The sequence below is a fragment of the Bacteroides celer genome (assembly GCF_002632415.2).
In the GTDB taxonomy this organism is placed as follows: Bacteria; Bacteroidota; Bacteroidia; order Bacteroidales; family Bacteroidaceae; genus Bacteroides.
In genome coordinates this window covers 1,095,758-1,326,443 of sequence record NZ_CP178209.1, presented here as the reverse complement: position 1 = coordinate 1,326,443, position 230,686 = coordinate 1,095,758, and the positions used below count along the sequence as shown (strand labels likewise).

Here is a 230,686-nt window from a genome sequence, read left to right as displayed (position 1 = left end):
GAAACTTACATGATTGCCCGTGAAAATAATATAGAAATTATCGATGCGACCTGTCCCGTAGTATTACGTTTACAAAAACGTATCAGACAAGGGTATCTGGCAGACAGTGACAAAGAAAAACAAATTGTCATATACGGCAAAAGCGGCCATGCTGAAGTGCTGGGATTGGTGGGTCAAACAGATGGAAAAGCAATTGTCATCGAAAAGGCAGAAGAAGCCAAAAAGTTAGATTTAAACAAAAGCATCCGTCTTTTCTCACAGACTACCAAGTCACTGGACGAGTTTCAGGAAATCGTGGAATACTTCAAGCAACATATTTCACCGGAAGCGACTTTCGAATATTATGATACTATCTGTCGTCAGGTTGCCAACCGGATGCCTAAGCTTCGGGAATTTGCGGCTACACACGATTTGATATTTTTCGTCAGCGGCAAAAAGAGTTCAAACGGAAAAATGCTGTTCGAAGAATGTTTGAAGGTGAATACCAATTCACATTTGATAGATAACGAAAAAGAAATAGATCCTTCTCTCCTTCAAAACGTAAATTCAATTGGCGTATGTGGTGCGACTTCTACTCCTAAATGGTTGATGGAGAAGATTTACAATCACATTCGGACGCTCATCAAAGAATAGCAGCTTTATTCTGACAAAGAATAATAGCAAAGCAACATAAGGAAACGGCAAAGTAACATGAACGAATAAAAGGAAAGCGGAAAAAGGTCATTTGAACATTTTTAATGTTTTCTTCTTACGAAAAAAAACTTCATAACCACTGCTTTCAACTTTTTGTTGTACATTTGCCGCGTCAAACTAATTAATGAGAGATTGTTATATGGGAACAGTTAAGTGTATCGGAATTTTGACCTCCGGAGGTGATGCTCCGGGAATGAACGCTGCTATACGTGCAGTGACACGTGCAGCCATCTACAATGGATTGCAAGTTAAAGGTATATACAGAGGATATAAAGGTCTGGTTACAGGTGAAATCAAAGAATTCAAGAGTCAGAATGTGAGTAATATCATCCAGTTGGGTGGTACTATCCTGAAAACAGCCCGTTGTAAAGAGTTCACGACTCCGGAAGGTCGTCAGTTGGCTTATGACAACATGAAAAAAGAAGGCATCGATGCTTTGGTTATCATTGGTGGAGATGGCTCACTGACAGGTGCGCGTATCTTTGCACAAGAATTTGATGTTCCATGTATCGGACTGCCGGGAACTATTGACAACGACCTTTATGGTACAGATACGACCATCGGATATGATACTGCATTGAATACCATATTGGATGCCGTAGATAAGATTCGCGACACAGCCACTTCACATGAACGTTTGTTCTTCGTTGAAGTTATGGGACGTGATGCCGGTTTCCTTGCGTTGAACGGAGCTATCGCTTCGGGTGCGGAAGCTGCCATTATTCCGGAATTCAGTACGGAAGTCGACCAACTGGAAGAGTTTATCAAAAACGGATTCCGCAAATCAAAAAACAGTAGCATTGTATTGGTAGCCGAAAGCGAACTGACAGGAGGAGCCATGCATTATGCCGAACGTGTGAAAAACGAATATCCGCAATATGATGTACGTGTGACGATTTTAGGTCATCTGCAACGTGGTGGTAGCCCTACCGCTCACGACCGTATCCTGGCAAGCCGCCTTGGTGCTGCTGCTATCGATGCTATTATGGAAGACCAACGTAATGTTATGATCGGAATCGAACATGATGAAATCGTTTACGTGCCGTTCAGCAAGGCTATTAAGAATGACAAACCAATCAAGAGAGACCTTGTTACTGTATTGAAAGAGCTTTCGATCTAATTTTTTATTCTAAAAAGTTTATTTTTACTGATATACGACGATAAAGAGCTGTGAATGATGGAGTAACCCATTTATTCATGGCTCTTTTATTTATATAATATAATAGAGATGAACGACAACTACAACACCAAGTGCGTTCATATATATGAATCCCATCCTCCAGTGCTACTTACCTTTCGTGACAAATATCCATTAAACTACCGTTATACAACGCAATACTTCCATCATACAGTAACTATTGTTCGATTAGGATGCCGATATAGCTAATTCACCACGGCCGTGGTAGCTTCTTCCCACAGCCGTGAAGAGTTCCTACCACAGCCGTGGGAAGATCTTGTCACGGCCGTGGGAAATTAATGATACCGATACTTTAATAGAACAATACCGGTATCCCAACGTAACTATACCAGTTTCTTTTCCTATCCCTCCCACTTTATCAGCCTGCAAACAAGCTACCTGATAAGGAGTCAGCACTGACAATAAAAGTATATATGTTTTATTGTCAGCCTATTATCAACATCTATTGTCAGGATATATAGAATTGATATTCAACCACTTGAGTGTTATTCTGACAGATTGACGATAAAAAGAGTACAAATCACAATGTATTCTAAACAAAATCGTATGATTTTGCTCAAATCGGAATAGAAATAAAGTAAAGATGCCATTATTGACAATGGCCTACCATTATACAGCCTTTATTTCTTCGTACCTATTAATTGCCTGATGAATTTGCTTATCCATAAATAATAGCCGGTCAGTGGTAATGCAGCCCCAATCAAAGCAGCAATAAAAGCAAGTATGCGGGTAAACATCCCTCCCCAATTGCCGACATGTACCGAATAAATCCAGCCGCGAATTTTTCCTGACTTGTCTTGATGTTGATAAAGACTTGTTTCCGTAAATTCACCAGTATCCGTATTGAAAGAATAACGGTCAGACGCACGCTGATTTCCGAAGCGGTCGAAAGACACACTTGCCGTACCGGAAGAAACACTAATTTGCTTATATTCCGGATTTTGATGCTTTAGCTTATCATACACTTCCTGCCAACAAGCAAATGGTGAAGCCGCAGAATACCGATCACTATGATTGCTTTCCGAACCCTCTCTTTTATCAGCACTTCGCCTACCATTTCCTCCCCTTTTCTTTTCCAGATCAGCCAGTCCGGTATTTCCTTTATGCTCATTATGCTTCTGTTCATTTCCATGGGAAGCCCGTTGTTGTACCTCTACCCCGAAAACTTTATAAAAAGCCGTCCGGTACCATGGAAAAGACCATGTCAATCCCGTCAGTGCCATAGCTAACAAAAAGATCAAAGCATACATTCCACCTGCCACATGCAAGTCATACCAGAATCTTTTCCAACCTTTTGTTGCCGATATTTTCAGACTGTTTTTCAGTGCCCTACGTGTATGGGGCCACCAAATGACAATACCAGAGACCAGTACCACCACAAATAGCAGTGTACTGACACCCACAATCATCTTTCCCCAAAATATTCCTTCATTTCCCGGATTCATACTATCCAACAGCCAACGATGCATCCGGAACATAAACATAAAAAAGCTACTACGTTCTTTTTTACCTTTTATTTCACCCGTATACTGATCTACATATAAAGAGGCACGGCGTGGTTTGGAAAGACTGACCTGATAAGCCCGTTCGGGATCAGAAGAAATACTGACACCGGTCACAGATATACTATCCGGCAATGCAGATGCCACTTTTTCAAGCAACTTTTCGATAGGAACAGGTTCTTCCTTCACCGTTTCCACGCAGTAAAGATCGTGACAAGACAGTTCATTCACTTCATCCTCAAATACTAGCATCGCACCGGAAAAACAGATCAGAGTGATTATCAGCCCGAAAGGGACGGAAAGCCACAAATGTATCTTTCTGAATATTTTCTTCATGTTTTCATTATCATTCTTGAAAAGCCTGCAAAGCTTTCCGCTCGGCAGGCTTTCATCTTTAAAAACTATTCTCTACTAAACCGGTATTTATTTAGAAAGGTATTCCATCTTACCTACCGTAGTAATGGCATCAGCATTTACCGTCAGACCTTTGACTGCTTTACCCGTCTTTGCATCAATCTTATAGAAAGCCGGTTTCTCGCCGGTAGTCACAGTAACCGCCATATAAGCATAACCATTTTCTCCATAAGGCTCACCGCCAAACTTACTGTCAGCCGGCAAACCTGTAACGGGTATAATTGTTTCATCTTCTGCCTTGAACACCGCCAATTCACTGACATCGGCATCTTTACCATTCTGAATCATATCTTCCGCACCGTTTTTATACAACTGGAGCAGGAAATAATCTTCAGAAATATGCCAGCAACGGAAAATCGGATGACGAGTTCCTATTTCCTCAAAGTTCACATAATAATCCGGATCGAAAGCTGTTGCGCCTGCTTTGATACGCATCACACCGGAAGGTTTCTGCCCCGTTACCTTTTTCAAATCGGCAGACGAAACAGCCGTACGTCCATATCCGGGAGAGAATACATACACATCGCCATTATCAGCAGCCCAGATAGTCTGATAATATTGTGAACGCATACGGCCACATGCATAACCTATTTTATCTGTCGTAGCAATCACCGGTGTCTCGTTGAAATTAATACCACTATAAATTGCTACATAAGCATAATCCGGATATTGTGTGGAAGGGATGACACCAGCCGTATAGGCACCACTGCCACTACCACCATCAGTTTTAGCCACAAGTTCCTGATCCGTCACTTTGTCCGGCCACTGTTTAATACCGTATTTACTCATCCCCATCGGAATCACCGACGTATAAATCTTGTTGTTGGCTTCAACCAAACCTGCCCATGAAACTTTTTCGCCGTTACCCAAGAAGTTTTCGGCAAGCAATGTACCTTCTTCCTGGGAACCATCCGTCGCATCCAGATAGTTAAACAATAAAGCTTGAGCCACATTCTGGTCCTCATCCGTTATATTCGAATCTCCGGTAGAAACGGTCACTACTTTATTTCCCCAGGTTCCATAAGATGTGATACGGTTATAAGTATAGGTATATTTTTCTTTCATTTTACCATCGGTACCCAGATAATAAGAAGCTCCCGTACCCGCTCCGCCTTTATTATAAACTAAGGCAAAGACATAATCCAATCCTTTATACACCCAATATGTACCGCCAATCACTTCGGTTCCATTCCCCTGGGTCGACACCGTTCCCTCATCCAAAGAATTGGCCACCACCAGACAACTGGCTTCACCGGATGTGGCAGCAACCACATAAGCCGTATTTCCGTCAATCGCAGGATTATCTACCGGATTATTATCATCATCGCAAGATGCAACAAACACACCGCTACTCAAACAAAAAGCTGTAGCAAAAGCCTGTAATAAAAACTTCTTCATATATTCTTTATTATTGATTTATACTAAAAACTTACTCTACTTATTTACCCCAAAATACCCTGAACTTTCCATAGAATGCCCGCCCCGCTTTTTGCAGACTAAAATTGTCGAACAACCGGGCATCTGTGAAATTCCGACATTCAAATGATACATTATAACGTCCGTGTTTCATTGTATAGGACAAAGACAGATTATGAGAGAACTGTTCCGGCACTATATTTTTTGATTCTTTATCTCCCAGATTCTCCCAATAAAGAGGGAAATCATGTTGCCAGTAGCTATCATACCCTATGCTCAATACATTTCCCTTGACAAACAAGTCGTTCCAATAGAAATTAGCGTTGATATTGGCATAACGATAGGGAAGATTGGGCATGCGCACCTTATAGTGCATACTTTCCTGCAAAGAAGAGCCTGCCAGATATTTCTCATAATCGCGGGTATCAATACTATTGAATGTTCCTCCTATATCAAACCAACGTGAAAAGCTATACAGTAATGACAGATTATATCCTTTCGTTCTCACATGACCGTGGTTCTCATAATACCCGTAACTGGTTCCTCCCAGTACATCCAATCCTCTTTTTATGTAATCTTTCGTATCCCGATAGATCAGACCGGCCTCGGCATACAGTCCGTGCCTGCCAAACTGGTGATTATAACTGAAACTCAAATTGATATTGTCGCTCTTCTCCGGTTTCAGGTTTATTTTGCCGGCTTCAAGGTCTTCATCTCCAAACAGCTCGTCTGTCGTAGGAAGCCGGAAAGCCTTCTCATACGATAGCTTCACCTGCAGGTCCTTCCATAGAAAATACGTACCCGCTGCACCATATCCGAGGGAACTTGCGGTATTGGACAGGTTGATATAGTTGCCTATACCATCTGTGTTTTGTGACACCGGTCCCTTGTTGTATTGCCGGTAGTACTTGGCAAATGCAGAAACATTCCACTTTTCCGATGGCATCAGACGATAAGAAAGTCCGCTGACATTCTTACGTGTAATCTTAGGTATAGTGAAATCCGTAAATTTGGAAGAAGAGCCTACCGTAGAACGACTTGTACGTTCAAAATCACTAATCACATGGCTGAAAGTAAATGTATGCGCCTGTCCGATATGATAATTCATCTTCAGTGTTCCATTCCAGTTTTTATTTTTAGATTCACTGTTCTGATAAGATTGTTCTCCCCGGCTACCCTTTTCATAGAAATCTCCTCGCCAGTTGTAAGCCCGGGAAGCCGTATCTACATTGTTGGTGATATTATGATTATAGTTGGCAGTAAATAGCAAATCCAGATTCTTGACGAACAAGTTCTTTTTATAGTACTCCAATGAAGGAACCAATGAATGTCCCTTGCGGAATTTCTCACCGAACACGACATCTTGATAAACGCCTGTCTGTATCTCTTTATAAAAATGAGAATAATTGAAACTCAATGCCAGTCTGTCCGCCCATTTCTTTCCCACCAGACCGATTTTTCCGATCACAGCTTCATTATGGTACTGATCGTTAAAACGCTTCAGATGATAAATTTTGCTTTTATCGAGCGGCGGAAAACGTACGCTGCCGTCTTCCCGAATCTCAAACTCGCGTACATAAGTGTCCACATAGTAATCATTGTCCGAGAAATTCTGGAAAGCACTGACTTCATACATGAAACCGTTCTTGAATGTTTGTCCGAAACGTGCGTATGACTTATGAGTATTAAATGACCCGTAAGAATAGGAAGCGTCCATAAACCATTTTCCGGGCTGCTTGTTGGTAACGATATTCACAACGCCTCCGATGGCATCTGTTCCGAATCCTACCGGAACCACTCCTTTATACACCTCAATACGGTCTGCGAAATTAATAGGGACATTATTCAAATCGAATGCAGCACCGGCTCCCTCCTGTGGTATGCCGTCAATGAATATTTTCACATGTTTCCCGCTGAAACCATCAATATACAATTGCATATCCGACCCTACTCCACCTGATTCACGGAGCTTTACCCCCGGCACTTTAGTCAGTGCGCCCGCCAAGGTCTGCGTACTGTTATGCAGTTTCTTCGCATCAATGGCTACCGCATTAAAAGCAGATTTATTCACACGACCGACACCGGATGTCGTAACTACCACCTCTCCCAACTCTTTTACTGCCGGAGCAATGGTGATATTTACCTTTATTCTCTCTCCCTTGCCTAGTTTGACTTTCTTTTCTACGGTCTGGTAGCCGATAGCTGAAACAACCAGGGTATATTCACCCGCCGTAGTTTTCAAATGATAGATGCCCTTTTCATCTGTATAGCAACCGTGATTGGTTCCTTTCAGATAGACCGTTGCAAAATCCACAACTTCCTTTTCTGTAGACATCACTCTACCCGAAATCAAACTGTTACGATGATGCCCACGTTGTGAATATGCTGATACGGAAAACAAGAACACTAGAAAAACCAGAAAATACTTATTACTCATCTCCTTTTTACCTTTTTACTTTATACCTTTTCATTGCTCTAAAAGCGATGCAAAGGTAAGTAGAAAAAAAAGTGCAAAACAATCCCTATCTTTCGGTAAAAATAAGACAATATAAAAGAGATATATAGATATGCGCAATACCTATATATAAGTAAATACTACTTCAGCCAGCTCGCCAACGACCGTTCCGTCACCTCCCACAACTGCTCTTTCTGCACATGATTCGTGTATTTATCAGACAAGTTTTTCCGGTGGTTATTGACATACAGTTGTCCTGTCACGCCTGCTTCCTTTTCATCCAACAATAAACCGACTGCCGTAGAAGCCCCTTTTTTCGGTTTGCGGATAAAAGGACGGAAAAAAATATCCGTCAACGGATCGAACCACTTATGCATCGTAATGATATTAGTAGAAACAATTCCCGGATCAGCGGCATTGACGGTGATTCCTTTCTCACTAAGTTGCCTGGAGAGTTCGAAAGTAAATAGTAACAAAGCCAGTTTGGTGTTACTGTAAACAGGAATTCTCCAAAAACGCCCCGTTTTTCCTCTGTGAAAGAAATCGGGAAAATCGAGTTTACCGATTGCGTATGTACAAGAAACCATATTGACGATACGCGCTCCACGCACCATCAGCGGAACCAATTTCCGGGTAAGCAGATAAGGTCCCATATAGTTCACACTTACCGTTCGCTCAAACCCATCAGAAGTAGTATGAAAACCAGTCTCCATCGTTCCGGCGTTATTCATTAACAGAGTAATGGGAAGGTTTCTTTCCAAGATACGGTTGGCAAAAGAAACTACCGATTGCATGGAAGACAAATCAATAGCCATTACTTCCAAATACGGGTTTTCGGTTTCCTTGCTCAAACATTCGCGAACAATCTCCGCTTTCTTTGGATTATAACATGCCATTATGATTCGATAACCGGCTTTGGCTACGGCACGTGTTATTTCTGTCCCCATTCCTCCGTCTGCACCGGTGATAATCGCCCATTTCATTTCACTCATTTTTTCTCCAATTTATCAATCTCCTTTTGCAAAGACAAAGGAATTTGTTCTTTCAAATGTTGATGACAAGCCATTTCTATCGTATACATACGACCGATGCAATAATTACTGTGTCCACAGTTGCAGCGTGCCTGTTCCTCCTTTTTCATCCGGTTTACAAATCCCGGTTCGTTGAGCAAAGCTCTCGCCATCTGCACGGCATCAAAACCGGAATCGAGCACTTCATCTATTTTCTGGCGGGAAACAAGACCGCCGACATAAATCAGTGGCGCATTTGGAAGAGCTGCCCGGAATTTTAGTGCATCTTCAAGGAAATATGCTTCTTTAAAAGGCACAGAGGGTATCATCCATTTACCAAACATACGAACTCCGTATTTCAACCACCAGCAATTCATATAGTAAGACATCGAACGGATCGGCATGGCACCCCGCATCACATACATCGGTGCACGGCTCACAAAGCCTCCACTCAACACCAATCCATGAACGCCATGTTCCAATAGACGTTTGGCCACTTGTATCGATTCGTCAATCTCCATGCCTCCTTTGAAACCGTCACGCATATTCATTTTCACGAAAACAGCCATATCATTGCCTGCCGCTCTCATCACTTCTTCCATCACCAAGTCCATAAAATGCATCCGGTTTTCGAGCGAACCACCGTATTCATCCTTCCGATGATTGGTATATGGAGAAAGGAACTGACTAATCAGATATCCATGTCCTGCATGTACCTCAACAGCGTCAAATCCTGCTTCTCTCGCCAGATTGACTGCATTTCCATACGCTTGTGCCATTTCCGGCAACTCCTCCTTTTCCATTCCACGCACAAACGTAGGAGAGTAAAGATTAAAACCCGAAGATGCGGATATAGGAGTGACACCACAAATATTTCGATGGGACATATTTCCACAATGTCCGATTTGTATACCCACTGCTGCACCTTCATCGTGCACAGCTTTTGTCAATTCATGTAAACGGGGAATAATAGACGGGCGCAACCACAACTGACGGTCGAAAGAAAGTCCGCTTTGCGTCACAGCGGCATAGGCCACTGTTGTCATACCCACTCCTCCCGCAGCTACCGAACGATGGTAATCCAGCAACATCTGCGTAGGAGTATTCTCCGGACACATGCTCTCAAAAGCTGCCGAACGGATTGTTCGATTCCGCAACGTCAAAGGCCCAAAAGTGACCGGGCTAAAAAGTTTAGATTCCATAGTAGTTATATTTATTAAGTCATATTTAAGTCGTGATGAAAAGTGCCTCTAATACCTAATAAAGGAAAGGGAACACTCGTTTCCGTTCTCCCACCGCATCTCCGAATTCTTCGCGATAACGGCACCAGATGGCATTGGCACGGGGAACAAGGTTGGCAATCGTCCACCAAAGGAAAACAAGTCCGGAAAGTGAACAGGTGAGTATCGCCCATCCTGCCCATTCTACTATTTCACCAAAATAGTTGGCGGAAGTGACATAACGGTACATTCCTTTTTGAGGCAGATAATGCCGGGTATCTCCCGGTTTACGCAAGTGCCGGATGATATAATCCGAATGCCAGTTCGTCAGCATACCTGTGAAAAAAAGCAGTGTGCCTATAATAAACCACGGTGAAGTGAACCAACCGGATTGATACATCGTTTCGGGAGCAAGATAAAAGATCCATTTACCTTGCATATAGCCATTCAACAAATTAAAAAGAACACCCATCGACATGATTGCCAGCGGCATCTCACTTTTCCCCGTCAATAACAGAGGAAAAATGAAAGCACGCTGAAAGTAGTGAATCTGGAAGAACAGGAAAAAAGTGAAGATCACCGGTTCAAACCGACGCTCGGAATATATCCACATTACGGACATCACCAGGAAAACCGGAGCTTCCATCAATATCCATGCTAGTTTATTGGATATAGCTACGCCCCACGATGCCGTGCGGAAAATGCCATATCCGGCTTTCACAAAGTAAAGGGCGATAAAAACAACCAAGGCAATCAGGCTCATCACGCCCAGAAATAGATTAAAAGCATCTATATTCATGTCGATCTTTTTTTTGTAACACGCAAAAATAACAAAAATGAGATGAATGACGGTACAAAAAAGAGAAAGAATCTGAAATACATTCCTTTACGAACATAAAAACAGCATTCCCGAACGCATACCTGGAATTACCAGGCATACATCCGGGATCACTTATATATTCAATAAAAGGATTTGTTTTTATCAGCGTTTCTTGATTGGAATATAAGCCAAATCATCGAGTACATTCTTATAAGCCGGGCGGATAATTCGTTTGCCTTCGAAGGTCAATTCTTCATTACGATGTGCACACCAGCCTACGATACGCGCCATAGCAAACAGAGGAGTGAAGATTTCCTGCGGTAAGCCGATCATTTCATACACAAAGCCTGAATAGAAGTCGATATTGCTGGATACTGTCTTTCCGTTGTTTTTAACACGTCCGAAAGTAGCGATAGCACGTTCTTCCAACAGTTCGAGGAAAGCAAATTCGCTTTCTCTTCCTTTTTCACGGGCAAGGTCACGAGCCAATTCTTTCAACAGAAGAGCACGGGGATCGGAGATCGTATAAACAGCATGTCCTATTCCGTAGATCAGTCCGCTCTTATTATATACTTCCTTATTCAACATTCGGGTGAAATAAGTGTCTATCTCATCCACACTTGTCCAGTCTTTGATATTTTCTTTCAGATGCTGGAACATGTCGGCAACCTGAATATTTGCACCTCCGTGAAGCGGGCCTTTCAAAGAACCGATACCTGCGGCGATGGCCGAATATGTATCCGTTCCGGTAGAAGAAGTAACGCGAACGGTGAAAGTGGAGTTGTTACCACCCCCATGTTCTGCCTGAAGAATCAGTAACAAATCGAGGGTACGAGCATCGAGTTCAGTATAATTTCTTTTCAGCATGTACAGGAAGTTCTCGGCAATAGAGAGTTTTTCCTGCGGATGGCGGATATGCAGAGAACGTCCGAAAGTAGCATGACGAAGCATATTGTACGCATAAGCAATGATAGTGGGGAATTTCGAAATCAGTTCAATACTCTGGCGCATCAGGTTATCCCGGGAAGTATCATCCGCATTCGCATCAAAACGGTACATTTCGAGCACACTGCGTGAAAGAATATTCATGATGTTGTTTCCTTCCAACTCTATGATATTCATTTTTGTCTTCTGCTCCAACGGCATATTGTCGTTAATCAAATCACGGAAAGAAAGCAGTTCTTCTTTATCCGGCAGACGTCCGGAAAGCAACAGGTAAGCCACTTCTTCAAAACCAAAACGTTTCTCTTTGATAATGGCATGCGAAATATCTTCCACATCATAACCACGATAGAATAATTTTCCCGGTATCGGTTTCAGTCCACCACCCGGAATACGTTCATAGCCTACTACATTACCGATTTTGGTTAAACCTACCAATACACCTGTGCCGTCTTCATTACGCAATCCACGTTTCACATCAAACTTTGGGAACAATTCATTATCAATCCGGGTAGCTTCCTTCATCTCCTCGGAAAGTTTGTAAATCAGGTACTCTTTTTTCATCTTTCTTCGTTTTTTATTCGTTACTTTTATTTTTCAATTCTTTCCACGATCTCACGAGTGAAAGCGGAAGTAGAGAGGGAGGTTCCATTCGGCATAAAACGAGCTAAATCGTGTGTAGCACGAGCGTCCAGGAAGCTTTGTTCCAAGGCTTTCTCTATCAGAGCAGCCGCTTCTTTCCAATCAAAATATTCGAGCATCATCACTGCCGAAAGTATAATAGAACAAGGGTTCACCACATCTTTTCCCGCAATATTGGGAGCTGTTCCATGAGTCGCTTCAAAGATGGCATGTCCTGTTTGATAGTTGATGTTTGCTCCCGGAGCAATACCGATACCGCCTACCATAGCTGCGAGTTGATCGGAAACATAGTCTCCATTCAGGTTCAAGGTAGCTATTACGGAATATTCTTCGGGAATCAGGAGTGTATTTTGTAAGAAAGCATCGGCAATGCAATCTTTTATCACCAGTCTGCCGTCTGCCAAAGCATCGGCAAATTCACGTTGTGCCAGTTCGTAGCCCCATTTCTTAAAACCACCTTCTGTGAACTTCATGATATTTCCTTTATGCACCAGGGTTACAGAAGGTAAATGATGATCGAGTGCATACTGGCAGGCAGCACGTACCAGACGTTCGGTACCCTCACGTGATACAGGTTTCACACCGAAAGAAGAGGTTTCCGGGAAACGGACTTTTGTTACTCCCATTTCGTCTTTCAGGAATTTATAGAACTTTTCAGCTTCCGGAGTACCGGCTTCCCACTCGATACCTGCGTAAATATCTTCCGTATTTTCACGGAACACGCACATGTTCACTTTTTCAGGTGATTTGACAGGCGACTGTACTCCCTGATACCAACGGACCGGACGAAGGCAGACATATAAATCAAGTGTCTGACGCAGCGCTACATTCAACGACCGGATTCCACCTCCGACAGGAGTTGTCAACGGGCCTTTGATTCCTATCAGGTATTCCTGAAAGGTTTTCATTGTTTCATCCGGCAACCAGGAACCTATTGCATGGAAGGCACGTTCTCCCGCCAACACTTCTTTCCATTCGATCCGACGTTTGCCGCCATAGGCTTTCCGGATAGCTGCATCCACTACGGCTTGCATGGCAGGAGTCACTTCCGCTCCTACTCCATCACCGGTAATATAAGGTACGGTAGGCACATCAGGCACCAGCAACGTACCATCTGTTTGCATGGTTATCTTGCTCATTTTTTATCTTGCATTTAAAGCAGAACCGGCACGGAACCAGGCTATCTGCTGTTCATTATATGTATGTTGTACTTCAAAACTTTCTTTCGTTCCGTCTTCGTGATGAAGAACAATCGTCAAATTACGACCCGGTGCGAAATGGACTAAACCTACGACTGACAGAAGATCGTGTTCCTGGATCTTGTCATAATCCGCCTTGTCTACAAAAGTAAGAGCAAGCATTCCCTGTTTTTTCAGATTCGTTTCGTGGATACGGGCAAAACTCTTAGCCAGAATGACACGCACATTGAGAAAGCGCGGTTCCATGGCTGCGTGTTCACGGCTGGAACCTTCTCCATAATTCTCTTCGGCAACAACTATAGACGGAATACCTTCAGACTTATACATTTTTGCCGTACCGGAAACTGTTCCATAAGTATTTGTTGAACGATTCCAAACGCTGTTCGTTTCACCGTTGAAAGCATTGACAGCTCCCATCAGCATATTGTCGGAAATATTCTCCAAATGTCCCCGGAAGCGGAGCCACGGACCTGCCATAGAGATATGGTCGGTAGTACATTTGCCTTGTGCTTTAATCAGTAAAGGCATATTCAGTAAATCCTGTCCGTCCCATGCCGGGAAAGGCGTCAGGAGTTGGAGACGTTGAGAATCAGACTTCACCTTGATTTCCGTTTTTGCTCCGTGTGGGGCAATATATCCCTCATTTCCGGATGTAAAACCTTTCAAAGGAAGTTCATCTCCTACAGGTTCGGATAGTTTCACCTTTTCTCCGTCATGATTTACCAGTCTGTCTTTCAACGGATTGAAGCAGAGGTCACCAGCAATCGTTAATGCCATCGTCAGTTCCGGAGAAGCTACAAATGCATAGGTATTCGGATTACCGTCAGCACGTTTGGCAAAGTTACGGTTGAAAGAAGTAACGATTGAATTTTTCCGTGTCGGATCGTCCGTCTCGCGTTTCCATTGACCGATACAAGGACCGCAGGCATTTGCCATAATCGTGGCGCCCAACTGTTCAAAAGCTTCAATCATACCATCTCTTTCGGCAGTAGCCCGGATTTGTTCCGAACCCGGATTAACAATCAACGGAGCAGCGACACTCAAGTTCTTTTCAGTGACCTGTTTTGCCAGAGAAGCCGCACGGCTCAAATCCTGATAAGAAGAATTGGTACATGAACCAATCAAGCCCACCTCCATTTTGCGAGGGTAGCCGTTCAATAACACTTTTTCTGCAAATTCGGAAATTGGAGTAGCGGCATCCGGTGTAAACGGTCCGTTTATATAAGGTTCGAGTTCCGACAAGTCTATTTCAATTACACGGTCATAATAGTTGGATGGTTCGTCGGTCACTACATCATCCGCACGAAGATCGGCATCGACAGCTTCAGCCCAATCGACTACACAATCTCTGCCGGTAGCTCTCAAATAGGCAGCCATGCGCCCGTCAAACGGGAACAGAGAGGTAGTAGCCCCTACTTCGGCACCCATATTACAAATGGTAGCTTTCCCGGTAGCAGAAAGGGACTCGGTTCCGGGACCAAAATATTCGATAATAGCATTCGTTCCTCCTTTTACGGTAAGAATGCCGGCCAGTTTCAGGATTACATCTTTCGGAGATGTCCAGCCACTTAGTTTTCCGGTCAGGCGAACACCGATAATCTTCGGCATTTTCAGTTCCCATTCCATTCCTGTCATCACATCCACTGCATCCGCGCCACCGACACCGATAGCCACCATGCCCAGTCCGCCTGCATTAGGAGTGTGAGAATCCGTTCCTACCATCATACCTCCGGGGAAAGCATAGTTTTCGAGCACTACCTGGTGGATAATACCTGCTCCCGGTTTCCAGAAACCGATGCCGTAACGGGAAGATACATCTCGAAGGAAATCGTATACTTCTTCATTGGTCAATCTTGCCGTAGCAATATCCTCCTTTGCACCTTTGTACGCCTGTATCAAGTGATCGCAATGTACTGTCGAGGGCACAGCCACCTGATCCTTACCTGCATTCATAAATTGAAGCAATGCCATCTGCGCAGTCGCATCCTGCATAGCTACACGGTCGGGACGGAAGTTCACATAATCTTCTCCCCGTTTGTAATCTTTTAAATCGGCTACATCATACAGATGAGCATACAAAATTTTCTCGGCCAACGTTAAGGGGCGTTTCAATATAGCCCGTACGTGTTCTATCTTTCCTTTATAAGCAGCGTAGAAAGCTTCTAACATAGTCACATCATATACCATATTGTTTTATCTTTTATGAGTCTATTTATAAAAATAACGAACGACGTTCGAGTAATGTTTAACAAAATGAAATATTTTTTCTACCCGGAACGAAGATTTGTTACCTTTGCGCCTATTATGAGTAATAATCCGAAAAGTCCAATCATCGACCTTCAGCAACAGCAACTCCTCCTGCGGATGGAGTATGAATACGAGAAGGAAGAATTTAAACGGCAGACCGAAACAATGGGCGTTGCCCGTAAAGTGAAACGCGGTCTCTGCTGGTATCCCGTCTCTCTTGGCCGAAGTTACTACAATTCTCTGAACCAGCTTGTAATAGATATTACACGGACCGAAAATAAAGAAATAGAGCATTCCTTCGAGTTCGGCCGTCCCGTCTGCTTTTTCCACCAATCATTCGAAGGAAAAGTGAAGTACATGAATTTCATCGCTACTGTCAGCTTTGCGGATGAGGAGCGAATGGTAGTTGTACTTCCCGGAGCGGGAGCTTTAGCGGAACTGCAAACTGACGGCATACTGGGGGTGCAACTTTATTTTGACGAAACATCCTACCGGGCCATGTTCGAGGCACTGGAAGACACCATACGAGCTAAAGATAATCGTCTGGCAGAACTGCGTGATATTTTGCTTGGCACACAAAAACCGGGATTCCGGGAGTTGTATCCTGTCCGCTTCCCCTGGTTGAACAGCACACAGGAAACAGCTGTCAACAAGGTACTCTGCACGCGTGATGTATCCATCGTTCACGGTCCTCCGGGAACCGGAAAAACAACGACTCTTGTCGAAGCGATTTATGAAACATTGCACCGGGAACCGCAAGTACTTGTCTGTGCACAAAGTAACACTGCTGTCGACTGGATTTGTGAGAAACTGGTAGACCGGGGAGTACCCGTACTCCGCATCGGAAATCCTACCCGGGTCAACGACAAAATGCTATCATCCACCTATGAACGTAGGTTTGAAAGCCATCCTGCCTATCCGGAACTTTGGGGAATTCGCAAATCTATCCGTGAAATGGGTAGCCGGATGCGCCGGGGTAGTTATTCTGAACGGGAAGGTATGCGTAATCGCATGAGTCATCTCCGCGATCGTGCTACGGAGTTGGAAATACAAATCAATGCCGATCTTTTTGATAGTGCCCGTGTGATTGCTTCTACGCTAGTCAGCAGTAACCATCGTCTGCTCAACGGGCGTCGTTTTCCTACTTTGTTCATTGACGAAGCTGCTCAAGCGCTCGAAGCTGCCTGCTGGATTGCCATCCGCAAAGCAGACCGTGTCATCCTTGCAGGAGATCATTGCCAGCTCCCGCCGACTATCAAATGTATAGAAGCCGCTCGTGGAGGACTGGATCACACGTTAATGGAAAAAGTGGTTCAGCAAAAGCCTTCTGCTGTCTCTTTACTAAAGGTACAGTACAGAATGCACGAGGCCATCATGCAGTTTCCCTCCGACTGGTTCTACCACGGAGAACTGGAAGCTGCCCCGGAAGTGCGCTATCGAGGTATTCTTGACTTTGACACTCCTATGAACTGGATTGATACTTCAGAAATGGACTTTCACGAAGATTTTGTAGGCGAGAGCTTCGGACGCATCAACAAGCAGGAAGCCAATCTATTACTACAGGAACTGGAAGCATATATCGAACGTATCGGCAAAGAACGGATACTGGATGAAAGAATTGATTTCGGTCTGATTTCACCCTACAAGGCGCAAGTGCAATATTTGAGGGGAAAGATCAAAGGGAGCAGCTTTTTACGTCCCTTCCGCAGCCTCATCACCGTAAACACGGTAGACGGTTTTCAGGGACAGGAGCGAGATGTTATTTTCATCAGTCTTGTACGTGCCAACGAAGATGGGCAGATTGGATTCCTGAATGATTTGCGACGAATGAATGTAGCGATTACAAGGGCACGAATGAAGCTTGTTATATTAGGAGATGCCTCCACCCTTACCAAACATCCTTTCTATAAAAGACTGATGTTATTCATTAAAAAGGAGGATTAAATACTTAATCCTCCTTTTAACAAAGTGCACTTTCTCACGAAACCGCACTTCGTTTTAACACAAACAAAACAAACAATATTTTATTTCACATCAGTACTATTCTTTATTTAAGAAGTCAATAAATGACTTTTATTTTCAATATACAAATACAGATCTTAAAAAGAAATATCAATTTCCACAAAGGTAAAACACACTAAATCACCACTTCTGAGAAATCAAAAGCAGCGTCATTCGCTTATTTATTTAGTGATGTTAATCATTCTTCAGGGCTGGTTAAGTTAATTCATACTTCTCGTTTATTTTATCTGATGACGCAAAGATAAACATAAACTTGCATTTTTTGTCCATATTATCAATATATTTTTGAAAAAAAATTCGGCAAGCCTCATTTGTTCATTTCTAAATCTCTTTTTAACAAAAAAAGGGGAGAAAGCAAACAGCCCTCTCCCTTTTATAAACTTGTATAATTTATCCAGCTTAATTGTTTTCCGGACGAAGTTTACGAACAGTTACTGCAGTCTGCCACATTTCGCTTTCACGCAGTTGACGGAGCTCTTCATTCAATTTTTCACGATAATCAGGTTGTGAATTACTATCGATAGAAATCTGTGCTTCGTTACCAGTTTTGACGCTATGATACAACTTTTCAACTACCGGCTTGATAGCATCGTGGAATGGGCCCATCCAATCAAGAGCACCACGTTGAGCAGTAGTAGAACAGTTAGCATACATCCAGTCCATACCGTTCTTTGCAAACAACGGCATCAATGACTGTGTCAGTTCTTCTACTGTTTCATTGAATGCTTCAGAAGGAGTATGACCGTTTTCACGCAATACTTCGTACTGTGCCAGCAACAAACCTTGGATAGCGCCCATCAATGAACCGCGTTCACCTGTCAAGTCAGAAGTAGCTTCACGTTGGAAAGTTGTTTCGAACAGATAACCGGAACCAATACCGATACCCAGTGCGATGGTTCTGTCCATTGCTTTGCCTGTAGCATCCTGATAGATAGCATAAGAAGAGTTCAAGCCACGTCCTTCGAGGAACATTGTACGCAAAGAAGTACCCGAACCTTTAGGAGCAACCATGATAACGTCGATATCAGTAGGAGGAACTACACCTGTACGGTCGTTCCAAGTGATAGCAAAACCATGTGAGAAATAAAGAGCTTTTCCGGCAGTCAGGTAAGGTTTGATAGTAGGCCATACAGACATTACTGCTGCGTCAGACAACAAGCACATTACGATAGAACCTTTCTCGCAAGCTTCTTCAATGCCGAACAAAGTTTCGCCCGGAACCCATCCGTCTGCTACTGCTTTATCGTATGTTTTTCCTTCACGTTGACCAACGATTACATTGAAACCGTTATCACGCAAGTTCAGTGCCTGTCCAGGTCCCTGTACGCCATAACCGATTACAGCAATTGTTTCATTTTTCAATACTTCACGAGCTTTTTCCAATGGAAATTCGTCACGGATTACTACAGTTTCAGTAGTACCTCCAAAATTCAACTGTGCCATTTTCTTTTTGTTTTTAGTTTTTGATGACTTACGTCATCCGTTATTAATTAATTTTGTATTCTCACATTTATTCAAATATCACTTTCGAACGGCAAACAACTTCGCTGCCATTCTTCTTTACTTCTACGTGAAACTCGTTTGCATTCACTTCATCGCAGAAGAAAGAGAGCTCATCACCAAAGTAACTTTCGGCTACGTACGCCATCTCGAAACGGCGGATACGTTTGGTCTTGTACAGCTCTATCGGGAACAAATCAAGGATATGCTCGATGTAACGGATGCTGTTCACGTGACCGTTAATATCAATATCACTGTATTTTGCCGTCAGGGTAGCCATTGGCTGATCGCTTGTCACTTTAATACGTGAAGGCTTTTCAATAGGACAAGGTTCGTCACAGACATAATCTACGATACTTCCTCCGTGCAAGGTCAATAGATCGGCCGGTTTGCGGGTATTGAGATTAATCATCGCCCATACGGAACGCGCATAACCAATCTTTTTCCCATCCTTATCAATAATAGCAAAGTTACGGTCAGTAAACAAACGGTAGACATTTTCCACCCATGTTTGAACTGAAAAGTTCTCATATTGATAAGGCATTTCATCCAACTCAATGGCCAGACGTGAAAGTACCCAGGTGTAATTATCCTCGTTCAGTGTTGCAATACCAAAGCCACGGTCACTTGCGTGAAAGCCGGCACAATTCAACAAATGATTTCCCAGTACGCCCATAGTCAGACGTCCGTTAAAGTCAACATGGAACGGTTCTGCCACAAACTGATAAGTTCCTATTTTATTTTCTTCACTCATTATTCTTGTTGGTTTTTACTCTGGTTATACATGGCTTCCCGTCCATCGAGAAACTCGTTCACCCGTTCAAAGCAACTGGTGGTAATCGCTACGCGTCCCGACCGTACAAACTGCAAAACACAATTTAAAGCCTTCAGTTCACCGTAGAGTGAGGTTATATCTTCGCTCATACCATTTTTCTCGACAATAGAAAATACCGGATTAACTTCCACTACACGGGCATTGTATCTGCGGATCAACTTGGATGCTTCCGGGGTTTCCTGAAAAGCAGGAGTAGATACCTTATATAGTGCAATCTCATGGAAGTATATTTCATCCTCGGTGAAATAATGTGCCTGAATCACATCGATCTTCTTTTCGATCTGTTTCACTACCTTCTCAATGGTGTCCTTATCCGTCAAGGCTGTAATCGTATACTTGTGTACACCTTTAATAGAAGAAGCAGATACATTCAGACTCTCGATGTTGATTTGCCGACGAGTAAATACAGCAGTTACCTGATTCAGCAATCCGGCTATATTTTCGGAATGAACTATTATCGTATATAATGTCTTGTCACTCATAATCCTAAATTTTAATTGCGAACTTTCAATCTTCCATTCTCAATATTCAACTTCCCCTAGCATTCCAACAGCATCTGATTGACCGAACCACCCGGAGGAGTCATCGGCAAAACATTGCCTTCTTCCACTACGCACGCTTCGAGCAGGAACGGACCATCTGTCGCCAGCATTTCTGCAATAGCTTCTTTCAGTTCTTCACGGGTGAAAGCACGTTTGGAAGGAATATCATAAGCCGAAGCAATCTTCATGTAATCCGGATTCAACATCGGAGTAAACGAATAGCGGTGATTGAAGAACATAGCTTGCCACTGGCGTACGTTTCCGAGGTAATTATTATTCAGGCAGATAATTTTCACTGGAGCTTTCTGCTCCATAATCGTACCCAACTCCTGAATATTCATTTGCAGTCCGCCATCTCCCATAAATACGCATACGGTACGTTCCGGTGCTCCAAAAGTTGCCCCGATAGCTGCGGGAAGGCCGAAGCCCATTGTTCCAAGTCCTCCGGAAGTGATGATACTGCGTTCTTTCGTATATTTGAAGTAACGTGCAGACATCATCTGGTTTTGACCTACATCCGTTACCAAAACTGCTTCATGATGAGTAGCATTGCTTACCGCACGTACCACTTCTCCCATACTCAAAGAGTTTGTTGCAGGGTGAAGTTCGGGACGGATTACTTTTTCTTCCTCTACTTTCTCATATTCTTTGAAGCTATCAATCCATTTGGTATGAGTTTTCTTTTTCAGGAGTTTAGTCACAGAAGCCAATGTCTCCTTGCAATCTCCCAAAACAGCTACATCTACCTTTACATTCTTATTGACTTCTGCAGGATCGATATCAAAATGAATCACTTTCGCCTGTTTCGCGTAAGTAGCCAGATTGCCAGTCACACGGTCATCAAAGCGCATACCGACAGCAATCAGTACATCGCATTTATTGGTATTGATATTCGGTCCCAAATTACCGTGCATACCCAACATACCTTTATTCAACGGATGTTCTGTCGGCAAAGCTGACAGTCCGAGCAGCGTACAGCCTGCAGGCATATCCGCCTTTTCGATAAATTCACGCAATTCGTTTTGTGCATTTCCCAATTCAACACCCTGTCCAACCAATACAAGCGGACGTTCGGCGTTATTAATCAGTTCGGCAGCTGCCTGTACAGACTCCTCGTCCGTATCGGGAACAGGAACATAACTGCGGATAAAATCGACTTTCGTCGGTTCATATTTCGTTTTTTCTACTTGCGCATTCTTGGCAAAGTCCAGTACCACCGGACCGGGACGACCACTACGGGCAATATAAAACGCACGTGCTACCGCCCAAGCTACATCTTCCGCACGACGGATCTGATAGCTCCATTTAGCGATCGGCTGCGTAATACCTACCAAGTCAACTTCCTGAAAAGCATCCGTTCCAAGAAACCCTGTTCCTACCTGCCCGGCAATCACTACGATAGGGGTACTATCGATCATCGCATCTGCAATACCTGTTACCGTATTAGTTGCTCCGGGACCGCTCGTCACCAGGCAAACACCTACTTCTCCTGATACACGGGCATAACCTTGTGCCGCATGGGCAGCTCCCTGCTCGTGACGAACCAAAATATGGTTCAATATATTTTGATGATCGTACAAGGCATCGAACACCGGCATTATGGAACCACCGGGGTAACCGAAGATGGTAGTCACTCCCTGATGTTCCAAGGAGCGCATCATAGCCTCTGCACCTGTTATTAAATCTTTCATATTAGTTGATAGTTGATAAATGAACTATATCAGATTAATCTCACTGCTCCCTTATCGGCAGAGCTTACCATGCTAGCATACGCCTTCAGGCTCTTCGGTACATAACGGTCACGAGTGACAGGAGTCATCGGACGAGCCGCCAGTTCTTCATCCGTCAGTTGCACGTTAATCTTCCGGGCCGGAATATCGATTTCGATAATATCTCCATCTACAATTTTTCCGATATTGCCTCCAGCTGCCGCCTCGGGAGAAACATGTCCGATACTCAATCCGGAAGTTCCACCACTGAAACGTCCATCGGTAATCAAAGCACATTCTTTTCCGAGATGACGAGATTTGATATAAGAGGTAGGATAAAGCATTTCCTGCATACCGGGACCACCCTTCGGACCTTCGTGCGTAATGACGACGACATCGCCACTGACGACTCGGCCTCCGAGGATGCCTTCACAGGCTGCTTCTTGCGAATCAAATACTTTGGCAGGTCCGGTAAATTTCCAGATACTTTCGTCTACACCTGCTGTTTTTACCACACAACCGTCTTGGGCAATGTTACCTTTCAATACGGCCAATCCACCGTCTTTGCTATAAGCATGTTCCAAATCGCGGATACATCCGTTTGCACGGTCTTTATCCAGTTCCTTATAGTACATGCCCTGTGAACCAAGTACGAGATTGAATCTATTTCCGGCTGCGCTCGAATATTTTTTAATTGCCTTTTCGCTTACATTCGGGCTGGTGATTGAATATTCATTAATAGCTTCCGCCAATGACATTCCGTCTACCCGTCGAACAGATGTATCTATCAGACCGCCTTTTGCCAGTTCATCCATGATAGCTATAATACCACCGGCACGGTTTACATCCTGAATATGATATTTCTGTGTATTGGGAGCCACCTTACAAAGACAAGGAGCCTTGCGAGAAAGCATATCGATATCATCCATCTTGAAATCTACCTCTGCTTCATGAGCAATAGCCAACAGGTGAAGAACTGTATTAGTAGAACCACCCATTGCTATATCCAGCGTCATGGCATTCAAGAAAGCCTGACGGGTAGCAATGCTACGAGGAAGCACACTTTCGTCTCCTTCTTCATAATATAACTTTGCATTTTTCACGATCAGTTCTGCTGCATCTTTGAAAAGCTGCGTACGATTCTCGTGTGTAGCTACGATGGTTCCGTTTCCGGGAAGAGCCAGTCCGATTGCTTCATTCAGGCAGTTCATTGAGTTAGCGGTAAACATACCGGAACAACATCCGCAAGTAGGACAAGCATTTTGCTCGATATTCGCTACTTCCTGATCGCTGACACTTTCATCGGCCGATTTAATCATCGCATCGATCAAATCCAGGTGCTGACCATTCCATTCTCCGGCTTCCATCGGACCGCCCGATACAAATACGGCAGGAATATTCAGACGCATAGCTGCCATCAACATTCCGGGAGTGATCTTATCGCAATTGCTGATACATACCATTGCATCTGCCTTGTGCGCATTAACCATATACTCTACACTGTCTGCAATGATGTCACGTGAAGGAAGCGAGTAAAGCATACCGTCATGTCCCATTGCTATACCGTCGTCGATAGCTATTGTATTGAATTCCGCAGCGAAGCATCCCAGCTTCTCAATCTCTGCCTTCACCAGCTGACCGATTTCATGCAGATGCACATGTCCCGGAACAAACTGTGTGAACGAATTGACGATAGCGATAATGGGTTTACCCATCTGATTCTTCTTCATGCCGTTGGCTGCCCATAATGCACGGGCTCCCGCCATCCGACGGCCTTGTGTACTAAACGAACTGCGTAATTGCTTTTTCATTTCAATCTATCTTTTAATTAAAGAGCCTTCCTCACACAAGTGAGAAAGGCTCTAAATTCTATCTTTTATGGTACGAACACATACAACACAAAAACCTTTCTCACGCTCTTGATGGGACCACCACGACGCGAATAATATGCAGGACTGCTAGGTTAATAGATGTATGTAACATATTCATATCTTCTTTTCTTTATTTTCGTGCTGCAAAGGTAAGGGCTTTTTTATTAACTCCAAACAAATCGAAGAAAAAAATCACTTAAAAGCTAATAATTGTAAGAGAAGAGTGGTATTATTTCTCTATTTTATCACTTAAAGGTTGAATTTACAACTATTATCAAAGGATGTGTTCTACTTTTCTTTTCTGACAAAAGCACTTAATAATCTGAAATTTACCCTCCCTATACCGGAGTAAAAGCAAATAATTCGTATCTTTGTCGACCCGGATTACCGGGAATTATTAATCAGAAACAAAAAATATCAGATGGAAACAGTAGAAAACAAGTACATTACCGTTGCATACAAACTATATACAATGGAAGATGGTGAAAAAGAGTTGTTCGAAGAAGCAAAAGCAGAACATCCCTTTCAATTCATTTCAGGATTAGGAACAACACTCGAAGATTTCGAAAATCAGATAACTGCTCTTTCTAAAGGTGATAAATTTGACTTTACCATTCCGGCAGATAAGGCTTACGGACAATATGACGAACAACACGTTATTGACCTCCCCAAAAATATCTTTGAAATAGATGGCAAATTTGACAGCGAACGTATTAAAGAGGGTAACATCGTGCCTTTGATGACTGGTGACGGTCAACGCGTAAATGCCAGCGTAGTAGAAATCAAACCGGATATTGTAGTAGTCGACCTCAACCACCCGTTGGCTGGTGCCGACCTGATCTTTGAAGGTGAAATACTGGAAAGCCGTCCTGCTACGAACGAAGAAATTCAGGAACTTGTGAAAATGATGAGTGGTGGTGATGGCTGCGGTTGCGGATGCGACAGCTGCGGTGATGGCTGCGGAGACGACTGCGGTTGCGAAGGCGGACACTGTCACTAAATAAAGTATTAAATATAAAGTATTAAGTATTAATTCCGTGCGGACACAGCCGGGCTTTAATACTTAATACTTTTTTTATGCCGTTATTTGAGCTAATACTTAATACTTGAAATCAGCATCCTTTATGCGTCATGATGTCAAGCACCATTTTATCCGTTTCGTTCATGGCTTGCGAACCGATCCTTGTCAGGTTGCGGATACTTTGATCTACATCTTCATCGATAATTCCCTCTACGGAAGTCACACAACGGTCTTCCATTGCCATCATTGCAGATAATACGGCTGTCGAAACTCCGGTAGTTACTTTCAATGCACAACTCGGTTTTGCACCGTCACAAATCATTCCTGTCAGATTAGCAATCATGTTTTGAACGGCGAAGGCAACCTGATTGTAGTTTCCCCCCATCAACCAGGTGATTCCACAACTGGATCCGGTAGCAGCTACCACGCAGCCACACAAAGCTGACAGACGTCCTAAACTTTGTTTGATATATATAACAGTGAGATGGCTTAACATTAAAGCACGGATAAGTTCTTCTTCGCTCTTTCCGTTCTCTTCGGCAAAGACAACGACAGGGAGTGTAGCGGATATCCCCTGATTACCACTGCCAGAATTACTCATGACAGGAATCATTGCACCCGCCATCCGGGCGTCGCAAGCAGCTGATGTATAAGAGAGAATATGAGAAAATACGCTGTCACCCATCACTTTATGTTCGTAAGTTCCCCGAAGCATTTTGCCTAAAGAATGTCCGTAGTTACCTTTAAAGGCTTGCTCGGCAGCAGCTTTATTCAAACGGGCTGTATCAAGAATGAAACGAATCTCATCCAACGGAGCAGTCAGTGCAAAGTCATAGACTTTACGCAAGTTTAATTCGAGCGAAGCATCTTCCTCTTCCTCGCTGACTGTATGTTGCTTGTCGAACAATGTCTGTTCATCTTTGGCTATATATATAAAGGTAGTATGCCCACCGGCAATGATAGCTTTAGCTGTTTTATCTCCCGCTTTACAAATCACTTCGATATAAAGCTTTTCCGTAATATCTTCTTTCAGAGAAATACAAATCCGTTTTTCTGCAATGAACCGTTTCCCCTGTTCCACTGCTTCCGGCGTACAGTCCCTCAACACCTCCAACTGATAGTCTGATTTGCCAATCAACGCACCTAAAGCCACAGCTATGGGAAGGCCTACCATACCCGTTCCCGGGATTCCGACTCCCATGGCATTCTTTAGTATATTAGCACTTAACAAGACGTCTATCTTTTCCGGTTTCACTCCCAACGTTTCAGCAGCTTTAGCTACACAAAGCGCTACTGCGATAGGTTCCGTACATCCAATAGCCGGAATGACTTCTTTCTTAATCAACTCTATAATTTGCCTTCTTTCTGATTCAGTCATGGACTTATAAGTTTTGGTTCCACAAAAATAGGAAAATCTTTCTTTTCCAACATTCTATAATGAACAAATAAAATCTCATATTGTTATAAAATCTCCCATACACCAAACTTTAACAGAAAGAATTGATAGAAAAATGAAAGCAAAACACGTGATTCTCTATTTGCTACTGGCTATTGTTTCCTTTTCCTGTATCGGCGAAGAAGCTCTCAATGCAGAAGCAGACATATTAAGTTGCGCACTACCAGGAGTAGCCATGACAACCAGTCCTATTATTAACAATAATTCCATCACTATCTTCGTCGGTCCGGGAACTGATATTTCAGAACTTACACCTGAATTTACATTGACTCCGGGAGCTACAATTAATCCTCTTAGCGGTACGGAACGAAATTTCAATACTCCACAAGAATATACTGTTACAGCTGCCGATGGTGTTTGGAAGAAAACGTATATCATATCCGTTATCGACACGGAACTTGCCACGAACTATAATTTCTAAGATACGCTTGGCGGAAAGAAGTACTACATATTTGTAGAACGCGAAGGAGGTAAAGTCGTTATGGAATGGGCCAGCGGAAATGCGGGCTATGCCATGACCGGCGTAGCCAAAACTGCTGATGACTATCCCACTTTCCAAATAACGGACGGAAAAACCGGCAAATGCCTTTCTTTAGTGACACGCAGTACCGGATTCTTTGGACAAATAGCAGGAATGCCTATCGCGGCAGGAAATCTGTTTATCGGTTCCTTTGATGTAAGCAATGCAATGAGTAATCCGCTTAAAGCAACTAAATTCGGTCTTCCTTTCCGGCATGTACCCACTTATCTGGCTGGCTATTATAAGTACAAAGCGGGAGATCAGTTTACAGAAGGAGGCAAACCTGTAAATGGGAAACGGGATATCTGTGACATATATGCCATCATGTATGAAACCAGCGAATCTGTTCCAACCCTTGACGGAACGAACGCATTTACCAGCCCAAACCTGATTTCAACAGCACGGATTGATAATGCCAAAGAAACAAATGAATGGACTTACTTTAAGCTTCCTTTCACCACTCTCCCCGGCAAATTCATAGATAAGGAAAAGCTAATGGATGGAAAATATAATATAGCCATAGTGTTCACCTCAAGTCTGGAAGGAGATCATTTTAACGGAGCAATCGGAAGTACGTTGCTCATTGACGAGGCCGAGTTAATCTATCACTCGGAAGATTAGTGGAACTAAATAACTTTATAACAACAAAAACGATGAAAATCTATCCGTATATATTCAGTTTACTAACCTGTATAGGAATAGCCCTCCCCGGCTATGCACAGGTTGATCGAAATGAAACACTGATCCGTTCCGCCCTTCACGGACTGGAATATGAGATAAAAGCAGGTTTCAGCATTGGCGGCACAGCCCCGCTTCCTCTTCCGGTGGAAATCCGTTCCATTGACGGATATAACCCGACATTAGCTATCAGTATAGGAGGTGAAGTGACCAAATGGATTGCCGTTCAGAACAAGCTCGGAATTATAGTCGGATTGCGACTTGAAAACAAAGCAATGACTACCGAAGCCACCGTGAAGAATTACAATATGGAGATTCTCGGGCAGGGAGGTGAAAGAATCAGCGGAGTATGGACAGGCGGAGTAAAAACCAAAGTACATACTGCCGGACTGACAATACCTCTGATGGCTACCTACAAACTAACCAACCGGTGGAACATCAAAGCCGGGCCTTATTTCTCCTATCTACTTTCAAGAGAATTTTCAGGTCACGTATACGAAGGATATTTGCGGGAAGATAATCCCACCGGTCCGAAAGTAGAGTTTACCGACGGCAAAATTGCAACATACGATTTCTCGGACGATTTGAGACATTTCCAATGGGGACTACAAGTAGGAGCCGGATGGCGAGCCTTCAAACACCTCAATGTGTACGCCGATCTTACCTGGGGATTGAATGATATATTTAAAAACGATTTTAATACGATCACTTTTGCCATGTACCCCATCTACTTGAATATAGGTTTCGGGTATGCTTTTTAAGTCCCACCAGGCTCTGCCACCTGCTTCACTCCGGAGTAGGTTACTTTCACCGTCTGTTGCAATGCAGGCACTTTCACATTAATAGTCATGTCTGCATTTCCATCTTCTACAGTTCCCGTAACTGTCACAGGGCAAGTACCCAGAGAGGCGGCATCTCCTTCAAACGTAAGGTCTTGCTGTCCGGTGAATGTAGACACACCTTCCCCCTTCTTCACTTCACATTTATCAATGACAATATCTCCAAATTTTAGTATCTGCTGATTGATGAACAATTCAAAATCCTTCAGTTCAATCTTCACTTCCGTATTGCTGACCTGCGAGAGCGTGATAAACTTCTCTATTCCGTCGCCGATGACAATTTCCTGGTCAGAACCATCCGGTATCATGGATATATCCAGATTTCCCCAATACGTTCCGATTACATCCGGAGCCGTTATCACAGCTTCCTCTTCGGGAGGATTCTCGTTATTCTTGTTATCACTGTTGTCATCGTCACTGCTACAAGCAGCAAAGAAAGTTAGAGCACATACCAATGCCAATAAATACAATAGATTCTTTTTCATACGTCTTTGGTTTAGTTATTACAATAAATTCGTCCTTTATAAACTAAAAAGAAGAAAAAAGGTTCAATATGCTTCCTTTTTCGAAGTTATTTCGAGTTCGCAACTTTCTTACCGAAAACTTTGTTATATTTGCATATAGTAATTTTAAAAAAGCCACAACTATGTTTAATTCATTTGGCAATATCTTTCGACTCACAAGTTTCGGTGAGTCTCATGGAAAAGGAATTGGAGGAGTGATTGACGGATTCCCATCAGGAATTACCATCGACGAAGAATTTGTACAACAAGAACTAAATCGCCGTCGTCCGGGACAATCAATCCTTACCACCCCACGCAAAGAAGCTGATAAAGTAGAGTTTCTTTCAGGTATTTTTGAGGGGAAATCAACCGGGTGTCCTATCGGTTTTATCGTTTGGAATGAAAACCAACACCCCAATGACTACAACAATCTGAAAAATGTATATCGTCCTTCACACGCTGATTACACATACACGGTGAAGTATGGAATCCGTGACCATCGCGGCGGCGGACGTTCCTCTGCACGCGAAACGATTTCGCGCGTTGTAGCCGGTGCATTGGCTAAGCTGGCACTCCGCCAACTGGGAGTCAATATCACTGCCTATACCTCACAGGTAGGTCCTATCAAGCTTGAGGGTACTTACTCGGACTATAATTTCGACCTGATAGAAACCAACGATGTACGTTGTCCGGACCCTGAAAAAGCAAAAGAAATGGCAGACCTTATATATAAGGTAAAAGGTGAAGGCGATACCATCGGAGGTACACTGACCTGTGTCATTAAGGGATGCCCCATCGGATTGGGACAACCTGTTTTCGGTAAACTTCATGCTGCCCTGGGTAACGCCATGTTAAGCATCAACGCTGCCAAAGCATTCGAATACGGTGAAGGATTCAAGGGTTTGAAAATGAAAGGTTCCGAACAGAACGATGTTTTCTATAACAATAACGGACGGATCGAGACGCATACCAATCACTCCGGAGGTATTCAGGGGGGATTGAGTAATGGTCAGGATATTTATTTCCGTGTAGTGTTCAAACCGATTGCCACGCTGCTGATGGAACAGGAAACTGTCAACATTGATGGCGTCGACACCACTCTGAAAGCACGCGGACGTCATGACGCTTGCGTATTACCTCGTGCCGTACCTATCGTAGAAGCAATGGCCGCCATGACTATACTCGATTATTACTTACTGGATAAAACGACGCAACTCTAATGAACGAGATTCAGAAATACATAGCGGCACACGAACCTAAGATGATGGATGACTTGTTCAGCCTCATCCGCATCCCCAGCATCAGTGCCTTGCCGGAGCACCACGACGATATGCTGGCTTGTGCGGAACGCTGGGCACAGCTGTTATTGGAAGCAGGTGTGGACGAAGCATTGGTAATGCCCTCACAGGGCAATCCGGTTGTTTTCGCTCAAAAGATCGTAGACCCGGATGCAAAGACTGTATTAATCTACGCTCATTACGATGTGATGCCGGCCGAACCATTGGAACTCTGGAAAAGCGAACCGTTTGAACCGGAAATACGTGACGGACATATCTGGGCACGTGGAGCGGATGATGACAAAGGACAATCGTTCATTCAGGTGAAAGCATTTGAATATCTCGTCAAAAACGGATTACTGAAGAATAATGTGAAGTTCATCTTCGAGGGTGAAGAAGAAATAGGTTCGCCCAGCTTGGAAGCTTTCTGCGAAGAACATAAAGAATTGCTGAAAGCAGATGTTATTCTAGTGTCGGATACGAGTATGCTAGGAGCCGAACTTCCCTCATTGACTACTGGTCTGCGCGGGCTGGCTTATTGGGAAATAGAAGTGACGGGACCGAATCGTGACTTGCATTCCGGACATTTCGGAGGTGCGGTAGCCAATCCGATCAACGTGCTTTGCCAGATTATCAGCAAAGTAACGGATGCCGACGGACGTATCACTGTTCCCGGATTCTACGATGATGTGGAAGAAGTGCCGCAAGCCGAACGGGAAATGATAGCCCATATTCCTTTTGACGAAAAGAAATACAAAGAAGCAATCGGTGTAAAAGAGCTTTTCGGAGAAAAAGGATATAGCACATTGGAACGTAACAGTTGCCGTCCGTCTTTTGACGTATGTGGCATTTGGGGCGGATATACAGGAGAAGGTTCTAAAACCGTACTGCCTTCAAAGGCTTATGCTAAAGTCTCTTGCCGGTTAGTGCCGCATCAGGATCACCATAAGATTTCGCAAATGTTCGCAGATTATATTCTTAGTATCGCTCCTGATACAGTACAGGTGAAAGTGACTCCCATGCACGGAGGACAAGGATATGTGTGCCCGATTTCACTTCCTGCCTATCAGGCAGCAGAGAAAGGTTTCGAAATCGCTTTCGGGAAAAAGCCGTTGGCGGTACGCCGTGGCGGAAGTATCCCCATCATCTCTACTTTCGAACAGGTATTGGGAATCAAAACCGTATTGATGGGATTTGGACTCGAATCGAATGCGATTCATTCTCCAAATGAGAATTGCTCATTGGAGATCTTCCGGAAAGGGATAGAGGCAGTCATAGAGTTTCATCAGGAATATGCCAGACGATAAAGCGGATAAATAACAATCAAGTTATAAACGATACATATAAAAGAGTGGTGGACAAGCTTGATTACAAGCATTTGTCCACCACTCTTTTATATATCTATCACACTGACAAATTACATGACCGGAGTCTCGAAAAGGAAGGTAAATGATTGGCTGTCTTTCAAATCCTTCACTGCATCACCTGCATAAATTTCGCCCTTTGTCAGAGACAGTTTCTTAATACCGGCTTTCGGACTAAAATCAATTTTCTTCAAGTCCAGCCAAAACAAATTCGGAGTCAGGGTAGATTCGAAATAATATACCTTATTCTTCTGATCAGATACGGAACGCCAACGGGTAGAAGATATATAAGGCTTCTCCGGTGTATTAATACCAAATGGCACGGAAACATTACGCATCACACTCAATACGCTGGGAACTGCAATCTTTGCATCCGCAATCTGCGGAATGGCATGAATGTAAAATGAAGCCCGTACAAAACGGTCGCTTGCCCGGTTAGTTCCCGGCAACATCTGCAAGCCACCGATTTCTTTCCAGTAATCATTAATGGCCAACTGATATTCATATCGAGGAGAATTTGTCATTACCCGGTATTCTTTTCCTTCGTGAATGCTCAATTTCCCATCCAGATATTCCAATACGGCCGTATTGCCTGTTTCATCAGTGATAGCCAGATGCAAGGTAGACTCCGGTCCTCCATTCGGCATACGGGGAGCATCAATGCGGAAAGTCTCCTTTTTCAATTCATCCACCGCTTCGCGTACCGTGGCAAAGTTATCAAGCACATACTGTGTCCAAATGCTGATGCCCATTGCCGGACGGGTATCGCCGGGAAGAGAGTAAATGGATTCCGGCAAGAAAAGCAGGCTAGCCACTAATCCTTTCTCGTTCATTCCGTCACAAGTACCTATATCATATCCTGTAGCAATCACACTTCCATATTTGGAAGTCCAGTTCACAGTTTTCTCTTTGTTATGTCCCATACGTTGGATGCCACGCGGAAATACATAGATATTCGTCATGATATCTTCCTTCCAGTCCATTGTACGTCCTGTTACCACCATCTGGTCAGGGCCTATATACACTGCACGCGTACATGCTTCTACAGGCTGTATACTCATCAAAGAGACGACAGCCAACACCAATGCAACTCCTGCTAATTTTTTCTTCATGTTCATTCTATTTAAATAATTAATCTTCTTATTTATAAATAACAAACGCACCACGATTATTGCCTAAAAGAAAGAGGATTTTAATGAAAAAAAGGCATTTATTCAATGCAGGAAGAAATTTTGGGTTTTCAACGTATGAGGGTTACCATCACAGAGATCACTTCTTAGCGAAAAATATTAAATAAATTTAAGTGTTACTATTGCAGTCATTACTACTTTAGTTCGTCCAATAAATAAACATACAATTATCATGATAAAAGAGTACACCAAACAAACTATAATCATTTGCTTTCTATTACAAGGAATCGCATTATCAAGCAGAGCGCAAGAACAACAAGTGTGGCAACGATACTACGATAAATGTCGAAGAGAAGCAAGTATTATTGACACTCTCCCCTCCAAATTGGAAAAAGCCTTGCACTGGTCGCCAACAATAAATAAAGAACAAAAAGAGGTTATACGCTATATACTATGGAATATGGTTTATGTGGAAGGTGGTACAGCCAATCTCGGAGACAACAACAACTATCCCGTGGATGTAGCCTCTTTTTTCATCAACCGATATGAAGTTAGTCAGGATGAATGGTATGTCATTATGGGAGAAAATCCTTCTAACCAACACAGACGTAACTATCCGGTAGACCAAGTCAATTGGTTCAACGCTCAACGATTTACCCAAAAACTTTCTCAATTAAGCGGTCTACCCTTCCGTCTCCCCTTCGAAGCAGAATGGGAATATGCAGCACGTGGGGGACTAAAAACCAAGAATTTCATCTATGCCGGCAGCAATAATGCAGAACAGGTTGCCTGGTTTAGAGAAAAATATTATAATACTTACGTGTCCAAAGAAACAGGGACGAAGAAGCCCAACGAACTGGGACTTTATGACATGAGTGGAAACGTATATGAATGGTGTATGGACTGGTATGACAGAAAGGTTCCTTTTACCGGAAACATCGCTCCGGTTATAAGCGAAAAAGATACGCATAAAGTGTTGCGTGGAGGTAGTTATTATACCTTCGAGAAATATTGTAAAGTCACCAGCCGCTACGGAGTTAACCCGCAACGATGGGATATTGATTACGGATTACGGTTGGTAGTGTCACTACCAAATTAAAAGAGGAGCATATTATTCACTGTATTATTTTAGCTCCTCATTGTTCTAAATACTGTTATTATATACAAATGTCAAGTCGACTTATTGATCGGCCAGTTTATAAAGTTCATATCCTCCCAATGCCAGTACATAGGGCAGATTAAGAATAACGTCGGCATCCTTCTCCACCTCTTCGGGGTACTTTTGCAGCAATTCGTTGAAAGGCATAATGAGAGGGTGTTGCAAGAAAACTTTATCTTTCACCTCGGCACGTCTCCAGCCAGCCACTGTACGCTCGGCATTCCATCGGTATTTCTCCATGCGCACCAACAGACACAAAACTTGAGACGGTAGATTCTCATTGAACATAGATTCGGATATGCGTGCCGGCGAACGTTCGCTCCGCTTAATACCGTAGCCTAGCGTACGACAAAATACACTATAGGCATCCAGTTGATAGCGATTAGCCCAACGTAACGGCTCGCTCAATTTATTCCACAGATACTGTGCCTGGTGATTCATCAAAATGAAGTCGGCAGAGTGGTTGCCATAAGATTCATACATCTTCTTCAACACCTCTTTCTGCTTGAGGCTTTCATCCGTATAACAACAATCGTAGAGATAATTCACATACAAAGCCAGTTTATCCTGCAAAATGTTTTTCTTCATTCCCCTGTCTACCATGCCGAACACCTTGACATAACGATAACGCCCTTGCTCATCGTCCACTATCGACGACAAATCGTTATTGAAATCCTGACGGATAAGTACACGACACTGATGCTGATAAACCTCATGCGGCAAGTTGAGCCCTAATGAGAGACTCAAATCGGGATCATGCACACAAATAGCCACTGTAAGCATACAGTGTTTATTTTGTGCCCATTGTTGTAAACGGGTGCGCATAGCAGTACTACAAATGTCGTCATGGCAATATTCGACCTCTATGTCGTCTATCTGACTCTCTATATAAGGAAATTGAGCTTTGAAGTAGTCTTTCTGTGACTCCATCTCTCGATCTACTAAAGTGATGCGGGTACGTATGCGTTCATCTGTCGGCAGACGGTCATCGTAATTGGCATAATGGCAGATACGTAGTGCTTCAAGCAGCAACGAGCGTCCCATCCGATTGAATCCCACAATAACCAGATGCACATAGTCTTGGCTAGTAGCATTCCAGCTTCCATCAGGTTGTTGCGTTATGCTTATGGGGCGATAGTCTAGCGGATCATAATACCTTTCACTATCGGCAGCATAGAGACTCCATAGTTGCCGCGCCAAATTCTCGTGGAGGTTAAAGGGACGGAAAAAGATATTAGGTTTCCCCTCAATGCAAAACACCTCCGGCGGCAGATTCATTTTCTGTATGTTAGAGTACGAAGGGATGCTGTCGAACTGTACATACACAGGCATCACCTTGCCATCGGGGCATTTGCCACGCAAAGCACTCACCAAATGCACAATCGCTATATTCTTAGCATCGCGTCCGCAACGTTCTTCATCACCCAATACATACAGTTCACTCGCGCTCACTATGTTCAACCGCTGAAGTTCTTCGATCGACTCAATGTTGCCAAAGTAAACAAGCACCTGCCGCTCTATTTCGATGGGCAAGGCAGACTGTATGCGATGGCGCACCGTTGCTGCCTCTATACCGCTCATCAGCAAGATACGTGCCGAAGGACATTCGTTATATAGTTCGCGTATCATATTGATAGATAGTTCATTGAAGCCTATCAATACATAGTGTTGAGTTATGTTGCGGTAAGTCATTCGCCCCGTGTTTACCACATCCACACGCCGCTCTATAATGTTAGAAATGGTAGAGATGAGCACACCGCCCAATAAAATGGATCCCGAAAAGCTAACAATTCCCAGCAATAGCCTGCTGGACCAAGCTGTCTCGTTCATTTGGTTACCAGGATCCACAAAGTTGTTGTACACCACCCAGAACCTTTCGCCCCATTCCTCATGTCCATAAAATTGGATAGAGAAGAACATCACGATGATAAAGAAGATAGCCAGCACCGTAGCAATAGTAACGAGTAACAGGGTGAGCTGCGACTTGATACCCCCCGAAATGGTGCGATCCATATACTCTTGTGAGAATATCTTCTTGTAGTAGTTTATAAAACGGTTCATGCTTATAACTTATTGATAGCAAAACATACAAGTCCTGCCCATATTGTGTACATTTCGAGCTATTTGTTCTGATAATCGTACCATATCATGCACCAATACCATATAATCCGTATCAATGGGATTTGGTTGACAGTCGTGTTTCACAAATAGAATATTTAGAGTTGTGTACAAATATAGTATTTTTCAACAAATCAAATAGTTTTTCACTTAACTATTTTCAGCAGTGTACTTTACCTTGTTATCGTATGGCAGTATATAAAATGAAATTCACCAGTACAAGAAGACATTAATCGCAAGATAACAGCTATGGAACGAAGTAAAATTCGTATAAAAATGGAGTAAGATATTCTACTTCCATAAAGTAATATCTCCATAATCTTTATTGTATTTAAGATTATTCAGTGCATAGATTTAAGATTTTCTATGCAGAAAACTAGAATCTTTTATGCACTCAAGTAGTTGTCACCTTACAACGGGATAATAGTCACCTTATAGAATGACAAACGTCACTTTATAAGGTGACAGGGCAGACGCATTATATTTTTTACTATCCTACTCCTGTTTTCATTCTATTTATATAATTGATTATTAACTTATTAATTCTTTCTTATTTCGACTATTTTCCTTATCTTTATAAGATATTATAAAACATAAACTAACATGAAAATAGGGATAATTGACCTTTGTAAACAAATAGAAGATCCTAGAATGAACCGTAAAAAAGTCCATAAAATGGAAACCATCGTCTATATATCCATTGCTGCTGTAATTTGTGGTGCCCAATCCTGGAATGAGATTGAGGAATTTGGCAATGCCAAAATTGCTTTTTTCAAAAGTCGCATACCTAATCTGGAGTTCATCCCCAGCCATGATACTTTTAATAGATTCTTTAGCATCATAAAGCCCGAATATTTTGAATTGATCTTCCGTAATTGGGTCAAACAAGTCTGTCAGGAGGTGAAAGGGGTTATAGCTATAGATGGCAAACTTATGCGTGGTCCAAGTAAATGTGACGGAGAACATACGACGGGAAAGGAAGGATTCAAATTATGGATGGTTTCCGCATGGTCCGCTGCCAATGGAATTTCTTTAGGACAAGTGAAGGTGGATGATAAAAGTAATGAAATTACCGCTATTCCATTGTTACTAAACTCTTTGGATCTCAATGATTGCATTGTCACAATTGACGCGATGGGCTGCCAGACAGATATAACACGGACCATCATTGAGCGTGACGCAAATTATATTATAGCTATAAAGGATAACAAGAAGAAAAACTATCAACTGGCCAAACAGATCATTGAAGATTATCAGGATAAAGACGAAATAATCAATAGAGTCACCAGGCATGTGTCCCAAAATACCGGACATGGAAGGATAGAGACAAGAACTTGTACTGTAGTTAGTTATGGACCTATAATGGAAAAAATGTTTAAAAAGAAACTTGTGGGACTGAAGTCTGTTGTTGGGATAAAATCGGAAAGAACAATAGTGGCAACAGGAGAATATACACAAGAGGTAAGATACTATGTAACTTCAATGGATAATACCAAACCGGACGAAATTTCCTCTGCCATCAGACAGCATTGGTCTATTGAAAATAATCTGCATTGGCAACTGGATGTTACCTTTCGAGAAGACTATAGTAAAAAGGTCAAAAATGCAGCCAGAAACTTTTCCGCAGCAACAAAAATGGCACTTACTATCCTGAAGAAGGATAAAACAACTAAAGGAAGTATGAATCTAAAAAGGCTAAAAGCTGGGTGGGATGAAAAATATTTATCAAAACTTTTACAGGATAATGATTTTTAATGCGTCTGCCCTGTATAAGGTGACAGGGCAGACGCATTATATTTTTTACTATCCTACTCCTGTTTTCATTCTATTTATATAATTGATTATTAACTTATTAATTCTTTCTTATTTCGACTATTTTCCTTATCTTTATAAGATATTATAAAACATAAACTAACATGAAAATAGGGATAATTGACCTTTGTAAACAAATAGAAGATCCTAGAATGAACCGTAAAAAAGTCCATAAAATGGAAACCATCGTCTATATATCCATTGCTGCTGTAATTTGTGGTGCCCAATCCTGGAATGAGATTGAGGAATTTGGCAATGCCAAAATTGCTTTTTTCAAAAGTCGCATACCTAATCTGGAGTTCATCCCCAGCCATGATACTTTTAATAGATTCTTTAGCATCATAAAGCCCGAATATTTTGAATTGATCTTCCGTAATTGGGTCAAACAAGTCTGTCAGGAGGTGAAAGGGGTTATAGCTATAGATGGCAAACTTATGCGTGGTCCAAGTAAATGTGACGGAGAACATACGACGGGAAAGGAAGGATTCAAATTATGGATGGTTTCCGCATGGTCCGCTGCCAATGGAATTTCTTTAGGACAAGTGAAGGTGGATGATAAAAGTAATGAAATTACCGCTATTCCATTGTTACTAAACTCTTTGGATCTCAATGATTGCATTGTCACAATTGACGCGATGGGCTGCCAGACAGATATAACACGGACCATCATTGAGCGTGACGCAAATTATATTATAGCTATAAAGGATAACAAGAAGAAAAACTATCAACTGGCCAAACAGATCATTGAAGATTATCAGGATAAAGACGAAATAATCAATAGAGTCACCAGGCATGTGTCCCAAAATACCGGACATGGAAGGATAGAGACAAGAACTTGTACTGTAGTTAGTTATGGACCTATAATGGAAAAAATGTTTAAAAAGAAACTTGTGGGACTGAAGTCTGTTGTTGGGATAAAATCGGAAAGAACAATAGTGGCAACAGGAGAATATACACAAGAGGTAAGATACTATGTAACTTCAATGGATAATACCAAACCGGACGAAATTTCCTCTGCCATCAGACAGCATTGGTCTATTGAAAATAATCTGCATTGGCAACTGGATGTTACCTTTCGAGAAGACTATAGTAAAAAGGTCAAAAATGCAGCCAGAAACTTTTCCGCAGCAACAAAAATGGCACTTACTATCCTGAAGAAGGATAAAACAACTAAAGGAAGTATGAATCTAAAAAGGCTAAAAGCTGGGTGGGATGAAAAATATTTATCAAAACTTTTACAGGATAATGATTTTTAATGCGTCTGCCCTGTATAAGGTGACCATCTATCTCTGAAAGGATGAAAACCACTAAAGATACAAAATAAATCAGTAAAAAGCAATAGTAAGATAGGAAATTTGCCTGGAATGCAAACATACTTAATTTATTTCAATACAGCATAATAAAGAGGCCGCATTCATATCATGCAGATTAAATCTAACCTGCTAATTGCAGCACCTCCATCTCTCACTCTCTTCGTGATATGACGGACTTTTTACTTTTATCCCTTTTCTATTAGAAATTTTTCCGGAAAGTACATCCATTTCTCCATTCCGAACATCCGTAAGCGGTTTTTCCTTTAATAATAATTCCCTTACCACAAAGCGGACATGGCTGACCTACAAACGTATCTACATCACCTGTAGCAGAAGGAATTGAAGCAGGAGTAGTAACCGGAGCCGGAGAAGGTGCCGAATTAGAACTCACTTCACTTACCGCTTTTTCTGTTTTCGGTTTCTTTTCTTTCGGTGCACTCGGTTTACGTTCTCGCTTTTTAGTTTCTTTCTTTTCTTTCTCTTCAGCCTTTGCAGCTACTGCATCCTGAATAGTAATGCGTCGGTTTGTATTATCAGAAAGTACACTCATCACTATTTCCGAAACCATCTGTTTCAGTTCTTCGAGAAACTGGCGGGCATCGTATGTCTTCTTTTCAATTTCGCGAAGCTTCTTTTCCCAAATACCTGTCAGTTCCGCCGATTTCAATAATTCTTCGTGAATGAGCTGCACCAACTCCACTCCTGTCGGGGTGGCAATCAGGTTCTTTCTCTCCTTACGGATATAATTTCGTTTGAACAGTGTTTCAATGATGGCAGCACGGGTAGACGGCCGGCCGATACCATTCTCCTTCAAGGCATCACGAAGTTCATCATTATCCACCAGTTTTCCAGCTGTTTCCATTGCACGAAGCAAGGTCGCTTCGGTATAAGGTCTAGGCGGCTGCGTCCATTTTTCATTCAAGTCCGGAATATGAGGACCACTTTCGCCCTTCACAAAAGCAGGAAGTACATTTTCATCCTCTTCTTCTTTTTCTTCGGTAGAGTCTTTTACTTCCTTGGCAAACACGACACGCCATCCCGGTTCCAGGATTTGTTTTCCGGTCACCCGGAATTCTATCTTATCCACTTCTCCCATGACGGTAGTAGTAGAAATCTTACAGTCCGGATAGAATACGGCTATAAAACGACGGGCTATCAAGTCATAGACACGACGTTCCATATCCGTCAGGTTTTGAGCATAGACTCCGGTGGGGATAATGGCGTGGTGATCCGTCACTTTCGAGTTGTCAAATACCTTTTTCGATTTAGGAAGTGTAGTGCCGGCTAACGGAGCTGTCAAGACTTCGTAATCACGGAGTCCTTTCAGGATAGCAGGACATTTCGGGTAAATATCGTCACTCAAGAAAGTAGTATCAACACGCGGATAGGTAGCTACCTTCTTCTCATAAAGAGACTGAATCAGTTTCAGCGTTTCATCAGCCGAATAAGCGAATTTCTTATTACATTCTACCTGAAGAGAAGTCAAGTCGAACAAACGTGGGGCGAACTCTCTCCCATCTTTCTTGCCAACACTAGTGACTACAAACGGAAGATCCTTTATGCGTTCTACCAATGCCTCGCCTTCTTCCCGGTTAGCGATAGGGTCGATACCCGGATTATCTATTTTCTTTTTTCCACCGTTCTTTTCTTCTTCCGCAGCAATTTCTTCATCACTTTTGCGGATAAGTGCGGAAAAAGTGGTATCCCGATAGTTGGTTTTCAGTTCCCAGTATTGCTTGGGTTCGAAATTGGCTATTTCCAACTGACGGTTGACAATCAGTGCCAGAGTCGGTGTCTGTACACGACCGATAGAGAGTACCTGTTTATTTTGACCGTATTTAATGGTGTAAAGACGGGTGGCGTTCATCCCTAATAGCCAGTCACCCATCGCACGAGAAAGTCCGGCTTCATAGAGTGACTGAAAATCTGTCTGATCTTTCAGCTTCGCAAACCCTTCCCGGATAGCTTCTTCTGTCAATGAAGAAATCCACAGACGTTTCACCGGACAGCGTGCACCTGCTTTCTGCATCACCCAACGCTGAATCAATTCTCCCTCTTGCCCGGCATCACCGCAGTTGATGATTTCATCTGCGTTCTGCATCAGTCCCTCGATAATGTGGAATTGTTTTTCGTAGGTAGGATTCTCTATCAACTTGATGCCGAAACGTGGAGGAATCATTGGCAGGCTACCTAAATTCCATGATTTCCAGTTAGGCGTGTATTCATGCGGCTCTTTCAGGGTACAAAGATGCCCGAATGTCCAGGTCACCTGGTATCCGTTTCCTTCTATATATCCTTCTTTTCTGGTATGAGCGCCGAGTACTTCGGCTATATCGCGTGCTACTGATGGCTTTTCGGCTATGCAAACTATCATTTTTTCTCTTCTTGTTTTTACACTAACAGCTTACAAAGTTACACGATTATTTCTCATTGACCGCATGAAGAGAGAAAAAAGTCCATAAAGGCATAGATCGGAGAAAGAATGATAACTTCAACTGAATAGTTTTCAAGATGTACCGCTTTCTCCTTTTTTATACCACTCCATTTGATGTTTGATAAGCTATATAATGAAGCTGCACAGTTCTACACACGATATGTGCATAGCTCTGTGCAGCCTCTCTATAACGTTTCTATTTTAAACCGGAGAAATCACAAAAAAGAGGATAATGTGTAGAAGCAACGGTCACATCTACTCCCGACAGACTTTCTATCACATCAGCCTGTGTCACATTTACGTTGTGACTCTTCAAAGACACGATAAAGTCAAGGCGACGTTTCTTACCACTGACTTCGGTAGACTTATCGGCACTAAGAAGATTCCAGTTACTCTTCACCATTTGGAAAAATTCGCTTTCCAAGTCGCCCTCATTGAAGTATCCTAACAAGAATGCAGGTTTATTATAGGCAGACAGTTTCGTTTCTAACGTTTGAAGGGCCTCTATACGCTTTGCCATATCCGTATCGAAGTTGGTACTGGCTACTACAAACTTTTCATATTCCACTACCATGGCTGCACGCATCTCGCTCTTTCCCGCCATTTGGTATCTGTCTACACTTACAGGTTCTTCTTTTGTCAGTATACCAACACCGAATTCACCGCCTTTATAATCAATGGCTTTAGCAAAATAATCATGCATATTTGCTTTCTGTGCCAGTACGTTCAACTGGTCGATACCTTCCGAACGTTCCGTCTCCTTATCCAGTCCCTGCAAGCAGACAATATCCGCATTCATTTTGGCGATAATACGTCCTGTCCGGTCGTAATCAATCACGCCATCTGTACCTTTACAATAGGTCAGGAAATAGTTACCTATGCGCAGGTCACCTTCTGCCTTCGGATATTCTTCAAGTCCGGTCGGCTTCTTAAAATCACAATAAAGTGGATAATGGTCGGAAGTTATTGCTACGTTGACACCATCCAGGTTGTATATTACATTCGATTTTACCACAGTGGTAGGTGGAGTTTTCAAAGTAACGACAAAATCAATCCGTTTGGTAGCCTGTCCGGTAGGAAAAGTGTTTTCTGTAGAACTGACAACCTCCCATTCTTTCTTCAGTTCCGTAAAGAATGTGCCATTCATCAAGTCCTCGTTAAAGTCACCAGCCATATAAACCACTTTATTATATGTTTTGGCAAGGTCTGTGAGCTGTTTTGCAGATTCAACTCTATTATTCTCTTCCAAAGCCAAGTGGGTGGAGATAACTACATAGTTCTCAAATTCGGCTATGGCAGCAGAACGGAGTTCGGCACCGGGAAGGGGATAAGTCTTCGTGCTGATCGGCGTCCCTTTGAACAAAAGACCGTTACCGTATTCACCACCTTGGTAAGCGATTGACTTACTAAAATAGTGATTCATGCCTGTTTTATCCGCCAAGGTTTTCAATTGGTCGACTTTATTACTGCGGGTAGTCATGTAGTCCACTTCCTGCAGGCAAACGACATCGGGTTCCATTCCGTTGATAACAGCGGCTGTCCTGTCATAATTAATCACGTCATCGTTACCGGCACAATGCCTTATATTAAAGGTCAACACTCTAAGGTTCCCCTCCCCTTTCGGATAAGTATAGGAAACTTCCTGTTTACCGTAAGGTATCATATTATCGAATTTAGAGTTGTCCATGTCGTCGGCACAGGACAAGTTGGCAAACACGGTTGCCAAAAGACATATATAAGAAATCATATTTTTCATAAGAATTTATATTTCTGAATCTAATTAATTAAAGTTCAATCCGTCATTCCAACCGGGATTCTGTGTTATCACACCATTGGACAAAGTACGTTCGCTGATAGGAACAGGGTACAAATAATCTCTGTCTTCATTCCATTTCTTGGTAATCAGACTATGACAGATGATATAACCACTTTCGCCATTCGACAAGCGAATCTGCTCGCCGATCTCTAAATATAAAGGTACATTTCCGGCAGGTTTTGTTCCTACGTAGAAACAGACATCATCCGTACCGTCTTTATCTAAATCGTAAGTTCCGGGCCCGGGAACATAGATTCCCAGCAGATCGTTCTCAAATAGTTTACCTTCTTTCCAACGCATGATGTCGTAATAACGGAAACCCTCCATTACCAGTTCGATGGTTCGTTCGCGACGGATTTCAAGGATTACTCCCTGATTGGCTCCTTTCACATTCGGATAACCTGTGGCGGCACTCATCAAATACGGGTCGGGTTTTGAATTTGCCAGTTCCATATCCAGGTTAGTCATTCCTACCCTGTCTCTAAGTAATTTAATAGATTTATTGATGTCGGCTTGCTTCAAAGTGCCTAGTTCGGCTTTTGCTTCTGCAAAATTCAGATACACCTCTGCCGTGCGGAACAGGAGAATATCGTTGCACGATTTATTATATTCATCGTAGTTAGCCGTCATCGAATATTTTATCAGGTGATATCCGGTCATGGTATAAGCCAGGTTCGGGGCTTCTTTCTTTGTACTTCCGATTCTCGTATATCCAGGGGTACGGATGGTTTGTGCCAGTCGCGGATCCCGATTCTGACATTCTTGATCGAATGTCATCGTTTCATAACCGGCTTTATCCGTGAAACGGCTTCCGTCCGCCATCAGATAAGAATTCACTATCTTCTTGTTCATTCCCGGACGTCCCATTGTGGTGGAGTTCTCATAATTCTGCACATTATGAAGCACAGAAAGAGAAGCTTCATAGTCACGGCCGAAAATCACTTCATCCGCTTGTAGATTTATGGAAGCGAATAAATCCCTGTAAGGTGTGCTGCCCGATTTATAGAGTGTATATCCGCTTTCGTTCATAAAGGTTTCAGAAGCCGAGACACAGGCATTCAGGTATTTTTCATAATCCTCCAGTCCATGATATTTGCGGAAAGTACCCTCAAACAGGCAGACACGGGATTTCAGGGCCAATGCCGTCCACCGGGTCAGTACATACGCATTCTTCGTTTTCGGAAGATTGGCTATCGCAAAATCCAGGTCCTCCAGCATTTTCTGCATGACAAATTCACGTGAGTCACGGGCTTTATACAATTCGGGATCATCCGAGTCGAGTGCTTTGTCATACCAGGGAATATCGCCGTATCTCTTCACCTTCTCAAAGTAGAAATAAGCTCTGAAAAAACGGGCAACACCATCGTAACGGTTACGGGCATTCACTTCCGTGCAGTTATGGGAATACTGCAGATAGAAATTAATATCGCGAAGTGCCGTAAAATTCCAACCGTTTCCTTCATCGGGTATGATGCGCTGTCCGGACATTTCGAGCATCAAGTCGGACTTGACAATCAAATCGGACGACTCGGAATAAATATCGACAGCGGACGGAACCAGATTGTTATAAAACTGATTCGTAAATAATCGCAACTCATCTTCAGTCTTGAAATATACATCCGGATACAGGCGGTCTTTTGGTGTCTTATCCAACCAATCGTCGCAAGACACGAAAGATATCGCCAATGCGAACAACCAAGATACTATATAAACAGGTTTCATAATTCAAATATTAGTTAGTTTAAAAAGTTACGTTCACTCCAAAAGAATAGGTCTTTGACCAAGGGTACAACTTTGCGTTACCATTTGCCGATTGGATGGAATTTTCTGCCGATGCTTGTTCCGGATCAATGTAGTCGCTCTTTAGCGGAGAGAAGGTAAACAGATTCTCACCACTGAAATAGATATGCAGGCGCTCTATCTTTACCTTCTTCGTCCATACGGCGGGAATCGTATAGCCTACTGTGATATTCTTCACTCTGCAATAAGCCAGATTCTGCAAATAACGATCATTCACCACTCCCAAAGAACGGTTGTTGCCGAGGGCAAGATACCCTATCGGGCGCGGGAAATAGGCATCGGGATTTTCCGGACTCCATACCTGACTCAAGAAATCGCGTGGAATGAACGATGAATACGGACGAGCGTATGGTCCCCAAAAGAATACAGAATTAGTGCCCGGATACCAGTCTTGATGTCCTACTCCCTGAAGATAGATGGAGAAGTCGAATCCATACCAGTCGAAACCACCTTGAATACTGTATGTATAGCGCGGTAATGAGTTTCCGATTATTTTGCGGTCGCCCGGATCATCTGCCGTGTTCGAGCCGGAAGATATTGTATGGTCGCCATCCAAATCAACAAATTTCATATCACCGGCATGAAGTCCCGGATTCACCTGTGCTGTATTGATAACGAAGTTGACTGCTGTTTGGTCAACGTTATAGTTTGCCGCTTCTTCGTCTGTTCTGAAAAGTCCGTCCACTACATATCCCCAGATATCTCCCAATTTCTGACCTACATAATAATCACTCAATATCTTGGAAGGATTATCGAATTTGGTTATTTTCGATGTATTATCTGCCAAACCTACGGACAGGTTATAACGGAAAGGTTTGTTTGCCAGTTTGAAAGCATCATTCCAAGTCAGCATCAATTCCCAGCCTTTGGTACGCAAATTGGCTGCATTTTGCTTGGGCTCGTTGGCTCCATAAGCACCGGGAAGTTTTTTACCGGAAGTTTGCATACCTTTAGTATCACGAACATAGGCATCGGCAGTCAGGTTCAGGCGGTTGTTCAGGAATCCGAGATCCAGTCCTATGTTCCAAGTCGAAACGGTTTCCCAGGTCAGGTCAGCGGAGTTCGGGTCGGAGACACTTGCATAAGAGCCTTTCTTCTGATCGCCAAAGATATAATTCATTGTACCGTTGGTATTAATGGTTTGGATATAATCGTAATATCCTACCTGCTGATTTCCTAACGAACCGTATGAGAGACGCAATTTCACATTATCAATATTCTTCTTTAAATTCCCGAAAAACGGTTCTTCACTGATTCTCCATCCTACGGAAGCCGAGGGGAAGAAACCGAAACGGTGTCTGCTTCTGAAACGTGAACTTCCGTCATAACGTCCGCTTGTCTCAAATAGGTAACGACCTCCTTTATAGGAGTAATTAAGACGATAAAATGCTCCCAAAAGCGCATATTCATTCTGTCCGCCGGACATAGTCATCGCATCTCCGACTGCCAGATTTAAGTCATTCAAGTCATCGGAGAGCAAACCCTGGCGGGAGACTTTGATATCTTTCAGACGCTTGGTTTCATAATTGTAACCTGCCATGATTTTTATCTGATGGTCGGCAATATCCAGCATATAATCACCATAAACATTGAAAGCTTGATACCAATGATTGGTCTGTGTTTCCTTCAACTGATTCACACCGCTTCCGGTAGTCAGATAGGATATCTCACCCGGATATTTGGAATATGGTACATTTACTGTTCTATTCATGGTCTGATAGTTATAGTGCAGGTAGCTGTAGTTTGCACGGACATTCAGGTTCTTCATTACATTGAAACTTGCTTCGAAAGTCGTGGAAAACTCATACCGCTGGTCTTCATTCTTATGTTTTCCATAAGCAAGGATAGCTCCCATGCCATCCAAAATGGCAGAATTGCTCAACGAAGTCAGATACACTGCACTGCCATCCGGATTAATGGGTACAAAGCTCGCCAGTGCATGATTCACCGCAGTATTGAAGTTGTTATTAATACCCGATAATCCCGGATAAGAGTAACTATTATAATGGTACTTCGTGTTATTGCTGATTGTCAGTCGTGGAGTGATCTTTGCCGAGATTTTACTTCTGAAATTATACACCTTGTATTTATCAGGATTCTGTCTGAAGATACCCGTTTGATCAACTGTATTTCCTGATAAATAATAGTTCAACTTTTCATTTCCCCCACTGACACTGATATTGTGCTCCCACATCGGTCTGTTTTTACGATAAAGATAATTATACCAGTCGAAGTTACCGTAATAGACGTATGTATCTCTTCCGTCACGTTGGTCGGTAACTACCCAGGGACGTTCGGGATTCTCCGTTTTATCATTCCGGCGCAACCAAAGCTGGCGGTAGTCTTCTTCCGTATAGTTGGTATAAGGCTTTCCGTTATAATTGGTATAAAACAAGTCGTTGATGCCTGCCGAATAATATCCCCTGGTTTCAAAATCAGTAGAAGTCGTCTGATTGCTCCATGAATATCTTCCATCATACGAAACGGTAGTCTTGCGGGCGGAGCCTTCCTTGGTAGTCACGAGGATAACACCATAAGAAGCACGAGCCCCGTAAATAGCGGCCGAAGATGCATCTTTTAATACGGAAATGGAAGCGATGTCATTCGGATTCAAGCGGTCGATATCCCCTTCTATTCCGTCAATCAGCACTAATGGCGATGCATTGCCACTGATAGAATTCACACCACGGATATTGATAGTTGCCGAAGCTCCCGGATACCCAGACCCAAAAGTTACATTCATATTGGGCACAGTCCCTTGCAACATCTGTGAGGCTCTCGGCACGGGTCTGTCTTCCATCGCTTTACTGTCTACTACTGCAACAGCTCCCGTCAGGTTTATTTTCTTTTGAGTACCGTAGCCTACCACCACCACTTCTTCCAGCGTAGCCGTATCCTCCCGGAGTATTACTCTCGAAGATTTCTGCAAGTCGGAGACTTTAATTTCTTTCTTCTCAAACCCAATATAGGACACAACGACTAGGGCATTGGCCGGAACCGAGGATAATGTAAATTCACCATCCAAATTCGTGATCGTTCCCATAGACTGTCCTATCACCTGTACACTGGCACCGATTACCGGGTCACCGTTCACATCGACCACTTTCCCCGTAACCCGATGTAAAGGCTGCGATGGGACGGCAGTAGTATTACGTTCTGTTTTCTTTGTGATGATAATCATCCGGTTTTGTAGTTTATACTCTACATCCTTATCCAAAACAGTAGCAAGCACATTATTAACAGTTGCCTGCTGAAAGGAAGCCGTTATCTTCTTGTTTTCATTAACCTCGTCCGTTTTATAGATAATGGAGTACTTCGTCTGCCGCTCAACTTCTTTCAATACCGCCTTCAGCGGCTCATTTTTAAAGACCTTTGTAACTGTCTGCGCCCGTAGTGACTGGACGCCCAAACACAACAGAATCAGGAGAAACAGTCTAAAAAATGAGTTTCTTCGGTCATTCATAATTTTATCAATTAAGTTGTTACAATTTAAAGTGATTTATATTTAAGGATATATATATTCGATTGTAGTATTTCTCTGAATCGCTTCTATAAGATAAAACAACTCATCATTCATCTGCCCAACCCCTATAAAAGCAAAAAAGCAGATTATTTCTGCTTTTTTGTATCGACTGGCTTTATTTATTCAGACCACTGGAATATCGGATAACCGTTCGTTCCTTTTTTCCAAAGATTCGGATTCCAGGCTACGATGATATTCCCCAGTTCTTCCGCTGACTTCGTCACTCCGTGAAAAGTTGTTCCCGTGGCTGATGATTCGTCTGATGCGGTAATCGTTTTTTCATTCACTTTGAGTACAATACTTTCGCAGGCGTAACAATTCTCATAACTGCCTAATGAAGCAGAGACCCCAACAATGCGTCCTACGGTTGATGAAGCATCCACTCCGGTCAAGTTACTCCATGCTGCGCTGTTCTTGATAGCAATGTCACAACTTTTGTCAATTTGTCCCAAAATACCGCCTACGCCTCCTTTAGTTGCACTGACTGCTCCGTATGCATAGCAGTTCTCAATAAATCCGCCGACACCTACTTTCCGTCCGGCAATACCGCCTGCTTTTCCGCCACTTGCCGCCTGATCGCTGACCGTTGCATTTGAATAACAGTTCTTTATATAACTTTCCTGCCCATCATAGCTATTTGCCAATACACCGGCTATTCCACCTGCCGCACCAGAACCGATTACTTCGCCAGTCGTATAGCAGTTCACAATTCTTCCTGTCTTATTTCCGTTACCTTTATCTTTAAGTCCGAGATAACCGGTAATAATTCCAATCCCCTGCCGAGCAGATGATACAGAAGCATTCACAAAGCCCACATTACGACAATCACCGCACAATACTCCGAAGAAACTTGGATAATCACCGGCAGAACATTTGAAGTTTTTAATGACATGGCTGTCTCCGTCAAAATCTATTTCATAAGGAAAATCACCGGAACCATTCAACGACTGCCAGTCATCAATGCCTGCCATATCAATATCAGCACCTAACTGGAAATAAACTTTCATTCCCGATTTCAACACACTACGCATATTTCTGATCTGCGTAGCATTCATTATCATATAAGGTTTGCTGTCCGTTCCGTTTCCTTTCTCGAACAAACCGCCGGCACCGTCTTCGTCACCATCACTATTTCCGTCATCCGTTTCCGTTTTTTCGAACGGAACACGAGTGTATGAGTCCAAAGGATTAGGGTCAGAACACGAGATTGCAACAGATGCCATCATCAACAGCATCCCAAATCTGCCTATTTGAGTAATATTCATACTTGATTTCTTTACAATTAAACATTGAGTTCTTATCTTATATATATATCCTTTTCCTTATATTCTACTTTGATAGGTATGATTTCTTTCAGTGCATCCATTACATCTACGATTGTCTCTTTATTACGCAACGAAACACGGAACTTCATATCGCCCAATTTCTCCGACTCTAACTGAATATGCACATCGTACTGACGTGAAAGCTTCTTCACCATCTCTCCTAACGTAATGTCATCATATTCAATCCTGTCTTCCGCCCACGCCATTGCCTGACGTGCATTTACTTTCTTTCCTTTCAACTGTCTTGTTACCAAATCCAAAGAAATAGATTCTCCCGGAGACATCCGTATCTGATCTTCTTTATAATTCAACTCTACTGCTCCTTCCAGCAAGGTGGTTGTTATATACGAATCGTCTGAATAGGCAGATACATTAAATTTCGTACCTTTTACCACCACATCATATTCATGCGTCTTTACTGTAAATTGCTTTCCATTCTGTTTAGTCACCTCAAAATACCCCTCTCCTTCCAGCTCCACCACCCGGTCGGCTGTATTAAAATGATTCGAATATCTTAATACGGAACCTGCATTCAGCCATACAACTGTACCATCCGAAAGCTGTATCTTACTCTTATCCCCCAACGGAGCTTCGCAAACAAAAAAAGTCTTTGGCGTAAACAAGTAAATAGCCTGTTGAATACCCAACGTAGTACCGACAATCAATGCTATAACGGCAGCGATACGGGCTATCTTCCATATACCAGATTTCGACTTTTTCAATAACGGGACAATCGCTTCCTGCGTATACATCTTATGCTTCAAAGCTTCCCATTCAGCATCTGTCTCCGAATCGGTATTCCGGTGATTCATCCATTCTCTCTCCCATTGACGGAACCTGCCATAGCCACCTTCCACCTGTTCGATATATTCGAACAGATTCTTTTCGTCAGCTCTTGATATGCGTCCTTCAAAATACTGAATAGCCAATTCACGGATATTTTCTTCTTGCTTCATTATATTCACTTTCTATAAGATGTAACAACCCATATTTCTTTTACCCAACCTCTGAAACAAAAAAAGCAGAAAAAAACTTTCCTGCTTCTTATTCTTTATATAACCGAAGAGTGCATTGATTATTTCTGCTCCATCATCAGCCATGCCAATATCACTATATACAGATCCACCGGATAGCGTTCGCTGAAATGCCGGGAGAAATATTGCAAAGCCCTTGCTATATGCTTTTCGACTGCTGTGGTAGATATTTGTAGTTTTTCTGCGATTTCTCTGTTCTTCAATCCCCTGAAACGGCTTAACAAAAAAATCTCACGCGACCTGTCCGGCAACTGATTAAGCACAAGGGCAATCTGCTCCTGCAATTCCTTGTATAATAATTTATGTTCTGCATCCTGCATAAAGTCTGCATAGTAGAGTTTTTCTTCCCCATCCACCTTTGCCAGGTACTCCACCCGGTACTTTTCAACAATCGAGCGATGCTTCAGATAATTTAGACATCCATTGCGGACCATAGAAAAAAGAAGAGAAGTAAGTGAGAAGGCAGATAACATTTCGCGACGTTCCCAAAATCGTAAGAAACACTCTTGAATAATATCACGAACCGTTTCTTCATCTTCTATAAAACGAATAGCATACCCTCGCAAACGAGGATAATAACTCTTGAACAGAAACTCAAAAGCTGCATTATTGCCTCTTTTCAGCTCTCCCAATAATTGTTTATCATCCATGAAATCTACCATAGTTTAGAAATTTATGCGCAAAGGTACGGGTCAACAGTTAACAAAGTGATGACAATATTATGAATATTTTTTCAATAAATCAAATTTGAGGTACTTTTTTATAAAACGCCAAAAAGGAAGTTTTCAATAATAGGATACAAAAAAAGGGTCAGTAATTGACCCTTTTTCTATTAATTCATGGTTTCCCACTTATTGCATATACAATCTGTCAATAAGAAAGTTTTCCTTATTCTTCATCCATTAAGATTTCCAGAATCTGACAAGCAGCTTTCGCTACCGGAGTACCCGGACCGAAGATAGCAGCTACACCTGCCTTATACAAGAAATCGTAATCTTGTGCAGGAATAACACCACCGGCAATCACTACAATGTCTTCGCGACCCAGTTTCTTCAGTTCTTCAATAATTTGCGGAACCAATGTCTTATGTCCGGCAGCCAGTGAAGAAACACCTACTACATGAACGTCGTTTTCAACAGCCTCGCGAGCAGCTTCCGCCGGAGTCTGGAACAACGGTCCCATATCCACATCGAAGCCACAGTCAGCATAACCGGTTGCTACGACTTTAGCACCACGGTCGTGACCGTCCTGTCCCATCTTTGCAACCATGATACGAGGTTGACGTCCCTCTTTCTTCGCGAACTTCTCGGCCAGTTCACAAGCACGTTTGAAGTCGCTATCGTTTTTACTTTCTGATGAATACACGCCTGATATCGTTCTAATTATTGCTTTATAACGTCCTACTATCTGTTCGCAAGCATAAGAAATCTCACCCAATGTTGCGCGAACACGAGCTGCTTCCACAGCCAATTCCAACAAGTTACCCTTGCCAGTCTTCACACATTCGGTAATTGCTGCCAATGCTTTGTCCACTTCAGCCTGATTACGTCCATCTTTCAAACGTTTCAGGTTTTCAATCTGTTCAAGACGAACGGCTGTATTATCAATTTCAAGAATATCAATCGGAGCTTCTTTTTCCAGACGATACTTGTTCACACCGACAATTGTCTGCTGACCACTGTCGATACGAGCCTGTGTACGTGCAGCAGCTTCTTCGATACGCATCTTTGGAATACCTGTTTCGATAGCTTTCGCCATACCACCCAGTTTTTCAATTTCCTGAATATGCTCCCAAGCCTTGTGTGCCAGTTCGTTCGTCAGAGATTCTACATAGTAAGAACCACCCCATGGGTCAACGTTCTTGCAGATGTAAGTTTCTTCCTGAATGTAAATCTGTGTATTACGTGCAATACGTGCAGAAAAATCTGTTGGAAGAGCAATAGCCTCATCCAATGCATTGGTATGCAAAGATTGAGTATGCCCCAAAGCTGCAGCCATAGCCTCAATACAGGTACGTCCTACGTTATTGAACGGATCCTGTTCGGTCAGTGACCAGCCGGAAGTCTGCGAGTGAGTACGCAACGCCAGTGATTTCGGGTTCTTCGGATTGAATTGTTTCACAATCTTTGCCCACAACATACGTGCAGCACGCATCTTGGCTATTTCCATAAAGTGATTGGTTCCAATCGCCCAGAAGAAAGACAGACGCGGTGCAAATGCATCAATATCAATGCCTGCTGCCGTTCCTGCACGAAGATATTCCAAACCATCGGCCAATGTATAAGCTAACTCGATATCCGCGGTTGCGCCTGCTTCCTGCATGTGATAACCGGAGATAGAGATAGAGTTGAACTTAGGCATCTTCTGCGAAGTGTATTCGAAAATATCAGAAATAATCTTCATAGAGAATGCAGGCGGATAAATATAAGTATTACGCACCATGAATTCTTTCAGAATATCATTCTGGATAGTACCGGCCATTTCTTCGAGTTTAGCACCTTGCTCCAGACCGGCATTGATATAGAATGCCATAATCGGAAGTACAGCTCCATTCATTGTCATAGACACAGACATCTTGTTCAATGGGATACCATCGAACAGCACTTTCATATTTTCCAATGAACAGATAGATACACCGGCTTTACCTACGTCACCTACTACACGTTCGTGATCGGGGTCATAACCGCGGTGAGTAGCTAAGTCGAATGCCACTGACAAACCTTTCTGACCGGCAGCCAAATTACGGCGATAAAATGCATTTGATTCTTCGGCGGTAGAGAATCCGGCATACTGGCGGATAGTCCAGGGACGAAGAGTGTACATTACTGAATACGGACCGCGCAGATAAGGAGGAAGTCCGGCAGCATAGCCAAGGTGTTCCATTCCTTCGAGGTCTTCTTTTGTATAAACAGGCTTCACTTCAATGTGTTCCGGTGTTTTCCAGTCAGCGGAGATACCGTTAGCCTTTTGCCATTCAGCACCATTAGTCGGCTGAAATGCGGCATATATATCGATGTTTTTAAAATCTTTTCTCATCTTACTTCAATAGTTTAGCGTTAAACTCTTTCAAGGTATCCAATACATTGACACGAACATGGATGAAGTTTTCGATACCTGCGGCTTTCAGGTCGTCCATACAAGCCGGAGCACCGGCAACGATAAACATAGCACGACCATTCAGTGCTTTGAAAGCAGGAATTGCATATTCAGCATATTCATCATCGCTGGAACAGATAACAACAATATCAGCTTTTGCAGCCATAGCTGCCTCTACTCCTGCTTCTACTGTCTCAAATCCCAGATTATCAATTACTTCATAACCGGCACAAGCCAGGAAGTTACAAGAATATTGAGCACGTGCCTGACGCATTGCCAAATTTCCGATGGTTAACATAAACGCTTTCGGACGTTTGCCTGATGCTTCTGTTTCGAGACGCAATGCTTCAAACTGACTGGCAGCACGATCGAACACCAGAGTATCCACCTCTTTTTCGCAAGTGTGAGAGTCACCTCCGCAACAACACTTACCTTCGACAGGTTGCTTATCGCCAGCCTTTTCATTGAAGTTCGGGAATTGGTTGGTACCCAACAACACTTCACGACGCTGTGCAACTGCTTTATGACGAGCTTTGTTGCTCTCATTCACAGCAGCCTGAACAGTTCCTGCTTTCAATGCCGCATAGAAGCCACCTGCTTCTTCTACAGCAAGGAAGAGTTCCCAAGCCTGTTTTGCAATAGCCACAGTCAGATTCTCGATATAATAAGAACCGGCAGCAGGGTCGATCACTTTATCAAAATGAGATTCTTCTTTCAGCAGCAGTTGTTGGTTACGAGCCAGGCGTTCTGAGAACTCGTCCGGAGTCTCATAAGTCTTATCAAACGGAGTTACCGTCATAGAGTCTACGCCTCCTAATGCAGCACTCATAGCTTCAGTCTGTGTACGAAGCAGATTCACATGTGCATCAAACAAAGTAAGATTGAAAGTAGAAGTTTCGGCATGAACCGCCATTTTTGCTGCGCAACGACATTCTCCGTTAGGACCTTTATTCTCGCAATCACGCACACATTCGGGATTGTAAGAAGCTACAATATTTGCCCAAAGCAAACGTGCCGCACGGAATTTCGCTATTTCAAGGAAATAATTGGAACTGATACCAAAATTAAATTTGATTTTCTTGGCTACTATGGCAGCAGGAATACCGGCATCAGTCAATTGACCCATATATTCATTTCCCCAAGCCAGAGCATAGCCCAGTTCCTGAGAAATATAAGCACCTGCATTATTCAATGATAAAGCGTTTACATTCAGCACACGATAGAAAGGAAGCGGCTGAATTGCTTCAATCAAAGATTTGGCTGTCTGTACCATATCACCTTTCTCCTTGCCACGAGTCAGCATCTTGTTGAAGAAATCATAGTTGATAGAACCTTTCAGTTTCTTCACATCATAATCTTTCTTCTGGAAATAAGCTACCAGCAGATTAGCCAACTCAACCACATGCCCCTGACAGGTTGAGAAATTCAGTTCAACACACTCTGCCTGAATATCACTTAACAGTGTTTCAATATATTCCGCATTAAGTTCTTTTGCTTTCACATGGAAAGAAAGTGAGTCAACACCCTTATTTAGGATATCCAGTGCTTTCGCATTGGCTTCTTTCGGACATTCTACTCTAATTTCCTGACGAACCAACCATGCATTGTTGTCTTTTTTAGTTCCTCTTAAATAAGGGAACTCTCCAGGAAGTGCATCAGTAGTTTTTAAATCCTCCAGATCTTCCATCCGGTAAAAAGGTTTCACTTTAAACCCTTCGTTTGTTTTCCAAACGAGCTTCTTCTCAAAATCAGCACCTTTTAAATCGGCTGTAACCTTCTCCATCCATTGTTCGGTGGAGGCAGGAGAAAAGTCTGAGAAGAGTTTTTCTTTTTTGTCTGCCATAGTTTATTTAAAATTAAAACAAGATTAATATTGTCTTTATTTTTATCTATCTCTTTCTAAATGTCAGTCGTTCGACCTGCAAATATAACCAATAAGTTAAAACGAATCTCTTTTTTAGGGAAAATTCGCACAGGACGCCCCGATTCGTCAAGTGCATACAATCTGCATAGAAATTCTTCATTTTTAGTTCTTCTTTTATTTGATTAGCTCCAATGTTATGAGTAATTTTGCACTCGTTTTTAGAAAAACATTATAAAAACTGCTATATTATGGATTGGTTACAAAGTTTATTATGGGACCCCAGCTCCGTAGCTCACATTGTGCTCCTCTACGCATTTGTAGTGGCTGCCGGCGTGTATCTTGGTAAGATAAAGATATTCGGAGTTTCTTTGGGCGTCACATTTGTTTTGTTTGCCGGCATCCTAATGGGACATTTCGGCTTCACAGCCGATACACACATCCTACATTTCATCCGTGAATTCGGATTGATCTTGTTCGTATTCTGTATCGGTCTTCAGGTGGGGCCATCTTTCTTCTCCTCTTTCAAAAAAGGAGGAATGACATTAAACCTGTTGGCTGTAGGCATCGTAGTGTTAAATATTGCTGTCGCACTGGGGCTTTATTACCTCTGGAACGGCCGGGTAGAACTGCCGATGATGGTAGGTATCCTTTACGGAGCAGTGACAAATACTCCGGGACTTGGTGCTGCCAATGAGGCTCTGAATCAGTTGCATTATACCGGTCCGCAGATTGCTCTCGGTTATGCATGTGCTTATCCCCTCGGTGTGGTAGGTATCATTGGTTCTATCATTGCCATCCGTTACATCTTCCGTGTCAATATGGCGAAAGAAGAAGAAAGCCTGAAAATCCAAAGTGGAGATTCACACCACAAACCTCACATGATGAGCCTGGAAGTTCGCAATGAATCAATTAGTGGAAAAACGCTGATTGAAATCAAGAATTTCCTGGGCCGTAAGTTCGTTTGCTCCCGAATTCGCCATGATGGTCATGTAAGTATTCCCGACCATGAAACAGTGTTTAATATAGGCGACCAGTTATTTATCGTCTGCTCGGAAGAAGACGCTCCTGCAATTGTAGTATTTATCGGAAAAGAAGTGGAGCTCGACTGGGAAAAACAAGACCTCCCAATGGTTTCCCGCCGTATTCTGGTTACCAAACCGGAAATCAATGGTAAAACATTAGGTTCTATGCACTTCCGTAGTATGTATGGGGTCAATGTCACCCGTATCAACCGTTCCGGTATGGACCTGTTTGCCGATCCGAATCTGATACTTCAGGTAGGTGACCGCGTTATGGTGGTAGGACAGCAAGATGCAGTGGAACGTGTTGCCGGTGTACTGGGTAATCAGTTGAAACGCTTGGATACACCGAACATTGTTACGATCTTCGTTGGTATCTTCTTAGGTATCCTTCTGGGTAGTCTTCCGATTGCATTCCCGGGTATGCCGACTCCTTTAAAATTAGGTTTGGCAGGCGGACCGCTGGTAGTGGCTATTCTTATTGGACGTTTCGGTCATAAGCTGCATTTAGTGACTTATACAACCATGAGTGCCAACCTGATGCTTCGTGAAATCGGTATCGTTCTCTTCCTTGCCAGTGTCGGTATAGATGCCGGTGCCAATTTCGTGCAAACGGTAGTCGAGGGAGACGGATTACTATACGTAGGTTCCGGTTTCCTTATCACCGTTATCCCGCTACTTATCATCGGCACCATCGCAAGATTATATTATAAGGTAAACTACTTCACCCTGATGGGATTGATAGCCGGTAGTAATACCGACCCACCGGCATTGGCTTATGCCAATCAAACAACCTCCGGAGATGCTCCGGCAGTGGGATACTCTACAGTTTATCCGTTATCGATGTTCCTCCGTATTCTGACGGGACAGATGATATTATTAGCAATGATGTAAATCAAGTTTAGCATATAAACAATAAAGCCGGCTATATCCAAATGGAATACGCCGGCTTTATTTATTTTTTCAATCTGCTTTTCTATCCTGTCATACAAGCTGCAGTTTCTTTACTACAAATTCTTCAATGAACCGCACTGTCTCTTCAATTCCCAAAGAAGAAGAATCGATGCACAAATGATAAGTAGCTGCTGCTCCCCACGTTTTATAGCTATAATAATTATAGTATTCCGAACGTCTCTTATCCGCTTTTTCGATCATTTCTTCTGCAGCTTCCGCATCAATATGATGCATGCCACACAACCGCGCTATGCGATCTTCTTTAGAGGCTGAAATAAAAACATTAGCACAACGAGGATGCTCTCGCAGAATATAATCTGCGCAACGTCCTACAAAGACACAAGATCTTTCTGCTGCCAGATGACGGATCACATCACTCTGTACTTTGAACAAAGCATCATTGCTCAAGCAGTTGTTACATGGCATAGCTCCCTCACTGATAAAAGGGAAACGCATACCGAACAGTCCGCCAATAATACCCTGCGAGGCTTTTTCATCAGCCTTTTCAAAAAACTCCTTACACAATCCACTTTCCTCCGAAGCCAGATTAATCAGTTCCTTGTCGTAGAAGTTGATTCCCAAACGGGCTGCCAACTTCTCTCCTATTTCTTTTCCGCCGCTACCTAACTGACGGCCGATATTGATAACATAATTACCGCTCATAGTACATTTTGTTTTATGGTTCTGTAGCAAACATACGACTTTTTTCTAAAAATCACATCATCAAACGAAAGTTATATTTGAAAGTGACTATGAAATATCCTTTTATTTCCTGGTTACGGAACTCATAAAAACCATCAGAAGAAGTCGTACGGCCGAAACTTTTCCTCTTTCCGAGAATATCTGCCCAATAAGCAGACAGTTCCGCTTCTTTCTTTTTCAAGAACCGCCAGCTGGCACTTGCATTCCACAACATCTGGTCATCTTCGCCTTTACGGATATTCGTACCATTACGGAAAGAATAAGCCCCGTCAGTCCGTAATTGCAAGCCAAAAGGAAGATCAACGTACCCCTCAAGACGAAAACTATAATTACGCGTATAGGTATCGTTATCATTGATAGAATTAAGCGAATACTGATAATTCCAGGAAGTAGAGAAATCAATACCTCCCCAGGTGGGCTGATAAGATACATTCGCGTCACACCCCAATCCGGTATCACGTGTCGTACTTTTCTTCGGTTCGAGGCTCTTGTCTTCATTAATCATACTGACACGATTGCTATGATTACCGTTCATATCCAACCGCAAGGAAAAATGTCCCAGACGCTTCCACCAGTTGGCACTTCCATATACATTCCAGTTTCCGTTAATATTAATAGGAGATGTCTCACGTCCGCCGGTTTTTGCATCATATAGCACTACCTGCGTCACACTGTTCTGTTCCATCTGCCCGCCGATATTCGCAGATATACCTTTTTTTGAATGTTGAAAGCTCACACGGACACTATGAGAAAACATCTGTTTCAAATCCGGATTTCCCCGGGTGATATACAACGGATTACTGTTATCCGTCAGCGGCATTAAATCTGATAAGGAGGGTTGCCGGGTTCTACCGCTATAATTGAAAGTGATCCGGGCCTCTTTCTTTTTCCAATTCACCCATATCATAGGCTGAAAGTCGATAGTATGCATGGTAGTGTCCGCATAAAGCTTCCCCATTTTCCGTTCAATGGCACGTTTTTGCGGAGTCATCCCTAATGAGGCATTAAACATCCAGGTATCATCAGAGTAATTAAGCCCCACATCCAGATTATGGCCATTCGTACGACTATGACTCCGATTACTCAAACTATCCACATACCCTGCTTCATAGTCTGGAGGCAGTTCACCAAAAACTTCCGACTTCGTCAGAGAAGATAATTCATACGTATCACGATTATCACGTTCATAGTTAGTATCCCAGTTATATGCTACCCGGAAATGCATCTTCTTACCAATAGGCTGGGCAAAGGTAATCCCGACTCTCCATGAATTATTTTTTTGAGGCGACTTCAAATACTGGTTACGAAAAAGCACCGAATCATTTCCCAATTTATCTTCAAGACGGAAATAAGTAGTTTTGGAAAGCGAAAAACTTTCATTATCTCCCCACGAATCCGAGTTCAGGATGTTCAATGCCAGCGTTGTACCTTTTTCATTCAGACGTCTCATAATACCCATCATCCAGCTATAACGGTTCGACTGATTCTCCGAACGCGACCGGTTCTCACTACGATTCACTTTTATATCCCGGGGAATAGATTCAAAGTCATCAAACAAGCTCTCATGACTTATGCCGGGAGGAGCATCAAAAGATGCATTCTGGCTACTGTTTTCATTCCTATTAGGAGAGATTCCTAAATTACCGGTAAAATGTATACGTGTACGTTTATCTACTTCCCAGCTTCCCATGAAGTTAGAACTAATCGACCGCCCCTTAGAGTTACTTTCGTTAGTAGACGCAGAGTATTGATTACCTGCCGGCAAATACTGTTCCTGATAAATGGAAGAAAGATTTCCGTTCCGGTTCAAATTATAGTTCACACTTCCGGTCAGGGAGAATTTCTTACCGAATTTATGAGTCATATTCATTCCTACCGAATTGTTGATATTATCCTTGTACGTACTATTCTGGTATCTGTTGGTAGACTGTGCGATAAAAGAAAGATTATCTCCGTCTTTACTAAAATAATTCACTTGCCCCTCGAAATCCTTCTTCTGGTTATTCCCGTATCCTACCGTTGCATTTGTCAGCCAGGTTTTATTCAATTCATCCTTAGTCTGCAAGTCGAGTACATATTTCTTTTCTCCTGAACTAATTCCGGTGAACTCCTCTTCTTTCGATTTCTTATCATATACTTTCAACTTACTAATCAAGTCTGCCGGAAGATTTTCGAGTGCCGTCTTTTTATCTCCGGAGAAAAAAGCTTCGCCATTTACATTGATTTCACTGATGGGCTGTCCGTTGTATGTCAACGAATTATCTTTCTTATTATATACCAATCCGGGAACACGCTTCACTAAATCTTCCAGATAAGCTCCTTCACGAGTTTTAAAAGCGGCAGCATTGATAACCGTAGTATCTCCCTCCATCACTACTTCCTGCAATTTTCCCGTTATCGTCACTTCACTAATCTGAATATCATCATCTTTCAATACCACTGTACCGATATTCACCGATACAGAGTCTTCCAGTGCCCGGTATACAGATTGCATTCCCATAAAAGAGACCTTCAACAGGTATTTCTTTTTCTTCTGCGGTTGATAATTAAGAATGAAACGCCCATTCTTATCACTTGTTATTCCCTTGATAAAGGCAGAATCGCTTTTCGCCAAAATAACAATGCTGGCAGATGGTAATGCCCGCTTCTCATTACTGCCGGCTTCCACTGTCTGCACTCTTCCTCGCACAGTTCTCACTTGTTGAGCATACAGAGCAGTATGTCCCCAAAGTAGCAGCAAAAGCAATCCCACTAACTTACAAGCGTTCATATCTAATAGTAGTTAAGTCTGATATTTATGTTGATCTAAAACAAATCGGGACAAAGTTAATAACTTTTACGTAAAACGGTTAATCCCAGAGTTATTTTTTATACCTTTGTCCATCCATTATTCAATCAGCAACTTAATGAAAAGGATTATACTAATCACAGGAGGACAACGATCCGGTAAAAGTTCGTTTGCGGAAAAAAAAGCGCATGAACTTACTACGTCACCGGTTTACCTGGCCACTGCCAGGATATGGGACGAAGAATTCAGAAAAAGAGTGGAACGTCATCAAAAGAACCGCGGTTCTGAATGGACAAATATAGAAGAAGAAAAAGAATTGAGCCGTCACAATGTAGCGGGCAGAGTTGTAGTGATAGATTGTGTAACTCTTTGGTGCACTAACTTCTTTATGGAGTTTGATTCTAATGTTGCCCCCTCGTTGGAAGCCGTCAAAAAAGAATTCGACAAATTTACCCAACAGGATGCCACTTTCATATTTGTAACTAATGAGATTGGTTGGGGGGGAGTTTCCGAGAACAAACTGCAACGTAAGTTCACAGACCTGCAAGGTTGGATCAATCAATACATCGCATCGCATGCCGACGATGTATATCTCATGGCAAGTGGTATTCCCGTAAAAATAAAATAAACATGAAAACATTTCATATTCAAAAGCCGGATGAAGCTATCAAAGAAGCTCTGATTGACAAAATCAATAATCTGACCAAGCCTAAAGGATCGCTTGGAAGACTGGAAGAAATTGCTTTGCAAATCGGACTGATCCAACAATCCCTTTCTCCACGATTAACTCATCCTCAAAATATAATCTTTGCCGCAGATCATGGCATCGTAGAAGAAAAAGTCAGCCCATCTCCTAAAGAAGTAACCTGGCAACAAATCAGTAACTTTCTTCATGGGGGAGCAGGGATTAACTTCCTGTGTCGACAGCACGGTTTCACCCTTAAAATTGTAGACGCAGGAGTCGATTATGATTTACCTTATGAAAAAGGCATCATTAACATGAAAGTCGGAAGAGGAACACGCAATTTCCTTCATGAAGCAGCCATGACACCTGAAGAGATGGAACTCTGCCTGGAGCATGGTGCCCAATGTGTAGACACTTCTCACCAGGAAGGCTGCAATATCATTAGCTTCGGTGAAATGGGAATCGGAAATACTTCATCCTCTTCCCTATGGATGACTTGCTTCACCGGAATCCCATTAGATCAATGTGTAGGTGCAGGAAGCGGACTCAATCACCAGGGAATAAACCACAAATACGAAGTTCTGAAAAGATCTCTCGAACAATATCCGGGAGAGCATTCCGCAGAAGAAATCCTCTGCCGTTTCGGAGGTTACGAAATGGTAATGGCCGTAGGAGCAATGCTCAAAGCTGCAGAACTGGGAATGGTTATTTTAATTGATGGATTTATAATGACCAATTGTATTCTTGCCGCTTCACGCCTTTATCCGGAAGTGATGAGCTACGCCATATTCGGTCATCAGGGAGACGAGAGCGGACATAAGCTATTATTGGATTATCTCGGAGCACGTCCCCTACTCAATCTCGGACTAAGACTTGGAGAAGGAAGCGGTTCCGTTTGTGCCTATCCCATTGTGGATTCCGCTGTGAAAATGCTGAATGAAATGGATTCATTTGCTCATGCTTCCATCACTAAATATTTCTAAAATGAACCAGATACTTGCCGCCCTCATATTCTTTACACGATTGCCTTTCTGGAAAATAAAAGAAGTTCCGCAGGAGTGTTTCAAACACGTTGTCAATTATTGGAGTTTCAGTGGCTGGCTGACCGGGGGAATGATGGCATTGATTTTCTGGGGAGCCAGTACTATTCTACCTCACGGAGTAGCCGTAATCCTGGCACTGACTTCACGTTTACTTATCACAGGAGCATTGCATGAGGATGGATTGGCCGATTTCTTCGATGGATTCGGAGGTGGGACGAACAGAGAAAGCACATTACGCATCATGAAAGATTCCCATATCGGAAGCTATGGAGTTTTGGGGAGATCGTAATGTCTGCGATGGGTGGAATACTACCTCTCCTATTACTTCCTCCAAGCTACTGGCCCGTATGTATATTTCCCATTCTGGTATTCTTCTTTATCTGCCGGATGATGAAACGACGTCTGAACGGATATACCGGAGATTGTTGCGGTGCATTATTTCTCCTAAGCGAAATGAGTTTCTGGCTGGGAGCAGTGATGTCTATCTATATAAAATAAGTAAACCTATGAATATTTATCTAATCAGACATACCTCTGTCGACGTTCCTAAAGGTCTTTGTTACGGTCAGTCAGACGTTCCTTTACGTCCTACATTTGAGGCAGAAGCAGCTGTAACCAAAGCTAAAATCGAATCCATTCACTTTGATATGGCTTACACCAGTCCTCTATCCAGATGCACCCATCTGGCACAGTATTGCGGATTCGGAGATGCCATCCGTGACCCAAGAATACTGGAACTTAATTTCGGAGATTGGGAAATGCAGTATTTTAATAAAATCAAAGACCCGAATCTCCAATGCTGGTACGACGATTACTTGAATGTAAAAGCAACCAATGGAGAATCGTTTGCCGACCAATATAGACGAGTAGCCGCATTTTTAGACGAAATCAAACAAAAGGAGGCTGAAAATATAGTAGTATTTGCTCATGGCGGCGTATTGATTTGCGCACAGATTTATGCAAAGTTGATTCACCAGGAAGAAGCATTTCAGGCAGTACCTGCCTACGGAGGAGTTTTTCTATATCAAGAGTGCCCGTAAACAAACAGGTGTAGATATCTCTAATAAGTTTGCGATGTCTTTACCCTCACACCCTGTTTAATAATTACTTACTGGAGAATTTTCGGTTGACGGCAGTTCCACTTTATTTCATTACTTGGGACAAAGTGTTTCGCACCGAGAAACGAAATGTTTCAAGTAATGAAACGAAGTGTTTCACACCGAGAAACAAAATGTTTCGCTACTTGAAACTAAGTGTTTACCTATATGAACAAGCCATTATCTGCATAGATGATGAATAAGCGGTTTGAGTCAATGGGTGAGAGTGCGAGGGTAAAAAGCATCTCCAATTTTTTTCTGAATCTTTAAGGTGCAGAAATTCTCTGAAGTAATCAGCAGACCGATAAACTTAATCCATTCTGCCTGCCTAAGGGGAGGATACATAAATAGGAATGATTTCGGAGAAAATGCAATGAAAAAAGAAAGAATATCTCCAAAGATACTTATCTTTGCCCCACAATGTCAATCTTCAGACACCGAAAATTATTTATTCATTTAAAAGATACACGAATAAAGATGAAATCTCCTATTTCAATCCTCACATGGCTATGTCTTCTCTTCCTGGCTAGTTGTATATCCAACAAGAAGACTTCTCTCGAGGCTTTCAAACAGGATGTCTATACACCTGAATATGCTACCGGATTCAAGATTCTGGGTGCGGACAAGGCCGCCAGCACACTTATTCAGGTTTCCAATCCATGGCAGGGAGCCAAGGACGTAAAAATGTCTTATTTCATTTCCCGCAACGGTGAACAGGCACCTGCCGGATTCAACGGACCTACCATCCCTGCCGGAGCGAAACGTATCGTATGTATGGCTTCTTCCTACATCGCCATGTTCGACGCTCTAGGTCAAGTGGACAAAATTGTCGGAGTATCGGGCATCGACTATGTATCCAATCCATATATTCTCGCACATAAAAATTCTATCAAGGACATGGGCCCCGAAATGAATTATGAGTTATTATTGGGACTGAAACCGGATGTTGTCCTGTTATACGGTATCGGAGATGCGCAAACTGCCGTAACAGACAAACTGAAAGAACTGTATATACCTTATATGTATGTAGGAGAATATTTGGAGGAATCACCGCTTGGTAAAGCCGAATGGCTGGTAGCTCTTGCCGAATTAACAGACAGCAGGGAAAAAGGCATCGAAATATTCCGTGAAATCCCTAAACGTTATCAAGTTTTGAAAGCACTCACCGAATCGGTAGAGCAACGTCCTACCGTTATGCTCAATACCCCGTGGAACGACAGTTGGGTGATGCCTTCCACACAAAGTTACATGGCACAATTGGTAACTGATGCAGGTGCGGATTACATCTACAAAGAAAACACTTCTAACAGTTCCACTCCCATCGGACTGGAAACGGCTTACAAACTGATACAAAAAGCCGACTACTGGATTAATGTAGGCATGGCTTCTACGTTGGATGAACTAAAGACGGTCAATCCTAAATTTGTAGACGCCAAAGCTGTACGCGAAAAAACTGTTTACAACAACAATTTACGAACAACACCGACAGGAGGTAATGACTACTGGGAATCTGCAGTGGTACGTCCCGACGTCGTATTGCGTGACCTGATTCATATCTTTCACCCCGAACTCGTATCCGATTCACTTTACTATTACAGACACCTGGAATGAAACAGCCTGATAAACGTACTCCCTTTTTATTCATTACACTGGGTATAGTTACCATACTGTTATTACTGATAGACATGGCAACGGGAGATACATATATTCCTATCACCAAGGTATGGGCTGTACTCACCGGAGGCGAATGTGACGAAATGACACGGAATATTCTCCTTTCTATCCGTTTCATACGGGTAGTGGTAGCGGCTTTGATAGGAATAGCACTCTCCGTTAGCGGTTTACAGATGCAAACAGTATTCCAGAATCCGTTGGCAGATCCTTACCTGCTGGGAGTAAGTTCCGGTGCAGGACTGGGCGTAGCTCTGTTCATACTAGGTGCTCCATTACTTGGATGGGCGGAGTTTCCAATTCTTCAGTCGCTGGGTATCGTAGGTTCGGGCTGGATAGGAACTGCCATAATCTTATTGGGAGTAGCCATTATCAGCCGGAAAGTAAAAAACATTCTCGGTGTGCTGATTATGGGAGTTATGATAGGCTACGTAGCAGGCGCTATCATTCAGATACTCCAATACCTAAGTTCTGCCGAACAACTGAAAATGTTCACACTCTGGTCAATGGGATCTCTTAGCCACATCACAGTCACCCAACTGGGAATTATGATACCGATGTTATGTATCGGTTTACTAATTTCCGTAGCCTGTATCAAATCGCTGAACCTGTTACTGCTCGGTGAGAATTATGCACGAACGATGGGAATGAACATTAAACGTTCACGCACGTTCATCTTCGTTTCTACCGCACTGCTGACAGGAACGGTCACCGCTTTCTGTGGTCCGGTAGGATTTATCGGCCTGGCAGTACCGCATGTCACACGACTGCTATTCAACAATGCCGACCACCGGATACTGGTCCCCGGCACCATGCTGACAGGGCTTATCAGCATGCTTCTCTGCGACATCATCGCCAAGAAGTTCCTACTTCCGGTTAACTGCATCACCGCCTTGCTAGGTGTTCCGGTTATTTTATGGGTAATTGCTAAAAACTTGCGTAGATTCAAATGATAGAACTTAAAGAACTGACATTAGGATATGGACAGCGCACGCTGTTGGAAACGGTAAATGCCCGAATCACAGGCGGACAACTCGTTGCCCTGTTAGGACGTAACGGAACGGGAAAGAGCACCCTGCTCCGTGCTATGATGGGGCTGGGAAAGCCTCAATCAGGAGAGATTACTCTGCAAGGAAAAAACATAGCATCATTGAAACCGGAAAAATTAGCCCGGAATATAAGCTTTGTCACCACCGATAAAGTACGTATCGCTAATCTCCGCTGTAAAGATGTAGTAGCTTTAGGGCGTGCTCCCTATACCAACTGGATCGGCCAACTGCAACCGGAAGACCAAAAGCGGGTGGATGACGCTATGCAGCTAGTCGGTATGTCCGGTTATGCAGAAAAGACAATGGATAAAATGTCCGATGGCGAATGTCAGCGAATTATGATTGCCCGTGCTCTTGCACAGGATACTCCCGTCATCCTGCTTGATGAACCGACCGCCTTCCTGGACTTACCTAACCGCTACGAGCTCTGTTTGCTTTTAAAGAAACTGGCACAGGAAGAAAAAAAATGTGTCTTATTCTCCACTCATGACCTCGACATCGCCTTATCGCTTTGCGACTCCATCATGCTCATAGATAATCCGCAGATGTACACGCTGCCTACTCCGGAAATGGTGGCCAGCGGACATATAGAAAGACTTTTCCGAAATGAATCCGTCACGTTTGATGTGCAGGAGATGAGAGTACGCATCAAATAAACAAACAGATATCCGACAAGAATCAGACTGTGTATAAAATAAATAGGTAGCATTCATTTGGGTTCCTATATAAATTCGCTATCTTTGCCCCGAATTGGTTTCAGATAGCCATATCAACTATCTGAATTAAAAGGGAATCGGGTGTAAATCCCGGACAGTCCCGCTGCTGTGAAACTCCATTCAACTTCTTGATATTTACTTTTACCACTGACCAGGTATCGATAGTCAAGGTCGGGAAGGCATCAGGAAGGGAGTCAGTCAGAAGACCTGCCATTCATACCTTTATAGTTGTTTTTACTCGTGGGATAGGAAAACGGCAGACTGTAAAAAAAGAATCGAGTAGTCATGACATCGGAAATGATTGAAGGAGGATAAATTCTCTCTAGCTAAAATATCAAAAGGACGGCATTAGACCGTCATGCTCAATGTGTGCGTATCCCCGCAGAAGTGATTTCTCCGGGGGTACTTTTAGCTAAACTAAATATCATCATATAATAATCACAATGGAAGTTCTAAGAAATTTATTTGAAGGTTACCCCAATCTTTGGGGCGGCGGAGTGGCACACTCCGTACTGATTCTGTCACTAACCATAGCGTTTGGAATCATCCTTGCAAAAATCAAAGTGCGGGGAGTATCTCTGGGAGTTACCTGGATACTCTTTGTCGGAATCGTATTCGGTCATTTCAACATGAATCTGGACGAACACCTGCTCCACTTTCTAAAAGAATTCGGATTGATTCTGTTTGTTTACTCAATTGGTTTGCAGGTAGGACCCGGCTTTTTTTCAGCATTCAAAAAGGGGGGCTTTACCCTGAATATGCTAGCTATGCTCGTAGTAGTATTAGGAGTAACCATTACTATTATCCTGCACTTCACCACCAGAACTCCGATTACCACAATGGTAGGTATTTTGTCCGGAGCCGTCACCAATACTCCGGGACTGGGAGCCGCACAACAGGCCAACAGTGATTTGAATGGCATAGATGCTCCCGAAATTGCTTTAGGATATGCTGTCAGCTATCCGCTGGGTGTAGTAGGTATCATCCTTTCCCTGCTTGCTTTGAAATATCTCCTTCGCATCAATACTGCTCAAGAAGAAAAAGAAGCAGAAGTCGGTCTGGGACATCTCCAGGAACTTACCGTACGCCCTATCTCCATTGAAGTGAGAAACGAATCGGTAGATGGCATCAGGATTAAAGAACTCCGCCCGTTACTGAACCGTAAGTTTGTCATTTCCCGCATCAAACACCGCGAGGGTGGAGAAACCGAATTGGTCAATTCCGAAACAATTCTACATGTAGGGGATATCATATTAGTGATCTCTACCCCGATTGACGTGGAAGCAATCACTATATTCTTCGGAAAGGAAATCAAAATGGAATGGGAACAACTGAACAAAGAGCTCATTTCACGCCGTATCCTGATTACTAAACCGGAATTGAACGGGAAAACGCTTTCACAACTCAAAATCAGAAATAACTTCGGAGCAAACATCACCCGCGTCAATCGTTCGGGAGTAGACTTGGTAGCCTCTCCACAATTACAGTTACAAATGGGAGACCGTGTCACCATTGTAGGTTCCGAACTGGCTGTTGCCCATGCAGAGAAAGTACTTGGCAACTCCATGAAACGCTTAAATCATCCGAACCTGATTCCTATCTTTATAGGTATCGCTTTAGGATGTATTCTGGGAAGTCTTCCTTTCGCATTTCCCGGAATTCCGCAACCTGTGAAACTAGGATTGGCAGGCGGTCCGCTCATCGTTTCTATCCTGATTAGCCGTTTCGGTCCGAAATACAAGCTGATTACTTATACCACCATGAGTGCCAACCTGATGCTTCGTGAAATCGGTATTTCCATCTTTCTCGCTTGCGTAGGTTTAGGAGCAGGCGAAGGCTTTGTAGACACAGTCATTCATGGCGGAGGATATATATGGGTTGGCTACGGAGTAATCATAACCATCCTGCCACTTCTGATTACGGGATTGATAGGACGGTATTATTGCAAGCTGAATTATTTCACGCTTATCGGAGTTCTGGCTGGTTCTACCACCAATCCGCCGGCATTGGCTTACTCCAATGACCTGACTTCCTGTGATGCGCCTGCCGTCGGCTACGCTACGGTGTATCCGCTCACCATGTTTCTGCGAGTATTGACGGCACAAATATTGATTCTGTCGTTGGGATAACATATTAATATATCCTTTTCCATCCAATTGATCACTAACAAATGGAGAGAATAGGATCAGATGCCGGAATATTTGTTATTGGTCAATGGGATATTTTTTTAGAATAAAACAAACTAATTAATAAAAACTTTCTAACTTTGTGCCGTTAAGGTTTCCTTGAACAACTTTTGCGTTGTTAAGGAATGAAAAGGGAATGCCGTGTAAACCGGCAACAGTACCTGCTGCTGTAAATCTCCGCTCCTTGTAATCAAAGAGCAAAATTGCAACACAAAAGTCACTGGATAGTTTATCTGGGAAGGCGTTGCAAAATGGGATGAGTCAGAAGACCTGCCTTGATGTTCTGATTTACACCTGCGGGATTTCGGGTAGTAGTCAAATAGAAAATAAGCAATTATCTTTTATTTGGTATAATAGCTATATGTCCGTTTGTGTAGATTGAATTCAGATCTGAACAAACGGATTTTTTATACCTATAAAATAAAAGACATGCTTTCTATTCAAGTCCATTCATACAATAAGCATTATATCCATTTACGGTGGATATTATGTTTGATTCTATCTCTATTTACCACATTACCGGCCATTTCCCAGTCCAGGGTTCGGCATCAGACTTCTCTGTCTGATACACTTCTCAAACTCAAAGAAGTTACTATCTACAGCAACCGGATGCAAAAAAAGATGTCTCCTGTACAGATTCTGTCCGGCAAAGAACTTGAGAAGCTCAATGTTTACTCCGTTGCTGATGCTTTGCGCTACTTTTCCGGAGTACAGATAAAAGATTACGGAGGTATTGGAGGACTAAAAACCGTCAATATACGAAGTATGGGCAGTCATCATGTCGGAGTATTTTACGATGGTATTGAATTAGGAAATGCGCAAAATGGAGTCGTCGATCTAGGCCGTTTTTCATTAGATAATATGGAAGTCATTTCACTATATAATGGTCAAAAAAGTGCCATCTTCCAACCTGCCAAAGATTATAGTTCCGCAAGTGCCATATATATGCAGACACGAAAACCCCTATTCAAAGGGGAAAAGAAAAACAATCTGAACATCGGGGTGAAAGGCGGTTCATTCTCTACCATCAATCCGTCACTACTTTGGGAACATCGTTTCAACGAACGAATAAGCAGTTCCATCAGTACGGAGTATATGTATACATCAGGACGATATAAATTCACATACGCCAAGAAAGATGGTTACGACACAACAGCTGTTCGTCAAAATGGAGACGTAAGAATGTTACGTTTGGAGAATGCATTCTTCGGAAAAGTCCCCAAAGGAGAATGGAAAGCCAAAGCATACCTATACAATTCAGAACGAGGATATCCCGGAGCTGCGGTAAGAGAAGAGCCGGGTAAGTTTCGCCATCAGGACCGGCAGTGGGATACCAATCTGTTTGTGCAAGGCTCTTTTCAAAACTATTTTAAGCCTTGGTACAGTCTGCTAGCCAACGGAAAATATGCTTATGACTATCTCCACTATTTATCCGATCCCAGACTGGATGTCACCACCATGTACGTAGACAATCACTACCGACAACAAGAAATCTATGCTTCGGCCGCCCATTTATTCACCATCTATCCCTGGTGGAGTATGTCATTATCCAATGATTTTCAATGGAATACATTACGGGCCGATCTCATAGATTTTGTCTATCCAACCCGTAATACAATCCTGACTTCTGCCGCCACGTCCTTTGATTTCAACCACCTCATGTTGCAGGCGAGCCTGTTATATACTCATGTCGACGACAATACACGTACCAAAGGAGCTAATGCAGGCACCAAAAACAAATACACTCCTTCTGTCATAGCCACCTGGCAACCATTGACCAAGTTCCCTCTGAATGTACGGGCCTTTTATAAAAAAGTCTTTCGCATGCCGACTCTCAATGATTTGTATTATACTTTTATAGGCAATAAGGACTTAAAACCAGAATATACCACCCAATACGATGTGGGTATCACTTTCTCTCACACCTGGAATAACCATTGGCTGAAAAGCCTGGACTTACAAATAGATGGTTACTATAATGAAGTAGATGATAAAATCATTGCCATGCCTACCTCCAACCAGTTCCGTTGGACTATGATTAATCTCGGACATGTGGAAATTCGGGGATTAGACGCAGCCATACGAGGAGAATGGGGCTTCGGAAAGGTGGAACTTAGCACTCTCTTCAATTACACCTATCAAAAGGCACAGGATTTTACCGATCCTACCAGTGAATGGTATGGAGGCCAGATTCCTTATATACCTTGGCATGGAGGTTCCATCATCCTCAATGGAAGTTACCAAACATGGTCCTGTAACTATAGTTTCATTTATACAGGTGAACGTTATGAAGCAGTCGCCAATATCCCGGAGAACTACGCACAGCCCTGGTATACCCACGATTTTTCCCTATCCAAAACTTTTCAATGGGGGAAAACGGGAATACGTGTAACGGCAGAAATTAATAATATCTTCAATCAGCAATATGAAGTAGTGCAATGCTATCCTATGCCCGGTACAAGTTTTAAAATCAAATTAAACGTCATGTTATGAGAATATCTGTTCTATCCATCATTATCTGTTTTGTTCTTCTATCGACTTCTTGTCGCGAAGATGAACGCATTATTCCGTCAACTCCCAACCAAGTTACTCCCGGAGTAAGCGGTACCTCTGTCAAAGGTTTCTTTCTACTCAATGAAGGAAATATGGGAAGCAACAAGGCTACCCTTGATTACTTTGATTACGAAACCGGTATCTATCATAAGAATATCTATGCGGAACGGAACCCGGGAGTCGTACAAGAATTGGGGGATGTGGGAAATGATATCCAAATCTATGGAAATAAGTTATATGCCATCATCAACTGTTCTCATTTCGTAGAAGTGATGAATGTAGAAACAGCAAAACACATCACGCAAATTTCCATACCTAATTGCCGTTATATCGTCTTTAAAGATAAATATGCATACGTCAGTTCGTATGCAGGCCCTGTCAAAATAGATCCCAACGCCAGACTGGGGTATGTAGCACGTGTTGACACTACCACACTGACTGTCAAGGACACCTGTGTGGTCGGCTACCAGCCGGAAGAAATGGTGATTGTGGGCAACAAACTCTATGTAGCCAACTCCGGCGGGTATCGCGTACCTAATTATGACCGTACGGTATCCGTCATCGACTTGAACACATTCAAAGTTATCAAAACCATTGATGTGGGAATCAATTTGCATAGAATGGAATTAGACCAATACGGAAATATTTATGTCTCATCCCGGGGAGATTATTATGACACTTACTCCGAAACATTTGTAATAGATTCCAATACCGATAAAGTAATCGATGAATTACCGCTTCTTCCCAATACAGAAATGGCCATTTGCAGAGATTCACTGTATGTATACAGTACAGAATGGAGTTATTACACCAACAGTTGGACAGTCTCTTACGCTATTTATAATACAAAAACAAAGAAAACTGATACCCGCAATTTTATTACAGATGGTACGGAAAAATCTATCAAGATACCTTATGGAATAGCAATCAATCCGGAAACAGGTGAATTCTTCGTCACCGATGCCAAAGACTATGTGACTCCCGGCACATTATACTGTTTCTCCCGGGATGGAAAAAAGAAATGGTCAGTCATCACGGGGGACATTCCGGCACATATTGCCTTTACAGATAAGAAACTAAAAGAGATTCAATAATTCACAATTCTATTAATAATGCGAATCAGTAGTTGATTCCTTAGTTAAAAATTAGATAAATCAATGCGATGGCAATTTTTCCCATCGTATGTACCAGCAGTCCAGATGTAGATCTGACTTTCATCGCTCTTTGAATATTTGTTTTTTCATTCAACCAGTTGAAAAATGATTCAATGGGTTGTCTGACTTTTGAGACTGCCGTTGAAAACAAGTCTCTTGCCGCTTTCTCCCTTTTTGTTATTTCAGGTGATTCTCCTTTGATAGCTTTTACAGGAGTAAATAGCTCGAGTTTTTTGTATTCTTTCGTCTCTTTATAGAATGGTATATCCGAATATATTTTATCGGCATATATTTCTCTATTGTTCAGATTTCCCACACATTCTCTTTTGAATACAGTGGAGTCATTTTCATCCGCAGCGGAAAGTATGAGCATTTCAGGAAAAGGTATAGTTCCTTTTCTACGGAAAGCCACTGCATGGAGTTTTAGTCCGAAGTAATACATGTTCTTTGTCGAACAATATCCTTTGGAAGTAATCTCAGTGGCTACCTTTCCTACTTTGTTCTTTCCCGCGCAAGTAATGATAGGCATCGAGTCAACTAATGATTTCATACTGTCACAATCTTGAGGTTTGAATGAATGGATTAACTGCCTGACGAGTTCGCTGATTGCTTCCGGCATCAAATTCAATCTATAATTGAATGTTTGGTAAGAAGGCAAGTCAGGGAACCATGAAAGCAGGTATTCCTTGGTAAAGGTATGTATGTCTTTGATTTTAAAGTATTGCTGATAAGCTCCACAGAACAGATATACAGTAAGCAGTTCCTGATCGGTAAAGATTGGATGATTGTTATTACTGAACCTCTGGCAGTAGAACTTGAGTGAAGACTCGTAAACATCGCAGATATACATATATGTTTTTATAAGTTTTAATTCTTTCTCCTTGGGAATCATAATTAGAACAATGAGTGGTTTTATTCTTCTAATATACTGATTTTCAAGGAGATTAGAAAATTAATTTATGAGATAATTAACTGAATAATAACATTTTAACAAGCGAAAAGGCTGATGTTTATCAACTGCTGATTCGCATTAATAATTAAAAACAAAAGCAATGAAGAAAATTCTATTTTTACTGCTCACTGTCGTTACAGTATGCAGTTGCTACAATGACGATGATCTCTGGGATAAAGTCAATGATCTCGACGGACGAGTAGAAACACTAGAAACAACAGTCAAGAAAATGAACTCTGAAATTACAACTTTACAGAGTTTGGTAGACGCATTAAATCAAGGGAAAGTAATCACCAACACGGAACAGACATCTGATGGCTACACATTAACTTTCAGTGATGGAAGCACCGTATCTATCAAAAATGGAAAGAATGGTACAGATGCTCCTGTGATTGGAGTGAAAGCTGACGAAGACGGAATATATTACTGGACCATTACTACCAACGGTACTACAGAATGGCTGCCGGATGCAACTAACAAGTTAAAAGTGACAGGTACAACTCCAGTTATGGGAGTTGACAGTGACGGATACTGGACCGTTGATACAGGCGAAGGAGCCAAACGTATTAACGGAACAGACGGAAAACCTGTGAAAGCGGAAGGACAAGACGGAGACTCTTTCTTCAAATCTGTTACAGTTAATGACAATCATGTACTAGTTACTCTTGCAGATGGAACGTCGTTCACATTGCCCAAAGGGGAAACATATACATTTGACATTGCCAATAGGGATTATACCTTGTTCTCGTCTAATGAAACAAGGACGTATCTTCTTACAACTGCCAATATAGACGACGCAACATTAATTGCTATTCCGCAAGGATGGACAGCGGTTCTTAATGATAAAGACTTAAGAATCACAGCTCCGGCAGTTTCAGGTGATGATGTCAAAGATGGTGAACTTAAAATACTTGTCACTCCGTCCAAAGCTTTCGGTAAAGTAATAAAAATGCAATTAAGAGCAGTGCGTGAAGCACACTTCTTGACATTCGAGGATGTTGATTATAAAGGTGATGCTAACATGGTAGGAGAAAGAAACTGGTCATCATTAATTGACAGCCAACAATATGGTGGCCCACTACTTTATCCTAAGAATAACCAACTCTATAACTGGAGTGATGCAAACAACACTTTTCTTGCTTCCGAACTTCCTAACGGATGGGGTGATTACCAATACTGGGGTGGCGGACACGCAATTTCCAATTATCTGGATATGGATCTTACTCATGGAGACTTCCAGCACCAACTAGCCGTTTATTATCAGGATGCAAAAACTGGTTTTGGAGGACATAATGGTTCCAAAAACTTCTGCGTACATTACGGCTATGCAGACAATTCCGGATATGCCAACGGTCCATTACCCTATATTTACTTTGGAGACGGAGTTGCTCGTGTAGTTGACCACATGTATGTGACTATGACGACCTACCTAGCCAACTGTGTGGCCAACGGTAACGGTTTGACCGCACCCGCAGGCAAAGATGATTGGGTGAAACTGGTTGCTATCGGTTATGATGAAGATGGAAAAGAAGTAGCTACACGTCCGGAATTTTATTTGGTTGGAGCCGAGGGTAATATACTTGAATGGACAAAATGGGATTTATCCGCATTAGGCAAAGTGGTCAAAATAGACTTTAATGTAACTGGAAGTAATGATAACGGATATGGTTTCAGCCAACCTGCCTATTTTGCTTATGATGATGTAGCAGTGAGATTCTAATGAAACATATTATACTTTTTTTATTTGTTCTGTTAGCATTAATATCATGCGTGAAAGAAGAGGAGGACTCTCCTCTTCTTTCCGCTCCTGTCATTACCTTGAAAGAAGAATCCCCCATCTATAAAACAAAAATTGGTCGGGAGATAACCATCGCTCCCATTTATGAAAATACCGATTCGGAAACGACCTTTAACTGGACAATAGATGGAAAGAGTATCTGTACCACTTCCACCCTGACATTTTCAGCCGATGAAGCAGGCAGGTATTTCATTCTGATTTCTGCCACCAATGCCGGAGGGACAACAGAAAAGGAGATACGTATCGATGTCTTTCAACTTGATGTACCTACTATCTCTATTGCGGATGCCGACAAAGGTTTCAAAGTGCTTCAAGGCTCTGAACTAACCATTACACCTATAGTAGATTCTTTTCTGGAAACCAGTTACTCCTGGCAAATAAACGGTGAAGATATTTCGAACGAATTAACCTGTACTCTCCCCACAATCGAGCTTGGCGAATATCAAGTTCGTTTTGCTACTCACAATGAAGATGGCGATGACGAAGTAACTTTCAAAGTAGAAGTTTGTTCACCGGATCAAGTAGATTTCAACTGGACATTCCTGCAAACGGAATATAACATGTCAGCCGGCAGAACTATCCGTATCAAACCGGTTGACGTGAATAATGCACTGGATGCAGTCTATACATGGACCGTGGACAATGAACAAGTGCAATCCGGAGAAAATGATACTTATCTGTTTACATCCGAGCAGCAGGGAGAACACACGGTAAAGGTCGAAATGAAGAACTCATATATACTCGCTACGCAAACATTAAAAGTCAATGTTTGCCCTCCCGCAGGAACATACCAGCGGAAGATTAGCGCCACAAGTTCTGCGTCAATGAACAAAGTATATGAATATTTACCGGCTCCCGGTCAATTCATCAATGAGAGTCATACCACAACAACTATGGCAGAAGCCTGCACCTATGCAGAAGAACGAATCAATCAGACGGCTTATGTTTCCCTAGGCGGATTCGGTGGATACATCATCGTTGGATTCGATCATAGTATCGTGAATGATGGAGATTACAACATTGCTATTACAGGAAACGCTTTTGATGGTTCGTCAGAACCGGGAATTGTATGGGTAATGCAGGATGAAAATGGTGATGGGTTACCTAATGACACTTGGTATGAATTACGCGGATCCGAATATGGGAAAGCCGAAACCTGGCAGGACTATGCCGTCACCTATCATAAACCAAGTGGTATTCAGCTTCCCACCCCATGGACAGACAATCATGGTCAAAGTGGGTCTATTGATTATCTGGGTGCTTTTCACCGGCAAGACTATTATTATCCCGCCTGGGTAAAGGAAAAACAATATACTTTGCGAGGTACTCGCCTGAAAGAGCGTAATTACGATCAATCCGGTAATGGTACTTATTGGGTAAATGATAGTTATGAATGGGGATATGCTGATAATTTCAGTGCCATTGATCGTCTGACAGATGATGACAACTATAATGCCGGACCGTCTGACAATCATTTCAAGATATCCCATGCTGTAACTTTCGACGGTAAGGATGCAAACCTGAAGTACGTTGATTTTATCAAAGTACAAGTGGGTGTTAATAGTAAAAGCGGTTGGTTGGGTGAAATATCCACTGAAGTTTTTGGAATAAAGGATTTCAACATGCTCAAATAATTGATAGAATATACATAAGAGATTCTTTTCCCTATTAAATATAGAGATAAAAATTACCAAATGGTAATTTTTATCTCCTCCCATAACCCTACCTTTGTCGCCATTTTCAACGACAAAGGTAGAAAGTTATGAAAGATAGTATTGATTTCGGCAGTATGAACATCTCCACGTTGTTCCGTAAATTACTAATTCCTACGGTACTTGGGATGGTATTCTCGGCTCTGTTCGTTATTACGGACGGGATATTTGTAGGAAAAGGAATTGGCAGTGACGCGCTGGTGGCAGTAAATATCACTGCACCGCTTTTTATGATCGCAGCGGGTATCGGACTGATGTTCGGAGTGGGAGCTTCGGTGGTGGCTTCCATTCATTTATCTCAGGGAAAACGCAAAGTAGCAAGTATTAATATCACTCAGGCAATTGCTTTTTCCGCATTGCTCATACTTATCCTGTCTGCTCTGTGCCTTTATTTTATAGAGCCATTAGCCAGATTATTAGGTAGTTCGGACCGATTGTTGCCGTTAGCTGTAGAATATATGGCATGGTACATTCCTTTTCTCGTATTCTACGAAGTCTTAAATATAGGTATGTTCTGCATCCGTCTGGACGGTTCACCCACCTATGCCATGATGTGTAATGCGGTTGCAGCCATACTCAATATCATACTGGATTATATATTCATCTTCGAACTTGGTTGGGGAATAATGGGAGCAGCTTTTGCCACCAGTCTGGGAACTGTCGTGGGAGGGTTGATGACACTGATTTACTTACTCCGTTTCTCTCGTACCCTCCATCTATGCCGGATAAAGTTAAGTATCAAAAGTCTGTTACTGACTCTTCGCAACATCGGTTATATGATTAAACTGGGAAGTTCTGCTTTTATCAGTGAAGCTTCCATTGCCTGTATGATGTTTCTGGGGAACTACGTTTTCATCCGCCATCTCGGTGAAGACGGAGTGGCAGCATTCAGTATTGCCTGTTACTTCTTCCCTATCATCTTCATGGTCTATAATGCCATTGCACAATCCGCACAGCCGATTATCAGCTATAACTTCGGAGCCGGACAACCCGAGCGTGTACGAAAGACACTGCATCTCGCCATTCGGACCGCTTTAATCTGCGGTATCAGCTTTTTCATTCTTACCGTACTATGCTGCCAAGACATCGTTTCGTTATTCATTGACCGCAGCTACGCTGCATTTGATATAGCAGTAAACGGGCTTCCTTATTTCGGAGTAGGATTCATTTTCTTTGCCGTCAACATGATTGGCATTGGTTATTATCAGAGTGTCGAAAGAGGTCAGCGAGCAACAATTATCACTCTTCTCCGGGGAGTCGTATTTATGTTGATGGGATTCTTTGCGCTCCCTCCGGTATTGGGTATACCGGGTATCTGGCTAGCCGTACCATTGGCAGAGTTATTAACCACTTTCTATATTTTCGGAATTTATTTGAAAGATCGTTTCATTGTCTGCCGACGATAAGTATCTTTGCAATATGAGAACATTCATTGAAAAACTTTGCGATAGATACAAGGTATCTGAAACCGATGTACAGTCTCTACTGAACTATATGGAAGAGGTACATTTCAAAAAAAGAGATTTAATAGTACGCGAAGGGACAAAGAACTGTAATCTTTATTTTATCAAGACAGGAATATGGCGAGCCTATTATCATAAAGACGGAGTGGATACTACCATCTGGTTTGCGTCAAACGGAGAAGCTGCTTTCTCCGTCTGGGGCTATGTAGATAATGCCTACTCATTAATAAATATTGAGGTCATGTGTGACAGTGTGGCCTATTGTATTTCCCGAACAGCTCTGAATCAGCTATTCGCCTCATCCATCGGACTCGCTAATTTGGGGCTCCGCCTCATGGATCATCAGTTTCTTCAACAGGAGAACTGGCTTATCAGCTCGGGAAGCCCACGGGCTAAAGAACGCTATCTCAACCTTATCAAAGAGACTCCTGAATTATTGCAATATGTACCTTTAAAACATATTGCGTCTTACTTGTGGATAACTCCGCAGTCGCTAAGTAGGATTCGGGCGAAGATAGCATCTTCTTCTCTTTAATAGACGCCTCTAAAAGAAGTGGTTCTGTCAACATGATTAGTTATAACAGAACCACTACTCGGCATTATTCCAATCACTTAATAGAGAAATAACAACTGTTTTATTTCAATTATAAATCTGAGTCCGGAGCCAAATATTTAAGTTTTCCCCACGATTTATTGGGTTCATTGCCTAACCATAGCTCAAGCTTTCCTCCTTTCGTAAAGTCTGCATGATTAAATTGTGCATAATTCCATTCCATACCGTTCAATTGCGCACGTTGGATATAACAATTTTCAGCAGAATTATTGTGGGTAGTTATAGTAAATGTACTTCCTTCATAATAATCCCCATTCAGTTTGATTGTGATCTTATCAAAAATAGGTGAAGTAATATCGTAGTATGGAGTATCAGATTCCGTACCTGTTACACTAAATAGTCCAAGTGCCATCAATGCACTGACCCCTCCCATTTGACCTTCATCTTCATCATGACCACCGTACCCTTTATCTGGAGTAATTCCTCCATACGCACGTTCTTTTACCTGACGTACCCAATATTGTGTCAACCAAGGTTTTCCACCATAAGCAAAGATGTGTGCGTTAGAACATCCGGGCTGATTAGCATAACTTACGTATCCTCCACTGTAAGCATAAACAAAATCTAAATCTCTTGCCTGCTCAAATGCGAAATTTAATTTCTCGCAAAACTTATCTGCTCCTCCCATCATCTTTACCAGCTTAGGCAGTTCATGAGACAAAGACCATGTGGCCTGCCAGGAATTCGCTTCCACCCAACCGTTTCCACTCAATGCATCCTGATGCAGCCATTCACCATTTCTCTTTTTCGGAAATACCAAGCCCAGTTCCGCATTGAATAAAGGAGTCCATGCTCGTGAGCGTTTTTCAAACATACGTGCATCCGAGTGTTTTCCCAACCTTGCAGCCATCCGGCTTGCTCCCCAATCTTGAAATGCCCATTCCAGAGTTTTACTTGCATTGTCCGGACAATAACCATGACTGATATAAAACTTTAAATCATCAGCACTCTCATAGCTCATCATTCCGCCAGGCATATGATTACGTTTTATGACATCAAATGTATGCAAAGGATCGGCTTTTTTCATAATTCCTTTCATATATGTACTTACCAGCAAGCTGGTAGCCGGACAACCGCTCATAATAAATGAATATCCACCCGAACATGCCCCACGAGGCAACAGCTTACCATTATCAGCATACTGAACTAAACAAGCAGATAAATCATCCATGACTTCGGGCCATGCCAGACCCCATAATACGTTTAAATTCCAGTGTGTCAACCAAAGCCCGTCAAAGCCATACATATTAAACTTAGGTTTTCCATCCGCCGTAAGTGGAAGACGACGTACCTTCATAGGTTCAGACGTACGTTTATTGACGTATTTATTTCCGGCATAATCCGGATAATAGCCATTCACATCATTTATTTTATGTCGCCCTAGCAATACATGCCAAAGGTCAGTGTAGAATTTGATGCGTTGAGCATCCGTACCACCTTCAACAGCTATACGTCCTAAAGCCTCATTCCAGACAGAACGGGTTTCTTTACATACCTTGTCAAAATCCCAATGGTTCAGTTCCGCATCCATATTGGCTATTGCATTGTCTACGCTTGTATATGAGAATGCCATTTTAAAAAGCAACTCTTCAGCATTCAATTGTCCAAAGTTCAAAACCATACCGGTAGCATTCCCCGCAATAGCCTCAACATCGGGCAAGACACCTTTCTCATTCCATCCGTCAATGCTTTTTATGGGACGGTTACAATCTAGTACAAAGCTTATTTTTATGCTGTCAGGACCACCCCAAAAGCGTTCTGTCGTGAAAAATTCTCCTACAACACGTGTATTGCTGACACGCAGTAAGGTAGCTTTATCCATAGAGCAATTCCCTAAAACACTACCTACATCCACCAATAATTTGGCATTTACATTTTCGGTATAATTCAAACGGTAGAATGTAGCCCGCTCTGTTGCCGTATACTCCACCCAAGTCTTATACCGGTCCAAATACAGACGATGATAGCCTGGCTGAATTATTTCACTTTCATGTTTAAAAGGTGATTTCCATCCTGCCATACCTTCAGTAGGATTTATTTCCCCTACAACCGGCATAATGTTCGGACCGGAAATCATCCATTCATTTATTTGAGAGAATCCTAAGATATCCGGAAAATTATAATTATATCCGCCACCTCCCTGATTTTTATTGCGGGTGAAAGCATGAGCAGCCACCATACCAAAGGGACGTCCGCCCGGAGTACAGAAAAACCACCGTCCCCGGGTAGTTTCAATATAAGGGTCAACCCACTCTACATAGTCAGTTTGATTACCATGTGCGGCAAAAACTTCGATTTCAGACAACCCCAAATTCTTTCCATTCCCATCTGTTGCCTCAAAACGAATCCATTTCACCTTTTTCTTAGGGAAAGAGATACTTTTCGGGCTTCCATCATTGGGAATAGCTGTTACACTAAGCTGAGATCCATCACTGAAATGAAGAGTTCCACCGGCAAGGTGTTCAGCAAGAGATACCCGGTCATACAGCACCACTCGATCCACACACACTTCTTCATCCCATTCCAACTGTGCCCACGGGGTATACATGACTCCCCACGATGTAACACTTCCCTTGCAAGCCCACTCGCCCTTATCATCATACATTATTTTACCGTCAACCAGGTTGTCGGCAGCATAATTCTCATTCAACACATTAGATACCGTGACATGCGCCCGTGGGGCTATATTATCTTGTGCTGCCTGAAGTACAAGAATATTGCTGCACCATATAGCAGCTACTAGCAATCCTTTTATTATGTTTTGATTCATCATTATATTTTTATTTATTATATGTCTGCTCTCCACATTTCCGTTCTCCTACCGCAAAAGCACAATAGGTGAGATACAACACACAAAGTAAAATGACAATAACTCCAGCCGTAATTCCGGCGTTATCTATTGCAAACCCAATAACAGGAGTTACCACTCCCCCTCCGGCTACAGCCGTCAGCATTAACCCGGAAATCTGATTCATTTTTGTGGGACACTCTTGAAATGCCATCGAGTAAATAATAGAAAATACAGACGAAGCAAAAAAGCCAATTCCGCCAATACATAATAGACTAACAGCGGGATTCTGAACACTAATCAATAATACAAGCATCATGATACATGCCAGAATATTGACTTTGAAATAGCGGGCACCTGCAATGCGGGTCAGCAAGAAAGCACCGAGAAGAGCACCAACCGTTCTACTAAAGAAATATACTTGTGGAGCAAACTTCACTTGTTCCGCAGTCCAATCATACCGGATGCTCATTAATTTTGAACTGACATAATTTGTAGCGACATCCACACCTACAATAAAGAATATTCCCAAAAAAAGAATGAGTATGGTTCTATTTTTCAGCAGGTTGAAAGAATCAGAAACAGATACTTTACTCTCTTCCACCTGCTCTCTCCGAATGGGAGTAAACGTCAACCATAAAGCAAAGAATAATGTAATAGCGCCTAAAATGGGGAAACAATAATACCATTTATCATCACCAAAATGCAGGGTAGCAAATAATACAATTTCAGGACCTACCAACGAAGAGACAGCCTTGATAACCTGTCCGGCCGTCAGACTGCTAGTCAATAGCCGAGGGCTGGAAATAACATTATTCAATAACGGATTTAAAGAGATCTGTAATATGGCGTTCCCTATACCTAGCAAAACATACGCAATAACACATGTTACACTACTGTAGACCAACAATGGCAAAAACATCCCAACAACTGTTACCGCCATACTGGCGAGTACTGTATTTTTCCGTCCGTATTTACTCATTCTGTTACCAACAGGAATCCCTAAAAATAGAAACCAGATAAATACCATTGAAGGAACAAAACCTGTCATAGTTGGAGACCAATTAAAGCTCTTCTGCATATAGTCGGATGAAATACCGACTATATCACAGAATCCCATAACAAAAAAAGCGGCAAGCACGGGAATGGCTTTCAAATAAGAGTTATTCTTTACCATAACTATCACTTTAATATATGATCTACGGGTACCCAGAAGAAACGAGGCTGGTACAATGATGCCTTCTCAAATACCTTCTTCAAATCATAGGTATTAACGTTATAACACATCAATATTTTATCATTTTTCATGTATTGAGGATGTACCATTGTATTATAAGTCATCATACTGTCTTTTTCAAAATTAGGTTCATCGACCGTATAGAGCAATTTCTCATGACTAAATGCACCTTCAGGGCTGTCGGCAATATAGGAATAAATTTCTTTGGCATTTCCCGAACGATTTTGGGAAACCAACACAATTTTTTCATTTAGACTAAATACATTGAATTGCTCAGAGATATTTTTCTGAAGTCCTTCAAGTTTCGCTGTTTTAGTAGCATCCGCCTGCCAGCTAGCCCCATCCCAATACACAAAGTTCGCCAGCTTATTATCAACCAATTCAGCCTTCGCCACATGAACAACTGCCTTTGCTCCTGTCGAGTCCGACTTTGTTCCGTAAATGTAGATTGCATTTTGATAAGGCATCACTGCATGTCCATAGTGTACACCATTCTGATTGGCAGCAGGGATATTCATCTTATCAATGATCTTCATGGTTTTCACATCCAGACGAAAATAGTCACAACACATATATTCAAAACCAAAAGATCCCTCACCCACTTTCCTGAACTTGGACATGAACAAATGAAGAATACCATCTTTCACAAATCCATCTCCAGGCCAATACCAACGGGGTGAATCCCCATCCTGCTCTGCCAGTATATATGCAGAAGGATTCTTCAAATCACCACTATACAAGGTCTCCAGTTCTCCTTTCTCATTGATAATCGTAAAAGTGTTACCCATCACAAATTTAGAGTCTTTACTCCTTTTATCATCGACAACATCTCCAAAAAACGAGTCACCCCACATAAAAAGATTCCGTCCATCCTTCAAGTCTATTGATATAGCACCGTCACCTCCTGTCACTCCACTGCCAAGTCCAGGCATCAACCGTGTACACCACATTGAATCCAGTTCGACTTCCATCTGTGTTACAGATGACTTATTGTTGTTTTGGCAAGATACAAATAATGTACAGGCCAACAAATAGATAAACTTATTCATAATTCTATCTTTTTGGTTATTGTCCATAGCCTTCATTCTGCGTAATCATGTTTTGTGACAGGTCTATTTCTCTTTGAGGAATAGGAAATTTCACATGGTATTCTTTAGGAGTAGATTCCGGTTTGGCAGCCTTTATGATAGACACAAATTCTTGCGGTGTACACATCCTGGTCAAATCAAACCAACGATGTCCTTCCATCACAAATTCATGACGATACTCATTCAATACGGCCTTCTTAAATCCCTTATAGTCAGTAGGTACAGCCGTGGTCAGTCCGGCACGGTTCCTTACAGCATTAATTGCGATTACCGCCTCCTCATTAGCTCCTTGATTTATTTCATTCAAAGCTTCGGCTATAATCAAATACATCTCTGCTGTACGAATTGCCGGAAATATAGCCTCTGTATTATTCCCTTTAGGTTCGGCTTGACTATCCCAATACTTAAAAACATAGGGCTTATCGAAATCCTTAATGCTACCATCACTATAAGTAAAACTTCTCTTCAAAGTAACATCCAGGCGCTGGTCATTCTGCTGGTCAAAGCTATTCCATAAATCTTCGGTAGCATTTTCCCATCCTTGGGCATTGCTTACTCCGTCAAGGGCAGGCAATAAACGTACCAAAAACTGTGCACCTTTCCAACCTTCACTCAACGTTGCGCTAAAGTTTACTCCCCAGATTATTTCCGTATTAAAACGATTGGCCACTTTAAATAAATCACCGTAGTTTTCAAGCATAGGGAAATTCGGGATGACAGATTTAGCCTTGTCTACAGCAAGCTGGTAATGCTCCTGACTATGATGTTCTGCTGCATAAGTTAGATAAACCCTGGCTAACAAAGCTGATGCAGATGCAGGATAAGGTCTTCCTCCGCCAAAGCGTTCAGTGTACTTCAAATCGGTTTCAGCAGTCTTAAGATCCGAAAAGATCAATTCATAAATTGTCTCTTTGGAGGTCCGGCTAGTTGCATCTTCCTCTGCACTTTCAACATTATGTTCGCGTAAAGGAACATCACCAAACATCCGGATCAAATCAAAATACATCATTGCTCTAAAGAATTTTGCTTCGGCCACCAACTGATTTCTTAAAGTCACATCCATATCAATAGATGGAACTTTATCAATCACGACATTACAACATTTTATCGTTTGATAAAAATCTCTCCACAGCAATTCTACAGGCTGATTATATTGGTCTATTTGCATATTTTCCACCGATTGGTAGTCAATGCTGGTCTGATTAGTTTCCGAATTATCAGCAAACATATCCTGAAGAACCCAATAATCATTGTAGAAAGTACCACCATAGTTTTTATCCCATAACCCATTCGGAGCATATCCGATAATCAAATAATCATAAATAGCATTGGTGGCGGATATAGCATGCTGAGCTGTTTTATAATATCCTTCACTTGTAATATTCCCTTTAGGCACTTCGTCGAGGAAATCCGAACAAGCAGTGAACATGAATGCTCCACTCAATAAAATGCTTAATATGTATTTTTTCATAATCTATTCTTTTTTAAAAATTCATTCTTAAACCAAACTCATACGATTTAGACATCGGATAAGAACCATAATCAGCTCCCATTGAAAGATTGTCGTTAGAAAAACGACTTACCTCAGGATCATATCCGGAATAATTGGTGAACGTATAAATATTCTTTAATCCGGCAAAGATTGTAAGTCCCTCACAATAAAATTTCTGAAGGATGCTTTTGGGGAAAGTATAACTTAACGTGATATCTTTTATTCTGAGATATGAACCGTCTTCCACATAATGATCGGACAAAATAGTACCAGATGATTTAGTCGTGGCACGAGGATATTTATTAGTAGGATTCTCAGGAGTCCATCTTTCCAATGCTGCCACAGAATTATTTTTATGTCCGTCAAAACTTTCCAATGAAAACTTATTGAAGTTCACAATCTCATTACCTACCGCACCTTGCAAATAGACTGTCAGCCCAATGGATGAATGATCGCGCAGGTTATAAGTAAAGGTATTATTGAATCCGAAAGTAAAATCCGGATTAGCATTTCCCAACTCATATAAATCGTCCTCATTAATCACATTATCACCATTCTTATTGACATATTTACGATCACCATGTTTCAAGGTTTTTCCAGAGAAATATGGAATTTTAGACAAGTCTTCGCTCAATTGTGCTATTCCATCAGTTTTATATCCATAAATTGTACCGATAGGCTTACCCTCATTTATTTTAGTCCAATAGGTTACTCCCAAAATAGATGCCCCCGAAAGATTTTCCTGGCTTCCAGCTAAATCTGTAATTTCATTCTTATTGTAACCGAGAGTAAAATTCATATCCCAGCCGAATTTACCGGCAAAAGGTACTGCACCCAAAGCAAATTCAAAACCCTCATTACGCAGACTGCCAACATTCTTTACGGCTGTATCATAACCGGTATTAAACGACACAGGCATAGCAAGCAGCAAGTCGCGCGTATTTTTTCGGTAATAGTCCGCAGTTAAGGTAAGACGATTATTAAATAAACCCAAGTCAAAACCAAGATTCACCTGCGAAGTTGTTTCCCACTTCAAGTCTTGATTACTCAATGTATAAGGCACCACGCCGGTTGCCACTTCACTATTGCCAAAATACGCTTCTGTGTTATACATCAGCCCTTGCGAACTATATGGAGGAATTCCTTCATTGCCCACAATACCATAACTTACTCTCAACTTCATATTTGAAATGGCTTGCGCCCGCTTCATGAAATTCTCTTCTGAAATTCTCCATGCACCCGAGATTGAAGGGAAAAAGCCATATTTATTGCCCTTACCAAATTTTGAAGATCCGTCAATACGACCGGTCAGACTCATTAAATAACGACCACCGTAATTATAATTCACACGAGCCAAATAAGATAACATCTGCCATTCGGAGATACCCGAACTTGCAGCTTGACGCAACGCTCCTGATTGTATTGAGTTGAATCCTAAAAATCCGTCTGTAAAATCAGCTGTTGAAACTGCCGAATTTTCCGAGACAAAAGCTTGCGCTGTCATACCGGCCAAAGCGCTAATCGTATGCTTCTCAAAAGTGTTTGTATAGTTGACGGTATTCTCCCATACCCAGTTGTAACCGTCACGATTTCCTATGCTGGCATAGCCACCATTCGATTCTGCACGTTTAATCTCCCCGGGAGCAAAAGCCTGATCCTTTATATAGAAATAGTCAACACCGATACTAGTCTTAAAGGTTAGATTTTTAATTGGAACCCATTCTAAATAAGCATTAGCCAATGTCCGGAATGAAGTATTTCTATTTTTCGCTTCATAGGCATCTTGCACAGGATTACCCACATTATTAGTTGTAGTCAAATTGTTTTCATAAATGTAATCTCCGGATTCATTTCTCACGGGAAGAGCCGGATTCATTTCCAACGCCCAAGAAGTGATAGAAGAAGCAAATCCTCCTTCCGAGTTCGTTACTACACCATTTGAACGGCTATAACTCAGATTTACAGAAACGCCAGTCTTCAGCCATTTATTTATTTGCTGCCCCAGGTTAATACGAAAGCTTCCTTTTCCAAAATCTGAACCAATAATTATACCATCTTGCAACAGTAAATTACCGGAAACAAAATAAGTAGTTTTATCATTTCCACCTGATACTGAAATATCATAGTTCTGCATAGGTGCTGTACGGAATATCTCATCTTGCCAGTCCGTATTTAGTTTGGACAGATTATTCAACCCAGCAAAAACGGGATTTCTTTCTTCACCAGCATTGTCCGTTGCCTCATTTCCCAACTCGGCCAATTGGACCGCATTCAGCATATCCATTTTTTTAGTTACCTGCTGCAATGTGTATTTAGCTCCGATAGAGACTTTAGGCTTTCCATTCTTACCTTGTTTGGTAGTGACCAGCACCACACCATTCGCCCCACGGGCACCGTATATGGAAGTTGCAGAAGCATCTTTCAAAATTTCAATAGATTCAATATCATTGGGATTGATATTAGTCAAAGGATTAAGAGCCGGATTCTTTAAAGTCCCGGTGCTGAATGTATTTGCATCACTAATCACAGGAACACCATCAATCACATACAAAGGTTCATTGTTTCCATTAATAGAACTGGTACCTCTGATTCGAATAGAAGTTCCGGCACCTGGCTGACCCGAAGTGTTTAAAACAGCCACACCGGCTGCTCTTCCCTGAATACCCTGATCTAAAGAGGTTATCGAAGTGGAAGATAATTGTTCTGACTTAATAGTAGAAATTGACGAAGTCAGATCACTTTTCTTTTGCACACCATATCCTACCACTACCACATCAGCCAATACTTGCATATCATCTTCCAGCACTATGTGAAATTCTCTCTTTTGTGCGGTAACTTTAACGATCTTTGTTTGGTATCCTACAAAAGAAATCTCAAGTACTGATTTGTCGGGAACAGATAATGAAAACTCTCCATCCTTATTAGAAATGGTTCCATAAGTTGAACCTTGCTGTAAAATAGTAGCTCCGATAATGGGGTCACCCATTGCATCACGAACTGTACCCTTGACGTTCAAACTTTGATTCTGTGCACTAACACTTCCCAGAATAAACATCAACAACAATAAAGTTATGCTCCTAAATAAATTATTCATGTGTTTTTATGATTAGATTGTTTATTAATAAGATCCCGGATTACAAGACGCTACAATATAGTTATCCGGATTTTGTCCCCGATAAGGAGTAAAATCTTCAGTTTTGGATACTGGCGTATAAACTTCCAACACTCTTTCATTTGAAGAATAGCCATCCCCCAGCCCTGAAAGGTCTTGATAACTTTCCAATATCATTTTACGATCCGACAACTGTAATACATTATAATGAGTCATCAAAGCTTGGGACGGTGAAAACACATTATAGTGAATGGTAGATAGAGTCTTGACAGTAGCGCCGTCCATGGTAACCTGCCATGCACAATAGGAGTTTAATGTTTCCAAAGCAGCACTTGAGAATATGAATCCCCAATCAACCTGCCAAGTCAGGTCTGAATTAAACCGATGTATATCATCTTTCAAATCGGGAGTAGCTGTATCTTCTCCTTTAATAGTTTGTGATGCCAATACCCAGTCATATTTTAGCAATAACGGAATCTGCGCCAGCTCCACTGTTAAAACCAGATCTGCGGCATCCACCACACTATTATTCTCATCCATTCCATAAAAGGAGTACACTAATATTCCATTTTCATCACCGGCGATAATCTCCTCAGTGAATGTATATGGAAAGCTCAATTCCTTCACATTCAGTTCCTTTAAATAAGAACTGACTTCTTTTCCTTCGATACTTTTCTTAACCACAATTTTTGAAATCAAATCAGGATGAGACAATGACAGTTCTACAGAAACATAATCCCCAATCTTAATTTTCCCCTCCAAAATACTTAAGGTCAGTAACCCTGTCTGTTGCTTATCATCACTCTTACACGAAATAATTAATGATGATATCATTCCTAATACAATAGAAATGAAAATGATTTTTTTTAGTGTTTTCATATGATATTTAGTTTACGAATATTACGTTAAATCTATTTTTTGTAGCGCATAGGCATAAGCACCTCGCATAATAGAGCGGCTAGCACCTTCTTTACTGCACAGCACCAAGGTCTGTTTTAATTGATGATAGGTAGTAGTCAAATGAGTACCAGGAATGACAACCTGACTATCAGATAAACTCAAGAAACGAGCTCTCTCCGATTCATCTTCTCCATTATATACTTGCATAGAAACGCATGGAAACTTATTTCCCGAAAAAGTTGTCAGTTGTGCCCTAAGTTCTGTTATCAGAGCTGGTAATATATATTTTGAGGCTCCTGCGACTCCTCCACCTATAACCACCAGACCATCCACAACATTCAGTACCGAAGCAATAGCAGCACCTGCCATTATACCAAGTTCATTAAAACTTGCGATTGCTGCATGACTGTCACCTTCCTTTATACCTTCAGCAATGTCATAAATATCTTTTGGACTTAATGAAGCAGAGCTTTGTCCGGACAAATCGCTGTATACTCTTCTCACAGCGCGTATGCTAACACTTTCTTCAGCAAGCATATCCGGATATTTCTTATTTCTCATAAGCCAGATGTCCCCTCCACAACCATTATCTCCGGTCAACAAGACTTTATTTATAACAACTCCTGCACCGAATCCGGTTCCCAATGTTATACCAATCAAATTTTTATATTCCCTGCTGCAACCAGCTAAAGATAATTCCCTGTTTATCATAGGCAATGCACCCGATAAGGCTTCACCGTAAGCAAACAGATTTCCATCATTTTCTATAAAAACCGGAATTCCGTATTTATGCTTCAAAAAAGGACCTAATGCAACACCTCCTCTAAATGAAGAAAAATTGGGCAAATCTCCTATGATTCCATTCTCATAATCAGCAGGGCCCGGAAAAGCAAAACTGATCGCAACTGGGGGAACTGGTATAGCAGCTATCACTCTATCAAATCCTTTCACCAATACTTCCAGGCACTCGTCTAAGTTATCAGAAACTGCCGGAAGCCCTATTGGACTTATCATTTCATTATTCCCTTGAATGGCAGAAAATACAAAATTTGTTCCTCCTGCATCCAGAGTCAAAACTACCCGTTTATCATATTCATACATATACTATTTTAGGTTTAAAAGTTCAAGTACTAAAATCTGACATATGCCTTGATAGTGACACATTCCTTATCGCGACACTTTCCATAAGGTTTGATTGTATATTCGCCAACAGAAGCAGGAATGATAAATGTTTCCGCATAATGCACCACGAAAGGTTCAAAGGCGTGAGTAGGACTCTCAACGACGGCCTCTTCTCCCTCCAGCAGATTCAGCACATTTACACTGTCGTTTGTGTGATGCAGCACCGGTGACGAGAAACGGTGACGGCGGGTTTCGATAAATTCATTCGGATGCAATCCGGTACGTTCCTCAATCCACCCATCTCCGGAAGCCACTTCTTTAAACTGGTTGCGAAGATGTTCATTTACATATTCCGTATCCCGGTTCCAGTTGATTACGCATTTACCACGTTCCACATTGATTGGGCGTGGTTTTCCATCCAGTCCCAGACGTTGCCAGTCCCATAGTTTGAAAGTAAAGAGGTTCGGAGTCGAACTGATTTCAAGTACCATACTGTTGGCACCGGAACAATGAACAGTTCCTCCCGGAATCAGGAAGTGATCGTGTTTCTTTGTCGGAATCTTGTTGACATACTTTTCTGCGTCGAACACCAATTCGCCTTTTTGTGCCTTACGCAAATCGTCGATCATCGCTTCTTTATCAACGCCCGTTTTCACTCCCAGATAAACTACGGCATCTTCTTCCGCATCTACCATGTAGTAACTTTCATCCTGTGTATAGTACATACCGAAACTATCACGGATAAATTGAGTGGTAGGATGCACCTGCAAACTCAAATTACCTCCACCTATCGTATCCAAAAAGTCGAAACGGATGGGGAAGTCTTTTCCAAAGCGTGCTTCCACCGGTTCACCAAGCAACTCTTTACTTTTCAGCAAAACCAAATCGACCGAAGGAAGTTCGAAGCGCACTCCGTTCACCTCAAAATAGAGGCTGTTTTCTTCGGGCACACAGTCAAAGCACCAGCCAAAATTTTCGCGTTCACGATCCAAGTCGCAAACTTCTTTCATCCATTGACCACCCCAGGGAGCCGGATCGAAGAAAGGAACTACCCGGAACGGTGTTTTCACCGTTGCCTCTACCCCTTTAAAGAAAGTATCCTTATCAATCATCTTCGGTGTTCCGGCCACATGGGTGTCAATCCAGAATTCTACCCTGTCAAACAATCTTTCCTTATACCTATCACATACTCTCCAATCATTGAAATACCCTCTCTTGTATTGCAAAGAAACGGCATCTTTCCGATTGTCTATCCCTAAAGCTTTTACCTCATGCCGACGGAAACGTTGTTGAATTTCCCAACGTGCCATATCCGCATAAACTACCATCGCATCCTGCGGAGCAACAACAGCAGCTCCCGTACCTATGATTACAATGGTTTCTTTCGCTTCACTGATTTGCTTCCGTGCAGCAGCCACCTTATCCGCATCCAAATAATCTTCCAGCTTCAAATTGGTAACATAGCCGAATAACACATCTTCAGTCATGAAGCGTTCTGTCAACGTTTGAATTTCTTTTTCCGGTTTCATCAAATCACGTACATTCATCACTCTTCCGGAGAATTCTTTTGAAAAAGCATCCAGCACTTCTTCTTCATATACTCCTGTATATAAATCCACAGCCAGCACTTTTCTTGCATCCATTTTCTTTTTTAACATAGAAATGATACTATCCCAACCCTGAACAAGCATCCCCGTCAGCTTCGTAGAAGGAAATTTATCATAATTAGCTTTTCTCATGTTTATAGCGTTTTTAAATTTTATATGTTCATACATACTTTCAATTGTGCAAATATATAGATTTTATTTTTATTCCAAACAAAACTTGGATTATTTTTTGATAAATCTTATATTTGCTGAAAATAAACCAATCAGAATAGATATGAAATTAGATCATAATAGTGATAAACCGCTTCATATTCAGGCAGAAGAGATACTAAGAAGACTCATAGAATCTGAAGAGTACAAAAACGGAAAGCTATTTCCCAATGAGGTCGAATTGTCTGAACAATTACATATTTCAAGGAACACATTGAGACAAGCTATCAACAAACTCGTGTTTGAGGGGCTTTTGGTACGCAAGAAAGGCTACGGAACGAAGGTAGTAAAGAAAGGTATCGTAGGCGGAGTAAAGAACTGGCTTAGTTTCTCACAGGAAATGAAGATGTTAGGTATCGAGATTCGCAATTTCGAGCTACATATCAGTTTAAAGCGTGCAACCGAAGAAATCGGTACGTTCTTTGATTTAGGTTCCAGTCCCGACACTCGCTGCGTAGTGATGGAGCGTGTCAGAGGAAAAAAAGAATATCCGTTTGTTTACTTCATCTCTTATTTCAACCCCAATATTCCACTGACAGGAGAGGAAGATTATACACGTCCATTATACGAAATGCTGGAAACCCAATATAATATAGTGGTAAAGACCAGCAAGGAGGAGATTTCAGCCAGACTTGCAGGGGAATTTATTGCAGAGAAACTGGAGATAAAATCCAATGACCCTATATTAATAAGGAGAAGATTTGTTTATGATGTGAACGGAGTACCTATTGAATACAACGTCGGATATTATCGGGCAGACAGCTTTACTTATACAATAGAGGCAGAGAGATAGACCGTATGTTCATACATATATAATATAAGGAGGCTATTTTAGAAGTTGAAATCTCTATCTTTCCTTTAAAATAACCTCTTTATATCATCTCTCTTTCCATAATCATGTCCTACCCGTCATTTATTATCGAACTACCATTAGAGCATCCGGCAAGAATCCGATCCAGACTTTCATCCACAACACCTATCATCTGAAGTTTGGATAATAAATGATAGTAAGAAGTTTTTCCTACTCCTTCTATTCTCAACAGACTTTTCCACCCTCTTCCCGATACGATTTCCAATAAATCTTTTACTGTTCGAACATCTTGATTATACAAGACATTAGCCAACCGAGTATCAGCTACTTTACAAACAGGCAATTGAAGTATCCACTCCTCCTGCCCAACATTTATATTCTTATTATTGTCTGCCAAAGATAAAAAACGAGCATCGATAGCACGCTTTCGATAAGTAGCCAATATATCTTTTTTCAGTTTCAACCCTTTAAGTATAGAGTTATACATTTGCAATGTCTTCCCATAGGTAATTCGATGCCGATCAGCCACTTTCGCTACTGATTCTCCTGTAGAAATTGAATAGAAGATATCGCGGGTAACAGGGTGAAGAATCAATGCTGACAGTTCACGAATGATTATTTCATATAGCGGTTTACAAGTCGTCTGTGTTCTCAATACATATAGTAGATCATCGTATTTGGAAATGATAAAGTCCCGTTCCAGTTTCTTTTCTTCTACGATTTTAGAAAGGTAACCTGCTTCTAAACCAAGTCTTTTGTGAGCTTCCAGATAAGCATCCAAACTCTCATCATCCAAAAACAACTGATCGTCGATTCGGGAACTCGTAATGTATCCAAGATTTGCCCAATTCTTTAGAATAGCTTCTTGAATGTCGCGTCTTTCAGACATCTGTTTTGTTGTGAGCCAATTTGACATAAAAAAACGGAACTAGATTAATAATATCAACTAGTTCCGTACCTTTTATTATAAAAGAGTACGGAGCTGCCACAATCCCGCAAACAGGAGGTAGTAGCGGCTACCTTTCAGACACGGGCAGACAGCCCGTACCCTATGAGAAGTCATAGAAGTACAGGCGTCTCCCGGTGTCTGAAAAAAAAATCCGCTACGATTTCCTGTTCACCGAGGAAACGCACAATCGCATACCACAAAGGCATACTACGTTCCAATGACAAAGGTACAAATACTTTTCGGAAAATAACAAGAGAGAGGTATAAATGTTTAGTGAAAATCAAAGACAGAATATTGTATTAAAAAAAGCCGGTTATTCGAATCGTTTTAAAGTTTACACAATCCTGTTTTAATGAGGAAACATATCCGGCATCATTTTTTTTCGTGTATTATCGCAGAAGAGATCATCCGGTCTATTTCAATTTTCCGGTAGGACACGTGACTCATAACCTGCCGCTCATTAATGGAGCGAGAGTAGAATTTACCATCAGGGAAAAGGAGGTTGAATTTTATTGTCCTGATAACACTACAGCCCATTCAAACAGCAGAGAAAACAAAGGAACTGTATCTATCAAAACGGTGGGCAAATAAATCTATCTCACGCTTCGAAATTTGGAGCCTCATAGCCAATTGACGCCAACCTTTCATAGTGTCAACTACTTCGGAAATTATTTTTACAGCCATGTCTTTGCTAAGCATATAATCCTCACAAGCATCCAACAAAATCGTCAAATCCGACTCACAAGAAGAACTGGAGATTAGCAAACTTTGCTGTTCATTCAAAGTCGGGTTCATATCATACGCCGGAGAAAGAGTCCACCCTTTGGGAGTTAATAGAAAGCCATGATTACGAAAATGATCATCCGTATTACCCACACAGATATTGAATGCTACTCTACGATAAAGCTCTTGAAGATTAACTTCTACATTCGTACAACCCTGTATCATAAAGTCAACAATATCCAGATAACCATTCCCTGTACCAGCATTAGCTCCATCCATCAATCCAAGCAGAGTCATAGCGGAAGCAAAATGAATGCGCTTTCCATCATCTCTCCGATCAAACCGCTTGGATAAAAAGGTATGATATTTACTTTCTGTAGCAAGTACTCCGGTTGAAGCTACCCTGATTCCAGCTTTCGCTGCCAGAAGATGACAAAAATGTTCCCATAGACCGACATCATAATCATCTTTCCGGGATGGAAATTTAGCGATATACAATATTTCCTGTTCATCAGTCACACTCGCTTTTGGCCGTGCACCTCCAAGAGAGGTACCGGGTTGAATTAGCTGAATCAGCCATTTTTTATCTGGCAAAAGATTCTGTTCTTCACTTTTCTCAATCTCCTGACTGGCATACATCAGTTCCCGGACAGCCGTAAGTGGAGGTATTCGCAATTTATTACTGGTATTGATAAAATCACCGTTAGGATTCTCTTTAAAACGAAAACCACCCATCCGAGAAAAGTCATCAATGCCCACTAGATAATCAAATGAAGTCAGTCGACGTACAGCACGTTTTTCTTCTGCTGCCAACAACTGCTCACGTCTGTTCAGTAAAGCTCGTCCCCAGCGATCGGGTAAAGCATCAGAAAAACATCCAAAGATACCTTTGCCTTGTTGGGTATATTGTATTCCAGGATAGTTATTCAAATCTTCACTTAAAAACAAGTCCCCATATTTTTTCAGCCAATCATTACTAAACTGAAATCCATACGTTTCTGAACCACGAAGCACTTCATAGCTCAATTCACCAATCAATTCTATATCTTTCAGCCAATCAAAATCGGCATATACTTCTATCTTTTTCATTGACTAGTTTTCTTTTTAGACGCTCTCTCCCGTTGCTTCAAGCTCAAGTCCTGCAATGCTTTGCCCATTTTATCCTCTTTTGCCAATAAAAGAATATCACCATCCAGCTGCAAAGCATAGAGTACTCTCAAATAAATACCAATAGAAACAGTAGGCAATCCCTTTTCCACCCGTGAGACCGTAAGTTCCGAACAAGTAGCGCGTTCTGCTACCTGCGCAATACTCAAATTCCGTCTCAAACGAGCCAATTTTATTTGTTCGCCTACAATCTGCATTTTCGAAATCAACTTGCGGGGAAGTTTAGTTCCCATCGTACTCTTTGTCATAATCGTAATCTATCATATAATATACAAAGATAAGATTTATTATTTATTATATGATTGGTTGATAAGAAAAAGATTGGATTATTCCATATTAAATATTACTGGATTCTCTCTATTATTTCATCTATCATTTATTATTAGACTTATCAATAGAGTGTCCGGCAAGAATCCGGTCCAGACTTTCATCACAACACCTATCATCCGAAGTTTGGATAATAAATGAGCATTGATAGCACGCTTTCGATAAGTAGCCAATATATCTTTCTTCAGCTTCACCCCTTTAAGTATAGAGTTATAAATTTGCAATGTCTTTCCATAGGTAATTCGATGCCGACCAGCTACTTTCTCTATTGATTCTCCTGTAAAAATAGGCTACTTTTGAAACAAATAGAATTGACTATTTATCGCCTCATCCCATTCACAAGATAAAACAATAGCATTTTTATCTTGTCTACAGGATAAAAAACACCTATATTTGTATCATTGATAAGATATAAAAATCATGAACCCAAAAATTGACTTTAACGACGTCCCAAAGAATTATTTATACTGCACCCACAGCAAATGTCCGCGCCGTAATAAATGCCTACGCTATCAAGCTACGCTCTGTATACCGCAAAACGTTCCTGATTTCCGGACAGTCAATCCCAACCATATAATAGGAAACGAAGACAACTGCAACTTTTTCAAACCATACTGCACTTCACGCTTTGCATGCGGAATAGACCACATATTGGACAACCTCCCCTATTCTACGGCTGTCACCATCCGCAAAGAATTATATTCTTTGATGGGGCGCAGTATGTTTTACCGCATCCGCAACAAAGAACGAATGCTACATCCTGACGAACAAAAGCAGATTGTCGCTGTCTTTCTAAAACATGGTATCGAAAATAAACCAGAATTCGACCAATATATCGATTTATTCGATTGGTAAAACCTTTATCAGAAAGGCTATAAAGTGGCGTTTCCGAATATTCTGACAAGGGATAATACTCACCCCTATGAGAAAAAATACTCATACTAATGGGAATATATTCTCATAGGTATGAGTATTTTTTCTCATAGGGGTGAGTATCGTTGAGAATTTAACCAGCCTTATCTATAAGCTCCAATATCATCCGTGCAAACTCTTGAACAATCTTATTATTTTCTGACCGACTCACAACGTCCTCCTCATGTGTATCCAGTTCAAGATCCTCTTGCAATCGGAACATTTCCTCTTTTCCACATGTTATCAGTTGATCCTTTTTACACATATTCCAAGGAACGAAAGTCTTGCAGATAAAAAGCTCCATGCCGGACACCATCATAACCGACCCGAGCGAGATGCCATCCGGACTGGTATACCACACAGGATTCAGCAACTCTTTCATTTCTTCTTCACTCAAGAATAAATGGTCGGTATTATAGCGCATGGCGGTGTTCGTTTTAAAATACCTTTTTATCAGATCCTCTCCGGTGAGTTCCAACCCCATCCGCAGGGCATATCTGCTGAAAAAATGAGGAGGATAAAAAGTCACACCGGGGACAGAACCTTCTTTAGTCGGTAAATCGTATCGATAAACATACTTGCCGTGATCTGTTTCTCTGACACAAACAAGAAAGCTATCAACATATTGCTTCAAACGTCGCTTACTCTTGGCGAAAAATATCAAAATCCATTTGTTCTTCCTGGGTGAAGTGACTGTAGAGAAAAGAAACATCGGAAATCTGCTTTGCCTGCGGAAATACTTTAGAGCATCCGGCATTTTTTTTCGCATTATCATGCTCACGTCCATATAGTCCTTTGCTACTTCATTCGCCAATTCCTCGTAAGACATTTGTGAAGTTATCATATTTCCTTTTTTTAATGTTTCAAATTACTTGATAATGAAAACTGCCGGAACTGCCACCACAACATACCTCCGGATATAAGACTAGCCGCCAAATCTGCCACAGGCATACTGGCCCAAACGCCTATTTGTCCATAATAATGAGGCAAAATCAACAAACAGGGAACCAGAAATAACATCTGCCGCGTCAGCGACAAGAAAATGGCTTTACTTGCCATTCCGATACTCTGGAAGAAGTTGGAAGCTACCATCTGAAAACCAACAATCGGGTAGAAAAATACCACAATACGAAAACCTTTAGAAGCAATATTGATTAATTCTTCGTCCGAAGTAAAGATGGAAGATACGATTTCCGGAATGAACATACCTATCAGGAAACCAATCGTCGTCACTACAGTCGCACAGCAAATGGTTGCTTTCAGCACTTTCGTCACACGGGGATAGAGCTTCGCACCAAAATTATATCCCGCAATAGGCTGCATCCCCTGATTCAATCCCAACACAATCATAATAAAGACAAAGACGATGCGATTGACAATACCGAATGCTCCGATTGCCAAATCACCTCCATATTCTTTCAATCCCTGATTAATCAGAATCACAATAAAACAAGAAGCCATATTCATCAGGAAGGGAGACATACCGATAGCCAATGAATCCAGCACGATTTTCCGTTTCAAACGGAAAATACCTTTTTTCAACCGTATCAGCTCGTCTTTACGGCAGAACAAATGAAGCTGCCAGACCAATGCGATCAACTGTGCACAAACCGTAGCCGTAGCCGCCCCACGGATTCCCCAGTCAAATACAAAAATAAACAATGGCGCAAGCAATATATTGATTATCACTGTCGTTATTGTTGCCATCATCGCTTTCTGCGGATGGCCCGAAGCACGGAGCACTGCATTCAGTCCCAGATATAAATGGGTAACCACATTTCCGAGCAAGATAACCTGCATAAATTCACGGGCATATTTCACCGTTTCATCGCTTCCCCCGAAAAAGTAAAGTATCGGATCGAGGAAAGGAAGAACAATTACCGTAAAAGAAATACCTATAATAAGGTTTAATACAAACACATTTCCCAAAACCCGCTGTGCGGTATCATAATCTTTCTGTCCCAGCTTCACCGAAATCAATGTAGCCGCACCGACACCGACCAGTGAGCCGAAAGCCGCGGCAAGATTCATTAGCGGGAAAGTTAACGCCAATCCGGAAATAGCCATCGCACCCACCCCGTGACCGATGAAAATACTATCTACCATATTGTAAAGAGAAGACGCCGTCATGGCGATAATTGCCGGAATGGCATACTGCATTAAAAGCTTCCCAATCTTTTCCGTACCCAACGCAGTGGGTGTCTTTTGTCCTGTCATACCTATTAGTTTGAGGCGGCAAAGATACAAAAAAGAGATGGATTACAGGATATATGAGAAAAGTTTCGTATTTTTGCCTCCAAAATTGAGTTAATACGTAACGAAATGAATATATTAGAACTAAGTGAACAGGAAATCATTCGACGCAACAGCCTGAATGAGCTTCGTGCGATGGGTATTGATCCGTACCCAGCAGCAGAGTATGTAACCAATGCTTTCTCTACAGATATTAAAGCTGAATTTAAAGACGATGAGGAGCCACGCCAAGTTTCCGTAGCCGGTCGTATCATGAGCCGCCGCGTGATGGGTAAAGCATCTTTCGTTGAATTGCAAGACTCTAAAGGTCGCATTCAGGTGTACATCACCCGTGATGATATCTGCCCGGGAGAAGACAAGGAACTGTACAACGCTGTATTCAAACGCCTGCTCGACTTAGGTGACTTTATCGGTATCGAAGGTTTCGTGTTCCGCACACAGATGGGTGAAATCAGTATCCATGCTAAGAAACTGACTGTACTTGCAAAGTCTATCAAACCGTTGCCTATCGTTAAGTACAAAGACGGGGTAGCTTATGACTCTTTTGAAGATCCCGAACTCCGTTATCGCCAACGCTATGTGGACCTGGTAGTGAACGACGGTATCAAAGAAACATTCCTGAAACGTGCCACTGTGGTGAAAACATTGCGCAATGCTTTGGACGAAGCCGGTTACACGGAAGTGGAAACTCCCATCCTGCAATCTATTGCCGGTGGAGCAAGCGCACGCCCGTTCATCACTCACCATAACTCACTGGATATGGATCTTTACCTGCGTATCGCAACAGAACTTTATCTGAAGAGACTGATCGTTGGTGGTTTTGAAGGTGTATATGAAATAGGTAAAAACTTCCGTAACGAGGGTATGGACAAAACCCATAACCCGGAGTTCACTTGTATGGAACTCTACGTACAATATAAGGATTACAACTGGATGATGAATTTCACCGAAAAGTTGTTGGAACGTATTTGTATCGCAGTGAACGGTAGCACAGAAACAGTGGTTGACGGAAAAACCATCAACTTCAAAGCTCCTTACCGCCGTCTGCCTATTCTGGACGCTATCAAAGAGAAGACAGGATATGACCTGAACGGCAAGAGCGAAGAGGAAATCCGCCAAGTCTGCAAGGAACTGAAAATGGAAGAAATCGACGAGACGATGGGTAAAGGCAAGCTGATTGATGAAATCTTCGGAGAATTCTGCGAAGGCACATATATCCAGCCGACTTTCATCACCGATTATCCGGTTGAAATGTCTCCGCTGACCAAGATGCACCGCTCTAAACCGGGACTGACCGAACGTTTTGAACTGATGGTGAACGGTAAAGAGCTGGCTAATGCCTACTCGGAATTGAACGATCCGCTGGATCAGGAAGAACGTTTCAAAGAACAAATGCGTTTGGCCGACAAGGGAGACGACGAAGCGATGATTATCGATCAGGACTTCCTGCGCGCTTTACAATATGGTATGCCTCCTACATCGGGTATCGGTATCGGTATCGACCGTCTGGTGATGTTAATGACCGGACAGACTACCATTCAGGAAGTATTGTTCTTCCCGCAAATGCGCCCGGAAAAAGTAGTGAAAAAAGACGCTGCTGCCAAATACATGGAATTGGGAATTGCAGAAGACTGGGTTCCGGTGATTCAAAAAGCCGGTTACAACACAGTTGCCGACATGAAAGATGTCAATCCGCAGAAGCTGCACCAAGACATCTGCGGCATTAACAAGAAATATAAATTAGAACTGACCAATCCGTCGGTAAACGACGTAACTGAGTGGATACAGAAAATTTAATAAATTCTTCATCCAAATCCATACAAATGAAATTACCCGGCAAGATAGCGATAATGGGCGGAGGAAGTTGGGCTACAGCCATCGCAAAGATGTGTCTGGCCCAAGAGGACTCTATCAATTGGTACATGCGGCGAGACGACCGCATTGCCGATTTTAAACGATTAGGGCACAATCCGGCTTATCTGACAGGAGTGAAATTTGATACGAGACGCATCACTTTCAGTTCCAACATCAACGATGTTGTGAAAGAATCGGATACACTGATCTTCGTCACTCCCTCTCCTTATCTGAAGGCGCATCTGAAAAAGTTGAAAACCAAGATAAAAGATAAGTTTATCATCACCGCTATCAAAGGAATCGTACCCGATGACAACGTTATTGTATCGGAATACTTCACAAAAGAATATGGTGTGCCACCAGAAAACATAGCAGTCCTTGCAGGTCCCTGCCACGCAGAAGAAGTAGCTTTGGAGCGACTCTCCTACCTGACTATCGCCTGCCCTGATAAAGACAAGGCACGTATCTTCGCACGCCGTCTGGGAAGCAGTTTTATCAAAACATCTGTCAGTGATGACGTGGCGGGTATCGAATACAGTTCGGTGCTCAAAAACGTGTATGCCATTGCTGCCGGTATCTGTAGCGGACTGAAATATGGCGACAACTTCCAGGCTGTATTGATTTCTAACGCCATTCAGGAAATGAATCGTTTCCTGAACACGGTGCATCCGTTGAACAGAAACGTGGATGAATCTGTTTATCTGGGGGATTTATTGGTGACCGGCTACTCCAACTTTAGTCGTAACCGTACTTTCGGAACGATGATAGGTAAAGGGTATTCCGTGAAGAGTGCGCAAATTGAAATGGAAATGATTGCAGAGGGTTACTATGGTACGAAATGTATCAAAGAAATCAATAAGCATCATCATGTCAATATGCCGATACTGGACGCTGTGTATAACATCCTATACGAACGTATCTCACCAATGATCGAGATTAAATTGCTGACTGACTCTTTTAGATAATCTTTAAACAAGAACGATATGATTAGTTTAAACATTGAAAAGACATTTGGATTTATCTCCAAAGAAAAGGTTTTTGCTTACGAAGCTGAAGTAAAAGCCGCACAGGAAATGCTTGAAAAAGGTACAGGCAAAGGTAATGACTTTTTAGGATGGTTGCATTTGCCTTCTTCTATCACTAAAGAACACTTAGCCGACCTGAACGCTACAGCAAAAGTATTAAGAGATAACTGTGAAGTAGTAATCGTTGCCGGTATCGGTGGCAGCTATCTGGGTGCCCGTGCCGTAATCGAAGCTTTGTCTAACAGCTTCACTTGGCTGCAGGAAAAGAAAACGGCTCCTGTCATGATCTATGCAGGACACAATATCAGCGAAGATTATCTGTACGAACTGACTGAATATCTGAAAGATAAGAAATTCGGTGTCATCAATATTTCTAAATCAGGAACTACTACCGAAACTGCTCTTGCTTTCCGTTTGCTGAAAAAGCAATGTGAAGATCAGCGCGGTAAAGAAACTGCAAAGAAAGTAATCGTTGCTGTGACGGACGCTAAAAAAGGTGCTGCCCGTGTTACAGCTGACAAAGAAGGATACAAAACATTTATCATCCCTGACAACGTAGGCGGACGTTTCTCTGTACTGACTCCGGTTGGTTTGCTGCCTATCGCAGTAGCCGGATTTGATATCGACAAACTGGTTGCCGGTGCTGCCGATATGGAAAAAGTATGCGGATCGGACGTTGCATTTACTGAAAACCCGGCTGCTATTTATGCTGCTACCCGCAATGAGTTGTACAGGAATGGCAAGAAGATCGAAATCCTCGTTAACTTCTGCCCGAAACTGCACTATGTAAGCGAATGGTGGAAACAGCTTTACGGAGAATCGGAAGGAAAAGACAATAAGGGTATCTTCCCTGCATCGGTAGATTTCTCTACAGACCTTCATTCTATGGGTCAATGGATTCAGGAAGGCGAACGTTCTATCTTCGAAACTGTGATTTCAGTAGAGAAAGTTAACCACAAACTGGAAGTTCCTTCTGACGAAGCAAATCTGGACGGCTTGAACTTCTTAGCCGGCAAGCGTGTGGACGAAGTGAACAAGATGGCCGAACTGGGAACGCAGCTGGCTCACGTAGACGGTGGCGTACCTAATATGCGCATCGTACTTCCGGAATTGAGCGAATACAACATTGGTGGTCTGCTCTATTTCTTCGAAAAGGCTTGTGGTATCAGCGGTTATTTGCTGGGCGTGAACCCATTCAACCAACCGGGTGTGGAAGCATACAAAAAGAATATGTTTGCCTTGCTGGACAAACCGGGTTATGAAGAAGAATCCAAAGCAATCCGTGCAAAACTATAAATCAAGAACGTTTTATAAACGGTAAACTATAAACAATGAACGGTGAACAACTATGCTATATGCATGGATTTGTTCACCGTTCATTATTATATTCAATTGATTGCAGTTTCCGATTGTACCGCTTATTGCCCGTTGTACCGTTTACTGCTCACCACTTCTACTTCTCATCTTCCACTTTCGTCTTCAAACCGATTTCTTCCTGTGCTCCTTCACATTCGGCTTTGGAAGAAAGATAGAACTCTAATTTCACATCACCGTTCTTATCTACCTGTTTAATGGTCGCAATCACCATAATTTTGGCTTTTGACACCCCATCCTTAAAACGAAGCTGTCCTTTTTCCACATCTGTCAGATTTCCCTCTGTAGATACTTCTGTTTGCTCATAAAAGAGTTTGGTATCCACTTCATCGTCATTCTGAAGTTTAAAGGTTTTCAGTTCTGCCCCATTTCCATCCAAAAGCAGAAAGGCTTTCACTTCATCTCCCACTTTCAAGGCGGGCAGTTCCTCCCTCTGATTCGCATAGTCTTTTTCATCGGAACTGGTATTTTCACCGTCCGATTCGATCTTCGCATAAAGCTTTTCTATCTTGATAACAGGACTTTCCCCACTATCAGAGCAGGCGCCTAAAAACAATGGTAGCAACAATAATACTCTCTTTTTCATGCTATCGTCGAGTTTATAACGTTACAAAAATACACATATTCTTCTAAACAGCAAATAATTATGTAGTTAATCGCTTGGGAGCGTCATTTGCAACTATCTTCCCTTTCTAACTTATCTCTCATTTTTTATCGTTATCTTTGCCTCGTATACAGTTGTAGATGAAGCGAATCAAACTTAAAAAACAAATAGAATGGCAGGAAATTTATTAAAGAAGTCCAGTGGACTCATGCTACTATGTAGCGTATCATTGCTAATGATAGTCATGACCGGTTGTCAGGAAGCCAAACTCAAAACTGTAATCGGGATAGCCAACAAACAGTGTCCGCTGGACATGGGAGAAGTCGGCAATATTACCAGTATCATCTACGACGGGGATAACGTAGTGTACACTCTCAACATGAACGAGGAAATTACCAATATTAAGATTTTGAAAGATAATCCGGAAAGCATGAAATCATCTATCAAAATGATGTTTCAGAATCCGGCTGCTGATGTAAAGGAAATGCTGAAATTGATGGCTAAGTGTAATTCCGGATTACACATGATATTTGTAGGGAATAAGTCGGGCGAACAAGCGGTTTGCGAACTTACTGCCGAAGAATTGAAAGAGGTTATCAATACAAATGCCGACCCGGCACAAAGCGGACAGACAAAGCTTGAAGCGCAACTGAAAATGGCGAATCTGCAATTTCCAATGCAGGCCAGTGAAGAAGTCGTTGTCGAAAAAATCGAAATCATAGGTGAATCGGTTGTTTATATATGCAGTGTGGACGAAGAGTTGTGTCCTATCAGCCAGATTGAAGAAAACGCAGCTGAAGTGAAAGAGGGTATTGTGTCAACGCTAGCAAGTCAGACCGATCCTGCCACCCAGATATTCATAAAAACCTGCGTGGAGAACAATAAAAATATTACCTACAGATATATCGGCAAGGATTCCGGGAAACAATACGATGTAGTTATTCCCGTGTCTGATCTGAAGAAAATGCTCATAAAAAATAAAATATCATCTTAAAAAGATTCCGCAACGTACAAAGTATGAAAAAGAAACTGAAAGCCGTCCTGTTTGACATGGACGGCGTACTCTTTGACTCTATGCCTTATCATTCGGAAGCCTGGCATAAAGTAATGAAATCTCATGGGCTCACTCTTAGTCGCGAAGAAGCATATATGCATGAAGGACGGACAGGAGCCTCTACAATCAATATTGTTTTTCAACGTGAATTGGGTAGAGAAGCCACACAGGAGGAGATAGAAAGTATCTATCAGGAGAAAAGTGTTTTGTTCAATTCATATCCCGAAGCAAAGCCTATGCCCGGTGCATGGGAGTTACTGCAAAAAGTGAAGAAGGACGGGCTGATTCCGATGGTGGTCACCGGCTCCGGTCAGTTATCCCTGCTCGAACGGCTGGAACACCACTATCCGGGAATGTTTCACAAAGAACTGATGGTTACAGCGTTCGATGTAAAATATGGCAAACCCAATCCCGAGCCGTATTTGATGGCTTTGAAAAAAGGAGGGATCAAAGCGGATGAAGCGGTTGTAGTAGAAAACGCTCCGTTAGGAGTGGAAGCCGGACACAACGCGGGTATTTTCACCATAGCAGTCAATACGGGTCCTTTGAACGGGCAAGTGTTGCTGGATGCCGGGGCTGATTTATTATTTCCATCCATGCAGGCACTTAATGACACCTGGGACATGATGACTGAAAATGACATCTAAAAGCTGAAAAGAAAATTTATTCTTCAAAACAGAAGAAAAATATTGAAAAGCAGGAATATAAATAGTATTTTTACGGGAGTTTAATTCGCTTAGATTCTATCTAAGCCAACGCAGATTCTACTATGCAAAAGTTATTATCTTTACCACCCAATTTGATCCATTGCTTCCACGAACTGGAAGAAGTTAACCATACCGATTGGTTTTGTACATCAGACCCCATAGGGAGCAAACTAGGCTCCGGCGGCGGAACCACATGGTTATTGCAAGCTTGCCATCAGGCATTCGCTCCACAAGAGTCTTTCAGCAACTGGATAGGACACGAAAAAAAAATATTGCTCCATGCAGGCGGACAAAGCCGTCGGCTACCCAGCTACGGCCCTTCCGGCAAAATATTAACTCCTATCCCGATCTTCAGTTGGGAAAGAGGACAAAAGCTGGGACAGAATCTGTTATCATTGCAGCTCCCGCTCTATGAAAGGATTATGAATCAGGCTCCGGCCGGTCTGAATACGCTGATTGCTAGCGGAGATGTATATATCCGTTCGGAAAAACCGCTTCAGGATATTCCGAACGCAGACGTAGTATGCTACGGGCTGTGGGTGAATCCGTCATTGGCAACTCATCATGGCGTGTTTGTTTCCGACCGGAAAAAACCGGAGGTGCTCGACTTCATGTTGCAGAAACCTTCTCTGGAAGAGTTGGAAGGATTGTCGAAAACTCATCTTTTCCTGATGGATATCGGTATCTGGATTTTGAGTGACCGCGCCATAGAAGTATTGATGAAACGGTCGTTGAAAGAAGGTACGAAGGATATTACTTATTATGACTTATACTCGGACTATGGTTTGGCTTTGGGAGAGCATCCTAAAACGGAAGATGAAGAAATCAATCAGTTGTCCGTAGCTATATTGCCGTTGCCGGGTGGAGAATTCTATCATTACGGCACAAGTCACGAACTGATTTCTTCTACTTTAGCCATACAGGATAAGGTACGGGACCAAAGAAGAATCATGCACCGGAAAGTAAAGCCGAATCCGGCTATCTTTATACAGAATTCCATCACACAAATTTCTCTTTCTGCCGACAACGCCAATTTATGGATTGAGAATAGCCATGTGGGAAAGGAATGGAAATTAGGTTCCCGCCAGATTATTACAGGAGTTCCTGAAAATCAGTGGAGCATCAATTTGCCGGATGGGGTTTGCATCGACATTATTCCTATCGGTGAGAATGAGTTTGTTGCGCGTCCGTATGGATTGGATGATGTATTCAAAGGAGCGTTGGACAAAATAACGACTACTTATCTTAATATTCCTTTTACCCGTTGGATGGAAGATAGAGGAATTACCTGGGAGGATATAAAAGGGCGTACAGATGATTTACAATCGGCATCCATCTTCCCTAAAGTAGCTTCTGTGGAAGATTTAGGCATATTAGTACGCTGGATGACCTCGGAACCACGACTGGAAGAAGGGAAAAAACTTTGGTTGAAAGCAGAGAAAGTTTCTGCAGACGAAATATCCGCAAGCGCCAACCTCAAGCGTCTTTACGAACAACGCAATGCTTTCCGCAAGGAGAACTGGAAAGGACTGGCAGCCAATTATGAGAAGAGTGTGTTCTATCAACTTGATTTGCTGGATGCCGCAAATGAATTTGTACGTTTCAATTTAGATATGCCTGACGTATTGAAAGAAGATGCCGCCCCCATGTTACGGATACACAACCGGATGCTTCGTGCACGTATCATGAAACTACGTGAAAACAAGGATTGTGCCAAAGAGGAACAGGCAGCTTTTCAACTGCTTCGCGACGGTTTATTGGGGATAATGAGCGAACGTAAAAGTCATCCCATACTCAATGTTTATTCCGACCAAATCGTATGGGGACGCAGTCCTGTGCGTATTGATGTGGCCGGAGGATGGACAGACACACCTCCCTACTCTCTTTATTCAGGAGGAAGTGTTGTAAATCTTGCTATCGAGCTGAACGGCCAACCGCCGCTACAAGTATATGTGAAACCTTGCAAGGAATATCACATCACTCTTCGCTCTATCGACATGGGTGCAATGGAAGTGATAAGGAATTACGAGGAACTGCAAGATTATAAAAAGGTAGGTTCTCCATTCTCTATCCCGAAAGCCGCCCTTACATTGGCGGGCTTTGCACCGGCATTCTCTACGGAATCTTATCCTTCTTTAGCTAAACAGCTGGAAGATTTCGGTTCAGGAATCGAAATTACTCTACTGGCTGCTATTCCCGCAGGCTCTGGCTTGGGAACCAGTTCCATACTGGCATCTACCGTGCTCGGAGCAATCAATGATTTCTGCGGACTGGCTTGGGATAAAAATGATATATGCAGTTACACATTAGTATTAGAACAGCTCCTGACCACAGGGGGAGGTTGGCAAGACCAATATGGCGGTGTCTTTTCCGGTATTAAGTTGCTTCAATCTGAAGCAGGTTTCGAACAGAATCCGTTAGTACGCTGGTTACCCGATCAGCTCTTTGTTCATCCTGATTACCGCGACTGTCATCTGTTATATTATACGGGAATTACTCGTACTGCTAAAAGTATTTTGGCAGAGATTGTCAGTTCCATGTTCCTCAATTCCGGTCCACATCTAAGTTTGCTGGCCGAAATGAAAGCTCATGCAATGGATATGAGTGAAGCTATTTTACGTAGTAATTTCGAAAGTTTCGGTCGTTTGGTCGGCAAAACCTGGATACAGAATCAGGCATTAGATTGCGGAACCAATCCACCGGCAGTAGCAGCCATTATTGAGAAAATTAAGGATTATACCCTGGGATACAAACTCCCCGGTGCAGGTGGCGGGGGGTATCTATATATGGTAGCAAAAGACCCGCAGGCAGCCGGACAAATCCGACGGATACTAACGGAACAAGCCCCTAATTCCCATGCTCGTTTTGTAGAAATGACTCTTTCTGATAAGGGACTTCAGGTTTCAAGAAGCTAAAGAGAAAGCGTTACCATAAGGCAGGTCAATCATCCGGAATCATAAAAAAACAAGCTTGGACAGATTCAAACGAAATGTCCAAGCTTTAATTTTTCAATGCCATAATGATCTGTTTTACATGTTGAGACTTGAAATAACTGTAAAGTAAATCACAATAATGATAAAACCAATAGCTCCGATAACCAGTGCAATACTAGCCCATTTCTTTTTTCTAGCTTCTTCCATTCTTATTTATATTTATTGGGATTAATATAATTTATCGTCAAATGTCTACATCTGGAAAGCTATGAACATACTACTACAGAATATCATTCCTTACTTTTTCATATCTACAAAGTTAGCATTTCTCACGAGAATCCTTTTATTTAAATCAACTTTTTCATTCTATTTAGGCTAAATTATGTAACTACATACAATAATAACTAACTAGGTTTGAGAAAATGCAAAGCAAAATACATGACTGACTATCTAAGGATTATGAATCTAAATATCAAGAATATGAAACACATTTATTTTACTCATTACCGCTTTTATATCACACAAAAACTGTACATTTGCACTATAAATGCGAATCAGTATTTGATTCCTTAGTTAAAAATTAGAGTAATTAATGCGATGGCAATTTTTCCCATCGTATGTACCAGAAGTCCAGATGTAGATCTGACCTTCATCGCTCTTTGAATATTTGTTTTTTCATTCAACCAGTTGAATAATGCTTCAATGGGTTGTCTGACTTTTGAGACTGCCGTTGAAAACAAGTCTCTTGCCGCTTTCTCCCTTTTTGTTATTTCAGGTGATTCTCCTTTGATAGCTTTTACAGGAGTAAATAGCTCGAGTTTTTTGCATTCTTTCGTCTCTTTATAGAATGGTATATCCGAATATATTTTATCGGCATATATTTCTCTATTGTTCAGATTTCCCACACATTCTCTTTTGAATACAGTGGAGTCATTTTCATCAGCAGCGGAAAGTATGAGCATTTCAGGAAAAGGTATAGTTCCTTTTCTACGGAAAGCCACTGCATGGAGTTTTATTCCGAAATAATACATGTTCTTTGTCGAACAATATCCTTTGGAAGTAATCTCAGTGGCGACCTTTCCTACTTTGTTCTTTCCTGCGCAAGTAATGATAGGCATCGAGTCAACTAATGATTTCATACTGTCACAATCTTGAGGTTTGAATGAATGGATTAACTGCCTGACCAGTTCGCTGATTGCTTCCGGCATCAAATTCAATCTATAATTGAATGTTTGGTAAGAAGGCAAGTCAGGGAACCATGAAAGCAGGTATTCCTTGGTAAAGGTATGTATGTCTTTGATTTTAAAGTATTGTTGATAAGCTCCACAGAACAGATATACAGTAAGCAGTTCCTGATCGGTAAAGATTGGATGATTGTTATTACTGAACCTCTGGCAGTAGAACTTGAGTGAAGACTCGTAAACATCGCAGATATACATATATATTTTTATAAGTTTTAATTCTTTCTCCTTGGGAATCATAATTAGAACAATGAGTGGTTTTATTCTTCTAATATACTGATTTTCAAGGAGATTAGAAAATTAATTTATGAGATAATTAACTGAATAATAACATTTTAACAAGCGAAAAGGCTGATGTTTATCAACTGCTGATTCGCATTATAAATAATATACTAGACTAAAAAAAGGATCAAAAACAAATAAAATATAAAGATGAAATTACTTAAACTATTATTCTTATCCGCCATCTTGCTATCCGCATGCAACAATGACTCGACAGACACTCCGGAAACAGGAGAGCCCAAACAGATTATCGTAAAAATGGCCTCCAATGATTTTACAGATGTCTCCGGCACATATACTCTTGAGAACAATAAAGAATACTGTACTCGGGAAGACGGAAAATATAAGATATTATTGGTCAAGAGTACATATATAAATAAGGAGGGAAAGGAAAAGGATATTCTTACCTATGGCATTCTGGATGTAGCAAATAAAAAATACATCTGCTATACAGCCAACATAGATGTAGCCCAAAGACTTGAAAGAGACTGGGAATTTTATAATCAAATAACTAATCCGGATTTTCCAGATGACCCAAATAGACGATTAGTTTGTAATTCTTATACAAAGAAAGACTAATAATAGAACCTCTTACGAGATAAAAGAAAGATTTCACTTTGATAGTCAACATATAACATTGGTTTCTTGGGAACAACAATAGACCAACAAAAATCAATTACAAGGGCTAAATCCTGCATTTAGTTTTAGTTATCCAAGGTATAAGAAAACAGAAATCCCTCAATAATCAACTGATTATCAAGGGATTTTTCTGTGACCCCGGTGCGATTCAAACGCACGACCTTCAGAACCGGAATCTGACGCTCTATTCACTAAGCTACGGGGCCATTCTTTCTAAATGCGAGGACAAAAGTATAAAAAATCTTCTCATCTTCCTAATGATTCTCCTTTTTTTATAGTTCTTAAGGTACTTCCCTATATTAGAAGACTGTTATTTTGAAATGCTTTAGAGCATTTACTTTATCAAATTGACAATCTTTTAGAGAATATCCATTACATATATCAATTTTATTCCTATCTTTGCCGACAATTAACATTTAACAAACCTATGAGTTACTTGATAAAACCTAAGAACTATAAGCCGCTACTCGACCTCAAACAGACCGAGCTGGGAATCAAGCAAATAAAAGAGTTCTTCCAATTAAACTTGTCATCCGAACTACGCCTTAGACGTGTGACTGCCCCTCTTTTCGTATTGAAAGGAATGGGTATCAATGATGATTTGAATGGAATAGAACGACCTGTTTCTTTCCCAATCAAAGATCTGGGCGATGCGCAAGCCGAAGTGGTTCATTCATTGGCTAAATGGAAAAGGTTGACCTTAGCTGACTATCACATCGAACCGGGATATGGTATTTATACGGATATGAATGCTATTCGGTCAGACGAAGAACTGGGCAATCTGCATTCTCTCTACGTAGACCAGTGGGACTGGGAACGTGTTATCACCAATGAAGACCGGACTGTGAACTTCCTAAAGGAAATCGTCAACCGTATTTATGCGGCTATGATCCGTACAGAATATATGGTATATGAAATGTATCCGCAAATCAAACCTTGCCTGCCACAAAAGCTACATTTCATTCATTCAGAGGAATTGCGCCAGCTTTATCCGAACCTGGAACCTAAATGTCGCGAACATGCCATCTGTCAGAAATATGGAGCTGTGTTTATCATAGGAATAGGCTGTCAACTTGGTGATGGCAAGAAGCACGACGGACGTGCACCGGACTATGACGACTACACTACCAAAGGACTGAACGACCTGCCCGGACTAAACGGCGACCTCCTATTGTGGGACAATGTACTGCAACGCTCCATCGAATTATCATCGATGGGAATCCGTGTAGACAAAGAAGCCTTGCAACGTCAGTTAAAAGAAGAAAAAGAAGAAAAAAGACTGGAACTTTATTTCCACAAGCGATTGATGAATGACACCCTTCCCCTGTCTATCGGAGGAGGTATCGGACAATCCCGCTTGTGTATGTTCTACCTTCGCAAAGCTCACATCGGAGAAATACAAGCCAGCATCTGGCCCGAAGATATGCGCAAGGAATGTGAAGAACTTGAAATACACCTTATATAACAAACTATGAATGTACAAATTGAAGAAAGCTGGAAAGCACATTTAGAACCCGAATTCGAAAAAGACTACTTTCGCACACTGACCGATTTCGTCAAAAGCGAATATAGCCAGTATCAGATCTTCCCTCCGGGAAAACTGATCTTCAATGCTTTCAACCTTTGTCCTTTCGACAAAGTGAAAGTTGTAATTATAGGACAAGATCCTTACCATGGACCGGGACAAGCGCATGGTCTCTGTTTCTCTGTAAACGACGGAGTGCCTTTTCCCCCTTCATTAGTGAATATATTCAAAGAAATCAAAGCCGACATCGGCACAGATGCCCCTGCTACGGGAAATCTGACTCGCTGGGCAGAACAGGGAGTATTGTTGCTCAACGCTACGCTGACCGTACGTGCTCACCAAGCTGGTTCACACCAGAACCGTGGCTGGGAAACATTTACTGATGCTGCAATCCGTGCCCTGGCAGAAGAAAAAGAAAACCTGGTATTTATCCTGTGGGGATCATACGCTCAAAAGAAAGGAGCGTTTATCGACCGCAACAAACACTTGGTACTCACTTCCGCCCATCCCTCTCCTCTTTCTGCTTACAACGGCTTCTTCGGAAACAAACATTTCAGCCGTACAAACGATTATCTAAAAGCACATGGAGAAACAGAAATCGCATGGTAGATAGATAACAGTGAAATAAAAACAATGAGCGGTGAACAACTAATGCAATATAAATGCATATCTTGTTCACCGCTCATTGTTTTTATTTTATGCTCTATCGCTTACTCTTTACGTTATCGCTAAACATTCATTATCGTTTCCCCTTTAATACCACTGAATGTTACTTTGCGTCTGACTTCTCTGCTCATACTTCAAGTCTTGCAGAATACTTGCATTCGCACGGATTGTAACATTGTAATACTTCCAACGTCCGAAAGGAGAAAGACTGGCGGACAAGTTGAAACAGTGCAAGTCACGGGATATTGTACAAGAAGTCTGGGTAATCTCTTTTGCTTGAAAATCATAACCCGAGTTGAATGAGAGCGACCAGTTATTAGAAATCTTTATATTTCCGTTTGCATTGATATTATGCGTATAAGTATAAGGATATCGCATGGAATAACGGTTGATAGGCTTCGTTCTATCTTCACGGATATTAAACGAATAGCTAAGGCTCAATGACCAAGGCATCTTAAATACCTGATAACCATCCGGGTCAGCCTGTGCTTTCTCTACTTTCTTAGGCGTAGTACCGTCTCCTTCCGTTCCATCGGATTCCTCATCATCGCTATCCTCCGACTTATTCTTATCTTTCCCTTTTTCATCCTCTTCTTTCGGACCGAACCATTTCTTCCATGTGTCATTATTGAAGGTATAGTTGAAAGAAGAGCCATATCCCTGGAAACGTCCAAAACGACCATACGACCATTCTGTACGGTTACTGGTTACTACATTACCACTTTTATCGAACGTATAAGCATACGTAGCGAACGATGCGTTCATGTTGAATGTATAATTCTTAGTCAGTTTCAGACGTAGGTTCATGCTTAAATCACTCCAAGGCCTCTCTTTGGCAGCCATATTATAAGACATACTTGCTCCCAATTCATCAATCAGACTAACCTTTTTAAGCGTATCTTTCTTTGCATCATAATACTTCATCTCTAAGTTATTAGAAATAGAGAAACTGACTGTTCCCGATCCTTCCCGCGAAGGTACGCCATAAGGTTGACCGGTGAAAGGAGAATAATATTGCGTATTGCCATTATAATCGGTATATTCTTCCCAATACTTGCTGAATCCCGGAGCACCGCTAAGACTTACCTGAGGCGTAACTACGTGACGAATCTGTATCTCTTTCTTTTTAGCAAAAAGAGGTTTGTACATACCATATACTTTCGTACTTAAGCTCAAACTTGCCGAGTAATTGGATACCCGGTAGAAACCGTTCAGTGTATCACCCGGCAATGCCTCCAACTTATGATCGACCTCATTATATTGCTGATTGATCTTACGAGTATACCAACGCTCTGTATAATTGACCGAAGGAGAAACCTGCAAATATTTGAATAACGTAAAAGTAGCACTGATAGGAATGTTATGATTCATCGCATTTTCCCATTCGCTTAGTCCGGCTTTAAACAGACGGTCGTCTTTTGTACGGATACTGTTTGTCAAACGTCCCGTATAGCTAATGGAAATCTTTTCGTACCAGCGTTCAGCTCCCGCCGCCTTCTTACGTTTGAAGGGGAACAGACGGCTTAATGTAATATTCAAGTCAGGCAAAGTGACCGCAATAGAAGAGTCACGCATCGTCTGTGCGATATTGGTGGTTCCGGATAAGGTCAGACCAATATCAGGGAAACTACGAGAATAACTGATACTTGATGTTTTGGTGTTTTGAGTCAACAACTGCGAATTATAAAGGTTGTTGATATTGGAACGTTCGTAACTACTGGTTGAGAAGTTTACACTAGCGGAGAATGTGCTGTTCGGACTGGCTTTAGCATCCTGGCGATGGTTCCATACTACCTTAAAGTCCTTAGCAACTGTATAGTCCGGCATCCCTTTATCTCCAGTCTTGGTGACCTGATAGTCCGCTTGCAGCGTACCGGAATATTTATAGCGTTTATTATAGTTTGTCAATCCAGACAATCTCCATGAACCTTTCGTGAAGATATCTCCCGTTATTTTCAAGTCCATGATATCACTCATGGCAAAGTAATATCCTCCTTCTGCCAAACCGAAACCACGACTGGAGTCATCCATATAAGTCGGCATAATGAAACCGGAAGAGTAACTGCTGGAGAATGGGAAGAAGAAGAACGGCACAGCCAACGGCAGAGGCACATCTTCCACAACCAGATAGGCAGGTCCTGTCACCACATTCTTTTTAGGGCGCACCTTAGCTCTCGTCAGCTGCATATAGAAGTGGGGATGATCGTGATGATCGCAGGTTGTATAACGCCCATGCTCCATGAAAATTTCATCATTGGCTCCTTTCTTCGCCTTGCTTCCGGTCACATATCCTTCTCCCTGCTGGGTGACGATATCAGTAATTCCCGCTTTCTTGGTTTTGAAGTTGTATCGGATTGTTTCCGTATCATACGAGGTATCACCTTCTTTAAATACCGGTTTACCTTTTTCCACTCCGGTAGTATCCTTGATACCATAAGCATGCACAGTACTACTATCCAGATTCATCGAAATAACTTCCGCAGCCAGTTCGATGTTCTGATAATTCACTTTTCCGCTACCATAAAGTGTAGCGGCTCCTCCCAAAGTAAAGACAGTGGAGTCGTTAGATTCATAAACAACCGGTGCATCGAGTGGTTGTTTCTTCTTTACCGGTGCGATAGAATCAATGCGTACCGTTACCGTATCTGCTTTCAACGAATCATTTCCCTGAAGGGAATCCGTTTTCGCGGTATTGGAGGCAATCATTCCTCTTCTTCGACGTTGAGACGTAGCCTCATCGGGAAGCATCAGTAAGACAATCAGCAGTATGAATGATATAAGTATTTTTGCTTTCAATGGCGCCATTAACTAATAGTTTACGCTTGAAGTGGCAAAAGTACACAATCTTCACCAAATATGAGTTAGAATCTTCGTTATTTAATTATTTTTTAGTGCTATAAAAAGAGAGAACACCATCTATCAAAGCGGCTTAGACCTTCTTCACCATATTTTGCAATACTTTGCCGTGCTTTCTCCACTGTTTTCTCTTCATCCAGATGGGTTTTAGAAAAGAATTTATCCGCAAAGCAAATCAATTGTTCTTCCAGGGTGATGGGCAGCATCTCGCGATGAGGAACGGGAAGTTGCTGGGCAATGATATCTTCCAACGAAAGCCCTGCCCCCGTATGGCGTTCGCACACCAATGCGTGTTGGGGAAAACCTTCCGCCCGCAAGATTTCGGCTCCCAAATATCCGTGAGCGATATAAGGATGAGTGCCAAAGCACTGAATAGTTGGAGCGTCGGTCTGAAAAATACCAATATCATGCAACAGAGCGGCTTCTTTCACAAAGCTCCGGTTTAAACGCAATTCGGGATGAGCATCCAGCATTTTCATTGCTTTTCCGGACACGGCCAAACTATGTATTACTAATATTTGTCTCTGCTGGGTATTCTCCGGATAATACTTATCAATGATTTCGTATGGATTCATGTGCTTTATTTTTTGCTCTCTTGATGAGAAATTAATATTTTTGTGCAATATTACAAAAAAATTACCGATATGCAAACTAGAGTTTCCTTCATTCTTATATTTTTGTTCATTATGTTGTTGCCAATGCGTGTAAACAGTCAAATTGTCACGGGAGCAGAACAGATGGATCAATATCTGCCGTTGCTGAAAGGAAAACGCATCGGAATGGTGGTCAATCACACTTCTGTTGTGGGAAGAAAGCAGGTTCATCTTCTCGATACCTTATTAAAGAGAGAGGTCCGGGTAGTCAAAGTATTTGCTCCCGAGCATGGTTTCCGTGGTAACGCAGATGCGGGTGAAACGGTGAAAGACGGAAAAGATTCCCGCACCGGCATTCCTATCGTATCGCTTTATGGTGACAACAAAAAGCCGTCTGCCACCCAACTAAAAGATGTCGATGTGATTGTATTCGACATTCAGGATGTAGGGGCACGCTTTTATACCTATATAAGCACGATGTATTATGTGATGGAAGCTTGCGCAGAGAACAAGAAAGAAATGGTTGTACTGGATCGCCCCAATCCGTGCGATTATGTGGATGGTCCGATACTCAAACCTGCCTACCGGAGTTTTGTCGGTATGTTACCTCTTCCGGTTCTCCACGGATGTACCATCGGCGAACTGGCACAGATGATAAACGGGGAAGGATGGATTGCCAACAAGAAAAATCCTTGTTCATTAAAGGTAATTCCAATGACCGGATGGAAACACGGAGCACCTTATTCACTTCCCATCAAACCGTCGCCCAACCTCCCGAACGACCAGTCTATCCGATTGTATGCCTCACTTTGTCCTTTTGAAGCCACTCGCGTCAGCGTGGGACGGGGGACAACTTTCCCTTTCCAAGTATTAGGCGCACCTAATAAGAAATACGGAAGTTTCACTTTTACTCCCCACTCCTTACCCGGTTTTGACAAAAATCCGATGCACAAAGGTATCACCTGTTATGGGGAAGATCTCCGGAATGTAACCGATGTGAACGGATTTACACTCCGCTACTTCTTGGACTTTTATCGCTTATCCGGCGAAAAAGCAGCTTTCTTCTCCCGTGCCCGATGGTTTGATTTGCTGATGGGAACTGACAGCGTACGCAAGGCTATCCTCAAAGGAGAATCGGAAGAGGCTATCCGGAATAGTTGGCAAAAGGAGTTACAGGATTACAAAGAGATTAGAAAAAAACATCTTCTCTATGAGTAAAAAACTAGTATCATACTCTCATTCATTTTTATAAACCACTTATAATTAAAAGAATAAGTATGATAGATACCCATATTTCATGAAGAAAGTATGATAGATACAAAATTTCAGAAACATCTATCATTCTTATTCATCAGATAATAACTATATTAGCAAAAAGGATGAGAGTTATGATAGTTATTTTCTACTCTAAGAACAATCAGTTAATAACACAATAATGAAAGATAAAACACAAAAAAGTTTCAGGGGAATAGTCCGGATATTACTTCTTGTTTTCTGTTATACCTTTGGTAGTCATGCTTTTGCATTGGCTTTAGAGCACGAACAAACAGTAGATATTTATAAAGTAACAGATGTCCCCAATCCGCGTAATGAAAGCTCTTCCAATTGGGTCAGCAATCCGAATCAGATATTGGATGAAAGTTATGTGTGGGAAATAAATAATATGTTGTCACAGTTAGAAGATTCATTGAGTATTGAAGTGACAGTTGTTGCACTCCCTTCTATCGGTGAAGATATTCCGGCAGAGTTTGCCCACAAGCTTTTTGAACACTGGGGCATCGGAAAGAAAGCGGACGACAACGGATTACTGATTCTTTTAGTGCTCGATCAACGTAAAGTCACTTTCGCAACCGGATACGGTTTGGAAGGAGTACTTCCCGACGCTTTATGCTTTCGCATTCAACAGAATGAAATGGTTCCGTGGTTTAGAAAAAACGACTTTGACAGAGGAATAACAGAGGGAGTCCGGGCTGTAACATTGGTGCTTTATGGAAGCGACTATGAGCCCGTTTCTCAAGGCACTTCTGATAATTACTGGAAAAGTGCCAGCAATACGTTGTGGAATTTTCTGGCAAATCAACCGCTCATGCTTTGGATATTCTTGATACTGGTAAATGTTCTCACTTATCGCATGAAAGTAAACAAAGCTCGCCCCAAAGACAGTTCAGCATTAGCAGCAATCAAAGTCCTGACACATTACAGCCCACTTGGATGTCTTGTATTGTTTTTTCCGGTCTGCCCTGCACTTATTGCGGCATCCTTATGGTACAAGTTCTACCAAAAACAACGTGTTATTTTGCAGAGTAAGACCTGCGACTCTTGCAAAGCTGTAGCTTTACAACTTTTACCCAATGAGCTTGCAACCCCTTTATTATCTGCTTCCGAACAAATGGAACACAAACTAGGTTCTGCTATCCACCGTATTTATCAATGTACTTCCTGCGGCTGGCTTTTACGGTATAAATCTATCACCATAAGCGAATATAGGATGTGTAATCAATGCCACACCATTGCTTCCAAGCGTATCAGCCCGTGGAAAACAATTAAAGAGCCCACATATTCCGATGCCGGATTGGAGGTTGCCGACTATCTTTGCCTGATGTGCGGAGATAAAAAGCAGACAACACAGAAGATCCCCCGCAAGACACCCCCCAATAGTGACAGTTCTAGTAATAGTCACAGTAGTAGTGGCAGAAGCAGTAGTAGAAGTAGTAGCGGCAGTTTTGGTGGTGGACATAGCGGTGGCGGTGGAGCGTCAAGTAGTTTTTAAGATCAACTATCCATCCGAAGAAGTCGACTAACCAAATAAAGGACATGAAAACACATCTCACCTGAATATTTTCATAGAAAGATGGTTATCCACTCCCTTATTCTAACTATTTTTGCATAGATAACCGAACATAAAAAAGTGAAATGAATATAGAAGAATTTAGAGAATATTGTCTGTCTTTTAAAGGAGTTCACGAGAAGATGCCTTTTCCCAATGTACCCGACCAATATAGCCGTGACGTTCTATGCTTTTATGTTGCGGACAAATGGTTTTGTTTCGTTAACATTGAGATTTTCGATTTTTGTTGCATCAAATGTAACCCTGACGAATCTGGAGAACTGCAAACTGAATATGCCGGTATAAAACCAGGCTGGCACATGAATAGGAAATATTGGATCAGCGTTTATTTCAATCAAGACGTATCTGATGATAAGATCAAAGAACTCGTAAGCAAATCCTATGATATTGTAGTCAAAAGTCTGACAAAGAAAGAACGGGTTTCTGTTTGAGATTGCAAAAAGTCTTCCAGTGCTTTCAGGTCTTTTATTTCAAATATTCTTTCCATCGTTTTCATTTTCAGCTCCGATGTCTTGTGTTGGGGAATGTTTTACATTTTTCACAGCGTGCACTATTCAATTGCGCTCCCAGACAAGGATTTTTTTGCCGTGTATAGGTAGGACACCCACCACAAAACACGCCACATGCCGGGACACGACCATTATAAATTTTCATCATACAAGGCTTTTGGCCATCCAATAGTTAGTAAGAGACAGCTGATTAGCCCTGCGTTTTTGCTCTACTTCTACTATATACCCTCGCTTTTCAAAAAATGGACGGGCTGTTATACTCACTTCAGAGGTAATCCGCGTAATCCCGGCTGCGACGGCATAACGTTCTATCTCATTCAACAATAGTGTAGCAACACCTTTGCCCTGAAAATCCTTATGAATAAACATTGAATGCAAATAGCCCTGAGGTGTAATGGATGAAAAACCGACGATTTCAGATTGCCGATTAACAGCAACAATAAAATAGTGAGTTTTTATCATACCCTCTATTTTAGAAGGATCATCTCCGCACGATGCCCAATCTTCAACCTCGGCCTGTGAATAGTCACGCCTGTTTATCACTAACACTGTGTTTCGATATAGAGACTGAATTTTCTCTATATCCGTATTTAAAGCTATCCTTATAGTAATCATATAATCCCTAATTATTCACTATTTTATCTCTTTCTCTTTTTCCACAACTGCCACGAATTGATTATATTCTGCCACAACACATACGAACCGGGAGCCACAGAAGACAATGGATTCAAATAAGTATGTGCCATCCAAATAGCCAGAATCGTATTCTTTTGTCCCAACGCCTGCCCGCCACTGATACGGTCATTATAAATTGAGCCGATTGTCTTCCCCAAAAAGAACTGCAAACAGCAAGCAATCAGTGCTCCGACAGCAATCATGATTTCCGTAAAACCATCCGCTGGGTCATTGAGCAAGGAATACAACGTCTGCGCTGTTACGATAGCTAAAGATACAGCCCACAAATAAAAAGCAAGTTCATGATAGCCCAATAACTTCTGATGCACCTTTGGCAAACACTTACTCAACAACCAGGCAGCCAAAAAAGGACAAATCAACAACGGAAATACCTTACCTAAAATAACAAGAAACGCCTCCCAAAAAGTGACATCAGGATGCACCTCCACCAAAGGAAAAAGAATAGGCACAGCAATAGCCGCACCGATATTTGCTATCAATGTATAAGTGGTCAGACTGGCTGCACTCCCACCCAACTTGGAAGTAATCACCGCAGCAGCCGTAGCCGTAGGACAAATAATACAAACCATCACTCCCTCTGCTACTATTTTATCAAAGCGATAAAGCAACAAATAAGCAGCCAACGCTCCGCCAATCTGAATCAATAACAACCACAAATGGAGAGGTTTAGGCTTCAAATCACGAGGAGATACCTTACAGAAGGTCAATAGCAACATCGTAAAAATAAGATAGGGAGTCAGAAAAGAAAGGCTGATAAACAGCGGATAACCTATAGCACCTACCAGCATAGCAATAGGTAACGTCCAATTCTTCAAAAACTTAAGCATCGTCGTACATTTTAACTTCGAAGCACAAAGTAACGGAGATTTCAGGAAAAAAGCTACCATTAAACCGAAAAAAACACAAAACTTAATGGCAAATAATGAGTTTTCTACAAATTTCTACTACATTTGCACCGTATTATAGATATGAAACTGAATAGACCGTACATATTATACATATTCATTTGCCTCTGGCTACTTTTTCTACCCTCATGTACTAACCACTTATGGGGGAAGGATTTTGTAGTAGTTATTGACGCAGGACATGGCGGACATGATCCGGGCGCCATCGGCAAAATCTCGAAAGAGAAAAATATCAATCTGAACGTTGCCCTGAAAGTGGGAAATCTGATTAAAAGGAATTGCGACGACGTCAAAGTGATTTACACCCGTAGCAAAGATGTATTCATCCCTTTAGACCGACGCGCAGAAATTGCCAACAACGCGAAGGCTGATCTCTTTATTTCCATTCACACCAATGCACTGGCTAACAATCGTACCGCAAAAGGTGCTTCAACCTGGACACTGGGTTTGGCCAAATCAGACGCAAATCTGGAAGTTGCCAAGCGAGAGAACTCCGTAATCCTCTACGAAAGTGACTACAAAACAAGATATGCCGGTTTCAACCCGAACTCTGCCGAGTCATATATTATATTTGAATTCATGCAAGATAAATACATGGAGCAGAGTGTACACCTGGCTTCGCTGATGCAGAAACAATTTCGCCAAACTTGTAGAAGGGCAGACCGTGGAGTGCATCAAGCCGGATTCCTTGTCTTAAAAGCGAGTGCCATGCCGAGCATTCTGATAGAACTAGGATTTATTTCTACGCCCGAAGAGGAACGCTATCTGAATACCGAAGAAGGGGCCGGCACCATGGCAAAAGGCATCTACCGTGCTTTCTTAAATTATAAGAGAGAACATGAACTGCGCCTAACGGGAGTCAGCAAAACGATCGTCCCAACCGAACAGGAAGAAGACAATGCCCCGGCAATTGCCCAAAAGGATACCGAAAGTGTGAACACAGCTCCCCAACAGGAAAAGCTATTGGCCGAAGCAAAAACAAAACCTGCCGCGACAGCAAAAACAGCACCGAAACGCCCAATTGTAGTAGAGAGTGCAACCAATGACAGTGAAATTACGTTTAAGATACAGATACTTACTTCTTCCAAACCTCTCGCCAAAAACGACAAACGGCTGAAAGGACTGAAAGATGTAGACTATTATAAGGAAGGGGGAATATACAAATATACGTATGGAGCCTCCGCCGATTATAACAAGGTGTTGCGTACGAAGCGCACCATTACGGCACAATTCAAAGACGCCTTTATCATCGCTTTCCGGAACGGCGAGAAAATGAACGTCAATGAAGCGATTGCCGAATTCAAGAAAAGAAGAAATAAATAAAAAGATAAAATGAAGTACATTACAAAAGAAGTCAGAATAGGTATTGCAGGTATCGTTGCACTATGTGTGCTTATATACGGAATTAACTGGCTGAAAGGTATACACATGTTTCAACCTTCCAGCTATTTCTATGCCAAATTTGAAAATGTAAACGGACTCACCAAATCAAGCCCGGTATTTGCCGACGGTGTTCGTGTAGGTATCGTGCGTGACATCTATTATGATTATGCCAAACCCGGAAATGTAATTGTCGAAGTGGAACTGGACACGGAACTGCGGATTCCCAAAGGAAGTAGTGCCGAGCTTGTATCCGAACTTATGGGAGGCGTACGCATGAATATTCTTCTGGCAAACAACCCGCGCGAAAAATATGCCGTAGGAGATACGATCCCCGGCACACTGAACAACGGAATGATGGAAAGCGCGGCGAAACTGATCCCAAAGGTAGAAGAAATGCTTCCGAAACTGGATTCTATCCTCATCTCTCTGAACAATATATTAGGAGACAAGAGCATCCCTGCCACCCTGCACTCGATAGAGAAGACAACCGCCAACCTGGCAGTAGTCAGTTCGCAGGTAAAAGGGCTGATGAGTAATGACATACCTCAACTCACCAGTAAACTGAACACCATCGGAGACAACTTCGTTGTCATCAGCGGAAATTTGAAAGAAGTAGACTATGCAGCCACTTTCAAAAAAATAGACGAAACGCTGGCTAACGTAAAAATACTTACAGAAAAATTAAACAGCAAAGATAACACTATCGGACTGCTCTTCAACGACCCGACTTTATACAATAATCTGAATGCAACAACTGAAAATGCAGCCAGCTTATTAGAAGACCTGAAAGAGCATCCGAAACGGTACGTTCACTTCTCATTATTCGGCAAGAAAGACAAGTAGCAAATTATCGTTATATAGATTTTATCTAAATAACGAAGGGCTTTCAAAAGAAAGTAGATTGCTCTTCAAATGTCTATCTACAAACCGAAATAATATTCCCGTACAAACGTACAAAAGTGAGAAAAAAGGCTAAAATTATATATATAAGACATTAACATACAGATACTTACAAAACTGCAAGAGAGGGTAAACAGAGTGTGTCCGACAACAAACGCATAAGTCATTGAAAGTAAACACATTATTGTTAGCATGAAAAAAACAAGAAAAAATAGATTTGTTTTTTCCGAATAAGATTCCCAATTTTGCAAACGTAGAAGTTTTGCTTAATTAATAAATGTATTAAAAGTTACTATGATTGAATCAAATCATGTCGTACTTTGGAACCGCTGTCTCGACGTTATTAAAGACAATGTTCCCGAGACGACATATAATACTTGGTTTGCCCCTATTGTTCCGTTGAAATATGAGGACAAAACGTTGATCTTACAGATCCCGAGCCAGTTTTTCTATGAAATACTGGAAGAGAGATTCGTAGATCTTATACGTAAGACATTATATAAGGTCATTGGCGAAGGAACCAAGTTGATGTACAATGTCATGGTGGACAAGACTTCGATTCCGAATCAAACCGTGAATCTCGAAGCAAGCAATCGTTCTACGGCTGTTACTCCCAAAAGCATAATCGGAGGAAACAAAGCTCCCAGCTTCCTACAGGCCCCTGCCGTTCAGGATTTGGACCCGCATTTGAATCCCAATTATAATTTTGAGAACTTCATTGAAGGATACAGCAATAAACTTTCAAGAAGTGTGGCGGAAGCCGTAGCGCAAAAACCGGGAGGGACTGCTTTCAATCCGTTATTCCTTTATGGGGCATCCGGAGTAGGAAAGACGCACCTGGCAAACGCAATAGGCACGAAAATCAAAGAAATTTATCCAGAGAAAAGAGTATTGTACGTTTCGGCACATTTGTTCCAGGTACAATATACGGATTCTGTACGCAATAACACGACCAACGACTTTATTAACTTTTACCAGACGATCGATGTATTAATCATTGATGATATTCAGGAGTTTGCCGGTGTCACCAAGACGCAGAACAACTTCTTCCATATCTTCAATCATTTACACCAGAACGGCAAACAGCTTATATTAACTTCAGACCGTGCTCCTGTATTGTTGCAAGGTATTGAAGAACGCCTCCTGACCCGTTTCAAATGGGGTATGGTAGCCGAGCTTGAAAAGCCGACGGTAGAACTTCGCAAAAACATTCTACGTAACAAGATACACCGCGACGGATTACAATTCCCGCCGGAAGTGATCGATTATATTGCCGAAAATGTGAATGAAAGTGTACGCGATCTGGAAGGTATCGTCATTGCTATCATGGCTCGTTCCACTATTTTCAACAAAGAAATAGATTTGGATTTGGCACAACACATTGTACATGGCGTGGTTCATAACGAAACGAAAGCGGTTACCATCGATGATATCCTCAAAGTGGTATGCAAACATTTTGATCTGGAACCGTCTGCCATACATACAAAATCCAGAAAGAGGGAAGTCGTTCAAGCACGACAGATCGCCATGTATCTAGCTAAAAACCACACAGACTTTTCAACTTCTAAGATAGGTAAGTTTATCGGTAACAAAGACCATGCAACGGTACTTCACGCCTGCAAAACCGTAAAAGGACAATTGGAGGTGGACAAAAGCTTTAGTGCAGAAGTACAGGAAATAGAATCGTTACTGAAAAAGAGAAACTGAAATCAAGTATTAAGTATAAAGTGTTAAGTATTATCCATACGGACAGGCTTTATTATGCGGTTTCGCACCAGGGTAATACTTAATAAGTAACTAATCAAAATTAAGCAGCATAATGACTAAAGTTAATATTCAGTTGTGTTCCTATCGCCGCCAAAGCCCTATTTGTGGCATAAAACAGCGATTCTGTAGTGACATAATCTTGCGGTCGGAGCCATTTCCCTTTCATAATACGCCAAAGGGTCTCCACAATGTTCAAATGAGGAGAGTATGGGGGAATGTAGAAAAGAAAAAGTCCCCGTTTTTCCCATATTGGACGCATTCGCTTTATTTTCTCATTACGGTGTACACTTGCATTGTCAAGCACAACAAATGTCTTTCTGTTGAGCTTGAAAGAGAACCTGTCGAGGAAATCCACGACTTTCTCTGCATCAACAGAATCGCAGGTGCAGAAACCTTCAAAGCGGTTATTCCTGTCAATCATACCAAAGATGTTGAGCCGTTTGGCTTTTTCGACAGGAATGTAAACGTCTTCTCCGGAAAACTGCCACCCGTAAGGGACATAGCCTTCCGTGCAGATATGAGATTCGTCACCATAGAAGAGGTCGATGGAGCCTTTTTCAAAAAGTACTTCAAGTTCTTGCAGCTTCTCGGTCTTATACGCATAGAGCTGCGGCGAGGGCTTACCCTTAGGACGTTTTCTTATACGTCTATATCTTGCGCCAATGCGGATAAAAAACGTTTGAACGTCGATTCGCTCGCTTCCTTGCCCGAAGCATTCTGCCAGGCTTCTTTGGCTGCACGCACACTCTGTCGGTCCGACTCGATGGCTTTGCGCACAGCTTCCTCGTCCGAACAGTCCATGATGGCTTTGCGACCTTGTCCCGGACGTGTATATAATCCTTGGATTCCTTGGTTTTCGAAACGTTTGACCCAACTGCCAACGGTTTGGGCGGTCATTTCCGTTTGTGCTCCCACTTGGGGCGCACTCAAGCCCTCTGCTTTGAGCAATATGGCGCGGCAACGCATACGAAAACAATGGCTTTCGCCTGTACGGAAACCGGTGGTAAGTTCCCGACGTTCGGAATCGCTCAACGTCAATTTCTTGATTTTCATTTGTCTTGCGGTTTGGTTCGAGACAAAGATAATGCAATTTCGACATATGTGAAATAATTATGAATAACTACTTACTTTATACTTAATACTTGAAAAATACTTAATACTTATTTCAAGAATCCTTGCTGGCGAAGTACTTTCAATAGATTTTCGGACATAAATTCGTTATCTTTCTTTGTGTAACGCACGTCCGTAAAGACTTGAGCCAATGTTTCTTTTTTATTTTCTTCGATAAACTGCTTGTTTTCCGGCAATGATTCTTTGTAGGCATAGAGTTTATCTATTTCTTCCGGTGTATAGTCGTGATATTTTTCATCGTGCACGGCAGCTTCCAAAGGCAAACGGTCTACTTGTGCGGGAATACCATCCGGATAACCTACCGTTATTGTGGTAAGAGGGAATACCAGTTCGGGGAGTTGGAGGGTATCAATAATCATTTGAGGATTATAAGTGGTAGTTCCCAAATAACAAATGCCGAGTCCTGCTTCTTCCGCCAGCGTACAAAAAGTCTGCGCAACAAGCAAAGTATCCATAGACGCATTCATAAAAGACATTAAATTATCGTAGCCCGGCACTGCTTTCCGCTGTTCACACCATTTGCTGAAACGACGGAAATCAGCACAAAAAGTCAGTACAACTGGAGCATTTTTTACCATCGGCTGATTGAAATGAGCAGGCGAAAGTTTCTCCTTCATTTCCGCATCGCGAGTCACAATCACACTATAAAGTTGCATCCCACCCATCGTAGAAGCACGGAAAGAGGTTTCAAGCAAATCATTTAACAAACTCGGATTTATATCTTTAGGCAGATATTTCCGGATAGTTCTTCTATTCTTTACGGTTTCAAACATATCTTTTTTCTGCAAAGATATAAAAAGAAAAAAATATTCCACCACACTAGCGGAATAGAATAGTTTTCTTTTTGGAAAACTTTAACCTTTGAACAAATTTCAATTTTATCTGTTTATCAAATACTTAGCATAAACAAATGGAAAACTTGCAACCTGTTAATAAATTAATTCATTTTTATTTTGATAGATGAAAAAACATTCTTAGCTTTGCGCCTACATTTGTTAACGATAAGTAAACTTCTACATATTACTTATTAAAAACGAGATTTAACACAAATTGAATCGTGGAAAAACAGATTTATTCTTACGACGAAGCCTATGAAGAATCTTTACGATATTTTCAAGGCGACGAGCTTGCTGCAAGGGTTTGGGTAAACAAATACGCAGTAAAGGATTCTTTCGGTAATATCTATGAAAAATCCCCGGAAGACATGCATTGGAGAATTGCAAATGAAGTGGCACGCGTAGAATCGAAGTATCCGAATGCGTTGACAGCAAAAGAACTGTATGATTTACTGGATCACTTCAAGTACATCGTCCCCCAAGGTAGCCCGATGACAGGAATCGGTAACGACTACCAGGTTGCTTCACTATCCAACTGCTTCGTTATCGGAGTGGACGGTGCAGCCGACTCTTATGGCGCTATTATCAAAATCGACGAAGAACAGGTACAACTAATGAAAAGACGCGGTGGTGTAGGTCACGACTTATCACACATCCGTCCGAAAGGTTCTCCCGTTAAAAACTCGGCGTTGACTTCTACCGGTCTTGTTCCGTTCATGGAACGATATTCGAATTCCACTCGTGAAGTAGCTCAAGACGGACGTCGCGGTGCATTGATGTTGAGCGTGTCTATCAAGCATCCGGATTCGGAAGCATTCATTGATGCCAAGATGACCGAAGGTAAAGTGACCGGAGCAAACGTTTCTGTCAAGTTGGACGACGCTTTCATGCAGGCTGCCGTAGACGAAAAGCCGTATGTACAGCAATATCCTATCGACTCTGCCCAACCTACATTCACCAAGGAAATCGACGCTTCTACCTTGTGGAAGAAAATCGTTCACAATGCATGGAAATCGGCAGAACCGGGCGTTTTGTTCTGGGATACGATTATCCGTGAATCTGTGCCTGATTGCTATGCAGACCTGGGTTACAGAACGGTATCTACCAACCCATGCGGAGAAATTCCTCTATGTCCTTACGATTCTTGCCGCTTACTGGCTATCAATCTATATTCTTATGTGGTAAATCCGTTCAAACCGGATGCTTATTTTGATTTCGACCTGTTCCAAAAACACGTGGCTCTCGCTCAACGGATCATGGACGATATTATCGACCTCGAACTAGAGAAGATCGAACGTATCATGACCAAGATTGACGAAGATCCGGAAAACGAAGAAGTAAAACATGCGGAACGTGCACTTTGGGAGAAAATCTACAAGAAGAGCGGACAAGGTCGCCGTACCGGCGTAGGGATCACTGCAGAAGGTGATATGCTTGCTGCATTAGGATTGCGCTACGGAACGGAAGAAGCAACGGAATTCTCTGAAAAAGTACACAAGACAGTAGCTCTCGGTGCCTATCGTTCTTCAGTGGAAATGGCCAAAGAACGCGGTGCCTTCGAAATATACAATAGCGAACGTGAACAGAACAATCCGTTCATCCAACGCTTGGCAGCAGCCGACCCGAAACTGTATGAGGACATGAAGAAATATGGTCGCCGCAACATTGCCTGCCTGACGATTGCTCCAACCGGAACGACCAGTTTGATGACGCAGACCACTTCGGGTATCGAGCCTGTATTCCTGCCTGTTTACAAACGTAGAAGAAAGGTGAACCCGAACGATACGAATGTGCATGTAGACTTTGTAGACGAAACAGGGGACGCATTCGAAGAATACATCGTATTCCATCATAAATTTGTTACCTGGATGGAAGCTAACGGATACGACCCGGCCAGACGTTACACTCAGGAAGAGATTGACGAACTGGTTGCCAAATCTCCTTATTACAAAGCGACTTCTAACGATGTCGACTGGTTGATGAAGGTGAAGATGCAGGGAAGAATCCAGAAATGGGTAGACCACTCTATCAGCGTAACCATCAATCTGCCGAACGATGTGGACGAGGATTTAGTAAACCGCCTGTATGTAGAGGCATGGAAATCCGGCTGCAAAGGTTGTACCGTATATCGTGACGGTTCACGCTCCGGAGTGCTGATCTCTACGAAATCGGATAAAGACAAAAAAGAAGGACTTCCTCCTTGCAAACCGCCTACGGTTGTAGAGGTACGTCCGAGAATATTGGAAGCAGACGTTGTCCGTTTCCAGAACAACAAGGAAAAATGGGTAGCTTTTGTCGGATTATTGGACGGACACCCTTATGAAATATTCACTGGTTTGCAAGATGACGACGAAGGTATCTTGCTGCCTAAGAGCGTGACTTGCGGACGTATCATCAAAAATGTGGATGAAGACGGTACCAAACGTTACGACTTCCAATTCGAGAACAAACGCGGATATAAGACGACCATTGAAGGATTGTCAGAGAAGTTCAACAAGGAATACTGGAACTATGCAAAATTGATTTCCGGCGTGCTTCGCTACCGGATGCCGATTGAACAGGTTATCAAACTGGTTGGCTCTCTGCAATTGAACAGTGAAAGTATCAACACTTGGAAAAACGGTGTAGAACGTGCATTGAAGAAGTATATTCAGGATGGAACGGAAGCCAAAGGTAAGAAGTGCCCGAACTGTGGCAACGAGACATTGGTTTATCAGGAAGGCTGTCTGATTTGTACTACTTGCGGCGCTTCCAGATGTGGATAATAGTCCTACGTATGTTAATTAATATATAAACAAAAGATTAAAAGGAGTCCGGTGCGGCTCCTTTTATTTTTTATTCAAAAAAATGTCTTATACTTGCAGTGTCTTACATATACAATCAAAATCTAATATATATGATTCTATCATTTAATATTGAATACCGCACCAATTGGGGAGAAGAAGTAAGGATTTCCGGCTTATTTCCGGAATCAATTCCTTTACACACCACCGATGGGATCTATTGGACGGCAGAACTTGAGCTTGAAGTCCCTCAAGAAGGGATGACTATCAATTATAGCTATCAGATAGAGCAAAACGGAATAGTTATCCGCAAGGAATGGGACAGTTTTTCGAGATCTATTTTCTTATCAGGCAGCTCCAGGAAGATATACAGAATCAATGATTGCTGGAAAAATATCCCGGAACAACTGTATCTTTATAGTTCTGCTTTTACAGAAGCCTTACTGGCACATCCTGAAAAAGAGAATATCCCGCAAAGATATAAGAAGGGACTGGTTATCAAGGCCTACGCCCCACGTATCAACAAAGATTATTGCCTGGCAATTTGTGGCAACCAGAAATCATTAGGTCACTGGGACCCGGAGAAAGCGGTGCTGATGAGTGATACCAATTTCCCGGAATGGCAGATAGAACTGGACGCCAGCAAACTAAAATATCCGCTGGAATATAAATTCATCCTCTACAACAAACAGGAAAAGAAAGCAGACTGCTGGGAGAAAAACCCTAACCGCTATCTGGCAGACCCGGAACTGAAGACCAACGAAACGCTCGTGATTTCCGACCGATATGTTTATTTCGACATTCCCGCATGGAAAGGGGCAGGAATCGCTATACCCGTATTTTCTTTAAAATCAGAGAAAAGTTTCGGAGTAGGTGATTTCGGCGACTTGAAACGTATGGTAGACTGGGCAGTAAATACTCGCCAGAAAGTTATTCAGATTTTACCGGTCAACGACACCACCATGACTCATGCATGGACGGACTCTTATCCTTATAACAGCATTTCTATTTATGCTTTCCATCCGATGTATGCGGATATCAGGCAAATGGGAACTCTGAAAGATAAAGAAGCGGTATCGAAATTCAGCAAGAAGCAAAAGGAACTGAACAGCCTCCCTGCTATTGACTACGAAGCGGTCAACCAAACTAAATGGGAGTTTTTCAACTTACTGTTCCGACAGGAAGGAGAAAAGGTATTGGCTTCCAAAGGTTTCAAAGATTTCTTTGAAACGAACAAGGAATGGCTGCAACCTTATGCAGTCTTTAGTTATCTGCGCGATGCCTACAAAACGCCCAATTTCCGCCAATGGCCGAGACACTCTGTTTACCAAGCGGAAGATATAGAAAAAATGTGCCAACCGGGAACAGCAGATTATCCTCACATCTCGTTGTATTATTATATCCAGTATCATTTGCATCTGCAATTGTTGTCTGCAACCGAATATGCCCGCCAACACGGTGTTGTATTAAAGGGGGATATTCCAATTGGTATCAGCCGCAACAGCGTGGAAGCCTGGACAGAACCTCATTACTTCAATCTCAACGGACAAGCGGGTGCTCCGCCCGATGATTTCTCGATCAACGGGCAAAACTGGGGATTCCCCACATACAACTGGGATGTCATGGAAAAAGACGGATACCGCTGGTGGATGAAGCGTTTTCAGAAAATGGCGGAATACTTCGATGCTTACCGGATCGATCATATCCTCGGTTTCTTCCGTATTTGGGAAATACCAATGCACGCTGTACACGGATTGTTAGGCCAGTTTGATCCTTCTTTGCCGATGAGCCGGGAAGAAATCGAAAGTTATGGTCTAACGTTCCGCGATGAATATCTGCTACCATTCATCCATGAATCTTTCCTCGGACAGTTGTTCGGACCGCATACCCATTTAGTCAAACAGGATTTCCTTGAATCGGTTGATGACTCCGGACTTTATCGGATGAAACCGGGATTCGAAACACAACGGGAGGTAGAACAATTCTTTATCGGTAGAAATGATGAAGATAGTGTCTGGATTCGGGAAGGGCTTTATTCATTAATCAGCAACGTCTTATTTGTTGCGGATAAGAAAGAGGAAGGTAAATACCACCCGCGCATCGGTGTGCAACGGGATTTCGTATTCCGGTCGCTGAACGAAGAAGAGAAAAATGCGTTTAACAGACTATACGACCAGTATTATTATCACCGGCACAACGAGTTCTGGTATCAACAGGCTATGAAGAAGTTACCTCAACTGACACAATCAACCCGCATGTTGGTTTGTGGAGAAGATTTGGGGATGATTCCTGCTTGTGTGTCATCGGTGATGAATGATCTCCGGATTCTTAGTCTGGAAATTCAGCGAATGCCTAAGAATCCGATGCATGAATTCGGGCATTTAAATGAGTATCCGTACCGGTCTGTCTGCACAATCTCCACTCACGATATGTCTACGTTGCGTGGCTGGTGGGAAGAAGATTATCAACAGACCCAACGTTACTATAATGCAACGTTAGGACATTACGGAGTTGCACCGACAACTGCCACTCCGGAGTTGTGCGAGGAAATCGTACGCAACCATCTCAACAGTAATTCCATTCTCTGTATCTTGTCTTTCCAGGATTGGTTATCGATAGACGGGAAATGGAGAAATCCGAATGTGGCGGAAGAGCGAATTAATGTTCCATCCAATCCACGCAATTACTGGAGATACCGAATGCATCTCACTCTGGAACAGTTGATGAAAGCAAAAACACTTAATGATAAGATTGGTGAACTGATTAAATACACAGGAAGAGATCCGAATAAATAGAATAAAAGATACAAGTAACTTTCAAAAAGGATATTTTCCGGACACTACCGACGCGGATAACACTAGATTAAGAACACTAAAATCTATGTGATCCGCGTCATTCGTTTTTCAAGGATATATTGATAACAGAGGTAAAATAAGGAGTTTCAAAACATAGTCAACCGTTTTTTTCGCAATAATATCATTACTATATATCATACTTTTTCGCTTTTCGCATCATTCGTTTATTTTTTCAATGTTCCTCTTTTTATTCCGATTTATAAAGTATCTTTGCGCCGAAAAAGAGAAATTAAAAGAGATAATGGAAGGCAACCAGAGCAGACGTATTGATTTTGTGGACTTAACCAAAGGAGTCTGCATTATCCTTGTGGTAATGGCACACGTTGGAGGGGCCTTCGAACAACTGGATACGAATTCGATGTTATCCTGTTTCCGCATGCCGCTTTACTTCTTTATCTCGGGAGTGTTTTTCAAATCATACGAAGGCCTGCTCGGATTCATCCTGCGAAAAATAAACAAATTGATTATTCCTTTTCTTTTCTTCTATCTAAGTGCATTTCTAATGAAATACATTGTTTGGAAGATTGCTCCGGGGGTATTTCAACTGCCTGTGTCGTGGAATGAACTCTTGGTTGTATTTCATGGACACGACCTTATCAAGTTCAATCCACCGATCTGGTTTCTACTCGCATTATTCAATTGCAACATCCTGTTTTATCTAATTCACTTTCTGCGCGAAAAGCATCTGCCTGTCATGTTCGCTGTGACAATCCTGATTGGTTGCGCAGGATTTTATCTCGGAAAATTACAGATAGAGTTACCCCTGTATATAGATGTTTCCATGACTGCCCTCCCCTTCTATGTGGCCGGTTTCTGGATCCGACGGTATAATTTCTTTCTATATCCCAGCCATCGTTTCGACAAACTGATACCGGTTTTTATTGTATTGGCACTGGTGGTAATGTACTTTACCGCTACCACATTGGGTATGCGTACCAACAATTATGCGGGAAATATTTTTCAAGTATATATCGCTGCGTTTGCAGGAATATTTATGATTATGTTACTTTGCAAAAAAGTGAAAAAGATAAAGGTTGTTTCTTACTTGGGACGATATTCAATTATCACCTTGAGTATTCATGGACCGATACTTCATTTTTTAGGTCCATTAGTCAGCCGTTATATTCACAATAGTTGGGCACAGGCAAGCGCACTTCTGCTTATAACATTAAGCATCTGCCTTCTGCTCACACCCGTCTTTCTTAAAGTGATTCCACAAATGGTTGCACAGAAAGACCTGTTAAAAGTCAAACAAGATCACACTAAAAAGACAGTATATGAAGATAAACAGTAGCTATATCCTTTTGAAAGAAATTCGTTGTTACGCCTATCATGGTGTCGCACCGCAAGAAAATCTGATTGGGAATGAATATCTCATTGACCTGAAACTGAAAGTAGATATCAGCAAAGCTACCCGGACAGACGAAGTTACCGACACCGTCAACTACGCCGAAGTACATCAGGTGATAAAAAATGAAATGGCTATTCCCTCAAAATTGCTGGAACACGTGAGCGGACGGATTATACAAAAACTCTTTGACCAATTCCCCTGTATTGAAGAAATAGAACTCCGGCTTTCCAAACGGAATCCACCGATGGGAGCAGATATAGAGTCCGCAGGAATTGAGCTACACTGCAGCAAGAAATAAGATATCACATTGTTGGTAATGAAACATAAATAACGAAATGCAGATAATACGATATTAATAAAGTAATCCGTATCATCTGCATTCCTTTTTTAAGCAAAATCTGCTCCTATTTTCACAGCCGTAAACTACCGGCTTATTTTCTCTTCTTTTTTCTTCTATTTACTGATTCAACAGCTTCCGTCACCACAGGTTTATCCTGGAAACGCTTTGTATAGCCGGAATAGTCCGGATGAATGCGCTCGTAGTCAGGATCCATAAATAACGGACTGGAAATAATATGATCCGCCGTAGAACGATTACAGCAAAAAACAATATTTTCTACACCAGCCAAGCGGGTTAATGCTTTCACATCCGTATCATGCGGTTGCAGTGTCATAGGGTCAGTGAAGAAAAACAGATAGTCAATCTGTCCATCCACAATACGTGATCCCATCTGTTGGTCACCACCCAGCGGACCTGATTTTAAAATCGTAAAATCCCATTCTTCATCAGGGTGCTTCTCTTTCAATGCTTCCAATATCAAAGTACCGGTAGTACCTGTACAATAGAATTTATTTCCCATCAACAGTTCCGAATTCCACAATACCCATTCGATGAGATCTTTTTTCATCGCATCATGCGCTACCAGCCCGATGCCTCTTCTAACCTTTGCTTCCATTTGCTATCCTTTTAAATCCGACAATTGAGAGAATCTTTTGCATCCTCTCACATAAAACTGCCACAAGATACTACTTTTTGTCCGTTCAGGTATCGGATTCAAAGTTTTTTTTCTCATATTCTTTTCACGGGATAAAGAAAATGAAGGACGTAGCTGTTGGTACTCTTTTCGTGCACGCATAACAGCACGAGCATTGTCCCAATGCCCTTGCAACAAGAAGTTAAACACTGCCACATAATCGAGACAGGCCCGGATACGCATCACTTTATTTAACTCCTCCTGTGGAAGATTCTTATAGAGCATGACAAGATTATTACGGAAATTAAGAAAAGTCTTATGAGGATTCTCTTTTTTAAGAGTAGCTCCCCCTACATGATAGACAACACTTTGAGGCACACAAACAATCTCACGTCCTCGCGAACGAAGTCGCCAGCACAAATCTATTTCCTCCATGTGTGCGAAAAAACGCCCATCCAATCCTCCGGCATTCATATAATCAGCGCGTCGGATAAACAGGGCTGCTCCCGTCGCCCAGAAAACAGGAATCACTGTATCGTACTGACCTTCATCCTTCTCCACAACGCCCATTATACGCCCCCGACAAAAAGGATAACCATATTTATCAATAAAACCACCGGCTGCCCCGGCATATTCGAAATATTCTTTTTGTCGCTGGCTCCGTATCTTCGGCTGACAAGCAGCTACCTCCGGGTGAGCATCCAGATAAGCAACCATTGGTTCCAGCCAATGCTCCGTCACCTCGACATCCGAATTCAAAAGCACTACATATTCTGCATCTACCTGCTGTAATGCCAAATTGTATCCGTCTGCAAAACCATAATTCTGATCGAGCACAATCGTCTTAACAGAAGGAAATTCCTGTTGAAGCAAAGTCACAGAATCGTCTGTAGAGCCATTATCAGCCACACAAACCTCCATCCCCTCTCCTTCCGAATAGCGGACAACAGACGGAAGAAAAGTACGGAGCATATCACATCCGTTCCAATTCAAGATTACAACTGAAACTTTCATTGCTGTTCTTTCTTCTTGTTCAATTCTTCCTGTTGTTCAGCTTCCTCTCTGGTTAATTTCCAGCGTTTATGAGACCACAACCAGTATGCCGGTTCTCTACGAATTGTCTGCTCCAATCGGTGAGCAAACATTTCAGTGATTTCTCCTTCCTTGGTTTCTTTCGGCGTCTCCGTCATTAGTTTGAATTCCGCTTCACAATATCCTCTGCGTCTCTTACTAAGTTCGCAATAGAAAACAGGGAAATTCATCATTTTAGCAATACGCTCGGCACCATTCAGAAAAGCAGTCTCCTGCCCTAAAAAAGTAGTCCAATATCTATCAAATCCGCTGGGCCATTGGTCGGTAATCAGACCGACTACCATCTTTTTTCCATCACGCTTCAACTTAATAATTTCACGTGCAGTAGAATGTTTGGGAATATTATATCCTCCGAAACGAGAACGGATACGCTTAAAAAGTTTATCCAGATATTGATCTCTCAACGGTTTATAAACCTGCACGGGAACATCTCCGGGTTTCATGATCGCACCCATGCCAATCAACCATTCATAATTGGCATAATGAGGAATCATCACAATAATGCCTCCGTACTTTTCTGTCAGTTCCAGATATTGTTCCGTATTCTTATAAATCATTCTCACACAAAGCTCTTCGGCAGACATATGCAACAATTTCAAATCCTCAAGCATATAATCCGACAGATAGCGATAGAATTTGCGTTCAATCTGCAATCTCTCGGCATCAGTTTTTTCCGGAAATGATCTCAACAGGTTCCCCCGAACTACTTTCCGGCGATATTTTCCAATATGATACATCAGCAGATAATTCAAATCCGAGAACATATACAAAACCCGGAACGGAAGTGCCGAAAACAACCACATCCCACTATATACCAACCAGTAGATAAGTTTTGATCCCATACTTATATCAGAATTGTACCTTTAAGTGCTGTCATCTCTTCATTAAAATCTCCCAAACGTACATTGACCACCCTATTATCCAGCGAATCATCGCTTTCCACCTCTACACGTATATAGTTCTCCGTAAATCCATGCATCGGAGCACCTGCCTTCGATTTTTCCATCAGCACCGGCATTGTCTGCCCAATATGACGAGCATAAAAGGCCTGCGTTTTTTGATCCGACAGTGTCAATAAACGTTGGCTACGCTGATGTTTCTCTTCCGGGGAAACCACATATTCTATTTTTAGGGCCTGCGTTCCGGGACGTTCGGAATAACTAAACACATGCAACTGGGTCACATTCAAACTCTCAATAAACTGATAAGCTTGTTGGAAGTACTCCAGCGTTTCTCCACGGGTTCCCACAATCACATCCACACCGATAAAAGCATCCGGCATCACCTCTTTGATCTTCTTCACTTTGGAAGCAAAAAGAGCTGTGTCATAACGGCGGCGCATTAATTGCAAAACCTCATCACAACCAGACTGCAAAGGGATATGGAAATGAGGCATAAAACTACGGGAGTGAGACACAAATTCAATGATCTCATCGGTCAACAGATTTGGTTCTATAGAAGATATCCGATAACGTTCGATTCCCTCTACCTGATCCAGCGCTTTTACCAAATCAAAGAAACTCTCCCCTGTTGTTTTACCAAAATCTCCAATATTCACTCCGGTCAGAACAATCTCTTTTCCTCCTTCGGCAGCTGCTTGACGGGCCTGTTCAACCATGGAAGCAATAGTCCCGTTACGACTTCGCCCCCGGGCAAAAGGAATCGTGCAATAAGAACAAAAGTAATCGCATCCATCCTGCACCTTCAAAAAGAAACGGGTACGGTCTCCCCGTGAACACGAGGGAGCAAAAGAACGGATATCCTTGGTCGTCGTAGTGATAGCTTCTCCTTTTTCATGCTTTTGGAGGTCACCTAGATATTGAAGCAATTCTCCCTTCTGTTCAGCTCCCAACACTACGTCCACTCCATCTATCTTTGCCACATCGCCGGGCTTCAATTGCGCATAACATCCGGTCACTACCACAAAAGCACCTGGGTGTTGTTTTACCAGACGATGAATCGCTTGCCGGCATTTCTTATCCGCCATCTCCGTCACCGAACAGGTATTTACCACACAGATATCTGCCTTCTCTCCTTTACGCGCAGTCCGGACTCCTGCCTCACGCAGAATTTTACCGATAGTTGAAGTCTCTGAAAAATTTAATTTGCAGCCTAAAGTATAATAAACGGCTGTCTTATTTTGAAATACAGTGGTATCTATCATAAGCTGTTATAAACACATTAACTTTGCAAAGTTACACATTATTATTAGTAAAACGCTTTTGGATACGAAAGTTTATTCCTATTTTTGCACAATTCACTAAAAAACGTGCAATGATTAAAGAGAATTTCATTAAACTATACGAAAATAGTTTTCGTGAAAATTGGGATCTACCTTGTTACACCGATTATGGAGAAGATACCCAATATACTTATGGGGAGGTAGCTGAAAAAATCGCCCGTTTACATCTGTTATTCAAACACTGTAGCCTCCGCAGAGGGGATAAGATTTCAGTTATCGGCAAAAATAATGCTCACTGGTGCATCGCCTATATGGCAACTATCACGTATGGAGCAATCATTGTCCCCATCCTTCAAGACTTTACGCCCAACGATGTTCATCATATCGTCAATCATTCCGAATCTATATTTCTGTTCACCAGTGACAGCATCTGGGACAATCTGGAAGAGGAAAAACTAACGGGACTGCGAGGCGTATTCTCACTGACCGATTTCCGGTGTCTTTATCAACGTGACGGAGAAACCATACAGAAGTTTCTGAAAAACACCGATAAAGAAATGCATTCTTTGTATCCGAAAGGATTTGCCCGTGAAGATGTTCAATATACCACTTTATCCAATGACAAAGTGATGCTATTAAACTATACTTCCGGAACCACCGGTTTCAGTAAAGGAGTGATGCTGACAGGGAACAATCTGGCAGGAAATGTTACCTTCGGTATCCGCACCGAACTTCTTAAAAAGGGAGACAAGGTACTCTCTTTCCTCCCACTCGCTCATGCATACGGCTGTGCGTTCGACTTTCTGACAGCAACTGCTGTCGGCACCCATGTCACTTTGCTTGGAAAAACTCCTTCTCCCAAGATTATAATGAAGGCTTTTGAGGAAGTGAAACCCAACCTTATTATTACTGTCCCGCTAGTGATCGAAAAGATATATAAGAATATCATCCAACCACTCATTAATAAAAAAGGCATGAAGTGGGCACTCAATATTCCGCTGCTCGACACACAGATCTACAACCAGATACGCAAAAGACTGATTGATGCACTGGGAGGCCGGTTTAAGGAAATCATTATCGGTGGCGCCGCTATGGATAAAGAAGTAGAAGAATTCTTCTACAAAATTAAATTCCCTTTTACTATCGGTTACGGTATGACGGAATGTGGACCACTAATCAGCTATGCCCCTTGGGATGAATTTGTACAAGGCTCTTCCGGAAAGATTCTGGATATAATGGAAGCACGTATCTATAAGGAAAACCCTGAAGCAGAAACCGGAGAAATCCAAGTCCGGGGAGAAAACGTGATGGTAGGATATTACAAGAACCAGGAAGCAACAGAGGAAGTGTTCACACAAGACGGCTGGCTACGTACGGGTGACCTCGGTAGCATGGACAACAGCGGGAATATTTTCATCCGGGGACGGCTCAAGACCATGATCTTAAGTTCAAACGGACAGAACATCTTCCCCGAAGAGTTGGAAACAAAACTGAATAACCTACCTTTCATTCTTGAAAGTCTCGTTATCGAACGCAACAAAAAATTAGTAGCACTCGTTTATGCCGATTATGAAGCGTTGGATTCTCTCGGATTAAACAATCCGGATAACCTGAAAACAATCATGGATGAAAATCTTAAGAATCTGAACAGCAATGTAGCCGCTTATGAAAAAATCAGCAGAATCCAACTTTATCCTACGGAATTTGAAAAAACTCCCAAAAGAAGCATAAAAAGATACCTATATAACAGTATTGCTGTCGATTAGCATGTTTTTAAACATACGAAAGTGGGGAAAAAGTGGCTAGTTACAAAAAAATATATAAAAAAAGTTGGTGTTTCGAGAACAACATATTGAAAAAGTACATACCTTTGCAACGTTTTAATAAAGCAATTGATTGTATTACGTTTTTAAAAAGCAAAGAAAATGAAAAAATTAGTTTTGATGGCCGTAGCTATCGTAGCAGTATCATTCGCATCATGTGGTAACAAAGCAGCTGACGCAGCAAAAGCAACTGCAGATTCTATCCGTATCGCTGACTCAATCGCAGCAGTAGAAGCAGCAGCTCTTGAAGCTGAACAAGCAGCAGCCGCAGCAGCAGATTCTTTGAATGCTGATAGCACTGCAACTGAAACTGTAGCTGAATAATTCAGAAACAGCTTAGAGAGAATTGAAAGTCTGCCATGCGAAAGCATGCACAGACTTTTTTTATGCCTTTATTTTAGCTATTCACACGTTATTTAGCGTATGAACTCTTCACAAAAGGAGCATTCAACAAATAATCCAAGCTTACTTCCACACTCTCTTCTACCGGCATACTATAGCCCTCGATTTCAGCAACGAGATAGTTAACACCTGCAGTTTTTGCATTCTTAAAGATAGCGTCAAAACCTACCATTCCACTTTGTCCGATCTCTCTATGATCCTTCACATGGAATATCTTGAAACGACCGGGATATTTATTAAAATAATCAACAGGACTGTTTTGTCCGCGAACTACCCAATAAAGGTCCATCTGGAAGAAGACATATTCAGGATTCGTATGTTCCAGCATATAATCATACATCACTTTATCTTCTACTTTCTGAAATTCATGAGCGTGATTATGATACCCAAACGACAGACCCTGTTGTTTACAACGTTTGCCTATCTCATTATAATATGCACAATACGTTTCTAAATCTTTGAGCGTCTTAGGTACATCCATCCACGGAGCTACAATATATTTCATACCGGCAGCTTTATGATCGGCAATACACTGATCCCACCATTCAAGTGATTTCGAATAGTCACCGGAGGCGAGTTCTTCTTTCGACAGTCCACGCGTGCAGTGTGAAGACAAGACTTTTAATCCTGCCGATTCGACATCTTTCTTAAATTGTTGAGGAGTCCGGTCATAAAATTTACCGTTATTATAATTGGCAGCTTCAACACCGGTATATCCCATGTTTGCCAATTTCTTCAGAAGAGCAGTATAAGTGGGGTCACACTTACCATCTTTGTTGTCTACCTTATTCAATATATCTCTGACAGAATAGAGTTGAATAGCTACTTCTTTTTTAGCTTTCTTCTTAGTTTGCGCGGTCATTGCCTGTGGAATCATGAAAAGAGTAGCCAACGCACATAAATAAATTTTTGTTTTCATATAATAGATATCAGGGAATTACAATTATTAGATTTATATAGAAAAAAATAGGCACGGATTACACGGAATTACGCGGTTGTTATATAATAACGATAGTTAAAAAACCGTGTTATCCGTGTAATCCGTGCCTTATTTCTTATTTATGCGATTAGTCCAAAACCTTCACGCGGATGTTGCGGAACCAAACATCATCACCGTGATCTTGCAAACCGATGAAACCTTCGTGATTTTCTCCACCACAGTTATTCAGCAATTCAAATGCCAAAGGCCATTTATCTTCGCTGAACTTACTTGCCTGCAACATATCAGTCCATTGTTTTGTCCACAAATGATATTCAAGTACGTTTTCATCGTTTTGTCCGTGAACCACTGTACCTTTATAAACCATAATCTTAGCCTTGTTCCATTCGCCAAATGGTTTAGAGTTTTGAGGAACTGCCGGAATCATGTCATACAAAGAAGCTGACTGACGATTGTTATCTTTACCCAATTTAGCATCCGGATGATTGGCATTATCCAGGATCTGATATTCAGGTGCGGAAACATAAATAGGTTCAAGCACATCATTACCATCTTTGTCTTTAGAAGTAACTTCCTGAGCTAAATACAAAATACCCGAATTGCTACCTTTAGCAACCTTCCATTCCAATTCCAACTCAAAGTTTTTAAATTTATGAGCAAAGATCAAATCACCACCATCACCGTCTTGAGCTTCACCGCCGCCAGAACCGTTGAATTTGATGCAGCCATCTTCGATTGTCCATTTAGTAGGAACACGGTCTTTTCCATAACCACGCCATCCGTTAAATGTTTCACCATCAAAGATTGTGATATAACCATTTTCGTCAACAGGCAGATTCAAACTATCAGTTTCCGGTGCTTTCAATGATTTAGAGTAAGACAACGCAACTTTTTGCTCTTCCGGAGCATTTGCTTTCTTCTGACCACCGCAAGAAGCGAAAACGCCTGCAGCAAGACAACAACAAGCTAATGGATAAAATACTTTTTTCATGATATCAACTATTTAATTTTTAATTTTTAATTTACTTTTATCTCGGCATATCAGGAAGTCTCCAACCGTCACGATAAGTATGTTTAACTAATTCAGCAGCAAACTGTTTCGCATTAATCGGATCAGTCCATGTCTTATCAAATGTCGGATGACCATCATGAATCTTGAATCCGTCTTTGATAACGGTACGGATCGTTTCGTTATCACCGATATTCGTAAAGCACATGTTAGCTCCATCCCATTCAAGAGTCTTATTCAGCGCTTGCAAACGAATAGCCAATACACCCATTGCTACCATTTCATTCATGGGTCCGGCTTCTGAGAAATCAGACTTAGTCATGATACGGTTAGATTTATTTTCTTTACATGCACGTACCCAGTCCATCTCGTGCCCACCGTTCATAGCATTAGGAACACGACGACAAACTTTTGGCGCATTTGGTTTACGACCAGAAAGCAACCAAGGATTCTGTCCATAACATCCGCAAATCAAAGTATCTTTCGTTCCGTGGAAAATAGTCAAACCACCACCACTCTGCATCAGTTGTTTTCCTTCCGGGAATCCTTTCGGACGTTCAGGCATCATACCGCCATCGTACCAATGTACTTCCACTTCAGGCATAGCTACTTTCGGCATATTTTCACGAGCAGGGAAAATCATTTTCACATGCTGTGCCTGCGGAGCACAAGCATTCAACAATAAAGTAGATGATCCTTCCACTTTGGTAGGATATTGCAATTTCAATGCTCTAAACGGCTGATGCAAAATATGGCAAGCCATATCACCTAATGCACCTGTTCCGTAATCCCACCATCCACGCCAGTTCCAAGGATGATAAATAGCATTGTAAGGATTCATTTTAGCAGGACCTGTAAACAAATCCCAATTCAATGTACTAGGAATACGGTCTACACCTTCAGGAACATTCAATCCTTGCGGCCAAATAGGACGGTCTGTTGCACATTCCACCTTAGTTATATCACCGATTTCACCATTCCAAATCCATTCGCATACCAAATCCGTACCTTCGTCTGACGAACCCTGATTACCCATCTGAGTAACAACACCTGTTGAAGCAGCCAAATTTGTCAATAAACGAGATTCATAAACAGAGTGGGTCAACGGCTTCTGACAGTACACGTGTTTTCCCATTGTCATTGCATCAGCAGTGATGATAGCATGAGTATGGTCGGCAGTTGCAATAATCACACCATCGATAGATTTACCCATTTCTTCATACATCTTACGATAGTCCCAGTATTTTTTAGCCTTGGGGAATTCGTCGAACACACCTTTTGCATACTTCCAATCCACATCACAAAGAGCCACAATATTTTCAGTGCCCTTCACGTGATTAATATTGGCATGTCCCATACCACCAATACCCACGGCTGCAAGATTCAGTTTGTCAGTAGGCGAAATATGCCCGTGGCTCATACCTAAAATAGTACTGGGAGCAATAGTAATGCCTGCTAAAGCAGCAGCCCCCGTTTTGAGAAACTTTCTCCTCGAAATGTTTGACATGATTTTATTTATTTAAGGGTTAATAATCTTTGGAAGGTTGCCATGCAACAATCCATATCCATTTTTCATGTTTCTTCTTCGCTCGCGTATTTGCTCCAGAGTGCGCAAATTACCAATAGCGGGCAAATCGTGTTTGCGTGTGTCTTTTAAGAATGTCCACGCATATTCGGATGCAATGGCCGAATCGCGCATAGACGGTAAGCGGGAATTGCGCTTTCCGGTTTCTACCGAATCAGCAAACAGGTCACACAACACGTCTATATTCTTGCCACCGAAAGGTTTCTCCACACGAATGGTCTGATTGACACCGTGCAGATCAACAACAGCGGTATTGAAATCATGCGTCATACGCACAACTCCTTTGGTACCTATAATATCCACATACGAATTATGTGTCTGGTCTTTAGATAATTGTCCATAAACAAAGCCCTGAGTAATATCGAAGACTACGCCATTTTGGAAAGTTCCGTGACATTGTACCCACCAAGGATCTTTATAATTCCACATATTCACTCCCTGCGCATTCCATGTTCTATAATCACAGCCTGCATACCAACGGGTAATATCGACGTAGTGCATTCCACAATCATGGAAAGCAGGTCCCTCGTACTCATGACCTTCGCCCGGTGCCAAACCGGGAGTCATGTGGCAAATACGGATAATAGCCAGTTCTCCGATTTCTCCCTGCTCGATATACTCTTTCATCAGATTATGATACCAGGAATTCCGCAAATACAAGTTTACCGCAGAAATGAGGTTGGTGTTTTCTGTCATCTCCACGACCTTCCACTCATTTTCCATGGTATCTGAAATAGGTTTTTCTGAAATAATGTGTTTGCCGTAGCGAATAGCTTTTTCTATTTGTTCCATCCGTGAGTCGGCCAAAGTGAAAAGACCGACTACCTGTACACTTTCATCCTCAAAAATTTTTTGATTATCTTCTACTATAAGAGATTCAGGAGATAACTTCTTAGCCAATTGACGTGATTCCGGATCAGTATCGCAAATATAAGCAATATTCCATCGCCCACTTTTTGTCATCGCTTCCCAATAGAATCTTCCCATTCTACCAAAACCGATAATTCCAACTTTAATTCTCGTGTCTACTGAAGATTGCGTGTTCATAATAAAACATAGTGAATTTAAGTACAAATAATAGATAAAGTATCAATTTTCACCATCAAGCTGATGAGTAAAAAACTGATATTGCAAATCTAGCCAAATAAATAACGGCTTATTTGACTTACACTACTTTATGTAGATAGTAAATTAACATTTTACACTATTAATCAAGCACTTAACACTTTAAGTATATCAAAAAAATGTAGATGATTTGGAAAGGAGGTCAGCAGTAAAATAACAATTATGTCTCTTGTGTTGAACTAATTTTCATAATTTCGTTCTCAAATTCATCTCTGTCGACAGCAGCTTTATTTCTCATCTTCGTACGATAATTATAAACCGTACTTGTAGAGCACCGAAGGAAGTTCGCTATCTTCCCACTATCCGTAATACCCAAACGTAATAAAGCATAAATACGAAGTTCCCTATTCAATAAAGCATCCGGCTTCAAAATAATCTTCTCTTCATCTTTCAACAAAGCATTAAAATCAGAAACAAAAGTAGGATATAAACCTAAAAAGACCTTATCAAAACGGGCATACAGTGCACTAAGCTCTTCATCAATAAGCGCAGACGACTTCAGCTTCTTAATCAACTCGTCATAGTACTTATTAATAGCTATTTTATACAGCATATTCTGATACTTTTCCATTTTGTGGATATAGCTAAAGCACACATCGAAGAATTCAGCTATATAATATTCCTTTATGCCATTAATTTCACACAATTGATTATTGGTGTCATTCAGCTGGCTGTTCATACTATTCAGTTTATTGTTCAGCCGCAGAAGTTCCTCATTACTCTGCGCCAATGCCTGCTTTATTTTCAACGTTTTCTTCATCTGAATATAGATGAAAACAACGAGCAGAATCAAAAGAAAAAGGATAATACTTGTAGAAATAAGAAAAGTAGTCAGATGCGATCTCGATTTAGCCTGTTCCGCCTGATAGGCAGTATTGATAATCGAATTGAATTTGTAGATTTCGATTGCACGAAAATGAATACCGGAAGAAATTACATCATCAATAGCGGACTGTGTAAATTTAAAAGCATCGGCCAGATTCTTCTCTTCGTATTGTATCAACGCAAGAGATTGAAGAGAGGCATTTTCACGCGTTGCATTCCGGGTATCGGCAATCGCCGACAACATCAGATATTTCTTTTCCTCATCATATTTCTTCTGATGATGACACAATCTGGAATACGAATGAGTAATCATGGCATAATTAGGCGTTCCCACCTCCTCGATATCCAACAATTCCTTAAAAATTTCCTTCGATTTTAAGGTATCACGCCAGATATAATAAGAAGCTTGTGACATCCGGTAATCCCAGGAAGTATGATCTATGAGAGCAAACAGTGAATCCTGATAAGCAGATTGTTGCTTTCCATACAGATTGTTGGCAACAGAAATGGAGTAATGCCCCCAGAAACTGGAGTAAGTCTGATAATAGTCTATTAATAAATCTTTTGGAAGTTCTGACGTCTTTATACTTTTCAAAATAATCTCAGCTTCGCGGAATCTGCCACACATCGAATACAAAAGACTAAGATTTAAAGACGACTGGTTGGTGAAATAGGGTTTATTCAGCCGACGGGAAATCTCGATATTACGATCGACATAATGAATAGCAGAATCAATATGAAATTTTTTATACTCGCTATATAACCGTAAATTGATTCTATACTCCCCTTCAAGAGTCAAACCGGGACTTTTCAACATACATTTTATCCGGTTTATCCTCTCCTCTTTCTTTTGAACATAGACATGTTTCTCATCTATCACTCTACGCAAAGAATCCGTCAATAGTTTCAACTCATCATTCGCATAAAGGACACTGCCAATTCCCAAAGCAATCAGCAGAAGCAAAAACCTCTTCTTCAGAAAACAACAGTTGAATTTCATAATAGTAATAGCAAAGATAACAAAAAAAAGCGATTCATCCATTCAGAACAAATCGCTTTTTGTATATGAAGTAAATTTGCTCTTATTCAGCAACTACTTCGAAAGGAATTTCTACCGAAACTTCCTTGTGAAGTTTAACAATAGCCTTATAGCTACCAACTTCTTTCACAGCGTCTTTTACAACGATGATCTTTCTGTCAACTTCATGACCCAGCTTAGACAATGCCTCAGCAATCTGGATGTTACCAACAGAACCGAAGATAGTACCGGTTGAGCTAACTTTAGTTGCAATAGTCAAAGAAACGCCTTCCAACTTAGCAGCCATAGCCTCAGCATCTTTCTTGATTTTCTCAAGTTTGTGAGCGCGCTGTTTCAGTTCTTCAGCCAACATTTTCTTTGCAGAAGGAGAAGCGATGACAGCTTTTCCAGTCGGGATCAGATAATTACGACCGTATCCGGATTTCACGTTTACGATATCGTTCTTATAACCCAAGTTTACTACGTCTTCTTTCAATATAATTTCCATACTTTTCCTCCTTCTTATTTCATCATGTCAGTTACATAAGGCAGCAATGCCAAGTGACGAGCTCTCTTCACAGCCTGCGCGATACGACGTTGGAACTTCAAAGAAGTACCTGTAATACGACGCGGAAGGATTTTTCCTTGTTCATTCAAGAATTTCTTCAAGAATTCAGGATCTTTGTAGTCGATATACCTAATACCACTCTTTTTGAAACGGCAGTATTTTTTCTTCTTAACATCTACTGACGGCGGAGTCAAATATCTGATTTCTGATTGAACTTGTTGTGCCATGATTAATCCTCCTTTTTGTTTGATTTAACACTTCTTCTTTTTGCAGCGTATTCAGCAGCATACTTATCCATCTTGAAAGTCAAGAAACGGATTACGCGTTCATCACGACGGAAATTAAGTTCCAGCTTGTCAATTACAGTAGGATCTGCATTGAACTCAATCAGTTGGTAAAAACCTGTAGACTTCTTCTGAATTGGGTAAGCCAATTTCTTCAGTCCCCAGTTTTCTTCATTGATAATCTCAGCACCTTCAGCTTGAAGAACGCCTTTGAATTTTTCTACCGCTTCCTTCATCTGAACGTCAGACAAAACGGGAGTTAAAATGAAAACGGTTTCGTATTGATTCATACTTCGTTTAATTAAATAAATAAATTATTTGATTTTAAATGCGGGTGCAAAGTTAGACATTTTATTTTGAACTACAAATATTTAATCTTTTTTTGTATCCGAAGATAGGATTTATCCGGGAAGTGACTTACCTTTGCAAAGTTGTTTAAACAATAATTTCATGATAGAGCAATTTAATTTCGATATCCGGCTTATATTCGCCATACTAAATGGCAAAGTTTCCGCGGCAATCAACCGGAAACTGTACCGTAACTTCCGTCAGAACGGACTGGAAATCAGTCCGGAACAATGGACGGTACTCATTTTTCTGTGGGAAAAAGACGGTGTTACACAACAAGAGTTGTGTAATGCAACTTTTAAAGACAAACCCAGCATGACCCGTTTGATAGACAATATGGAACGGCAGCATCTCGTTGTGCGCATTTCCGATAAAAAAGACCGCCGTACCAATTTAATCCACCTGACTAAAGACGGAAAAGAACTGGAAGAAAAAGCACGCGTTATTGCCGGCCAGACTCTGAAAGAGGCTCTTCATGGCATCACTCTCGACGAATTGAGCATTGGTCAGGAGGTACTGAAAAAGGTATTCTATAATACGAAAGATTAAGCAGAAGAACAGAACTTAAAATCATAAAATCCACTAAATCGTGCATTTATAATGGAATTTTTATCCAAATAATTTCGCCCGTTAAAGAATTATGCTTTAATTTGTGACTGGAATATTATAATCTATTAAAATACACACGCATGAAAGGCTTATTAAAGAACTTAGGATTGATATTAATCTTGGCCGGAGTAGTCATCCTGTTGGCTTGTTCCTTTACAGGAAATGTAAACAACAACGCCATCCTGGGTACTTCAGTAGTACTTGTAGTACTGGGACTCATTTCTTATATTATTATTAATAAGAAAATCGCAGATTAATTTCGCAGAAATCAATAAAAAATCCCGGAAACGAATGTTTCCGGGATTTTTTATTTGTAGTCATCTCAAATGCGATTATTAAGATTCAACTTCCGGGGTAATCAGCTTATAGCCTTTTCCGTGGATATTGATAATCTCGATAGAATCATCTTCTTTCAGATGCTTACGCAGTTTCGTGATATACACGTCCATACTACGGGCATTGAAATAGTTATCGTCGATCCAGATTGTTTTCAAAGCAAAGTCACGTTGCAAAATCTCATTTGCATGTGCACAAAGCAATCCGAGCAGTTCAGATTCTTTGGTAGTCAGTTTAGTCTGTTTGCCTTCTGACGACAGAATTTGTTTCTGTGTATCGAAAGTAAACTTACCAATCTTATAGATATTGCTTTCTTTGTTCTTCTTTCCACGAACACGTCTCAAGATTGCTTCAATTCTGAACGTCAATTCTTCCATACTAAACGGTTTAGTGATATAATCATCCGCACCGATTTTAAATCCTTCCAGGATATCTTCTTTCAGCGTTTTAGCAGTCAGGAAGATAATAGGTATTTCAGCATTTGCTGCACGGACATCCTGTGCCAGTGTGAAGCCGTCTTTTTTAGGCATCATTACGTCGAACACGCACAAGTCATATTTATTCTTCAAGAAAGCCTTATAACCGGCTTCTCCATCAGGATATAACTCAGCAGAATAACCTTTTGCCTGTAGATATTCTCTTAAAAGCATGCCAAGATTTTCGTCATCCTCGCATAATAAAATACGCAGTTTCTCGTCCATATCAATTATTTTTTAATAAAGGTAATGCAATAATAAATTTAGTTCCCACGTTCAGGTCGCTTTCCGCCCGGATGGTTCCCTTATGATCCAATATAATTTTTCTCACATAAGCCAATCCCAGTCCAAAGCCCTTCACATCGTGCAGATTACCCGTATGTACACGATAGAACTTTTCAAATATCTTTTTCAGGTTCTCCTTTTTAATACCGATACCGTTATCCTGTATCGAAATCATCAGTTTACCCGACTCATTCCACGTTCTCACTTTCAGTTCCAGATCCTCTTCCGGTTTCTTATATTTCACCGCGTTATCCATCAGATTAAAGATTACATTCGTGATATGCATCTCATCTGCAAATATAACAGGATCGGTAGCCTCAAGGTTCGATGTTATCTTACCATTATATCGTTCCACTTTCAGAGCAAAGGTATTGACAACACCTGCAATCAATTCATTCGCATCGATCTCCTTCATCTTCAAAGTTGCCTTCTGACGTTCGAACATCGACATCTGGAGCACCTTTTCCACCTGGAAGCGCAAGCGCTTGGTTTCATCATTAATCACTCCCGATATATGTTGGAACATCTGCGGTGATTTTCCTACCGCGGGATCTTTCAACATCTGTGCTGCCAATGAAATGGTAGATATCGGTGTTTTAAATTCGTGCGTCATATTATTGATAAAGTCATTCTTCATTTCCGTCAGTTTCTTTTGTCGGAATACGATATAAATCGTAAAGATGAATGTCACTAACAATACCAGCGTAAATATCAGCGACGGAATCATGAAACTGATTGAGTCAAAGATATAATCTTTCTTACCCGGAAAGTGCACTTTCAATATGCTCATTTTCGCAGGCGGATCATTCTTGAACAATGCCTGCTGATAAGCGTCTTCACTTCCCTTTGCGTCATAATCCGCACAACGATAGACTTCCCTACCGTCTTTGTCAATCACCGTAAAGTGATAAGGCAAGTCTATACTATTATTATATAAGCTCGATTTCAGATAGTCATCCAGTTCTTTGAACCGTACTCTGTCTCCAATCGATTTGTCACTCCCCCGATAAATCATCTGCCAGGCCACTTCATCGAGTAACGCCCGTTGATACATATACCGGTTCTTGATGGCTTCCACTAATGAACGCGAAGTTTCCGGAATGGTCTTTGTTCCCCTGTAAGGAGAAATCATAGCCTTTGGAAGCTCGGAGGGCTTAGTGGTCATCACTTTCAGCTCAAAATCCGAATATACCTTTCCATCCTTAGACTTCACCGTGAACCGTTGCGTTTGCTGAATCAAGTTGTCTTGTTGTATGGAAGCGTTATTCGCAATCAGTGCTTTTCTTTCCGCTTCTGAAATATCTTCGATCAACCAACGTCTGGTCTCTGCATATTCCACATCCTTGGAAACCTGATCCAGGCTATTGCGTACAGCCGAATCAAACTGTTCCTTACGGGTTTTCATCATTTCCTCAATATAACTAACCTGCAAATACAGCAGGCTAAGGAAGGAAAGCCCCATTACAATACCTAATATCCAAATTGTTGACTTCTTCATAGCAACAAAATTAACACTCCCTAATTAACACTCCTAATGCATTAACTTGATTTAACCGGAACTTCCCGGAAATTAACCGTAAGGAGCTATTTAGGTTGTATTCTGATTACTACAACAACAAAACCCCTCCTTTGGTTTGCAAATTTAATAAAAAATTAAATCTTTTCCTTGCGTTTTTCTATCTTTATTAATCATAGTTAAACAAAAACTGTCCCCTTTTACTTAAAAAAGGGAACAGTTTTAACGTTTAAGTTGATAGTTTATAACCAATAGATAGTAAATAGCGAATTTTCCATCAACTATCACATATCATCTATCAACTATCATTTATCTTTATTCTTCAATTTGTTTAGCTTCAAAATCCTTCATCAACTTATCCTGAACATCTGTCGGAACAAGCTCATAACTAGAGAACTTCATAATAAACGAAGCACGTCCGCCGGTGAGTGAGCTAAGAGCAGTAGAGTAAGAAGACATTTCTTTCAAAGGTACTTTAGCAACCAGTTTCTCAAAACCTTTTTCGCTACTCATACCCATAATCATGGCACGACGTCCCTGAAGATCTCCCATTACATCTCCCATCCTATCAGACGGAACAAACACTTCTACATCATAAATCGGTTCCAGAATTTTCGGACCGGCATTCTTGAAGGCTTCACTAAAGGCATTACGTCCGGCAAGCATAAAGGAGATTTCATTAGAATCTACCGGATGCATCTTACCATCGTAAACAATGACACGCACGTCACGAGCATACGAACCCGTCAACGGACCTTGCTCCATACGAGACATAATACCTTTCATAATAGCAGGCAGGAAGCGTGCATCGATAGAACCACCGACAATACTGTTGATAAACACCAGTTTACCACCCCATTCCAATGGTATCTCTTCCGTACCTCTCACGGTAATCTTAAATTCCTGTCCATTGAACTTATACGTATCGGGCACAGGCATACCTTCTTTATAAGGTTCTACAATCAGGTGAACTTCACCAAACTGACCGGCACCACCGGATTGTTTCTTATGACGATAGTCAGCGCGAGCGGCTTTTGTAATCGTTTCACGATACGGAATCTTCGGTTCTTCGTACTTCACCGGAAGTTTTTCGTTGTTTTCCAAACGCCATTTCAATGTACGAAGATGGAATTCTCCCTGTCCGTGTACCAAAGTCTGTTTCAATTCCTTTGACTGTTCGATCACCCAGGTAGGATCTTCTTCACGCATACGATTCAGAATACTCATCATCTTTTCCACATCCGCTTCATTCACCGGCTTGATGGCACGGGTATATTTAGAATTCGGATATTTGATAAAGTTGAATTTATAGTCGCAATCCTTACCGTTCAGCGTATTACCGGTTTTCACATCTTTCAGTTTCACAGCAGCACCGATATCACCGGCTTGCAGCTCTTCCACCTTAACACGGTTACCACCGGCTACCACATAAATTTGCGCAATACGTTCCTTCGAACCACGGTCGGCATTCAGCAAGTCGTCCCCTTCATGAACTTTACCACTCATTACTTTGAAATAGGAAACTTCACCGATATGCGGCTCCACACTGGTCTTGAAGAAATAAAGGGATTCCGGTCCGTTAGTATCCGGAGCCACTTCTTTACCTTCGGTATTCTGTACCTTCGGCATTTCAGAAACAAAAGGAACAACGTTACCCAAGAATTCCATCAAGCGGCGAACGCCCATATCTTTACCTCCACAAACACAGAAAACAGGGAACATACCCCTGGCGATCAATCCCTTACGGATACCTTCGCGCATTTCATCTTCTGTAAGAGAATCTTGTTCGAAGAATTTCTCCATCAGATTTTCATCATTCTCGGCAGCAGCTTCTACCAATGCTTTGTGCATCTCCATAGCCTTATCCATTTCTTCTGCCGGAATATCTTCGATGGTCGGAGCCCCTCCTTCGGGTTTCCACGAATATTTCTTCATCAACAGCACGTCGATCAGTGCATTAAAGCCCGGGCCGGTAGCTATTGGATATTGAATAGGAACAACCTTAGAGCCATAAGCCTCTTTCAGCTGTTCGAGGATATTATCATAATCGCATTTTTCATTATCAAGCTGGTTGACTAGAAAAATAACAGGTTTATTCAGCTTTTCTGTATAACGGAAGTGATTTTGTGTACCGACTTCGACGCCGTATTGGCCATTAAGAAGAATGATTGCTGTGTCGGTCACATTTAGTGCAGTTACTGTACTGCCTACGAAGTCGTCCGATCCCGGACAGTCAATAATATTAAGTTTTTTGTTATTCCATTCTACATGGAGAACGGTGGAGAAAACGGAGTAACCATACTCTTGTTCAACAGGGAAATAATCGCTAACAGTATTCTTTGCGGCAACAGATCCGCGACGTTTTATAACACCACTCTCGAAAAGCATCGCTTCCACGAGAGTGGTTTTCCCAGAGCCAGAACTTCCCAACAAGGCAATGTTCTTGATTTCATTAGTCTGATATACTTTCATAATATATAAGATTTTAGTAATTACTCAGTATGTTTCTCACATACCATTAATTTTGTGATGCGCAAATTAGGGATTAATTGGGGGAAAAGCAACACTTATGACGGTGTTACTAAACAATGTTATGTAACACATCTTTAACATAAACATTTTTTGCTTGCTCATAATTTAATTTCTATACGAACCATCATTCAATAGTATATATGCATATAATATTTAGACTGCACAAACGGATTGTTCAACACCCGGGTCTCAGGCATACCGACACCCGGGTGTTGATAGTGCTGACACCCGGGTGTCAATACCAATGAGACCCGGGTGTCAGACAACTTATCTATGCAACGCCTCATAAGAATGATTTCAGTCAATAAGATTTTTTGTTATATCTGATAATAATCTTACTTTTACAGCCACTAAACTCAAACGGCACAACTATGGCAGGTATCTATCTTCATATTCCTTTTTGTAAAACACGGTGCATCTACTGCGATTTCTACTCAACCACCCGTAGCGAGCTCAAAACCCGTTATGTACGAGCACTTTGCCGGGAGTTAGCCATGCGGAAAGACTACCTGAAAGGAGAAGATATAGAAACCGTTTATTTCGGTGGCGGAACCCCGTCTCAATTGGAAAAAGAAGATTTCGAACAGATATTTGATACGATCCGGACACATTACGGATTAAGCCATTGCCAGGAAATCACATTGGAAGCCAATCCCGACGACCTGACTAGTGAATATCTGAAAATGCTTTCTTCGCTCCCTTTCAATCGTATCAGCATGGGAATACAGACTTTTGACGATCCCACTCTCAAACTATTGAAACGCCGTCACAATGCCCATACAGCTATCGAAGCTGTTCACAGATGTCGGGAAGCCGGTTTTCAAAATATAAGCATCGATCTTATCTACGGATTACCGGGAGAAACCAAAGAACGATGGGAGAATGATCTTCGTCAGGCTGTCAGTCTGAACGTGGAGCATATTTCCGCTTATCATCTGATTTACGAGGAAGATACACCTATATATAATATGTTAAAACAACATCAGATATCGGAGGTGGACGAAGATTCCAGTTTAGATTTTTTCACGTTACTGATAAAGCATCTGCAGAAAGCGGGATTTGAACATTATGAAATTTCGAATTTCTGCCGTCCGGGCAAGTACTCTCGTCACAACAGTTCTTACTGGAAAGGAATACCTTATCTGGGGTGCGGACCGTCGGCACATTCTTTTGACGGGATGACACGGGAATGGAATGTTTCTTCCATCGATACTTATATAAAAGGTATAGAGGAAAATAGCCGTGCTTTTGAAATAGAGTATCTGGATCAGACGACCCGCTACAATGAATTTATTATCACTACCATACGTACTGTATGGGGAACGCCTATAGAAAAGCTGAAACAGATGTTCGGCAATGAGATGTGGGAGTATTGCCAGAGAATGGCTGCGCCTTATCTGAAAAATGGGAAACTGGAAGAACACGATGGAGCCTTACGCTTGACTCGTGAAGGTATTTTCATCTCCGACAGTATAATGAGTGATTTACTTTGGGTAGATTAACAAAACAAACAGCAAGCCGATGACCGAATCAGAAGTTAGAAAGTTATTGCGGCAAATGAAAGAACTGGATTCGCAAACAGCTTTCCGGGACTTTTACAACATGACTTACGATCGCCTCTTCCGCATAGCCTACTACTATGTGAAGCAGGAAGAATGGTCGCAGGAAATCGTTCTCGACGTATTTCTGAAACTATGGAAACAGCGTAGCAATTTACTTGATGTGAGAAACATTGAAGATTATTGTTTCATTCTCGTCAAGAATGCTTCGCTCAATTATCTGGAAAAAGAATCAAAACACACTTACATTCATCCCGATTCTCTGCCGGAGCCACAGGAACAGAACTATTCACCGGAAGAATCACTCATTAGTGAAGAATTATTTGCTCTTTACGTAAAGGCACTCGACCGGCTTCCGGAACGTTGCAGAGAAGTATTCATTCGCATCCGCGAAGAAAAACAAAGTTATGCACAAGTAGCAGAAGAATTAGGTATCAGCATGAATACAGTGGATGCACAACTTCAGAAAGCAATCACACGACTCAAAGAAATGATTAGCCGGGCAGAAATAGATTAACAATTATTTAGAAAAAGAGCGTAGGGAGTTTCTGTCACCCTCCGGTCTTTATCAACAAATAAATCAATCACTAAAAAAGACAGAAAAATGAAAAAGCTAAATGACGCAAACATTGGAATCCTTGTTCTTCTATCAACTTGCCTGTGCCTGTTCTCATGCAACAATGACAACGACAATTTGCCCAAAGACTATGCAGGATTCGAACATTCGAAGGAAACAGTAGAATGTGAAGGAAACAAATCAGAGTGTGAATTGGAAATTAAAATTGTGGCGATGGAGAAAGCGAAAGAAGACCGGACGGTAGTACTTGCCGCACCTCCTCCGGTAACAGGGCAAGCAGCAGTCATACAACTGACGGAAAAGAAAGTAATCATCAAAGCGGGTAAGAAGTCGGCTACGACTATCATTAAAATCTATCCCAAACAGATGGTATTGAATAAACAGAATGTCACTTTATCCTGCACTCCCCAATGGAAAGAAGGAGGAATCAGCAAACTGACCATTCTGTTGAAACGAAAATAATGGATCAAGAGTAATACAGAAAAAATATGAAACACACCGATACGGAATTAGAAGAAATACTGAATCAGCTCATTGCTTCCACGCGTTCACCGCGAGGGCGTTTTTCAGCAGCAGCCAGTTACCCGGAACTAGAAAAAAGACTGAAGTCGCATACCCGGCATCTGACTTTGATACGCACCTTCTCGGCAGCAGCGGCAGTAGCTCTACTTTGCCTATCGGTATGGACAGCTTATTTATATATGCAATCTGCTGCAATACAAACGATTTCCACTCTGGCAGAGACACGTACAGTCCGTCTTCCTGATGGTAGTTCCGTCACGCTCAACCATTATTCTTCGCTTTCTTATCCGGAAAAGTTCCAATCGGACAAACGGGAAGTGGAGCTAAATGGAGAAGCCTATTTTGAAGTAAGCAAGGACCCAAAGCATCCGTTTATCGTGCAGACTGAAACGATTGACGTTCAGGTGCTGGGAACCCATTTCAATGTAGATGCATATCATGACAATCCGGATGTAAAGACAACGTTATTGTCCGGCTCGGTAGCAGTCAGCAATAAAAGTAAATCTGTTCGTATGGTTTTGAAGCCTAACGAGATTGCTATATATAATAAGGTAGAAGAAAAACTCACCCGCAAGGTTTTAGAGAATGCAGAAGATGAAATTTCCTGGCGACAAGGAGAGTTTATATTCGACGACCTGCCTTTACAGGAGATTGCCCGCGAACTGTCCAACTCATTCGGAGCGACGATCCAAATAGCCGATACAACTTTGCAAAATTACCGGATCACAGCACGATTCCGCGATGGAGAAGATCTGGCAACTATTTTATCTGTATTACATAATGCCGGTTATTTCAACTACTCACAAAACAATAAACAGATTATTATCACTGCTAAACCAGACTAAGATGAATATAATATTCCAAGGTCGCTTCCCTGTCAGAACCATTGTTCTGATAGGGGTGGCACTCCTTATCACTACTCAAATATATGCACAAAATGCGGAAGCCCGGCTTTCGCTGACACTACGAAACGCCACACTAAAAGAATTCGTCAAGCGGATTGAAAACTCAACCGGATATTCTTTTATCTATGGCGAGGAAATTATCATCAAACATAAAATCAATTTGCAGGTAAAGGATAAGCCATTGCGTGAAATACTTGACCTCGTATTCAAGAATGAGCAGATCAGTTATCAGTTCACCGGCCGCCATATTCTACTGCAAAAGAAAAAAGAATCAAAAACCGTAGGCCGTAAGTTCACTATCAGCGGATATGTCACGGATGGAACGTCTTCCGAGACGTTGATTGGAACCAATATCATTGAGAGTCATCAGAATCAAGGAACAAGCACCAATCCTTACGGTTTTTACAGCATCACTTTGCCCGAAGGAGAAACCGAACTGCGTTTCTCCTATCTGGGTTATGCCACAGAAGCGCATCATTTTACGCTCTCACAAGATACATTGCTGAATATCCGTATGCAGGGAAACACGCAGTTGCAAGAGGTAGTGATCGTTTCCGATAAAACTGAAACGGGCACCGTAGCTACCCAGATGGGCTCTATCGAAATTCCGATGACACAGATTAAAAATACGCCGAGCATACTGGGAGAAGCAGATGTCATGAAAGCCATCCAGCTGATGCCTGGCGTACAGGCAGGAGTAGACGGTTCAGCCGGACTGTATATACGCGGCGGCAGTCCGGACCAGAATCTTATTCTACTGGATGGAACTCCTGTATACAACGTAGACCACATGTTCGGATTCTTTTCGGTTTTTACTCCGGAGGCCGTCAAAAAGGTAACACTATTCAAAAGCTCCTTTCCGGCACGTTTCGGCGGACGTCTTTCTTCCGTCATTGATGTCCGCACCAATGACGGAGACATGCAGAAATACCACGGCACCCTTAGTATCGGATTACTAACCAGCAAAATCAATCTGGAAGGCCCGATTGTGAAAGGAAAAACCTCTTTCAACATTTCCGCCAGACGTTCGTATGTCGATCTCATCGCCAAGCCATTTATGCCTAATGATGAAGAATATGGTTATTACTTTTATGACATCAATGCCAAAATCAATCATAAATTCTCCGACCGGAGCCGTATCTATCTAAGCGTTTACAATGGAAAAGATCATTTTGCCGCCAATTATGATGGAGATACCGACTCCAAGGATGGAAGCACAATGAATTGGGGAAATACCATTGTTTCCGCCAGATGGAACTATATATTCAACAACCGTCTGTTCAGCAACACAACCGTCTCTTACAACAACTATTTATTCGACGTCAACTCATACAACAACAATAAATATGCTAACAGCATGGGAGCTTCGATAATCAACCGATATTCAGCCGATTATCGTTCTGGGATCAATGACTGGAGCTATCAGATTGATTTCGATTATAACCCGTCTCCCACACACCACATTAAATTTGGTACAGGATATATCTATCATCGGTTTCGTCCGGAGGTCATGACATCCAAAATCTCCGAGAAAACAGGAGACAAAGTAGATCGCGACACCACTTACCACAGCATCGCCAACAGCCGGATTTACGGGCATGAGCTATCGGCTTATCTGGAAGACAACATCAAGGTGAATGACCGTCTGCGTCTGAATCTCGGATTACACTTCTCCTTGTTTCAGGTACAGAAGCAGAGTTATTCTTCTTTGCAGCCACGAGTTTCCGCCCGTTATCAACTAGGAAAAGACGTAACTCTGAAAGCCTCTTATACACAAATGAGCCAATACGTACATCTGTTATCATCCATGCCAATCGCAATGCCTACGGACTTATGGGTTCCCGTGACTAAAAAAATCAAACCGATGCGCTCTCACCAATATTCATTAGGCGGATACTATACGGGAATCGAGGGATGGGAATTCTCGGTAGAAGGCTATTATAAAGATATGTATAATGTATTGGAGTATAAGGAAGGAGTCAGCTTCTTCGGTTCTTCTGCCGGTTGGGAAAATAAAGTGGAAATGGGCAAGGGACGTTCGGCAGGTATTGAGTTTATGGCACAAAAGACACTTGGAAGAACGACGGGATGGCTGTCCTACACTTTGTCCAAAAGTGATCGTCAGTTTGCCAAAGGCGGTATCAACAACGGTGAACGGTTTCCATATAAATATGACCGAAGACACAATATCAACCTGACAATCAACCATAAGTTCAGCGAATGTATCGACATCGGTGCTTCCTGGGTGTTTTATACAGGTGGAACAAGTACAATCCCTGAAGAGAAAACCGCTGTCATCCGTCCTAGCGACGGCACAAACAACGGATTTGGAGGAGGATATGGATATGGAGATTATTTTGATTCAGGCATAACTTCACCCACCATCGGAGAAGCTTCGTATGTGGAGCATCGTAATAATTACCGGTTACCAGCCAGTCACCGGTTGAATGTGGGAGTCAATTTCAACAAAAAGACCAAACATGGTATGCGTACCTGGAATATCAGTCTGTATAATGCATATAATGCGATGAATCCTACCTTCGTATATCGCAGCACCAGCAAAAACGATCCCTACAAACCGATTATCAAGAAGTATACTATACTTCCATTAATTCCATCATTCACTTACACTTATAAATTCTAAACCCATTATGAGAACTCGTATATATTATCCATTTATCCTGTTAATAGCATTACTGACAACAGTATCTTGCGAAAACGAACTCCCGTTTAGTGTAAAGGACAATCCCCCCAAACTAGTGATGAACGCACTAATCAACGCAGATAGTCTGACCAATGTTCTTTACCTCAATTTCACGGGAAGAGGATACGCCACTCATGCAGAAAAAGCCACCGTGGAAGTACGTGTTAACGGACAGTTGTCAGAAAGTTTACGTCCGCTCCCACCCCAGGCGGAAGGAGATATGCAATGCCGCTTCAATATTTCCGGCAAGTTCTCTCCCGGAGATGTAGTACGTATCGACGCTCTCACTGACGACGGGCAGTATCACGCATGGGCTGAAGTTACCGTTCCACAGCGTCCCAACGAAATAACTGATATCGATACGGTCACTGTTCCACTGACACAGTATTATTATACACAGAATTATCTCCGATATAAAATCAACATCAAAGATCGCCCCAACGAAAATAATTTCTATCGACTTATCATGGATAAGCAAATGACAGTGAAAGACTATAATAATGAAATAGACGAATATGTCACTCAAACCACACACCGTTATCATTTTATATCCCGCGAAGATGTTGTGTTGACGGACGGACAGCCTACCAACAGCGATGACGAAGATAATGGCATGTTCGACACTGTAAAGAATATATATGGGGTGTTTGACGACTCACGATTCAAAAATACATCTTATACCATGACAGTTTACAACCAGACAAATGTTGAGGGGCTTTCCAAATATGGAACGAATGTAAAGATGGATATTATTGTGCGTCTGTTAAGCATTACAGAAACCGAATATTACTATCTGAAAGCACTCAACCTGGCAGATTCCGACGCTTATGATGAGACAATAAACGAACCAATCAAATATCCCGGCAATGTGCACGGAGGGGTCGGGATTGTCGGGATCAGTACGGAGACAAGCAAAATCATTCATATAGAAAAGCCATGGATATGAAAACTCATCACCTACTATTTATACTCATCGCATTACCGCTGTTCTGTTCCTGCCGAAGCAACCGGAGTATGCTAAGGGAGATACAAGCCTTAAAATCCAGCTTGTATTACGAGCTCACTTCTCCTATCTATCAGGAGAAAGCAGATCAAACCGTATATCTGGACTTCATCGACTACTCCAACATGGATTATTACACCAGCGTGAAACGAAAAAAGTCTGCATATATTCCGCTACTGCTATATAACTATGAGGGTGAGCTTTTCCATCTTCGGTTAGGAGAGTCTTCTCTCACCCAACTCTATCGGGAATTTCTGACGGAGGCACTGCTTACCGAATGTAACAGTAGCACCTGCTGTCATCTGATAGATAATCAGAAAGGAAAAATGATTCCCGATTCCGCCTATCGGCTGGAAGTAAAAATCAGAAAGAATGAGACGTGTGGCAGAATCAAACTCAACCAGTCAAGCATCCCCTGGTTTGAGGGAGAAATGTTGGAGGTTGTCAATAACAAAATTCGCCCGGCAGCTTCCAGTCTTGCCATTTCTATCCGCCTCACTCAAAAGGAAGATTGCCTGCTTGATAAAACTTACTCTACAGAATATCAGCAAACTACCAAAGCGCAAAGATTCGAAGATTCACCGTCCGCCAATGCCGCTTGCCTGAATGATATGACCGAATGTTTGTCAATGGCTACGAAAGAAATCGTGGAGGAGATTAGTCGGGATATACATTTAATACTATCTTTGCAGCCAAAAAGCAGGCACTAACTATGTTTATCATTATTGGAATTATGCTGACAGGCATGCTTCTTGGCTACTTGTTACGCAGTAAAAAACTATCATGGATACACAAGATAATTACTCTTCTTATATGGATTCTCCTCTTTCTTCTCGGAATAGATGTAGGAGGTAACGAATCTATTATCAAAGGTTTGCATACTCTCGGACTGGAAGCTATTATCATCACGGTAGCTGCCGTTGCAGGAAGTACGTTATGTGCCTGGGGATTATGGTACCTATTATATAGATGGAATAGAGGAAAGGAGACAAAAGCATGAAAGGTAGTTTGATTATCGTCTCTTTCTTCATTATCGGTACTCTTTGCGGAGTTTATCATCTTATTCCATACGACTTCACCGACAGCAAGCTCAGTTACTATGCCCTCTGCGGACTCATGTTCTGCGTAGGCATCAGTATCGGCAACGATCCGAATACTTTGAAGAGTTTTCGCTCCCTGAATCCGCGGCTTGTATTCCTTCCCATCATGACGATCATTGGCACATTAGCAGGTTGCGCCGTAGCAGGAGCCTTTATGAGCCAACGAGGTCCTTTAGACTGTATGGCAGTCGGAGCCGGATTTGGCTATTATTCACTTTCCAGCATTTTCATTACCGAATACAAAGGTCCCGAATTGGGAACTATTGCGTTACTTTCCAATATCATGCGTGAAATCATCGCTTTGCTGTGTGCGCCATTATTAGTGAAGTATTTCGGAAAGCTAGCCCCTATTTCTGTTGGTGGAGCCACTACAATGGATACCACTCTTCCTATTATTACCCGATATTCGGGAAAAGAATTTGTAATCATTTCCATTTTCCATGGTTTTGTTGTTGATTTCAGTGTTCCTTTCCTAGTCACGTTCCTTTGCTCAATATCATTTTAATAGGAATAAATCCTAAAAAGCAGATTATTTCCACTATCGTTTTCGCACACGTATTACAAATATGTTTCATAAAGAACCGTTTTTGTATCAAAAAGCATATCATCTCTTGACTTACATCAAGAAATGAGGCTAAATAGAATCTTTTCCTTTTCTTTATTTTTATGCTATAAAACATATTCTTATATTTGCATAGGTAAAAAGAAAAAACTAAGCGCTTAGACTAATTTTCAATAGGTATTAGATTTGTTTTTAGGAATAGTTTTTAGGTATAACAATTAAAAAAGTAGGTATTATGAAACGTTTAGGATTAACATTAGTGGCAGCGCTCTGCCTTGCTGCTACAACATTTGCAGCCGGAAATCAACCTACAACTGCAAAATGGGAAGGTAACATCAATGTTAGTAAATTAGGTAAATATTTGAACTTGAATTCAGTTCAGAGTGAAGAGGTTGCAAACATCTGCGATTATTTCTCCGAACAGATGTCAAGAGCCACAACAGCAAAGAAAGATAAAGAAGCTAAATTGCGTAACGCTGTTTATGGTAACTTGAAGCTGATGAGAAAGACTCTTAGTGCTGAACAGTATGCCAAGTATGCCGCATTGATGAACATCACTTTACAGAATAAAGGTATTGAACTGAATAAGTAAAATGAGTAATATGCAAAAGAGAGAGAGGGTGGAAGCCAGTTTGGGCTTCCACTTTTTTTATCCCATTATTTAATAGTCACCATCGTAGCTCCAAATCCATATTCCTGGAAAGAAGCATCCTGATAACGGCAATTACTATATTTCCGTTTCAATTCATCAACGATAGCTTTCCGAAGCACACCATCTCCTTTGCCGTGAATAAAGACAATCTTCTGCTCACGTTTGTTCTTATAGACTTCCATCACTTCGCGAAACTTATCCAATTGATAGTTCAGTATTTCAGCATTACCCATTCCTTGAGTATCATCCAGTAGAGAGTCGATATGAAGATCTATTTCAACAATCTCACTCTTTCCACCATGAGCATGATTCGGTTTCACAATAGGTTGTGATCTGGACTTATCTACAGATTTCTTCTGCAGCAAAGCCTCTTGAAGTTCTTCTGCCGAAACATATACTTGCTTGGTAGGCATATCATCTTTCACAATGTCATAAATCAACGCCGGTTCTTCAAAGAAATCAGAGTCGCTAAAGGTATGAAGTTTATAGAACTTCACGGTATCAATCCGTATTTCCACACTGACAGCCGGTTTGATAGCCGCAGGCTTACCATCTTTGAAAGCAATCAACTGAACGGCCACCCGCTCCATATCATTCAGTACATCTTTTGTAAACTCCTCCAACAGCAATTTCGTATTAGGTTCCACCAACCCGTGCGAACGGTTCTTCCAGGCTTTTCCTTCTGCACTCAAATAAGTGTAATACAAATAATAATTGCTATCATTTACCAAATAAGTCTCGAAAGGAGTAGTCATCATAGCCTTTGCATCTTCAGGCACATAAGCCAGAAATACATTCAGCGTATCTCCCCCCTTCACTTCCGGCTGGCGTTGAATGACGGGCATCTCCGGTTTTACCGGTTTAGCAGGTCCCTCTTGTTTCGGAGCAGAAGAAGTCGGTTTACGCTTCAAATTATAGTCATCTGTTTCAATCACGACACACTCGCGTATCGGCATTGGAATATCAAACCCATCTGCATCTTCTACCAACACAAAATCCTTTCCCTGGAATCCAGTTACGATTCCACCGCCTACCTCACTAAGAAAGCGTACTTTATCTCCTATTTTCATTATTGTATATCCAATTAAAATTCAAACTCAAAAAAACGAGTAACAAAGATAGAGATTTCTATGAAATTAAATGGAGATTCGGTTCTAAAAACAAACCGTCTGCCTTTATTCCTCTTTTTATTGTAACTTTGCACCCGACGAAATACCAAACATATAATCTAAAATTCACCATTAACGACGAAAACCGATGAAAGAACTTATTAAAGTCATTGCTTTTGATGCAGACGATACCTTGTGGAGCAATGAACCTTTTTTCCAGGAAATAGAGAAACAATATACAGACCTATTAAAACCTTATGGCACTTCTGAAGATATTTCAGCCGCTTTATTTCAAACAGAAATGAATAATCTGAAATATCTCGGATATGGAGCCAAAGCTTTCACCATTTCTATGGTAGAGACAGCTTTGCATGTGAGTGGACAAAAGATTTCAGGTACAGACATCCAACATATTATTGAATTAGGCAAATCATTACTGAAAATGCCTATTGAACTATTGCCGGGAGTAAAAGAAACGCTTAAAGTGTTGAAAGAGAAGGGTAAATACAAATTAGTAGTTGCCACTAAAGGAGACTTACTCGATCAGGAGAATAAGCTGGAACGTTCCGGATTAGCCTCTTATTTCGATCACATTGAAGTGATGTCCGATAAAACAGAGAAAGAATATCAACGAATGTTGAATATCTTACAGATTGCTCCTTCCGAATTTGTCATGATTGGCAATTCTCTGAAATCGGACATTCAACCTGTTCTATTGCTGGGCGGATATGGTATACATATTCCTTTTGAAGTGATGTGGAAACACGAAGTAGTAGACACATTCACACATGACCATCTGAAACAGGTGAAAAGATTTGATGAGTTGCTGCTTTTGTTTTAAATAAGTTCTATTCTTTCTTCAGATAAGCTTCAAATCTGAAGAAAGAAATCAGTAAACAATGCCATCTTATTGGATTACAAATCCAACAGTTTCATCAATTCAGCAGCCCGACACGCTTCTATCGAATTACCGACAGAGAGTTTCTCCAAAATATTCTGGCGGTGTCGATTGACTGTATTCACACTAATATAAAGGGCAGCTGCAATTTCTTTACTAGATAGTCCTTTACGTATACAGCGAAGTATTTCCTTTTCGCGTTCGGATAGGATATTGCGATGTTCTTCCGAAAGAAAGAGGGTTTCGACTTCTCCACGTTCCATATGGGTAATAGTGGGACATATCCCCTGCTCCGTTCGTTGATCTGCAGACAAGGTATAAAGACAAAAAATCAACCATACACTTCCGGAAGGAGTATTTTCCATAATCTGCACTAAATTATCAATATACTGATAGACTCCTTTCTCATTCATCATACGTATTCTGCATCTTCCCCGGTACTTCAACCGTTCTTCGGAAGACATCGAAAAGGTCTTCTGAAAAAACTGATACTCCAATAACCGCTTTTCTACCAAGTCTTCAGGATGAATACGCCGATAAATACAATCTTCATCCATAGAATCAATCACACTTAAAGCAGCTTCTTCGGGAGTTAACCCTAGAAAATGCGCCCAAGGATGAACGGCAATGTAACTTTTCCTATTCGAAAGATCTGAAATAACAGCACATCCACCATTAATCTCCGTCAATGAATGAATAAAGCGTTGATGTTGCTCTACAACTCCATTGTCCAATATTTCATCGGCTATCAGTTGTGTCGCATAAACTTCATCTATTTCCTTTTGTAATACGTCCATCTTATAAAATGGTTATTATTCAGTATTGTTGCACACGGAGGTATGACCTATCTTTGCACCACAAAGATAAAGATAATCAAATAAGAAATGATCATGAAACATTTAAAAATCAAAATCATGTCAATAGCCTTTATGGCAGTAGCAACTTCTTCTATGGCACAAAGTTTGAATAAGATGAACTGGCTGAACGAGCCTCAACAGTGGGAAATAAAAGATAGCAAAACCTTAGTGATGGATGTTCCTGCAAAAACAGACTTTTGGAGGATTTCTCATTATGGATTCACAGTGGACGACGGACCTTTCTATTATGCGACTTATGGTGGAGAATTTGAAGCCAAAGTAAAGATAACCGGCAACTATGTCACCACCTTTGACCAAATGGGATTAATGCTGCGCATCGACCATGAGAACTGGATAAAAGCAGGTGTGGAATACGTTGATGGCAAACAGAATGTAAGTGCCGTAGTTACACACCGAACCAGTGACTGGAGTGTAGTACAATTGCCGGATGCTCCCCGCTCTATATGGATAAAAGCAGTCCGTCGCCTGGATGCAGTAGAAATATTTTTCTCACGTGATGATAAAGAATATATTATGATGCGCACTTGTTGGTTACAAGATAATTGTCCTGTCATGGTAGGATTAATGGGAGCTTGTCCGGACGGGAAAGGGTTCACCGCTACATTCGAAGAATTTAAAGTGACTCCATTAGCCGATCAACGAAGACTGGAATGGGCAAAAAGGCAAATGAACAAATAAAAATCAGCCCTGCTGCTATTTAAATAGAAAGAAAGCTCTTTATAATATAAATGTGGTAGTATATCTTACTTTAAATGTTCTATTTTTAATATGATGTGTATAAATAGCATCATACGGATTTCCTCTTCCAGCAGTTCTGTTGTATAAAATAATGCAAGAATATACAGTTCCAGAGGAGTTTTTTACATAAAAACAGTCAAAAGATACACTATAAATAAACTTATTGACAATCGTTTCTTTAAAAGGAATAACCAGTTGTACTAAATCCCGCATACGTAATAGCTAAAGTTTGCTATCTGTATGCGGGATTCCTTTTTTTTTGCTGATTTTAGTGGTGATATTTCCAATGTTCAACCAATAAACATTCTCCACTATGGCAAATTTTATTCAGCGTGCCAGTGACTCCATCTCGGGGTTTGGTCAAAGTTACGAAAAATTTTCCAAACAACTTCTTATTGAGCAGTATTCTCCTGGTAGTATAAAAAGTTATGGCCATAAGTTGGCTGCTATCAGCTTTCACTTCAAAAAACTTCCTGAACACTTAAGCGAAGATGATTGCCGCGATTATTTCAGCATGTTGCTCTCTCGCACTCCTTCACCGGGTTTGAGCTATTTCAAGCACACGGTTTACAGTCTCCGCTGTTATCGTAAGACGATGCATCTTAGCGAACTTAATTTTTCTCTCCCCCGTATCCGTAGCACGAAGAAACTTCCGGTTGTTCTTTCCCAGTCCGAAGTGATCAGCCTTTTGCGGCACTGCGGGAATATCCGCAGCCAATCCCTGCTGTCTCTGATTTATTCTTGCGGGCTGCGTTTACGTGAACTGGTCAATATGCGAATTTGTGATATTGACAGCAAGCGCATGCAGGTTTTCATCCGCCAGGGCAAAGGTAGAAAAGACAGGTACGTCCCCCTTTCCGGCAACCTGTTGCTTCTTCTCAGGGAGTATTTCATCCAGTACAGACCCGCGGTATATCTTTTCAACAATTGTTTCGGCGGACAAATCGAAGATTCCGAGATCCGCTATCTTTTTAAACAAGCGGTTCATTCGTCCTGCATCCTTAAACCCTGCACGCTTCATACCCTTCGTCACAGTTACGCCACGCACCTGCTGGAGATGGGCGAAAATATACTTCGCATCCGTGACCTTCTGGGACATGCCGATATAAAGACAACCCTGGTTTATCTTCACCTTGTCAATCTTCCTGCCGGAGGTTACGCCTTCAGTCCACTGGACCGTCTTGAGGGAGTGGGATATAACAATACGCAGCCATGAGGACGGAGTTTGAGGTCGGTCAGATTATTTCCCGCTTCAAATCATCCTTTATCAGCCAACATCATCCCTGCGGCAGGGTTCTCCAGGTCCTCTCACGCCTGGAACAGTGCCGTACCTCCGCTTTGGAAGGGCATGTGGATGCCTGTCCCCAGTGTGGAGTCGTACGTGTTAGTTACAACAGCTGCCGGGACCGGCATTGTCCCAAATGCCAGGGAGCCGAACGTGAGGTATGGATACAGGCACGCAAAGAGGATATGTTGCCCGTGAAATACTTCCATGTGGTATTTACCTTGCCGGCCGACTTGCATTCACTGGCACTGGGTAATATGAGACACACCTATTCATGCCTGTTTGCCGCTGCCTGGAAGACACTCGCAGCCTTCGCTGCCAATAAAGGCGCCCAGGCGGGAATGGTAGCCATCCTGCATACATGGGGAAGTAACCTGCACTACCACCCCCACCTGCACTGTGTAGTGCCCGAAGGAGGGATAGATGACAAGGGGGAATGGAGGAAGATCTCAGGGGCAAATCAGGACAGTCCTTTTCTATTCCCGGTCAGGGCCATGGGCAGGGTGTTCAGAGCCAAGTTCATGCAAGAGTGGAGCAAACATGTGAAAGTACCCCAGGCAACAAGAAAGAAGCTGTTTGAAAAAGAATGGGTGGTATATAGCAAAGCACCGTTCAAAGGCGTGGAAAGGGTCATAGAATACTTAGGGCGTTACTCACACAGGGCAGCCATCAGTAATGCCAGGATTAAGGGAATTACAGATACAGCCGTCATGTTTGACTATAAGGATTACAGGGATGGGGGAAAACATAAGATGATGACACTCACGGGAGAAGAGTTCGTACACAGGTTCAGTAGGCATATATTGCCGGCAGGATTTGTACGTATCAGGCATTACGGATTCCTGGCAGCATGCAACAGAAGGAAGTTGACAAGCATACAGATAAGGATGAAAGTACCACCGGCACCACTTAAAAGGAAAAGAGCCAAGTGGAAAGAACTCTGCCAAGACAAATGGAGGGAGTATAACTTATGCAAGCATTGCGGAGGGGCGCAGATGATTACAATTGAAGTTTTCAGACCAGCCAGGTCGCCACCCGGAAGAGGAAGTTCCAAACCGCTGAACGGTACTTTTTGAAGAAGAAAATATATTCACAGGAAGAATGAAGTCCTGGGAGAGAGGCTCTGTGGATATACATAACGGAAAACACGGTAAAAACACCGGATAGAAAGAAAAAGGAGGAAAAAAGGGAGATTGGAATCAAGAAAGGCTGAAAAAACAAGTATAAAAGCAAGCACAGGACATTAGGAAACTGCTGAAAAAAAATACAGATACAGAAGTAACCCCCATAAAAAATAGAAAACGTACAACAAAGGCTCCATATGCCCTAAGGGGCACACGAAGCCCTATTTCGTTCCTTTTAAAGAAACGACTCATTGATCGGTGAGAAACACTTTATTCCTTTAAAAGGAGCATATAAAACTTTATTTTAAGTGCTATCCCAGAGCTAACCTACACCTGAAACAGCCAATACTCCACATATCAATTTGAGACAAAACAAAGGTAAGTTCTATACATCTATTCCATAAAAGACACAGACTAAAACAAATTATTCCAAAACGCAATCGATTTATTTCTTTTCTAAATTCGAAAACAGCAAATCCTTCTCATTTTCAACTCATACCTAAATATATCCTGCATATATGGAATTATGCAACGATAAAATATATGTTTTCTCATATTATCGCCAAAACCGTATATACTTATCTTTCTCACGATCCAACGCACCTTCATCGACACAATCATCCAACCGGAACCATGAATGTTCTATCAATGAGCCTCTCTTTTTAACAGACTTATCCCAGTTTCCTATCACTTGTCCTTCATGAAGAACAATCGGATAAAACAGACCATTATTGGTAAATGCTTTCGAGTAATGCTCTTTAGGCAAAACGTCTGTCCGGTCTTTATAACCAAGCAAATATTCATCATAAGAAGGAAGAAGATGTAAACTGCCGGTAACTTTTCCACGAGTCCGGCAATCTTCATGAATATACCATGTTTGTCCATTCCATTCTTCTGCTGTCAATTCCGAATCAATCAAATAAATAGCTTGACGTGCATCTGTAATAGGTAATCCCGACCACCAGACAAAATCTTGCAAAACAGCAGGAGCATGGCTACGAAAATAGCTTCTAGCCAAACGAGCCAAAGATTCATCTTTGGTCAATTCCGGCACCGGTGGAACACGCTCTTCCAAAAGCGCATACGTACATTTACTTCCTTTATCTTCCCCACTACATACAATCCCCACCTGCTCCGCACGAGCCATAAAGCGGGTCATACGATGATTATCCGCTACAATCCCCGAACGGTTAAAATGCTCGGCAATCTCCTGCCTCGTCAAGCTTTTCTTCCCACAAAGAATTTTCTCCAACAGATTATGACTTTTCGTATAGAGTTCTTCAGAAGTTTCCAAGTCATGCCCTTTCGCATAAGACTCATTAGCAGATATAATACGCCCGGCGGAAAGTTTCAACATCCACCGGATATCTTCTGCTGCTACGAGATGCCATGTCGGACGCATTACATGAGTCCGCAGGATTTCACCATCACGCAGTGCTTTTTCCACAGTTTGAATCGTTGCTGACTTCAAACGCATTCCTACTGCCCATTTCACCATGGAATAATTCTGTGCCTGCATAGCTCCCATCCAGGACACAAGTTCCTTGGGTTGAGAGAAAAGAGGACTTAATAACTGTTGGTTGAGTAAACGTATATTTGGTATTTTCATTTTAATTTATTGCCATTTTTATCAATATAAAACCAATCATCACTTTGCCAGGTCCAATGCTCCCCATAATCATCCAATGCCTTTTTTCCCCAGTATAGGTCACTTCGGCCTTACCATCCTTGAAAGGGCAAACGAAAGCAAACTGTGGTTTGATGATAACATTCCCCAGTGTATCGGCAAACCCCATCAGCATCTCATCATTTATGATACGAAAAAGCCCTTCCTCTACATAATCCGGTCCATTATCAAAACTAAAGGCATAAAAAAGTTTTTCTCCTTTGTTATTAATAGTTGTCCATCCGGGTTTATGAGGTTCCATTACAAAACCGATATGCCGTATTGTATCACTTCCTCCATAATGATATTTACCAAAGGGAACAATCGTATCACCTTGCTCATTCAAATAACAGACAGAAGATCCTAATTCCGGATATTCAGTTGACATATAAGCAATAAGGATTGAATGATCCGACTGTTTTTGACCGTCCAAACAACCAGTCATAAAAATGCAAAACAATAAGGCATACAAAGATTTTAGTTTCATGAGCTTATTATTAGTATATTGCAAATATAAAATTTCTTTCCATACAAATCATTGTTAATGATAAAAAGAATAAATAAGAAGATACAGATATTGCCTCAACTCCTTAGCCAAGAGTCAAAACCAGTTGGAAGTCTCCGAATAAATCTCTACTTTTGTACTCCATAACAAAGAATAGATCAAGAAATGATGCTCTATAAACTCATCCCTCCTTCAGTAGTAACAGCAACTATCCAGTTGCCGGCTTCTAAAAGTATCAGTAATCGTGCATTAATCATCAATGCGCTGGGCAAAGGTATTTATCCTCCTGAAAACCTGTCCGATTGCGACGATACACAGGTGATGATAAAAGCTCTCACCGAAGGGAAAGAGACGATTGACATTATGGCTGCGGGCACTGCTATGCGTTTCCTTACCGCCTATTTAAGTGTGACTCCGGGGGAACGGGCAATCACAGGAACAGCCCGTATGCAGCAACGCCCGATACAGATATTAGTCAATGCGCTCCGGGAATTAGGAGCTGAAATAGAGTATGTCCACCATGAAGGATATCCTCCCTTATGTATCAAAGGGGCAGAGTTGAAAGGAAATGAAATAACCTTGAAAGGAAATGTAAGTTCCCAATATATATCTGCTCTATTGATGATAGGTCCGGCACTCAAAGACGGTTTGACTTTACATTTAAGCGGAGAGATTATTTCCCGCCCTTATATCAATCTTACATTGCAACTGATGCAGGACTTTGGAGCCAAAGCCGCATGGACTTCTCCCAATAGCATATCCGTTGCTCCACAACTCTATCAGAGCATTCCTTTCAAAGTGGAAAGTGACTGGAGCGCAGCTTCCTATTGGTATCAGATTGCCGCCTTATCTCCCAAAGCAGAAATTGAATTATTGGGGTTGTTTCATAACAGTTATCAGGGAGATAGCCGGGGAGCAGAAGTTTTCTCACGCTTAGGTATAACTACCGAATTTACATCGCAAGGTGTGAAACTGAAAAAAACAGGCAAAGCGCCGGAAAGACTGGAAGAAGACTTTGTCGACATTCCGGATTTGGCACAGACATTCGTTGTTACCTGTGCCTTGCTGAATATCCCTTTCCGTTTCACCGGATTACAAAGCCTGAAAATAAAAGAGACTGACCGTATTGCCGCCCTGCGAGCCGAGCTTAAAAAGCTGGGATATGTGATCGAGGAAGAAAATGACAGTATATTAATGTGGAACGGCGAACGATGTGAACCGAAAGAAACTCCGGTGATTGAAACCTACGAAGACCATCGGATGGCAATGGCATTTGCACCGGCAATTATCCGCCATCCCAATCTACTCATTGCCGACCCACAAGTTGTTACCAAATCATATCCCGGATACTGGGAAGATTTGAAACAGGCTGGATTTCAAGTTATAAACGAAGGCTGATTCCGATACGCTGTGGAAGATTTCAACAAATATACTTCCCACATCAACTACTCACCTATTGTAGATTTTGTATTGCAACAGGGGAAGCAAACTTTTTATAAGAAAGGAGACTACTTTTCCCGCCAGGGAGAAGTATGCAGGATAATGGGGTTCGTCAGTTCCGGTTCTTTCCGGTACTGTTGTACCAACAGTATAGGCGAGAGCAGCATCGTAGGCTATACTTTCGATCATTCTTTTGTTGGCAACTATCCGGCTTTTCAGTTACAGGATAAATCAAATGTAGATATACAAGCCTTATGTGATTGCTCGGTATACGTTATCAATTATCAGCAAATGACAGACTTCTATAATGCCAACGACGTTCACCAAAAGTTAGGACGCCGCATTGCAGAAACTCTGTTGTGGGAGGTTTACGACCGAATGATTTCAATGTACAGCCTGACACCGGAAGAACGTTATCTCGAAATTATCAACCGTTGTCCCAATTTACTGAAACTGATTACATTAAAAGAACTGGCTTCTTATCTTTTGATTCGTCCCGAAACCTTAAGCCGTATCCGAAGAAAAATCGTACAAAAATAATATCTTGATTTCAATCAAGGTTTTATTTATTCTCTACCCTTACTTTTGCAGATAAACAAAAAATTTGATTGTATTTCATGAAGAAGATTATAATTATAGGTGCAACCTCCGGCATCGGTCGTGGATTGGCAGAAGCCTATTCTCAAGAAGATTATCTTATCGGCATTACCGGTCGTAGAGAGAATTTGTTAAAGGAGGTATGTACCCAAGACAAAGACAAACTATTCTATCAAGTATGTGACATCACTGATACACAAGCTGCTATTTCATCTCTTGAAACGCTCACTCAAAAGATGGGTGGAATGGATATACTGATTATCTGTGCCGGAACCGGGGAACTAAACCCTGAGCTATCCTACCAACTGGAAGAGCCTACTCTATTAACCAACGTAATAGGCTTTACCAACATCGCAGACTGGGGATTCCGATATTTCGAACGGCAAAAAAGCGGGCATCTGGTTACTATTTCCTCTGTTGGAGGTACACGCGGCAGTGGCATCGCTCCGGCCTACAATGCGTCGAAAGCCTATCAAATCAACTATATGGAAGGATTACGACAAAAAGCAACTAAATCTCCTTATTCTATTTACACTACCGATATTCGTCCCGGATTTGTAGACACCGCTATGGCAAAAGGAGAAGGATTATTCTGGGTTACTCCCGTTGATAAAGCTGTGAAACAAATTAAAAAGGCTATTTCTAAAAAGAAAAAAGTAGCTTTCATTTCCAAAAGATGGAGATATGTAACTATTCTATTTCGTCTGTTGCCATCTGCTATTTATTGCCGGATGTAAAGTTCTACCTGTTCGCCACCTCTCTATATAGTAAGAAAAAAAACTTTCGTGAATTCTACAACCCGGCAAGAGAGATTATCTGCACAAATTCACTATCTTTGCAAAGATAGCCCGTCAACAGACCAACAAAGGACTATTATTGCTACATGGACCGACTGATAATACCTAACTTGAAACAAAGGTGTATATGAATACTAGTTTTGTTAACTTAACAACAGAAAATCTTTCTAATGAGCATTTATGCTGCATTATCCGCAGCAAAAAGTCCCATCCTGGTATTGAAGCAAAGCGGCAATGGCTTTCCGACCGACTGAATGAAGGTCATGTCTTTAGAAAGTTAAATGCAAAAGCTACGGTTTTTATTGAATATGCTCCTCTTGAAACAGCTTGGGTTCCCGTCATCGGCGACAACTATTATTATCTGTATTGTTTATGGGTGTTAGGTAGTCCCCGAGGAAACGGATATGGGAAAGCATTAATAGAGTACTGTATAGCCGATGCCAAAGAAAAAGGTAGATCCGGCATTTGCATGCTCGGGGCAAAAAAACAGAAGAGCTGGCTTTCCGACCAATCATTTGCAAAGAAATTTGGCTTTGAGGTGGTTGACACTACCGATAACGGATATGAATTGCTTGCTCTTTCTTTTGACGGAACAGTACCGAAGTTCGCGCCAAATGCCAAGAATCTGAAAATAGAAAGTGAGGAACTGACGATTTATTATGATATGCAATGCCCCTATATCTATAAATACATTGAAATGATCAAACAATATTGTGAAACAAATGATGTCCCTGTTTCTTTTATTCAAGTAGATACGCTACAGAAAGCAAAAGAGTTACCGTGTGTTTTTAATAATTTTGCTGTATTTTATAAAGGAAGTTTTGAGACTGTGAATTTACCAACTATCGACTACTTGAAAAGAATACTCAAAAAATAAGAAATACAATCCTGACTTTTCCCGTTAATTATCAGGATTGTATTTTATCTGCTTCATTAAAATGACTTCTCATTTGCCATCTTCCACATATTGAGAAAAGAGGCTTTAGTGATTTCTACTATCTTATCCCAATTCAATCGGTCGGCATGATCGGAAGGCTGGTGATAATCAAGATGCCCGTCCGTATGATACCAGATAATCGGAATACCTACTTTGGCAAACGAACCGTTATCACTTCCTCCTATCGGATTTTCCCAAGCGCGGTAATCCGGTTCCAATTGCAAACCGTATTTTCTGATATCCTCTTTCAACCAATCCCCAAAGACCGGGTGGGCGGATGTATAGAAATAAACGACCTGTTTGGGTTGTTGAGGTTTGTTGTTACGGCCAATCATGTCAAAGTTCAGATAGCCTTTTATTTGAGATAGGAAAGGACAAGTTTGTACAAAATATTTAGAGCCAAGCAGTCCTTTTTCTTCTCCATCCCAAAAAGCAAAGATTACATTTCTTTCGGGTTGCTCCCCACTGGCTAAAAAGGCTCTTGCTATTTGCAACACTGCCGATACACCGGAAGCATTATCGTCAGCACCATTGTATATTTGGTCGCCATCGAGTGCAGGATCAATACCTAAATGGTCGAAATGCGCCCCCACAATCACATATTCTTTGGTATTTTTACCAGGAATCATTCCCAATACATTCCTCATGGAAAGCTTCTGATGAACTTCCTGTTTCAGTTTAGCTATGGAATCAGGATGCACTTCCAGACGTCCTTTTTTCTGACGTTCTTTACGGTAAGCATCAAAAGGCTGGAAATAGCTGTCAGCCAAAGGTGATACTCCCATCCATTGTAATAAAGAAGCAATATACTCCGAGGTCACACGTGAACCATGAAAACCTGCCTCACGGCCTTGCAATTCATCACTAGCCAAAAAGTTGATAGTAGCTTCGGCAGAGGAACGGTTGATACTCTGCAACCCTTTTTCTACGTTAGTTTGGGCAGATAACAACAATGAAAAATTACACAAAAAAGAGAGAAGCAGAATGTTTTTCTTCATGATGTATATAAGATTTAAGAAACAATCGTCCATACTTTACTTATTTTCAACTATCCAGTTTTTATCATTCAAGATATTTCTATTACAATCATCTGCTCCCGGATTATCATTAAAAGAAATCCGATATTGGCGGGGAGGAGTCGGATAATAAATAGCAGGTTCCAGCACTTGCCCCAAGGAATCAAACAGTGTATTCAAGGCATCCTCATCCAATTGATTCGAGTGGCAATAAAGATGTTCTAACAGACTTCCTTGCGGTACCATTAAACGAGTTAGCTGATTATGTTCACAACGCAATTCACTAATATTAGAGTTATCGGACAGATCAAGTTCGGTCAATTTGTTGTATGAGCAACTTAATTCCCTTAAAGAAGGGCAACATTTCAATATATCAGTAATTGATTGGAAAGCACATCCTTGTATCAATATCGCAGAAATTGAAGTCTTCTCGTTCAATTCCAGATGTGACAATACTTCATTAGAACTCAAATCAATATCGCGCAATGCCGGCAAGCTTTTAAGGGAAAGGGAAGAAAAACCATTATAAGAACAATATAAACTTTCCGCTTCCGGATGACTACCAAACTCTATTGAAGTCAATTTGGGATTAGAATAAATTTGTATAGATCGCAATCGGAAACAATCCTCAATCTCCAAATGCTCCAAATCAGCGAAACTACCGATATTAATACTTTCCACATTAGGACAGAAGGTATTCAAGTCCAATTCGCGAGTATCAGAAATGCTATTCAAAGCCAGTGATTTCATTCGCGGCATATTTCCCAAATAAAGATGACTCAAAGGAAGAAGCAAACCACTTATATCGATAAGCTGCAGCTCTTCAGCCCAAATCCTCACTTCATATAATCCTTTATTTCCATATCTATATACCACTCCGCCACTCATTGAAGAAGGATCTTCTATTTTCTGTATACGACCGTTTCCCCAATCTATCACCATTCGTCCCCCACTTGCTACAATGTCCAACTGCCGCCAGTCTCCTACAACATTCACTGTAAAGCGAATCGTGTTTTCATCTGTCAATGCCGGAAATTCAAAATCATCTCCAAACACTCTGTTATCCGTATCTTTACAGGCAGCAAGGGTAGTGAATAAGATAACCACCCACATACTCCGAACGAATAATATACTCTGTCTTTTCATCTTATATTTGAGTTAGTAACATACAAAAGTACGAAAGAAATAGATAGCATACACGATAGAATACAAATTTATAAGTAACTTTGCACAAAATTGATTGGTAACTGTTATATTGTCATGTGGATACTTATTATAAGTCTGGTGTTGCTGGGTGTCATTGCGCTGATAGCCGGAATTATCCGCAACAAAAGACTGCAAAAGAAAATAGAAAAGGGCGAACTGGACCGTATGCCGGAAGTGAAGGAAGTAGATGTGGAATGCTGCGGACAACACGAAGTATGCGAACGGGATAGCCTGCTGGCAGCTGTCAGCAAAAAGATAGAATATTACGATGACGAAGAACTGGACCAGTTCATTGGCAAGGCAGGAGATGCGTACACAGAAGAAGAAACAGAAATGTTTCGGGATGTATTGTATACGACACTGGATGTAGAAGTGGCCGGATGGGTGCGTAGCCTTCAGCTCCGTGGCATTGAACTACCGGATGATCTCAAAGACGAAGTTTTTCTGATTATCGGAGAAAGAAGAAACATAGAAGTAAAAAAGGCAGATGACAGGTGATGTGATGGATTTACTACAATATACATTCTTTCAACACGCCCTATTGGGAAGTCTGCTGGCAAGCATTGCCTGTGGGATTATCGGTACATATATCGTAACCCGCCGCCTGGTATTTATCAGCGGAGGAATCACTCATGCTTCTTTCGGAGGAATCGGGTTAGGATTGTTTGCCGGAATTTCCCCGATACTATCGGCAGCCGTATTCTCGGTATTATCTGCTTTTGGCGTCGAATGGCTTAGCAGACGGAAAGATATGCGCGAAGATTCTGCCATTGCAGTATTCTGGACGTTAGGGATGGCACTCGGAATTATGTTCAGCTTCCTGTCACCGGGATTTGCGCCCGACCTGTCGGCTTACCTCTTCGGCAATATACTGACCATCAACCAAATCGACTTATGGATGCTCGGCATATTGGCACTCATACTGACCGGATTCTTTTATCTGTTTATCCGCCCTATCGTATATATTGCCTTTGACCGTGAGTTTGCACGTTCGCAAAAGATTCCGGTAGAGATTTTTGAATATGTACTGATGATGTTCATCGCACTGACCATTGTAGCCTGCCTGCGAATGGTAGGCATCGTATTGGCCATTTCTCTTCTCACCATTCCACAGATGACAGCCAACTTGTTCACCTATAGTTTCAAGAAGATTATCTGGTTATCAATCGGCATCGGTTTCTTGGGCTGCTTGGGTGGATTATTTATTTCTTATCACTGGAAAGTCCCTTCGGGAGCTTCCATCATATTCTTCTCTATCCTGATTTACGCTGTTTGTAAAATCGGAAAGAGTTGTTGCAGGAAAAAGTCATAATAATAGATAGTATATGGAAATCAAAATTCAATCACTGGAAAGTATCCATGAAGCAGCCCGTGAATTTATCGCTGCTATGGGCGACAACACTGTATTTGCTTTATACGGAAAGATGGGTGCCGGCAAAACGACATTTGTCAAAGCACTCTGCGAAGAATTGGGCGTAACGGATGTTATCACTTCTCCTACTTTTGCTATTGTCAACGAATACCGTTCGGACGAAACCGGAGAGTTAATCTATCACTTTGATTTTTACCGCATCAAGAAGCTAAGCGAAGTGTACGACATGGGTTACGAAGACTATTTCTACAGTGGCGCTCTCTGCTTTATCGAATGGCCGGAACTGGTAGAAGAACTACTTCCGGGAAATGCCGTAAAAGTAACGATTGAAGAACTGGAAAACGGAAATAGAGTAATCAGACTATGACCGGACAATATATCGTACAAGGAATCTTTGCGCTGGCAGGAATCGTCTCCCTGCTGGCGTCATTGCTAAACTGGGACTGGTTCTTTACAACGCGCAACGCACAAACCATTGTCCGGAATGTAGGACGCAACCGAGCACGACTCTTCTATGGAATACTGGGAATTACCATCATTGGAATGGCTGTATTCTTCTTTGTGGAAACACGGAAAGCCATAGGAGGATAATATGTTTTTAAGAGAATCCTTTTGTTTTCTTCCCATTTTTTACTATTTTTGTATGAAAGGAGGATAGAAAAGTGAAAACAACCAATGAATATCTTACAAAAATTCGCCAATTCAAACAACAGTTTGCCGAGAAATATGGAATTATTTCTATTGGTATTTTTGGTTCTGTTGCCCGTGGAGAGCAACATGAAGAGAGTGATTTGGATGTTTTTGTTGAACTAAAGGATCCGGACCCTTTTATTATGTTTGATATTAAAGAAGAACTGGAACGTATATGTAACTGCAAAATAGACCTCCTTCGTTTGCGTAAAAACCTCCGTTCACTTATTTCCCAAAGAATAGCAAGAGATGGAATATACGCTTAAAGAAGAAACCCAAGACAAGTTTCTCCAAATATCAGAATCAATATCTATCATTGAAGAAAGGTGTAAGAACATTCAGAACGTAGATGATTTTTTGTTATCACCTTGGGGAATGACCATCTTAGACGCATGCATCATGCGAATCCAAGTAATAGGAGAAACGATTAAGGCTGTTGACGACAAAACACAAAAGAACTTTCTTAAAGATTATCCCCAAATTCCATGGGCAAAGGTTATTGGATTAAGAAATATCATTTCTCATGAATATGCTAACATTGACTACGAGATTATCTGGGTAGTCATACAAAAACATCTTCCTCCTTTAAAAGAGACAGTTGAACAAATTATAAAAGACTTATCATAGTAGTTGTCGTGACTTCATCTCCAGATACTTATTAATCACATCAATCGAAAGATTCTCCGGTGTAGTTAATAAAGAATAGATTCCATGTTGTTTCAAAGTAGATACAATCAGCCGCTTCTCGTAAGCGAACTTTTCTGCAATCACGTGACGATAGTAGCTTTCCGTATCTTTTGCCGGTTGGGCGATATATTCCTTCAAATCGACATCTTCAAAAAAGACTACGAGCAAACGGTGTTGGCGGTTTAGTTGTTTCAGGTAAGATAATTGACGGTTCATTCCTCCTATGCTCGAGAAGTTAGTATATAGTACCAGCAGGCTACGCTTACTGACATGTTTGTTCAAATGAACGCAAAGAGCCGAGAAGTCTGTCTCCCCGAAAGTGGTCTGCTGGCTATAAAGACTTTCCAGCAATGTCTGCATATATCCCGGTTGCTTGGAAGCAGGCACGAAAGTATCGAAGTGTTCATCGAAAGTCACTAATCCGGCTTTATCTTCTTTCCGCATGGCAACATACGAAAGCACCAGCGAAGCATTAATTGCATAATCCAGCAAGGTCATTCCACGGAAAGCTTGCTGCATCACTCTACCTTTATCGATCACATTATAAATCTGCTGTGAACGTTCGTCTTGGTACACATTCACCATAAGTTCATGCCGGCGGGCACTTGCTTTCCAGTTAATCGTACGGTAATCATCCCCCTTTACATACTCTTTAATTTGCTCAAACTCCGTATGATGCCCAACCCGGCGAATACGTTTTATTCCCAATTCTGTCAGATTATCACTTATTGCCAGCAGTTCATATTGATGGAGCATCAGATATGACGGGTACACTTTGATATCCAAAGGTTCTGCACAAGTATAGCGCCGGGATATAAAGCCGATTTTTCCGGTCACAAAAACTCTGATATGACCGAAAGAGTAAACGCCACGATGAGTAGGTCGAAGACGATAGGTAACTGTTTTTCCCTCGTTTGCTCCAAGCTTCACCTGAAAGTCGACATCACGTTTCTGAAAGATAAAAGGGATCTCATCTATGATTTCTAAAGATACAGGATGCGGATAACTACTCTCTACCCGAATACTTACTTCATTTTCGTCGCCATTAGAGAAACGGTCGGCACACTGTCGGAAAGCACGGATTCCACGAATACGATAAAGAGAATATACGTCTGCCAGTACCACCAAAAGCAAGACAAAGAGTGCCCACTGCCCGATAACAAAGAACGGAGCAAAAACATATCCGCTACCCAACAACAGGATAACCAGGACAAGGGCAATATAGAAACGACGAGTTAGAAACAAATGATTTATGAATTATGATTTATGATTTCTTGGATTTACGATTTCTTCAACTTACAATTTACGTACAGTTTATAATTTACGATTTATGATTTCTTCGATTTATGTTATGAATAAGGTCAGACATCCAACGCGCAGCCCAAATCATAAATCAGAATTCATAAATCATAAATCTTTTCATTTCGGGACTTCCACTTTATCAATTAAGCGTTGTGTCACTTTCACCGGTGAATAGCCTTCCATTTCAGCTTCCGCAGTCAGGATCAGACGGTGCTGAAGTACATAAGGAGCTACAAACTTGATATCTTCCGGTGTCACAAAATCACGTCCCTGCAAAAGAGCATACGCTTTTGACGATTGCAGCATGGCTACAGATGCACGTGGAGAAGCTCCCAAATATACGGCCTTACTGGTACGGGTCTGCTGCACAATCAATGCGATATATTGAAGTAACGTGCGGTCTACAAATACCTGATTCATAAAAGCACGAAGGGACAGCACTTCTTCTTTGGTAATGGCGGGAGTGATATCATCCAATTTCACCAATGCGGCATTGGTATGATGACGTTCCAAGATATTCACTTCCTCTTCCAATGAAGGATAATCCATCGTTATCTTCATCAGAAAACGGTCGAGCTGTGCTTCGGGAAGTTTGTATGTTCCCTCCTGCTCTACCGGATTCTGGGTAGCCAAAATCGTATAAAGATCTCCCATCCGGTGAGTCGTTCCATCAATACTGATCTGGCGCTCTTCCATTACTTCAAACAAGGCAGCCTGTGTTTTGGCAGGAGCACGGTTGATTTCATCGACCAATACAATATCCGCAAAAATCGGTCCCTGATGAAAATCAAAACCATTCGTTTTCATATTAAACACAGTCGTACCTAATACGTCACTCGGCATTAAGTCCGGAGTGAACTGAACACGACTGAAGTCTGCATCAATCAGACGAGCTGTCAGACGGGCCAACAGTGTCTTCGCAACTCCCGGAACACCTTCTATCAATACGTGTCCATTCGCCAAAATTGCCGTCAGTACCAAATCCACTGTCTGCTCCTGCCCTACTATGACGGAAGCAATCCGGTCTTTCAACTCTTGTATCTTCTCGGAAAAGAGAGTTAAATCTACTCGCTGTTCTGTATTCTCTTCCATAAATTTCTTCTTTAGATATGATTGATTATTTCATTCATTTTATCGATATATACCTTCATCTGCTCCGCATCAATAACACGTCCTCCGTAAATCACGGGTCTGACTTCGCGGATAAATTTAGCAATCTCTCCGACATCCATTCCGGTTTTTCGGGCAATCCGGTGGAAAGAGCGTTCATCGTCGGCCACTTCTTCAATATCCACTTGAATCTCTCTCCGAAGTTCTTCGGCTAAATAGGAAAACTTCTTGCGAACTAAATCCGCATGGTCTTTCTTCTGAAAGTAAAGCGTGCCTATCAGTTCGGTAAATTCAAGAGATTTATTGGCCGGCTCGTGAATAACAGGGATCACCCGTTGCCGCCTCTTCGCTGTGAATATCATAAAGAGTATGATGGTAATCATCGTCAGATACAAAGCCCAACGAAGCGGTTCATGTGCAAGAAAATAACGGAAAGGTGATTGCTGCACCTGTGCAGTTTCTTTCATGTACCCCTCCGTGCGAACGATAGGAAGCTTCCCCATCTGCGACAACAAACGGAAGATATAGGTTGCATTTTTGCCGTCCAACATTCCGTAATTGGTAAAAATCAAAGGAGTGGAAACTAAAATAACTTCTCCTTTCCCCCACCGACGGGACATCGCTACAGGCATATAAACAAGACTATCCGTTGTCAACGAGTCCATCTCTGTTTCATACCGGAACTCATTCGACTCAAGGACTTTTTGTGCCAGTACCCTTTCAGGAAGCGAATCTCCCCAGAAATAAGAAGAGCACAACTGGGGATAAAAATAAAAAGTCTGACGGGGATAAACCGCCGAATCTCCCACCCAGCACAGACTGTCTTTTAACAAGAATGAAGTTGCATATTTCTTCAAAGCCATCGGACTGAAGTAGGAATAATAAGACCTGAAGCTCAAAGTATCTTCCATATATCTGCCAAACAAGGTACTCACCAGCATGATCTTATCTCCGCGTTCCGCCATTTTCAACAGAGCGTTTACATCAACATCCGACAATCGCAAATTATCAGAGATTACCAATATCCCTCTGCGCTGCGTTGTATCTTCCTGCTCCAACTGATAGAGACTTTTTTTCGAAAAGGTGTAGCCCTGTGGCAAAGAAGAAGATAACAGACTATCGAATATCGCGCATCCAAAAGGTTGCTCATCATAATGTCCGAAAGTGGGCTTCCACACAAAGTTCTTCGGCAAATGATATTCTATTGCAAACATGATGAATAGAAAGGCAACAATAAAGATAATAAACCAACGGCTTCCTTTCATGAGACGCCTCCTTTCTCTATTTCTCCCTGTAGAGACTGCATGGTCAGGAAGAGTTCTTCCGTCGCCTCAAAGTTTCCATAACGTACCCGTAAGAAATGATTGGTCAGTTGCCGGAAAGCCGGCATCCGTACTTCATTGATATATTGGGTAGGTGTTTTATAAAGTTGCCAGTCAATACGTTCTGCATCACTAAGTTGTTTCAAAGTTTGCAAATAAAGCAAACGTACCGCTTCCCGGTAATCCTGACGGGAAAGTGCCTCTGTAATACCTCCCGGAAAATCCACACCGTAAATTGTATCCTCTTCAATCGTATAAGGCAATGCATTCTTACGAGAGACCATAAACAATTCGGGGCGTTTCCGGTAGACGAACCAAACAATCAATAGCAAAATAAGAATGGCAATACATATCAGGATAAGCCCTGAATACTCTTCAGCAAAACGACTGCCGAATATCTTACGCATCAATTCCCCAAACTGCCTGCTGATCCACTCAAAGACATTCATCTCCGGAGTAATCAATTCACGGTTATAGTTGTATGCCGGATCAGACTGCCAAAGGGCAATCTGCGCCGTATCACAGACTAATGTATCAGCCGGGGAAGTGAGATTCATCTAGTTGAGGTATGTTTTAGAGTTTATCAAAATTATCAATATCGCTTTCTACCGTTATGCTGTCTACCACTTCCGATGCATGACCGTACTGATAAACCAGACCGACAATACTGAATATAGCCGACAAGTAAGAACCATACAACATCAGGATAGAGAACAAATATTGTGCGAAGTTCAGTCCGACCGATGAAGAGGTTGCACCTCCGTCACTCATAGTAAAAATCATTTTCACAATATAGATCACATACCATGGTATAGAAACAATTGTCTGCAATACGCTGGCAATGAGTCCCATTACAAATAATATCAGAAAAATTCCGCCCCAGGTTGCGAATCCTAACCGGAATGTCTTTGCAAATGCCTCGCTCAACGAAATATCTTCAAATAAGTAGATGGGAGACATTAATACCAAAGGTATCATAAATGCGAATAAAAGCGGAATGGTCAGAATGAGCGTGAAAGGTGTTAACACAGCCAATAGAACAACAAGGATCACCGCAAAGAAGAACAAGAAGCCACAAGCAATCCCCATCAGGAACAGCCTCTTGACATTACGGAGCAGCAATGGTTTTATATCGCCAAATACAATTCCGTTCAGGCGTTCTTCCCGTTCATTGTACAATCGCACCATCGCATAAATCAGGGAAGTCAGCAGCAAACCTCCCAAGCATGAGAAGAAGATCACTCCCGCATAATTCAATGCAAATGAAGGTCCCAGAGCAGCCAACGGATTCTCACCTATTCCTCCTGAAGTTTGCATGGCACTAAGATCTGTCATACTTCCCATTAAACCACTAAAGTTAGCAGCCTGAATTAAGCATATAGGGAGTATCAGATAAGTTGAATACTTAAACAATTGTTTCCAATTCTCTTTTATAAAATCAAAAGAAGCGTTCAACTTCTCACCGAAAGGACGTTTCACATACATCGCAATCTTAGGTTTCTGTGATTCCATGTTTTTTTCTATTTGGTAAATAAATATAGTAGAATATAATAAATGTCAGAGAAGTGAGTATCACACCGAGCCTCAACATATCGGGAAGTTCTGTATGACGGGTAATAAAACCTTCTATAAAGCCTGCCATAATGAATACCGGAACAGTGCCGATCACTATTTTCAAGCCTCGCTTCGCTCCTCTTCTGAAAGATTCCAGTCGTGAATACGTGCCGGGAAACAACCAACCGTTTCCTAAAGCTAATCCGGCGGCACCGGCCACGATGATCGCCCAAATCTCAAGCGTCCCGTGTAGCCAGATGGCAAGACTGGACTCCCATAACAAATCGTGCTGATAAAAAAATGTTTGGAAAGCTCCTACCATGATACCATTGGAAAGAAGCATATATCCTGTGCCGAAACTGGTCAGCAATCCCATGGCAAAGCAGTTGAAAGATACCATCACGTTATTAAGCGTAATGCCTAGAAACATCGGTACTTCAGAAGAGCCGTTATACACGGTCATGGGCTCACCATTGGCTATATTGTCGAGTGTCATATCTACATAACCGTTTCCTAATATCAGCCGGACAAAATCCGGATCATTCGCTGCAGATAATACACCGATTAATGCGCTGGCTACAAAAATCAGAAAGGAGGTCAGTAATTCGCGGCGTGCATCGTGCATGGTTCGTGGCACTTCCTGTGTCCAAAAGGTAATAATGCGTGTCCACTTCTCTCGTTTATTCCGGTAAATCTCGTTATGCAACGCCGAAGCCAGATTGTTCAGATAAATAGTAATACGGGAAGTCGGGAAATGTGTTTGCGCAAATGCCAGGTCAGCTGTCAAGTCCGTATATGCATCGGCCAGTTGATCGGGAGACAGACTCGCCGCCCGCTCTACAACCTTCTCTGTCACCTTCCATTTTTCAATGTTCCGACGAATAAACGTTACTTCTTTCATGCTTTTCAATAGATTTCGGATAAGTTTTGTCCGAAACCGGAAGCAAAAATAAGAGAATTATGATATATTTGCAACGGAATCCTAAAAATGTTTAACCTGAAATGGCAGAATCTACGATAATAACCGGACAATTCGTTCGTATCAGCCAAACGCCAGCCAGTATCGGCGAACGACTGATGGCTTTAATCATCGATTATTTTCTGATCGGACTTTACATCTTGTCCACTGCCACTCTCTTATCCGAATTAAGTTTACCGTCAGGATTCCGTTTATTCTTTTTCCTGTGCATCGTTTATTTGCCGATTCTCGGTTATTCTTTTCTTTGCGAGATGTTCAATCACGGACAGAGTTTTGGAAAGAAACTCATCAATATCCGTGTTGTAAAAGTGGACGGTTCCACTCCCAGCATAGGATCTTATCTGTTACGATGGATTCTTTTCCCGATCGACGGTCCTATCACAAGTGGCCTGGGACTTCTGGTCATTTTACTGAATAAAAACAATCAACGGCTAGGAGATCTTGCTGCCGGTACGATGGTGATTAAAGAGAAAAACTATCGTAAGATTCATGTCAGCCTGGATGAATTCGATTATCTTACCCAGAATTATCATCCGGTATATCCGCAATCGGCTGATTTATCACTCGAACAAGTGAATGTAATTACCCGAACACTGGAATCCAGCGAGAAAGACCGGGCAAGACGTGTCACGGCACTTGCTAAGAAAGTACAGGAATTGCTTTCTGTTACTCCTCGTGACGGTAATCAGGAAAAATTTCTTCAGACTGTACTTCGCGATTATCAGTATTATGCATTGGAAGAAATATAACTAGAATACGCTGTTTCAGACTATTCAGGCAAGGGAGTATTCTCACCATAGTGAGAATTAATTCTCATTGTAATGAGTATTTTTTCTCATCGCAGTGAGAACTTTTTCTCATAGGCATAAGAATGTTTGAGAAAGCCAGCACAAAAAAGGGGCATACTCACAACAGAGTACACCCCTTTTCTTAATTTTATCTACAATGAGACCGGACGTCGTTTTAGTCCACTTGTCCCAGAGAGTTTCCGTATTCCATCTCTCCCTGAACCACAAAGAGGACTTCTTCAGGATCATATTCTCCTACTTCATCCTTTTTGGCTTCTTTTACAATGTAAGCCACAACCTCTTCCAAATCGATGTTGACATAACCATCTTCATCGGGCTGAGCGTCGAGAATGCCACTTTCAGAGTAATACTCGTCGATTAAATCGAGAAAATAATACAATTCGTCGTCCGAGAACTTCTCCTTCAGTTCTTGAGGCAGATAGTTTTTGATAAACTCGATGGTCTTTTCGTCATCGGCATCTGCTAATAAAAAATCGTCTTCCAGTCCCATGGTAATTTAAGTATTAAGTAATAGGTATTAAGTATTATCGACTATAAAAGCTTCTTTACTTTTTCCGCAAATACAGATTTAGCAACTGCACCTACCTGCTTGTCTACTATTTCACCGTTCTTGAAAAACAATACAGTAGGAATATTACGGATACCATATTCAGCAGCCATATCACCATTTTCATCTACATCGCATTTACCGATGATTACTTGTCCTTCAAACTCCGCAGCCAATTCTTCAATGATAGGAGCCACCATCTTGCAAGGGCCACACCAAGGAGCCCAAAAATCCACAACAACCGGTTTTCCTTCTGCAAGAACCTCTTTATAGTTGCTGTCTGTAATTTCTAAAGCCATTTTTTTAAGTATTAATTATTAAATGTTATTTCGTTAGCTTATTCGCGCCACAAATATAATCAATAAAATTCAATTGAAGTTATCTATTTATTGTTTTATAATATCAGTAAAGCACTTTGTGCATAGGTTGGTTCCTACTTACCTTTTGAATCTTTTTCCTTTTTAGAAGAAGCACGCAACTTAATCTCGGCATCCAACACTATCGAACGATTTGGAGATAACGGCTCCTTAATCTTCTCAATTATCAATTCAGCCACCACCTTACCCATTTGTTGTAAAGGAGGCTCAACCGTAGTCAATTGTGGATAAACAATTGTAGATAACACCGTACCAGAAAAACTAGCAATAGCAATCTCCTCCGGAATCTTCTTACCTAAATCCCGCAGTCTATTCATTGCACCAATAGCCAATGTGTCTGTGAAAGCAAAAATTGCATCAAAGGAGACTCCTTTTTCTATTAACATATCTGCCGCATTTGCTCCATCCTTGAAAGTCAACCCCGCCTTTAACATCCTATCTTTATCAAACGGAATGTTAAATTTAACCAATGCGTCTTTATATCCTCTCGCCCTCTCTACTGAATTATACACATCATCAGGTCCCTGTAAATGAACAATATGCCTATAACCTTCCCGAATCAAATGCTCAACCAAAAAAAAAGCCTTTATATAATCGTCTACAATAACCTGGGAAACATTCATTCCATACGGTATACGATCATAAAAAACCATGGGCATTTCCGCCTGCTGCAGACGTATATACTGATCCAAATTCTCCTTATAACTACAAAGACAGATAATAATTCCATCTACCATAAACCTTTCCATTGTTTGCAGATTCTCTCTTTCCTTATTTGGATCTTCATCTGATTCTGCAATAATAACCTTTATCCCATTAGCATAAAGTACACTTTGTATACCGCTTATCACTTGTGAAGCAAACGGAGTGAGCATTTCCGGAACGATAACCCCAACAGTATTCGTATGTCCATATTTCAAATTGGTAGCTACCGGATTAGGCTTATACCCTAACATTTTTGCTGTTTCCAGCACCCTTTCCTTAGTCTCTTGACGGATGTTCTTATCATTTATCAACGCACGAGATACTGTTGAAACAGACAAAGACAAATGTCGGGCTATATCTTTAATGGTAATGTGCTTCATAGCTACTTTTGTATTTTAACTTAGGGCAAAAATATGCATTTACAATGACAAATCCTAATCATTGGGAACGTTTGCAGATTTTGGGAACGTTCCCGCAATCGTTTGCAGGTAAAACGTCCTCAAAAAACAGCTTTTTATTATTCACCAAACTTATCTTTGCTTCATTAACAATAATATAGAATTAAAAAATAAAGAAAACATGAAAACACAAGTACTTTCTTACAATTACAACCGCGAACATATCAAACCAGGTATCTTACATATTGGTGTCGGTAACTTCCATCGTGCCCATGAAGAATTTTATACTAATTCATTATTAGAAGATCCTACCCAACAGGATTGGGGTATTTGCGGCGCTATGCTATTGCCTGGAGATGAGCGCCTGTACAGAATACTAGAAAAGCAAAAAAAGGAATATACACTAACTATTTGCGGACGAGATGGTAAAGACCAAACTTATCAAATAGGTTCATTAATCGAGTTGATTTGGGGAATCGAAAATCCAGCAGCCATTATTAATAAAATTGCCGATAAAAATATCCATATCATTACACTAACTATCACCGAAGGCGGATATAATATAGCGAAAGCTACCAATGAATTTATGCTGGATAATGAAAATATCAAATATGACTTAACACACCCACAAAGCCCGAAAACGACCTTTGGCTTTGTAGCCGAAGGATTACGGAAAAGAAAAGCTGTCGGGAATGGACCTATCACAATTTTATCTTGTGACAACTTACAACATAATGGTAACACCGCACGCAAAGCATTTCTCTCCTTTTTCCAAGCCCAAGATCCAGAACTAGCAGAATGGGCAACAGTAAATATCACTTTTCCTAACAGTATGGTAGACCGTATAACCCCCTCGACCCAACCTGAAGACATTATCCGGCTGAACACCCAAAATGGAACTCAAGACGGAGCACCTGTATATTGCGAAGACTTCATCCAATGGGTAGTGGAGGATAAATTTATCGCCGGTCGTCCTGCATGGGAAAAGGTCGGCGTAGAATTTACGCAGGATGTGACTACCTATGAAAATATGAAGCTCAGCCTATTGAATGCCTCCCATACCTTACTTTCATATCCTGCTTTCCTGAGCGGATATCGTAAAGTAGACGTCGCCATATCCGATGAACGAATTAAAAAGTTCGTACGTGGCTTCATGGATATTGATATTACTCCGTATGTTCCTGCACCGGGAAACATGGATCTGGATTTGTACAAACAAACTTTAATAGAACGTTTCGGTAATCATACCGTTAGCGACCAAGTAGCGCGTTTATGTTTTGACGGTGCATCCAAATTTCCCGTATATATCATGCCAAATCTAATCCAGATGATCCGTGACCGCGCAAATCTTACTCGCCAAGCGTATCTTTTTGCTGCTTATCGTCATTACTTGAAATATAAGACTGATGATAACGGAACTAGATTTGAGATTGCAGAGCCATGGCTGACAGCAACAGATGACATCCTTATAGCCAGTAATTCCCCAATAGATTTCCTCTCACTATCACCTTTCCAAAGTACAGAACTGAAAGCTGCCGACGAATTTGTTGAATTATATCTGCAAATGGTGAATGCAATCAAAGAAAAGGGAACAATGTCAACACTGGAAAGTATATTATAACAAAACTCTTTTTTGTACCCTAATATTATGAATACACAAAAAAATAACAGTCTCGGTCCATTCATTGTCCTGACTTTCATATATTTCATAGTAGGTTTCCTAACAACTGTGAACGGGCAGTTTCAAGGTCCTTTAAAAATTGCGTTTCTTTCGCATGCAGATGAATTGAGAAATACATTAACAACTTTTATATCTTTCTTTTTCTTCCTCGGATATTTACTGAATAGTTCATTAGGAGGAAAATGGATAAACGTGCACGGTTACAAGAAAACATTACTACGCGCACTGTCAATCATGGTTATCGGTCTATTAATGTATTCTCTCTCGTCCTGGCTTGTAGTACACTACGGAGATGCTCGCATGCTAATTTTTAAAGACCAAGTTCCTTATGGCTACTTTATTTTTCTATTGGGCTCCTATTTAATGGGAACATCAGCGGCCTTACTACAAGTTGTAATCAACCCTTATATTGCCGCCTATGAACTGCCAAATACGCAGCCGGTACAGCGTATCAATATCGTATGTGCTATCAATTCATTTGGTACTACGATCGCTCCTTTTTTTGTTACAGGAATTATCTTTGCCGGTGTTACGCTTGAAAGTGTTACGGCCGACCAATTAATGTTTCCCTTTTTAATGATCACCTTATGTATCATTATCACTACATTAATCACCTCCCGACTAAACCTGCCTGATATTCAAGGAACCAGAGTTGACAATAACAATAAGCCCAAACACAGTATTTGGTCTTATCAACATTTAAGTTTAGGAGTCATCGCCCTATTTTTTTATGTAGGGGCAGAAGTATCAATTGGAGTAAATATCAATTTGCATGCAATGGAACTAATAGAAAATGGGCACAGTTTTTTTTGCTTTGGAAAAAGTCATATAGTAGTCTGGGGGTTAGATCTAGGTATCCCCGCATTACTCGCCACTCTCTATTGGGGAGGTTTGATGGTAGGAAGGCTTATATTTAGTTTTTTCAACAATGTTTCTCCACGCATATTACTCACTGTAACCACCATTATTGCTACAATACTTATATTGGTGGCTATTCTTACCAACAATTTATGGATATTGGTATCTGTAGGACTATGCCATTCTGTAATGTGGGGTTGCATATTCACTTTAGCTATTAAAGGATTGCAGCAATACACTTCCAAAGCTTCCGGCATTCTTATGATGGGAGTATTCGGCGGTGCCATATTCCCTGTACTTCAAGGCATCCTTGCCGACACATGGGGAAGCTGGCAATGGACATGGATAATTGCACTTATATGTGAACTAGTTATGCTATATTATGCCATTTCCGGATCACATATTAAAAACTTACCCAAAGTACAACAATCATGATGTTTCCATTAGCTGTCTACATAGAAATGGGACATGCCTAATATATTTTTATGTTTTTATACACGATTCTTAAAAAAAAATACATAAATTGCAATATCAATCAATATTTTATACAAATATTCTATCTGTATAAATTAGTTCGATATAAGAGTGCTATCCAAAAACAATAAAGACGTTTTGAGGTTGACAATCAACAGTCCTAATTGTTTATTAAAATATTATCCAAAGTGATGCATTGTGAAACTATAGAAAAACAAAGAAAAATATTATTATCTGTTCGGAATGGCTCCGAGAAAGCCTATCAAGAACTTTATGAGCAATGGGTATCTCGGCTATATGGATTCGTGTTTCAATACCTAAAGTCGAAAGATGCAACCGATGATGTTGTTCAGGAAACTTTTTTACGTATATGGTCTAATCGTGCTAATCTTAATCCAGACGTTTCGTTTAAATCATACTTATTTACGATTGCATATCATTTTCTACTAAAAGAAATGCGCCGTCAGTTAAATAACCCCTTGATGGAAGATTACGTTGAATATCTTAATCGGTCGTCTACAGAAACAGCTGAAGCTGAATCATTGATGTGCTATGACCAATTTGTAAATGCATTAGAAAAAGGAAAACAACACCTATCTCCTCGTCAACGTATCATATTCGAAATGAATAAAGAATATGGTATGTCAATTTCTGAAATTTCTGAAAAATTGTCGATAACTAACCAAGTCGTGAGAAATCAATTATGTATGGCTCTAAAAATTCTCCGTGTAGAATTGCGTCAATATTATCCTCTTCTTCTTCTCTTCCTGAAAGATATTTGAAAGTTCTCTTGTTTATGTGTTTTATAACATAATACTTTTGATGTTACATTTAGCTTACTTGTGGATATAACATATAAAATGTTATAAATATGCACATAGTAAATAAAGCAAAAGACTTATTAAAGAAGTTTCAGTCCGGTAATCTTTCACTATCGGATTTTAAAGAATTGGTATCAACAGTTAACGACTCGTCTGACCAAGAGTTGGAGGACGTTCTTTTCGAAGAATGGAATAAATTTGATACATATCCTTCTTTATCTCAAGAAAAGATTGACTCCTTGTACTCTCACCTACATAAAAAGATGAAGATCTCACCTTTTTACAAAATAACACGGCACTGGGGACAAATTGCAGCCTCAATTCTTTTCCTTTTTGCAAGCGGATTAACCATACTGTACTACATACAACACCAAGAGTTGCAAACATTGGCTGAACAAGATGTAATAGTACGTTCAGGAGATTCCGGCACTTCTCAAGTGACTCTTCCTGATGGTACATTGGTTCGTCTAAATGCAAACTCATCCCTTACATATCAACAAAATTTCGGACAGGATAATCGCAAGGTGAAATTATCGGGTGAAGGATATTTTGAAGTTAAGAAAAACACAGAGAAAAAGTTTATTGTCAATACCGGATATATAGATGTCACAGTTTTAGGAACAAAGTTCAATCTTTATGCCTATGAGGATAAGGATATTATAGAGATGGCTTTGGTAGAAGGACATGTTAATGTATCTACATCGCAGCCTCCCTATCAGACTATTTGCGTTAAACCCAATGAAAAAGTTACTTATAACAAATATGATAATAAACTTAATATAGAAAAGACCACTACTAAAATAGAAACAGCTTGGTTGAACAAAGAATTAGTATTCCGGGAAGAAAAATTGGAGAATGTATTCCAATGTTTATCAAGGAAATTTCGTGTGAAATTCTCAATAGATAGTTCAATATCCGTAGATGATGTATACACTGGTGCATTCGATGATGAGAAAATCGAAGATATATTGGAAGTATTGAAAATACATTATGGATTCAATTACACAGTTAAGGATGGAAAGATAAATATTCGAATGAACAAATAATTATTAATCTTAAAATGAAATGATATGAAAACATGAATGAAAAACAAAAAAACTTCGGATAATTTGCCCATTATCCGAAGTTAGGAATGAGTCTTGTATGAGTTTCCGCTCATACCAACTCTTAATAAAAAAGAAAATAAACCAAATAGTTGTGTATTTATGAAAAATAAAAAACAATTAATCAGTTTAGTGCAGAAAGATAATAAAAATACAATCAAGTTGTATTCCTTATTGTTATTTTTTTGTTTCTTAACATTCACAAGTGCTAATGCACAGACAGGAAAAGTCAGCATTAATTTAAAAAATGCATCAGTAAAAGAGTTATTTAATGCAATTGAATCCCAAACGCCCTATCGTTTCTCATACCGTAGCGTAGAAGTAGAGAATAAAAAAGGGGTTACCATTTCTGTAAAGAATGCTAAACTTAAGGATCTGCTTATTCAAGAACTACCTAAACTTCACCTCTCTCATATAGTACAAGGTAACAAAATAATTGTGACTCCTGCTACAGATAACCAGTCCTCTGACAAGTCTAATAAAGTAACAGGGAAAGTGGTTGACACAAATGGCGAGCCTATAGTTGGCGCTACCATCAAGGAACAGGGAACAACGAACGGTACAATTACGGATATGGATGGTAACTTTAGTTTTATGGTTTCTCCCAACACAATGATTGAAATCTCCTATATAGGATATCAAGAGCAACGGATAAAAACCGTCCTTGGAAAAAGTATGTTCATTACCTTAAAAGAAGATACAGAACTTCTTGATGAAGTGGTTGTAGTTGGCTATGGAATACAAAAAAAGGTAAATCTGACAGGAGCCGTTTCCGTAGTAGATGCCAAAACAATTCAGAATCGTCCGATTACAAATGCAACCCAAGCATTACAGGGAGCACAAGGTGTCTATGTAAACTCTGCAGCTGGAGCTCAACCTGGCAATGATGCGGCTACTATTCGTATTCGTGGTATGGGAACATTTTCCGGCGCAGGCAATGACCCGCTGTTCCTAATAGACGGAGTCCCAGGCACATTGACCGATGTAAACCCCAGTGATATTGCCAGTATCTCCGTATTAAAAGATGCAGCCTCAGCCTCTATCTATGGTTCACGTGCAGCAAACGGCGTTGTGTTAGTAACTACCAAAAAAGCAGAAGCAGGACAGTTTTCTGTTTCATACAATAACTCTTTTGGATTACAGCAAATTACTTATCTGCCTGATGCGGTATGGGATCCGATCCTTTATATGAAAGGCTTTGACAAAGCCTATGAAAATGAAGGGAGAGCCCCTCTTTATGCAGATATTATAGAAGAATATAAAGAAGGAATGAAAGTCGATCCTTATACCTATCCTGCAACCAATTGGTTCGATCTATACTTTCGTGACGCTTTTATACAAGAACATAATATACGTATTTCCGGTGGTAATGAGCATATACAAACAGGTTTGTCAATAGGCTATCTGGATCAAGAAGGTGTTGTCAAATTCACAGATGCCAAGAAAGTTTCTATAAACTTTAATAGTACTGTTAAATATGGCCAATTCAAAGCTGGTATCAATGTTTCAGCAAACTACAGAAACTATAATGAACCACATTATGGAATTTCTGATTATATGCAATTAGCCATGCGCGCCCTGCCTGTAATGACCCCTTATCTAGCTGATGGCAGTTATGGGCGTAGTTGGGTAGTGACTCCCGGACAAAATGCATTCGGCAATATGTTAGCTTGTAAGGATGGAGAGAACAATTACAAACAGACCCGCATTGTGAGTAGTGCATTCGCAGAATATGTCTTCCCTTATGATATCAAATACAACGTTACATTAGGAATCAGAAAAGTAGATCTGACTAGAAGATATTTCCAACCGGCAACTTATACATATAATCCCAAGACACTGGAACCGCAAAAAATGATTGCAAATACCACAGCTATGAATACAGCAAATGACGATATCAATCCATCAATAAGCCAGACCATTAATTGGTCTCATAAATTTAACGGAAAACATGATATTTCCGCTCTGCTAGGTATGAACTATGAAGAATTCAATGCCTGGTCATTCAGCGCAAGAGGACAAAACGGATATTTGGATAATGAACTAACAGAAGTAGGACTGGCAACAACATTTCTAAAACCCAGCAGTTCCAGTAGTAAAGTCCGTTTGCTTTCTTATTTTGGCAGATTGAACTATGATTATGCAGATCGCTATTTGTTCGAGATGAATCTCCGTTATGATGGTTCTTCCCGTTTTGCAAAAAAACATCGTTGGGGGCTCTTTCCCTCTTTCTCTGCAGGATGGCGCATCGACCAGGAACATTTCATGGAAAACGCACAAAACTGGTTGTCAAACCTGAAGATGAGAGTTTCATGGGGGCAATTGGGAAATCAGTCGATCGGCTTATTTCAATATACTCCAGTTATGAATTCTGGGGTAAATTATATATTTGGTAATGTACCTGCAACAGGATATGCGGTAACTCAAGCTGCTGACCCCAAAATTTCATGGGAAATAACAACAATTACCAACTTGGCATTAGATTTCGGAATTTTCAATAATTCACTGAGTGGTTCAATTGAATTTTTCAAAAAGAGGACCAAGGATATTCTTCGTTCTGTCAACCAACCGTCACAAGTCGGAAATCTAACCGGAGCCATGCGTAATATTGGTACAGTTGACAATACAGGTTTTGAAGCCAACTTAGCTTATCGCAATACCATCGGAAAATTCAACTATAATATATATGGTAATGTTACCTATGTGAAGAATGAAGTCGTAAATATTGGCGGTGATGATATGATTAACGGCAGAAGAATTACAAGAGAAGGATATCCCATTGATGCTTACTATCTTTATATATGTGATGGAATTTTCCAATCCGAAGATCAAGTAAAACATCATGCTTTCCAAAGCGTCAACACACATGCCGGTGACTTAATTTTCAGAGATGTATCCGGCCCCGAAGGAGTACCTGACGGACAGATTACAGAAGATGACCGTATCGTGACAGGTAGTTCCGTACCAGATTTCACCTATTCGTTCGGTTTAAACCTGGATTATAAAGGAATAGGATTGAATGTGTTTTTCCAAGGAGTATCAGGCATTAGTACTTACCCAACTCATAACTTGGTGTATCCGTATGCTAATGGCGCAGGTGTTACTTATGAGTGGTTGAAAAAAGCATGGACACCCGAAAATACCGGTGGCGGATTTCCACGTTTACTGACTACCAACAGTCAGCATGATAATTATACGAAGTCCAGCACATTTTGGTTAAGAGATGCTTCTTATTTACGTTTAAAAAACATTCAACTGACTTATGATTTCCCGAAAAAATGGATCACCCCATTAAAAATTGCAGCGTTAAAAGTCTTTGTGAATGCAGAAAACCTCTTGACCTTCTCTGACTTTGACATTTTTGATCCAGAAAGGTCGTTAACTTCAGACTATATATGGTCATATCCTTCTGTAAAATCATTTACAGGCGGTCTCAATATTACATTCTAAATTATACTGATTATGAAAAAAATATTAATAGGATTTGGATTTTTTCTTTCTGTTACAAGCTGTTCTCTTGACACCGTTCCAACAAGCCAATATGTAGAAGGAAACTTCTGGAAATCCCCCGAACAAATAGAAGCCGGTTTAGTAGCTTGTTATAATACAATGTATAACGTATACATGTATGGAAGCAACTTAATTTTTAGTGAAACGGGAACACCCAATGCTTATAATTACAACGGAGCCTATGGATGGAGAGTAATTGGTGATGGCACAGTCAATTCTATAAATTCAGGTATAGTGAATGGAAAATGGGGAGCATGTTACCAAGGTATCGGACGTTGTAACACATTTATTGCCGGTGCTCCCTCTTTTACCATTTCGGAAGATGAAAAGAAAGAGATGGTAGGAGAAGCTAAATTTCTGCGGGCATTATATTATTTTGATCTTACCAATATGTATGGTGACGCACCTTTAATTTTAGATAAGCCTGACGTAAACACACAGTCATTTTTACCAAGAGATCCAAAGACAAAAATCACAACTCAAATAATTCAAGATTTGAATGACGCTTTTACAGCGTTACCGCCAACATCTTCTCAAATAGGGCGAGCCAACAAATGGGCTGCCAAAGCATTGCTAGCACGCGTTTATCTATATAACGAGATGTGGGAAGAAGCAGAAAAAGCTGCCGAAGCAGTCATTAAGTCTAATAAATATTCTCTCTTTCCTGATTACCGCAATTTGTTTTCAAGGGACCATGAAAACAATCAAGAAGTAATCTTTGACGTACAATATCTTTATCCAACTTTCGTACATTCTGGAGATGGACTGGATATCGTGCTTCGCCAATTCAACACGATTGCTCCGACTCTGGATTTAGTAATGGCCTACGATATGAAAGATGGTTCACCGTATACTAGTGACCAAGATTTGTATACAAACAGAGATCCCCGCTTCTATGCCACTATCGTTTATCCAGGCGCTACTTATATGGGACAAATTGTAACGGAAGACAAATTTGTGAATACTGGATATACATTCAAGAAATATTCGCGTTATGACACAGCAAAGGAAACTCTAGATGACAAGAATGACATCAACATTATTCTTATGCGTTATGCCGATATATTAATGATATATGCAGAAGCACGAAATGAACGTTTGAGTGAACCAGACCAATCCGTATATGATGCAATAAATGAAGTGCGCAATCGTCCTTCCGTAAAGATGCCTTTGTTTGACAAAACCAAAGATAACTTCACAAAAGAACAGATGCGTGAAAAAATACGCCATGAACGACGTATTGAATTTGCCGGTGAAGGCTGGTACTACAATGATATTCGCCGTTGGAAAGTTGCAAAAGAATTAATGGATGGTAGTACTGTACAAAAATATGATGGTTCTGTTATCGAAAGACGTATGTTTAATGACAAGAATTATCTATTTCCACTACCCCAACAAGAAGTAAATGATAATCCGAATCTACTACCCAATAATCCGGGATGGTAAAAATAAACAAATCTTTTTATTGAAATGAAGAATAGATACTCATTATTGTCAATATTCTTTTTGTCAGTTATGTACCAGTCAGGAGCTAAAGCTCAAGACACGAAGCAACGTCCCAATATTATTTACATTTTAGCAGATGATATCGGCTATGGGGATTTAGGATGCTATGGACAACAAAAAATAGAGACACCGAATTTAGATCGGTTAGCTGCAGAGGGTATGCGGTTTACACAACATTATTCCGGCTCTGCCGTTTCTTCTCCTTCTCGCTGTTCATTAATGACAGGATTACATACGGGACATGCCTATATTCGTGGAAATGATGAATTGCCTGAACGAGGTAATATTGGCAATTATTTGGCAGTATTGGCAGATTCCACTTTAGAGGGACAGCGTCCGATGCCTGAAGGTACAATAACTGTGGCATCCTTATTGAAACAAGTCGGTTATACAACCGGTTGCGTCGGTACATGGTGTTTAGGTTATCCAGGATCAAGTTCTACGCCCCGTAAAATGGGCTTCGATTTCTTCTATGGATATCATTGCCAACGACAGGCACATGATTATTATCCTTCTTTTCTGTGGCGAAACGAACATCGGGAATATCTGCCTAATCGTCTTCTTTCTCCGAATCAGAAGTTAGACGCGGCTGCCGATCCTTATAAGAAAGAAAGCTATGAGTTCCTTGTCTCCAAATCTTATGCTCCGAAGTTAATGCTTCATGAGGTTCTTTCGTTTATAGGACGACATAAAGAGCACCCTTTCTTTCTATATTGGCCTACTCCCATTGCACATGTACCATTACAGGCACCTCAACGCTGGATTGATTATTATGTAAAGAAATTTGGTGACGAGCCTCCTTACTTGGGTAATAAAGGGTATTTTCCGTGCCGCTACCCGAAAGCCACATACGCTGCCATGGTTAGTTATATGGATGAACAAGTTGGCTGTCTGATTGAATTATTAAAAGAATGCGGGCTTTATGAAAACACATTGATCCTATTCAGCAGTGATGACGGACCTACTCACAACGGAGGAGTGAATGCTCCTTGGTTTGATAGTGCAGGTCCCTTCAAATCGGAAAAAGGCTGGGGAAAAGGCAGTTTACGTGAAGGTGGTATTCGAGTGCCAATGATTGTTCATTGGCACGATCAGATTACCGCCGGATCTGTCAGCGATCATATTTGCGCCTTTTGGGATGTGTTGCCTACATTAGGCGAAATTACCGGCTATTCCTATAAAAAGACAGATGGCATTAGTTTTCTTCCTACTTTGAAAGGCAATCGTCAAAAAGCACATGAATATCTTTATTGGGAGCTTCCGGAAGGAGAAGGTTCGAAAGCTCTCCGCATGGGAAAATGGAAAGGATATCTTTCTAATATTAAAAACGGAAACCGTTGTGTAGAGTTGTATGATCTGGAAACAGATCCGCAAGAACAGTATAATCTTTCATCTACTTATCCGAATGTAGTGAATGAAATAGAAAAAAAGATGAAAAAAGCTCATACGGAATCCCCTGTTACTAATTACAAATTATAAATTATCGAAAATATGAAAAAGTGGAATTTATTACTTGTGTTGGCTTTACTTTTTGTTGCATGTAAAGATGAATACGATGTCAATTTAGATGAACTTTATGACACTATCACTGGTTCATCTTCTAAAGTAGATAAAGAAATCATTACATGTGGAGATTCTAAAGTCATGATTATCAATATAGGCAAAGCCTCTATGACCACAGTACCATATGAATGGGAATGGGATTCAAAAACAGCAGACGATCTTTCGGCTACGTTGAAAAGACGTTTATTGGGAATAGATGAGTGTAAAGTTGTAAATGAAGGAAACGACCAACTCGTCTTGCTAGCATCTTCAGGAGGATCAGCTCTTATTCTTTCTCGTAAAACCAAGAAATGTTTATTCACTGCCGCGGATGCCCCAGGAGCACACTCTATTGAGTTACTGCCCAATAATCGAGTCGTTGTGGCCCTCTCTGGTGACGTAGGTGGCTTCCAGGTATATGACAGAAACGCTTCCAACAAAGTTATCTTTAAAGAAGATCAAAAAGGCGGACATGGTGTTATCTGGATGGAAAATCAGCAACTTTTATATGCATTAGGATATGACAAATTACTCGCTTATGAACTGAAAGATTGGAATACATCAACGCCTTCATTTGTGAAGAAGAAAGAATGGGATCTACCTTTAGGTGGGACAGAGCAAATACCGGATGGACATGATTTAATTCGTATTTCAGATCATGAATTAGGATTTACAACAGCTTATAACGTATATGTACTCGATACAAATACAGGAGCCATCTCTGAATTCGAACCAATGAAAGGTCGCAAATTTATCAAATCTTTCAATTACGATAAAGAAAGCGAATACTTAGTTTATACTTATGCAGATATTGAGTGGTGGACACATAATATTCACATCCAAAACCCCAACAAAACAATCACCATCAGTAATGTGAATCTTTATAAAGTGAGATTTGTACCTGAAAGGGGATAAATAAGAAGAGGCAGCAATGAATTTGTGAAACGAATAGTTTCTTGAATAGTTCATAAAACGGATATAAAAAACATGAAAAATATATATGCAATATTTATACTTTTTTTTGTCTTGTGCGCATGTGCTACCGGACAAATAAAGAACGAGATTGTTGTCTGCGGTGACGATAAAGTATGGATTGTCAATGTAGATAACTCAGAGGGAAAAAATTTAGATATCGTATGGAAATGGAATGCACAGGAGTCTAATATCCCTGACGATTTCAAAAAACACTTTCGAGGAATGGATGAATGCAAGACGGCCCAAAATGGAAACTGGATACTTATGTCCTCTTCGGCCGGAGGAGCAGCTATTATCGAACGCTCATCTGAAAAATGCTTATTTTATGCAAGAGTTCCAGCCGCACATTCCATAGAGCTACTTCCCAATAATCGGGTAGTAGTAGCATTATCACATAATGAAGAAGGAGATTGTATACAATTATTTGACATTAACCGCCCTAACCAAGTTCTTTTTCAAGATAGTCTTTTTTGGGGACATGGAGTGATTTGGATGGAAAACCGTCAGTTGTTGTACGCACTCGGATTTAATGAATTGAAAGCTTATTCCCTAAAGGATTGGGAAAGCAATCAACCGGCATTGCAAATGGAAAAAGTGTGGAAACTACCAACAGACGACGGACACGATCTGATTCGCATTTCAGAAAATGAATTGGGATTTACAACATCCTTTGGAACTTACGTGATTAATTTAGATACGGAAAAGATAATTCCATTTCAACCTTTGGAAGGGAAAAAATTTATTAAGTCATTCAACTATAATAAAAAGAATAGAACTTTAAGCTATACACAAGCTGAGATAGAATGGTGGACTCACAATATTTATCTGGAAAATCCTAAGAAAACGTTGACGATAGATAGTATTAATTTGTATAAGGTCCGTCCGGTTATCTATGAATAATCATAAAATAAAAAAGCAATTATGTATATAGACAATAAAAAAGCAATATGGGGGATTTGGCTAGTTATTTTATTACTAGTCCACACTTCATGCACAAATTCTATCAGCCGTCCAGAAAGGACATTAAAGTTGCTTCCTGAACCTGCCCAGCTAACAATAGGAAAAGGAGCTTTCATTTTACAGGACAATATGATTATCTGTATAAATGATTCCTCCTTAAAGCCGGCCGCTGATTATCTAGTTACCATCCTGCAACGTGCCACTGGTTATAAGTTTGTTGTTAAAAGAGATGGGAGTGGTCATATTCAATTACGTATAAACGGAGAATTACCTCACAAAGATGGCAATTACACATTAAAGGTTACCCCGGATCAAATACACATATCTTCGGCCAATTATGCCGGTGTAATAGCTGCTATATCAACAGTCCGTCAAATGCTTCCTGCTGCAATAGAAACATCAGCTGTTGTTTTGGATACAGTTTGGTCAATACCAACTGTTTCTATCACGGATGAACCCCGTTTCGCATGGAGAGGTGTGTTACTTGATGTAGCTCGCCATTTTTTCAGTAAAGAAGAAGTAAAAGAGCTGTTAGATGTAATGGCACTTTATAAAATGAATAAGTTTCATTGGCATTTGACTGATGACCAAGGGTGGCGTATTGAAATCAAAAAATATCCTCTACTGACAGAGAAAGGAGCATGGCGTACATTTAATGACCAAGATCGTATTTGCATGAACCGTTCAAAAAGAGAGAAGAATCCCTCTCTCAATATTCCTTCTGATAAATTACGAATTATAGAAGGAGACACATTATATGGAGGATTCTATACACAGGAAGATATACGTGAAATTATAAAATATGCAGCAGTACGTGGTATTGACGTAATTCCAGAAATAGACATGCCAGGACACATGCAAACTGCAGTCAGCCTTTATGAGAATGTTTCCTGTTTCTCGCAAAAAGGAGCACCGATGAATATTTCTTCTCCTATTTGTCCTGGCAAAGAGAGTGCTTTAGAGTTTTGTAAAAACGTGTATGATGAGATTTTTCGTCTTTTTCCTTCTGAATATGTACATTTAGGAGCGGATGAAGTTTCAAAAAAGAATTGGAAAAAGTGTCCAGATTGTCAAGAGCGGATGAAAACGAATGGTTTAAGGACCGAAGAAGAACTACAATCATGGTTTATTCATCAAATGGAACAATATTTCAATGAACATGGAAAACGTCTGATTGGCTGGGATGAAATATTGCAAGGTGGAGTGTCGCCCACGGCTACAGTAATGTGGTGGCAAAGCTATGAAAAAGAGGTTGTAAAAAAATCCATAGCCCAAGGCAATTCGGTCATTCTCTGCCCAAACTATGATTTCTATTTAGATTATCCTGAAATAAGACAGTCTACCAAGCTAATTTGTGAATCAGTTTCTTTACTAGACTCATTGAACGAATCTCAATCAAAAAAAATATTGGGAGTACAAGGAAATATATGGGGAGAATTCATTCCTTCTCGTGAACGAATGTATTATATGGCATTCCCTCGATTGCTTGCTATTGCAGAATCTGGTTGGTCGCAAGCAGCAAATTACAACTGGGAAAGCTTCCAGAAACGCATGATTGGACAATTCAACCGTTTAGATGTATTGGGAATAGATTACCGCATGGTTGATTTGGAAGGATTTTGCGATACAAATACTTTTATCGGTGAAACTAAAGTAAATGTTATTTCCCCTGATCCGGACGCTGTTATCCATTATACAGACGATGGCACAGAGCCAACCGAAAAATCGGCAGTATACACTGCCCCTATATCCATCCGGAATTCTGCAGATTTTGCCTTCCGTGCGTATCGTCCTAATGGAAAATCGAGTAAAGTTTTCCGTACTTCTTATAAAAAACAGGATGGATATGTTCCAGCAGACATTAAGGTTCCGGAGAAAGAAGGATTAATGCTTACATGCTATGAAGGTAATATTTCTTCTTGCCAGGCAATAGAAAATTATCATTTAAAAGAAAAGAGCACCATCGACGATGTCGCTATTCCCTCAGGAGTAGATATTCGTAATTTATCAGATAGCGGAGTAGGTTTAATTTTTACTGGTTATTTTTATGTATCGGTTGATGGTATCTACTCATTCTACCTTTCATCTGATGATGGTAGTACACTAAAAGTAGATGGCGAAATGATTGTAGACAACGAAGGACGACATCAGAAAAAAGAAGTATCATGTCAACGTGCATTGGCGAAAGGATGGCACCCCTTAGAAGTCCGTTATTTTGATGTACATGGTGGATGTTTGTCGTTGAAGATATATGATACTTTAGGCAAACAAATAAAACCAATATACAAGCATTAATTAACTAATGAAAAATAATAATGAAAGTACAATTGACAATTATATTCTCACTTTTAAGTGCGTGTGTGATATATGCCCAAGAGCGTGATCCGCGTGTACGTACATACATTACTCCCACCCGGATTGTTTGGCAACAAGATAGTGATCATATCACAAATTGTAATTTTTTGTTAAACCAAGGGGATGGTCAGGCTTATTGGGGAGCGTATTACGATTACGAATCAATAAACACCGGTTTACAAGGCAAGAAAGAGAAAATGACCAAGGCCGCCGCATATTGCCAACTATCTTCTACAGATGGAGCTCGTCCAGCTATTCTTCTTGATTTCGGGAAAGAGCTTCATGGTGGAGTACAATTGGTCACTGGTGCCTGGCCAAGCCATAAGCCGGTAAGAATCCGTCTTCGTTATGGCGAATCAGTCAGTGAGGCAATGTCTGACATAGACGGCAAAGGAGGAGCGACAAACGATCATGCTATTAGAGATCAAGAGCTTATCCTTCCATGGCTCGGAGTATATGAAACAGGAAATTCCGGCTTTCGTTTTGTGCGCATTGATCTATTGGATACAGACGCAATACTTGAGCTTAAGGAGGTCCGTGCAATCTCTATCATGCGCGATATTCCGTATCGTGGTTCTTTCAAATGTAATGATGAGAAACTTAACACAATATGGAGAACGGGAGCTTATACCGTTCATCTGAATATGCAGAATCATCTCTGGGATGGAATTAAACGTGACCGTTTGGTCTGGATAGGTGATTCCTATCCAGAGGTGATGACTGTAAACTGTGTGTTCGGTTACAATGAAGTGGTACCTAAAAGTTTGGATTTAATGCGTGATATCACGCCATTACCACATTGGATGAATGCAGGATTCTCCTCTTATTCTATTTGGTGGCTGTTGTGCCATTACGAATGGTATCGCTATCATGGAAATAAAGCCTATCTGGAACAATCACGTGATTATATTATAGCTTTATTGAGACAATTAATGACTCAAATAGCCCCCGATGGGCAGGAATGTCTGGATGGCACTCGTTTTTTGGATTGGCCATCGAATAGCAACAAAGATGCAATTGCAGCAGGACTCCAAGCCTTAATGGTTTGGGGAATGCGAGTCGGAGTTGAATTTGCAGAACTATTTAAAGACAGACAATTGTCTAATGACTGTAAAGCTGCCGAGAAGAAATTGGTAAAAGCTGCATCCAAAGTTTATAAAAAGTTTTTAGCTTCCTGCCCGGCTCCCGATGCTCCCGGCTCCAAGCAAGTGGCCGCATTAATGGCGATTACAGGATTAATTGATGCCCCAAAAGCTGATAAAGAATTTCTTTCAATAAATGGCGCACAAGGCTTCTCTACTTTTTATGGCTATTATATGTTGGAAGCAATGGCTGCGGCCGGCAATTATCAAGGGGCATTGGACGTGATTCGTGAATATTGGGGAGCAATGATTGACTTAGGAGCTACTAGTTTTTGGGAAGATTTCGATATCAATTGGATTCCGAATGCAGCTCCCATTGATGAATTAGTGCCGGAAGGGAAAAAAGATATTCATGGTGACTGTGGTGCTTATTGCTATGTAGGCTTCCGCCATAGTTTGTGCCACGGTTGGGCTTCAGGCCCAACTTCTTGGTTAAGTCGTCACATTTTAGGTGTGGAAGTACTAGAACCTGGATGTCGTCAAGTACGTATAACTCCTCATTTAGGAGATCTACAGTGGGTAAAGGGTACATTTCCAACTCCCTATGGTGAAATACAAATTTACCATGAGAGACAAGCAAATGGCAATGTAATATCAGAAGTGAAAGCCCCTAAAGAAGTATCGGTCATCAAATAAATAATGAGTTTCATAGAACAATTAATAAAGCAGTTTACACTGCCACAATGTATAACTTATAATGAATAAACTAATGAAAAAGAATTTATTAATGAATGTCTGGATGATGCTTGCATTATTCATGTGTATGGGTATTTTCTCCTGTTCAGACAATTCTGAAGATGGAGTAAAAGAGCCTCCTGTATTACGCTTGGTTGATAAAAACGGAAATTCTGTTGGTGGTATCAGTGGTGGAGACTATAACTTGACTGGTAATGTTGAAAATCTAACATTGAGGGTAATGAGCAACCTGGACTGGAAAATAACAATTCCTGAAGGTAACGAATGGTTTAAAGTTGATATCGCAGAAGGAGTCGGTTTCAAAGAAGTTTCATTTACAGCAACCGAGAATGAAGGGTTGGAAGAAAGAAAAGCTCAAGTTATATTATCTTCTACTCAAAATTCATCTGTTCCGGACTTCATATTGAACTGTATTCAACCGGGTGGTCCAAGGTTAATAGTAACTCCCGAAAATGCATCTGTCGGAAAGGAAGGAAAAGATGTCATTGTCGCAATTAGTACTAATTTACCTTCATTGAAATGTATCATTCCTGAAAATGTAAAATGGATTACTCAAAAATCATTAACAAATGAGCAGTTAGTGCTTACAGTAGCCACAAGTGATATCGCAAAAATACGTACTGCAACAGTGGAAGTAACCTCTGAATCATCTGCTTATCCTACAACAAAAAGTATAGAAATCAGACAAGCAGGTGCTGTGGATTTGGCAGAGTTGCTCGATGTTAAGTTCAATGCAGATGGTACTGCAGAAGATCTTTCTGCAATGAAAATGCCAATTAAAACATTTGCCGGTCCTACTTTGACCATGGTTGAAAATGAGACATTTGGTTATATTGCCAAATTCGATCCGGCAACAGTAAATCAAAATAAAATTACCAGTGGATTCTATACTGTTGATTTCACCCAAAACTTAAATTTCCAAAATGCAATTGCTGACGGATTTTCGATGGAATTATATGTGAGTGCTAAAGATTATGGAGAAAGTAGTCCGATTCCGATGGGTTGTCATGGTGGTGGCGGTGTTGCTATTATTTGGCAAGATAAAGATAACTACTGGAGTTTTGAACCTTATATAGGTAATTATTCAGCTTGTAATATGCCTCCACTGGGTGAAGTTCCAGAGGAAACTTGGTATCATGTTGTGGGCGTTTGGGACGGTACAGGAAATGCAGATGCCATTAAATTGTATGTAGATGGAAAAGTTGAAGTACAAAGAGCCCCTGCTAGTGGTAATTCATTCCAATTTCCAGGAAACAAATGGTTCGTAATTGGTGGCGACGCTGGTGCTGCAAATGAGGCAGACAGAGCCTATAAAGGTCAAATTGCTATAACTCGTATATATGATCGTGCTTTGACAACCGAAGAAGTTAAAGCATTATATAATACACTGAAAGAATAACCCACTTCGCAGATGAATCATTTTCATAGGTAATCAGAATAAATAAGCTACAGAGATTTCTTTCCAGCTTCTAATTCTATAGGTTGAAAAGCAATCTCTGTAGCTTTCACCTTGAGGTAAAGTTCATTCAACATTGATTCACATAACTAATGAAAAAAATTATCGTATCTTTAATAGTGGGCATATTAACAGCAGCACATATTCAAGCCCAAAATTCAGATAACACCCGAGCGCAGTGGATAAGCGGGGAACTTTGTAATAGTGCTACAAATACTTGGCTGATATACCGTAAAACGGTACATATTGATAATATTCCCCGATCCCTTATTGCTAATATTGCAGCAGACAGTAAATATTGGTTGTGGATTAACGGCCAAATGGTGGTATTTGAAGGAGGACTGAAACGAACTCCCTCACCTTACGATACTTATTATGATCCTGTTGAAATAGCTCCTTTTTTACAAATAGGAGAAAATACAATTGCTGTTTTAGTTTGGCACTTTGGAAAATCCGGATTTAGTCATAACAATAGTGGTCTGGCAGCATTTTTTTTTGAAGCAACTTCACCAGAGATAAATATTTTATCTGATGATAGCTGGGAGAGTGATGTATATACCGCATATCAGAATACCATGACACCACCTAATCCCAATTGGCGCTTGGCAGAAAGTAATATTTTATTTGATGCCAGAAAAGAGAAGCTTGGATGGAATCTACCCGGATATAGAGGAGTTATTCCGAAAGCCATTGTCGTTTCAGAGGTAGGTGTTTCTCCTTTTGGTAAACTAATAAAACGCCCGATTCCTTTATGGAAAGATTATGGACTACGCCCCTATATCAGTATTCGATATTCAGCTAATAAAGATACAGTCTATTGCCGTCTGCCGTATAATTGTCAGATTACCCCCTATTTAAAAGTGGAGGCTCCTGCTGGTAAAAAGATCAATATACGAACTGATAATTATTGTGGTGGTTCTGAATACAATGTTCGTGCAGAATATATCACTCGGAACGGATTGCAAGAATATGAAAGTTATGGCTGGATGAATGGGCATGAAGTTCAGTATATTATTCCTAAAGGAGTTAAGATTGTCAGTTTGAAATTTAGGGAAACAGGATATAATACAGAAATCTCCGGTAATTTTTATTGTAATGACCCTTTCTTGAATGAATTATGGAAACGCTCTGCCCGCACATTATATATAACTATGCGCGATAATTATATGGATTGCCCAGATCGTGAACGTGCGCAATGGTGGGGAGATGAGGTAAATGAATTAGGCGAAGCATTTTATGCACTTTCTCCTTCCAGTTATCAATTAGCCCTCAAAGGTGTGTATGAATTAATAAATTGGCAGAAACCGAATGGGATATTCTTTTCTCCTATTCCCGGTAATAGGAGAGAACTTCCGCTACAGACATTGGCAACTATTGGTTGGTATGGATTTTACACGTTAGCATTTTATAGCGGAGATAATAGTTTTATCCCGGATATTTATGATCGTATACACCGCTATTTACACGAAGTATGGAAAATAAATGAGAAAGGATTAGTTATTGAACGAAAAGGAGACTGGAATTGGGGAGATTGGGGAGAGAATATTGATATGGGAGTATTGACAAATTGTTGGTACTATTTAGCTTTAAAAGCAGAACGAGAATTTGCCCGACAATTAGGCAAGTCATCTGACGTGGAAGAGATATCATCTTTGATGCGTGGGATTGAGAAAGAATTTGATTCAGAATTCTGGACCGGAACTTGTTATCGTTCTCCACTGTATACCCATGCAACAGATGATCGTGCACAAGCAATGGCTGTGGTATCTGGATTAGCTTCTTCTGACAAATACCCACAACTTTTGGAAATATTCAAAAATGAATATCATGCAAGCCCGTACATGGAAAAATATGTTTTAGAAGCTCTTTTCATAATGAATGAACCATCATTTGCTTTATATCGTATGAAAAAACGTTATTCAAAGATGTTGAGTTACAAAGATTATACCACATTATTCGAAGGTTGGGGAATTGGTCAGGAAGGTTTCGGAGGTGGTACCATAAATCATGCATGGAGTGGCGGACCATTAACTTTGTTAAGTCAAAAAGTTTGTGGTATAACTCCTATAACTCCAGGATTCAAAGTTATTCGTGTTGCCCCACAAATGGGAGATTTAACAAATGCGTCAGCTACGATTGAAACTATTGCCGGAAAGGTTCAGGTTGTATTAAAACGAAAAAAGAATCAAATTCATATGTCTTTATGCATACCAGATGGTATAACAATAGAAGTACCATATACGAAAGATAAAATAAAAATCCTGAATTCAGGAAGGCATAATCTTACAATATCCAACTCTAACAATTAGCTTTAATAAAATGGGGAATAAATGCTGTAAAAAGCCTTTATTTCCCATTTTATTAAAGCTAATTTACTAATGCAAAAATTATATTTTACTACAAATAAAAAAATAGCTAAACAAAAAATATTTCCACATTACATTAGTACTTTACAGATATTATAAATATAATCAATTTATATGAAATCCCAGTTCGGGACGTTCCTTTAAATATGTTATTAAATCCCGGCCTACTGAAAGTCTAACCGGACGGGAAATCAAATCAACCGACATGTGAGTTACATCAGCATCATCCGTTACTTTAAAATATAGTTCCGTATTTCCCGGATGTTCCTTCGTCAGAGTGGCAAGTTCAGTGACCAAGGCCGAGTTCAAGACAGACAGGGGAATGACGATCGTGATCTTCTGCACCAGTTCTTCTTTCACGTCGGGAAGAAGTTCCATAGAGGTAATTTTCACTTCCAGTTCATCCTGCCGCCATTGCTTGGCTTGGCAACGAGCTTTAATATATAAGAACGTTCCTTCATTGAGATATCCCTGATAAGTCACCCAGTCGTTTCCCCAGAATGGAATCTCGGTAGAACCGGAATAGTCCTCAATCTTGGCGATACCATACGGATTTCCGTTCTTGCTGACTCCACGACGAACACTGGTCACAATTCCTCCCATCGTTATTTCACGACCGACAAGGGCAGCTTTATCTTCCAAATCTGCCATACGTGTATTGCAAACATGTTCCAATACGATAGAGAATTCATCCAACGGGTGAGCGGAAAGATAGATACCAACCAAATCACGCTCACGGTTCAGACGGTCGAGATCACTCCAACGTTCTACCCCTTGAGGAATTTCAGGAGTTGCAACATCAATAACGTTTTCACCACCGAACAGAGAATTGACGGCAGCCGCCTTATCTGCCTGATAACGGTTACCATAACGCATCAATGTTTCCAGGAAAACTTCTCCCTTAGAGTTTACAGCAAAATATTGTTCCCGTTTCAGTTCCGGGAAACTATCAAATCCTCCGGCTAATGCCAGACATTCCATATTCTTCTTGTTGCAGGCATTGAGATTGACACGTTGCACAAAATCAAAGATTCCGAGGAAAGGACCATTTTTACGCCGTTCCTCCATAATGCTTTGTACAGCAGCTTCACCTACACCTTTGACGGCCCCAAGTCCGAAACGAATATCACCGTCATGGTTTACGGTAAACTTCAGGTTACTCTCATTTACATCTGGTCCCAGTGTCTGAATACCCATTGCCTTACATTCGTCCATAAGTTTCGTGATATCGGTAATGTTCGACAAACTTCGGCTCATGACAGCTGCCATATATTCAGGAGGGTAATTGGCTTTCAGATAGGCTGTTTGGTAAGCCACCCACGAATAACAAGTAGCATGTGATTTATTGAAAGCATAAGACGCGAATTTTTCCCAGTCTGTCCAAATCTTCTCAAGCACTTTCGGGTCATGTCCATTCTTTCGTCCGCCTTCAACAAATTTAGGTTTCATGTGATCCAGCTTGTCACGCAACTTCTTACCCATCGCTTTACGAAGGGCATCGGACTCACCACGGGTAAAGTCGGCCAATAAGCGTGACAAAAGCATCACCTGTTCCTGATAGACCGTAATACCATACGTATCCTTCAAGTATTTCTCCATTATCGGAATATCATACTCAATCGGCTTGCGTCCATGTTTACGATCAATAAAATCAGGGATATAATCCATCGGTCCCGGACGATAAAGGGCATTCATGGCAATCAAATCTTCGAATGTAGAAGGCTGCAATTCGCGCAGGTACTTCTGCATACCAGCAGATTCAAACTGGAATGTACCAATCGTACGTCCGTCACTATATAATTTATAAGTAGCCGGATCAGAAATATCTATCGCATCGACATCTACTTCAACATTACGACTTAAACGGATATTTTCAACAGCTTCTTTGATGATAGACAAAGTTTTCAGACCGAGGAAGTCCATCTTAATCAACCCAGTATCTTCAATCACCGAGCCTTCATACTGGGTAACAAGCATCTTTTCGCCCGTTTCCTTATCATCAGCAGTGCTGACAGGTACCCAGTCAGTAATATCATCACGGCAAATAATCGTACCGCAAGCATGTACACCTGTACCACGCACGTTGCCTTCAAGCATTTTGGCATACTTGATCGTATCCCGCAATAGAGGATCAGATGACGCTTCCGCTGCTTGCAATTCGGGAACATAAGCAATGGCATTCGGCAAATTAAGTTTCTTGTCAGGAATCTTGTCAGGAACCAGTTTACACAAACGATCGGATTCTGACAAAGGTAGCTTTTGTACACGCGCGACATCCTTGATAGCCATCTTTGTCGCCATAGTACCATACGTAATAATATGAGCAACTTTTTCCTGACCATATTTATTTGTCACCCAACGAAGTACCTCACCACGACCGTCATCATCAAAGTCCACATCAATATCGGGCAAGGAAATACGGTCTGGATTCAAGAAACGTTCAAACAGCAAATCATATTGGATAGGGTCTATCTTCGTAATACCCAAACAATAAGCCACTGCTGAACCTGCTGCCGAACCACGTCCCGGACCTACCGACACACCCAGTTCCTTACGTGCCGCATTGATAAAGTCCTGTACAATCAAGAAGTATCCGGGGAAACCCATCGTTTTCATGATGTACAATTCGAAGTTCATTCGTTCTTTGACTTCTTCCGTTAGAGGTTCACCATAAATTCTTTTAGCTCCGTCAAAAGCCAGTTTTGCCAAATAATCTCCTTCAAGTTTTATACGATAAAGTTTATCATAACCACCCAAGCGTTTAATTTTTGCTTTCGCATCCTCTTCACTTAATACCACATTACCATGTTCATCTTGAGTAAACTCGTCGAACAAGTCTTTTTCTGTAAACTTCGCCCGATACCCCTCCTCTGTTCCGAAATCTTCGGGAATGGCGAAAGTCGGCATGATAGGTGCATGGTCGATCGAGTAGTATTCTACCTTATCAAGAATCTCCAGTGTATTGCTCAATGCTTCGGGCACGTCGGCAAAGAGTTCGTTCATCTCTTCGCGTGTCTTCATCCATTCTTGTTTGGTGTAAAGCATACGGGTAGGATCATCCAAATCCTTACCGGTACTCAAACAGATCAAACGGTCGTGCGCTTCCGCATTCTCTTCATCTACAAAGTGAACATCATTCGTACAAATCAGTTTGACATTGAATTTCTTAGCATATTCTATCAAATGTTTGTTCACATTCACCTGCAACGGATAACACTCATGATTGGCACGGGGAACAGTCGCTTTATGGCGTTGTAACTCCAGATAGTAGTCATCGCCAAACAAATTCTTATACCATTGTATTGCTTCCTCCGCTTCGGCAAATTGCCCGGCAGTAATCCGCTTCGGCACCTCACCACCGAGACAGGCTGAACAAATAATAAGTCCTTCGTGATATTTTTCGAGTTCGCTACGGTCAGTACGCGGACGCATATAATAACCGCGCGTCCACGCGTGCGATACTAATTTAATAAGGTTGTGATAACCTGTTTCATTCTTAGCCAATACGATCAGGTGATAACCACTCTGGTCGGGCTTGCCTTCTTTCAGGTCCATGGTACGGCGTGCCACATACATTTCACAACCGATGATCGGTTTGAATAGTTTGTTTTCCGCTTCCACGATCTTAGCTTTGCAAGCAGCAATCTCCGCCTCTTTATCCTCGCACTCTATCGTGCCGGCCTCAATTCCTGCAATTCGCTTCTTCAGGTCCTTGACTTCACCTTTCGGACCGCTGTTCTTCTTATTGACGTAGTTCGTAAATTCCTTGATACCGAACATATTTCCATGATCGGTCACGGCTATACCCTTCATCCCATTCTTCATGGCTTTATCAACCAGACGAGCTACGCTAGCCTGACCATCCAACAAAGAATATTGAGTATGGACATGTAAATGAACGAAATCCTGCATAATGATAAGTAGTTAATTTGAAGGCATAAAATTACTACCTCCCGGGTTATAAACAAAAATAATCCTCAAAAAGTTATCAACATTCGCATTTCTATGCTCATTTACTTGCTGAATTTTTAAATTAAGTATATTTTTGCAGACAATATCATTAAACAGCATTCATGGGCCGACTAAAGAAATTGAAGAAAATACGTATTCACCGCGAAGGAACACATATATTATGGGCTAGCTTCTTGCTATTGCTATTGATTAATGCGGCTCTTTATTGGGGGATCGATTGCAAAATACCATTTTATGTGGTAGCAGTAGCGAGTATAGCAGTCTATCTGCTGATGGTGAATTTCTTTCGATGTCCGATCCGTCTCTTCGGACAGGACACTGAAAAGATTGTCGTAGCACCCGCCGATGGAAAAATCGTCGTTATCGAGGAAGTCGATGAAAACGAATATTTCCATGACCGCCGGTTAATGATATCCATCTTCATGAGCATTGTGAATGTACATGCCAACTGGTATCCGGTGGACGGTACCATTAAAAAGGTAGCACATCATAATGGAAACTTCATGAAAGCATGGCTGCCGAAAGCCAGCACAGAAAACGAACGTTCTACGGTAGTAATCGAAACTCCGGAAGGAGTGGAAGTACTCACCCGGCAAATTGCCGGAGCAGTGGCACGCCGTATTGTCACCTACGCTGAAGTAGGAGAAGAATGTTATATTGACGAACACATGGGATTTATCAAATTCGGTTCCCGTGTGGATGTGTATTTACCCATTGGCACAGAAGTATGTGTCAGCATGGGACAATTAACGACCGGTAACCAAACGGTTATCGCCAAACTTAAATAATTCTGTCACAATGACAAACGTTATTAAAAACAGTATTCCGAATACCGTAACCTGCCTGAACCTTTTCTCCGGTTGTATTGCCTGCGTCATGGCTTTTGAAGCCAAATATGAGCTGGCACTACTTTTCATTGCTTTAAGTTCCATTTTCGATTTCTTCGACGGATTGTTGGCTCGTATGCTCAACGCACATTCCATTATCGGAAAAGACTTGGACTCATTGGCAGATGATGTCAGTTTTGGAGTTGCTCCTTCACTGATCGTATTCTCTCTGTTCAAAGAAATGTATTATCCGGCAAGTATGGAGTTCATCGCTCCTTACCTACCTTATTTGGCATTCTTGATTTCTGTTTTTTCAGCATTGCGCCTGGCTAAATTCAATAATGACACGCGACAGACCAGTTCTTTTGTGGGACTTCCGGTTCCCGCCAACGCTCTGTTCTGGGGTTCTTTAGTGGCGGGTGCACATGACTTCCTGATATCAGACAACTGCCATCCTGTCTACCTTCTTATACTTGTCTGTCTGTTTTCCGGACTGCTGGTATCAGAAATACCGATGTTTTCGCTGAAATTTAAAAATCTGTCATGGAATGACAACAAAATCAGTTTTATATTCCTGATTATCTGCATTCCTCTTCTTATATTTCTTGGAATCAGTAGCTTTGCCGCCATCATTGTATGGTATATTTTACTTTCACTTTTTACAAGAAAAAGTAAATAAACAATCTCTTGGCACGTTTGTTGTACTATGAGTTTTATCGAAGTAACAACATAAAAATCATAGCCCGATGCATATACTTTTATTCATACTCATTTTTATTATTGCCATTTTCGTATTTGGCCTTTCTATTGTCGGCTTCATACTAAGAACGATTTTCGGATTAGGACGTGGATCTTCTTCATCACGCCCGAAACAAACGGAATCGGGACGTACAAGCCAACAGGACTATGGTCAAAGAGATAGCCGTTCAAATGATAATGAAGAGGAAATATATTCCGAGAATGTTCCTGAGAAAAGACATAAAAAAATATTCACCCAGGACGATGGTGAATATGTAGATTTTGAGGAAATCAAATAAACAGGATACTGCTTTTATTTTCGTTTCGCAGCAAAAAACTCTTTCATTAATGTAGCGCATTCGTCAGCCATTACCCCTTTTACAACCACCGTTTTAGGATGTAGAGCCGAACCGGCATATTTCTGATAGCCGCGTTTTTCATCTTCAGCGCCAAATACAAGCTTACCAGTCTGTGCCCAAGCAATAGCTCCGGCACACATTACGCAAGGTTCAACTGTGACATACAGGGTACATTCGTTCAAGTACTTGCCACCAAGCACATTGGCAGCAGCTGTAATAGCCTGCATCTCGGCATGAGCCGTCACATCATTCAATGTTTCTGTGAGATTATGGGCACGTGCGATAATCCGCTCCTTACAAACCACGACAGCTCCAACGGGAACTTCCCCCCGCTCGGCAGCCTTTCCTGCCTCTATCAAAGCTTGTTTCATGAAGTAAATATCGTCCAGCATTCCACCCTTTAATTTTGAATCTATTATTTTTATTATCCCCCTATCGTCTCATGTCGTGTTCACCAAAAAGGGTTGGATAATCTTCTTCCATATTCTTATGAATAAACATGAGAATCGTTTCACGAAGCCAACGTGACTTGTTCGTTATCTTATATTTCTCAAGATAACGATCTACAATCAGCTGTTCTTCGTCGCTCAATAAAATGCTCATCCGTCGTTCCCTTTTGGTACACTCGACATGCATTTTCAGGCACTTCTTACTCCTTTTTCTCATATCTTCTGCAAAATTACTTTTACTTCTGTAAATACAAAGAATAAAAGCAGTAAATTTGCAAAAAAAGATGGCTAAACATAATGATTTAGGAAAAGCCGGAGAAAATGCCGCCGTAGCTTATCTTGAACAGAAGGGGTATCTCATCCGTAACCGGAACTGGAGAAGGGGGCATTTTGAACTGGACATTGTAGCTGCAAAAGACAACGAACTGATTGTAATAGAAGTGAAGACCCGCAGCAACACTCTGTTTGCTGAACCGGAAAATGCTGTAGATTTACCTAAAATAAGACGTACAGTACGCGCAGCGGATGCCTATATCAGATTGTTCCAGATTGACACTCCTGTACGCTTTGATATCATTACTGTAGTAGGCAACGACGGGCATTTCAAGGTTGAACACATAGAGGAAGCGTTTTATCCTCCTTTATATTAAAGAAAGCTTTGGCTTTACATATTCATCATTATAAGAGCCGTGAAATGCGTGCAATCTGCGCTTAAAATTATGATATAACCAATTATGAAAACATACTATAATTATTAATTCATTATGAATGTAGAAACTATCAGAGAATACTGCTTAAGCAAGAGAGGAGTCACCGAATCTTTCCCTTTCGATGATGTATCACTGGTTATAAAGGTAATGAACAAGATGTTTGCTCTCATTGACCTGGAAGAAGCTAATCACATCGCGCTAAAATGTGACCCGGAGAAAGCAATCGAACTGCGTGAACATTATTCGGGAATTGAAGGGGCTTATCATTTTAATAAAAAGTACTGGAATAGTGTCCGCTTTGATAGTGACATAGACGATAAATTGATGAAAGAGCTTATCGATCACTCTTATAATGAGGTAATCAAGAAATTTACTAAAAAGTTACGTGCAGAATATGATGCCCTTCCCTGATATATTCCCGGTTCCATTGATTCATATCAACGAGACTAATTCTACCAACAATTATCTGCAATCTCTCTGTTCTAAACAGAAAATGGAAGAACTAACTGTCGTTGTCGCCGATTTTCAAACTTCCGGTCGGGGACAACGTGGCAATTCCTGGGAATCAGATCCTGGCAAGAATCTTCTTTTCAGCACCGTTATCTTCCCCGATTTTTTGGAAGCACGACGTCAGTTTCTCATTTCACAGATTATATCTTTAGCTATTAAAGAAGAATTAGATACATATACCACCGATATCTCTATCAAATGGCCGAACGATATTTATTGGAAAGAAAAGAAAATATGCGGGATGTTGATAGAAAACGATCTGATGGGGCGGAACATTAGTCAAAGTATTGCAGGGATTGGGATCAATATTAATCAGGAAATGTTTCACTGTTCTGCTCCCAACCCCGTTTCACTGCGACAAATCACAGGAAAAAAGTATGATCTATTCGAAATACTGAAAAATATCATGCTACGTATCCAATCTTATTATAGCTTGCTCAAAAAAGGCGATACGACATCAATAGCCTGTCAATATGAAAAGTCTCTTTTCAGAAGGGAAGGAATTCATCGATATAAAGATGCCAATGGAGAATTTCTTGCACGAATCGTTTGTGTAGAACCTGAAGGAAGATTAATTTTAGAAGACGAGATGCTGATGAAAAGAGACTATATGTTTAAGGAAGTAGAATATTTACTGAAATAAGCTATCCTATTCCAGATCAAAACATTATCTTTGGAACGTGCGTTTTTATATAAAACTCTTTCATTTATGAAAACAAAACTAATTTTCCTCCTTTCATTGTTATGGATATTAATAGGATGCGATGATTCAGATTCTGCAACATTGAATATATCAGAATCGAAGTTTGATAACATCAGCGCAAGCGGTGAATCATTAACGATAGATATTACATGCAGTTCTTCATGGACTGTAACAAGTAATAAACAATGGTGTATTCCTAATACACAAAAAGGAGAGAACGATGGAAAGTTAATCTTATCTATTAATGCAAATCTGGAATCCAATTCCAGAACAGCAACTGTCACTATTATAAGTCATAAGGTTAACAAAACTGTTCAAATCATCCAAAATGGCTCTATCAATACAGCTGAAGAATATCATTATAAAATCCCTGTAATCTTTCATGTATTGTATAAAGAAGATAGAAATTCTCTACAGAAAGTAAATTCAAGCCGTTTATCCCATATACTAGACAAAGTGAACAGTCTGTATAAAAGCAAGAATAACAGTGTAGATATGAATCTCACTTTTACATTGGCAACAACAGATAAAAATGGAGAAACATTACCCAATCCTGGTGTAGAATATATCCAATGGCCAGAATCATACCCTATCGACTGTGAAGCTTTCATGGAGGATAATTCGGGAGAATATGTAAAATACTTATGGGATCCAAACTCATATATCAATATTATGGTTTATAATTTTGCAACCGAACCTAATTCAAATTCAGTAACATTAGGTATCTCCCATATTCCTTTTTCTACTAAAGGCAAGCATTATTTAGAAGGGCTTGGTGAAACAGACTACTCTCATCTAACATTAGCAAATTTACAATTCCCACTATGTGTCTCTATTAATAGCCTATATATTAATGAAGAATCTACTTCAACAAAATATAACACAGCAGACGTTACTGTCACGCTAGCTCATGAATTAGGACATTACCTGGGACTGCATCATGTCTTTGCCGAAACAAATAATGGTACGTGTGAAGATACAGATTATTGCAAAGATACTAAAAGCTATAATAAACAAGAGTATGATAGTAATTGTGATTACATATATGAAAATGAGAGAGCAAAATACACATTTGAAAATTTGGTAAAACGAACAGGATGTGATGGTATAGAGTTTATCTCTTATAATATCATGGATTATGCTATTAGCCACTCAAATCAATTCACTCAAAATCAACGTGAACGTATCAGACATGTCTTATCCTATAGTCCACTGATACCTGGACCGAAGAAAGGAGACATTGATACCCGAGCACTTAATGAAGGTCCCTTGGATTTACCAATACGAACTATAAAATAACAAATTGAATATAATAGAAAAAGAGGTGAACCACTTAGCGATTCACCTCTTTTTCTATTCTCAATATCTTATCCAATGTCTTTTGAGCTTCTGTCGATGGAAAACGTAGAACAACTTTCTGTAAAGAGTTACGCGCTTTCTCATACCGGGTAGTAAACAACTTCGATAATCCGTCCCGATAGCGGGCATACTGCATTTTAGTGGGAGAAGGAAGTTTCTTGTAATCCGTTTCTAACTTTTTCTTCTCCTGCTCTGCCATCAAATAATAATAGTTTCCTAAAAAGATATTAGCAGCCAGATTATCCGCATCGAGTTGCAATATTTTTTCGTACATACGCAAAGCATCTTTTTCTTGTCCGCGGCACACTTGCATTTCTGCACATGTTTCCAAACAATCTACATTATTTGGGTCCTTTTGCAGCAACTCTTTGTAGAACAAATAAGCTTTGTCGTAATTCCGTTTCTTTTTATAGGCGAGAGCTAATTCAGTAGCCAGTTTGGAGCTAATTTCACTATTCTTGTCCACATTCGTCCAATAATACATTTCCGTACGGTCTATATTCAGAGGAATAGTCTGCCGGAAATAGCTCACAGCCTGTCCATTCTGCCCAGCCTCAATGGCGGCAGATATTTTCTGCAACATCTCATCAACCGACTGTGCATTCAGCGCCAGCGGCAATGAGAATAAAGATAAAAGAAAAATAGTTAAGGTCCTCATAATCCATCTGATTGCTATTTAGTTCGTGATTCACAAAGATACAACAAAAAAATAAAAAATGTACCTTTGTGGACGAAAAGAACAATCAATTTGATAAAAGTGTTTCTATAAAATGATAGATAAAAAACAATCCTCCGAAAACAGACGAATATTACGGATAGCCATACCATCGATTATATCAAATATTACCGTCCCGCTACTGGGACTTATCGATGTTACCATCGTAGGACACCTCGGTTCTCCGGCCTACATTGGAGCCATCGCTGTAGGGGGAATGTTGTTCAATATTATCTATTGGATTTTCGGATTCCTGCGCATGGGGACAAGTGGCATGACCTCACAAGCGTATGGTCAGCATGATCTAAATGAAATCACCCGGTTACTGTTACGTTCCGTTGGCGTAGGATTGTTTATAGCTCTTTGCCTGTTGATACTCCAATACCCCATCCTGAAATTGGCATTCACCCTGATACAAACCACACCGGAAGTCGAGCAACTGGCAACTACTTATTTCTATATCTGTATCTGGGGAGCTCCCGCCACATTAGGACTTTATGGATTCGCCGGTTGGTTTATCGGAATGCAGAATTCACGCTTTCCCATGTATATCGCTATTACTCAAAACATTGTCAATATTGTAGCCAGCCTATCCTTTGTCTACTTGCTGGATATGAAAGTGGCAGGAGTGGCAACAGGAACTTTAATAGCCCAATATGCAGGTTTCTTCATGGCCATATTGCTATATATGCGCTATTACAATGCACTAAGAAAGCGGATCGTATGGAAAGAAATTATACAGAAACAAGCCATGTACCGTTTCTTCCAAGTCAACCGGGACATCTTCTTCCGTACCCTTTGCCTGGTTGTGGTCACCCTGTTTTTCACCTCTGCAGGAGCCGCCCAAGGAGAAATTGTATTAGCCGTAAACACCTTGCTCATGCAACTATTCACTCTGTTTTCTTACATCATGGACGGATTTGCTTATGCCGGTGAAGCACTGGCCGGCCGTTACATAGGTGCCAAGAATCAAACAGCCTTACGCAACACAGTACACCACCTTTTCTATTGGGGATTGGGTCTTTCATTGATATTCACCATCCTTTATGCAATCGGTGGAAAAGAATTTCTGGGCCTACTAACCAATGACACTTCAGTAATCAACGCTTCAGACACTTATTTTTACTGGGCACTTATCATTCCGCTAGCTGGTTTTTCTGCTTTCCTGTGGGATGGAGTATTTATTGGTGCCACCGCTACCCGTCAGATGCTTTACTCCATGTTAGTCGCCTCCGCCAGCTTCTTCGGAGTATATTACACTTTCCATCCTCTTCTGGGAAATCACGCCCTATGGCTGGCTTTTCTCATTTATCTTTCCCTGCGAGGAGTTGTACAAACCTTTTTGGGAAGGCAAATAATGAAAAAAGTAATCGCATCCCAGTGAGGCTATCCGATAAATTATCTCTATATTTGCGGCAAACAATAAAAAGCAAAAGGTATGGCAAAGTATAAAAGAATCTTACTAAAGCTCAGTGGAGAGAGCTTGATGGGCGAAAAGCAATACGGCATTGACGAAAAAAGACTGGCAGAATATGCTCAACAAATCAAAGAAATCCACGAACAAGGGGTACAGATTGGTATCGTCATCGGAGGAGGCAATATATTCCGCGGATTAAGCGGAGCCAATAAAGGTTTTGACCGTGTGAAAGGTGACCAAATGGGAATGTTGGCTACCGTTATCAATAGCCTCGCTCTAAGTTCTGCTCTTGTGGCTACCGGTGTAAAAGCACGTGTATTGACAGCAGTACGGATGGAACCTATCGGTGAATTCTACAGTAAATGGAAAGCCATCGAATGTATGGAAAACGGTGAAGTGGTCATCATGTCTGCAGGAACAGGAAATCCTTTCTTTACTACAGATACCGGTTCTTCACTTAGAGGAATAGAAATCGAAGCAGACGTTATGCTGAAAGGTACTCGCGTAGATGGCATTTACACAGCTGATCCTGAAAAAGATCCTACCGCAACCAAATTCGATGACATTACGTATGATGAAGTATTGAAACGTGGTCTGAAAGTTATGGATTTAACTGCGACCTGTATGTGCAAAGAAAATAATCTGCCTATCGTCGTATTTGATATGGACACAGTAGGTAACTTAAAGAAAGTAATCAGCGGAGAAGAGATAGGTACGTTAGTACATAACTAATTCACCACTATTAACATTCATTTATCTATCGAACAATGCTCCGATAAGAATCGATTATTCATTTAGAAATAAGAGGTGCGAATTTTGCAGTATAGCTTTGATTAAGACTATTATTGCAAAATTTGCACTTTATTTTTTCAAATATTATGTGGAAATGAACGGCTACTAATCAAGCATATCATGCAGAGTTATTGATTGAACAGGGATTAACATTATCCCGTTTGGAATCTGATAGACTATTGCCTGTTAATTATTCCTCAGACTGCGTATAACTAATCTCCCGATCGAATAAAATTAATCGTCTGACAGTTGATTCTTTTTCGTCTGACAACTGTCAGACGAAAGTTCAACAGTAGTCAGACGCAAGTTTAACAACTGTCAGACGATTAATTTTATGCATAAACAAGATTAGTATCCTCTTCACTAAGAAATAGTTTTTAGCATACGAAAGATTAAATTATACTACCAACCGCCTAAACGCTTGTTTATCATTGGTGAACTGCGTACTTTTGCACGCCATTAAAAAAAAGCAAAACAATGACCAACAAAACCAAAGGTTTTATCTATGGAGCGATTGCCGCTGCCAGCTACGGTATGAATCCTCTTTTTGCACTTCCGCTCTATGCAGCCGAAATGAGTGTCGATACCGTTTTATTCTACCGGTACTTCTTTGCGACAATCGTATTGGGTATTCTGATGAAAATGCAGCACCAGTCTTTTGCGCTTCATAAGGCAGACGTCTTGCCCTTAGTCATTATGGGATTGCTATTCTCTTTTTCATCACTACTTTTGTTTATGAGCTATAATTATATGGATGCCGGTATTGCTTCTACCATTCTCTTTGTCTATCCGGTGATGGTAGCAGTCATTATGGGGATATTCTTCAAAGAAAAGATTTCCGCAATTACCGTTTTTTCCATCCTGCTGGCACTTTTTGGTATCGCCTTGCTCTATCAGGGAGACGGAAACAAACCGCTGTCGACTTTGGGAATTATCTTTGTTCTGCTGTCCTCACTCTCTTATGCTATATATATAGTAGGTGTGAACCGTTCGACGCTGAAAAACCTGCCGACCACCAAGCTCACATTCTACGCAATTTTGTTCGGACTATCGGTTTATATCGTCCGTTTAAATTTTTGTACGGAACTGCAAATAATACCGTCAGCCTGGCTCTGGGCCGACGTGCTGACACTAGCCATTCTGCCAACTGCCGTATCTCTGATCTGTACCGCACTAGCCATCCATTATATAGGCTCTACTCCAACAGCCATACTGGGTGCTCTGGAACCTGTGACAGCTCTATTTTTCGGTGTTCTCCTGTTTCACGAAAAACTGACTCCCCGGTTAATGGTAGGTATTTTAATGATTATCACCGCTGTTACCTTAATTATCATCGGTAAGTCACTCATAAAAAAGATGGGAATGCTGTTGCAGATGAACAAAAAATAATATACTTTTGCTACTTAATCAATCAAAATGCAATTTTAAATCTCAAAAAATATGGTAGACGTAAAGACTTGCCTTGACAATGCACAAGAAAAAATGGATATGGCCATCATGTATCTGGAAGAAGCACTGGCACATATCCGCGCTGGAAAAGCGAGTGCCCGCTTATTAGATGGCATCCGCGTAGATTCTTACGGAAGTATGGTGCCTATCAGCAATGTAGCAGCAATTACCACTCCGGACGCCCGCAGTATCGTAATCAAACCGTGGGATAAAAGCATGTTCCGTGTCATCGAAAAAGCAATCATCGACTCTGACCTCGGTATCATGCCCGAAAACAATGGTGAAATGATCCGTATCGGTATTCCTCCTTTGACGGAAGAACGTCGTAAACAACTGGCAAAACAGTGTAAAGGAGAAGGTGAAACAGCTAAAGTTAGTGTACGTAACGCTCGTCGTGACGGTATCGACGCACTGAAGAAAGCTGTAAAAGACGGATTGGCAGAAGACGAACAGAAGAATGCGGAAGCCAAACTGCAAAAAATCCATGATAAGTATATCAAGCAAATCGATGATATGCTGGCTGAAAAGGATAAAGAAATTATGACTGTTTAATTAGTTGAGAATTGATAGTTGAGAGTTGATAGTTACTATGCAGTTACTGGATAATGCAACCAATTCTCAACTATCAACTATTAACTATCAACTAAATAAATGAAGGGATTAGTAATCAAAAACACGGGTAGTTGGTATCAGGTGAAAACCGATGACGGACAATCTATCGAATGTAAAATCAAAGGTAATTTCCGACTGAAAGGGATTCGCAGCACTAATCCTGTAGCAGTAGGCGATCGTGTTCAGATTATACTTAATCAGGAAGGCACTGCTTTTATCAGCGAAATAGAAGATAGAAAGAACTACATCGTTCGCCGTTCTTCCAATCTTTCCAAACAATCCCACATCCTTGCCGCCAATCTCGATCAGTGTATGCTGGTGGTAACGATCAATTATCCCGAAACTTCCACTATTTTTATTGATCGATTCCTCGCATCCGCAGAGGCCTATCGTGTTCCCGTCAAACTGGTATTTAATAAGGTAGATGCCTACGACGAGGACGAACTCCGCTATCTGGACGCACTCATCAACTTATATACACAGATCGGCTATCCCTGCTTCAAAGTTTCCGCAAAGAACGGTAATGGAGTGGAGGAAATCAAGAAAGCTCTGGAAAGCAAAATCACCTTATTCTCCGGACATTCGGGAGTCGGCAAATCAACTCTTATCAATTCCATACTGCCGGGCATAGAAACCAGAACCGGCGAGATTTCTTCTTACCATAACAAAGGAATGCATACCACCACTTTCTCCGAGATGTTTCCCGTAGAAGGAAACGGTTATATTATCGACACTCCGGGCATCAAAGGCTTCGGCACATTCGATATGGAGGAAGAAGAGATCGGACACTATTTTCCTGAAATATTCAAAATTTCTGCCGACTGCAAATATGGTAACTGCACCCACCGTCATGAACCGGGATGTGCCGTACGCAAAGCAGTGGAAGAACATCTCATCAGCGAATCCCGCTATACCTCTTATCTAAATATGTTGGAAGATAAAGAGGAAGGGAAATACCGGGCTGCCTACTGATTAACTCTTTTTTACTTTTTTCTTCTTTAAACCTTTCCCTTTGGGAGAAGTCTAATCTTTGATGACATATAATATAATTGCTATATACAATACTAAACCATGAATAAGAAGACTAAGTGGGGCATCATTATTCTTGTTGGTGCCGGAATCATCGGTGGAGGAATCTACTCACAATTACCGAAAAAAAACGACGAACTAGCAGCCGCCGACAAAGTAATGAGCGGCAATCAGAAAAGAGGAAAACAAGTACTAAATGTAAATGCCAAGGTCATAAAACCGCAATCCCTGACAGATGAGTTTACCACTACCGGTGTGCTTCTGCCCGACGAAGAAGTGGATTTATCTTTCGAGACTTCGGGAAAAATTGTAGAAATCAACTTCGAAGAAGGAACGGCCGTAAAGAAAGGCCAATTACTAGCCAAGGTAAACGACCGACAGTTGCAGGCGCAATTGCAAAGATTGATTTCACAATTGAAACTGGCAGAAGACCGTGTATTCCGTCAGGACGCTTTGTTGAAACGGGATGCTGTCAGTAAAGAAGCCTACGAACAGGTTAAGACGGATTTAGCTACCCTGAACGCCGACATAGAAATTATAAAAACCAATATCGAACTGACTGAACTTCGCGCTCCGTTTGACGGAATTATCGGACTTCGACAAGTCAGTGTCGGTACGTATGCCTCTCCGACTACAGTGGTTGCCAAACTGACTAAAATCGCTCCATTGAAAGTGGAATTCTCCGTACCGGAACGTTATGCCAAGCAAATCAAGAAGGGAACTAACCTCAACTTCAGTGTGGAAGGAACGTTGGATGCTTTCGGTGCACAAGTATACGCTGTAGAATCGGCTATCGACCCGAATCTGCATCAATTTACCGCTCGTGCATTATACCCGAATGTTCATCATACCTTACTTCCCGGCCGTTACGCAAGCGTATTATTGAAAAAAGAAGAAATTCCTAATGCGATAGCCATCCCTACAGAAGCAATCGTGCCGGAAATGGGTAAGGATAAAGTCTATCTGTATAAATCAGGAAAAGCCGAACCGGTGGATATTATTACCGGCATCCGCACGGCATCTGAAGTACAGGCAATAAGAGGGCTGCACATAGGAGATACAATCATTACTTCAGGAACACTACAGCTCCGCACCGGACTTGCAGTCACACTTGACAATATTGATTAATAATACCAGCGCCCTATGAATATATCCGAATTAAGTATACGTCGCCCGGTATTAGCCACAGTATTAACGATCATTATCCTCCTTTTCGGATTCATCGGATACAACTATCTGGGTGTCCGCGAATATCCGTCAGTGGATAATCCGATCATTTCTGTCAGTTGCTCTTATCCGGGAGCTAATGCCGATGTTATCGAGAATCAGATAACCGAACCGTTGGAACAGAATATCAACGGTATTCCCGGTATCCGTTCTTTGTCCAGTGTGAGTCAGCAGGGACAAAGCCGCATCACGGTAGAATTTGAATTGTCCGTCGATTTGGAAACAGCAGCCAACGACGTACGTGACAAGGTTTCACGTGCCCAACGTTATCTGCCTCGCGACTGTGACCCTCCGACTGTTTCAAAAGCCGATGCCGATGCCCA

187 protein-coding genes, 1 tRNA gene, 4 pseudogenes and 2 riboswitches (2 of these 194 cut by a window edge) are annotated in these 230,686 nt (G+C 41.3%); of the genes and pseudogenes, 104 read left to right on the top strand and 88 right to left on the bottom strand.

What is annotated here, in order from left to right:
• Both CJF29_RS04895 and pfkA read left to right on the top strand, forming a co-directional pair.
• Window positions 1–633, top strand: partial view of a 4-hydroxy-3-methylbut-2-enyl diphosphate reductase gene (locus tag CJF29_RS04895; RefSeq protein ID WP_008998817.1) — the 3' portion only. 237 nt of this gene lie to the left of the window's left edge; 633 of the gene's 870 nt are visible here — the last part of the coding sequence; its start codon lies off the left edge, out of view; the stop codon is at window positions 631–633.
• A 199-nt stretch (window positions 634–832) separates the two neighbouring features.
• Window positions 833–1,813 carry a 6-phosphofructokinase gene (gene pfkA / locus CJF29_RS04890; RefSeq protein ID WP_004297914.1) on the top strand — a complete coding sequence of 327 codons (981 nt, stop codon included), beginning with the start codon at window positions 833–835 and terminating at the stop codon, window positions 1,811–1,813.
• A 698-nt stretch (window positions 1,814–2,511) separates the two neighbouring features.
• On the opposite strand, the gene CJF29_RS04885 is transcribed toward pfkA, so the two are convergent.
• The 9 genes from CJF29_RS04885 to CJF29_RS04845 all read right to left on the bottom strand — a co-directional run bounded on the left by CJF29_RS04885 (window position 2,512) and on the right by CJF29_RS04845 (window position 15,698).
• Complete coding sequence (locus CJF29_RS04885; RefSeq protein WP_099146819.1) at window positions 2,512–3,729, bottom strand: PepSY-associated TM helix domain-containing protein; 1,218 nt, start codon at window positions 3,727–3,729, stop codon at window positions 2,512–2,514.
• An 87-nt stretch (window positions 3,730–3,816) separates the two neighbouring features.
• Entirely contained in the window at window positions 3,817–5,205 is a 1,389-nt protein-coding gene (locus CJF29_RS04880) for a DUF4374 domain-containing protein (RefSeq protein WP_099146820.1), read from the bottom strand.
• A 40-nt stretch (window positions 5,206–5,245) separates the two neighbouring features.
• Complete coding sequence (locus CJF29_RS04875; protein WP_099146821.1) at window positions 5,246–7,660, bottom strand: TonB-dependent receptor; 2,415 nt, start codon at window positions 7,658–7,660, stop codon at window positions 5,246–5,248.
• A 158-nt stretch (window positions 7,661–7,818) separates the two neighbouring features.
• Window positions 7,819–8,670, bottom strand: coding sequence for an SDR family oxidoreductase (locus CJF29_RS04870; RefSeq protein ID WP_074557645.1), 852 nt, complete (start codon window positions 8,668–8,670; stop codon window positions 7,819–7,821).
• Complete coding sequence (locus CJF29_RS04865) at window positions 8,667–9,890, bottom strand: NADH:flavin oxidoreductase (RefSeq protein WP_074638215.1); 1,224 nt, start codon at window positions 9,888–9,890, stop codon at window positions 8,667–8,669. The genes CJF29_RS04870 and CJF29_RS04865 overlap by 4 nt, the downstream gene beginning before the upstream one ends.
• Window positions 9,891–9,945: 55 nt before the next feature.
• Window positions 9,946–10,707 carry a DUF1295 domain-containing protein gene (locus tag CJF29_RS04860; protein ID WP_099146822.1) on the bottom strand — a complete coding sequence of 254 codons (762 nt, stop codon included), beginning with the start codon at window positions 10,705–10,707 and terminating at the stop codon, window positions 9,946–9,948.
• Window positions 10,708–10,890: 183 nt separating this feature from the next.
• Window positions 10,891–12,234 (bottom strand): citrate/2-methylcitrate synthase, encoded by a 1,344-nt coding sequence (locus CJF29_RS04855; protein WP_008998828.1) that lies wholly within the window; start codon window positions 12,232–12,234, stop codon window positions 10,891–10,893.
• Between the two features lie 26 nt (window positions 12,235–12,260).
• Entirely contained in the window at window positions 12,261–13,451 is a 1,191-nt protein-coding gene (icd, locus tag CJF29_RS04850; protein ID WP_074557638.1) for an NADP-dependent isocitrate dehydrogenase, read from the bottom strand.
• Between the two features lie 3 nt (window positions 13,452–13,454).
• On the bottom strand, window positions 13,455–15,698 hold the full coding sequence (locus CJF29_RS04845; RefSeq protein ID WP_099146823.1) for an aconitate hydratase: 2,244 nt from the start codon (window positions 15,696–15,698) through the stop codon (window positions 13,455–13,457).
• A 66-nt stretch (window positions 15,699–15,764) separates the two neighbouring features.
• Between CJF29_RS04845 and CJF29_RS04840 the strand changes: the two genes are divergently transcribed.
• Window positions 15,765–17,702: an AAA domain-containing protein gene (locus tag CJF29_RS04840; protein ID WP_008998831.1), complete on the top strand. Its 1,938-nt coding sequence runs from the start codon at window positions 15,765–15,767 to the stop codon at window positions 17,700–17,702.
• Window positions 17,703–18,179: 477 nt separating this feature from the next.
• On the opposite strand, the gene ilvC is transcribed toward CJF29_RS04840, so the two are convergent.
• The 5 genes from ilvC to ilvD form a co-directional block, all read right to left on the bottom strand.
• The gene (gene ilvC / locus CJF29_RS04835) at window positions 18,180–19,223 is read right to left on the bottom strand and encodes a ketol-acid reductoisomerase (protein ID WP_074557634.1); all 1,044 of its coding nucleotides are present in this window, start codon (window positions 19,221–19,223) and stop codon (window positions 18,180–18,182) included.
• 67 nt (window positions 19,224–19,290) lie between these two features.
• Window positions 19,291–20,034 (bottom strand): acyl-[acyl-carrier-protein] thioesterase, encoded by a 744-nt coding sequence (locus tag CJF29_RS04830; RefSeq protein ID WP_099146824.1) that lies wholly within the window; start codon window positions 20,032–20,034, stop codon window positions 19,291–19,293.
• Window positions 20,034–20,597: an acetolactate synthase small subunit gene (ilvN, locus tag CJF29_RS04825; protein ID WP_008650275.1), complete on the bottom strand. Its 564-nt coding sequence runs from the start codon at window positions 20,595–20,597 to the stop codon at window positions 20,034–20,036. Before ilvN ends, CJF29_RS04830 begins: the two co-directional genes overlap by 1 nt.
• Before the next feature lie 56 nt (window positions 20,598–20,653).
• A complete protein-coding gene (gene ilvB / locus CJF29_RS04820) occupies window positions 20,654–22,348 on the bottom strand; it encodes a biosynthetic-type acetolactate synthase large subunit (protein WP_099146825.1) in 1,695 nt (564 codons plus the stop codon).
• Window positions 22,349–22,377: 29 nt separating this feature from the next.
• Window positions 22,378–24,177 (bottom strand): dihydroxy-acid dehydratase, encoded by a 1,800-nt coding sequence (ilvD, locus tag CJF29_RS04815; RefSeq protein ID WP_099146826.1) that lies wholly within the window; start codon window positions 24,175–24,177, stop codon window positions 22,378–22,380.
• A gap of 481 nt (window positions 24,178–24,658) precedes the next feature.
• Between ilvD and CJF29_RS04810 the strand changes: the two genes are divergently transcribed.
• Window positions 24,659–25,237: an FKBP-type peptidyl-prolyl cis-trans isomerase gene (locus CJF29_RS04810; RefSeq protein WP_004306740.1), complete on the top strand. Its 579-nt coding sequence runs from the start codon at window positions 24,659–24,661 to the stop codon at window positions 25,235–25,237.
• Window positions 25,238–25,349: 112 nt separating this feature from the next.
• On the opposite strand, the gene CJF29_RS04805 is transcribed toward CJF29_RS04810, so the two are convergent.
• Complete coding sequence (locus tag CJF29_RS04805) at window positions 25,350–26,636, bottom strand: serine dehydratase subunit alpha family protein (protein WP_008650272.1); 1,287 nt, start codon at window positions 26,634–26,636, stop codon at window positions 25,350–25,352.
• Window positions 26,637–26,769: 133 nt separating this feature from the next.
• On the opposite strand from CJF29_RS04805, the pseudogene CJF29_RS04800 reads away from it, so the two are divergent.
• Window positions 26,770–27,855: pseudogene (locus tag CJF29_RS04800) on the top strand (PCMD domain-containing protein).
• A 32-nt stretch (window positions 27,856–27,887) separates the two neighbouring features.
• Window positions 27,888–28,673, top strand: a complete 786-nt coding sequence (locus CJF29_RS04795; RefSeq protein ID WP_074637572.1) for a porin family protein — start codon at window positions 27,888–27,890, stop codon at window positions 28,671–28,673.
• Here CJF29_RS04795 and CJF29_RS04790 read toward each other — a convergent pair.
• Window positions 28,670–29,236 (bottom strand): calycin-like domain-containing protein, encoded by a 567-nt coding sequence (locus CJF29_RS04790; protein ID WP_074637569.1) that lies wholly within the window; start codon window positions 29,234–29,236, stop codon window positions 28,670–28,672. The genes CJF29_RS04795 and CJF29_RS04790 overlap by 4 nt on opposite strands.
• A 161-nt stretch (window positions 29,237–29,397) precedes the next feature.
• Between CJF29_RS04790 and aroC the strand changes: the two genes are divergently transcribed.
• Together aroC and CJF29_RS04780 are read left to right on the top strand one after the other, a co-directional pair.
• Complete coding sequence (gene aroC / locus CJF29_RS04785) at window positions 29,398–30,474, top strand: chorismate synthase (protein ID WP_004306728.1); 1,077 nt, start codon at window positions 29,398–29,400, stop codon at window positions 30,472–30,474.
• A complete protein-coding gene (locus CJF29_RS04780) occupies window positions 30,474–31,838 on the top strand; it encodes a dipeptidase (RefSeq protein WP_074637567.1) in 1,365 nt (454 codons plus the stop codon). Before aroC ends, CJF29_RS04780 begins: the two co-directional genes overlap by 1 nt.
• A gap of 110 nt (window positions 31,839–31,948) precedes the next feature.
• On the opposite strand, the gene CJF29_RS04775 is transcribed toward CJF29_RS04780, so the two are convergent.
• Window positions 31,949–33,007, bottom strand: a complete 1,059-nt coding sequence (locus CJF29_RS04775; protein ID WP_099146831.1) for a linear amide C-N hydrolase — start codon at window positions 33,005–33,007, stop codon at window positions 31,949–31,951.
• 250 nt (window positions 33,008–33,257) lie between these two features.
• Between CJF29_RS04775 and CJF29_RS04770 the strand changes: the two genes are divergently transcribed.
• Window positions 33,258–34,124, top strand: coding sequence for a formylglycine-generating enzyme family protein (locus tag CJF29_RS04770; protein WP_074557620.1), 867 nt, complete (start codon window positions 33,258–33,260; stop codon window positions 34,122–34,124).
• A gap of 81 nt (window positions 34,125–34,205) precedes the next feature.
• On the opposite strand, the gene CJF29_RS04765 is transcribed toward CJF29_RS04770, so the two are convergent.
• Window positions 34,206–36,245: a hypothetical protein gene (locus tag CJF29_RS04765; RefSeq protein ID WP_099146827.1), complete on the bottom strand. Its 2,040-nt coding sequence runs from the start codon at window positions 36,243–36,245 to the stop codon at window positions 34,206–34,208.
• A gap of 660 nt (window positions 36,246–36,905) precedes the next feature.
• On the opposite strand from CJF29_RS04765, the gene CJF29_RS04760 reads away from it, so the two are divergent.
• Window positions 36,906–38,057 carry an ISAs1 family transposase gene (locus CJF29_RS04760; protein ID WP_099147672.1) on the top strand — a complete coding sequence of 384 codons (1,152 nt, stop codon included), beginning with the start codon at window positions 36,906–36,908 and terminating at the stop codon, window positions 38,055–38,057.
• 161 nt (window positions 38,058–38,218) lie between these two features.
• Window positions 38,219–39,370: an ISAs1 family transposase gene (locus CJF29_RS04755; RefSeq protein ID WP_099147672.1), complete on the top strand. Its 1,152-nt coding sequence runs from the start codon at window positions 38,219–38,221 to the stop codon at window positions 39,368–39,370.
• A 256-nt stretch (window positions 39,371–39,626) separates the two neighbouring features.
• Here the strand turns inward: CJF29_RS04755 and CJF29_RS04750 are convergent, their stop codons facing one another.
• From CJF29_RS04750 to mutA, 9 genes are all read right to left on the bottom strand, one after another.
• On the bottom strand, window positions 39,627–41,801 hold the full coding sequence (locus tag CJF29_RS04750) for a DNA topoisomerase 3 (protein ID WP_074557616.1): 2,175 nt from the start codon (window positions 41,799–41,801) through the stop codon (window positions 39,627–39,629).
• Between the two features lie 256 nt (window positions 41,802–42,057).
• Window positions 42,058–43,617: an endonuclease/exonuclease/phosphatase family protein gene (locus CJF29_RS04745; RefSeq protein ID WP_032843990.1), complete on the bottom strand. Its 1,560-nt coding sequence runs from the start codon at window positions 43,615–43,617 to the stop codon at window positions 42,058–42,060.
• Between the two features lie 24 nt (window positions 43,618–43,641).
• Window positions 43,642–45,399, bottom strand: a complete 1,758-nt coding sequence (locus CJF29_RS04740) for a RagB/SusD family nutrient uptake outer membrane protein (RefSeq protein ID WP_074557612.1) — start codon at window positions 45,397–45,399, stop codon at window positions 43,642–43,644.
• Window positions 45,400–45,418: 19 nt separating this feature from the next.
• A complete protein-coding gene (locus tag CJF29_RS04735) occupies window positions 45,419–48,940 on the bottom strand; it encodes a SusC/RagA family TonB-linked outer membrane protein (RefSeq protein ID WP_099147370.1) in 3,522 nt (1,173 codons plus the stop codon).
• A gap of 179 nt (window positions 48,941–49,119) precedes the next feature.
• Window positions 49,120–50,265 (bottom strand): peptidase M26, encoded by a 1,146-nt coding sequence (locus tag CJF29_RS04730; RefSeq protein ID WP_074557608.1) that lies wholly within the window; start codon window positions 50,263–50,265, stop codon window positions 49,120–49,122.
• 32 nt (window positions 50,266–50,297) lie between these two features.
• Window positions 50,298–51,281, bottom strand: coding sequence for a FecR family protein (locus CJF29_RS04725; RefSeq protein ID WP_074557606.1), 984 nt, complete (start codon window positions 51,279–51,281; stop codon window positions 50,298–50,300).
• Window positions 51,282–51,400: 119 nt separating this feature from the next.
• Complete coding sequence (locus tag CJF29_RS04720) at window positions 51,401–52,021, bottom strand: RNA polymerase sigma-70 factor (protein WP_070782888.1); 621 nt, start codon at window positions 52,019–52,021, stop codon at window positions 51,401–51,403.
• 226 nt (window positions 52,022–52,247) lie between these two features.
• Entirely contained in the window at window positions 52,248–54,395 is a 2,148-nt protein-coding gene (gene scpA / locus CJF29_RS04715; protein ID WP_004299440.1) for a methylmalonyl-CoA mutase, read from the bottom strand.
• A 1-nt stretch (window position 54,396) separates the two neighbouring features.
• Entirely contained in the window at window positions 54,397–56,298 is a 1,902-nt protein-coding gene (gene mutA / locus CJF29_RS04710) for a methylmalonyl-CoA mutase small subunit (protein WP_099147371.1), read from the bottom strand.
• A gap of 269 nt (window positions 56,299–56,567) precedes the next feature.
• On the opposite strand from mutA, the gene CJF29_RS04705 reads away from it, so the two are divergent.
• Entirely contained in the window at window positions 56,568–58,232 is a 1,665-nt protein-coding gene (locus CJF29_RS04705; protein WP_004321876.1) for a putative transporter, read from the top strand.
• Window positions 58,233–58,322: 90 nt separating this feature from the next.
• Here the strand turns inward: CJF29_RS04705 and CJF29_RS04700 are convergent, their stop codons facing one another.
• The gene (locus tag CJF29_RS04700) at window positions 58,323–58,955 is read right to left on the bottom strand and encodes an AAA family ATPase (protein WP_004299434.1); all 633 of its coding nucleotides are present in this window, start codon (window positions 58,953–58,955) and stop codon (window positions 58,323–58,325) included.
• Window positions 58,956–59,007: 52 nt separating this feature from the next.
• On the bottom strand, window positions 59,008–61,764 hold the full coding sequence (locus CJF29_RS04695; protein ID WP_008650238.1) for an outer membrane beta-barrel protein: 2,757 nt from the start codon (window positions 61,762–61,764) through the stop codon (window positions 59,008–59,010).
• Window positions 61,765–61,900: 136 nt separating this feature from the next.
• Here CJF29_RS04695 and cobU point away from each other — a divergent pair, with 136 nt between their 5' ends.
• From cobU to CJF29_RS04645, 10 genes and pseudogenes are all read left to right on the top strand, one after another.
• Window positions 61,901–62,410 (top strand): bifunctional adenosylcobinamide kinase/adenosylcobinamide-phosphate guanylyltransferase, encoded by a 510-nt coding sequence (cobU, locus tag CJF29_RS04690; RefSeq protein WP_099147372.1) that lies wholly within the window; start codon window positions 61,901–61,903, stop codon window positions 62,408–62,410.
• Between the two features lie 2 nt (window positions 62,411–62,412).
• On the top strand, window positions 62,413–63,450 hold the full coding sequence (cobT, locus tag CJF29_RS04685; protein ID WP_008776275.1) for a nicotinate-nucleotide--dimethylbenzimidazole phosphoribosyltransferase: 1,038 nt from the start codon (window positions 62,413–62,415) through the stop codon (window positions 63,448–63,450).
• 1 nt (window position 63,451) lies between these two features.
• Window positions 63,452–64,008: pseudogene (locus CJF29_RS04680) on the top strand (adenosylcobinamide-GDP ribazoletransferase).
• Window positions 64,009–64,016: 8 nt separating this feature from the next.
• Window positions 64,017–64,550 (top strand): alpha-ribazole phosphatase, encoded by a 534-nt coding sequence (cobC, locus tag CJF29_RS04675; protein ID WP_099147373.1) that lies wholly within the window; start codon window positions 64,017–64,019, stop codon window positions 64,548–64,550.
• A gap of 534 nt (window positions 64,551–65,084) precedes the next feature.
• Window positions 65,085–66,218: an ABC transporter substrate-binding protein gene (locus CJF29_RS04670; RefSeq protein ID WP_008776274.1), complete on the top strand. Its 1,134-nt coding sequence runs from the start codon at window positions 65,085–65,087 to the stop codon at window positions 66,216–66,218.
• Complete coding sequence (locus CJF29_RS04665; protein ID WP_004321883.1) at window positions 66,215–67,231, top strand: FecCD family ABC transporter permease; 1,017 nt, start codon at window positions 66,215–66,217, stop codon at window positions 67,229–67,231. Before CJF29_RS04670 ends, CJF29_RS04665 begins: the two co-directional genes overlap by 4 nt.
• Window positions 67,228–67,983, top strand: a complete 756-nt coding sequence (locus CJF29_RS04660; RefSeq protein ID WP_099147374.1) for an ABC transporter ATP-binding protein — start codon at window positions 67,228–67,230, stop codon at window positions 67,981–67,983. Before CJF29_RS04665 ends, CJF29_RS04660 begins: the two co-directional genes overlap by 4 nt.
• A gap of 78 nt (window positions 67,984–68,061) precedes the next feature.
• A riboswitch (cobalamin riboswitch) is annotated at window positions 68,062–68,273 on the top strand.
• A gap of 213 nt (window positions 68,274–68,486) precedes the next feature.
• Entirely contained in the window at window positions 68,487–70,172 is a 1,686-nt protein-coding gene (locus tag CJF29_RS04655) for a putative transporter (protein WP_099147375.1), read from the top strand.
• A 131-nt stretch (window positions 70,173–70,303) separates the two neighbouring features.
• Window positions 70,304–70,522, top strand: a riboswitch (cobalamin riboswitch).
• A 136-nt stretch (window positions 70,523–70,658) separates the two neighbouring features.
• Window positions 70,659–72,722, top strand: a complete 2,064-nt coding sequence (locus CJF29_RS04650) for a TonB-dependent receptor (RefSeq protein ID WP_004321885.1) — start codon at window positions 70,659–70,661, stop codon at window positions 72,720–72,722.
• The gene (locus CJF29_RS04645; protein WP_004321886.1) at window positions 72,719–73,876 is read left to right on the top strand and encodes a DUF5074 domain-containing protein; all 1,158 of its coding nucleotides are present in this window, start codon (window positions 72,719–72,721) and stop codon (window positions 73,874–73,876) included. Before CJF29_RS04650 ends, CJF29_RS04645 begins: the two co-directional genes overlap by 4 nt.
• Before the next feature lie 40 nt (window positions 73,877–73,916).
• Here the strand turns inward: CJF29_RS04645 and CJF29_RS04640 are convergent, their stop codons facing one another.
• Window positions 73,917–74,786 (bottom strand): transposase, encoded by an 870-nt coding sequence (locus tag CJF29_RS04640; protein WP_413544544.1) that lies wholly within the window; start codon window positions 74,784–74,786, stop codon window positions 73,917–73,919.
• A gap of 202 nt (window positions 74,787–74,988) precedes the next feature.
• Here CJF29_RS04640 and CJF29_RS04635 point away from each other — a divergent pair, with 202 nt between their 5' ends.
• The 4 genes from CJF29_RS04635 (at window position 74,989) to CJF29_RS04620 (ending at window position 80,396) form a co-directional block, all read left to right on the top strand.
• Window positions 74,989–76,608, top strand: a complete 1,620-nt coding sequence (locus tag CJF29_RS04635; RefSeq protein ID WP_004312387.1) for a PL29 family lyase N-terminal domain-containing protein — start codon at window positions 74,989–74,991, stop codon at window positions 76,606–76,608.
• On the top strand, window positions 76,608–78,320 hold the full coding sequence (locus CJF29_RS04630) for a PKD-like domain-containing protein (protein ID WP_074908757.1): 1,713 nt from the start codon (window positions 76,608–76,610) through the stop codon (window positions 78,318–78,320). The genes CJF29_RS04635 and CJF29_RS04630 overlap by 1 nt, the downstream gene beginning before the upstream one ends.
• A gap of 128 nt (window positions 78,321–78,448) precedes the next feature.
• Complete coding sequence (locus CJF29_RS04625) at window positions 78,449–79,804, top strand: MATE family efflux transporter (protein ID WP_099146190.1); 1,356 nt, start codon at window positions 78,449–78,451, stop codon at window positions 79,802–79,804.
• A 13-nt stretch (window positions 79,805–79,817) separates the two neighbouring features.
• Window positions 79,818–80,396, top strand: a complete 579-nt coding sequence (locus CJF29_RS04620) for a Crp/Fnr family transcriptional regulator (protein WP_099146220.1) — start codon at window positions 79,818–79,820, stop codon at window positions 80,394–80,396.
• Between the two features lie 109 nt (window positions 80,397–80,505).
• Here CJF29_RS04620 and CJF29_RS04615 read toward each other — a convergent pair whose 3' ends face one another.
• From CJF29_RS04615 to CJF29_RS04580, 8 genes are read right to left on the bottom strand one after another with little or no spacing between them, the layout of a single operon-like run.
• Window positions 80,506–83,244, bottom strand: a complete 2,739-nt coding sequence (locus CJF29_RS04615; protein ID WP_099146219.1) for a GH92 family glycosyl hydrolase — start codon at window positions 83,242–83,244, stop codon at window positions 80,506–80,508.
• Between the two features lie 10 nt (window positions 83,245–83,254).
• A complete protein-coding gene (locus CJF29_RS04610) occupies window positions 83,255–84,439 on the bottom strand; it encodes an MFS transporter (protein ID WP_004312382.1) in 1,185 nt (394 codons plus the stop codon).
• 5 nt (window positions 84,440–84,444) lie between these two features.
• On the bottom strand, window positions 84,445–85,548 hold the full coding sequence (locus tag CJF29_RS04605) for a DUF4185 domain-containing protein (RefSeq protein WP_004312381.1): 1,104 nt from the start codon (window positions 85,546–85,548) through the stop codon (window positions 84,445–84,447).
• Window positions 85,549–85,564: 16 nt separating this feature from the next.
• The gene (locus CJF29_RS04600; protein ID WP_008998877.1) at window positions 85,565–87,058 is read right to left on the bottom strand and encodes a RagB/SusD family nutrient uptake outer membrane protein; all 1,494 of its coding nucleotides are present in this window, start codon (window positions 87,056–87,058) and stop codon (window positions 85,565–85,567) included.
• 13 nt (window positions 87,059–87,071) lie between these two features.
• Window positions 87,072–90,173: a SusC/RagA family TonB-linked outer membrane protein gene (locus tag CJF29_RS04595; protein WP_004312379.1), complete on the bottom strand. Its 3,102-nt coding sequence runs from the start codon at window positions 90,171–90,173 to the stop codon at window positions 87,072–87,074.
• 24 nt (window positions 90,174–90,197) lie between these two features.
• Window positions 90,198–91,070: a hypothetical protein gene (locus tag CJF29_RS04590; RefSeq protein WP_004312378.1), complete on the bottom strand. Its 873-nt coding sequence runs from the start codon at window positions 91,068–91,070 to the stop codon at window positions 90,198–90,200.
• A gap of 21 nt (window positions 91,071–91,091) precedes the next feature.
• A complete protein-coding gene (locus CJF29_RS04585; protein WP_099146189.1) occupies window positions 91,092–92,192 on the bottom strand; it encodes an ROK family protein in 1,101 nt (366 codons plus the stop codon).
• A 29-nt stretch (window positions 92,193–92,221) separates the two neighbouring features.
• Entirely contained in the window at window positions 92,222–93,952 is a 1,731-nt protein-coding gene (locus CJF29_RS04580) for a class I mannose-6-phosphate isomerase (protein WP_099146218.1), read from the bottom strand.
• A 142-nt stretch (window positions 93,953–94,094) separates the two neighbouring features.
• Here CJF29_RS04580 and CJF29_RS04575 point away from each other — a divergent pair, with 142 nt between their 5' ends.
• Window positions 94,095–94,823, top strand: a complete 729-nt coding sequence (locus CJF29_RS04575; protein ID WP_032852854.1) for a GntR family transcriptional regulator — start codon at window positions 94,095–94,097, stop codon at window positions 94,821–94,823.
• A gap of 109 nt (window positions 94,824–94,932) precedes the next feature.
• On the opposite strand, the gene CJF29_RS04570 is transcribed toward CJF29_RS04575, so the two are convergent.
• Window positions 94,933–95,730, bottom strand: a complete 798-nt coding sequence (locus CJF29_RS04570; protein ID WP_055235731.1) for a hypothetical protein — start codon at window positions 95,728–95,730, stop codon at window positions 94,933–94,935.
• A gap of 462 nt (window positions 95,731–96,192) precedes the next feature.
• Here CJF29_RS04570 and CJF29_RS04565 point away from each other — a divergent pair.
• Window positions 96,193–96,297: pseudogene (locus tag CJF29_RS04565) on the top strand (LD-carboxypeptidase); the annotation flags it as partial.
• 30 nt (window positions 96,298–96,327) lie between these two features.
• Here CJF29_RS04565 and CJF29_RS04560 read toward each other — a convergent pair.
• The 3 genes and pseudogenes from CJF29_RS04560 to CJF29_RS04550 form a co-directional block, all read right to left on the bottom strand.
• Window positions 96,328–97,602: a type II toxin-antitoxin system HipA family toxin gene (locus tag CJF29_RS04560; protein WP_099146187.1), complete on the bottom strand. Its 1,275-nt coding sequence runs from the start codon at window positions 97,600–97,602 to the stop codon at window positions 96,328–96,330.
• Entirely contained in the window at window positions 97,599–97,928 is a 330-nt protein-coding gene (locus CJF29_RS04555; protein ID WP_074559463.1) for a helix-turn-helix domain-containing protein, read from the bottom strand. The genes CJF29_RS04560 and CJF29_RS04555 overlap by 4 nt, the downstream gene beginning before the upstream one ends.
• A 126-nt stretch (window positions 97,929–98,054) precedes the next feature.
• A pseudogene (locus tag CJF29_RS04550) lies at window positions 98,055–98,294 on the bottom strand (hypothetical protein); the annotation flags it as partial.
• Window positions 98,295–98,427: 133 nt separating this feature from the next.
• Between CJF29_RS04550 and CJF29_RS04545 the strand changes: the two are divergent.
• The gene (locus CJF29_RS04545) at window positions 98,428–98,862 is read left to right on the top strand and encodes a DUF6078 family protein (RefSeq protein ID WP_074559465.1); all 435 of its coding nucleotides are present in this window, start codon (window positions 98,428–98,430) and stop codon (window positions 98,860–98,862) included.
• 151 nt (window positions 98,863–99,013) lie between these two features.
• Here the strand turns inward: CJF29_RS04545 and CJF29_RS04540 are convergent, their stop codons facing one another.
• Both CJF29_RS04540 and CJF29_RS04535 read right to left on the bottom strand, forming a co-directional pair.
• Window positions 99,014–99,763: a hypothetical protein gene (locus CJF29_RS04540; protein ID WP_074559466.1), complete on the bottom strand. Its 750-nt coding sequence runs from the start codon at window positions 99,761–99,763 to the stop codon at window positions 99,014–99,016.
• 11 nt (window positions 99,764–99,774) lie between these two features.
• Window positions 99,775–101,136 (bottom strand): MATE family efflux transporter, encoded by a 1,362-nt coding sequence (locus CJF29_RS04535; protein WP_074559467.1) that lies wholly within the window; start codon window positions 101,134–101,136, stop codon window positions 99,775–99,777.
• Between the two features lie 105 nt (window positions 101,137–101,241).
• Here CJF29_RS04535 and lysS point away from each other — a divergent pair, with 105 nt between their 5' ends.
• From lysS to CJF29_RS04520, 3 genes are read left to right on the top strand one after another with little or no spacing between them, the layout of a single operon-like run.
• Window positions 101,242–102,969 carry a lysine--tRNA ligase gene (gene lysS, locus CJF29_RS04530; RefSeq protein ID WP_074559468.1) on the top strand — a complete coding sequence of 576 codons (1,728 nt, stop codon included), beginning with the start codon at window positions 101,242–101,244 and terminating at the stop codon, window positions 102,967–102,969.
• A gap of 26 nt (window positions 102,970–102,995) precedes the next feature.
• Entirely contained in the window at window positions 102,996–103,991 is a 996-nt protein-coding gene (locus tag CJF29_RS04525) for an NAD(P)H-dependent glycerol-3-phosphate dehydrogenase (RefSeq protein WP_004299378.1), read from the top strand.
• An 18-nt stretch (window positions 103,992–104,009) separates the two neighbouring features.
• The gene (locus CJF29_RS04520) at window positions 104,010–105,347 is read left to right on the top strand and encodes a glucose-6-phosphate isomerase (protein WP_008650174.1); all 1,338 of its coding nucleotides are present in this window, start codon (window positions 104,010–104,012) and stop codon (window positions 105,345–105,347) included.
• A gap of 157 nt (window positions 105,348–105,504) precedes the next feature.
• On the opposite strand, the gene CJF29_RS04515 is transcribed toward CJF29_RS04520, so the two are convergent.
• On the bottom strand, window positions 105,505–106,011 hold the full coding sequence (locus tag CJF29_RS04515) for a DUF5035 domain-containing protein (RefSeq protein ID WP_008650173.1): 507 nt from the start codon (window positions 106,009–106,011) through the stop codon (window positions 105,505–105,507).
• A gap of 190 nt (window positions 106,012–106,201) precedes the next feature.
• Here CJF29_RS04515 and CJF29_RS04510 point away from each other — a divergent pair, with 190 nt between their 5' ends.
• The 3 genes from CJF29_RS04510 (at window position 106,202) to CJF29_RS04500 (ending at window position 110,705) form a co-directional block, all read left to right on the top strand.
• Window positions 106,202–107,023, top strand: a complete 822-nt coding sequence (locus CJF29_RS04510) for a hypothetical protein (protein WP_004306654.1) — start codon at window positions 106,202–106,204, stop codon at window positions 107,021–107,023.
• A 23-nt stretch (window positions 107,024–107,046) separates the two neighbouring features.
• On the top strand, window positions 107,047–107,730 hold the full coding sequence (locus CJF29_RS04505) for an HAD family hydrolase (protein ID WP_004312359.1): 684 nt from the start codon (window positions 107,047–107,049) through the stop codon (window positions 107,728–107,730).
• Between the two features lie 122 nt (window positions 107,731–107,852).
• Complete coding sequence (locus tag CJF29_RS04500; protein ID WP_099146186.1) at window positions 107,853–110,705, top strand: bifunctional fucokinase/fucose-1-phosphate guanylyltransferase; 2,853 nt, start codon at window positions 107,853–107,855, stop codon at window positions 110,703–110,705.
• A 587-nt stretch (window positions 110,706–111,292) separates the two neighbouring features.
• Here the strand turns inward: CJF29_RS04500 and CJF29_RS04495 are convergent.
• Window positions 111,293–112,162, bottom strand: coding sequence for a transposase (locus CJF29_RS04495; RefSeq protein WP_154289602.1), 870 nt, complete (start codon window positions 112,160–112,162; stop codon window positions 111,293–111,295).
• A 234-nt stretch (window positions 112,163–112,396) separates the two neighbouring features.
• Between CJF29_RS04495 and CJF29_RS04490 the strand changes: the two genes are divergently transcribed.
• Complete coding sequence (locus tag CJF29_RS04490; protein WP_099147551.1) at window positions 112,397–112,825, top strand: hypothetical protein; 429 nt, start codon at window positions 112,397–112,399, stop codon at window positions 112,823–112,825.
• Window positions 112,826–113,018: 193 nt separating this feature from the next.
• Here CJF29_RS04490 and CJF29_RS04485 read toward each other — a convergent pair.
• A tRNA-Arg gene (locus CJF29_RS04485) sits at window positions 113,019–113,091 on the bottom strand.
• A 221-nt stretch (window positions 113,092–113,312) separates the two neighbouring features.
• Here CJF29_RS04485 and asnA point away from each other — a divergent pair.
• Both asnA and CJF29_RS04475 read left to right on the top strand, forming a co-directional pair.
• Window positions 113,313–114,350, top strand: coding sequence for an aspartate--ammonia ligase (gene asnA, locus CJF29_RS04480; RefSeq protein WP_004306648.1), 1,038 nt, complete (start codon window positions 113,313–113,315; stop codon window positions 114,348–114,350).
• Between the two features lie 6 nt (window positions 114,351–114,356).
• On the top strand, window positions 114,357–115,019 hold the full coding sequence (locus CJF29_RS04475) for a uracil-DNA glycosylase (protein ID WP_004306646.1): 663 nt from the start codon (window positions 114,357–114,359) through the stop codon (window positions 115,017–115,019).
• 144 nt (window positions 115,020–115,163) lie between these two features.
• On the opposite strand, the gene CJF29_RS04470 is transcribed toward CJF29_RS04475, so the two are convergent.
• Entirely contained in the window at window positions 115,164–117,881 is a 2,718-nt protein-coding gene (locus CJF29_RS04470) for a putative LPS assembly protein LptD (RefSeq protein ID WP_099147550.1), read from the bottom strand.
• A gap of 89 nt (window positions 117,882–117,970) precedes the next feature.
• Window positions 117,971–118,507, bottom strand: coding sequence for an HDIG domain-containing metalloprotein (locus CJF29_RS04465; RefSeq protein ID WP_004312347.1), 537 nt, complete (start codon window positions 118,505–118,507; stop codon window positions 117,971–117,973).
• A gap of 69 nt (window positions 118,508–118,576) precedes the next feature.
• Between CJF29_RS04465 and CJF29_RS04460 the strand changes: the two genes are divergently transcribed.
• The 3 genes from CJF29_RS04460 to CJF29_RS04450 all read left to right on the top strand — a co-directional run bounded on the left by CJF29_RS04460 (window position 118,577) and on the right by CJF29_RS04450 (window position 121,804).
• Window positions 118,577–119,743, top strand: a complete 1,167-nt coding sequence (locus tag CJF29_RS04460; protein WP_099147549.1) for an exo-beta-N-acetylmuramidase NamZ domain-containing protein — start codon at window positions 118,577–118,579, stop codon at window positions 119,741–119,743.
• A gap of 217 nt (window positions 119,744–119,960) precedes the next feature.
• Complete coding sequence (locus CJF29_RS04455) at window positions 119,961–121,295, top strand: TPM domain-containing protein (protein WP_099147548.1); 1,335 nt, start codon at window positions 119,961–119,963, stop codon at window positions 121,293–121,295.
• A gap of 143 nt (window positions 121,296–121,438) precedes the next feature.
• A complete protein-coding gene (locus CJF29_RS04450) occupies window positions 121,439–121,804 on the top strand; it encodes an MmcQ/YjbR family DNA-binding protein (protein WP_099147547.1) in 366 nt (121 codons plus the stop codon).
• A gap of 222 nt (window positions 121,805–122,026) precedes the next feature.
• On the opposite strand, the gene CJF29_RS04445 is transcribed toward CJF29_RS04450, so the two are convergent.
• Both CJF29_RS04445 and CJF29_RS04440 read right to left on the bottom strand, forming a co-directional pair.
• On the bottom strand, window positions 122,027–122,497 hold the full coding sequence (locus tag CJF29_RS04445; protein ID WP_099147546.1) for a GNAT family N-acetyltransferase: 471 nt from the start codon (window positions 122,495–122,497) through the stop codon (window positions 122,027–122,029).
• Between the two features lie 23 nt (window positions 122,498–122,520).
• Complete coding sequence (locus tag CJF29_RS04440) at window positions 122,521–123,465, bottom strand: bile acid:sodium symporter family protein (protein WP_008650145.1); 945 nt, start codon at window positions 123,463–123,465, stop codon at window positions 122,521–122,523.
• Window positions 123,466–123,546: 81 nt separating this feature from the next.
• Between CJF29_RS04440 and CJF29_RS04435 the strand changes: the two genes are divergently transcribed.
• From CJF29_RS04435 to dnaA, 3 genes are all read left to right on the top strand, one after another.
• Entirely contained in the window at window positions 123,547–124,806 is a 1,260-nt protein-coding gene (locus CJF29_RS04435; protein WP_099147552.1) for an N-acetylmuramoyl-L-alanine amidase family protein, read from the top strand.
• 9 nt (window positions 124,807–124,815) lie between these two features.
• Window positions 124,816–125,709, top strand: coding sequence for an MlaD family protein (locus tag CJF29_RS04430; RefSeq protein ID WP_004299349.1), 894 nt, complete (start codon window positions 124,816–124,818; stop codon window positions 125,707–125,709).
• Window positions 125,710–126,060: 351 nt separating this feature from the next.
• Complete coding sequence (gene dnaA / locus CJF29_RS04425; protein ID WP_004299347.1) at window positions 126,061–127,473, top strand: chromosomal replication initiator protein DnaA; 1,413 nt, start codon at window positions 126,061–126,063, stop codon at window positions 127,471–127,473.
• A 100-nt stretch (window positions 127,474–127,573) separates the two neighbouring features.
• On the opposite strand, the gene CJF29_RS04420 is transcribed toward dnaA, so the two are convergent.
• The 3 genes from CJF29_RS04420 to CJF29_RS04410 form a co-directional block, all read right to left on the bottom strand.
• Window positions 127,574–128,203, bottom strand: coding sequence for an IS630 family transposase (locus CJF29_RS04420; RefSeq protein ID WP_255299464.1), 630 nt, complete (start codon window positions 128,201–128,203; stop codon window positions 127,574–127,576).
• Window positions 128,173–128,586, bottom strand: coding sequence for a helix-turn-helix domain-containing protein (locus CJF29_RS04415; protein ID WP_099147678.1), 414 nt, complete (start codon window positions 128,584–128,586; stop codon window positions 128,173–128,175). Before CJF29_RS04415 ends, CJF29_RS04420 begins: the two co-directional genes overlap by 31 nt.
• A 107-nt stretch (window positions 128,587–128,693) precedes the next feature.
• Complete coding sequence (locus CJF29_RS04410; protein ID WP_008024992.1) at window positions 128,694–129,437, bottom strand: NADPH-dependent oxidoreductase; 744 nt, start codon at window positions 129,435–129,437, stop codon at window positions 128,694–128,696.
• A gap of 284 nt (window positions 129,438–129,721) precedes the next feature.
• On the opposite strand from CJF29_RS04410, the gene CJF29_RS04405 reads away from it, so the two are divergent.
• The 4 genes from CJF29_RS04405 (at window position 129,722) to folB (ending at window position 136,787) form a co-directional block, all read left to right on the top strand.
• Window positions 129,722–132,265 (top strand): adenosylcobalamin-dependent ribonucleoside-diphosphate reductase, encoded by a 2,544-nt coding sequence (locus tag CJF29_RS04405; RefSeq protein ID WP_004299345.1) that lies wholly within the window; start codon window positions 129,722–129,724, stop codon window positions 132,263–132,265.
• 131 nt (window positions 132,266–132,396) lie between these two features.
• Window positions 132,397–135,078, top strand: coding sequence for a 4-alpha-glucanotransferase (locus CJF29_RS04400; RefSeq protein WP_099147277.1), 2,682 nt, complete (start codon window positions 132,397–132,399; stop codon window positions 135,076–135,078).
• A 301-nt stretch (window positions 135,079–135,379) separates the two neighbouring features.
• The gene (locus CJF29_RS04395) at window positions 135,380–136,432 is read left to right on the top strand and encodes an acyltransferase family protein (protein ID WP_055235721.1); all 1,053 of its coding nucleotides are present in this window, start codon (window positions 135,380–135,382) and stop codon (window positions 136,430–136,432) included.
• Window positions 136,416–136,787: a dihydroneopterin aldolase gene (gene folB / locus CJF29_RS04390; protein WP_099147276.1), complete on the top strand. Its 372-nt coding sequence runs from the start codon at window positions 136,416–136,418 to the stop codon at window positions 136,785–136,787. Before CJF29_RS04395 ends, folB begins: the two co-directional genes overlap by 17 nt.
• A gap of 133 nt (window positions 136,788–136,920) precedes the next feature.
• Here the strand turns inward: folB and CJF29_RS04385 are convergent, their stop codons facing one another.
• Genes CJF29_RS04385 through mtaB form a run of 4 tightly spaced genes read right to left on the bottom strand, consistent with a single transcriptional unit; the run spans window position 136,921 to window position 140,719 of the window.
• On the bottom strand, window positions 136,921–137,445 hold the full coding sequence (locus CJF29_RS04385) for a methylglyoxal synthase (protein ID WP_074559136.1): 525 nt from the start codon (window positions 137,443–137,445) through the stop codon (window positions 136,921–136,923).
• A 3-nt stretch (window positions 137,446–137,448) separates the two neighbouring features.
• Window positions 137,449–138,477, bottom strand: a complete 1,029-nt coding sequence (locus CJF29_RS04380) for a glycosyltransferase family 2 protein (protein ID WP_074638124.1) — start codon at window positions 138,475–138,477, stop codon at window positions 137,449–137,451.
• Window positions 138,474–139,397 carry a lysophospholipid acyltransferase family protein gene (locus CJF29_RS04375; protein WP_074559138.1) on the bottom strand — a complete coding sequence of 308 codons (924 nt, stop codon included), beginning with the start codon at window positions 139,395–139,397 and terminating at the stop codon, window positions 138,474–138,476. The genes CJF29_RS04380 and CJF29_RS04375 overlap by 4 nt, the downstream gene beginning before the upstream one ends.
• Window positions 139,398–139,399: 2 nt before the next feature.
• Window positions 139,400–140,719, bottom strand: coding sequence for a tRNA (N(6)-L-threonylcarbamoyladenosine(37)-C(2))-methylthiotransferase MtaB (gene mtaB, locus CJF29_RS04370; RefSeq protein ID WP_099147275.1), 1,320 nt, complete (start codon window positions 140,717–140,719; stop codon window positions 139,400–139,402).
• Between the two features lie 110 nt (window positions 140,720–140,829).
• On the opposite strand from mtaB, the gene CJF29_RS04365 reads away from it, so the two are divergent.
• Both CJF29_RS04365 and CJF29_RS04360 read left to right on the top strand, forming a co-directional pair.
• Entirely contained in the window at window positions 140,830–142,503 is a 1,674-nt protein-coding gene (locus CJF29_RS04365) for a long-chain fatty acid--CoA ligase (protein ID WP_074559140.1), read from the top strand.
• A 159-nt stretch (window positions 142,504–142,662) separates the two neighbouring features.
• Window positions 142,663–142,884 (top strand): hypothetical protein, encoded by a 222-nt coding sequence (locus tag CJF29_RS04360; protein ID WP_004306615.1) that lies wholly within the window; start codon window positions 142,663–142,665, stop codon window positions 142,882–142,884.
• 88 nt (window positions 142,885–142,972) lie between these two features.
• Here the strand turns inward: CJF29_RS04360 and CJF29_RS04355 are convergent, their stop codons facing one another.
• The 8 genes from CJF29_RS04355 to rpsF all read right to left on the bottom strand — a co-directional run bounded on the left by CJF29_RS04355 (window position 142,973) and on the right by rpsF (window position 150,606).
• Window positions 142,973–143,881, bottom strand: a complete 909-nt coding sequence (locus CJF29_RS04355; RefSeq protein ID WP_074559142.1) for a sugar phosphate isomerase/epimerase family protein — start codon at window positions 143,879–143,881, stop codon at window positions 142,973–142,975.
• Between the two features lie 148 nt (window positions 143,882–144,029).
• Window positions 144,030–144,893, bottom strand: coding sequence for a DUF1080 domain-containing protein (locus CJF29_RS04350; RefSeq protein ID WP_099147274.1), 864 nt, complete (start codon window positions 144,891–144,893; stop codon window positions 144,030–144,032).
• 37 nt (window positions 144,894–144,930) lie between these two features.
• Window positions 144,931–146,418 carry a Gfo/Idh/MocA family oxidoreductase gene (locus CJF29_RS04345; RefSeq protein ID WP_074559144.1) on the bottom strand — a complete coding sequence of 496 codons (1,488 nt, stop codon included), beginning with the start codon at window positions 146,416–146,418 and terminating at the stop codon, window positions 144,931–144,933.
• Window positions 146,419–146,430: 12 nt separating this feature from the next.
• Entirely contained in the window at window positions 146,431–147,543 is a 1,113-nt protein-coding gene (locus CJF29_RS04340) for a Gfo/Idh/MocA family protein (RefSeq protein WP_074559145.1), read from the bottom strand.
• A 238-nt stretch (window positions 147,544–147,781) separates the two neighbouring features.
• Window positions 147,782–149,446: a DUF6377 domain-containing protein gene (locus CJF29_RS04335; protein WP_176553169.1), complete on the bottom strand. Its 1,665-nt coding sequence runs from the start codon at window positions 149,444–149,446 to the stop codon at window positions 147,782–147,784.
• Window positions 149,447–149,528: 82 nt separating this feature from the next.
• Window positions 149,529–149,972 (bottom strand): 50S ribosomal protein L9, encoded by a 444-nt coding sequence (gene rplI, locus CJF29_RS04330; protein ID WP_004299330.1) that lies wholly within the window; start codon window positions 149,970–149,972, stop codon window positions 149,529–149,531.
• A 14-nt stretch (window positions 149,973–149,986) separates the two neighbouring features.
• Window positions 149,987–150,259, bottom strand: coding sequence for a 30S ribosomal protein S18 (gene rpsR, locus CJF29_RS04325; RefSeq protein ID WP_002562536.1), 273 nt, complete (start codon window positions 150,257–150,259; stop codon window positions 149,987–149,989).
• 2 nt (window positions 150,260–150,261) lie between these two features.
• Entirely contained in the window at window positions 150,262–150,606 is a 345-nt protein-coding gene (gene rpsF, locus CJF29_RS04320) for a 30S ribosomal protein S6 (protein ID WP_004306610.1), read from the bottom strand.
• A gap of 160 nt (window positions 150,607–150,766) precedes the next feature.
• Between rpsF and CJF29_RS04315 the strand changes: the two genes are divergently transcribed.
• On the top strand, window positions 150,767–151,213 hold the full coding sequence (locus CJF29_RS04315; protein WP_004299328.1) for a MarR family winged helix-turn-helix transcriptional regulator: 447 nt from the start codon (window positions 150,767–150,769) through the stop codon (window positions 151,211–151,213).
• Window positions 151,214–151,353: 140 nt separating this feature from the next.
• Window positions 151,354–151,530 carry a hypothetical protein gene (locus CJF29_RS04310; protein ID WP_167511779.1) on the top strand — a complete coding sequence of 59 codons (177 nt, stop codon included), beginning with the start codon at window positions 151,354–151,356 and terminating at the stop codon, window positions 151,528–151,530.
• 78 nt (window positions 151,531–151,608) lie between these two features.
• Here CJF29_RS04310 and CJF29_RS04305 read toward each other — a convergent pair whose 3' ends face one another.
• The 3 genes from CJF29_RS04305 to CJF29_RS04295 all read right to left on the bottom strand — a co-directional run bounded on the left by CJF29_RS04305 (window position 151,609) and on the right by CJF29_RS04295 (window position 156,358).
• Complete coding sequence (locus tag CJF29_RS04305; protein ID WP_004299326.1) at window positions 151,609–152,310, bottom strand: response regulator transcription factor; 702 nt, start codon at window positions 152,308–152,310, stop codon at window positions 151,609–151,611.
• 1 nt (window position 152,311) lies between these two features.
• Window positions 152,312–153,868, bottom strand: a complete 1,557-nt coding sequence (locus CJF29_RS04300; protein WP_074559146.1) for a sensor histidine kinase — start codon at window positions 153,866–153,868, stop codon at window positions 152,312–152,314.
• 333 nt (window positions 153,869–154,201) lie between these two features.
• The gene (locus CJF29_RS04295; RefSeq protein ID WP_074638120.1) at window positions 154,202–156,358 is read right to left on the bottom strand and encodes an elongation factor G; all 2,157 of its coding nucleotides are present in this window, start codon (window positions 156,356–156,358) and stop codon (window positions 154,202–154,204) included.
• 431 nt (window positions 156,359–156,789) lie between these two features.
• On the opposite strand from CJF29_RS04295, the gene hemW reads away from it, so the two are divergent.
• The 10 genes from hemW to CJF29_RS04245 all read left to right on the top strand — a co-directional run bounded on the left by hemW (window position 156,790) and on the right by CJF29_RS04245 (window position 165,942).
• On the top strand, window positions 156,790–157,920 hold the full coding sequence (gene hemW / locus CJF29_RS04290) for a radical SAM family heme chaperone HemW (RefSeq protein ID WP_074638118.1): 1,131 nt from the start codon (window positions 156,790–156,792) through the stop codon (window positions 157,918–157,920).
• Window positions 157,921–157,939: 19 nt separating this feature from the next.
• A complete protein-coding gene (locus CJF29_RS04285) occupies window positions 157,940–158,494 on the top strand; it encodes an RNA polymerase sigma-70 factor (protein WP_032844018.1) in 555 nt (184 codons plus the stop codon).
• Window positions 158,495–158,581: 87 nt separating this feature from the next.
• Window positions 158,582–159,016, top strand: coding sequence for a hypothetical protein (locus CJF29_RS04280; RefSeq protein WP_004299320.1), 435 nt, complete (start codon window positions 158,582–158,584; stop codon window positions 159,014–159,016).
• Window positions 159,017–159,042: 26 nt separating this feature from the next.
• Complete coding sequence (locus CJF29_RS04275) at window positions 159,043–159,921, top strand: FecR family protein (RefSeq protein WP_074638117.1); 879 nt, start codon at window positions 159,043–159,045, stop codon at window positions 159,919–159,921.
• Between the two features lies 1 nt (window position 159,922).
• Complete coding sequence (locus CJF29_RS04270) at window positions 159,923–162,625, top strand: TonB-dependent receptor (RefSeq protein ID WP_074638116.1); 2,703 nt, start codon at window positions 159,923–159,925, stop codon at window positions 162,623–162,625.
• Between the two features lie 7 nt (window positions 162,626–162,632).
• Window positions 162,633–163,631 (top strand): DUF4249 domain-containing protein, encoded by a 999-nt coding sequence (locus tag CJF29_RS04265; RefSeq protein WP_074638114.1) that lies wholly within the window; start codon window positions 162,633–162,635, stop codon window positions 163,629–163,631.
• Entirely contained in the window at window positions 163,628–164,398 is a 771-nt protein-coding gene (locus CJF29_RS04260; RefSeq protein ID WP_074638135.1) for a hypothetical protein, read from the top strand. Before CJF29_RS04265 ends, CJF29_RS04260 begins: the two co-directional genes overlap by 4 nt.
• Before the next feature lie 2 nt (window positions 164,399–164,400).
• Entirely contained in the window at window positions 164,401–164,688 is a 288-nt protein-coding gene (locus CJF29_RS04255) for a LysO family transporter (protein ID WP_074559155.1), read from the top strand.
• Window positions 164,685–165,293 (top strand): lysine exporter LysO family protein, encoded by a 609-nt coding sequence (locus CJF29_RS04250; protein ID WP_004326224.1) that lies wholly within the window; start codon window positions 164,685–164,687, stop codon window positions 165,291–165,293. The genes CJF29_RS04255 and CJF29_RS04250 overlap by 4 nt, the downstream gene beginning before the upstream one ends.
• 292 nt (window positions 165,294–165,585) lie before the next feature.
• On the top strand, window positions 165,586–165,942 hold the full coding sequence (locus CJF29_RS04245; protein ID WP_004299310.1) for a hypothetical protein: 357 nt from the start codon (window positions 165,586–165,588) through the stop codon (window positions 165,940–165,942).
• A gap of 65 nt (window positions 165,943–166,007) precedes the next feature.
• Here CJF29_RS04245 and CJF29_RS04240 read toward each other — a convergent pair whose 3' ends face one another.
• Complete coding sequence (locus tag CJF29_RS04240) at window positions 166,008–167,072, bottom strand: DUF2027 domain-containing protein (RefSeq protein WP_099147272.1); 1,065 nt, start codon at window positions 167,070–167,072, stop codon at window positions 166,008–166,010.
• A 187-nt stretch (window positions 167,073–167,259) separates the two neighbouring features.
• Here CJF29_RS04240 and CJF29_RS04235 point away from each other — a divergent pair, with 187 nt between their 5' ends.
• Entirely contained in the window at window positions 167,260–167,952 is a 693-nt protein-coding gene (locus CJF29_RS04235; RefSeq protein WP_074638111.1) for an HAD family hydrolase, read from the top strand.
• A gap of 74 nt (window positions 167,953–168,026) precedes the next feature.
• On the opposite strand, the gene CJF29_RS04230 is transcribed toward CJF29_RS04235, so the two are convergent.
• Entirely contained in the window at window positions 168,027–168,806 is a 780-nt protein-coding gene (locus CJF29_RS04230; RefSeq protein ID WP_004299300.1) for a response regulator transcription factor, read from the bottom strand.
• Between the two features lie 87 nt (window positions 168,807–168,893).
• On the opposite strand from CJF29_RS04230, the gene CJF29_RS04225 reads away from it, so the two are divergent.
• The 3 genes from CJF29_RS04225 to CJF29_RS04215 all read left to right on the top strand — a co-directional run bounded on the left by CJF29_RS04225 (window position 168,894) and on the right by CJF29_RS04215 (window position 171,986).
• Window positions 168,894–169,565 (top strand): DUF1349 domain-containing protein, encoded by a 672-nt coding sequence (locus tag CJF29_RS04225; protein WP_181884944.1) that lies wholly within the window; start codon window positions 168,894–168,896, stop codon window positions 169,563–169,565.
• A 373-nt stretch (window positions 169,566–169,938) separates the two neighbouring features.
• The gene (locus CJF29_RS04220) at window positions 169,939–170,841 is read left to right on the top strand and encodes a tyrosine-type recombinase/integrase (protein ID WP_413544525.1); all 903 of its coding nucleotides are present in this window, start codon (window positions 169,939–169,941) and stop codon (window positions 170,839–170,841) included.
• Window positions 170,838–171,986 carry an IS91 family transposase gene (locus CJF29_RS04215; RefSeq protein WP_413544494.1) on the top strand — a complete coding sequence of 383 codons (1,149 nt, stop codon included), beginning with the start codon at window positions 170,838–170,840 and terminating at the stop codon, window positions 171,984–171,986. Before CJF29_RS04220 ends, CJF29_RS04215 begins: the two co-directional genes overlap by 4 nt.
• A gap of 604 nt (window positions 171,987–172,590) precedes the next feature.
• Here CJF29_RS04215 and CJF29_RS04210 read toward each other — a convergent pair.
• Window positions 172,591–173,643 (bottom strand): winged helix DNA-binding domain-containing protein, encoded by a 1,053-nt coding sequence (locus CJF29_RS04210; RefSeq protein WP_074560350.1) that lies wholly within the window; start codon window positions 173,641–173,643, stop codon window positions 172,591–172,593.
• A 1-nt stretch (window position 173,644) separates the two neighbouring features.
• On the bottom strand, window positions 173,645–174,187 hold the full coding sequence (locus tag CJF29_RS04205; RefSeq protein ID WP_255299361.1) for a WG repeat-containing protein: 543 nt from the start codon (window positions 174,185–174,187) through the stop codon (window positions 173,645–173,647).
• A gap of 186 nt (window positions 174,188–174,373) precedes the next feature.
• Between CJF29_RS04205 and CJF29_RS04200 the strand changes: the two genes are divergently transcribed.
• The 4 genes from CJF29_RS04200 (at window position 174,374) to CJF29_RS04185 (ending at window position 177,916) form a co-directional block, all read left to right on the top strand.
• On the top strand, window positions 174,374–175,603 hold the full coding sequence (locus tag CJF29_RS04200) for a 3-phosphoshikimate 1-carboxyvinyltransferase (RefSeq protein ID WP_074560360.1): 1,230 nt from the start codon (window positions 174,374–174,376) through the stop codon (window positions 175,601–175,603).
• A gap of 12 nt (window positions 175,604–175,615) precedes the next feature.
• The gene (locus CJF29_RS04195) at window positions 175,616–176,185 is read left to right on the top strand and encodes a Crp/Fnr family transcriptional regulator (protein ID WP_074560352.1); all 570 of its coding nucleotides are present in this window, start codon (window positions 175,616–175,618) and stop codon (window positions 176,183–176,185) included.
• Window positions 176,186–176,262: 77 nt separating this feature from the next.
• Entirely contained in the window at window positions 176,263–176,979 is a 717-nt protein-coding gene (locus CJF29_RS04190) for an SDR family NAD(P)-dependent oxidoreductase (protein WP_008650110.1), read from the top strand.
• A 187-nt stretch (window positions 176,980–177,166) separates the two neighbouring features.
• Window positions 177,167–177,916 carry an N-acetyltransferase gene (locus CJF29_RS04185; protein ID WP_074560354.1) on the top strand — a complete coding sequence of 250 codons (750 nt, stop codon included), beginning with the start codon at window positions 177,167–177,169 and terminating at the stop codon, window positions 177,914–177,916.
• Between the two features lie 56 nt (window positions 177,917–177,972).
• Here CJF29_RS04185 and CJF29_RS04180 read toward each other — a convergent pair whose 3' ends face one another.
• Both CJF29_RS04180 and CJF29_RS04175 read right to left on the bottom strand, forming a co-directional pair.
• Window positions 177,973–178,974, bottom strand: coding sequence for a M28 family metallopeptidase (locus tag CJF29_RS04180; protein ID WP_074560362.1), 1,002 nt, complete (start codon window positions 178,972–178,974; stop codon window positions 177,973–177,975).
• A gap of 36 nt (window positions 178,975–179,010) precedes the next feature.
• Window positions 179,011–180,138 carry a leucine-rich repeat domain-containing protein gene (locus CJF29_RS04175; RefSeq protein WP_074560356.1) on the bottom strand — a complete coding sequence of 376 codons (1,128 nt, stop codon included), beginning with the start codon at window positions 180,136–180,138 and terminating at the stop codon, window positions 179,011–179,013.
• Between the two features lie 114 nt (window positions 180,139–180,252).
• Here CJF29_RS04175 and CJF29_RS04170 point away from each other — a divergent pair, with 114 nt between their 5' ends.
• From CJF29_RS04170 to CJF29_RS04145, 6 genes are all read left to right on the top strand, one after another.
• A complete protein-coding gene (locus CJF29_RS04170) occupies window positions 180,253–180,696 on the top strand; it encodes a hypothetical protein (protein WP_004299271.1) in 444 nt (147 codons plus the stop codon).
• Window positions 180,697–180,700: 4 nt separating this feature from the next.
• Complete coding sequence (locus CJF29_RS04165; protein ID WP_004307944.1) at window positions 180,701–181,510, top strand: metal ABC transporter permease; 810 nt, start codon at window positions 180,701–180,703, stop codon at window positions 181,508–181,510.
• Between the two features lie 13 nt (window positions 181,511–181,523).
• Window positions 181,524–181,937 (top strand): tRNA (adenosine(37)-N6)-threonylcarbamoyltransferase complex ATPase subunit type 1 TsaE, encoded by a 414-nt coding sequence (gene tsaE / locus CJF29_RS04160; protein ID WP_004306585.1) that lies wholly within the window; start codon window positions 181,524–181,526, stop codon window positions 181,935–181,937.
• Window positions 181,934–182,161, top strand: a complete 228-nt coding sequence (locus tag CJF29_RS04155) for an immunity 17 family protein (protein WP_099146658.1) — start codon at window positions 181,934–181,936, stop codon at window positions 182,159–182,161. The genes tsaE and CJF29_RS04155 overlap by 4 nt, the downstream gene beginning before the upstream one ends.
• 71 nt (window positions 182,162–182,232) lie before the next feature.
• Window positions 182,233–182,526, top strand: a complete 294-nt coding sequence (locus CJF29_RS04150) for a nucleotidyltransferase family protein (protein ID WP_004299263.1) — start codon at window positions 182,233–182,235, stop codon at window positions 182,524–182,526.
• Window positions 182,510–182,887: a DUF86 domain-containing protein gene (locus CJF29_RS04145; RefSeq protein ID WP_099146657.1), complete on the top strand. Its 378-nt coding sequence runs from the start codon at window positions 182,510–182,512 to the stop codon at window positions 182,885–182,887. Before CJF29_RS04150 ends, CJF29_RS04145 begins: the two co-directional genes overlap by 17 nt.
• Here CJF29_RS04145 and CJF29_RS04140 read toward each other — a convergent pair.
• The 6 genes from CJF29_RS04140 to CJF29_RS04115 all read right to left on the bottom strand — a co-directional run bounded on the left by CJF29_RS04140 (window position 182,882) and on the right by CJF29_RS04115 (window position 189,136).
• Window positions 182,882–184,192, bottom strand: a complete 1,311-nt coding sequence (locus CJF29_RS04140) for a DUF58 domain-containing protein (protein WP_004299260.1) — start codon at window positions 184,190–184,192, stop codon at window positions 182,882–182,884. The genes CJF29_RS04145 and CJF29_RS04140 overlap by 6 nt on opposite strands.
• 174 nt (window positions 184,193–184,366) lie before the next feature.
• The gene (locus CJF29_RS04135) at window positions 184,367–185,341 is read right to left on the bottom strand and encodes an AAA family ATPase (protein ID WP_099146656.1); all 975 of its coding nucleotides are present in this window, start codon (window positions 185,339–185,341) and stop codon (window positions 184,367–184,369) included.
• Window positions 185,342–185,352: 11 nt separating this feature from the next.
• Window positions 185,353–186,624, bottom strand: a complete 1,272-nt coding sequence (locus CJF29_RS04130; RefSeq protein ID WP_074559164.1) for a DUF4350 domain-containing protein — start codon at window positions 186,622–186,624, stop codon at window positions 185,353–185,355.
• A complete protein-coding gene (locus CJF29_RS04125) occupies window positions 186,621–187,238 on the bottom strand; it encodes a DUF4129 domain-containing protein (protein WP_074559165.1) in 618 nt (205 codons plus the stop codon). Before CJF29_RS04125 ends, CJF29_RS04130 begins: the two co-directional genes overlap by 4 nt.
• 16 nt (window positions 187,239–187,254) lie before the next feature.
• A complete protein-coding gene (locus CJF29_RS04120; protein WP_074559166.1) occupies window positions 187,255–188,193 on the bottom strand; it encodes a hypothetical protein in 939 nt (312 codons plus the stop codon).
• Window positions 188,174–189,136, bottom strand: a complete 963-nt coding sequence (locus CJF29_RS04115) for a stage II sporulation protein M (protein ID WP_074559167.1) — start codon at window positions 189,134–189,136, stop codon at window positions 188,174–188,176. The genes CJF29_RS04120 and CJF29_RS04115 overlap by 20 nt, the downstream gene beginning before the upstream one ends.
• Before the next feature lie 101 nt (window positions 189,137–189,237).
• Here CJF29_RS04115 and CJF29_RS04110 point away from each other — a divergent pair, with 101 nt between their 5' ends.
• The gene (locus tag CJF29_RS04110) at window positions 189,238–189,963 is read left to right on the top strand and encodes an RDD family protein (protein WP_074559168.1); all 726 of its coding nucleotides are present in this window, start codon (window positions 189,238–189,240) and stop codon (window positions 189,961–189,963) included.
• A 214-nt stretch (window positions 189,964–190,177) separates the two neighbouring features.
• Here CJF29_RS04110 and CJF29_RS04105 read toward each other — a convergent pair whose 3' ends face one another.
• From CJF29_RS04105 to CJF29_RS04095, 3 genes are all read right to left on the bottom strand, one after another.
• Window positions 190,178–190,513 (bottom strand): hypothetical protein, encoded by a 336-nt coding sequence (locus tag CJF29_RS04105; RefSeq protein ID WP_004307939.1) that lies wholly within the window; start codon window positions 190,511–190,513, stop codon window positions 190,178–190,180.
• 41 nt (window positions 190,514–190,554) lie between these two features.
• Window positions 190,555–190,869, bottom strand: a complete 315-nt coding sequence (gene trxA / locus CJF29_RS04100) for a thioredoxin (RefSeq protein WP_008998931.1) — start codon at window positions 190,867–190,869, stop codon at window positions 190,555–190,557.
• Window positions 190,870–191,003: 134 nt separating this feature from the next.
• Complete coding sequence (locus CJF29_RS04095; protein WP_074559169.1) at window positions 191,004–192,032, bottom strand: LacI family DNA-binding transcriptional regulator; 1,029 nt, start codon at window positions 192,030–192,032, stop codon at window positions 191,004–191,006.
• Window positions 192,033–192,231: 199 nt separating this feature from the next.
• On the opposite strand from CJF29_RS04095, the gene CJF29_RS04090 reads away from it, so the two are divergent.
• From CJF29_RS04090 to CJF29_RS04030, 13 genes are all read left to right on the top strand, one after another.
• On the top strand, window positions 192,232–193,671 hold the full coding sequence (locus CJF29_RS04090; RefSeq protein WP_099146655.1) for a mannitol dehydrogenase family protein: 1,440 nt from the start codon (window positions 192,232–192,234) through the stop codon (window positions 193,669–193,671).
• Between the two features lie 27 nt (window positions 193,672–193,698).
• Window positions 193,699–195,024 (top strand): MFS transporter, encoded by a 1,326-nt coding sequence (locus tag CJF29_RS04085; protein ID WP_099146654.1) that lies wholly within the window; start codon window positions 193,699–193,701, stop codon window positions 195,022–195,024.
• Between the two features lie 230 nt (window positions 195,025–195,254).
• On the top strand, window positions 195,255–195,845 hold the full coding sequence (locus CJF29_RS04080; RefSeq protein ID WP_004299237.1) for an RNA polymerase sigma factor: 591 nt from the start codon (window positions 195,255–195,257) through the stop codon (window positions 195,843–195,845).
• An 89-nt stretch (window positions 195,846–195,934) separates the two neighbouring features.
• Window positions 195,935–196,930 carry a FecR family protein gene (locus CJF29_RS04075; RefSeq protein WP_004299235.1) on the top strand — a complete coding sequence of 332 codons (996 nt, stop codon included), beginning with the start codon at window positions 195,935–195,937 and terminating at the stop codon, window positions 196,928–196,930.
• A gap of 159 nt (window positions 196,931–197,089) precedes the next feature.
• The gene (locus CJF29_RS04070) at window positions 197,090–200,437 is read left to right on the top strand and encodes a SusC/RagA family TonB-linked outer membrane protein (protein WP_099146653.1); all 3,348 of its coding nucleotides are present in this window, start codon (window positions 197,090–197,092) and stop codon (window positions 200,435–200,437) included.
• Window positions 200,438–200,449: 12 nt separating this feature from the next.
• Window positions 200,450–201,943 (top strand): RagB/SusD family nutrient uptake outer membrane protein, encoded by a 1,494-nt coding sequence (locus tag CJF29_RS04065; protein ID WP_099146652.1) that lies wholly within the window; start codon window positions 200,450–200,452, stop codon window positions 201,941–201,943.
• A 24-nt stretch (window positions 201,944–201,967) separates the two neighbouring features.
• Window positions 201,968–203,482 carry an arylsulfatase gene (locus tag CJF29_RS04060; protein ID WP_099146651.1) on the top strand — a complete coding sequence of 505 codons (1,515 nt, stop codon included), beginning with the start codon at window positions 201,968–201,970 and terminating at the stop codon, window positions 203,480–203,482.
• 12 nt (window positions 203,483–203,494) lie between these two features.
• Entirely contained in the window at window positions 203,495–204,460 is a 966-nt protein-coding gene (locus tag CJF29_RS04055; RefSeq protein ID WP_099146650.1) for a DUF6528 family protein, read from the top strand.
• 72 nt (window positions 204,461–204,532) lie between these two features.
• On the top strand, window positions 204,533–205,420 hold the full coding sequence (locus CJF29_RS04050) for a DUF6528 family protein (protein WP_099146649.1): 888 nt from the start codon (window positions 204,533–204,535) through the stop codon (window positions 205,418–205,420).
• Window positions 205,421–205,441: 21 nt separating this feature from the next.
• Entirely contained in the window at window positions 205,442–207,775 is a 2,334-nt protein-coding gene (locus CJF29_RS04045) for a family 20 glycosylhydrolase (RefSeq protein ID WP_099146648.1), read from the top strand.
• 20 nt (window positions 207,776–207,795) lie between these two features.
• Complete coding sequence (locus tag CJF29_RS04040; RefSeq protein ID WP_099146647.1) at window positions 207,796–209,613, top strand: alpha-L-rhamnosidase C-terminal domain-containing protein; 1,818 nt, start codon at window positions 207,796–207,798, stop codon at window positions 209,611–209,613.
• Window positions 209,614–209,686: 73 nt separating this feature from the next.
• Window positions 209,687–211,072 (top strand): LamG-like jellyroll fold domain-containing protein, encoded by a 1,386-nt coding sequence (locus CJF29_RS04035; RefSeq protein WP_099146646.1) that lies wholly within the window; start codon window positions 209,687–209,689, stop codon window positions 211,070–211,072.
• A gap of 149 nt (window positions 211,073–211,221) precedes the next feature.
• Complete coding sequence (locus CJF29_RS04030) at window positions 211,222–213,438, top strand: alpha-L-rhamnosidase C-terminal domain-containing protein (protein WP_008998943.1); 2,217 nt, start codon at window positions 211,222–211,224, stop codon at window positions 213,436–213,438.
• Window positions 213,439–213,600: 162 nt separating this feature from the next.
• Here CJF29_RS04030 and dnaE read toward each other — a convergent pair whose 3' ends face one another.
• Window positions 213,601–217,407 (bottom strand): DNA polymerase III subunit alpha, encoded by a 3,807-nt coding sequence (gene dnaE / locus CJF29_RS04025; RefSeq protein WP_004299221.1) that lies wholly within the window; start codon window positions 217,405–217,407, stop codon window positions 213,601–213,603.
• 161 nt (window positions 217,408–217,568) lie between these two features.
• Here dnaE and CJF29_RS04020 point away from each other — a divergent pair, with 161 nt between their 5' ends.
• From CJF29_RS04020 to CJF29_RS04010, 3 genes are all read left to right on the top strand, one after another.
• Window positions 217,569–218,255: a phosphatidylserine decarboxylase family protein gene (locus CJF29_RS04020; protein ID WP_004299219.1), complete on the top strand. Its 687-nt coding sequence runs from the start codon at window positions 217,569–217,571 to the stop codon at window positions 218,253–218,255.
• A 10-nt stretch (window positions 218,256–218,265) separates the two neighbouring features.
• Window positions 218,266–218,973: a CDP-diacylglycerol--serine O-phosphatidyltransferase gene (pssA, locus tag CJF29_RS04015; protein WP_004306563.1), complete on the top strand. Its 708-nt coding sequence runs from the start codon at window positions 218,266–218,268 to the stop codon at window positions 218,971–218,973.
• 67 nt (window positions 218,974–219,040) lie between these two features.
• Window positions 219,041–219,331 (top strand): DUF4834 family protein, encoded by a 291-nt coding sequence (locus CJF29_RS04010; protein ID WP_074559176.1) that lies wholly within the window; start codon window positions 219,041–219,043, stop codon window positions 219,329–219,331.
• A gap of 14 nt (window positions 219,332–219,345) precedes the next feature.
• Here CJF29_RS04010 and CJF29_RS04005 read toward each other — a convergent pair whose 3' ends face one another.
• Together CJF29_RS04005 and CJF29_RS04000 are read right to left on the bottom strand one after the other, a co-directional pair.
• On the bottom strand, window positions 219,346–219,783 hold the full coding sequence (locus CJF29_RS04005) for a nucleoside deaminase (RefSeq protein WP_004299216.1): 438 nt from the start codon (window positions 219,781–219,783) through the stop codon (window positions 219,346–219,348).
• A 40-nt stretch (window positions 219,784–219,823) separates the two neighbouring features.
• A complete protein-coding gene (locus tag CJF29_RS04000; protein WP_004299215.1) occupies window positions 219,824–220,057 on the bottom strand; it encodes a hypothetical protein in 234 nt (77 codons plus the stop codon).
• Between the two features lie 67 nt (window positions 220,058–220,124).
• On the opposite strand from CJF29_RS04000, the gene CJF29_RS03995 reads away from it, so the two are divergent.
• The 4 genes from CJF29_RS03995 to CJF29_RS03980 all read left to right on the top strand — a co-directional run bounded on the left by CJF29_RS03995 (window position 220,125) and on the right by CJF29_RS03980 (window position 223,062).
• Complete coding sequence (locus CJF29_RS03995) at window positions 220,125–220,490, top strand: YraN family protein (RefSeq protein ID WP_099146645.1); 366 nt, start codon at window positions 220,125–220,127, stop codon at window positions 220,488–220,490.
• Between the two features lie 114 nt (window positions 220,491–220,604).
• Window positions 220,605–220,961, top strand: coding sequence for an MmcQ/YjbR family DNA-binding protein (locus CJF29_RS03990; RefSeq protein WP_004306560.1), 357 nt, complete (start codon window positions 220,605–220,607; stop codon window positions 220,959–220,961).
• Window positions 220,945–221,703 carry a biotin--[acetyl-CoA-carboxylase] ligase gene (locus CJF29_RS03985; RefSeq protein ID WP_099146644.1) on the top strand — a complete coding sequence of 253 codons (759 nt, stop codon included), beginning with the start codon at window positions 220,945–220,947 and terminating at the stop codon, window positions 221,701–221,703. Before CJF29_RS03990 ends, CJF29_RS03985 begins: the two co-directional genes overlap by 17 nt.
• 66 nt (window positions 221,704–221,769) lie before the next feature.
• On the top strand, window positions 221,770–223,062 hold the full coding sequence (locus CJF29_RS03980) for a zinc-dependent metalloproteinase lipoprotein (protein WP_008650082.1): 1,293 nt from the start codon (window positions 221,770–221,772) through the stop codon (window positions 223,060–223,062).
• A gap of 34 nt (window positions 223,063–223,096) precedes the next feature.
• On the opposite strand, the gene CJF29_RS03975 is transcribed toward CJF29_RS03980, so the two are convergent.
• A complete protein-coding gene (locus CJF29_RS03975; RefSeq protein WP_099146643.1) occupies window positions 223,097–223,780 on the bottom strand; it encodes a tetratricopeptide repeat protein in 684 nt (227 codons plus the stop codon).
• A gap of 112 nt (window positions 223,781–223,892) precedes the next feature.
• Here CJF29_RS03975 and CJF29_RS03970 point away from each other — a divergent pair, with 112 nt between their 5' ends.
• The 7 genes from CJF29_RS03970 to CJF29_RS03940 form a co-directional block, all read left to right on the top strand.
• The gene (locus CJF29_RS03970) at window positions 223,893–225,221 is read left to right on the top strand and encodes an MATE family efflux transporter (protein ID WP_099146642.1); all 1,329 of its coding nucleotides are present in this window, start codon (window positions 223,893–223,895) and stop codon (window positions 225,219–225,221) included.
• A gap of 54 nt (window positions 225,222–225,275) precedes the next feature.
• Window positions 225,276–225,986, top strand: coding sequence for a UMP kinase (gene pyrH / locus CJF29_RS03965; protein WP_004306551.1), 711 nt, complete (start codon window positions 225,276–225,278; stop codon window positions 225,984–225,986).
• A gap of 537 nt (window positions 225,987–226,523) precedes the next feature.
• Entirely contained in the window at window positions 226,524–227,435 is a 912-nt protein-coding gene (locus CJF29_RS03960; RefSeq protein WP_074559181.1) for a DMT family transporter, read from the top strand.
• Between the two features lie 51 nt (window positions 227,436–227,486).
• Window positions 227,487–228,047, top strand: a complete 561-nt coding sequence (gene frr / locus CJF29_RS03955; protein WP_004299198.1) for a ribosome recycling factor — start codon at window positions 227,487–227,489, stop codon at window positions 228,045–228,047.
• A gap of 99 nt (window positions 228,048–228,146) precedes the next feature.
• Window positions 228,147–229,079, top strand: a complete 933-nt coding sequence (gene rsgA, locus CJF29_RS03950; RefSeq protein ID WP_004306535.1) for a ribosome small subunit-dependent GTPase A — start codon at window positions 228,147–228,149, stop codon at window positions 229,077–229,079.
• 99 nt (window positions 229,080–229,178) lie between these two features.
• Window positions 229,179–230,264 carry an efflux RND transporter periplasmic adaptor subunit gene (locus tag CJF29_RS03945; protein WP_008998953.1) on the top strand — a complete coding sequence of 362 codons (1,086 nt, stop codon included), beginning with the start codon at window positions 229,179–229,181 and terminating at the stop codon, window positions 230,262–230,264.
• Between the two features lie 15 nt (window positions 230,265–230,279).
• Window positions 230,280–230,686, top strand: the start of a protein-coding gene (locus tag CJF29_RS03940; RefSeq protein WP_074559183.1) for an efflux RND transporter permease subunit. Its footprint extends 2,626 nt past the window's final position; 407 of the gene's 3,033 nt are visible here — the first part of the coding sequence; its start codon is at window positions 230,280–230,282; the stop codon falls past the right edge of the window.

Excerpts from the sequence above, each read along its gene's own strand:
- CJF29_RS04795 (WP_074637572.1), top strand. The coding sequence starts at position 27,888 with ATGAAAATCTATCCGTATATATTCAGTTTACTAACCTGTATAGGAATA.
- CJF29_RS04495 (WP_154289602.1), bottom strand. The coding sequence starts at position 112,162 with ATGTATATCTGCGATGTTTACGAGTCTTCACTCAAGTTCTACTGCCAG.
- CJF29_RS04615 (WP_099146219.1), bottom strand. The coding sequence starts at position 83,244 with ATGAATCAAAACATAATAAAAGGATTGCTAGTAGCTGCTATATGGTGC.
- CJF29_RS04240 (WP_099147272.1), bottom strand. The coding sequence starts at position 167,072 with ATGAAAATAGGAGATAAAGTACGCTTTCTTAGTGAGGTAGGCGGTGGA.
- ilvB (WP_099146825.1), bottom strand. The coding sequence starts at position 22,348 with ATGAAAGATTTAATAACAGGTGCAGAGGCTATGATGCGCTCCTTGGAA.
- CJF29_RS04840 (WP_008998831.1), top strand. The coding sequence starts at position 15,765 with ATGAAATATTTTTTCTACCCGGAACGAAGATTTGTTACCTTTGCGCCT.
- CJF29_RS04760 (WP_099147672.1), top strand. The coding sequence starts at position 36,906 with ATGAAAATAGGGATAATTGACCTTTGTAAACAAATAGAAGATCCTAGA.
- CJF29_RS04640 (WP_413544544.1), bottom strand. The coding sequence starts at position 74,786 with ATGTATATCTGCGATGTTTACGAGTCTTCACTCAAGTTCTACTGCCAG.
- CJF29_RS04865 (WP_074638215.1), bottom strand. The coding sequence starts at position 9,890 with ATGGAATCTAAACTTTTTAGCCCGGTCACTTTTGGGCCTTTGACGTTG.
- CJF29_RS04230 (WP_004299300.1), bottom strand. The coding sequence starts at position 168,806 with ATGGACGTATTACAAAAGGAAATAGATGAAGTTTATGCGACACAACTG.
- cobC (WP_099147373.1), top strand. The coding sequence starts at position 64,017 with ATGAATATTTATCTAATCAGACATACCTCTGTCGACGTTCCTAAAGGT.
- CJF29_RS04345 (WP_074559144.1), bottom strand. The coding sequence starts at position 146,418 with ATGTCAAACATTTCGAGGAGAAAGTTTCTCAAAACGGGGGCTGCTGCT.
- CJF29_RS04660 (WP_099147374.1), top strand. The coding sequence starts at position 67,228 with ATGATAGAACTTAAAGAACTGACATTAGGATATGGACAGCGCACGCTG.
- CJF29_RS04400 (WP_099147277.1), top strand. The coding sequence starts at position 132,397 with ATGATTCTATCATTTAATATTGAATACCGCACCAATTGGGGAGAAGAA.
- CJF29_RS04155 (WP_099146658.1), top strand. The coding sequence starts at position 181,934 with ATGACCGGACAATATATCGTACAAGGAATCTTTGCGCTGGCAGGAATC.
- CJF29_RS04005 (WP_004299216.1), bottom strand. The coding sequence starts at position 219,783 with ATGCTGGACGATATTTACTTCATGAAACAAGCTTTGATAGAGGCAGGA.
- CJF29_RS03995 (WP_099146645.1), top strand. The coding sequence starts at position 220,125 with ATGGCTAAACATAATGATTTAGGAAAAGCCGGAGAAAATGCCGCCGTA.
- CJF29_RS04705 (WP_004321876.1), top strand. The coding sequence starts at position 56,568 with ATGGATTGGTTACAAAGTTTATTATGGGACCCCAGCTCCGTAGCTCAC.
- CJF29_RS04115 (WP_074559167.1), bottom strand. The coding sequence starts at position 189,136 with ATGAAAGAAGTAACGTTTATTCGTCGGAACATTGAAAAATGGAAGGTG.
- CJF29_RS04730 (WP_074557608.1), bottom strand. The coding sequence starts at position 50,265 with ATGAATATTACTCAAATAGGCAGATTTGGGATGCTGTTGATGATGGCA.
- CJF29_RS04700 (WP_004299434.1), bottom strand. The coding sequence starts at position 58,955 with ATGAGCGGTAATTATGTTATCAATATCGGCCGTCAGTTAGGTAGCGGC.
- mtaB (WP_099147275.1), bottom strand. The coding sequence starts at position 140,719 with ATGATAGATACCACTGTATTTCAAAATAAGACAGCCGTTTATTATACT.
- pyrH (WP_004306551.1), top strand. The coding sequence starts at position 225,276 with ATGGCAAAGTATAAAAGAATCTTACTAAAGCTCAGTGGAGAGAGCTTG.
- CJF29_RS04080 (WP_004299237.1), top strand. The coding sequence starts at position 195,255 with ATGCATTGTGAAACTATAGAAAAACAAAGAAAAATATTATTATCTGTT.
- CJF29_RS04095 (WP_074559169.1), bottom strand. The coding sequence starts at position 192,032 with ATGAAGCACATTACCATTAAAGATATAGCCCGACATTTGTCTTTGTCT.
- scpA (WP_004299440.1), bottom strand. The coding sequence starts at position 54,395 with ATGAGAAAAGATTTTAAAAACATCGATATATATGCCGCATTTCAGCCG.
- CJF29_RS04350 (WP_099147274.1), bottom strand. The coding sequence starts at position 144,893 with ATGAAAAAAGTATTTTATCCATTAGCTTGTTGTTGTCTTGCTGCAGGC.
- CJF29_RS04430 (WP_004299349.1), top strand. The coding sequence starts at position 124,816 with ATGAAGTACATTACAAAAGAAGTCAGAATAGGTATTGCAGGTATCGTT.
- CJF29_RS04695 (WP_008650238.1), bottom strand. The coding sequence starts at position 61,764 with ATGAACGCTTGTAAGTTAGTGGGATTGCTTTTGCTGCTACTTTGGGGA.
- CJF29_RS04655 (WP_099147375.1), top strand. The coding sequence starts at position 68,487 with ATGGAAGTTCTAAGAAATTTATTTGAAGGTTACCCCAATCTTTGGGGC.
- CJF29_RS04220 (WP_413544525.1), top strand. The coding sequence starts at position 169,939 with ATGGCAAATTTTATTCAGCGTGCCAGTGACTCCATCTCGGGGTTTGGT.
- CJF29_RS04355 (WP_074559142.1), bottom strand. The coding sequence starts at position 143,881 with ATGAAAACAAAAATTTATTTATGTGCGTTGGCTACTCTTTTCATGATT.
- CJF29_RS04775 (WP_099146831.1), bottom strand. The coding sequence starts at position 33,007 with ATGAAGAAAAAATTAGCAGGAGTTGCATTGGTGTTGGCTGTCGTCTCT.
- CJF29_RS04165 (WP_004307944.1), top strand. The coding sequence starts at position 180,701 with ATGGATTTACTACAATATACATTCTTTCAACACGCCCTATTGGGAAGT.
- CJF29_RS03985 (WP_099146644.1), top strand. The coding sequence starts at position 220,945 with ATGATGCCCTTCCCTGATATATTCCCGGTTCCATTGATTCATATCAAC.
- CJF29_RS04720 (WP_070782888.1), bottom strand. The coding sequence starts at position 52,021 with ATGGTAGATTTCATGGATGATAAACAATTATTGGGAGAGCTGAAAAGA.
- CJF29_RS04395 (WP_055235721.1), top strand. The coding sequence starts at position 135,380 with ATGGAAGGCAACCAGAGCAGACGTATTGATTTTGTGGACTTAACCAAA.
- CJF29_RS04625 (WP_099146190.1), top strand. The coding sequence starts at position 78,449 with ATGAAAGATAGTATTGATTTCGGCAGTATGAACATCTCCACGTTGTTC.
- CJF29_RS04045 (WP_099146648.1), top strand. The coding sequence starts at position 205,442 with ATGTATATAGACAATAAAAAAGCAATATGGGGGATTTGGCTAGTTATT.
- CJF29_RS03990 (WP_004306560.1), top strand. The coding sequence starts at position 220,605 with ATGAATGTAGAAACTATCAGAGAATACTGCTTAAGCAAGAGAGGAGTC.
- trxA (WP_008998931.1), bottom strand. The coding sequence starts at position 190,869 with ATGGCTTTAGAAATTACAGACAGCAACTATAAAGAGGTTCTTGCAGAA.
- CJF29_RS04205 (WP_255299361.1), bottom strand. The coding sequence starts at position 174,187 with ATGAAACTAAAATCTTTGTATGCCTTATTGTTTTGCATTTTTATGACT.
- CJF29_RS04555 (WP_074559463.1), bottom strand. The coding sequence starts at position 97,928 with ATGACAAAGAGTACGATGGGAACTAAACTTCCCCGCAAGTTGATTTCG.
- CJF29_RS03960 (WP_074559181.1), top strand. The coding sequence starts at position 226,524 with ATGACCAACAAAACCAAAGGTTTTATCTATGGAGCGATTGCCGCTGCC.
- CJF29_RS04035 (WP_099146646.1), top strand. The coding sequence starts at position 209,687 with ATGAAAAAGAATTTATTAATGAATGTCTGGATGATGCTTGCATTATTC.
- lysS (WP_074559468.1), top strand. The coding sequence starts at position 101,242 with ATGAATATATTAGAACTAAGTGAACAGGAAATCATTCGACGCAACAGC.
- CJF29_RS04410 (WP_008024992.1), bottom strand. The coding sequence starts at position 129,437 with ATGTTTGAAACCGTAAAGAATAGAAGAACTATCCGGAAATATCTGCCT.
- mutA (WP_099147371.1), bottom strand. The coding sequence starts at position 56,298 with ATGGCAGACAAAAAAGAAAAACTCTTCTCAGACTTTTCTCCTGCCTCC.
- CJF29_RS04590 (WP_004312378.1), bottom strand. The coding sequence starts at position 91,070 with ATGAAAACACTAAAAAAAATCATTTTCATTTCTATTGTATTAGGAATG.
- CJF29_RS04575 (WP_032852854.1), top strand. The coding sequence starts at position 94,095 with ATGAAATTAGATCATAATAGTGATAAACCGCTTCATATTCAGGCAGAA.
- CJF29_RS04860 (WP_099146822.1), bottom strand. The coding sequence starts at position 10,707 with ATGAATATAGATGCTTTTAATCTATTTCTGGGCGTGATGAGCCTGATT.
- CJF29_RS04470 (WP_099147550.1), bottom strand. The coding sequence starts at position 117,881 with ATGGCGCCATTGAAAGCAAAAATACTTATATCATTCATACTGCTGATT.
- CJF29_RS04845 (WP_099146823.1), bottom strand. The coding sequence starts at position 15,698 with ATGGTATATGATGTGACTATGTTAGAAGCTTTCTACGCTGCTTATAAA.
- CJF29_RS04105 (WP_004307939.1), bottom strand. The coding sequence starts at position 190,513 with ATGGGACTGGAAGACGATTTTTTATTAGCAGATGCCGATGACGAAAAG.
- CJF29_RS04060 (WP_099146651.1), top strand. The coding sequence starts at position 201,968 with ATGAAGAATAGATACTCATTATTGTCAATATTCTTTTTGTCAGTTATG.
- CJF29_RS04580 (WP_099146218.1), bottom strand. The coding sequence starts at position 93,952 with ATGAGAAAAGCTAATTATGATAAATTTCCTTCTACGAAGCTGACGGGG.
- CJF29_RS04380 (WP_074638124.1), bottom strand. The coding sequence starts at position 138,477 with ATGAAAGTTTCAGTTGTAATCTTGAATTGGAACGGATGTGATATGCTC.
- CJF29_RS03970 (WP_099146642.1), top strand. The coding sequence starts at position 223,893 with ATGATAGATAAAAAACAATCCTCCGAAAACAGACGAATATTACGGATA.
- CJF29_RS04805 (WP_008650272.1), bottom strand. The coding sequence starts at position 26,636 with ATGACTGAATCAGAAAGAAGGCAAATTATAGAGTTGATTAAGAAAGAA.
- CJF29_RS04360 (WP_004306615.1), top strand. The coding sequence starts at position 142,663 with ATGAAAAAATTAGTTTTGATGGCCGTAGCTATCGTAGCAGTATCATTC.
- CJF29_RS04645 (WP_004321886.1), top strand. The coding sequence starts at position 72,719 with ATGAGAATATCTGTTCTATCCATCATTATCTGTTTTGTTCTTCTATCG.
- CJF29_RS04460 (WP_099147549.1), top strand. The coding sequence starts at position 118,577 with ATGCAAACTAGAGTTTCCTTCATTCTTATATTTTTGTTCATTATGTTG.
- CJF29_RS04260 (WP_074638135.1), top strand. The coding sequence starts at position 163,628 with ATGAAAACTCATCACCTACTATTTATACTCATCGCATTACCGCTGTTC.
- CJF29_RS04585 (WP_099146189.1), bottom strand. The coding sequence starts at position 92,192 with ATGTATGAATATGATAAACGGGTAGTTTTGACTCTGGATGCAGGAGGA.
- CJF29_RS04540 (WP_074559466.1), bottom strand. The coding sequence starts at position 99,763 with ATGATAACTTCACAAATGTCTTACGAGGAATTGGCGAATGAAGTAGCA.
- CJF29_RS04610 (WP_004312382.1), bottom strand. The coding sequence starts at position 84,439 with ATGGTAAAGAATAACTCTTATTTGAAAGCCATTCCCGTGCTTGCCGCT.
- CJF29_RS04790 (WP_074637569.1), bottom strand. The coding sequence starts at position 29,236 with ATGAAAAAGAATCTATTGTATTTATTGGCATTGGTATGTGCTCTAACT.
- CJF29_RS04855 (WP_008998828.1), bottom strand. The coding sequence starts at position 12,234 with ATGAAAAAAGAGTACCTGATTTACAAACTTTCCGAGGAGATGAAGGAA.
- CJF29_RS04075 (WP_004299235.1), top strand. The coding sequence starts at position 195,935 with ATGCACATAGTAAATAAAGCAAAAGACTTATTAAAGAAGTTTCAGTCC.
- CJF29_RS03980 (WP_008650082.1), top strand. The coding sequence starts at position 221,770 with ATGAAAACAAAACTAATTTTCCTCCTTTCATTGTTATGGATATTAATA.
- CJF29_RS04770 (WP_074557620.1), top strand. The coding sequence starts at position 33,258 with ATGATAAAAGAGTACACCAAACAAACTATAATCATTTGCTTTCTATTA.
- cobU (WP_099147372.1), top strand. The coding sequence starts at position 61,901 with ATGAAAAGGATTATACTAATCACAGGAGGACAACGATCCGGTAAAAGT.
- CJF29_RS04125 (WP_074559165.1), bottom strand. The coding sequence starts at position 187,238 with ATGAATCTCACTTCCCCGGCTGATACATTAGTCTGTGATACGGCGCAG.
- CJF29_RS04620 (WP_099146220.1), top strand. The coding sequence starts at position 79,818 with ATGAGAACATTCATTGAAAAACTTTGCGATAGATACAAGGTATCTGAA.
- CJF29_RS04810 (WP_004306740.1), top strand. The coding sequence starts at position 24,659 with ATGGAAACAGTAGAAAACAAGTACATTACCGTTGCATACAAACTATAT.
- CJF29_RS04665 (WP_004321883.1), top strand. The coding sequence starts at position 66,215 with ATGAAACAGCCTGATAAACGTACTCCCTTTTTATTCATTACACTGGGT.
- CJF29_RS04200 (WP_074560360.1), top strand. The coding sequence starts at position 174,374 with ATGCTCTATAAACTCATCCCTCCTTCAGTAGTAACAGCAACTATCCAG.
- CJF29_RS04875 (WP_099146821.1), bottom strand. The coding sequence starts at position 7,660 with ATGAGTAATAAGTATTTTCTGGTTTTTCTAGTGTTCTTGTTTTCCGTA.
- CJF29_RS04635 (WP_004312387.1), top strand. The coding sequence starts at position 74,989 with ATGAAGAAAATTCTATTTTTACTGCTCACTGTCGTTACAGTATGCAGT.
- CJF29_RS04570 (WP_055235731.1), bottom strand. The coding sequence starts at position 95,730 with ATGTCTGAAAGACGCGACATTCAAGAAGCTATTCTAAAGAATTGGGCA.
- CJF29_RS04145 (WP_099146657.1), top strand. The coding sequence starts at position 182,510 with ATGGAATATACGCTTAAAGAAGAAACCCAAGACAAGTTTCTCCAAATA.
- CJF29_RS04365 (WP_074559140.1), top strand. The coding sequence starts at position 140,830 with ATGATTAAAGAGAATTTCATTAAACTATACGAAAATAGTTTTCGTGAA.
- CJF29_RS04300 (WP_074559146.1), bottom strand. The coding sequence starts at position 153,868 with ATGAAGAAGTCAACAATTTGGATATTAGGTATTGTAATGGGGCTTTCC.
- CJF29_RS04305 (WP_004299326.1), bottom strand. The coding sequence starts at position 152,310 with ATGGACGAGAAACTGCGTATTTTATTATGCGAGGATGACGAAAATCTT.
- CJF29_RS04435 (WP_099147552.1), top strand. The coding sequence starts at position 123,547 with ATGAAACTGAATAGACCGTACATATTATACATATTCATTTGCCTCTGG.
- CJF29_RS04215 (WP_413544494.1), top strand. The coding sequence starts at position 170,838 with ATGAGGACGGAGTTTGAGGTCGGTCAGATTATTTCCCGCTTCAAATCA.
- CJF29_RS04175 (WP_074560356.1), bottom strand. The coding sequence starts at position 180,138 with ATGAAAAGACAGAGTATATTATTCGTTCGGAGTATGTGGGTGGTTATC.
- CJF29_RS03945 (WP_008998953.1), top strand. The coding sequence starts at position 229,179 with ATGAATAAGAAGACTAAGTGGGGCATCATTATTCTTGTTGGTGCCGGA.
- CJF29_RS04170 (WP_004299271.1), top strand. The coding sequence starts at position 180,253 with ATGTGGATACTTATTATAAGTCTGGTGTTGCTGGGTGTCATTGCGCTG.
- aroC (WP_004306728.1), top strand. The coding sequence starts at position 29,398 with ATGTTTAATTCATTTGGCAATATCTTTCGACTCACAAGTTTCGGTGAG.
- CJF29_RS04270 (WP_074638116.1), top strand. The coding sequence starts at position 159,923 with ATGAATATAATATTCCAAGGTCGCTTCCCTGTCAGAACCATTGTTCTG.
- CJF29_RS04885 (WP_099146819.1), bottom strand. The coding sequence starts at position 3,729 with ATGAAGAAAATATTCAGAAAGATACATTTGTGGCTTTCCGTCCCTTTC.
- CJF29_RS04600 (WP_008998877.1), bottom strand. The coding sequence starts at position 87,058 with ATGAAAAAATACATATTAAGCATTTTATTGAGTGGAGCATTCATGTTC.
- CJF29_RS04475 (WP_004306646.1), top strand. The coding sequence starts at position 114,357 with ATGAATGTACAAATTGAAGAAAGCTGGAAAGCACATTTAGAACCCGAA.
- CJF29_RS04465 (WP_004312347.1), bottom strand. The coding sequence starts at position 118,507 with ATGAATCCATACGAAATCATTGATAAGTATTATCCGGAGAATACCCAG.
- CJF29_RS04135 (WP_099146656.1), bottom strand. The coding sequence starts at position 185,341 with ATGGAAGAGAATACAGAACAGCGAGTAGATTTAACTCTCTTTTCCGAG.
- CJF29_RS04445 (WP_099147546.1), bottom strand. The coding sequence starts at position 122,497 with ATGATTACTATAAGGATAGCTTTAAATACGGATATAGAGAAAATTCAG.
- CJF29_RS04315 (WP_004299328.1), top strand. The coding sequence starts at position 150,767 with ATGATAGAGCAATTTAATTTCGATATCCGGCTTATATTCGCCATACTA.
- CJF29_RS04055 (WP_099146650.1), top strand. The coding sequence starts at position 203,495 with ATGAAAAAGTGGAATTTATTACTTGTGTTGGCTTTACTTTTTGTTGCA.
- CJF29_RS04335 (WP_176553169.1), bottom strand. The coding sequence starts at position 149,446 with ATGAAATTCAACTGTTGTTTTCTGAAGAAGAGGTTTTTGCTTCTGCTG.
- icd (WP_074557638.1), bottom strand. The coding sequence starts at position 13,451 with ATGAGCAAGATAACCATGCAAACAGATGGTACGTTGCTGGTGCCTGAT.
- CJF29_RS04110 (WP_074559168.1), top strand. The coding sequence starts at position 189,238 with ATGGCAGAATCTACGATAATAACCGGACAATTCGTTCGTATCAGCCAA.
- CJF29_RS04030 (WP_008998943.1), top strand. The coding sequence starts at position 211,222 with ATGAAAAAAATTATCGTATCTTTAATAGTGGGCATATTAACAGCAGCA.
- CJF29_RS04235 (WP_074638111.1), top strand. The coding sequence starts at position 167,260 with ATGAAAGAACTTATTAAAGTCATTGCTTTTGATGCAGACGATACCTTG.
- CJF29_RS04450 (WP_099147547.1), top strand. The coding sequence starts at position 121,439 with ATGAATATAGAAGAATTTAGAGAATATTGTCTGTCTTTTAAAGGAGTT.
- CJF29_RS04120 (WP_074559166.1), bottom strand. The coding sequence starts at position 188,193 with ATGGAATCACAGAAACCTAAGATTGCGATGTATGTGAAACGTCCTTTC.
- ilvD (WP_099146826.1), bottom strand. The coding sequence starts at position 24,177 with ATGAAAAAGCAATTACGCAGTTCGTTTAGTACACAAGGCCGTCGGATG.
- CJF29_RS04040 (WP_099146647.1), top strand. The coding sequence starts at position 207,796 with ATGAAAGTACAATTGACAATTATATTCTCACTTTTAAGTGCGTGTGTG.
- CJF29_RS04210 (WP_074560350.1), bottom strand. The coding sequence starts at position 173,643 with ATGAAAATACCAAATATACGTTTACTCAACCAACAGTTATTAAGTCCT.
- CJF29_RS04605 (WP_004312381.1), bottom strand. The coding sequence starts at position 85,548 with ATGAATAAGTTTATCTATTTGTTGGCCTGTACATTATTTGTATCTTGC.
- CJF29_RS04065 (WP_099146652.1), top strand. The coding sequence starts at position 200,450 with ATGAAAAAAATATTAATAGGATTTGGATTTTTTCTTTCTGTTACAAGC.
- CJF29_RS04870 (WP_074557645.1), bottom strand. The coding sequence starts at position 8,670 with ATGAGTGAAATGAAATGGGCGATTATCACCGGTGCAGACGGAGGAATG.
- folB (WP_099147276.1), top strand. The coding sequence starts at position 136,416 with ATGAAGATAAACAGTAGCTATATCCTTTTGAAAGAAATTCGTTGTTAC.
- rplI (WP_004299330.1), bottom strand. The coding sequence starts at position 149,972 with ATGGAAATTATATTGAAAGAAGACGTAGTAAACTTGGGTTATAAGAAC.
- CJF29_RS04020 (WP_004299219.1), top strand. The coding sequence starts at position 217,569 with ATGGGCCGACTAAAGAAATTGAAGAAAATACGTATTCACCGCGAAGGA.
- pssA (WP_004306563.1), top strand. The coding sequence starts at position 218,266 with ATGACAAACGTTATTAAAAACAGTATTCCGAATACCGTAACCTGCCTG.
- dnaE (WP_004299221.1), bottom strand. The coding sequence starts at position 217,407 with ATGCAGGATTTCGTTCATTTACATGTCCATACTCAATATTCTTTGTTG.
- CJF29_RS04250 (WP_004326224.1), top strand. The coding sequence starts at position 164,685 with ATGAAAGGTAGTTTGATTATCGTCTCTTTCTTCATTATCGGTACTCTT.
- CJF29_RS04185 (WP_074560354.1), top strand. The coding sequence starts at position 177,167 with ATGAATACTAGTTTTGTTAACTTAACAACAGAAAATCTTTCTAATGAG.
- CJF29_RS04225 (WP_181884944.1), top strand. The coding sequence starts at position 168,894 with ATGATCATGAAACATTTAAAAATCAAAATCATGTCAATAGCCTTTATG.
- rpsR (WP_002562536.1), bottom strand. The coding sequence starts at position 150,259 with ATGGCACAACAAGTTCAATCAGAAATCAGATATTTGACTCCGCCGTCA.
- hemW (WP_074638118.1), top strand. The coding sequence starts at position 156,790 with ATGGCAGGTATCTATCTTCATATTCCTTTTTGTAAAACACGGTGCATC.
- CJF29_RS04765 (WP_099146827.1), bottom strand. The coding sequence starts at position 36,245 with ATGAACCGTTTTATAAACTACTACAAGAAGATATTCTCACAAGAGTAT.
- tsaE (WP_004306585.1), top strand. The coding sequence starts at position 181,524 with ATGGAAATCAAAATTCAATCACTGGAAAGTATCCATGAAGCAGCCCGT.
- CJF29_RS03975 (WP_099146643.1), bottom strand. The coding sequence starts at position 223,780 with ATGAGGACCTTAACTATTTTTCTTTTATCTTTATTCTCATTGCCGCTG.
- CJF29_RS04745 (WP_032843990.1), bottom strand. The coding sequence starts at position 43,617 with ATGAAAAATATGATTTCTTATATATGTCTTTTGGCAACCGTGTTTGCC.
- CJF29_RS04010 (WP_074559176.1), top strand. The coding sequence starts at position 219,041 with ATGCATATACTTTTATTCATACTCATTTTTATTATTGCCATTTTCGTA.
- CJF29_RS04595 (WP_004312379.1), bottom strand. The coding sequence starts at position 90,173 with ATGAATAATTTATTTAGGAGCATAACTTTATTGTTGTTGATGTTTATT.
- CJF29_RS04265 (WP_074638114.1), top strand. The coding sequence starts at position 162,633 with ATGAGAACTCGTATATATTATCCATTTATCCTGTTAATAGCATTACTG.
- CJF29_RS04000 (WP_004299215.1), bottom strand. The coding sequence starts at position 220,057 with ATGAGAAAAAGGAGTAAGAAGTGCCTGAAAATGCATGTCGAGTGTACC.
- CJF29_RS04415 (WP_099147678.1), bottom strand. The coding sequence starts at position 128,586 with ATGAAAATCAAGAAATTGACGTTGAGCGATTCCGAACGTCGGGAACTT.
- CJF29_RS04285 (WP_032844018.1), top strand. The coding sequence starts at position 157,940 with ATGACCGAATCAGAAGTTAGAAAGTTATTGCGGCAAATGAAAGAACTG.
- CJF29_RS04755 (WP_099147672.1), top strand. The coding sequence starts at position 38,219 with ATGAAAATAGGGATAATTGACCTTTGTAAACAAATAGAAGATCCTAGA.
- CJF29_RS04310 (WP_167511779.1), top strand. The coding sequence starts at position 151,354 with ATGAAAGGCTTATTAAAGAACTTAGGATTGATATTAATCTTGGCCGGA.
- dnaA (WP_004299347.1), top strand. The coding sequence starts at position 126,061 with ATGATTGAATCAAATCATGTCGTACTTTGGAACCGCTGTCTCGACGTT.
- CJF29_RS04545 (WP_074559465.1), top strand. The coding sequence starts at position 98,428 with ATGAACCCAAAAATTGACTTTAACGACGTCCCAAAGAATTATTTATAC.
- CJF29_RS04295 (WP_074638120.1), bottom strand. The coding sequence starts at position 156,358 with ATGAAAGTATATCAGACTAATGAAATCAAGAACATTGCCTTGTTGGGA.
- CJF29_RS04085 (WP_099146654.1), top strand. The coding sequence starts at position 193,699 with ATGAATACACAAAAAAATAACAGTCTCGGTCCATTCATTGTCCTGACT.
- CJF29_RS04670 (WP_008776274.1), top strand. The coding sequence starts at position 65,085 with ATGAAATCTCCTATTTCAATCCTCACATGGCTATGTCTTCTCTTCCTG.
- CJF29_RS04535 (WP_074559467.1), bottom strand. The coding sequence starts at position 101,136 with ATGACAGGACAAAAGACACCCACTGCGTTGGGTACGGAAAAGATTGGG.
- CJF29_RS04780 (WP_074637567.1), top strand. The coding sequence starts at position 30,474 with ATGAACGAGATTCAGAAATACATAGCGGCACACGAACCTAAGATGATG.
- CJF29_RS04750 (WP_074557616.1), bottom strand. The coding sequence starts at position 41,801 with ATGATAGTTTGCATAGCCGAAAAGCCATCAGTAGCACGCGATATAGCC.
- CJF29_RS04190 (WP_008650110.1), top strand. The coding sequence starts at position 176,263 with ATGAAGAAGATTATAATTATAGGTGCAACCTCCGGCATCGGTCGTGGA.
- ilvN (WP_008650275.1), bottom strand. The coding sequence starts at position 20,597 with ATGAGTGACAAGACATTATATACGATAATAGTTCATTCCGAAAATATA.
- CJF29_RS04255 (WP_074559155.1), top strand. The coding sequence starts at position 164,401 with ATGTTTATCATTATTGGAATTATGCTGACAGGCATGCTTCTTGGCTAC.
- CJF29_RS04275 (WP_074638117.1), top strand. The coding sequence starts at position 159,043 with ATGAAACACACCGATACGGAATTAGAAGAAATACTGAATCAGCTCATT.
- CJF29_RS04375 (WP_074559138.1), bottom strand. The coding sequence starts at position 139,397 with ATGGGATCAAAACTTATCTACTGGTTGGTATATAGTGGGATGTGGTTG.
- CJF29_RS04505 (WP_004312359.1), top strand. The coding sequence starts at position 107,047 with ATGAAAAAGAAACTGAAAGCCGTCCTGTTTGACATGGACGGCGTACTC.
- CJF29_RS04880 (WP_099146820.1), bottom strand. The coding sequence starts at position 5,205 with ATGAAGAAGTTTTTATTACAGGCTTTTGCTACAGCTTTTTGTTTGAGT.
- CJF29_RS04630 (WP_074908757.1), top strand. The coding sequence starts at position 76,608 with ATGAAACATATTATACTTTTTTTATTTGTTCTGTTAGCATTAATATCA.
- CJF29_RS04500 (WP_099146186.1), top strand. The coding sequence starts at position 107,853 with ATGCAAAAGTTATTATCTTTACCACCCAATTTGATCCATTGCTTCCAC.
- CJF29_RS04510 (WP_004306654.1), top strand. The coding sequence starts at position 106,202 with ATGGCAGGAAATTTATTAAAGAAGTCCAGTGGACTCATGCTACTATGT.
- CJF29_RS04740 (WP_074557612.1), bottom strand. The coding sequence starts at position 45,399 with ATGAAACCTGTTTATATAGTATCTTGGTTGTTCGCATTGGCGATATCT.
- CJF29_RS04560 (WP_099146187.1), bottom strand. The coding sequence starts at position 97,602 with ATGAAAAAGATAGAAGTATATGCCGATTTTGATTGGCTGAAAGATATA.
- CJF29_RS04650 (WP_004321885.1), top strand. The coding sequence starts at position 70,659 with ATGCTTTCTATTCAAGTCCATTCATACAATAAGCATTATATCCATTTA.
- cobT (WP_008776275.1), top strand. The coding sequence starts at position 62,413 with ATGAAAACATTTCATATTCAAAAGCCGGATGAAGCTATCAAAGAAGCT.
- CJF29_RS04515 (WP_008650173.1), bottom strand. The coding sequence starts at position 106,011 with ATGAAAAAGAGAGTATTATTGTTGCTACCATTGTTTTTAGGCGCCTGC.
- CJF29_RS04520 (WP_008650174.1), top strand. The coding sequence starts at position 104,010 with ATGATTAGTTTAAACATTGAAAAGACATTTGGATTTATCTCCAAAGAA.
- CJF29_RS04340 (WP_074559145.1), bottom strand. The coding sequence starts at position 147,543 with ATGAACACGCAATCTTCAGTAGACACGAGAATTAAAGTTGGAATTATC.
- CJF29_RS04525 (WP_004299378.1), top strand. The coding sequence starts at position 102,996 with ATGAAATTACCCGGCAAGATAGCGATAATGGGCGGAGGAAGTTGGGCT.
- CJF29_RS04440 (WP_008650145.1), bottom strand. The coding sequence starts at position 123,465 with ATGGTAGCTTTTTTCCTGAAATCTCCGTTACTTTGTGCTTCGAAGTTA.
- CJF29_RS04050 (WP_099146649.1), top strand. The coding sequence starts at position 204,533 with ATGAAAAATATATATGCAATATTTATACTTTTTTTTGTCTTGTGCGCA.
- CJF29_RS04090 (WP_099146655.1), top strand. The coding sequence starts at position 192,232 with ATGAAAACACAAGTACTTTCTTACAATTACAACCGCGAACATATCAAA.
- CJF29_RS04130 (WP_074559164.1), bottom strand. The coding sequence starts at position 186,624 with ATGAAAGGAAGCCGTTGGTTTATTATCTTTATTGTTGCCTTTCTATTC.
- pfkA (WP_004297914.1), top strand. The coding sequence starts at position 833 with ATGGGAACAGTTAAGTGTATCGGAATTTTGACCTCCGGAGGTGATGCT.
- CJF29_RS04070 (WP_099146653.1), top strand. The coding sequence starts at position 197,090 with ATGAAAAATAAAAAACAATTAATCAGTTTAGTGCAGAAAGATAATAAA.
- CJF29_RS04455 (WP_099147548.1), top strand. The coding sequence starts at position 119,961 with ATGAAAGATAAAACACAAAAAAGTTTCAGGGGAATAGTCCGGATATTA.
- CJF29_RS04385 (WP_074559136.1), bottom strand. The coding sequence starts at position 137,445 with ATGGAAGCAAAGGTTAGAAGAGGCATCGGGCTGGTAGCGCATGATGCG.
- ilvC (WP_074557634.1), bottom strand. The coding sequence starts at position 19,223 with ATGGCACAGTTGAATTTTGGAGGTACTACTGAAACTGTAGTAATCCGT.
- CJF29_RS04280 (WP_004299320.1), top strand. The coding sequence starts at position 158,582 with ATGAAAAAGCTAAATGACGCAAACATTGGAATCCTTGTTCTTCTATCA.
- rsgA (WP_004306535.1), top strand. The coding sequence starts at position 228,147 with ATGAAGGGATTAGTAATCAAAAACACGGGTAGTTGGTATCAGGTGAAA.
- CJF29_RS04180 (WP_074560362.1), bottom strand. The coding sequence starts at position 178,974 with ATGAAGAAAAACATTCTGCTTCTCTCTTTTTTGTGTAATTTTTCATTG.
- CJF29_RS04245 (WP_004299310.1), top strand. The coding sequence starts at position 165,586 with ATGAAACGTTTAGGATTAACATTAGTGGCAGCGCTCTGCCTTGCTGCT.
- CJF29_RS04490 (WP_099147551.1), top strand. The coding sequence starts at position 112,397 with ATGAAATTACTTAAACTATTATTCTTATCCGCCATCTTGCTATCCGCA.
- CJF29_RS04725 (WP_074557606.1), bottom strand. The coding sequence starts at position 51,281 with ATGAAGCAAGAAGAAAATATCCGTGAATTGGCTATTCAGTATTTTGAA.
- rpsF (WP_004306610.1), bottom strand. The coding sequence starts at position 150,606 with ATGAATCAATACGAAACCGTTTTCATTTTAACTCCCGTTTTGTCTGAC.
- CJF29_RS04735 (WP_099147370.1), bottom strand. The coding sequence starts at position 48,940 with ATGAATGACCGAAGAAACTCATTTTTTAGACTGTTTCTCCTGATTCTG.
- CJF29_RS04830 (WP_099146824.1), bottom strand. The coding sequence starts at position 20,034 with ATGAGTGAAGAAAATAAAATAGGAACTTATCAGTTTGTGGCAGAACCG.
- asnA (WP_004306648.1), top strand. The coding sequence starts at position 113,313 with ATGAGTTACTTGATAAAACCTAAGAACTATAAGCCGCTACTCGACCTC.
- frr (WP_004299198.1), top strand. The coding sequence starts at position 227,487 with ATGGTAGACGTAAAGACTTGCCTTGACAATGCACAAGAAAAAATGGAT.